Origin of the sequence: Algoriphagus sp. PAP.12 (genome assembly GCF_026652115.1) — a bacterium.
GTDB lineage: Bacteria > Bacteroidota > Bacteroidia > Cytophagales > Cyclobacteriaceae > Algoriphagus.
On sequence record NZ_JAPPSQ010000001.1, the window covers coordinates 1 to 230,686 of the forward strand.

Annotated in this window: 184 protein-coding genes (1 of these 184 cut by a window edge); 99 read left to right on the forward strand and 85 right to left on the reverse strand. The window is 40.4% G+C overall.

The annotated features are described in order from the left end of the window. The coding region (locus O0V13_RS00005) for a TonB-dependent receptor family protein (protein WP_268032934.1) at positions 1-1,608 on the forward strand (1,608 nt) is incomplete at its 5' end. A gap of 69 nt (positions 1,609-1,677) precedes the next feature. Here O0V13_RS00005 and O0V13_RS00010 read toward each other — a convergent pair. Together O0V13_RS00010 and O0V13_RS00015 are read right to left on the reverse strand one after the other, a co-directional pair. Continuing rightward, positions 1,678-3,765 carry a M56 family metallopeptidase gene (locus O0V13_RS00010; RefSeq protein ID WP_268032935.1) on the reverse strand — a complete coding sequence of 696 codons (2,088 nt, stop codon included), beginning with the start codon at positions 3,763-3,765 and terminating at the stop codon, positions 1,678-1,680. Further along, on the reverse strand, positions 3,762-4,136 hold the full coding sequence (locus O0V13_RS00015) for a BlaI/MecI/CopY family transcriptional regulator (protein WP_073571046.1): 375 nt from the start codon (positions 4,134-4,136) through the stop codon (positions 3,762-3,764). The genes O0V13_RS00010 and O0V13_RS00015 overlap by 4 nt, the downstream gene beginning before the upstream one ends. A 102-nt stretch (positions 4,137-4,238) precedes the next feature. On the opposite strand from O0V13_RS00015, the gene O0V13_RS00020 reads away from it, so the two are divergent. The 5 genes from O0V13_RS00020 to O0V13_RS00040 all read left to right on the forward strand — a co-directional run bounded on the left by O0V13_RS00020 (position 4,239) and on the right by O0V13_RS00040 (position 7,615). After that, positions 4,239-4,406, forward strand: coding sequence for a hypothetical protein (locus O0V13_RS00020; RefSeq protein WP_268032936.1), 168 nt, complete (start codon positions 4,239-4,241; stop codon positions 4,404-4,406). 92 nt (positions 4,407-4,498) lie between these two features. Next, a complete protein-coding gene (locus tag O0V13_RS00025; protein ID WP_268032937.1) occupies positions 4,499-5,257 on the forward strand; it encodes an NRDE family protein in 759 nt (252 codons plus the stop codon). A gap of 11 nt (positions 5,258-5,268) precedes the next feature. Next, on the forward strand, positions 5,269-6,243 hold the full coding sequence (locus O0V13_RS00030) for a YpdA family putative bacillithiol disulfide reductase (RefSeq protein WP_268032938.1): 975 nt from the start codon (positions 5,269-5,271) through the stop codon (positions 6,241-6,243). 36 nt (positions 6,244-6,279) lie between these two features. Further along, positions 6,280-7,014, forward strand: a complete 735-nt coding sequence (locus O0V13_RS00035; protein ID WP_268032939.1) for an RluA family pseudouridine synthase — start codon at positions 6,280-6,282, stop codon at positions 7,012-7,014. Positions 7,015-7,114: 100 nt separating this feature from the next. Then, positions 7,115-7,615, forward strand: a complete 501-nt coding sequence (locus O0V13_RS00040) for a SixA phosphatase family protein (RefSeq protein WP_268032940.1) — start codon at positions 7,115-7,117, stop codon at positions 7,613-7,615. Position 7,616: 1 nt separating this feature from the next. Here the strand turns inward: O0V13_RS00040 and O0V13_RS00045 are convergent, their stop codons facing one another. From O0V13_RS00045 to O0V13_RS00060, 4 genes are all read right to left on the reverse strand, one after another. Beyond that, positions 7,617-8,882 carry a hypothetical protein gene (locus O0V13_RS00045; protein ID WP_268032941.1) on the reverse strand — a complete coding sequence of 422 codons (1,266 nt, stop codon included), beginning with the start codon at positions 8,880-8,882 and terminating at the stop codon, positions 7,617-7,619. Continuing rightward, the gene (locus tag O0V13_RS00050) at positions 8,872-10,026 is read right to left on the reverse strand and encodes a hypothetical protein (protein ID WP_268032942.1); all 1,155 of its coding nucleotides are present in this window, start codon (positions 10,024-10,026) and stop codon (positions 8,872-8,874) included. Before O0V13_RS00050 ends, O0V13_RS00045 begins: the two co-directional genes overlap by 11 nt. A 131-nt stretch (positions 10,027-10,157) precedes the next feature. After that, positions 10,158-10,367: a hypothetical protein gene (locus tag O0V13_RS00055; protein WP_268032943.1), complete on the reverse strand. Its 210-nt coding sequence runs from the start codon at positions 10,365-10,367 to the stop codon at positions 10,158-10,160. 133 nt (positions 10,368-10,500) lie between these two features. Continuing rightward, positions 10,501-11,262 carry a DeoR/GlpR family DNA-binding transcription regulator gene (locus O0V13_RS00060; RefSeq protein ID WP_268032944.1) on the reverse strand — a complete coding sequence of 254 codons (762 nt, stop codon included), beginning with the start codon at positions 11,260-11,262 and terminating at the stop codon, positions 10,501-10,503. 113 nt (positions 11,263-11,375) lie between these two features. Between O0V13_RS00060 and O0V13_RS00065 the strand changes: the two genes are divergently transcribed. From O0V13_RS00065 to O0V13_RS00075, 3 genes are read left to right on the forward strand one after another with little or no spacing between them, the layout of a single operon-like run. Beyond that, entirely contained in the window at positions 11,376-12,941 is a 1,566-nt protein-coding gene (locus O0V13_RS00065) for a glycerol-3-phosphate dehydrogenase/oxidase (RefSeq protein WP_268032945.1), read from the forward strand. A gap of 52 nt (positions 12,942-12,993) precedes the next feature. Further along, a complete protein-coding gene (glpK, locus tag O0V13_RS00070; RefSeq protein ID WP_268032946.1) occupies positions 12,994-14,490 on the forward strand; it encodes a glycerol kinase GlpK in 1,497 nt (498 codons plus the stop codon). 48 nt (positions 14,491-14,538) lie between these two features. Further along, positions 14,539-15,273: an MIP/aquaporin family protein gene (locus tag O0V13_RS00075; RefSeq protein WP_268032947.1), complete on the forward strand. Its 735-nt coding sequence runs from the start codon at positions 14,539-14,541 to the stop codon at positions 15,271-15,273. Between the two features lie 47 nt (positions 15,274-15,320). Here the strand turns inward: O0V13_RS00075 and O0V13_RS00080 are convergent, their stop codons facing one another. The 5 genes from O0V13_RS00080 to O0V13_RS00100 form a co-directional block, all read right to left on the reverse strand. Continuing rightward, complete coding sequence (locus O0V13_RS00080; RefSeq protein WP_268032948.1) at positions 15,321-15,818, reverse strand: Dps family protein; 498 nt, start codon at positions 15,816-15,818, stop codon at positions 15,321-15,323. 210 nt (positions 15,819-16,028) lie between these two features. Beyond that, positions 16,029-16,949 carry a mechanosensitive ion channel family protein gene (locus O0V13_RS00085; protein ID WP_268032949.1) on the reverse strand — a complete coding sequence of 307 codons (921 nt, stop codon included), beginning with the start codon at positions 16,947-16,949 and terminating at the stop codon, positions 16,029-16,031. Beyond that, a complete protein-coding gene (locus O0V13_RS00090) occupies positions 16,946-17,851 on the reverse strand; it encodes a YihY/virulence factor BrkB family protein (protein ID WP_268032950.1) in 906 nt (301 codons plus the stop codon). Before O0V13_RS00090 ends, O0V13_RS00085 begins: the two co-directional genes overlap by 4 nt. Positions 17,852-17,923: 72 nt before the next feature. Beyond that, complete coding sequence (locus tag O0V13_RS00095; protein WP_268032951.1) at positions 17,924-18,352, reverse strand: hypothetical protein; 429 nt, start codon at positions 18,350-18,352, stop codon at positions 17,924-17,926. A 53-nt stretch (positions 18,353-18,405) separates the two neighbouring features. Then, the gene (locus O0V13_RS00100) at positions 18,406-18,600 is read right to left on the reverse strand and encodes a CsbD family protein (RefSeq protein ID WP_268032952.1); all 195 of its coding nucleotides are present in this window, start codon (positions 18,598-18,600) and stop codon (positions 18,406-18,408) included. A 257-nt stretch (positions 18,601-18,857) separates the two neighbouring features. Between O0V13_RS00100 and O0V13_RS00105 the strand changes: the two genes are divergently transcribed. Beyond that, the gene (locus tag O0V13_RS00105; protein WP_268032953.1) at positions 18,858-19,025 is read left to right on the forward strand and encodes a DUF1328 domain-containing protein; all 168 of its coding nucleotides are present in this window, start codon (positions 18,858-18,860) and stop codon (positions 19,023-19,025) included. 51 nt (positions 19,026-19,076) lie between these two features. On the opposite strand, the gene O0V13_RS00110 is transcribed toward O0V13_RS00105, so the two are convergent. The 5 genes from O0V13_RS00110 to O0V13_RS00130 are packed head-to-tail and all read right to left on the reverse strand — an operon-like array spanning position 19,077 to position 24,617. Beyond that, on the reverse strand, positions 19,077-20,528 hold the full coding sequence (locus O0V13_RS00110; RefSeq protein WP_268032954.1) for an ATP-binding response regulator: 1,452 nt from the start codon (positions 20,526-20,528) through the stop codon (positions 19,077-19,079). After that, positions 20,528-20,980, reverse strand: coding sequence for a response regulator (locus O0V13_RS00115; protein WP_073571060.1), 453 nt, complete (start codon positions 20,978-20,980; stop codon positions 20,528-20,530). The genes O0V13_RS00110 and O0V13_RS00115 overlap by 1 nt, the downstream gene beginning before the upstream one ends. 19 nt (positions 20,981-20,999) lie before the next feature. Next, on the reverse strand, positions 21,000-22,820 hold the full coding sequence (locus tag O0V13_RS00120) for a sensor histidine kinase (protein WP_268032955.1): 1,821 nt from the start codon (positions 22,818-22,820) through the stop codon (positions 21,000-21,002). Between the two features lie 30 nt (positions 22,821-22,850). Then, a complete protein-coding gene (locus O0V13_RS00125; RefSeq protein ID WP_268032956.1) occupies positions 22,851-24,248 on the reverse strand; it encodes a sigma-54-dependent transcriptional regulator in 1,398 nt (465 codons plus the stop codon). Positions 24,249-24,272: 24 nt separating this feature from the next. Next, the gene (locus tag O0V13_RS00130; protein ID WP_268032957.1) at positions 24,273-24,617 is read right to left on the reverse strand and encodes a response regulator; all 345 of its coding nucleotides are present in this window, start codon (positions 24,615-24,617) and stop codon (positions 24,273-24,275) included. Positions 24,618-24,817: 200 nt separating this feature from the next. On the opposite strand from O0V13_RS00130, the gene O0V13_RS00135 reads away from it, so the two are divergent. Further along, complete coding sequence (locus tag O0V13_RS00135; RefSeq protein WP_268032958.1) at positions 24,818-25,258, forward strand: DUF2059 domain-containing protein; 441 nt, start codon at positions 24,818-24,820, stop codon at positions 25,256-25,258. Positions 25,259-25,289: 31 nt separating this feature from the next. On the opposite strand, the gene O0V13_RS00140 is transcribed toward O0V13_RS00135, so the two are convergent. Both O0V13_RS00140 and O0V13_RS00145 read right to left on the reverse strand, forming a co-directional pair. Beyond that, positions 25,290-25,883 carry a gluconate 2-dehydrogenase subunit 3 family protein gene (locus O0V13_RS00140; RefSeq protein ID WP_268032959.1) on the reverse strand — a complete coding sequence of 198 codons (594 nt, stop codon included), beginning with the start codon at positions 25,881-25,883 and terminating at the stop codon, positions 25,290-25,292. Between the two features lie 3 nt (positions 25,884-25,886). Beyond that, entirely contained in the window at positions 25,887-27,593 is a 1,707-nt protein-coding gene (locus O0V13_RS00145; protein ID WP_268032960.1) for a GMC oxidoreductase, read from the reverse strand. Between the two features lie 181 nt (positions 27,594-27,774). On the opposite strand from O0V13_RS00145, the gene O0V13_RS00150 reads away from it, so the two are divergent. After that, entirely contained in the window at positions 27,775-28,812 is a 1,038-nt protein-coding gene (locus O0V13_RS00150) for a glycosylase (protein WP_268032961.1), read from the forward strand. A 12-nt stretch (positions 28,813-28,824) separates the two neighbouring features. Here O0V13_RS00150 and O0V13_RS00155 read toward each other — a convergent pair whose 3' ends face one another. Further along, positions 28,825-29,268: a DUF2147 domain-containing protein gene (locus tag O0V13_RS00155; RefSeq protein ID WP_268032962.1), complete on the reverse strand. Its 444-nt coding sequence runs from the start codon at positions 29,266-29,268 to the stop codon at positions 28,825-28,827. Positions 29,269-29,393: 125 nt separating this feature from the next. Between O0V13_RS00155 and O0V13_RS00160 the strand changes: the two genes are divergently transcribed. Together O0V13_RS00160 and O0V13_RS00165 are read left to right on the forward strand one after the other, a co-directional pair. Continuing rightward, positions 29,394-30,683 (forward strand): M20/M25/M40 family metallo-hydrolase, encoded by a 1,290-nt coding sequence (locus O0V13_RS00160; RefSeq protein WP_268032963.1) that lies wholly within the window; start codon positions 29,394-29,396, stop codon positions 30,681-30,683. Between the two features lie 62 nt (positions 30,684-30,745). After that, positions 30,746-32,524 carry an alpha-amylase family protein gene (locus O0V13_RS00165; RefSeq protein ID WP_268032965.1) on the forward strand — a complete coding sequence of 593 codons (1,779 nt, stop codon included), beginning with the start codon at positions 30,746-30,748 and terminating at the stop codon, positions 32,522-32,524. Positions 32,525-32,554: 30 nt separating this feature from the next. Here the strand turns inward: O0V13_RS00165 and O0V13_RS00170 are convergent, their stop codons facing one another. Next, positions 32,555-34,798, reverse strand: coding sequence for a regulator (locus tag O0V13_RS00170; protein WP_268032966.1), 2,244 nt, complete (start codon positions 34,796-34,798; stop codon positions 32,555-32,557). Positions 34,799-35,006: 208 nt separating this feature from the next. Here O0V13_RS00170 and O0V13_RS00175 point away from each other — a divergent pair, with 208 nt between their 5' ends. Continuing rightward, positions 35,007-35,807, forward strand: coding sequence for a glycoside hydrolase family 25 protein (locus tag O0V13_RS00175; RefSeq protein WP_268032967.1), 801 nt, complete (start codon positions 35,007-35,009; stop codon positions 35,805-35,807). Position 35,808: 1 nt separating this feature from the next. On the opposite strand, the gene O0V13_RS00180 is transcribed toward O0V13_RS00175, so the two are convergent. Both O0V13_RS00180 and O0V13_RS00185 read right to left on the reverse strand, forming a co-directional pair. After that, positions 35,809-36,981 carry an alpha/beta hydrolase gene (locus O0V13_RS00180; RefSeq protein WP_268032968.1) on the reverse strand — a complete coding sequence of 391 codons (1,173 nt, stop codon included), beginning with the start codon at positions 36,979-36,981 and terminating at the stop codon, positions 35,809-35,811. Positions 36,982-36,993: 12 nt separating this feature from the next. After that, complete coding sequence (locus O0V13_RS00185) at positions 36,994-38,550, reverse strand: sulfatase family protein (RefSeq protein ID WP_268032969.1); 1,557 nt, start codon at positions 38,548-38,550, stop codon at positions 36,994-36,996. Between the two features lie 221 nt (positions 38,551-38,771). On the opposite strand from O0V13_RS00185, the gene O0V13_RS00190 reads away from it, so the two are divergent. Genes O0V13_RS00190 through O0V13_RS00205 form a run of 4 tightly spaced genes read left to right on the forward strand, consistent with a single transcriptional unit; the run spans position 38,772 to position 43,471 of the window. Next, positions 38,772-40,286, forward strand: coding sequence for a Gfo/Idh/MocA family oxidoreductase (locus O0V13_RS00190; RefSeq protein WP_268032970.1), 1,515 nt, complete (start codon positions 38,772-38,774; stop codon positions 40,284-40,286). 55 nt (positions 40,287-40,341) lie between these two features. Further along, positions 40,342-41,289, forward strand: a complete 948-nt coding sequence (locus O0V13_RS00195) for a TIM barrel protein (RefSeq protein WP_268032971.1) — start codon at positions 40,342-40,344, stop codon at positions 41,287-41,289. A 6-nt stretch (positions 41,290-41,295) separates the two neighbouring features. Continuing rightward, entirely contained in the window at positions 41,296-41,658 is a 363-nt protein-coding gene (locus tag O0V13_RS00200; RefSeq protein WP_268032972.1) for a glyoxalase/bleomycin resistance/extradiol dioxygenase family protein, read from the forward strand. Positions 41,659-41,668: 10 nt separating this feature from the next. Next, a complete protein-coding gene (locus O0V13_RS00205; protein WP_268032973.1) occupies positions 41,669-43,471 on the forward strand; it encodes a serine hydrolase in 1,803 nt (600 codons plus the stop codon). Between the two features lie 7 nt (positions 43,472-43,478). Here O0V13_RS00205 and O0V13_RS00210 read toward each other — a convergent pair whose 3' ends face one another. The 3 genes from O0V13_RS00210 to O0V13_RS00220 are packed head-to-tail and all read right to left on the reverse strand — an operon-like array spanning position 43,479 to position 45,794. Next, positions 43,479-43,904: an SRPBCC domain-containing protein gene (locus O0V13_RS00210; RefSeq protein ID WP_268032974.1), complete on the reverse strand. Its 426-nt coding sequence runs from the start codon at positions 43,902-43,904 to the stop codon at positions 43,479-43,481. A 58-nt stretch (positions 43,905-43,962) separates the two neighbouring features. After that, positions 43,963-44,598 carry a Crp/Fnr family transcriptional regulator gene (locus O0V13_RS00215; RefSeq protein WP_268032975.1) on the reverse strand — a complete coding sequence of 212 codons (636 nt, stop codon included), beginning with the start codon at positions 44,596-44,598 and terminating at the stop codon, positions 43,963-43,965. Between the two features lie 38 nt (positions 44,599-44,636). Then, a complete protein-coding gene (locus tag O0V13_RS00220) occupies positions 44,637-45,794 on the reverse strand; it encodes a DUF4221 family protein (protein ID WP_268032976.1) in 1,158 nt (385 codons plus the stop codon). 62 nt (positions 45,795-45,856) lie between these two features. On the opposite strand from O0V13_RS00220, the gene O0V13_RS00225 reads away from it, so the two are divergent. Together O0V13_RS00225 and O0V13_RS00230 are read left to right on the forward strand one after the other, a co-directional pair. Beyond that, positions 45,857-46,255 (forward strand): VOC family protein, encoded by a 399-nt coding sequence (locus tag O0V13_RS00225; protein ID WP_268032977.1) that lies wholly within the window; start codon positions 45,857-45,859, stop codon positions 46,253-46,255. A 42-nt stretch (positions 46,256-46,297) separates the two neighbouring features. Next, entirely contained in the window at positions 46,298-46,522 is a 225-nt protein-coding gene (locus tag O0V13_RS00230; protein ID WP_268032978.1) for a VF530 family protein, read from the forward strand. A gap of 128 nt (positions 46,523-46,650) precedes the next feature. Here the strand turns inward: O0V13_RS00230 and dnaN are convergent, their stop codons facing one another. From dnaN to O0V13_RS00255, 5 genes are all read right to left on the reverse strand, one after another. Then, a complete protein-coding gene (dnaN, locus tag O0V13_RS00235; protein ID WP_268032979.1) occupies positions 46,651-47,775 on the reverse strand; it encodes a DNA polymerase III subunit beta in 1,125 nt (374 codons plus the stop codon). A 124-nt stretch (positions 47,776-47,899) separates the two neighbouring features. Next, positions 47,900-49,585 carry a gliding motility-associated ABC transporter substrate-binding protein GldG gene (gldG, locus tag O0V13_RS00240; protein ID WP_268032980.1) on the reverse strand — a complete coding sequence of 562 codons (1,686 nt, stop codon included), beginning with the start codon at positions 49,583-49,585 and terminating at the stop codon, positions 47,900-47,902. Further along, the gene (gene gldF, locus O0V13_RS00245) at positions 49,582-50,301 is read right to left on the reverse strand and encodes a gliding motility-associated ABC transporter permease subunit GldF (RefSeq protein WP_268032981.1); all 720 of its coding nucleotides are present in this window, start codon (positions 50,299-50,301) and stop codon (positions 49,582-49,584) included. Before gldF ends, gldG begins: the two co-directional genes overlap by 4 nt. Continuing rightward, a complete protein-coding gene (gene gldA / locus O0V13_RS00250; protein ID WP_268032982.1) occupies positions 50,298-51,203 on the reverse strand; it encodes a gliding motility-associated ABC transporter ATP-binding subunit GldA in 906 nt (301 codons plus the stop codon). The genes gldF and gldA overlap by 4 nt, the downstream gene beginning before the upstream one ends. A gap of 162 nt (positions 51,204-51,365) precedes the next feature. Then, complete coding sequence (locus O0V13_RS00255) at positions 51,366-52,058, reverse strand: SDR family oxidoreductase (RefSeq protein WP_268032983.1); 693 nt, start codon at positions 52,056-52,058, stop codon at positions 51,366-51,368. A gap of 162 nt (positions 52,059-52,220) precedes the next feature. On the opposite strand from O0V13_RS00255, the gene O0V13_RS00260 reads away from it, so the two are divergent. The 3 genes from O0V13_RS00260 to O0V13_RS00270 all read left to right on the forward strand — a co-directional run bounded on the left by O0V13_RS00260 (position 52,221) and on the right by O0V13_RS00270 (position 55,472). After that, entirely contained in the window at positions 52,221-53,507 is a 1,287-nt protein-coding gene (locus tag O0V13_RS00260; protein ID WP_268032984.1) for an amidohydrolase, read from the forward strand. An 84-nt stretch (positions 53,508-53,591) separates the two neighbouring features. Next, the gene (locus O0V13_RS00265; RefSeq protein WP_268032985.1) at positions 53,592-54,872 is read left to right on the forward strand and encodes an amidohydrolase; all 1,281 of its coding nucleotides are present in this window, start codon (positions 53,592-53,594) and stop codon (positions 54,870-54,872) included. A gap of 222 nt (positions 54,873-55,094) precedes the next feature. Beyond that, complete coding sequence (locus O0V13_RS00270; protein ID WP_268032986.1) at positions 55,095-55,472, forward strand: hypothetical protein; 378 nt, start codon at positions 55,095-55,097, stop codon at positions 55,470-55,472. Between the two features lie 262 nt (positions 55,473-55,734). Here O0V13_RS00270 and O0V13_RS00275 read toward each other — a convergent pair whose 3' ends face one another. The 3 genes from O0V13_RS00275 to O0V13_RS00285 form a co-directional block, all read right to left on the reverse strand. Beyond that, complete coding sequence (locus O0V13_RS00275; RefSeq protein ID WP_268032987.1) at positions 55,735-56,781, reverse strand: hypothetical protein; 1,047 nt, start codon at positions 56,779-56,781, stop codon at positions 55,735-55,737. Beyond that, positions 56,771-57,130 carry a hypothetical protein gene (locus O0V13_RS00280; protein WP_268032988.1) on the reverse strand — a complete coding sequence of 120 codons (360 nt, stop codon included), beginning with the start codon at positions 57,128-57,130 and terminating at the stop codon, positions 56,771-56,773. Before O0V13_RS00280 ends, O0V13_RS00275 begins: the two co-directional genes overlap by 11 nt. 230 nt (positions 57,131-57,360) lie before the next feature. Next, positions 57,361-58,248, reverse strand: a complete 888-nt coding sequence (locus O0V13_RS00285; RefSeq protein WP_268032989.1) for a Nif3-like dinuclear metal center hexameric protein — start codon at positions 58,246-58,248, stop codon at positions 57,361-57,363. Between the two features lie 155 nt (positions 58,249-58,403). Here O0V13_RS00285 and O0V13_RS00290 point away from each other — a divergent pair, with 155 nt between their 5' ends. From O0V13_RS00290 to O0V13_RS00310, 5 genes are all read left to right on the forward strand, one after another. Beyond that, entirely contained in the window at positions 58,404-58,865 is a 462-nt protein-coding gene (locus O0V13_RS00290) for a GbsR/MarR family transcriptional regulator (RefSeq protein ID WP_268032990.1), read from the forward strand. A gap of 72 nt (positions 58,866-58,937) precedes the next feature. Further along, a complete protein-coding gene (locus O0V13_RS00295) occupies positions 58,938-60,308 on the forward strand; it encodes a TolC family protein (protein ID WP_268032991.1) in 1,371 nt (456 codons plus the stop codon). Positions 60,309-60,325: 17 nt separating this feature from the next. Next, complete coding sequence (locus O0V13_RS00300) at positions 60,326-61,378, forward strand: efflux RND transporter periplasmic adaptor subunit (protein WP_268032992.1); 1,053 nt, start codon at positions 60,326-60,328, stop codon at positions 61,376-61,378. Positions 61,379-61,380: 2 nt separating this feature from the next. Continuing rightward, complete coding sequence (locus O0V13_RS00305) at positions 61,381-64,539, forward strand: efflux RND transporter permease subunit (protein ID WP_268032993.1); 3,159 nt, start codon at positions 61,381-61,383, stop codon at positions 64,537-64,539. A gap of 46 nt (positions 64,540-64,585) precedes the next feature. Further along, positions 64,586-64,816, forward strand: coding sequence for an acyl carrier protein (locus O0V13_RS00310; RefSeq protein ID WP_268032994.1), 231 nt, complete (start codon positions 64,586-64,588; stop codon positions 64,814-64,816). A 41-nt stretch (positions 64,817-64,857) separates the two neighbouring features. Here O0V13_RS00310 and O0V13_RS00315 read toward each other — a convergent pair whose 3' ends face one another. The 8 genes from O0V13_RS00315 to O0V13_RS00350 all read right to left on the reverse strand — a co-directional run bounded on the left by O0V13_RS00315 (position 64,858) and on the right by O0V13_RS00350 (position 74,462). Beyond that, a complete protein-coding gene (locus O0V13_RS00315) occupies positions 64,858-65,499 on the reverse strand; it encodes a hypothetical protein (protein ID WP_268032995.1) in 642 nt (213 codons plus the stop codon). A gap of 73 nt (positions 65,500-65,572) precedes the next feature. Beyond that, positions 65,573-66,334 carry an SDR family NAD(P)-dependent oxidoreductase gene (locus O0V13_RS00320; RefSeq protein ID WP_268032996.1) on the reverse strand — a complete coding sequence of 254 codons (762 nt, stop codon included), beginning with the start codon at positions 66,332-66,334 and terminating at the stop codon, positions 65,573-65,575. 12 nt (positions 66,335-66,346) lie between these two features. Further along, a complete protein-coding gene (locus O0V13_RS00325) occupies positions 66,347-68,065 on the reverse strand; it encodes an IlvD/Edd family dehydratase (protein ID WP_268032997.1) in 1,719 nt (572 codons plus the stop codon). Positions 68,066-68,168: 103 nt separating this feature from the next. Then, positions 68,169-69,173: a glycosyltransferase family 61 protein gene (locus tag O0V13_RS00330; RefSeq protein ID WP_268032998.1), complete on the reverse strand. Its 1,005-nt coding sequence runs from the start codon at positions 69,171-69,173 to the stop codon at positions 68,169-68,171. Between the two features lie 19 nt (positions 69,174-69,192). Next, on the reverse strand, positions 69,193-70,497 hold the full coding sequence (gene murA, locus O0V13_RS00335; protein ID WP_268032999.1) for a UDP-N-acetylglucosamine 1-carboxyvinyltransferase: 1,305 nt from the start codon (positions 70,495-70,497) through the stop codon (positions 69,193-69,195). Continuing rightward, positions 70,497-71,159, reverse strand: a complete 663-nt coding sequence (locus tag O0V13_RS00340; RefSeq protein WP_268033000.1) for a DUF4290 domain-containing protein — start codon at positions 71,157-71,159, stop codon at positions 70,497-70,499. The genes murA and O0V13_RS00340 overlap by 1 nt, the downstream gene beginning before the upstream one ends. A gap of 67 nt (positions 71,160-71,226) precedes the next feature. Beyond that, positions 71,227-73,488: an ATP-dependent helicase gene (locus tag O0V13_RS00345; RefSeq protein ID WP_268033001.1), complete on the reverse strand. Its 2,262-nt coding sequence runs from the start codon at positions 73,486-73,488 to the stop codon at positions 71,227-71,229. Positions 73,489-73,625: 137 nt separating this feature from the next. Then, a complete protein-coding gene (locus tag O0V13_RS00350) occupies positions 73,626-74,462 on the reverse strand; it encodes a lysophospholipid acyltransferase family protein (RefSeq protein ID WP_268033002.1) in 837 nt (278 codons plus the stop codon). 116 nt (positions 74,463-74,578) lie between these two features. Between O0V13_RS00350 and O0V13_RS00355 the strand changes: the two genes are divergently transcribed. The 9 genes from O0V13_RS00355 (at position 74,579) to O0V13_RS00395 (ending at position 82,847) form a co-directional block, all read left to right on the forward strand. Beyond that, positions 74,579-75,172, forward strand: coding sequence for a sigma-70 family RNA polymerase sigma factor (locus tag O0V13_RS00355; protein ID WP_268033003.1), 594 nt, complete (start codon positions 74,579-74,581; stop codon positions 75,170-75,172). Positions 75,173-75,185: 13 nt separating this feature from the next. Then, positions 75,186-75,458: an anti-sigma factor gene (locus O0V13_RS00360; protein WP_268033004.1), complete on the forward strand. Its 273-nt coding sequence runs from the start codon at positions 75,186-75,188 to the stop codon at positions 75,456-75,458. Positions 75,459-75,463: 5 nt separating this feature from the next. Continuing rightward, the gene (gene gmk, locus O0V13_RS00365) at positions 75,464-76,036 is read left to right on the forward strand and encodes a guanylate kinase (protein WP_268033005.1); all 573 of its coding nucleotides are present in this window, start codon (positions 75,464-75,466) and stop codon (positions 76,034-76,036) included. A gap of 4 nt (positions 76,037-76,040) precedes the next feature. Beyond that, positions 76,041-76,607 (forward strand): nicotinate (nicotinamide) nucleotide adenylyltransferase, encoded by a 567-nt coding sequence (gene nadD / locus O0V13_RS00370; protein WP_268033006.1) that lies wholly within the window; start codon positions 76,041-76,043, stop codon positions 76,605-76,607. A gap of 131 nt (positions 76,608-76,738) precedes the next feature. Next, on the forward strand, positions 76,739-78,271 hold the full coding sequence (locus O0V13_RS00375) for an FG-GAP repeat domain-containing protein (RefSeq protein ID WP_268033007.1): 1,533 nt from the start codon (positions 76,739-76,741) through the stop codon (positions 78,269-78,271). A gap of 317 nt (positions 78,272-78,588) precedes the next feature. Next, complete coding sequence (locus tag O0V13_RS00380) at positions 78,589-78,804, forward strand: hypothetical protein (protein WP_268033008.1); 216 nt, start codon at positions 78,589-78,591, stop codon at positions 78,802-78,804. Between the two features lie 141 nt (positions 78,805-78,945). Continuing rightward, on the forward strand, positions 78,946-80,025 hold the full coding sequence (locus tag O0V13_RS00385) for a hypothetical protein (RefSeq protein WP_268033009.1): 1,080 nt from the start codon (positions 78,946-78,948) through the stop codon (positions 80,023-80,025). Positions 80,026-80,137: 112 nt separating this feature from the next. After that, positions 80,138-81,919, forward strand: coding sequence for a glycoside hydrolase family 15 protein (locus O0V13_RS00390; protein ID WP_268033010.1), 1,782 nt, complete (start codon positions 80,138-80,140; stop codon positions 81,917-81,919). Between the two features lie 73 nt (positions 81,920-81,992). Next, positions 81,993-82,847 carry an N-acetylmuramoyl-L-alanine amidase gene (locus O0V13_RS00395; RefSeq protein WP_268033011.1) on the forward strand — a complete coding sequence of 285 codons (855 nt, stop codon included), beginning with the start codon at positions 81,993-81,995 and terminating at the stop codon, positions 82,845-82,847. Positions 82,848-83,276: 429 nt separating this feature from the next. Here the strand turns inward: O0V13_RS00395 and O0V13_RS00400 are convergent, their stop codons facing one another. Next, positions 83,277-85,451: a bifunctional alpha,alpha-trehalose-phosphate synthase (UDP-forming)/trehalose-phosphatase gene (locus O0V13_RS00400; RefSeq protein WP_268033012.1), complete on the reverse strand. Its 2,175-nt coding sequence runs from the start codon at positions 85,449-85,451 to the stop codon at positions 83,277-83,279. Between the two features lie 183 nt (positions 85,452-85,634). Beyond that, entirely contained in the window at positions 85,635-86,888 is a 1,254-nt protein-coding gene (metK, locus tag O0V13_RS00405) for a methionine adenosyltransferase (RefSeq protein WP_268033013.1), read from the reverse strand. A gap of 185 nt (positions 86,889-87,073) precedes the next feature. Here metK and O0V13_RS00410 point away from each other — a divergent pair, with 185 nt between their 5' ends. Continuing rightward, entirely contained in the window at positions 87,074-88,693 is a 1,620-nt protein-coding gene (locus tag O0V13_RS00410; RefSeq protein WP_268033014.1) for a hypothetical protein, read from the forward strand. A 37-nt stretch (positions 88,694-88,730) separates the two neighbouring features. Here the strand turns inward: O0V13_RS00410 and O0V13_RS00415 are convergent, their stop codons facing one another. The 9 genes from O0V13_RS00415 to htpG form a co-directional block, all read right to left on the reverse strand. Beyond that, positions 88,731-89,306: a precorrin-2 dehydrogenase/sirohydrochlorin ferrochelatase family protein gene (locus O0V13_RS00415; RefSeq protein ID WP_268033015.1), complete on the reverse strand. Its 576-nt coding sequence runs from the start codon at positions 89,304-89,306 to the stop codon at positions 88,731-88,733. An 88-nt stretch (positions 89,307-89,394) separates the two neighbouring features. After that, positions 89,395-90,180, reverse strand: coding sequence for a uroporphyrinogen-III C-methyltransferase (gene cobA / locus O0V13_RS00420; protein ID WP_268033016.1), 786 nt, complete (start codon positions 90,178-90,180; stop codon positions 89,395-89,397). After that, entirely contained in the window at positions 90,177-92,276 is a 2,100-nt protein-coding gene (locus O0V13_RS00425; RefSeq protein WP_268033017.1) for a nitrite reductase, read from the reverse strand. Before O0V13_RS00425 ends, cobA begins: the two co-directional genes overlap by 4 nt. 126 nt (positions 92,277-92,402) lie before the next feature. Next, positions 92,403-93,662 carry a sulfate adenylyltransferase subunit 1 gene (locus tag O0V13_RS00430; protein WP_268033018.1) on the reverse strand — a complete coding sequence of 420 codons (1,260 nt, stop codon included), beginning with the start codon at positions 93,660-93,662 and terminating at the stop codon, positions 92,403-92,405. 170 nt (positions 93,663-93,832) lie between these two features. Then, entirely contained in the window at positions 93,833-94,732 is a 900-nt protein-coding gene (cysD, locus tag O0V13_RS00435) for a sulfate adenylyltransferase subunit CysD (protein ID WP_268033019.1), read from the reverse strand. 176 nt (positions 94,733-94,908) lie between these two features. Beyond that, a complete protein-coding gene (locus O0V13_RS00440) occupies positions 94,909-95,613 on the reverse strand; it encodes a phosphoadenylyl-sulfate reductase (RefSeq protein WP_268033020.1) in 705 nt (234 codons plus the stop codon). Then, positions 95,588-95,860, reverse strand: coding sequence for a DUF2061 domain-containing protein (locus tag O0V13_RS00445; RefSeq protein ID WP_073571125.1), 273 nt, complete (start codon positions 95,858-95,860; stop codon positions 95,588-95,590). Before O0V13_RS00445 ends, O0V13_RS00440 begins: the two co-directional genes overlap by 26 nt. A gap of 77 nt (positions 95,861-95,937) precedes the next feature. Then, positions 95,938-96,351 carry an RrF2 family transcriptional regulator gene (locus tag O0V13_RS00450; protein WP_268033022.1) on the reverse strand — a complete coding sequence of 138 codons (414 nt, stop codon included), beginning with the start codon at positions 96,349-96,351 and terminating at the stop codon, positions 95,938-95,940. Positions 96,352-96,495: 144 nt separating this feature from the next. Further along, positions 96,496-98,382, reverse strand: coding sequence for a molecular chaperone HtpG (htpG, locus tag O0V13_RS00455; protein ID WP_268033023.1), 1,887 nt, complete (start codon positions 98,380-98,382; stop codon positions 96,496-96,498). A gap of 278 nt (positions 98,383-98,660) precedes the next feature. Between htpG and O0V13_RS00460 the strand changes: the two genes are divergently transcribed. From O0V13_RS00460 to O0V13_RS00500, 9 genes are all read left to right on the forward strand, one after another. Further along, entirely contained in the window at positions 98,661-99,425 is a 765-nt protein-coding gene (locus O0V13_RS00460) for a hypothetical protein (protein ID WP_268033024.1), read from the forward strand. A 15-nt stretch (positions 99,426-99,440) separates the two neighbouring features. Then, positions 99,441-100,505, forward strand: a complete 1,065-nt coding sequence (locus tag O0V13_RS00465) for a DUF3500 domain-containing protein (RefSeq protein ID WP_268033025.1) — start codon at positions 99,441-99,443, stop codon at positions 100,503-100,505. An 8-nt stretch (positions 100,506-100,513) separates the two neighbouring features. Beyond that, a complete protein-coding gene (locus O0V13_RS00470; protein WP_268033026.1) occupies positions 100,514-100,930 on the forward strand; it encodes a DUF3052 family protein in 417 nt (138 codons plus the stop codon). Continuing rightward, positions 100,927-101,739: a peptidylprolyl isomerase gene (locus O0V13_RS00475; RefSeq protein WP_268033027.1), complete on the forward strand. Its 813-nt coding sequence runs from the start codon at positions 100,927-100,929 to the stop codon at positions 101,737-101,739. The genes O0V13_RS00470 and O0V13_RS00475 overlap by 4 nt, the downstream gene beginning before the upstream one ends. A 5-nt stretch (positions 101,740-101,744) precedes the next feature. Next, a complete protein-coding gene (locus tag O0V13_RS00480) occupies positions 101,745-103,715 on the forward strand; it encodes an adenylate/guanylate cyclase domain-containing protein (protein ID WP_268033028.1) in 1,971 nt (656 codons plus the stop codon). Between the two features lie 96 nt (positions 103,716-103,811). Further along, positions 103,812-105,479 (forward strand): arylsulfatase, encoded by a 1,668-nt coding sequence (locus O0V13_RS00485; protein ID WP_268033029.1) that lies wholly within the window; start codon positions 103,812-103,814, stop codon positions 105,477-105,479. 15 nt (positions 105,480-105,494) lie between these two features. Then, positions 105,495-107,195, forward strand: coding sequence for a gamma-glutamyltransferase (gene ggt / locus O0V13_RS00490; RefSeq protein WP_268033030.1), 1,701 nt, complete (start codon positions 105,495-105,497; stop codon positions 107,193-107,195). A gap of 36 nt (positions 107,196-107,231) precedes the next feature. Further along, entirely contained in the window at positions 107,232-108,536 is a 1,305-nt protein-coding gene (locus O0V13_RS00495) for an APC family permease (RefSeq protein ID WP_268033031.1), read from the forward strand. 22 nt (positions 108,537-108,558) lie between these two features. Then, positions 108,559-109,014, forward strand: coding sequence for a DUF4440 domain-containing protein (locus tag O0V13_RS00500; protein WP_268033032.1), 456 nt, complete (start codon positions 108,559-108,561; stop codon positions 109,012-109,014). A 1-nt stretch (position 109,015) separates the two neighbouring features. Here O0V13_RS00500 and O0V13_RS00505 read toward each other — a convergent pair whose 3' ends face one another. Beyond that, entirely contained in the window at positions 109,016-112,051 is a 3,036-nt protein-coding gene (locus O0V13_RS00505) for a WD40/YVTN/BNR-like repeat-containing protein (RefSeq protein WP_268033033.1), read from the reverse strand. Positions 112,052-112,179: 128 nt separating this feature from the next. Here O0V13_RS00505 and O0V13_RS00510 point away from each other — a divergent pair, with 128 nt between their 5' ends. The 12 genes from O0V13_RS00510 (at position 112,180) to O0V13_RS00565 (ending at position 131,632) form a co-directional block, all read left to right on the forward strand. Then, complete coding sequence (locus O0V13_RS00510) at positions 112,180-112,932, forward strand: DUF6090 family protein (RefSeq protein ID WP_268033034.1); 753 nt, start codon at positions 112,180-112,182, stop codon at positions 112,930-112,932. Beyond that, entirely contained in the window at positions 112,929-113,693 is a 765-nt protein-coding gene (locus tag O0V13_RS00515; RefSeq protein ID WP_268033035.1) for a DUF6090 family protein, read from the forward strand. The genes O0V13_RS00510 and O0V13_RS00515 overlap by 4 nt, the downstream gene beginning before the upstream one ends. Positions 113,694-113,716: 23 nt before the next feature. Further along, entirely contained in the window at positions 113,717-114,472 is a 756-nt protein-coding gene (locus O0V13_RS00520) for a DUF6090 family protein (RefSeq protein ID WP_268033036.1), read from the forward strand. Positions 114,473-114,475: 3 nt separating this feature from the next. Beyond that, a complete protein-coding gene (locus tag O0V13_RS00525; protein ID WP_268033037.1) occupies positions 114,476-115,222 on the forward strand; it encodes a DUF6090 family protein in 747 nt (248 codons plus the stop codon). Continuing rightward, positions 115,219-115,977 (forward strand): DUF6090 family protein, encoded by a 759-nt coding sequence (locus O0V13_RS00530; protein ID WP_268033038.1) that lies wholly within the window; start codon positions 115,219-115,221, stop codon positions 115,975-115,977. Before O0V13_RS00525 ends, O0V13_RS00530 begins: the two co-directional genes overlap by 4 nt. Positions 115,978-115,981: 4 nt before the next feature. Beyond that, positions 115,982-116,737, forward strand: a complete 756-nt coding sequence (locus O0V13_RS00535; protein WP_268033039.1) for a DUF6090 family protein — start codon at positions 115,982-115,984, stop codon at positions 116,735-116,737. 23 nt (positions 116,738-116,760) lie between these two features. Then, positions 116,761-116,952: a hypothetical protein gene (locus O0V13_RS00540; RefSeq protein ID WP_268033040.1), complete on the forward strand. Its 192-nt coding sequence runs from the start codon at positions 116,761-116,763 to the stop codon at positions 116,950-116,952. A gap of 169 nt (positions 116,953-117,121) precedes the next feature. After that, positions 117,122-119,065: a sensor histidine kinase gene (locus tag O0V13_RS00545; RefSeq protein ID WP_268033041.1), complete on the forward strand. Its 1,944-nt coding sequence runs from the start codon at positions 117,122-117,124 to the stop codon at positions 119,063-119,065. A gap of 113 nt (positions 119,066-119,178) precedes the next feature. After that, on the forward strand, positions 119,179-120,504 hold the full coding sequence (locus O0V13_RS00550; RefSeq protein ID WP_268033042.1) for a DUF418 domain-containing protein: 1,326 nt from the start codon (positions 119,179-119,181) through the stop codon (positions 120,502-120,504). Positions 120,505-120,819: 315 nt separating this feature from the next. Then, positions 120,820-124,476, forward strand: a complete 3,657-nt coding sequence (locus O0V13_RS00555) for an ATP-binding protein (RefSeq protein ID WP_268033043.1) — start codon at positions 120,820-120,822, stop codon at positions 124,474-124,476. Positions 124,477-124,483: 7 nt separating this feature from the next. Beyond that, entirely contained in the window at positions 124,484-128,164 is a 3,681-nt protein-coding gene (locus O0V13_RS00560) for a sensor histidine kinase (RefSeq protein WP_268033044.1), read from the forward strand. 6 nt (positions 128,165-128,170) lie between these two features. Beyond that, entirely contained in the window at positions 128,171-131,632 is a 3,462-nt protein-coding gene (locus O0V13_RS00565) for a sensor histidine kinase (protein WP_268033045.1), read from the forward strand. 12 nt (positions 131,633-131,644) lie between these two features. Here the strand turns inward: O0V13_RS00565 and O0V13_RS00570 are convergent, their stop codons facing one another. After that, positions 131,645-132,559, reverse strand: a complete 915-nt coding sequence (locus tag O0V13_RS00570) for a bile acid:sodium symporter family protein (RefSeq protein ID WP_268033046.1) — start codon at positions 132,557-132,559, stop codon at positions 131,645-131,647. Between the two features lie 513 nt (positions 132,560-133,072). Between O0V13_RS00570 and O0V13_RS00575 the strand changes: the two genes are divergently transcribed. The 7 genes from O0V13_RS00575 to O0V13_RS00605 all read left to right on the forward strand — a co-directional run bounded on the left by O0V13_RS00575 (position 133,073) and on the right by O0V13_RS00605 (position 145,019). Next, a complete protein-coding gene (locus O0V13_RS00575) occupies positions 133,073-136,735 on the forward strand; it encodes a two-component regulator propeller domain-containing protein (RefSeq protein ID WP_268033047.1) in 3,663 nt (1,220 codons plus the stop codon). A gap of 84 nt (positions 136,736-136,819) precedes the next feature. Beyond that, on the forward strand, positions 136,820-138,130 hold the full coding sequence (locus tag O0V13_RS00580; protein WP_268033048.1) for a sensor histidine kinase: 1,311 nt from the start codon (positions 136,820-136,822) through the stop codon (positions 138,128-138,130). Next, entirely contained in the window at positions 138,127-138,513 is a 387-nt protein-coding gene (locus O0V13_RS00585; protein WP_268033049.1) for a response regulator, read from the forward strand. The genes O0V13_RS00580 and O0V13_RS00585 overlap by 4 nt, the downstream gene beginning before the upstream one ends. A gap of 10 nt (positions 138,514-138,523) precedes the next feature. Further along, positions 138,524-139,573: an adenylate/guanylate cyclase domain-containing protein gene (locus O0V13_RS00590; protein WP_268033050.1), complete on the forward strand. Its 1,050-nt coding sequence runs from the start codon at positions 138,524-138,526 to the stop codon at positions 139,571-139,573. A gap of 134 nt (positions 139,574-139,707) precedes the next feature. Then, entirely contained in the window at positions 139,708-143,325 is a 3,618-nt protein-coding gene (locus tag O0V13_RS00595; protein WP_268033051.1) for an amidohydrolase family protein, read from the forward strand. A 216-nt stretch (positions 143,326-143,541) separates the two neighbouring features. Next, entirely contained in the window at positions 143,542-144,438 is an 897-nt protein-coding gene (locus tag O0V13_RS00600; RefSeq protein ID WP_268033052.1) for a YitT family protein, read from the forward strand. A 26-nt stretch (positions 144,439-144,464) separates the two neighbouring features. Then, positions 144,465-145,019: an HD domain-containing protein gene (locus O0V13_RS00605; RefSeq protein ID WP_268033053.1), complete on the forward strand. Its 555-nt coding sequence runs from the start codon at positions 144,465-144,467 to the stop codon at positions 145,017-145,019. Here O0V13_RS00605 and O0V13_RS00610 read toward each other — a convergent pair. The 8 genes from O0V13_RS00610 to O0V13_RS00645 form a co-directional block, all read right to left on the reverse strand. After that, positions 145,016-146,386 carry an alkaline phosphatase family protein gene (locus O0V13_RS00610; protein WP_268033054.1) on the reverse strand — a complete coding sequence of 457 codons (1,371 nt, stop codon included), beginning with the start codon at positions 146,384-146,386 and terminating at the stop codon, positions 145,016-145,018. The genes O0V13_RS00605 and O0V13_RS00610 overlap by 4 nt on opposite strands. Position 146,387: 1 nt before the next feature. Next, on the reverse strand, positions 146,388-147,590 hold the full coding sequence (gene eboE, locus O0V13_RS00615; protein ID WP_268033055.1) for a metabolite traffic protein EboE: 1,203 nt from the start codon (positions 147,588-147,590) through the stop codon (positions 146,388-146,390). Between the two features lie 3 nt (positions 147,591-147,593). Then, positions 147,594-148,745 (reverse strand): 3-dehydroquinate synthase, encoded by a 1,152-nt coding sequence (locus tag O0V13_RS00620; RefSeq protein ID WP_268033056.1) that lies wholly within the window; start codon positions 148,743-148,745, stop codon positions 147,594-147,596. Positions 148,746-148,811: 66 nt separating this feature from the next. After that, positions 148,812-149,726, reverse strand: coding sequence for a UbiA-like protein EboC (eboC, locus tag O0V13_RS00625; protein ID WP_268033057.1), 915 nt, complete (start codon positions 149,724-149,726; stop codon positions 148,812-148,814). Between the two features lie 3 nt (positions 149,727-149,729). Then, entirely contained in the window at positions 149,730-150,641 is a 912-nt protein-coding gene (locus O0V13_RS00630) for a TatD family hydrolase (protein ID WP_268033058.1), read from the reverse strand. A 36-nt stretch (positions 150,642-150,677) separates the two neighbouring features. Beyond that, on the reverse strand, positions 150,678-151,565 hold the full coding sequence (locus tag O0V13_RS00635) for an EboA domain-containing protein (RefSeq protein WP_268033059.1): 888 nt from the start codon (positions 151,563-151,565) through the stop codon (positions 150,678-150,680). Between the two features lie 293 nt (positions 151,566-151,858). Further along, positions 151,859-153,013 carry an aldose epimerase family protein gene (locus tag O0V13_RS00640; protein WP_268033060.1) on the reverse strand — a complete coding sequence of 385 codons (1,155 nt, stop codon included), beginning with the start codon at positions 153,011-153,013 and terminating at the stop codon, positions 151,859-151,861. A gap of 25 nt (positions 153,014-153,038) precedes the next feature. After that, a complete protein-coding gene (locus O0V13_RS00645; protein ID WP_268033061.1) occupies positions 153,039-154,589 on the reverse strand; it encodes a glycoside hydrolase family 43 protein in 1,551 nt (516 codons plus the stop codon). 95 nt (positions 154,590-154,684) lie between these two features. On the opposite strand from O0V13_RS00645, the gene O0V13_RS00650 reads away from it, so the two are divergent. Beyond that, entirely contained in the window at positions 154,685-155,644 is a 960-nt protein-coding gene (locus O0V13_RS00650) for a glycoside hydrolase family 43 protein (protein ID WP_268033062.1), read from the forward strand. A gap of 100 nt (positions 155,645-155,744) precedes the next feature. Further along, positions 155,745-157,286, forward strand: coding sequence for a M20/M25/M40 family metallo-hydrolase (locus O0V13_RS00655; RefSeq protein ID WP_268033063.1), 1,542 nt, complete (start codon positions 155,745-155,747; stop codon positions 157,284-157,286). A 56-nt stretch (positions 157,287-157,342) separates the two neighbouring features. Here the strand turns inward: O0V13_RS00655 and O0V13_RS00660 are convergent, their stop codons facing one another. Continuing rightward, a complete protein-coding gene (locus O0V13_RS00660; protein WP_268033064.1) occupies positions 157,343-158,671 on the reverse strand; it encodes a glucuronyl esterase domain-containing protein in 1,329 nt (442 codons plus the stop codon). A 141-nt stretch (positions 158,672-158,812) separates the two neighbouring features. Between O0V13_RS00660 and O0V13_RS00665 the strand changes: the two genes are divergently transcribed. Together O0V13_RS00665 and O0V13_RS00670 are read left to right on the forward strand one after the other, a co-directional pair. Then, entirely contained in the window at positions 158,813-160,885 is a 2,073-nt protein-coding gene (locus O0V13_RS00665; RefSeq protein ID WP_268033065.1) for a S9 family peptidase, read from the forward strand. Continuing rightward, complete coding sequence (locus tag O0V13_RS00670) at positions 160,882-161,964, forward strand: serine hydrolase domain-containing protein (RefSeq protein WP_268033066.1); 1,083 nt, start codon at positions 160,882-160,884, stop codon at positions 161,962-161,964. The genes O0V13_RS00665 and O0V13_RS00670 overlap by 4 nt, the downstream gene beginning before the upstream one ends. On the opposite strand, the gene O0V13_RS00675 is transcribed toward O0V13_RS00670, so the two are convergent. The 3 genes from O0V13_RS00675 to pnuC are packed head-to-tail and all read right to left on the reverse strand — an operon-like array spanning position 161,965 to position 164,628. Then, a complete protein-coding gene (locus O0V13_RS00675; RefSeq protein ID WP_268033067.1) occupies positions 161,965-163,482 on the reverse strand; it encodes an arylsulfatase in 1,518 nt (505 codons plus the stop codon). 2 nt (positions 163,483-163,484) lie between these two features. Further along, positions 163,485-164,024 carry an ATP-binding protein gene (locus O0V13_RS00680; protein ID WP_268033068.1) on the reverse strand — a complete coding sequence of 180 codons (540 nt, stop codon included), beginning with the start codon at positions 164,022-164,024 and terminating at the stop codon, positions 163,485-163,487. Beyond that, complete coding sequence (gene pnuC / locus O0V13_RS00685; protein ID WP_268033069.1) at positions 164,008-164,628, reverse strand: nicotinamide riboside transporter PnuC; 621 nt, start codon at positions 164,626-164,628, stop codon at positions 164,008-164,010. Before pnuC ends, O0V13_RS00680 begins: the two co-directional genes overlap by 17 nt. A gap of 268 nt (positions 164,629-164,896) precedes the next feature. On the opposite strand from pnuC, the gene uvrA (O0V13_RS00690) reads away from it, so the two are divergent. The 10 genes from uvrA (O0V13_RS00690) (at position 164,897) to O0V13_RS00735 (ending at position 182,015) form a co-directional block, all read left to right on the forward strand. Beyond that, positions 164,897-167,710: an excinuclease ABC subunit UvrA gene (uvrA, locus tag O0V13_RS00690; RefSeq protein WP_268033070.1), complete on the forward strand. Its 2,814-nt coding sequence runs from the start codon at positions 164,897-164,899 to the stop codon at positions 167,708-167,710. Between the two features lie 174 nt (positions 167,711-167,884). Further along, entirely contained in the window at positions 167,885-170,416 is a 2,532-nt protein-coding gene (locus tag O0V13_RS00695; RefSeq protein WP_268033071.1) for a M14 family metallopeptidase, read from the forward strand. Between the two features lie 150 nt (positions 170,417-170,566). Further along, positions 170,567-172,225, forward strand: coding sequence for a carboxylesterase/lipase family protein (locus tag O0V13_RS00700; protein WP_268033072.1), 1,659 nt, complete (start codon positions 170,567-170,569; stop codon positions 172,223-172,225). Between the two features lie 166 nt (positions 172,226-172,391). Then, positions 172,392-174,050: an alpha-glucan family phosphorylase gene (gene glgP / locus O0V13_RS00705; RefSeq protein WP_268033073.1), complete on the forward strand. Its 1,659-nt coding sequence runs from the start codon at positions 172,392-172,394 to the stop codon at positions 174,048-174,050. A gap of 90 nt (positions 174,051-174,140) precedes the next feature. After that, on the forward strand, positions 174,141-175,928 hold the full coding sequence (locus O0V13_RS00710) for a M14 family metallopeptidase (RefSeq protein WP_268033074.1): 1,788 nt from the start codon (positions 174,141-174,143) through the stop codon (positions 175,926-175,928). A 9-nt stretch (positions 175,929-175,937) separates the two neighbouring features. Next, the gene (locus tag O0V13_RS00715; protein ID WP_268033075.1) at positions 175,938-176,318 is read left to right on the forward strand and encodes a VOC family protein; all 381 of its coding nucleotides are present in this window, start codon (positions 175,938-175,940) and stop codon (positions 176,316-176,318) included. A 101-nt stretch (positions 176,319-176,419) separates the two neighbouring features. Next, positions 176,420-179,251, forward strand: coding sequence for an excinuclease ABC subunit UvrA (gene uvrA / locus O0V13_RS00720; RefSeq protein WP_268033076.1), 2,832 nt, complete (start codon positions 176,420-176,422; stop codon positions 179,249-179,251). Positions 179,252-179,331: 80 nt separating this feature from the next. After that, the gene (locus O0V13_RS00725) at positions 179,332-180,390 is read left to right on the forward strand and encodes a sensor histidine kinase (protein ID WP_268033077.1); all 1,059 of its coding nucleotides are present in this window, start codon (positions 179,332-179,334) and stop codon (positions 180,388-180,390) included. Between the two features lie 12 nt (positions 180,391-180,402). Continuing rightward, positions 180,403-181,137 (forward strand): LytR/AlgR family response regulator transcription factor, encoded by a 735-nt coding sequence (locus tag O0V13_RS00730; protein WP_268033078.1) that lies wholly within the window; start codon positions 180,403-180,405, stop codon positions 181,135-181,137. A 122-nt stretch (positions 181,138-181,259) separates the two neighbouring features. Further along, on the forward strand, positions 181,260-182,015 hold the full coding sequence (locus O0V13_RS00735; RefSeq protein WP_268033079.1) for a LytR/AlgR family response regulator transcription factor: 756 nt from the start codon (positions 181,260-181,262) through the stop codon (positions 182,013-182,015). 133 nt (positions 182,016-182,148) lie between these two features. Here the strand turns inward: O0V13_RS00735 and O0V13_RS00740 are convergent, their stop codons facing one another. From O0V13_RS00740 to O0V13_RS00775, 8 genes are all read right to left on the reverse strand, one after another. Further along, on the reverse strand, positions 182,149-182,379 hold the full coding sequence (locus O0V13_RS00740) for a hypothetical protein (RefSeq protein ID WP_268033080.1): 231 nt from the start codon (positions 182,377-182,379) through the stop codon (positions 182,149-182,151). A gap of 347 nt (positions 182,380-182,726) precedes the next feature. After that, on the reverse strand, positions 182,727-184,073 hold the full coding sequence (locus O0V13_RS00745; protein ID WP_268033081.1) for a PhoH family protein: 1,347 nt from the start codon (positions 184,071-184,073) through the stop codon (positions 182,727-182,729). Between the two features lie 216 nt (positions 184,074-184,289). Next, a complete protein-coding gene (locus tag O0V13_RS00750; protein ID WP_268033082.1) occupies positions 184,290-187,232 on the reverse strand; it encodes a DEAD/DEAH box helicase in 2,943 nt (980 codons plus the stop codon). 190 nt (positions 187,233-187,422) lie between these two features. After that, complete coding sequence (locus O0V13_RS00755; RefSeq protein ID WP_268033083.1) at positions 187,423-188,046, reverse strand: lipoprotein signal peptidase; 624 nt, start codon at positions 188,044-188,046, stop codon at positions 187,423-187,425. A 17-nt stretch (positions 188,047-188,063) separates the two neighbouring features. Further along, complete coding sequence (gene ileS, locus O0V13_RS00760) at positions 188,064-191,438, reverse strand: isoleucine--tRNA ligase (RefSeq protein ID WP_268033084.1); 3,375 nt, start codon at positions 191,436-191,438, stop codon at positions 188,064-188,066. 234 nt (positions 191,439-191,672) lie between these two features. After that, positions 191,673-192,722 carry a hypothetical protein gene (locus O0V13_RS00765; protein WP_268033085.1) on the reverse strand — a complete coding sequence of 350 codons (1,050 nt, stop codon included), beginning with the start codon at positions 192,720-192,722 and terminating at the stop codon, positions 191,673-191,675. Between the two features lie 153 nt (positions 192,723-192,875). Further along, on the reverse strand, positions 192,876-194,066 hold the full coding sequence (locus tag O0V13_RS00770; protein WP_268033086.1) for an RsmB/NOP family class I SAM-dependent RNA methyltransferase: 1,191 nt from the start codon (positions 194,064-194,066) through the stop codon (positions 192,876-192,878). A gap of 241 nt (positions 194,067-194,307) precedes the next feature. Next, positions 194,308-194,445 carry a hypothetical protein gene (locus O0V13_RS00775; protein ID WP_268033087.1) on the reverse strand — a complete coding sequence of 46 codons (138 nt, stop codon included), beginning with the start codon at positions 194,443-194,445 and terminating at the stop codon, positions 194,308-194,310. Positions 194,446-194,496: 51 nt separating this feature from the next. Here O0V13_RS00775 and prmC point away from each other — a divergent pair, with 51 nt between their 5' ends. Continuing rightward, entirely contained in the window at positions 194,497-195,333 is an 837-nt protein-coding gene (prmC, locus tag O0V13_RS00780; RefSeq protein WP_268033088.1) for a peptide chain release factor N(5)-glutamine methyltransferase, read from the forward strand. A gap of 271 nt (positions 195,334-195,604) precedes the next feature. Here prmC and O0V13_RS00785 read toward each other — a convergent pair whose 3' ends face one another. Together O0V13_RS00785 and dxs are read right to left on the reverse strand one after the other, a co-directional pair. Next, a complete protein-coding gene (locus O0V13_RS00785; RefSeq protein WP_268033089.1) occupies positions 195,605-196,372 on the reverse strand; it encodes an alpha/beta fold hydrolase in 768 nt (255 codons plus the stop codon). A gap of 3 nt (positions 196,373-196,375) precedes the next feature. Beyond that, entirely contained in the window at positions 196,376-198,289 is a 1,914-nt protein-coding gene (gene dxs / locus O0V13_RS00790) for a 1-deoxy-D-xylulose-5-phosphate synthase (protein ID WP_268033090.1), read from the reverse strand. A 179-nt stretch (positions 198,290-198,468) separates the two neighbouring features. Here dxs and O0V13_RS00795 point away from each other — a divergent pair, with 179 nt between their 5' ends. Genes O0V13_RS00795 through O0V13_RS00810 form a run of 4 tightly spaced genes read left to right on the forward strand, consistent with a single transcriptional unit; the run spans position 198,469 to position 203,594 of the window. Beyond that, entirely contained in the window at positions 198,469-199,218 is a 750-nt protein-coding gene (locus tag O0V13_RS00795) for a segregation and condensation protein A (protein ID WP_268033091.1), read from the forward strand. Positions 199,219-199,220: 2 nt separating this feature from the next. After that, positions 199,221-200,285 carry a lysylphosphatidylglycerol synthase transmembrane domain-containing protein gene (locus O0V13_RS00800; protein WP_268033092.1) on the forward strand — a complete coding sequence of 355 codons (1,065 nt, stop codon included), beginning with the start codon at positions 199,221-199,223 and terminating at the stop codon, positions 200,283-200,285. Positions 200,286-200,287: 2 nt separating this feature from the next. Then, on the forward strand, positions 200,288-202,744 hold the full coding sequence (locus O0V13_RS00805; protein WP_268033093.1) for a bifunctional UDP-N-acetylmuramoyl-tripeptide:D-alanyl-D-alanine ligase/alanine racemase: 2,457 nt from the start codon (positions 200,288-200,290) through the stop codon (positions 202,742-202,744). Between the two features lie 40 nt (positions 202,745-202,784). After that, positions 202,785-203,594 carry an ion transporter gene (locus O0V13_RS00810; protein ID WP_268033094.1) on the forward strand — a complete coding sequence of 270 codons (810 nt, stop codon included), beginning with the start codon at positions 202,785-202,787 and terminating at the stop codon, positions 203,592-203,594. A 5-nt stretch (positions 203,595-203,599) separates the two neighbouring features. Here the strand turns inward: O0V13_RS00810 and O0V13_RS00815 are convergent, their stop codons facing one another. From O0V13_RS00815 to O0V13_RS00825, 3 genes are all read right to left on the reverse strand, one after another. Then, complete coding sequence (locus O0V13_RS00815) at positions 203,600-204,289, reverse strand: potassium channel family protein (protein ID WP_268033095.1); 690 nt, start codon at positions 204,287-204,289, stop codon at positions 203,600-203,602. An 11-nt stretch (positions 204,290-204,300) separates the two neighbouring features. Then, on the reverse strand, positions 204,301-206,115 hold the full coding sequence (locus O0V13_RS00820) for a TrkH family potassium uptake protein (protein ID WP_268033096.1): 1,815 nt from the start codon (positions 206,113-206,115) through the stop codon (positions 204,301-204,303). A 73-nt stretch (positions 206,116-206,188) separates the two neighbouring features. After that, a complete protein-coding gene (locus tag O0V13_RS00825) occupies positions 206,189-207,382 on the reverse strand; it encodes a voltage-gated chloride channel family protein (RefSeq protein WP_268033097.1) in 1,194 nt (397 codons plus the stop codon). A gap of 154 nt (positions 207,383-207,536) precedes the next feature. Between O0V13_RS00825 and O0V13_RS00830 the strand changes: the two genes are divergently transcribed. Then, positions 207,537-208,427 (forward strand): TIGR01777 family oxidoreductase, encoded by an 891-nt coding sequence (locus tag O0V13_RS00830; RefSeq protein ID WP_268033098.1) that lies wholly within the window; start codon positions 207,537-207,539, stop codon positions 208,425-208,427. A 1-nt stretch (position 208,428) separates the two neighbouring features. Here O0V13_RS00830 and O0V13_RS00835 read toward each other — a convergent pair whose 3' ends face one another. Genes O0V13_RS00835 through O0V13_RS21700 form a run of 3 tightly spaced genes read right to left on the reverse strand, consistent with a single transcriptional unit; the run spans position 208,429 to position 209,093 of the window. Further along, a complete protein-coding gene (locus tag O0V13_RS00835; RefSeq protein ID WP_268033099.1) occupies positions 208,429-208,602 on the reverse strand; it encodes a PLD nuclease N-terminal domain-containing protein in 174 nt (57 codons plus the stop codon). Positions 208,603-208,604: 2 nt separating this feature from the next. After that, a complete protein-coding gene (locus O0V13_RS21695) occupies positions 208,605-208,829 on the reverse strand; it encodes a PLDc N-terminal domain-containing protein (protein WP_442780904.1) in 225 nt (74 codons plus the stop codon). A gap of 3 nt (positions 208,830-208,832) precedes the next feature. Next, positions 208,833-209,093, reverse strand: coding sequence for a PLD nuclease N-terminal domain-containing protein (locus O0V13_RS21700; RefSeq protein WP_442780905.1), 261 nt, complete (start codon positions 209,091-209,093; stop codon positions 208,833-208,835). A gap of 94 nt (positions 209,094-209,187) precedes the next feature. On the opposite strand from O0V13_RS21700, the gene O0V13_RS00840 reads away from it, so the two are divergent. The 8 genes from O0V13_RS00840 (at position 209,188) to O0V13_RS00875 (ending at position 220,264) form a co-directional block, all read left to right on the forward strand. Continuing rightward, complete coding sequence (locus tag O0V13_RS00840; RefSeq protein ID WP_268033100.1) at positions 209,188-211,743, forward strand: M14 family metallopeptidase; 2,556 nt, start codon at positions 209,188-209,190, stop codon at positions 211,741-211,743. 82 nt (positions 211,744-211,825) lie between these two features. Beyond that, entirely contained in the window at positions 211,826-212,944 is a 1,119-nt protein-coding gene (locus O0V13_RS00845) for an amidohydrolase family protein (RefSeq protein ID WP_268033101.1), read from the forward strand. A gap of 189 nt (positions 212,945-213,133) precedes the next feature. Next, on the forward strand, positions 213,134-215,293 hold the full coding sequence (locus tag O0V13_RS00850; RefSeq protein WP_268033102.1) for a TonB-dependent receptor: 2,160 nt from the start codon (positions 213,134-213,136) through the stop codon (positions 215,291-215,293). Between the two features lie 10 nt (positions 215,294-215,303). Beyond that, entirely contained in the window at positions 215,304-215,954 is a 651-nt protein-coding gene (locus O0V13_RS00855) for a hypothetical protein (protein WP_268033103.1), read from the forward strand. A gap of 66 nt (positions 215,955-216,020) precedes the next feature. Then, a complete protein-coding gene (locus O0V13_RS00860; RefSeq protein ID WP_268033104.1) occupies positions 216,021-217,103 on the forward strand; it encodes a sensor histidine kinase in 1,083 nt (360 codons plus the stop codon). Then, a complete protein-coding gene (locus tag O0V13_RS00865; RefSeq protein ID WP_268033105.1) occupies positions 217,100-217,852 on the forward strand; it encodes a LytR/AlgR family response regulator transcription factor in 753 nt (250 codons plus the stop codon). Before O0V13_RS00860 ends, O0V13_RS00865 begins: the two co-directional genes overlap by 4 nt. A 36-nt stretch (positions 217,853-217,888) precedes the next feature. Beyond that, on the forward strand, positions 217,889-219,106 hold the full coding sequence (locus O0V13_RS00870) for a hypothetical protein (protein ID WP_268033106.1): 1,218 nt from the start codon (positions 217,889-217,891) through the stop codon (positions 219,104-219,106). Positions 219,107-219,154: 48 nt separating this feature from the next. Further along, positions 219,155-220,264, forward strand: a complete 1,110-nt coding sequence (locus O0V13_RS00875) for a DUF4221 family protein (RefSeq protein WP_268033107.1) — start codon at positions 219,155-219,157, stop codon at positions 220,262-220,264. Positions 220,265-220,450: 186 nt separating this feature from the next. On the opposite strand, the gene O0V13_RS00880 is transcribed toward O0V13_RS00875, so the two are convergent. The 3 genes from O0V13_RS00880 to O0V13_RS00890 all read right to left on the reverse strand — a co-directional run bounded on the left by O0V13_RS00880 (position 220,451) and on the right by O0V13_RS00890 (position 223,359). After that, positions 220,451-222,022 (reverse strand): Rne/Rng family ribonuclease, encoded by a 1,572-nt coding sequence (locus O0V13_RS00880; protein WP_268033108.1) that lies wholly within the window; start codon positions 222,020-222,022, stop codon positions 220,451-220,453. 187 nt (positions 222,023-222,209) lie between these two features. After that, positions 222,210-223,031, reverse strand: coding sequence for a tetratricopeptide repeat protein (locus O0V13_RS00885; protein ID WP_268033109.1), 822 nt, complete (start codon positions 223,029-223,031; stop codon positions 222,210-222,212). 19 nt (positions 223,032-223,050) lie between these two features. Further along, positions 223,051-223,359 carry an HU family DNA-binding protein gene (locus O0V13_RS00890; RefSeq protein ID WP_026956267.1) on the reverse strand — a complete coding sequence of 103 codons (309 nt, stop codon included), beginning with the start codon at positions 223,357-223,359 and terminating at the stop codon, positions 223,051-223,053. Positions 223,360-223,504: 145 nt separating this feature from the next. Here O0V13_RS00890 and mutY point away from each other — a divergent pair, with 145 nt between their 5' ends. From mutY to gltB, 4 genes are all read left to right on the forward strand, one after another. Then, positions 223,505-224,575 carry an A/G-specific adenine glycosylase gene (mutY, locus tag O0V13_RS00895; RefSeq protein WP_268033110.1) on the forward strand — a complete coding sequence of 357 codons (1,071 nt, stop codon included), beginning with the start codon at positions 223,505-223,507 and terminating at the stop codon, positions 224,573-224,575. 43 nt (positions 224,576-224,618) lie between these two features. Then, the gene (locus tag O0V13_RS00900; protein WP_268033111.1) at positions 224,619-225,083 is read left to right on the forward strand and encodes a single-stranded DNA-binding protein; all 465 of its coding nucleotides are present in this window, start codon (positions 224,619-224,621) and stop codon (positions 225,081-225,083) included. A gap of 67 nt (positions 225,084-225,150) precedes the next feature. After that, entirely contained in the window at positions 225,151-226,500 is a 1,350-nt protein-coding gene (gene gldE, locus O0V13_RS00905) for a gliding motility-associated protein GldE (RefSeq protein ID WP_268033112.1), read from the forward strand. 377 nt (positions 226,501-226,877) lie between these two features. Next, positions 226,878-230,686, forward strand: the 5' portion of a protein-coding gene (gltB, locus tag O0V13_RS00910; protein ID WP_268033113.1) for a glutamate synthase large subunit. It continues 682 nt past the right edge of the window; only the first 3,809 of its 4,491 coding nucleotides appear in the window; the start codon lies at positions 226,878-226,880; its stop codon lies beyond the right edge, outside the window.

Here is a 230,686-nt window from a genome sequence, read left to right on the forward strand (position 1 = left end):
GGGTTATTATCCAACTTCACGTCCATCAGTGGAACCATTGGAAAATGGAGCTATTACGCCTATTACCAGAAAAGGATTTCTGATGGATATCGAGATGGAGCAGAATCCCATTCGGATGCTCAGCGTGCTGAAATCTCTTATCAATTTTCAGAGAAATTAAAGGCAAAGGCAGAACTTTCGAGGAGCACCTACCTCTATAGGATCCCAGGTCAATTGACTGACGAGCAATTCAAAGACGATCCGACTCAAGCAAACAGAAGCAGAAACTATTACAGTCCTGATATCTGGATTCCAGCCATCACTTTGGAAGGAAGCTTAGGTAAAAACACACAATACAGCATTGTAGGAAGTGGTGTTTTTGGCCAAAGAAGCTCGGTCACTTTTAATGGCCTAGCAGATGATCCTGATGAAATCAATCCTGAAACCAATGAATACTCAAATAGGAATGTTGATATCGACAATTACCATACTCGTACGATAGAAGGTAGAATTCTTCACCAATATGAACTGGGTTCAGTCCAAAACAACCTCTCATTTTCGACCCGCTATTTCAACAACTCATTTGATAGAAGGCAGAGAGGAAAAGGCACTACGGGAACAGATTATGATCTAAGCGTGGAAGGAGATTTCCCTCGCGACATGAATCTGAAAAGTCAAAGCATTGCCTTTGCTTTAGAAAATCAATTTGTCTTTTCCGAACAGTTTTCACTCAGTCCGGGAATAAGGATTCAGCGTGGAAGCTCCAATATGTCCGGCACCATCTCCTATATAGAAGCTTCCCAGGTTCCAGTTAATATCGATTATGATTTTGTCACCTTGGGAATTAATGCGAATTATGAGGTAAGTCCTAAAGACAGAATCTATGGAGGTATTTCCCAGGCCAATCGACCAGTTATTTTTCAGGACATTATTCCCGGCTCACCATTGAATCTAATCAGTTCTGACTTGGAGGACAGCTTTGGATATAATTCAGAAATAGGCTGGGAAAGCAATCGATCGGACGGATTAAGTTTCAATGCAACAATATTCCAAACGTTTATCGGAAACCGACTTGGAAACTTACTAGTGGAGCAAGAAGGGACAACTTACCTTCAAAAAAACAACATAGGAGATACCAGAACCACAGGACTGGAGCTTCTTTGGGATTGGGAGTTTTTCAGAAATGAAAGTTTCTCTTTATCCTTTTATACTTCCTCAAGCTGGATGAATGCCAAATACATTAAAGGCGAGGTTTCCAATGGAGAAAGCAATGTTTCTATCAAAGGAAACAAAGTTGAAGCAGCACCTGAATGGATCAGCAGAAATGGCCTGAATTTCTCCTCCGGACTTTTCCACCTTTCTCTTCAGCATCAATATGTAAGCGAAAGTTTTGCTGATGCTCTGAACACCAGGACCCCTCCCCTATCGGGAGCTGTTGGTATAGTACCGGCCTATCATGTCTTTGACCTTCAAAGTATTTATAAAGTGAAGAATCTGACTTTCCGAGCAAGCCTCTTAAATATTTTCAATAAATCTTATTTCACAAAAAGACCTCAAATGTATCCAGGGCCTGGAATCTGGCCCTCAGACGGGAGAAGTCTTGTCCTATCTCTTGGATTTAAGATTTAAAGCAGGAATTGCCACAACAAAAAAGCTCCGACCACAGGCCGGAGCTTTTTTGAAGGCATCAACACACAATTAATTATCGTTAGTATTTTCATCCTGGTTTTTCTTGAATTCAGCTTCTACTTTCTTTCTGAATTCATCCAGTTTTGCGGCATTTTCTTTTTGCCAAATTTCCATTTTCCTCTGAAACTCTTCGATTTTTGGCTGTTGCGAATCCTGCCAAGCTTTCATTTTAGCTTCAAACTCCTTCATCTTAGGTTCTTGAGCATCTTGCCAAGCTTTCATTTTGGCCTCCCATTCTTTCATTCGAGGTTCATTCTCCTTCTCCCAGGCTTTCATCTTCTCTTCGAATTCTTTCATCTTCGGCTCATTGGATTTTTGCCATGCTTCCATTTTAGCTTCAAACTCCTTCATCCTTGGCTCATTCTGCTTTTCCCACTCCTTCATTTTTGCCTCAAATTCTTTCATTTTCGGCTCAAAGTTCTTCTTCCATTCCTCAGCTTTTTTCTCAATTTCAGCAGCTCTAAGCTCCATATCTTTCTTCCACTTTTCTTTCTCGGCTTTGGTCATCCCTACTGTGTCTTTGTGGAAATCTCTCCACTCCTTTCCATCAAACTCAAAGAAACCTTCCATCCCTTCAAATTCCATAGGAGGCATAGGTGCCATTTCAAAATCCATAGCAGGGACCGGAGCCATTTCAAACTCCATTTCAGGCATAGGAGCCATCTCGAATTCCATTTCTGGAGCCTCCATAAAAAAGTCCATATGAGGCGCTTCTGCCAATTCTAAAGTTGGCATCGTACTGAAATTAAAATCAGGACCATTCTTGAAAAAGAAAGCTGAATTTCCTTTCAAAATCACCGTGTCTTTCCCTGAAATCAAGGTGTCTCCTTTGATTCTATATTCATACTTCCCTTTCTCTCCCCCTTTGATTACATAGGTATCTCCATCTTCAGTGGACCAGATCATAGGCTCTTCACCTTCTACGTGAAATACCTTTTTTTCTTTCTTTATTGTGTCAGTTTGGGTGATAGAAACAATTGCTGCTTTCTTTTTAACAGGTTCCAGATAGCCCAATTCAGGATTTTCCAGAGAAACATCCAAAGCAAAGGCTTCATCTAAAGTTGGGGCATCTTGTTGTGCACTGGCAATCAAGCCTGCGCTGAATATGAGTGTTAGTAGCATGGGTATTGAAATAATAGGGTTTTGTGGATACGTCTGGGCTGGCATGCCCATGATTCTTTTAATTCTATTTAAAGTCGGATTTCGCTTCTTGCCGGCGGCCAAAGCCAACTCCGGTGGATTTTGTTGTGCAAAATTCAGTACTTCTGCCAAGCTACGAGCCAATACTTTAGGCTCTATTCCGGTTGAAACTGCCAAATCATCAGCTGCATTTTCTCTTAATTCTTTCACTGTCTGATTGATCCACCAGAAGCATGGATGGTAGAAGAAAACCACCTCCAAAGAAGATTGAATAAGGTTGATCAAGTAGTCATTTCGCTTTACATGAGCTAGTTCATGGGCAATAATTGCCTCCAATTGGGCTGGACTTAAATGGAATATCAGACCCGCAGGAATCAGAATTATAGGCTTCAAAAAGCCAAATGTCACAGGAGAAAGTCCATGATTGGTAATCTTTAATTGGACAGTTTTATAAATCCCCAATCGAGAACTTATCTCTTCCAGTTTTTCCAACAAATCCACTTGATTACAAGCTACACTGCTGGTCTTCAACCCTTTGATTTCGGATAGTGAATTGAATAAGCGGAATAAGAAAAGAACAGCACCAACAAACCAGAAATTGACTAATAATGGCAGTTGGATCTCGATCCAATTGATCAGGGACTCCACGAAACTTTGGTTTTCAGCAGGCCCTTCTATGAAGAATGGTTTAGTCCAATTTTCAAAGGCCACAGACGAATCCGAGCTATTGGGCATTAGAGAAATTTCATACAATAAAGTTGCTGCGGCAGCTATAAAACTAAATCCCAATGCTCCTAAAGCGAGCTTATATTTGAAATCGGGACTCTTTTTTGAAAAGACTTTTAAGCTAATCCAAAGGATAGCAGCGATGATTACTAGCTGCCAAATGCTATGCACCAAAGTCCATCCCAGAGCCTGGAGCAAGTTTTCGGAAATCCAATCATTCAAAAGGTTCATGACTGTTTATTTTCAAGTTGATCTAAAAAAGCACGGATTTCATCCAATTCTTCCTTGGATGGATTGTCTTGGCCTAAGGCTTGCATCACGAGTGATTTGGAAGAACCTCCAAATGCTGTCGCCATCAGATTTTTGATCAAAGATTTTTGTGTATCATTCTTCTTCGCCACAGGCCTATAGATATGAGTTCGGCTTTGCTCGTCACGAGTCAACATCCCTTTTGAATACATGATCTGCATGATTTTCAAAGTGGTGGTATAGCCTGTCTCCTTGGTTTCAGATAATTTTTCATGAACCTGGCGAACACTAGCCTCACCCATTTCCCATAGGTAGGACAAAATCTCTAATTCTGCTTCTGTTGGTTTACTCATGGCTGTTTATACGACATCTTTCGTACAATGTTATACGAAATGTGTCGTATCACCAAAACATCTACGAAATAAATCGTATTAAAAATTGTTAAAGAACTGATTATGAAGGATAAAACCGATAAAAAAAATGATTTCATTGTAAACCAAGGAATTTGGCAGGATGAAAAAGCGAAAAACTTCACGGTTGAAAAGTTGGAAGGTTTAAAATGTGACGTTACTGTAAAAGTCAGGGGACAATCCATGTTCGATTCTCTGTTCTCAAATCTCTAATCTCTTCTCTTTGCTCTTGATTCTTGATACTTGATACTAATATCTTGCATCTTATATTGAACCTTTTTCTGCTTAAAACCTTTATCCACTTTATGTGTCTAGTAGCATTTTCCTGGAAGCAGGACCCTCGGTTCCCTTTGGTTATTTCTGCTAATCGAGATGAGTTTTTTGACCGCCCCACTTCTGCCCTTCATTTATGGGAAGAGGGTTTTTACGCCGGAAAAGATCTAAAAAGTGGTGGAACCTGGATGGGGTTTAATCCAAATGGCAGATGGTCTCTCCTAACGAATTATAGAGATTACAAAAACATCGGCAATGGCCAGATCAGCAGAGGAAAATTGGTTCAAAATTTTCTGGAAGATTCCATTTCTCCCAAAGAGTATTTATCCGGAGTCCAAAAGGACAAATCACTTTATGAGGGATTTAATCTTTTGGTTTCGGATGGCGATGAACTTTGGTATTACAGTAATTATGGATCAGACATTCAGCAAATCGAACCCGGCATCCATGGATTAAGCAATGGCTTGATCAATGCCGCTTGGCCGAAAATAGATCTGGCAAAAACGCAATTGCAAAAAATGATGGATCAAGATCCCTCCGAAGACCACTTACTCCAGATCCTTAAGTCCACACAAACCTATCCTTTGGATATGCTTCCTGATACGGGAGCTCCCAAAGAACTAGAAAAGGCCCTTTCTGCTCAATTGATCCGCTCGAATGGGAACTATGGAACGGTATCAGCTTCAGCCGTCCTCTTAAATAAGGATCATGAACTCAGCATCAAAGAAAGGCGATTTGAATGGGATTATGCTAATTTTAAAGACACAAACGCTCAGTTTCAAACCTATTAGAAAAAAAGATTATGATGAATAAAATCTATGATGTAATCATCATCGGAGGAGGACCTATCGGATTGGCTTGCGGTGTAGAGGCTCAAAAAAACAACTTGGATTACCTGATATTGGAAAAAGGTGCCTTGACCAATTCTATTTACAATTATCCGGTAAATATGACTTTTTTCTCCACTTCAGATCGATTGGAGATGGCAGACATTCCTTTTATGTCAGTAGGAAATAAACCTACCAGAACAGAAGCTTTGGAGTATTACCGCCGCATCTATTTCCACTTTAAGCTAAAGGTAAATCTCTACGAAGGTGTACAGACCTTAAACAAGGTAGATCGAGGGTTTCAAATCATTACTTCGAAAGGCGAATATTTGACAAAGAAAATTGTTTTAGCAACAGGTTTTTATGATTTGCCAAATCTGATGAATGTCCCTGGAGAAGAATTGCAAAAAGTCATGCATTATTACAAAGAACCTTGGGCATTTATTTCCCAGAAAGTTCTGGTTGTAGGCGGAGCAAATTCTGCAGTGGATGCCGCATTGGAAACTTGGAGAAAAGGGGCGGAAGTGAGCATGGTCCTTTTGGGTGATGAAATTGACGAAAATGTCAAATACTGGGTACGCCCTGACATCATGAATCGAATCAAAGAAGGATCAATTCAAGCTTTCCCGAATTCCAAAGTCAAAGAAATCCGTGAAAAGGAAGTAGTTATCGCAACTCCTGAAGGAGATGTGACAATTGAAAACGACTGGGTATTGGCCATGACAGGATACAAACCGAATTTCGCCCTTTTGGATCAACTCGGAGTAGAATTAAGCCTGGATGAAAAGCGTCAGCCTTGCTACGATCAAGCCAATCAGGAATCAAATATTCCGGGAGTTTATTTAGCCGGAGTAGTCTGTGGCGGATTAAATACAAGAGAATTCTTTATTGAAAACAGCATCGTTCATGCCGATTCAATTATGAGAGATATCAAACAAAAGCTTTCCTAAAGCATACTCATTTTTATTGGCTACCTTTGCAATTCTATGAAAAAGAAGCCATTCAACGTCGTTTACGAGGACAATCACCTATTGATCGTCAATAAGGCAGCAGGAATCCTGGTGCAAGGCGATAAAACAGGGGACAAAACCTTAACTGATTATTGTAAGGAATACATCGCCAACAAATACAATAAGCCAGGAGCAGTATTCCTTCACCCGATCCATAGATTGGATAGACCAGTCAGCGGGTTGGTAGCTTTTGCTCGTACCAGCAAGGGATTGGAGCGTATGATGGAGCTTTTTCGCAAAAGAGACATTCATAAAGTCTATTGGGCAATCGTCAAAAAAAGACCTAAAGACATGCAGGGTAAGCTGACCCATTGGTTGACCAAGGACGAAAACAGGAATGTGGTCACCGCCCATGACCATGAAGTACCGGGGTCTCAGAAGGCTGAATTAAACTATAAAACTTTAGGAAAGTTAAATGATCACTGGCTGATTGAAGTAAGACCGATATCCGGACGACCACATCAGATCCGTGTACAATTGGCATCTATGGGATGTCCGATCCGTGGTGACTTGAAATATGGGTTTGTCAAGGCAAATCCAGATGCCAGCATCAATCTGCATGCTTTCAACTTGGTTTTTGTGCATCCTATCAAAAAGGAAAAATTGTATCTACGAGCGGCTTTGCCGGAAAGCGAATTTTGGGAACAGTTCTATGAATTTGAAGAGTTGAAAGCGAAAGACCAACATTTGGACAATAGCTATTCAGGATAAATAAAGGTTGAATTTCCTATTCAGCAAACTGAAAATTTGAGTTTTCAGAATCGCCATGCCTTTGCGTAAATAATTTGGATTATTCCTATATTGATTTACCATGAGAAATCTATTCCTTGTTTTATTCACCTCCCTCCTTTTGATTTCCTGCGCAGAAAAGGAAAAAACAAAGGTCATCTATATCGTGCGACATGCTGAAAAGCAACTAGTTCAAGATCCGGATCCTGAACTGGCTCAAGTGGGATATGTGAGGTCAAGGAAATTGGCTCAGATACTTCAGGATCAAGACATTCAGCACATTTTCAGCACAGATTACAAAAGAACTCAACTAACCGTACAACCTACGGCTGAGCAGGCTGGACTTGAGATTCAATCCTATGACCCTCGAAATCAATCCGATTTAGTCGAAAAACTGAAGGATCTCGATGGAAATGTTTTGGTTGTTGGCCACAGCAATACTGTAAGTCAGTTGGCCAATGAGTTTATCGAGGAGGGTGAGAAATTCCAAGACTTGCAGGACAATGAATACGACTTCATTTACGAGGTCCACCTAAATCCTGAAGGAAGCATGGTTTTGAGGAAAGTTTATAAGGATTATTGAACTACCAAGTGAGGCCTAATTTTCTAAACTCTTCAATAAGAGATTTTTTATAAATATAGAATTCATCCACCTTCTTTTTATCTGCTTCTGGATTTCGATCAAAAATGACTTCCAATGCATCATTATCTATCCAATTCACCTTCTCTATCATATCAAAATCTGAAAATTTTGACATCTTCCTGTTTTCAAATTTTGCTATGGAAGATTCAAAAAAAACATCCTCAGAATTATAGTCATCATAATTTGCTAAAACTGTCATCAACCGATAATAGTCAGCCAGTTCATAATTTTTACTTAAAAACAATTGGTAATTCAAAGAATTAGGAATGAATGAGGACAACATGAAAAACTGTCGTTTTTGATTACTTTTGACTATTTCAAAGTCAAAATTTATTGAAATCGGAACCAGTAAATCAGAATTTGGGTAGAATCTAATTTTTCCTGGCTTAACATTGATGTTATCACCAAGATTTAATTCTAAGGGCTTATTCCAATTGATCTCATGTAACTCCACGTCCTCTGATATCACAAGCTCTAAGCCTAGGTCGCCAAGTTGAAATTTGACCAAAAAAATTGCACCATCCCTAAAGGAGTTCAAAACTTCCACATCCTTTGGCTTAACTTCTTCCAAATACAAAAAAACCTCATTCAACAAAACTCCTAATAAATCCTTGGTTGTAAACCAGCCCTCCGGGCTGATATCACCGTTTTTTCGAGCATACTCTGATATCAAAAAATAATTTGATTTGTCAAATTTGGCAAACTTCCCTTTTCGGTTTACTAAACCTCCAAAACCAAATAAGCCATATTGCTCAATCAATTGCCCTTCCTCAGAAATCAATTCCAAAGTATGGACTCTTACAAGCCAAGAATTTAAACTTAAATGATCCTTTAATTTTTTTTGAAAATCCCTATAGAGCTGATCCTCATCAAATACCTGAGCTTTAACCTCTTCTAATTGAATTTCAATCGGAGTTAATTCCCAAACTACGTCTATATTAACATTTACAAAATCATTCAAATTCAGAACTGACTTTTCATATCCTACATGCGAAATGTGAACAGATCCCTGATAAACTTTAAGTATTTCTTGTATAGGTACTTCTCCCTCTTCTCCCCCGATTAAAACTTTACTTTTTAAAGAATCATATAAATGAAAAAAAGGAATTGGAATCAAAGTTTTCGCATCAACTACCTTTAAAACTTGGGCACTTGAAAAAGTTGGGAAGAAGCTAATAATCAGAGCTATTAAAAATTTACATTTCATCGATTGAAAATTTATAGAATCCTAGTTTCTCATTTTCTTCGTCAATAATTCCATCTGCATAATAAAACTTTCCGCTAGAACCGATCACTTTAAATCTCAATGGAACCTTCACGTCAGCCACTAAACGTTCTTCCCTGTAAATTTGAAGGCGCGAAAAATTTTCCTTACGTCCTTGAGGCACATAACTCCTAAAAAGAAGATCTTTTTCCTCATCATAAAATAGGTGATCATAGAACCCAAATTGATCGAAATCTAACTCCCACTGAGCTTCTGCCTCCTCCAAAGTTTGGGTTGAGATATAATCCTGTTTCATCATTTTACCTGGATCGCCGAACTTTCTGAGATACTCCAAATCTAAATCATAAACATAAATCTTATGATCAATTGGAAATGAAACCAACAGTTCCCCTCGCCTCCTCACAAGGTTTGTATAATCAAAGTTTGGTAAAAAATGGTGATCTAAATATTCTTCTGATCGTTTGCCTCCAAGCTTTATCAATTCTAAGTTTTCATTAAACAATCCTAAGTTTGAAACTTCCTCATAATAATCAGTAGTCCAATACCCATTTAACTTAGGATGAGTCATCATCACAGGGAGAATAAAGCCTCCTTCTTTTTCCAAAGGGATAAAAGGCATATTGACTAACCTACTGATCCAGGCTATTTCGTATAGCCCAAACATATCCGCAGTCGGGAAATTCAGCATCTCTTCATAGGGTTCATGCCCTCCCCATTTAAATTGAAATCGCTCTTTAATTGTAAAATCTCTATCAAAAATAGAAATGAACTGATCACTTAGGACATAGAATAAACTATCCTTAAAAACCAGTCCATGTAATCCATTTTGATTTTTTGGACCATCTCCTTTCTCCAAAGAAGTTCCTAAATATTCCCCCTTCAATGAAAATGTGAAAAGCTTTGACTGAACTCTGTCTGCAAAATGAACTCCCAAATCTGAAATAAAAAAATAACCAACTTGAGAAGTAAGGGAACCGTCCAAAAGAATTGTATCCAAAGACATCAATTCTATTTTAGCTCCACTTGAATCAAGGGAAATTCTATCATTTTCTTGCTGCTTTTTGCATGCAGTGATGCAAAAAAAACAAATCAAAAAAAATAGCAGAACCACACGAATCTCATTCATTACTAGACGATTAAATTGAATAACACCTGTTGATTATTTATGGAAAAAAGGAAACAAATCAGTAATAATCATAAAACAACAAATTCATTAGTATGAAAAAATAGCCCGTTTAAAACGGGCTAAATACCTCACTAGCAATTGTCTGATCCAGGCGAACAGGATTCTGTCGCCTGAATTCTGCCACAAGCACGTCTGATTGAAATCTGATTACCCCCTTGACAAGAATCGCCATGACACCGACATACCGTATACTCTCCGATTTCAGGAGGATCAACAGATTGACCTTGCGAACCAAAACTTAATGGAAACAAAAGAATTACCAAAAACAATAACTTTTTCATAACAATACAGATTAAATAATGTCAAATTCCAGCCTGACTTTTGGCTGAGAAAAAAATTAAAAACCGGTTAAAAACTTAATTCTATTTAAACCTATTTTTTTTTTTGAAAAATCAAAACTAAACTCAATCTATTTCAAACTACAAACACCTCAATACCAATTTCTTCCAACCTATTCTGGTAAATTTTAGGAATTCCCGAATCCGTGATAATGACATCCACATCTTCCAATTCGCCGATTTTCCCAAAACTTTTCTTTCCGAATTTTTGACTATCAGCCAAGACAATGGTCTTCTGGACCGAAGCAATCATTTGAGCATTGAGATGAGCCTCCATCATATTGGAAGTGGTCAAGCCATGATCCAAACTAATTCCATCCACACTCAGAAAAAGCTTACTGCAGGCAAAATTCTGAAGCATTTGCTCGGCATAATGTCCCACTGCAGATCCGCTGCTTTTTCTCACTACCCCACCCAGCTGAACCAATTCCACATCTTGACAATCCAATAATGCCAGCGTTACATTCATCGCAGCAGTCAAGACCGTCAAAGGTTTGTTTTTGGGAATGGCCTGCGCAAAAGCCACAACAGTAGTTCCCGAACCAATAATAATCGCTTCTTGGTCTTCAAGGTATTCCAAAGCTTTTGCGGCTATTGCGGTCTTTTCTTCTACTTGCTCCAGCTTTTTCACCTGAACAGAGCGATCAGACACATAGGGAGAAACAGTGGTGGCACTACCATGAGAACGATACAGCAAACCTTTATCTTCCAGGATTTTCAGATCCTTTCTGACAGTTACCATTGTCACATCCAAGGACTTGGACAAATCCGAAACTGTCACAAAACCTGACTTCCCTAGTTCATCCAAAATGCAACGATGTCTCTCTGCTTGTGTCATTTGCTAATATTTTGAACTAAATTAAGGAAAAGAAAGGATTTAATGCATATTTTCTTTCATTTACTTTCTTTTAGTTTCTTTTTATATCCTTTTTGTTTTACTTTTAGCTTGAAATGAATAGAGAAGAAAACATAAAGCAAATCTCAGATCAGTCCAAAATCTGGGATATTGCCGTAATTGGCGGAGGTTCATCAGGACTGGGAGTTGCGTTGGACGCAATTTCGAGAGGGCTTACTGTCGTACTTTTAGAAAAGGCAGATTTTGCCAAAGGAACCTCAAGCCGAAGTACCAAATTGGTACATGGTGGAGTGAGATATTTAGCGCAGGGAGATGTGGGCTTGGTTCTCGAAGCCTTGAAAGAGCGCGGAAAATTATTGAAAAACGCTCCTCACCTGACCGAAAACCAGCCTTTCATTATTCCTGTTTACAGCTGGATGGAACGAGTAACTTACAGCGCTGGATTAAAGCTTTACGATTGGATGGCTGGTTCCTTAAGCTTGGGAAGCAGTACATTTATCAATAAAGAGGAAACCTTGAGAAGGCTTCCATCAGTCAAGTCTGCCGGACTTAAGGGTGGAATTGTTTACCATGATGGTCAATTTGACGATGCTCGTTTGGCTTTGGCCATCGCCAAAACAGCTGATGATGCCGGAGCCTGCATTTTGAATTATGCATCGGTAAAGGACTTGATCAAAGACGAGCATGGGAAGCTGATAGGCCTAAAGGTTCGGGATGAGCTGAATGGAGAAAAATATTCTCTTCGTGCCAAAATGATCGTCAATGCCACTGGCGTTTTTGCTGATAAAATCCTCCAAATGGACCAGCCTGGATCGGAGAAAATGATTCAACCTAGCCAAGGGATTCATTTGGTAATGGATCGAAAATTCTTAGGAGGAAATGATGCCTTGATGATTCCAAAGACTAGGGATGGAAGAGTTCTTTTCGCAGTCCCATGGCATGATAAATTGGTAGTAGGTACCACAGATACCTTGAGAGAAAAACCAAAATTGGAACCAACTCCTCTTCAAAAGGAAATTGATTTTATTCTGGAAACTGCTGCCAGTTATATGAAAGAAGCTCCAACCAGAAAAGATGTATTATCCGTTTTTGCAGGCTTGAGGCCTTTGGCTAGACCCAAAGAAGGGGGAACTAAAACCAAGGAAATCTCGAGATCCCATAAAGTGATCATTTCAGATTCCAAGCTGGTAACCTTGACAGGGGGCAAATGGACAACCTTCAGAAAAATGGGGGAAGACACTGTTGATCATTACCCAGAAGTCAGCGGAGAATTGGTGACGCCAAGTCAATCCTTGGACATGAAACTCTATGGCTATACCATGGAAATCCCGGAAGGCCATTGGTCAGTTTATGGCTCAGAGGCAAAAGCAATTCAAGATCTTGCCAAAAAGAATCCTGAATTAGCCGAAAAAATCAATCCGAACTATCCTTACCTAATGGCCGAAGTCGTTTGGGCAATCCAAAATGAAATGGCTGTCCGAGTAGAAGACATTTTAGCAAGAAGAATCAGATTGTTATTTCTGGATGCTCATGCTGCGATAGATTCATGTCAAAAAGTGGCCGAATTAATGGCTAAGGAGTTGAAAAAAGACCAGGAATGGATTACCGCTGAAGTAGAAGACTTTAAAAAATTGGCTGAAAAGTATTTAATTAAAGTCTAGTTTTTATTGAAGGACAACCCTTTACCTATTTTCTATATAAATAAACCCACGAATGCCTCAAAATAAGAAGTATATCATGGCCTTGGACCAGGGGACTACCAGTTCAAGAGCCATTATTTTTGATAAAAAAGGCCAGATAGTTTCCTTAGCTCAAAAAGAATTCAAGCAACATTTCCCCAACCAAGGCTGGGTAGAGCATGATCCTCATGAGATCTGGACTTCCCAATCCTCAGTCATGATTGAATCGTTGGTCAACAAAGACATTCCGGTTGACGAGATTTCTGCGATCGGCATTACCAACCAACGAGAAACAACCATAGTCTGGGAAAGAGCAACTGGAAAACCAATCTACAACGCCATCGTTTGGCAAGATCGAAGGACATCCGCCTATTGTAACGGTCTCAAAGACCAAGGCCATGTAGATTTAGTCGCTTCCAAAACTGGATTAATCATTGATTCTTATTTTTCAGGAACCAAAATCCGTTGGATACTCGAAAATGTACCAGGTGCCAGACAAAAAGCTGAAGCTGGAGAACTGGCTTTTGGCACAGTTGATTCTTGGTTGATCTGGAAATTAACCCGAGGTGCTCACCACATCACTGACATCACCAATGCCAGTAGAACGATGCTTTATAACATTCACTCTCAGGAGTGGGATGATGAATTGCTGGATCTTTTTGAAATACCAAAATCCATGCTTCCTGAGGTAAAATCCTGTTCGGAAGTGTATTGCGAGACAGCTGGAGATGTTTTGAAAAACAAAATTCCAATTGCAGGAATTGCCGGAGATCAACAAGCAGCCCTTTTTGGCCAATTATGTACCGAACCAGGCATGGCCAAAACAACTTATGGAACTGGTTGCTTTTTAGTAATGAATACAGGAAAAGAACCCGTAAAATCCGAAAACCAATTGTTGACGACTGTCGCATGGAAGATCGGAGACGAAATCAATTATGCTCTGGAAGGCTCCGTCTTTATTGGAGGAGCGGCTATTCAATGGTTGAGAGATGGGATCCACCTATTTGGCAATGCCAAAGAATCAGAAAAACTAGCATTGAGTATTCCTGACAATGAAGGAGTTTATTTTGTTCCCGCTTTGGCTGGATTGGGCGCTCCCTATTGGGATCAGAATGCGAGGGGTGCATTTTTCGGTATCACACGGGGAACTACTGAAGCACATTTCACAAGAGCTGCTTTGGAAGCGATTGCCTATCAGGTGCATGACGTGATCAAGGCGATGGAAAAGGATGCTGGAGAAAAGACAAAAGAACTTAGAGTGGATGGCGGAGCTACGGCTAACAATTTCCTGATGCAATTCCAATCGGACATGCTTGATTGTGAAATCAAAAGACCTCAAATTATTGAAACTACCGCTATTGGTGCGGCTTTCTTGGCGGGACTGGCGGTTGGGTTTTGGACTCAAGGGGAAATCAATGAATTATGGAGTTCTGACAAAAGCTTCAAACCTCAAATGGAATCCGAGAAAAAAGAAAAACTTCTCCATTTTTGGGACAAGGCTGTGGAAAGATCCAAAAACTGGGTCGAATAATTTTTATGATTCCCTTTCTCCATTTTATCTTCAAAAATAACCTGACACATGAACCCATACATTGCTGAAATAATAGGTACTGCTCTTTTGATCCTGTTGGGATCAGGAGTGGTTGCCAACGTCGTACTACCTAAAACAAAGGGCAATAATTCTGGCTGGATAGTGATTACCACAGCATGGGCTTTGGCTGTTTTCGTTGGTGTGGTAGTAGCTGGCCCATACAGTGGCGCTCACCTGAATCCTGCTGTTACAATCGGTTTAGCATTAGCCGGAAATTTCGACTGGGCTATGGCTCCTGGTTATATCATTGCACAGATCATCGGAGCTGCCATTGGAGCTTTTCTTTCTTGGTTGGTTCATATCGATCATTTTAAAGCAACGCAGGATCCAGGAGAAATTGCGGCTCCTTTTGCAACAAGTCCCGCCATTAGAAATCTCAAAAACAACTTTATCTCGGAGCTAATAGGCACTTTCGTTCTGATTTTTGTAATACTATATATCACTGGAGCTGAAATGGGGGATGAAAGCAGTACGCCAATTGGATTAGGTTCTATCGGGGCTATTCCAGTTGCTTTTTTGGTCTGGGTAATCGGCATGGGATTAGGAGGAACTACAGGATACGCCATCAACCCAGCCAGAGATTTAGGTCCAAGAATCATTCACCAGATTCTACCTATTAAAGGAAAAGGAAGTTCCGACTGGAGCTATGCCTGGGTTCCTATTTTAGGTCCAATCGCAGGAGCTGCAATTGCAGCGGGATTGTATTTAGCTCTTGGAGTTTAAAAAAAAAGGCCACTTTGAAGTGGCCTTTTCTCATCCCAATTGGAAAATTATTTTTTATACATCGTGAACATCCACATTCTTTTTTCGAGGTCTGCCACAAATGTCGTCAGCATATCTTCTGTAGCGATATCGCCTGCCTCTCCAGCTAGTTCAGCCGCTTTTCTTTGAGAGGAAATCAACATACCCAGTCCATTGATTACTTGGTCTACCGTCTCTTCCTCCCCACTCACATTTGTAATTTCCTTGTGAATACTAGTGGAAATATAGTCTGAATAGGAATGAAGTGGCTGATAACCGATTGTTATGATTCTTTCTGCCAAATCATCAATGTTTTGGTACAATTGAGTATAAAGCTCTTCAAATTTTTCGTGGAGCGTAAAGAAGTCATCCCCTTTCACGTTCCAATGAAAACCTCTAACATTTTGATAGAACACATGGTAATCTGATAAAACATCGTTCATCATCCCATGTAGTTTTTTCATTTGACTTTCATCGAGATTCAAATGGTTTGAAAGTGTTGCTCTTTTTATGCTTGTGGTTGTCATAATAAATAATATTTGGTTACCTCATTTAGTCCAATTTCCTTTCCAAAAAACCCTCTTAAAACATGATTCTAGAGCAGACCTAAACTGTAAAATTTTCTTGGGTCTGATCAGCTAGATTAGAAGAATATTTGTGGGCTATTTCCTCAAAAAAATAAGGGTGTGAAAAAATTTTCACACCCTGTAGAAACTCCAAAACATTCGAATCAATCATCAGGAAGCCTTTTCAGTAACTTGATCCTCATCATGATTTACCAGCATTTGAGAAAGTTTTTCACCTCCTTTGATCCCAAAATCCAAAGTCCTGATAGGAAACGGAATGGTAATATCGTTCGCATCCAAAGCTTTCTTTATCGCTTTGATAGCTTTACTTTTCATGTTCAAATAGCCAGGCTCTCCGGGATATTCTATCCAAAATCGAGTGTTGAAATTGATAGAACTCCCTCCAAATTCATCGTAATCAAAGATGATTTCATCTTTTCGGATTATTCCTTCCAGTCCACCAATGGCTTCCCTTACTACTGACTCCACTTTTTCCAAATCTTCGGCATAGGAGATACCTGATTCCACAATGATTTGACGATGGGAGCGGGACGAATAATTCACAATATTTTCCTGAAGCAATTCTTTGTTTGGAATAAAAACTTCTTGGCCTTGAAAAGTCTCCAAAACCGTAACTCTTAAATTGGTTCGAAGCACTTTCCCCATGACATCATTGATTTGTATCACATCTCCAATTCGATAAGGTTTCCTAAAAGCCAAAATGACCCCAGAAACGAAATTTGCGGCGATATCTTGAAAGGCAAAACCCAATGCCAAACCTACCACTCCAACACCTGCCAATAGTGAGGTGACCGCCTTTTCCAAACCCAAAATCCCCAGAATAATAAATAGACCTAAGCCCATAATGGTCCAGTGAACAAAGGTTGACAGAAGGTTTTTGAGTGCCGTATTGGAGGATGTTTTTGAAAACAACTTGACTGCTAATTTTTTACCCCATTTAGCGACTAGTAAGAAAACGATGAAGACCAAAATGGCCACAATCATGTTGGGGATCATGGAAATGAAACCATCTATCCATCCATCTATTTTCCCTATTACTATATCAATTGGTTTCTCTAATTCAGCTTTCATGTTTTTTTATTCTTTTCAATTTTTATTGTTCGAACCTCGGCTGCAGATTCATAGGTTTCCAATTTCTTCTCCCTATGCTTCGTATAGACATGAGTGATTTTTGCTCCAAATAAGAAAATCAAGGAAGCATAGTAAGTCCAAACAAGAAGAACGACAAGCGACCCACTTGCCCCATAAAGGGAAGTCAAGCTACTTGCGCCCAGGTAAATCCCAATCAACCATTTCCCAATAAGAAATAGTACTGATGTAATTAATCCACCTACCCATACATCTCTCCATTTGAGCTTAGCATCTGGAAGGACTTTGAACATTAGAGAAAAAATCAATACAATTATTCCAAAAGAAACCAGTTCAGATCCAAGTTCCAGCAAGATTGCCGAAAGTTGATCATTCCATTTCTGAAGGTAATTTTTGAATAGAACAAGCAGCGCTTCAATTACCAAGGAAACCAACATCACAAAGCCAATCCCTATGACCATGGCAAATGAAAGAAGGCGGTTGATAATATATTGGAGCCAAGCTCTTTCCGGTTTCGCCTCAATATCCCAGATTTTATTAATAGCCAATTGAAGAGAAATAAAGACCGAGGTAGAACTAAAAATCAATGTGCCAATTCCTACGGCTCTTGCTAGAAACGATGAATCCTTGTCGATGGCCGACTGAGAAAGAATTGATTCAATCTGAGCAGATGTATTATTCCCTATCAAAATAGAAAACTGGTGGATCAGCTCTTCCTGTATCCTGTTTTCTTCGTATAAAATTGCCGCAACGGAGACGACAATTAAAAGTACGGCAGGCAAGGACAGCATCGTATAAAAAGAGATGGATGCTGAATAAGTGAATGCATCCTCTTTAATAAAAGAGGAAAATGATTTCTTTACTATTTGCCAGGCACTTTTCACTTTCCTATTGGTTTGAATAAAAAAACGCAGAATCAGTATTCCCAATTCTGCGTCTTTGAAGCAGGGATTATATTATTTCCCATCTCCATCAAAAGTTTCATCAACTTCAGCTTTGAAGTTTTTCCACTCTGCTTCTAAATCTCTGGTAGTTTTGTTCACACTGGTTTTTACATCAATCCAAGTGTTTTCAGAAGCATTTTCAATATCTGCCAAGACCTTCTCGATATCAGATTTCTCATCCTTCAAGTCAGCTTCCATTTTATCAATTTCGGCTTTCATTTCAGCATTCGCTTTTTCTCTTTTTGCTTCTAGCTCAGCGATCTTCATGTCGATCTCAGCCTCAAGTTCTCGAAGATCAGCTTTCATTTCAGCTTTTTCTTCAGCAACATTGACCTTGACTTCAATCAACTCTTTTTCTTCGCTTTTTTCTTTTTCAGAACAAGAAGTTGCTGCCAATCCAAAGGCCATACATCCGATTGCAAGTGCGATTTTCGTTTTCATGGTAATTTAGATTTTATGGTAATTAAAAATGATTGGTTATAGTCTCTTACTTTTTACAATCCGTTGATCTCTTCTTTGATATCGTCAATAGTCTTACCTAATTTTCTCTGAAGTCTTCCGTAAAGTTCTTCTTCTTGACCTTCTTCATACATCAAATCATCTTCAGTCAATGAGGCATATTTCTGCTTCAATTTTCCTTTGATTTCAGTCCAAGATCCTTCAATTTTCATTTTTGCGTCGGTTTTCATAATTGTGGTATTTAAAATTTTCAATTAAACTCTGACACATTAGGTTCAATCACCTTGCCAAGCCCCAAAACAGCCCAAATAGCCGGAAATCAAGTGTTTCGGAAGGAAAGAGTGGGGAAAATTTTTCAGATCTGTGGAAGCTATTACACAGTTTTTAGTTCAAAAAATGAAAAAACACCTCATACAGCTTAAAATGCGAAATGGCATCTTTTTTTCAGAATTGTAGCCAAACGAATTTTCACAAAAACCTTTATAATATGTTACGTTGGGCTTTAATTTTCTTCGTTGTAGCAATAGTTGCGGCAATATTTGGATTTGGAGGATTGGCAGCAGGAGCAGCATCTATTGCCAAAATTCTCTTCTTTATCTTTATCGTACTCTTTTTATTGACTCTGATTTTCGGAGGAAAAATTCTCGGGAAATAGATAAGATAATCATAAAAAAAGGGCTGGTTCAATTATAGAACCAGCCCTTTTTTACATCTCAGGGAGCGGGAACTCCACCACGAAGGTTGTTCCTTCTCCTACCACACTCCGAACTTGAATTCCGGCATTGTGACTGGACAATATATTCAGCGTTGAAGTAAGACCCAGGCCAGTTCCATCTGATTTATCAGTATAAAATGGATCAAAAATCCGTTTCACATCTTCCTTGCTGATTCCTTTCCCATTGTCTGTCATTTCCAGCACAATAGCCTTTTTGGAATGGTACATTGAGATATTCACCTTCCCTTGCTCATGATCAATCGCCTCAATCCCATTGATCAAAATATTCACCAACGCGATTGAAAGCTTTTCTCTATCGACAAATAATCTTGGAGCATCCTCCTTCATATCCAATTCCAACTTGATCCCTTTCAGATTGGCCCGATCCCTTACCAATGCAATAATCTCATCTATAATTTCATCCAGAGAACATAATTCTAGCTGCAGCTCCTTAGGCTTAGAAGAGCTCAGAAGGTCCCCCATCAATTTTTCAATTCGATTGGAGCTTCTTTGGATAATATCCGAATAGACGGTGACCAATTCATTTTCATCGGCCATTTCCTCTTTGATATTATCCAGTGCCAGATTCAAATTGGTCAATGGATTTCTGATTTCATGAGCTATTGTCCTTGCGAGTTTTCCGGTCATTGACAGCTTCTCAGCAACCATCATGTCTAGCTCCGCTTTCTTCCAAAGAGTCAAATCACGGATAATACCTTGATAGCAACAATTTTCGTCTCCTTGATCTGGAATAAATATGCAATTGAAAAGGCAAATCTTGAGGTCTCCAGTTTTGGTAAGCATAGGGACTTCAAAGTCTTTAATGACCTCATACCTCTGAAGCTGGTCTAAACAATATTCATATTCTTCTTGCTCAGCAAAGAGGTCTCGTAGACTTATTCTCTCCAATTCATGTTCCCCATAACCAAAAAAGGAGAAAAATGCAGCATTGAGCTCAAGCATCTCAAATCTTTCATTTGCTAAAAAAATGCTATCAAATGACCTCTCAAAAAGAGATCTATAACGTTTTTCCTTCTTGTCCAGCTCTTTAATCGTGATACTTTGCTTGATGGAATATCGTATTGATCTTTGAAGAATTTCTGGTGTGAGCTCCCCTTTGACCAGATAGTCAAATGCTCCTGCAACGCTGGCATCGATATCTATCTGAGCATCATTTCTGCCAGTAAGCAATATGGCAGGAGTCAAGACTTCATTTTTCTTAATGAAATCCATTAATTCAAGTCCAGTTTCTTTTCCTAGATAAAAATCGATAAGGAATAAATCATAATCCCCATTGAGGATCTTCTCTTTTCCTTCCTCAGGGTCAGAAACCCATTCAATTTCTGATTTAAAATTTTCAATATCAGACAAGTACTCTTTGATTAGAAAGGCATCATCCTCGTCATCCTCAATGAGCAATAGCTTGACAAATTTTATTGGCATTAGTTTTTATTTTCTGGCAGGGACACTGTACCCAACCAATAGTTGCTGATTTCTTTGGTCACTTCCACCAAATCTTGAAAGTTTACCGGTTTGGATATAAAAGAATTCACACCCAAATCATAGCATTCCAAAACATCTGTATCAGCACGGGAAGTTGTCAATACAACAATGGGTATCTTTTTCAAAACTGGATCTGCTTTGATCAGTTTCAAAGCGGAACGGCCATCCATTTTAGGCATATTGAGATCCAAAAGGATCAAGCCAGGAGTAAAACAGTCTTTGCCCTCAAATTTCCCAGTCTTATTAAGATACTCTAAGAGTTCTTCGCCATTCTCTACAAAACAGATCGAATTCGAAATGTTATTCTCCCGCAGTGCTTCCTGAAGCAGAATTTGATCATCATGATCATCATCAGCCATCAAAAGTGAAATTTTACTATTAATCTTATTCATCGTTTTCCCAGTAGAGGATTTAGCTACTGGAAGGAAATATAACTATAAAATTCGATCCTTCACCCTCTTTACTTTCGGCTAATATTTCCCCTCCGTGATGAACGGCAATTTTCTTACAAATCGCTAAACCAATCCCCGTTCCTTCAAACTCATTTTTGCCATGAAGCCTTTGAAAAACGTTAAAAATCTGATCTTTATACTTTTCGTTAAATCCAATCCCATTATCTGAAATTGTGATAACCACATAGTTGTCATATTTGGGAGAAATGGAGAATTTCTCTGGCAATTCATCAGCTTTGAATTTCTGAGCTGAGACCTTCACCAAAGGATCTACACCCTCTCTGGAAAACTTAATTCCATTACTAACCAGATTTTGAAAAAGTCTTTGGACTTGGCTTTTCACTCCCAATATTTTAGGAAGTTTACTTATATCCAACTTCGCATTTTTTCTGAGGATCTGATCTTCTAAATCATCTTCTATTTCTTCAAAAACTAGATTAAGATCTACGGCACCTGGCAATTCGCTACTTCTTGTAATCCTGGAAAATGCCAAAAGGTCCTCAATCAGATTTTGCATTCTTTTGGCAGCTGCCTGCATTCTATCGATGTAAATCTGACCATTCTCATCAAGCTCTCCCTTATATTTAGTAAGGAGACGGTCCCCGAAAGACCGAATTTTTCGCAAGGGTTCCTGCAAATCATGGGATGCCACATAAGCAAACTGTTCCAAATCCTCATTGGATCTTTTTAGCTCCTGGGTGTAGTTAGCCAGCTTGATTCCAGTTTCTTTTTCTTTGGTGATATCAGAAAAAGTCACAACAAACCCATCTTCAAACTTTGTTGCCAGCACTTTGAACCAAGTCAATTTCCCATCCAGATCATATTCAATCTCAGATTTGAAATCCCAACCTGTTTCAGTTACTCGACAATATTCATTGAATAGGTAACCAGCATGTCCTGGAAAAACTTCCATAAGATTTTGACCCACCAATTTAAATTGATCACGATTGGTCAGATGAGTTGCAGACTCATTGGCCAACAGGATTTTGAAGTCCTTAATTGCCCCTTCTTCATCCCGTATCGCTTCATACGCGAGAATTCCATCTCGCGAGCTATCTAAAACATTTCTCAATAGCTTACTTACCTGCTTACTCCTATCAGTCGCATCTTCTAGTTCTTCCAAAGCTTTCGCTAAATTCTTAGACTTTTTGTCCCTCTCCTCCAATAGCTGAACTGCACGAGTGAAAAGCAATAAAATCCCCCCAAAAGCAATCAAAACGATCACTAAGAAATTTATTGGTGTCAGTTTTCTAAATCCCCCTTCTTCTTCAATTTCTATTTGGGTAGACCCACTAGTGACTAGGCTGATATCTTGAGCTACCTGCCGAATCTGATCCATGTTTAACCTTCCCTCCTGCATCAATTTCAATTCCTCAGGCTGAAGAATTGCGGTTTCCCTTTTTGTAGCTTGAAGAATTTTCTCAATAATCTCCATCTGATTTTGCACCAGATCTCTCAACCGATCAACTTTTGTAACAACTTCAGGTTGATAATTGGATACACTATCCAGTTTATCAATCATCTCAGGAATTTCACTTTTTGCAATGAAGTAAGGTTCCAAGTATACCTCATTATCACTAAGCTGATATCCTCGATGGCCAGTTTCGGCATCTTTAATCAGAGAGAGAATCTGGGTGGTAGTTTGAATAGTAAAATTTGCCTCCCTAATATTATCTACAGTTTGAATGTATTTATTAAGATTCCAATAAGTCCAAATACATAGTAGAATTAATATCCCGATAATTACAGAAAATAAAATCCGAAGATTTTTAAGGTTCATTTTGCGAAATGGCATAATAAAAACGGGGGATTAGTAATCCTGGATATTATACTGCTTTAACTTATTGTATAGGGTTTTTCGATCAATTTCAAGCAATTCGGCGGCTTTCGACTTATTGTATCTGCTCGCTTCCAAAGCATTTAGAATCGCCTCTTTTTCCGCCTCTTCTGAAGCAGCTTTTAAGGTGAGGTTTTCTTCTTTCGGTTCACCAGAAACAGATTGGGCAGGAACTCTTCGGGCATGAATGATTTCATCTGGCAAGGCACTTGACTGAACCAAATCACCAGAAGTAAGCAAAACTGCACGCTTCACCACATTATTCAATTCTCTCAAATTACCATACCACTGATACGTCAAGAAATGATTGATCACCTCGTCCGAAAATCCTTTTACTTCCTTCTTCAAAGCTGTATTTGACAGACCTAAAAAGTGCTCTGCAAAGGTCATAATGTCATTTTTTCGATCTCGAAGAGGCAATAAATTGATTTTAAATTCATTGATCCTGTGGTAAAGATCTTCTCTGAATTCTCCTTCCTTAATTGCTTCCGTTAGGTTTTCATTTGTCGCAGCAATAATCCTCACATCGATGTCGATATCTTTTTGACCACCGATTCTCTTGATTTTTCTCTCTTGAATAACTCGTAGAAGTTTGACCTGATTTTCATAGCTCAAATTCCCAATTTCATCTAGAAATATGGTTCCACCATTTGCCAATTCAAAGCTTCCGGGCTTATCAGAAATAGCCCCGGTAAATGAGCCTTTCATATGACCAAATAATTCTGAACCTGCCAACTCTTTTGGCAAGGCCCCACAATCAATAGCAATGAAGGGCTTTCCTGCACGGTCACTTTTTTGATGAATGGAATTAGAAACAAACTCTTTTCCGGTTCCTGTCTCGCCTATTACCAATACAGACATATCGGTTGGACCGATCAAATCAATGTGCTCCAACACTTTCAGGGATGCCTTGCTCGACCCATGAATGAATTTTGAGGTAGCTGGAGCTTCTTGTTTCTTTTCTGATTTTACAGGAGTTTTTCCTGCTCGGATATCATTCTTTTCCTGGTTCTTTTGAATAGTCTCTTTGACAGTCACTAAAAGCTCATCCGGATAAAGAGGCTTGGTAACATAATCATTTGCTCCATACCTAAAAGTCTCGACAGCAGTCTGAACATCACTGTATCCTGTAATGATGATAACGGCAGCACTTGGACTTAGGACCTTGATTCTCTGCAATGCATCTACTCCAGTCATATCTGGAAGTCTGTAGTCACATAGAATCAAATCATATTCATTGGAGCGAAGAAGTTTCAATCCATCTTCAGCTTTGTAAGCTACATCAACTTCATAATTTGATTTCTTCAAAAAATTGGACAAAACCTTACAAAGGTCCTGGTCATCGTCTATTACTAAAATCTTCTGGCTCATAGGTTCGGTGGAATATTACTCAATTTAAATACTGTCAAGTATCTCGGCTACTTTTTTCTTAGTGAATGGTTTGGGTAGAAAAAAATCTGCTCCTTGTTCTATTACTTTTTTCCTTTCGGAATCAAAGGCACTGATTACAATTACTTTTTGGTTTTTTGGATACCCTTTGATAAAATCCAACATTTCAAACCCACTTCCATCGGTAAGGTTTAGATCCAAGAAAATTATTTCGTATTTATTTTCTTGAAACTTCACTTTCGCCTCTCTGATTGTATTTACGTATTCATTGGGAACTCCCATAGATTTCAGTTGAATTGACAGTAGAGAACACAAATCAACTTCATCATCAATAATCAATGCATTCTTCATAATAGTTTCTCCATCTCGACCCTTTCATTGTTAATACCATGCCATATCAAATCTGATCAACTGGGGCATTTTCTTCCCATTATTGGGGAAAAATTTTCCCAAATATCTGTAGAAAAATATCTACACACATCAAATTAAACTAGCCTTTTAATTCAGTATTTTAGATATTAAACAACTACAACTTTCACAATTTTAAAACCATGAAAAAACTATTCTTTAGCCTGACTTTTATTGTAACTGTGAGCTTTTCATTTGCTCAGGAAATTGAAAAGGCACCTGTTATAAAGCTTTTGGAAGCTATGAACATTGACCAGACCATGTCTCAAACTATCGATGCAATTGCGAAAACTCCAGCCTACGAGGCTATGGATATTCCGAAGGAAGTTTGGGAAGAATTTAAAAAGGAGTTCAATTCCCATAACTTAATGGATCAGCTCGCTTCTATTTACGCCAAATATTACACTGAAGAGGAAATCATTCAATTGACAGAATTCTACGAATCTCCAATCGGTCAAAAAACTATCCAAGTTACACCCCAATTGATGGGAGAAAGCATGACCGTTGGCCAAAAAATGGGAGCCGATGTCATGAGGAAAGTGATCGAAAAACTGGATAAACTAGGGTATTCTAGATCTTCTTAAAAATGAAAAGCCGGAACTTCCGGCTTTTCAATTATAAACTCCAAGTTTTTCCTACATCCGATAGGGGAATACAACCTTGGTAAGGTCCTGGAATAGGATCGTAACTCAAAACGTTTTTACCAATTTCTTCAGAACTGAAATAGGCCCAAATCACAGTAGATTTCAATCCTCTATAAAATCCTACAGGCTCTTGAGGGCCAACTGCAGATCCCCATACTCCTTTCGGGAATTTCGCTGTATTCGCTTCATGGTCTTTAAAACAAGCCGCTTTATCTTCAGCACTTAATTCAGCAAAGACATTCCCATACTTAGATTTACAGTCATTATTGAATTTTTCAATTTCAGCCACCACATTCTTTTGGCCAGCCTCATCATAAGTCCTAGCATAGATTCGGTCGATGAAAATATCAGATTTTACATCCAAGCCTCCGGGAGTGTCAGTTTTCGGTAGTAGAAAATCTACGAAAGAAGAAATGAACTTTGCCTGATCTTCATCCAAAAACTCAGGTGTCCAAGTCAATCTATCTTGCTTTGCGCATGACTGAAGGATACTGAGCAATGTAGGTGCACCAGCTGCAGCACCTAGTGCCATTGCTGATTTTTTGAGTGCTTCTCTTCTATTCATGGCTTAGAGATTTTGTTTTTTAAGTTCTGAAACGGCATGATTTGCGGCTCTGGCTGTCAATGCCATGTAGGTCAAGGACGGATTCACACAAGAAGAAGAGGTCATACAAGCACCATCCGTTACAAATACATTCTCGCATCCATGAACCTGATTGGTTCCATTCAAAACAGAGGTTTTAGGGTCTTTACCCATTCTTGCCGTTCCCATTTCATGGATTCCATAACCCATTTCATGCTTATTATCGAAATCAATGATATCCTTCAATCCTGCTTTTTCCAACATTTCTCGAGCATCAATACGAATCTGCTTATTTAGCTCCAATTCATTTGGTCCCCACTCAGCATCTACACTCAAGGTAGGCTGCCCCCACTTATCCAATACATCTTTATTGAGGTAAACTTTGTTTTCATGGCTTGGCAAACATTCCGCGAAGCCTGTGATAAAGAATTCCCAAGATCCAGGAGTCATCAAGCCATCTTTGAAATCACCTCCAAAAGACTCTTGATTACTTCCGGCTCCCCATCCGTTTCGATAGCCTCCACCTTGGAAACCATAACCACGAACAAACTTATCACTTTGAGGTCCACCCTTTAAATTAACATATCGAGGAATGTAAATTCCATTTGGTCGACGACCTTTATAATATTGGTCTTCAAAACCATCCACCGTTCCCATCGCTCCGATTCTATAGGTATGATCCATCAGATTATGACCTAGTTCACCAGAATCATTTCCAAGACCTTCTGGGAATCTATTCGAAGTAGAATTCATCAAAATCTGAGTAGTACTCAAGGTTGATGCATTCACAAAAATGATTTTTGCATTGTATTCGATATCCTCACCGGTTTCTGAATCTATAATTCTTACTCCTGAAGCTTTTCCTTTTTGTTCATCGTAGATCACAGACTGAACAATTGAATAAGGGCGGATAGTCAAATTACCTGTGGCATTCGCAGCAGGCAAAGTCACTGCATTACTGGAAAAATAAGCTCCATAAGGACATCCACGATCACATCGGTTTCTGGATTGACATTGACCACGGCCATTATGAGGTTGAGTCAAGTGTGCAACTCGACCGATGATCATATTACGCCCCGGAAAATCCTTCTCAATTCTGGATTTGATTTGCTTCTCCACACAGTTTAGCTCCATTGGAGGCAGAAAGTGTGAATCTGGTAATTGCGGAAGTCCTAATGCTTCACCACTAATTCCTGCAAATTTCTCCACATGGCTATACCAAGGCTCAATATCCTTGTAACGAATCGGCCAATCTACTCCATGACCGTCTTTAGCATTCGCTTCAAAATCCAAGTCAGACCAACGGTAGGTTTGCTTTCCCCAAAGAAGAGAACGACCTCCCATTTGATGGGCACGAACCCACATAAAAGGTTTTACTTCTGTATATGGGTTTTCTAGGTCATTGGCATGAAAATGCTCATTGAAAGCACCAATAAAGCCAGATCTACCACCTTGAGGGTGTTTTGCTCTTTGCTCTGGAGTCAAGCTTCCTCTCAATTCATGATCCCAAGGATCCAAATTCATTGTTGGGTAGTCCACAACATGCTCCACGATCCTTCCTCTTTCAAGGACAAGCGTTTTGAGCCCAGCTTCGCAAAGCTCTTTTGCAGCCCAACCTCCACTGATTCCCGACCCGATTACTATCGCGTCATAAGTGAGGTCTTTGTCTGCATCAATATTAAAGTTGGCCATTTGTAATAGGTTTATTAGAGTCTTAATATTACTAATATTTAACTAAATCCGAGGAAGAAAATTAGGAACCTGAATTTTTCCCAAGAGGAAAATTCTAATAATCCCTACCTCCGCCGAAGACCTTTTATTTGAAGCAAAGGTTTTATTTATGATAATGCTGTCACTAATTAATTGAAAACGAATGAGACCATTTTTATTTCTCTTACTTCTCACTTTTTCCTGTGCACAAAAGCCTGAATTGAGCAAATCAGTCTCCGATTCAGTCATGCAGCAAGTTTATGAGGAAATTAAAACTCCCTATAAATATGGGGTTGTCTTCCAACATCCAGACACCAGCAAAATGGTGGACTCCCCTACCATTTTTAGAGAAAATGATTTATGGTATATGACTTATATCGTGTTTGATGGTCAGGGTTATGAAACCTGGATGGCCGAAAGTGCAGACTTACTTCACTGGGAATCGAAAGGAAAAATCCTTCCCTTTACAGAAGGAACTTGGGATGAAAACCAAAAAGCAGGATATCCAGCCTTGATCAATACTTCTTGGGAAGGAGATTATATTTGGGAGCTATTCGATGATAGCTATTGGATGACTTATCTGGGAGGAAGCTCTGAGGGATATGAAGCGGGAACTTTGAAAATCGGATTAGCTAGTAACTCGGATTTTTCAATGCTAGATAGTTGGGATACTTCTAATGAACCATTACTTTCTCCAGAGGACGCAGATGTACGATGGTTTGAAAATAAAACCATTTACAAGAGTCATGTGATCAGGGATAAGGAAAAATTGACGGGCTTCCCATTTGTGATGTATTACAATGCCAAAGGAGACACGGCTGATTATGAAAGTATCGGAATGGCTGTCTCCAATGATCTGAAAAGTTGGAAACGGTTTGGGGAGAACCCTGTAATCACCCAAGGTCAAGGAATTTGTGGAGACGCTCAAATAGTCAAGATCGGTGACCTTTATGTGATGTTTTATTTTGGAGCTTTTTGGAAACCTGGAGCTTTTGAGAGGTTCGCCTGCTCGTATGATCTGGTCAATTGGACTGATTGGAATGGTCCGGATTTGATAGCACCTTCAGAACCGTTTGACCAACAATATGCCCACAAACCCTGGGTGATTAAGTGGGAAGGCACAGTTTACCATTTTTACAATGCTGTTGGGGACCAAGGAAGAGTCATCGCTTTAGCGACTTCCCGAGATTTGAAAAAATAGGAATTACTGATCTCAATCGTACCTACTCCAAAGAACCGTCCTGCCAAACATTGAAACCCCCACATATCCTCGGACCTCCAAAATATCCTCATCCTTTAGTTTCATTACACAAGAGTAAGTTTTCCCACTTTTGGGGTCATAGATAGTACCATCTTCCCAAACCCCATCTTCATAAGTAAAACCTTCCAACAAAGGAAGTCCCAGAATCGGCCGAGAGGACATAGACTCATCTGGATTATTGGAATCAACTACAGGCTTCCCATTTTCTTCAGGATCTTGAAGCCAAACAATTTTACCATAAAACTCATTTCCAGATTTGTAGATTTCAATTCTGCCGTCTTTTTCCGTATTCAGCCAAGTCCCAATTATCGCGTCTTCGCTTTGAGCGATGGACAGGAAAGAAATATTCATAAAAAGTGCTATTAAGCCAAAAGTAATTTTATTCAAGTTTTTCATATTTCTGTTTATTCTCATGAAAAGAACGGAGATCAAAATGCATTGTTTTTAATATCAACTTAAAAAATAACTCTAATAAACCGCAAGTTCTTGCCTTCCCTTCATTTTTGGTCTATTTTCCAAGCATGAAAAAGACCACCCTCCTTCTAGCCTTTTGTGTACTTTCCACAATTACTTTTGCTCAGCAAAAGCTAAATAAAGATGAAAAAAAGCTCCTTGAACTTGTTGACAAAAACTACCAAGAAACAGTAGCTCTTTTGGAAGAAGTCATCAATATCAATTCAGGCTCTTTAAACAAAGAAGGGGTTCGGGCTGTAGGTGATGTTTTCGCAAGGGAATTTGAAAAGATCGGATTTGAAACTGAATGGGTGGATGTTCCCGCCGAAGTGAATCGTGCCGGTCATTTCGTAGCAACCAGAAAAGGAAGCAAGGGCAAAAAAATATTTATCATAGGCCATTTGGATACGGTTTTTGAAAAAGACATGCCTTTTACTCCATTCACTTGGCTCAATGATTCCACGGCAACTGGTCAAGGTGCCAATGACATGAAAGGTGGGGATGTATTGGCTTTTGCAAGCCTAAAAGCTTTGGATGAACTAGGCTTGCTTGATGATAGAACCATCACCGTCTATTTCAATGGGGATGAGGAAAGCTCAGGTGATGAGGAGATTTCAAGAAGGGACTTTGTATCCAGAGCCAAAGAGCATGATGTCGCCCTTGCTTATGAAACTGCCCAAGGCTTTGGAACTGTTACAGTTGCAAGAAGAGGATCAAGTGGATGGACTCTGAAAACTTCTGGAAAGCAGTCTCACTCTAGTGGGGTTTTTAGAGAAAATGTAGGTTATGGGGCCATTTATGAGGCGGCTAGAATCTTGGATGAATTCCGTGAGGAATTGGCAGGTGAGCAATACTTAACTTTCAATCCAGGACAATTTATTGGCGGTTCGGACATTTCATTCGACCCAGTTTCTGGAAAAGGAGAAGCATTGGGTAAAACCAATATTGTTTCCCGAGAAGCAATGGTAACTGGGGATTTGAGATTTTTGGGTGAGGATCAGAAAGAAGCAGCAAGAGAAAAAATGAAGGCGATTGTTGCAAGACACCTCAATCAAACCCATGCTGAAATCATTTTTGAAGACGGACTTCCATCCATGAAGCCATCGGAAGGAAACTATGAAATGGCCAAGTTCCTCAACACAGTAAGTTTGGATATGGGAATGGGAGAGGTAAAACCTGGTGATCCAGGAAGCCGGGGTGCTGGTGACATTTCTTTCGTAGCAGAATTTATGGACTGTCTGGATGGATTAGGAGCATCTGGCTCAGGAGCTCATGCGCCTGGCGAAACTATCAACATGAAACAATACCCAGATTTGATCAAAAGAAGCACGATTCTTCTCTACAGGTTGACCAGATAAATTATTTTGATTCATCAGCTCGAGCTGATCGATTTCAATTCATTTTTAAAGAATTCCGCTTCATGAAATCCAACAAAGCGAATATCTACCATGTATTCACCCGTCTTTTTGGGAATACCAATACCACTAATAATCCTTGGGGAACCAAGGAGGAAAATGGAGTGGGTAAATTCAATGATTTCACGGATAAAGCTTTAGAGGAAATCAAAAAACTGGGGATCACTCATATCTGGTACACGGGAGTTCCCCATCATGGAATTATCGGTGACTTCCCAGAAATCGGGGTTGAATCTGATGATCCGGACATCATCAAAGGACGAGCAGGATCACCTTACGCTGTTCGGGATTACTATCAAGTCAATCCTGATTTGGCAGTGGATGTGACCAAAAGAATGGAGGAATATGAGGCATTGATCGCCCGAACCCATAAATACGGGATGAAGGTGATCATGGACATCGTTCCCAATCATATATCCCGTCATTATGTAGGAAAAAACAATCCGGAAGGAGTTGAGGATTTCGGAGTGAATGATGATAATACTGTTGAATTTGACCGAAACAATAACTTCTATTATATCCCGGGAAAAGCCTTTCAGGTCCCAGACCCCAGAAACAATTACCGACCACTAGGAGGCGAAAAACACGCATTGTCTGATGGAAAATTTGATGAATTCCCGGCAAAATGGACAGGAAATGGTTCGCGACTAGCAAAGCCTGATTTTGACGATTGGTATGAAACAGTAAAGATCAATTATGGGGTCAGACCTGATGGTTCCAAGGATTTTGATGAATTGCCTGATGATTCCAAAAATTGGGATTGGAAAAGACTTTTTGAGTTTTGGCAGGATAAAGATGTACCTGATTCCTGGAAGAAATATAGAGATATTGCACTCTTTTGGTTAGAAAAAAAGGTGGATGGTTTTCGGTTTGACATGGCAGAAATGGTCCCGGTGGAATTCTGGTCCTATCTTAATTCCCATATCAAAAACAGAAATCCAGATGCATTTTTAGTCGCTGAAGTTTACAATCCTGATCTATACAGAGATTTCATTTTCAAAGGAAAAATGGATTACCTCTACGACAAAGTAGAGCTCTATGACACTCTGAAACGTATCATGTATGGCTATGGCTCTACCGATGATCTTCCCTTGATTTTTGAAAGACAAAAAGACATCGCTCATCATATGCTTCATTTCTTGGAAAATCACGATGAGCAGCGGATTGCAAGCCCAGAATTTGCCATGAATCCTTGGAAAGCATTGCCAGCGATGGTGGTTTCTGCAACTGTTTCCACTTCTCCTACGATGATTTATTTTGGACAGGAAGTCGGAGAACCGGCGGCCGAAAAAGCCGGTTTCGGCGATCCGAGCAGAACTTCCATTTTTGACTATATCGGTGTTCCTCAACATCAGAAATGGATGAATGGGGGGAAATTCGATGGTGGTCAATTGACTGACAATGAAAAGGCTCTTCGAAACTATTATTCAGAGATTTTGAATTTTACGCTGGACAATGAAGCACTTTCGGGTGAATATGCCGATTTACATACTTTTAATCGAATACAGAATCAGGCCTATGGCAGCAAACAATATGCTTTTGCCCGATGGAGTGAAAATCAAAAACTGATTATCGTAACCAATTTTGATGAGCATCATTGGGTCAATACCAAATTGCAATTATCTCCCTTTGTGTTTGAAGCTTGGAATCTGGAGATAGGAGAAAGAGAAATCTCTGAAGTGATGTTTGGAAAAAAGAAAACGAGCTTGCGTGTTTTTGAGTCCTTTGCTGAAATTGATTTGGAATTGGGCCCTTGGGAGTCGGCTGTTTTTGAGGTGAAATAAAGATTCCAAAAAAAGAAAAGGGACTCCTTTTTACTCTTCAATTATTTCCAAATACCTAGCCATCCAATAAGGCCAAAGCCAAAAGACAGGTTCTCTGACTTGGTAAGGATTTCCCTGAATGGCTGCCCATGGATTTTTATCCCATCTGACAGTTGCACGGATAGCCGGAGGAGGCAATTCCGAGATTTGAACCTCTTCCAAAATAGGCTCATGAACCAAGTCCACATCCTCTCTTACGGTATGATCTATTTTCCAATCAATCAAATCCAGAGGAGTTTCTCTTAAAAAACTTATTGTCTGCTCGATATTCACTTTTTGGCCTGTTGCCAAACTGTAAGCCAGATTGTTGATCAAATTCTCCCCATATTTTTGTTCTTGTATCCATTCATCAGCAAGCTCCCTGTAGAACTTTTTAATTTCAGGATCTTGCTCATATTTCAATAAAATAGGAAAAATATAGCCTTCCAATGTAAGGTCGAAATAGATCTTCCAAGCTGGATTTTTATGATTCAGGTCAGCTGCATTCATTAAATAGCCTTCTTCATCGATCAGTTTTCGATAGGCTCTTTCATACTTTTCGTCACCGGTAATCGCTCCAGTGAATTTCAGAAAAGCCAACATTTCCAAAGAATTCAAACTCCTCTCTGAAGACCAATCAGGGTTTCTATTGAGTTCCTCTGGAGACCAGACTCCCCAACGGGTATGGGTACCATCGATATCAATAAAGTTGAAATCATTTCGAATCAAGGCGTCCATTAATTTCGACACATGAGTTCGGATCTTCACTTTATCCTCCTCAGTCGCTGCATATTCATAGAAATAGAAATAACTCATAAAATGTCCCACCATCTCATCACTACTAGTATCTCCTTTCCAAAGCCAATTTCCATCTTCCGATTTTCTCCACCTTACCTCCACAGGTTTGTAACGTGGATCATTGACCAAGGACTCCGCTAATTGACGATCCGTATAGGTCCTGTTTGGATCATGAAGCTCAGTCCAATCGGTGGGAACAATAGTCCTAGCAAAAACACCATCAATCCCGGTAACCTCATACAAAAGGCTTAAGAAGCCGAATGCCTTTCTCGCTTTCTCCAAAGCATCAGGGTCTTTGGTTACTGCATAGCGGAAACTCTCCATTACCAAATAACCTCCAGTGTATTCCCCATCATTATCATCATCTGAGTTTTTCCAAGTAGAAAGATCCCCTGGAACTTCCAGTCTCAAAACTCCACAAATCCATGGATCCCGGATATGCTTTTCCATCAACTCGCTGTAGAAATAGCTTTCTTTTTCCTTCAGATTCATTTCGGTTCTTGAAATCTTACTGACTCCATTCTGGGTTGCTATCCAGGCATTTCCATCAGCATCAAAAGCAATTTGATTGACATCATCATTTGTCAACCAGCGCCGGCTAAAAAGCAAAGAGTGTAAACCATCTGGAAAATATCTAACAAGTCCCACCTGAGTCCCAACCCACATGACCCCATCTGGTGAGGTGGAAACAGTATTGGCATAGATGGTAGAAAGCCCTTCATCTGGACTTAAGGTCTTGACAAGTTGATGATTTTCGCGAATGGAAACGCCTCCCAAACCTGCTACCCAAATTTGACCTTCAGGAGACATGGCAATCCCTTGCGCATAACTTGAGATCAATTCATCGGTATTTTGATACAATTGAAGTCCATCCTTACCCTGAAAATAAAGTCCGGCGTCTGTGGCAATCCAAAGATTTCCGGATTCATCAAGGACAGCATCTCTAATAGACATGGCTACTTCCAAGGCTACCTTTTCCCATAATCCACTCTCATCCTTCCAGACGCCATTAGGCCCTAGCGCATATGAATTGGTAGCATTTGAAGTCAAGACAGAGATGGGTGCTTTAGGCCCCTCCTGCCTAGAAATCTCACCATGATCATATTTATAAAGTCCATCCCATGCACCGAGTAATACTTCTCCACTTTCCAAAATCTCTACTGCATATCCTGGCCCTCGGTTTTCACCTGAAATTATCGGCTCCCATATTTCTGACCCAACTTTTTTAAGGAAAAAACCACCCTTTGTGGCTATCCAAACATCTCCTTCTTGGCTAACAGCGATATCCCTGACTTCATTATCAGATTCATCTTCACTGATAAAGAAAGCCTCATGAGTCTCTTGGATAAAGGGTTCATCTTTGACAGTAAACATCTCCGATTTTTCGATTTCTTGAGTCTTTGAACAAGAAAAAATGAATAAAGAAAAAAACAGGAAAATTGAGATTGGTTTATTCATTTAGATTGATTGGATCAAGTAAAAACATTTGGCTAAAACACTCTATTTAAAATACTTGCAAGTCGAAACAAAAGACTAAGTCATGAATAAAGAAATTAATACACTCTTCAAAATGAAAGATTTTATCACTCCAAAAAAGAATTCTCCTACACTGGGATTGAGTCCCAAAATATAAATCGCCAATTTTGAATTCGAATTTTAACCATCTATGCCCCGAAAGAAAAAATCCAATTCTTGGTTAGGAGTCATACTATTGATTTTCATTACTGCTATAGGTTCGGCCATCCTTGTTTTACAGTTTAACAAGGAGCTGAGGTACCGAATAGAATCCTATTTGATTTCAGCTCCAGACTTAACCGAAGAACTCAAAGTTGAGCATGCATTCCGAAATTTTCCCGGAGGAATTCTGGGAATTGATGTTTCAGAATATCAGGGTAAGATCAATTTCCGAGGACTACAATTGCAATTGGAAGAACATCCCATCCAGTTTGTTTTCATTAGGGCCTCAATGGGAGATGATGGTGTTGATGGTAAGTTCAGACAAAACTGGGAAGGCTTTGGAAAACTCCCTGTCAAAAGAGGCGCCTATCATTACTATCGCCCGAATGAAAACAGTGCCCGACAAGCCGAAAACTTTATCAAAACCACCCAACTCAAATCCGGTGACTTGATTCCTGTTTTGGATATTGAAAAGCATAGTACGATTCAATCCAAAGACCGATTAGTAGAAGGATTGAAAAATTGGCTGAAAATCGTCGAAGAACATTACGGAGTAAAGCCAATCATTTACACAGGAGATCGCTTTTTCTGGGAAGTTTTATACAACCAGGGATTTGATCGTTATCCTATTTGGGTTGCGAATTACAATATGATCCGTAAACCACAAACAGACGGTTGGCTGATCTGGCAGTTTTCAGAAAAGGGTAAACTGGCTGGAATCAAAGAAAAGATCGATCTCAATATCTGGCGAGGAGATCAAACCGATTTGGAGCAAATGCTTTTGCCTTAAATCAATCCAACTTTAAATAATTGATTACCGCCTCATCCCCTTGTAAAGCATGAGATGGGATAGGATGGGCTGCATCAAAAACTCGCAGTTGATCTGCCGTCAGGATAGTCACAAAGCTCTCATCATACCCGTTTTTATAAGGGACTCTGCCCGGATTAATGTCAAGGTAGTGACCAAAGAAATTATAGGCTGCCGTGCGTTTATTATAACCATAATCATGTCTTTCACTTGGTAGGTGTACATTATCAGCTTTGCTTTCAGCTCCATAAGTAGCATAGACCCGCTGAATGTAAGGAAACTCAATTCTTGGTGTATTCTTGGTCCAGTCTCCCCCGTCAGAAATCAACAACATCGGTCTGGGAGCTGCCAATGCTGCAATCTCCACATTATTGGTTTGATGATGGTTGCTTTTATGAATAGGCATACCACTTTCGCAAACACACCCTCCAAAGAAATAAGCCGACACCATCACGGTAGGAACTGACACAGTAATCCTTGGGTCCAAAGCCGTGATCAAGAAAGACTGCGTTCCGCCACCTGAACCACCTGTTACCCCAATTTGAGTAGGATCCACATCATCTCTAGAGGTTAGATAATCCAACACTCTCATCGAATTATAGGTTTGAATGGTCAGAGCAATAGGCATCTTATGATTGATTTGCTTGGAATCCGCGTAACCCACCATATCATAGACAAAAACCACTGCTCCCATCCGTGCCAAGACAGCTGCTCTATGTTGGACATCCTCCCAAAAACGTTTGTCCTCACCATGTCCATGAGGACTCAAAATTGCAGGGCTTTTCTGAAAGGGATCTTTTTTCAAAGGCCTATAAATATTCCCAGTGATAAAAAATCCCGGAAAGCTTTCAATGGCAATATTCTCCACGATATACCCATCCATTTCTCTAGTGCTATGAATAATTGGATTGAACTCCGAAGACCTTTCGGGCATTTGCTCCAGCTTCATCCCTTTGATGATTCCTTCCCGAATCATATCTGCTCTTTTTTCCCAATCCTCCTGACTTGTCCAAGTACTAGCCCATTGTTTCATAAAAGCATTTGCTTCATCTTCTTCCCAATGTGCGCCTTGGCAAAGCATTGACTCCTGACCAATAGCTAGATTTGAAATCAAAAAAATCAGAAAGATGAAGGTTGATTTGAGCAAGGTTTTCATACAAATTTTGGTTTATTGAACTATGAGAGAAATTTCGCTGGCTTCGTAGCCTATTCGTTGAGCATTCACATATAAGGAGTCTCCTGCATTCCATTCGAATGGCTGACTGTAGACTTCCCAAGGGTCATTTTTGGATTTTCTATAGCCAAATAGAGTACTTGGAGTTGCTGATTTCAGACTAATCTTTCCATTCTGGAAACTTACCTCAGGTGTGGAAGTAACAGGAGCTGTTTCTTGCCCTCCCCACCAGTCATTGACCATTTCAACTTCATTTAAAGCTCCCTTGTCGCCATATTTGATCATCCAATCTTCAAGGGCCATCCGCATCTCCACAAGTTTTTCCTGGTAATCCTGGTTCCCAACCAAATTGACAAATTCATAAGGGTCGGACTGCGTATCATACAATTCCTCCTCAGGCTTTGTAGTATCAAACCATCGGTCTTGCTCTGGAGTCAATTGGCCTTTTTCATGCAAATCCAATAAATGAAGCATCAATGGATTCTGAAGTCTATATCTGATGTTTTGATAGTTCGGTTTTTCAGGCATAAAGTTCTTGATGTATTTGAAACGTCCATCAGAAACGGCCCTCACTCGGTCGTATTCCGAATCCATTCGATCTCGAGCTCCATAAACATATTTTCTTGGAACTGCTTTTTGAGCACCTAAGAAAGCTTGTCCCTGCATGGTTTCGGGGATCTGGATTCCTGCCAAAGAAAGTAAGGTTGGGCCAAAGTCCACAAAGCTCACAAGCTCATCTGTGGTAGTTCCCGGTTCCAAAAATGGAGCCTTCACATACAAAGGAACTTTCAGACCTCTATCATATACTTCTCTTTTGAAGTAGGGCATGCCATCTCCATGGTCCGAATAGAAGAAAATGATGGTGTTGTCATACAAGCCATCTTCTTTGAGCTGTGCTATCACCTCACCAACTTGCATATCCATTCGCATTACATTGGTGATAAACCTGGCCAAAGTCCTTCTTGTCAAAGAATCATCCGGATAAACTGGCGGAACGGATACATCTTTAGGATCTACTAGCAACTCTTCATTTTCTCTTGACCAAACTTGGGATTCATGAGAAATGGTAAAATTGAAAATAGAGAAAAAGGGCTGATTGGGATCTTTGCGATTTCTCCAATGAGCTTTACCTCCACTTTCATTCCACATCATCACAGGAGTTTTGAATTGATAATCTTCTTTGGAATTATTTGAAACATAATATCCCGCTTGTCGAAGGTAGATGGGGTAAGGATACATTTCCTCAGGTAAAACGACCGAGTAATTCTTATAACCAGGCGGGTATACATCTTTGGCTGCAGCAGACATTCCCGTAGTACGCATATGCATCGCTCCGATAGAAGTTTGATAGGCTCCTGTGATCAAAGCAGCTCTACTTGGGGCGCAAACGCCAGCTGTCGAAAATGCATTGTCATATTGAAGTGACTCCTTTGCTAATTCATTTAAAAAAGGAGTCTTCCCCCCTGTCCCACCATAAGTCTCCAAATGCTCTGGAGACATATCCTCACAAACTATCCAAACGATATTCGGACGATCAGGATATTCAATCATTTCTTGCTTTTCTCTTTGCTTCTTCTGACAAGAAAAAGTGAATAAACTGAAAAACAGAAGATAAAAAATATTCAACAGGTTAAATCGGGACATATTAGCGCAGATAGGGTTAAAATCAGATTTATTCAGAATAAACGAATCAATCCGCATTAAAATAACAAATATTGTTTTACTGAACCATCCTGCTTAACTTCAATTCTACACAAAACCCTTCATATTCTATGGCCCCATCGGATAAACTCAACCGACGAGCATTTTTATCCTCTGCAGCTACTTTTGCTGCCTCCTTTACAATTGTCCCATCAAATGTCATTGCTGGATTAGGCAAAATCCCTCCATCTGATCAGTTGACTGTAGCAAATATTGGTTGCGGCACTCAAGGTTTACGAGAAATGGGAGGTCTTTTGCAAAACCCAAAAGTCAGAGTTGTGGCAGTTTGTGATTCCAATAAATTTTCCACCGATTACATTGATTGGTCTCCTTACGGAATTAGAAATTCAATCCGTCAAACAATAGGCGATGATACTTGGTGGGAAGGAAAACCAGGTATTCCTGGAGGAAGAGATGTGGGGCAAGAATACGTAGAAAAGTATTATGCGAAAAATAGTCCTTCTGGCTCGTACAAGGGCTGTAAGAGTTATGAAGATTTCCGCGAGTTATTGAGCCAGGAATCAGGAATTGATGCAGTAAAAATCATGACTCCAGATCATACCCATGCACCCATTGCTATTGCAGCGATGGATCAAAAAATGCATGTGGTGACTCACAAGCCCATTTCTAACAGGCTAATCGAAGGAAGGAAAGTTATTGACAAAGCAAATTCAAGTGGAGTTGTAACTCATTTGCTTGCTTGGTCGGATCGACCGGAATATAGACAGATCAAAGCCTGGATGGATGCAGGTCTGATAGGAGAATTGAAAGAAATTCATAATTGGTCCTATAGACCTGTTTGGCAGCAATGGACCAAAAGACCAAGTCCTCCCATGTCGGTTCCCGAAGGATTCAATTGGGATCTGTGGCTTGGACCAGTACCAGATATGCCATACCATAAAAACTACACGCACAATGTCTTTAGAGGATGGTATGAATTCGGAGGTGGTTCGGTAGCTGACATGGGACATTATAGCTTATTCCCATTATTCGAAACCTTGGGAATTACAAAAAGCCCAGTTTCCGCTAAAGCTTTTGGAACTACCACTCGTGAAGAAGTGAATCAAGTCTACCAGTGGGTGAAAAATGATGTTGCTTTCCCGGCTAGCTGCACTATCAAGTGGAAATTCCCAGCTCAGGAAAAACTTCCCGAATTTGATCTTTTTTGGTATGATGGAGGAATGAAGCCTTTTGCTCCTGAAGAATTGGAAATGGATGGAAAAGACACTCCTGAAGAAGGGCTTTTGCTCGTAGGTACCAAAGGAAAAATCTTAGGAGGATTCCGTGGAGAGGACCCCGTATTACTTCCAGAATCCAAAATGATGGCAGGCAGAGATTCAGAAAGGATCAATTCCAGTGAAGTGGAAAGAAAAACTGATTCTTGGGTAGAATCCATGATGGAAAACAAGCAGACACCGGGAAGCTTTACAAGAGCAACCTGTATCACGGACACCATCAACTTGGGGGCGATCGCATTACGCGCAGGTAAAAAAGTGGACTTTGATGCGAACCTGATCAAAATCATGAACGATGAGGAAGCAAATCAATATCTTACTAGAGAATATAGATCTGGTTGGAAAATATAAACCAACTGACTGAATACCAAGTTTTTTACAGTGAACTATTTAACAAAAAACCAATATGACAAACCGTAGAACTTTTATCAAAACTGCAGGGCTGGCTTCCGCAGCATTAGGCTTGGGTATGCCCTCTCTTTCTTTTGCAGAAAGAAAAGCTGACCCGATTTTCAAAATTTCATTGGCAGAATGGTCTCTCAATCGATCACTGAGGGCTGGTAAATTAGATCATTTGGATTTTGCTCTTGAAGCAAAAAAGAGAAATATAGATGCGGTAGAATATGTGAATCAATTCTTCATGGATAAGGCTCAGGACAAAGCCTATCTGCAAGAAATGAAAACCCGAACTGATGGAGAAGGAATCACTAATGTTCTGATTATGATCGACAGCGAAGGTCAATTGGGAGCTGCCAAACCGGAAGAAAGACAGCAAACTGTCGAAAACCATAAAAAGTGGGTGGAAGCTGCAAAGTTCTTGGGTTGTCACTCGATCCGCGTCAATGCATACACGGCTGTACCTTTCAGCCAAGATCCAAAAATCCAACAAGAGGCAATTGACGTTTGCAGTTCCACATTGAGAAGAATCTGTGAATTTGCAGATGATTTTGACATCAATGTAATCATAGAAAATCATGGAGGATACTCTTCCAATGGAGGATGGTTGGCTGAATTGATCAAGCAAACCGCACATCGCAGAGCAGGGACCTTACCTGATTTCGGGAATTTCAGAATGCATACAGAAGGAGATAAAATCTTGAGCTATGATTCCTATCGAGGTGTAGACGAAATGATGCCTTTCGCCAAAGGAGTAAGCTTAAAACCGGTTGTTTGGGATGATAATGGAAACCAACATCCACTTGATTATATGCGAATGATGAAATTGGTTCTTGCCCATGACTACCATGGATATGTAGGAATAGAGCATGGCGAAGAAGGAAGAGAATGGGAAAGCATCGAAGAAATAAGAAGAGATTTGGATGATGTACGCAGGACATTAGAGAACGAAGCTTAAACGTCCTTGAAAACAGAGTTCTTTCAAATTGTTCCTGTATTACCCTCTCAAAATATTGAGAGAGATTTAGAATGGTATGAGAGAACTCTGGGTTTCAAAAAGATTTTCGGCGATCATTTGTACGCTGGAATCCGCCTTGAAAATATTGAACTCCATCTACAGTGGCATGCAGATACACCGGAGGATCCCTTGCGGGGAGGATCGGTAGTCAGAATCTTTTTAAAAAACATTCATCCTTATTTCGAATCCCTGGTTGCCAAAGGGATAATGGAAGCAGATAAGCTTCGAATAAACACTCCTTGGGGCACCAACGAATTTGGTCTCTTTGACCTCAACACCAACGCAATTTTCTTTGTCGAAGACATTTAAAACCAACCTTATGAAAAAACTTCTTCTCCAACTGATTATCCTGATTTCACTTGCCGATTTTTCCTTTGCACAAACCACCAAGAAGCAATTTCAAGAACTTGAAACCGAACTAGAAAATGTAAGGACATCCCTAAATGCTCCCGGTTTTGCTGTTGCCATTGTCAATAAGGATCAAATTCTTTATGCAAAAGGATTCGGCTACAAAGACCTCGAAAATGAAGTCCCGGTAACTGAAAATACGCTTTTCGCCATAGGATCAGTTTCCAAATCATTCACCTCAGCTGTGTTGGGAGTTTTGAGGAAAGAAGAAAAAATCGACTTTGACGAAAGACCCGGAAAATACATTTCCGAACTCCGATTTATGGAACCGTGGATGAACGAGCAAATCATCGTCAAGGACTTGATGTCTCATCGTACCGGATTGCCAAGACATGACCTTTCCTGGTTTATGTTTCCCACTAACTCTAAAGAAGAACTGATCAAAAGAATTGAATTCCAGAAGCCATTTACAGGACTCAGACAACAATGGTATTACAACAATTGGATGTTTTTCCTTCAGGGAGAAATCGGAAGAAGGCTGACAGGTCAAAGCTGGGAAGACAATGTAAAAACCATGTTTTTGGATAAACTGGGAATGTCCAGAAGTAATTTCAATATTCCAGATTTAGAAAAAGATCTAGACCATTCTTTCGGGTATTCGACTGATGGAGAAGGATTCAGCACCAAAATGGACTATTATGACATTGCTGCCATGAGCCCTGCTGGGGCTATTAACTCCAGTGTTTCGGAAATGTCCAACTGGTTGATCACTTGGATCAATGGAGGGAAATTCAAGGAAGAACAAGTCATACCAGAAGACTATGCCAAAGAAGCGATTAGCTCTCAAATGGTCGTTTCTTCAGGTCTTCCTTCCAAAGAGCATCCTGACGCCCAATTCGCCAACTATGGGTATGGTTGGTTTTTATCTTCCTACAGAGGACATTACAGAGTGGAACATGGAGGAAATATCGATGGGTTTTCAGCCTCTGCTTCATTTTTCCCAACTGACAGTGTTGGGATTATGGTTTTGACCAACCAAAATGGTTCTCAAATTCCCGGATTGGTGAGAAATATCGTTGCTGATAAAATCCTGGGCTTAGAAGCAGGTGGCTGGCTGGAAGATGCATTGGAACAAAAAGAAAAAAACAAAGAAGCTCAGGCAAAAGCCAAAGCTTCAGCAGATTCCTCAAAAGTATCCGGAACCAAACCATCTCATATTTTGGCTGAATATACTGGCAGCTATGACAATTCTGGCTATGGAAAGATGGAAATTGAATTGGAAAACGACACTCTATTCGTTAAGACAGGGCTTTATCAAATGTTTTTAGAGCATGATAATTATGATTTGTTTGATGCATTTCTGATTTATCAAGGCAAACCGAATCGAGATATGCCGATCAAGTTTCAGTTTGAGTCAAACATGGCTGGGGATATCTCTTTGTTGAAAGCAGGATTTGAACCAGCTCTGGAGGCCATTGAATTCAAGCGAACCCCAAAACCGGTAGATGTCTCAGAGGAGGATTTGAAAAAATACCAAGGAGCTTATCTCCTGATGGGAGTTCAGGAGGTCAAGATTTATATCAAAGAGGGAAAACTATTTGCCTTTGTACCCGGTCAGCCGGAATATGAACAAATCCCGTTGGGAAATCACGAGTTTAATTTCAAGACTTTGGAAGGGTTCAAAATCAAATTCGAAGAAAAAGATGGAGAAATCATTGCGGTAAATTTCATCCAGCCCAATGGGACTTTTAGAGGGGAACGAAAAAAGGAGTAAAGTGTAATTACTCCTCACATTTCCTTTTCAGCTCTCGATTCATGGCCTCAAAGCCTTCGATGGTGTTTTCCAAATTGAAGAGTCCGACCAAAACACCATTGAATAATTCTGATTGTTTGAATGTTGTCGATCCATCCGGATTGTCTACTAACTCAAAGCTGTGAGTCCCATCAAATAGGCCATTGATTAAGAATTTTCCTTTCCATTGAAGAATTCTGTTTTCTTCAAACTGAAGAACTTTGGGCTTGAAAGTCATGGTAGAAGAATCGACAGGCTGAATCTCAGCTCTTAAATTTTCACCTACTTTTAGGTTTCCTTCAAGTTTTTTGATGAAGGAATTCCAGTTAGGATATTCTTGAGTTTGAGTGAGAACTTTCCAAACTTTGCTTATTGGAGCTTGAATTAGGATTTCGGTTTTGATTTCTTTTGTCATGATCTGTAAGAATTTAGACAAAAGTAGGAGGACTACGAATCAATTCTCTTGACAAAAATCAAGCATTTTCATGAAGCCGCTTCCTTACCCGGCTGAAGGTCTCAGGAGTCATTCCCAAAAGGGAAGCAAGGTATTGCAGAGGAACTTGGTTGAATAATTCTTTATTCTGCTCAAAATAAATTTTATAGCGCTCTTCCGCACTCAAAGACAAATGTGAGAAAATCCGATCCTCCAGCATTGCAAAACATTTGGCGATAAAACCACTTTCTATTTCCTTCCATTTTGGAAAGTCTTTGATTAATCGGGCATAATTCTCCTTGTCAATCGTCAACAAGGACACTTCTCCCAAGGCTTGGATATTCCATCTGGAAGGTTGACCAAAGAAAAATCCGGAAATCTCTGTGACAAAATAACCGGGAGTAGAAATCCATTGTGTGATCTCTTTCCCATCTGTCAAAGAGTAAATCCTCAACAGGCCGGAAACCAACAAACTCAGACGATTGCAGGTCTTCCCAGTTATTACAAAATATTCTTTATTTGAAAGCTTCTCCTCATAAAAATAAGACCGTAGGTAATCAAGCTCCTCATCTGATAAGGGACCAAAGGATGTCTGAATGCTTTCTCTAAATTTTTCCACATGACAGTTTAAGAAAAATTCTCGGAATGCTGGTATCGGGAGCAATTCGCGATTCATAATCACACGAAATGGAAAAATGAATAAGTTTCCCTCCCTTATTTTTCAACCAACTCTATCAATTCAAAGGACATCCAGTCTTCCTTGTTCTCCGGGTTTTCAGGATTGTTGATAGAAATATATAAGCCTTTCTCCCCCACAAAACTGTTGGTAGGCATATACTTTCCGGCCTCAAATTTCTTTTCCGTCAACAAATCCAGATTTTCATCAAAAACCATGATTACAAATGGTCCGGGGTTTTCCCTTAATTCCCTTAATTGCTCATCAGAGTCAATTTCAATTGTAGGATAAGCAAATCGGTAGTAAAGCTTTCGATAAGGGTCATTTATCAAATCTGCATATCTCGATTTTGTAAAAGCATATTCTGCAAATTCTCGACCATCAGCATACTCAGAAAGCAAGGGTAGGCTTGGCTCCAAAAACGAACTTGCAGCCTCTTTTTTTGCCATCCTTTCTCCATCCGAAAAATAAAGAGAATGATCTCCAATAAATGAAATGATCAATCTTTCTGGCTCAGCAATAATACTTTTTTCAAGCATTTTTTTACCCTGAATCAGATAATTATTGGGAAACCGATATGGAAGTGGATTAACATCTCCTGATTTCAAATCAATAGAGACCAAGATCGGAAATTCATCCAAATCAAGCTGGGTATATTCAGTAGGCCTCTTAACTCCCCTAGTTTTTGCAATTAGTTTTCCATCTGCAATCATCGGGGGAGAAACATAATAAGTGTTATGGAGGAAAACTGCTGATACAGTTTCTGGTAATTCATACTTGATCCTGTTTTTAATTTCCCCTGAAGAATCTATTAAAACCATCTCTTTACTCCATTCAGGAAAGAGGAAGATGCTATCTAAATTATGTATATGGACAAAACCAACTCTTACCCCATTTGGCCCTTCTTGCTCAAACAACAACTCTTTCTCAAGCTTATGGTCTTTTACATCGTAGATCTGAAGTGAATTCTTATCCCAGTTAACATTAAAAAACAAAGGGCTTTCCCCATCATCATAGTATTCCATTACTACAGAGACATTGGCAGTGGTGCTATCGAGCTCTATTTCGATTTTCTCCCCACTAGGTGCTAGCTCCCAAGTCTTGACCGCTGAATTAGAATCTGTTTTTTCGGACTCACAAGCAAAAAGTCCTATTAAAAAAAGGAAACAAAGTAATGGAAAGTATAGCTTTGACATAGAATTGAAAAGTTTGTTTAAACTAAAAAAATCAACTCACATCGTAAACACTTAGTCAAAAAATGAAACAACAGCTTGGACAAATTGCGATTTTGGTCAAAGACTATGATGAGGCCATTGCCTATTATACACAGGTTTTGGATTTTGAGCTTCTCGAAGACACCCAACTAAGTGAAACAAAAAGATGGGTGCGTGTCTCTCCTCCGGGCTCATCCTGTCATTTATTATTGGCAAAAGCAGCCAATGAAGCCCAAAAAAAGCAGATTGGCTTCCAAGCGGGAGGTCGTGTGTTTTTATTTTTATATACAGATGATTTCTACAGGGATTATGAAAAATACACATCCAGAGGTGTTGAATTTATCCGAGAACCAGCCCAAGAGGAGTATGGGATCGTCAGTGTTTTCAAGGATCTCAATGGCAATTTGTGGGATTTGATAGAACGGATATCTAGTGATCTGTAGAAAGTCTCTGGTAGCAGGAAATTTGGCTAACTTTACCCACCTATGGAACATCAACCCAACAACCCTCTTCACGGATTAAGACTGGACACCATGTTGGAGCATTTGGTCGATTACTATGGCTGGGAAGAACTAGGTGAGCGAATCACGATCCGATGCTTTACTCATGATCCGTCGATCAAATCCAGCTTGAAATTTCTTCGCAAAACCCCTTGGGCGAGAGAAAGAGTCGAAGGATTGTATTTGAAGATGTTGAGGGACAACAAATAGCTTTTAATCAACCCTCCTAGGGTTTTGAAACCTTGGAGGTTTTCCAAAACCTCAACCGATAAAAAAAGCCCAGATCAAATGACCTGGGCTTCGGTTGTTTATAGGTTGTGTGTGTGTGTGTGTGTGTGTTATACGTAGTTGTTTAGCATCACAGGCATCACGAGCATCAAGATATCCTCGTTTTCATCTTGTTCTGCCGGCAAAATCAAACCTGCTCTGTTTGGAGCAGAGAATTTCAAGCTTACTTCTTTGCAAGAAAGGTTGTTCAACATTTCTACCAAAAACTTCGCGTTAAATCCGATTTCGATATCCTCTCCATCGTGCTCGCATGACAATCTTTCATTTGCTTCATTGGAGAAATCCAAATCTTCTGCAGAAATCATCAACTCAGAACCAGTCAATTTCAATCTTACCTGATGCGTAGTCTTGTTGGCATAAATTGCAATACGACGCAAAGAGCTCAACAAATCCTGACGATCGATTGTCATGATGTTCGGATTCTCTACAGGGATTACGTTTTCATAATCAGGGAATCTCTCATCGATCAATCGACAGATCATCTTGATATTATTGAACTTGAAGTAGGCATTTGACTGGTTGAATTCAACACTTACCCCCACATTTTCAGAAGGCAAAGTCGATTTCAACAGGTTCAAAGCTTTTCTTGGGATAATCAAAGAAGCAGGGCTAGAAGAAGCCACATCGACTCTTCTATATCTGATCAATCTATGACCGTCAGTTGCTACGAAAGTAGTGTTGGTATCACTCAGGTTGATATAAACACCGGTCATTGCAGGTCTCAATTCATCGGAGCTAGTAGCGAAGATGGTATTGGAAACAGCGCTGGAAAGAACCTCAGTAGACATATCCACTGTAGTCGCATTGCTTACAGTCGGGATCTTAGGGAAGTCAGTAGCATTCTCACCTGCCAAACGATAACGTCCATTATCAGAAGAAATCTCAACAGCATAGGTATCATGATCGATGCTGAAAGTCACCGGTTGCTCCGGAAGGTTTTTCAATGTCTCGATCAAAATTCTTGCTGGCACTGCAATATTTCCATCTTCTTTAGCCTCCACATGAATTTCAGTAATCATGGAAGTCTGCAAATCTGAGGCTGTAATGGTTAGAACACTCTCTTTTATTTCAAAAAGGAAATTCTCCAAAATTGGAACTACCGGGTTGGTAGTCACCACACCATTGATCGCCGAAAGCTGCTTTAAAAGAGCAGAAGAGGAAACAATAAACTTCATATCGTAGGGCTTATTTGTATTTACTTTTGGAATAGGGGATAAATTTATAAATAAAATCGAATTGAAGAGGCCCAATACGGGAATAAAGGCAAATAATTAGTTTGGTTTTTACCTTTTCTTCAAATTAATTTTTTCTGGAATATTTTCGGGCTCTATTCATGGAAATCAAGCCTCCGCAGATCAGCAACAAAATCACTGGACCTAAGACATTGACTCCTTGCCAGAAAGTTTTCTGTTGTGCTACCTTCACCTTATCCAATGGTCTGATTTTGAAAGTTCGGGTTCTGGAAGCGATCAATCCCTCTGGATTTTGAAGGTACTGGACTAAGTTTCGCAGGAATAGCTTATTGGCGAAAACAACCTGATTGAAGGGGTCATCCCCCAAGGATAACGGTGCCCCGGACTGTGGGTCAGTTTGGCTTTGGAAAACTTCTCCATCGCTAATGGCAACCACTTTTCCTGACCCGGATTCTTTGAAATTTTCCTTGGAAAATCCTTCAGGAAGAAATCGATTTTTGAATAAGGAGGTAAACTCACCTTCCAATAGGTAAACCAATGGCAAATTCTTCTGATTATACAGATTGACATCCGGCTCCTGCTCCATATCTCTAAAAGCTACTCGGGCAGGCGCCTGAACCACCCTGGAATATTCCGATGTAAACACCAAAGGCGTCTTCTTTATCCCAGGAGCCATCACCGTATCCATAGTACTGGCAAAGCGGAAATAGACCACGTCCAATCCTTTGGTAATGGGATGATTTGCCATCCGATTCGCTTGGATATAAAACGGCCAAGGAAGCTGAACCATTTGAGCTAAATTACCGAAATCGCCTCCCATTACCGGGAAATAACCAAAATTCAAATCTTGTATCAAATCCTTGTTGATCCGAACGCCATATTTAAAAAGTAGGTTTTCAAGCCCATTATCGTAAGGCATCGCCAAGGTTCCCTCTCCACCAGCTTGCTCTACGTCTACGGCCACCCCATCACTTAGGACCACCAGATTCCCCCCATGCATCACATATTGATCCAGGAGAAAAACATCTCTTTCAGAATAGCTTTGTCTTGGACCTTGAATGAAAATCGTTTCAAAATTGATCAGATCTTCTACCGTACGGGCTTGTTCCAAAGGCACCTTGAAAATCTCAAAATCACCATCCAGCGCCTCTACGATACCATACCCTTCATCCTCTTTCATCTCCTCATGACCAATCAGCATGGCAATTGCTCCGGCATTTTGAGTGTTCAATTTTCGAATCGCATTACTCAATTCAAACTCCAAATTCTCTATGGATTGATTCAATATCTGATCTTGATTCATGCCTGCTTCACCTTTGAGAATCAATGCTCCAGACTCAAATTCTTCATTGTAAACCAAGACACCCGGAAAAATCAATTTAGTTTGCTGACCGCCTGTTTGATTGACATAAACATTGGTCGGGTTAATCCCATAATTTGCTAATTCTACCACAAATTCCTGTTGCTCATCAGGTGGCAAACTCAGGGGATCGAAAAAAGAATAGGTTATTTTTTCAGGGCTATAAGCATTGAAAGTCCGAATGGTTTCCTCCACAGAGCGTTGCAATCTTCGCATTCCTCCTGGCAAGTCATCGGCCATCAACAAAATCTCCACATGGACCGGCTCGGTCAATTCAGACAGAACTTCTTCGGTTGCGGGATGAAGTGAATAGCGCTTATCCTCAGTCAAATCGATTCTGAAATGGATCAACTTTGCCAAAAGAAAGAAAAGAATTATTCCCCCTAGGAGTATCCCGATAGATTTGGCGATATGGTTGGTGGTCAATTTCATTTTTTTCTCAAAACCAAAACAGACAAACCCAAAAACAACCAAATCATACCTAGCATAAAAAACAAATCCCCGGAATCCACCACTCCTCGGCTCAAATTCATGTAATGGAAACTCAGGCTCAATTCTTCCACATAATAGGCTACATTTCCCACATTAAGTTCAGCTAGGGCTGAAAATCCAAAGTATAGGACAAAGCATAGAAATACTCCCAACACAAAAGCGACTACCTGCTGGGATGTCAAAGCAGAGGAGAAAATACCAACTGCCGAAAACACAGCTCCTATCATCAAAAGTCCAATCCAGCTTCCAAAGAAACTGGCCTGATCCAAATTCCCAGCTGGATCTCCCAATTGAAGAATGGTGAAATAATAGATCAGAGTCGGTAAAACTGCCAAAAATACCAGTACCAAAAGAGCTCCGTATTTGGCAAGAATAATCTCCAATAATGAAAGAGGGGAAGTCTGAAGCAGCTCCCAAGTGTTATTTCTTTTTTCCTCAGCTATAGCACGCATGGAAAGTGCCGGGATCAAAAAAGTAAAAACGTAAGGTGTGTAAGTGAAAAGCGGTTCTAGATCGGCATATCCATAATCCAACACGCTGGTTTCAGGAAAAACCCAAACGATCAACCCCATCGCAACCAAAAACAAGGCTAAAATCAAATAGCCCAGCAGGTTGCCAAAAAAGGCGTTTATTTCTTTTAGAAACAGGCTTTTCATTGGGTAATATCTCTAAAAAGGTCTTCCAGGTTCTTTTTGCTTTGATTGAGATTGATCAGATTCAAACCTCTTTCATTGATCAAAGCCATCACCACTTTTCTAGCGGCTTGAGGATCGCCAATTTGGATTAGGACCTGATGATTTCCTTTCGGACCAAATTGTACAGTACCCAAATTCTCAAACCAACTCAACTCCAATTCCTCCTCAGTCTCCAAACTCAATTGATTTTGGCTTCCTTGATTTTGGAAGTTCTCCAAAGAATCAACTGCCTTGATCATCCCTTTGTTGATGATGACGACATCCTTGCAGATCGCCTCTACTTCCTGCATGATGTGAGTAGAAAGAATCAGCGTCTTCTCCGCAGCCACCTCTTGAATCAATTTCCGAATTTCTACCAATTGATTCGGGTCCAAACCCGTGGTCGGCTCATCCAAAATCACCACTTTGGGGTCATGGATCAAAGCTTTTGCCAAGCCTACCCTTTGCTGATAGCCCTTGGAAAGCTGTCCGATTTTCTTGTGCTGCTCCGGAGTCAATCCTGTTTTCTCCAGCATTTCCCCCAGTCTTTTATTCAATTCCTGCCCTTTCAGTCCATACAATCCCCCTGAGAATGCCAAAAACTCTTTGACATACATGTCCTGATACAATGGATTTTTCTCGGGTAGGTATCCGATTAGAGGAGATACTAATTTAGGGTTGCTCAATGCATCTTTCCCTAAAACCTGAACAGCACCACCATCAGCCTGAATATATCCGGTAATGATTTTCATTGTGGTGGATTTCCCAGCTCCATTTGGACCCAAAAAACCTAAAATTCTCCCAGGGACAGCCGTAAAGGAAACCTCATTGAGGGCCTTTTGGGAACCATAATTTTTACATAACTGAGAGACTACTAATGACATAAGCTACAAAAGAGACCAACCGGGAGTTCACCCGCATGGCAAGGGCAAAAACCCGGTTGAGAAAGGTCTAAGGCAAAAATAGGGAATGCCTCTCGTTACACAAGTTTTGCCCACCAAAATCTAAACGGCAAAACAATAGATTTCTTCTATTCCATACAGAAATTATCCTCTTGGTTTCAAAGGTCGACATTCCACATCTGCCACAAAGTAATTAGGGTGGGTTTCCAAGGTTTGAACAATCGTAGTGGCAACATCAATTGGTCGCATCATATGCTCGTGGGCATCAATACCCGGGATTTCATCAAAGAAATTGGTCTGAACAGAACCTGGATAGATCGTGGAAACTTTGATTCCAAAATCCCTCAATTCCATGTACAAAGAATGGGAAATCCCTCTCACCGCATGCTTGGTCCCCACATAGCCCGCAAAATTCTTCACGCCATTCAATCCTGCTATGGAAGCAACATTTATAATATGTCCTTCAGCAGCCTTTTTCATAGCCGAAATCACTCTCTTAGTTGTGTAAAAAACCCCATGAACATTGGTATCAAACATCGCTTTCCAATCTTCAGAAGAGAAAGTTTCAGTCTCTCCCGCTACACCAAATCCAGCATTATTCACCAAAATCTGGATATCAGAACCTAGTTTTTTGATTGTGTGTTGGTAAGCACTTTCAACTGATTCCTCTTTGGCTACATCACAGGTGAAAAAATGAAAATTAGCGTGGTTCAAATCAGGTTGATTTCTTCCCCAACCAGCCACAGTCACTCCTTTATCCAAAAGGATTTTGACTACTTCCAATCCGATCCCTTTACTGACTCCAGTTACGATTGCTACTTTATCTTTTAAGTCCATTGCTTATTTGGTTTTATATCGATTCCATATTCTTCTTCATAAATCACATTTGAATAAAATGGTTCGAAGAAACCAGTTTTTTTAAAAAACATGTGGATCATAAGCACCTATTTCTTTTAAATTGCCAATTCAAGTAAAAACCAATACCAACCAAATTATTAAATGAAAAAACTAATTCTCCCCTTACTTCTTATTAGTGGAGTAAGCTTTGGACAGACGAAACTTCGTCCAGCGATTGACAAAAAAGCGAATGAAATTGAGTCAAAAGTAATAGAATGGAGAAGAGATCTCCACATGCACCCAGAATTGGGAAATCAGGAATTTAGAACTGCAAAAAAGATTGCTGACCACCTGAGATCACTTGGAATAGAAGTGACAGAGGAAGTGGCCGTGACTGGTGTTGTTGGAGTATTGAAAGGTGGAAAACCGGGACCAACAGTAGCCTTGAGAGCAGATATGGATGCTTTGCCAGTTACTGAGCGAAATGACCTTCCATTCAAATCTGTCAACACAGCAACTTACAATGGTCAAGAAACTGGAGTGATGCACGCTTGTGGCCATGATACTCACGTAGCGATTTTAATGGGAGCTGCCGAAGTTCTGGCTAGTATGAAAGACCAGCTTCAAGGCACAGTTAAATTTTTGTTTCAACCTGCTGAGGAAGGAGTTTACGATGCTGATATTGCAGGCGCTGAATTGATGGTTGCCGAAGGTGTGATGGAAGATGTAGACGCTGTATTTGGCTTGCATATCGCGTCCCAGATGGAAGTGGGTAAAATTGGCTATCGTTCTGGACCAAGCCTAGCTGCTGTAGATAACTTGGAAATCACCTTAACAGGCAAACAAGCACACGGCGCCTCTCCCTGGTCTGGCGTGGATCCTATTGTCACCAGCTCTCAAATCATTATGGGACTTCAGACCATTTTGTCTAGAAACGTAAATATCACGCAAAATCCAGCAGTGGTTACTGTAGGAGCGATACATGGTGGTATTCGCCACAATATCATTCCTGAAAAAGTGGAAATGATCGGTACCATCAGAACTTTTGGAGATGAGCAACAAGCCTTAGTCCACAAAAGAATCACTGAGATTGTCACAAACATCGCAGAAAGCGCTGATGCAGAAGTTGATTTGAAAATTGAAAAACTATACCCTTCAACAGTCAATGATCCAGCTTTAACATCTAAAATGGAGCCTACTTTAACAGCTGCTGCTGGGGCAGAAAATGTTATTTATATGACTCCAGTTACTGGTGCAGAGGACTTCAGCTTTTTCCAGAGAGAAAAACCAGGGCTATTCATAAGCTTGGGTGGAATGAAAAAAGGAGGCGATCCTACCAAAACCCCTTCCCATCATACTCCCGGATTCTACATTGATGAAGGTGGTTTCACCTTAGGCGTTCGAGTAATGAGCTACTTTGTCGTGGATTATATGGGACAAGAAAAATAAAGTCTTTAAATTCCCTAAAGCCCGCAAATTTTATTGCGGGCTTTTCATTTTAAATTACTTCTGCTGACACCCCAATTCTTTCCGATGAAAAAGCTGCTATACCTTCTCACATTCATTTCTATTTCTATTCAGGCTCAGACTAATCTGAGATATACTATCGATCAAAAAGCCAATTCTATTGAGTCAAAAGTTATTGACTGGAGGCGGGATTTCCATCAGCATCCTGAATTGGGAAATCAGGAAGTCCGGACTGCCAAAATTGTAGCTGATCATCTCAGATCCTTGGGAATGGAAGTAACAGAAGGAGTCGCTGTCACAGGTGTGATTGGAATTCTTAAAGGAGGAAGACCAGGCCCTACTGTGGCTTTGAGAGCTGATATGGACGCGCTACCTGTTACTGAAAGAAATGATCTTCCTTTCAAATCTGTCAATACTGCAACTTACAATGGGCAAGAAACCGGAGTAATGCATGCTTGCGGACATGACTCTCATGTTGCCATTTTGATGGGCACCGCTGAGGTTTTGGCTTCTATGAAAGAAAATCTCGAAGGAACAGTGAAGTTCATTTTCCAACCAGCTGAAGAAGGAGTTTCAGAAGCTGAGATTTTTGGTGCAGAACAAATGGTCCAAGAAGGTGTGTTGGATGATGTCGATGCTATTTTTGGATTGCACATCTGGTCTCAAGTCGAGGCTGGCAAAATCGGATATCGATCAGGACCATTTATGGCAGCTGTTGATGGCTTAAATGTAACTATCAAAGGAACTCAAGCCCACGGAGCGTCTCCTTGGTCTGGAGTGGACCCTATAGTTACCAGCTCACAAATTGTAATGGGACTACAGACCATTCTGTCCAGAAATGTAAATATCACACAAAACCCAGCTGTGGTGACCATCGGAGCAATTCACGGAGGAATCCGACACAACATCATACCCGAAAAAGTAGAAATGATCGGTACAATCCGGACATTTGGCACACAGCAACAAGAATTGGTACACAGAAGAATCAAAGAGGTAATTTCAAATATTGCTGAAAGTGCCGGAGCGAAAGCAGAGATTGATCTATCCTATGGTTATCCTTCTACTGTCAATGATCCCCAATTGACGAGTAAGATGATTCCCTCCATGGAATCAGCGGCAGGAAAAGAAAATGTCTTCATCATGGATCCCCAAACTGGAGCGGAAGATTTCAGTTTCTTCCAGAAAGAAATCCCGGGACTTTTTATTTTTCTAGGAGGCATGAAAAAAGGCGGAGATCCATTGACTACACCATCCCATCACACGCCAGATTTCTTCATCGAGGAAAGTGGCTTTACCCTTGGCGTAAAAACCTTAAGCTATTTTGTAGTGGATTATTTTGAAGACTAATTATTGCGTTTTTACTTTCAACAGATCTAAGCCCAGTTTTTGAAAAAATCGCGCTTTCTTTTTTCCATTTCGAAGAAAATAGACCACAGATTGACACTTCTTTCCCCAATTTCTAAAAGCTAAATCCGCCTCCTTTTCATTTTTTAGCCTTGGCACTGGTATTGACCTACTGGGTACTGTAACGGTTTTCTTTAACGAAACTAAACCAACAACACCACTATTATGAAAACGATAATTGCAATAGCCACGGGATGCCTTGCAATTGGATTGAGTATGACATCCTGTTCGGAAAAACAGGTTAAAAATGAAGAGGTATCCGAGCTTTATGAGAAGAAATCAAAATCTGAATTAATCCAACTGGAATCAGAAGTCGAGAGGAAGTTGGAAAGATTGGTCTATTTAAAACAGAAGGCTGAAGGACTTGAAAAATCAAGGTTGGAAATCAAGGTTGATGAATTGAAAGAGCAAAAGGCTCAAATCAAGAGAATGCTTGCTGAGCTTGAAAACCCTTCAGATTTCGACAAAACGAATAAAGATGATTCTTCACAAAAGAATAAATCAGAACAAAAAAACAAAGATGGAGAAAGTTTGACTACTTAATCCAGATTTGAATCAGACAAATAGTAATGGGCTTACAAAAAGGAAAAGAGCTAGTCTTGTTGACTAGCTTCTTTTTTTAACCCGAATTATGCAATAGATTTCGTCATGAATGCAATAATTGCAAGAAAATCAGGCTGTTTGGAAACTGAGGCATAGCACCGCTATGGTGATCCCGAAAGTTGTCGGGATGAAAACAGCAATGAAATAGCTGATTTTGAAGCAATTAATAAATGGAATAGAATTGCTATCACATATTTTGGGTTTAATTCAAAAGCTGTTTTTTTAATAGCTTTTCCAAGTTTAGATTCTCGAAAAAGAGGCCCAAACCTTTCCTAAATGAAGTTTTTCGGATGGGTATTCCCCGATTTTGTACGGCGATTTTTGCCATGATATCCCAATGCTTTAAAATTTCCTTCCAAGCATTCCAAAGTGAATTAGCAGGATCATACATATGAGTCGGCTCACTCATCGCTCCATTCAACTCTATGATTTTGAAATCCTCCCCATTTTTCAAAGACTCAAAATCCTTGTACAGCACATCAAATCGACCATAATAAAACCCTGGGATGCGTTTGGCAATTTCCTCGATTTTCGAAGTCAATTTCTCATCAACCAAATGAGAAATATTGATAAATTCAGCTCCTCGGGTATGACTACCTACCTCCAGTAAAGTGATTTCCTCTCCCTTTGGAATGACTTCTCCCCATCTTTCCTTCCACAGATTTCTCAACCTTTCAATTTGAAAGTTAAATCGGGGATTTGCTTGAATCAACTGCTCTAAAGTATGATTACCATCTCCATGAATTTTCATAAAGTTCTTTTGAACTACTCCCGTAATAAAGCCTTTCTCGGCCTTTGGAAAACGACAATAAAAAATCCCAACTTCATTCGAATAAGGTATTTTCTCCTGAATCAAAAATGGCAAATTGAATTTCTGACCGTAATTAATGAGCTCTCCTTCGGTTGAAATCGTCTCCACTCCCAATCCTTTCAGACCTTGATTGGGCTTGGCGATTATTGGGTAGAGTAATCCTAGACTTTTCACTTTCTCTATCGGGTCTTCCCCTTCCAAAATCAAAGCTGTTTGTGGAATGTACTCATCTGGAAGCAAATCATAAATCACCGATTTAGGCGTCATGGCCATCCCCCCAAAGGGCATTGCCGGATTTGTTTTTTCGAAGAAAAAAAGACTTTGAGCCTTGATCGAATAGAAAACCCAAAATGGTGAAAGTGGGAGGTAAACTGCTCTTGTACTCCAATATTCCAAGTGATTGAGCTTATAGGAAAAATCTTTCCAGTTAAACTTCATTCCGATAAGACAAAGTCGAGGAGGCTACCCCAAAAGAGTTCTTCACCAAAGACCTATCTCCCAACTCATGAAGAGCCACTTTGATCAAAGCCTTGTGATGGATGCAGTGCTCAATATTGTAAAGCAATTCTCTAGAATAGGTTGAGGAGCAACTGAGCTGTTTATTTGAAAAATTGGAATAGACCAGCTCCAAATCCTTTTCTGGTCGGTCCAATTGCTGGGTTAAATTTTGAATTGCCAGAATGGCTACCTGTCTTTCATTTTCAATTCTTGAATCTCGAACTCGCAAATCATAATTGATGAGCCCTTGTTCATATTGATTAATCAAGCAGGATACGAATTCTACCACATGTCGAACGTGGGCTCAAACTGTCCCATCATCCAAAGGGGTGATTTTTTTAGAATAATTTTCACAAGAAATGCCTTGAAGCAAAGACTCCAGTTCTTTTAACTGGTATTGAAGGTCCTGGATCATTGGAAGTTCAGATTACAAACAATGGTTCTTTTATTTTTAAACAGTCAGAAAAGAAAATATTAGGTATTTCGGAAGCCCTAAACTCACGCAACTTCTGTTTCTAATTAAAAGATTTTCAGGGAATTTTCCGAAGGAATATGATAAACTGGCATTTCTGGGATGAATTTCTTCACCCATTCTGCCATAAATTCTGAGCCTCCTTCCTCACTGGCAGAATGCCCAATGACAACCAAAGAGACTTTGTCTCCTTTTTCGTTTGCGTTTCTAACATATTCCTGCGTTTCCCATTCTGGAGATTCTCCCACAATCAAAACATCCGGTCTTTCCAGCATCAAGCCCTCAATTTGACGACGTCCTCCAATCGCACCTGGATAAAGCAAAACCTTGGAAATTGATTGGTTCAAATCCCCGACATATCTCATGGATGGAACATCCAGTTTAATTTTCAGATGAGTTATCAATTCTGCAAGAGTTGTATTTGGAATATTCAAAACCGCATCATTTTCATAATATTCTGTCCAACCAATCTGATCGACTGCTCCCTTCTGAACCCCATCTACTTGAAGACTATGGACGTAATCATGGTTTCTCCAAACGGCTATTCTATGTTCATCCAAAAGCTTTTTTTTGTATTCAAAGACATCATCATCTACCAACCACTCGGTCTCATCCAAATGATTGTAGAAGGTAGGCTCGTGAGTGATGATGAAATTGGCATTTTTGGCAATAGCTTCTCTGATTACAGTGATTGTGGCAAACATGGTAGTTACTATCCCCGTCACCTCAGTATCCTTGTTTCCTGATTTTAGAGTATCGACAGTATTTGGAAAAGGAGCATCTGGAACTTGAGAAATAAACAAGTCCATAATTTCTCCAACAGTCCAATTTTTCTTTTCAAGAAAAGAGGAGCCAAATGAAGGAATGGAAAAAATACTTCCTGCAATAGTAAGTGTTGACGTTTTTAAAAAATCTCTCCTGTTCTTATGATTCATGGTTATTGGGATTATTTGGTGATCAATTTATCAAAATCAAAAGGAGCTCAGAAGGGAGTCAGAAAAAAAACAATAAATTTTCGGTTCTCTTTTTACAGAACTAACAAAACTTTGTTTATCTTTGTCCCGTTATACCAGCAAAAGCTAAAAAAAGCATGGTCTTAAGCGAGAAACAAAAAGAGCTAATAGAAAGAATCGGAGTTTTCCATGAACACAAAGGAATGCAGCCTTTGGTTGGGAGAATTATGGGTTTGCTTTTGGTTCATGATGATGCTGAGGCAACTTTTGAAGAGATTGTAGAACTCCTAGGAGTCAGCAAAAGTGCGGTAAGCAATGCATTGACTTTCCTACAGGCAAAAGATAGAGTCGTCTATACCACGAAGCCTGGAGACAGGAAAAGGTACTTCAAATTGAAAGTGAATGACTGGAGAGCTGAGTTTGAGAGGGATCTTCTCAAAATCGCAGAAATCAAAACTTTTGTAGATGAAGTCTTGGAAGAAAGAAAAGATAAAGGATCAGATTTTTGTTCGCGAATGCAGGATTTCTCCAACTTCTTAGAATTCTTCAAGCAAGAAATTCCCTCTCTTTTCGAAAGATTCAAGAAGAAGTATTCCTAAAAAAATTTGAATCATTGGTTCTCTTTTTACAGAACTAACAACACTTAACATAATCAACTATTATTTACCACAATGTTTAAAAAGGATCTGATTTATTCACTAGCAATCCTCTTTCCGGGATTTTTAGCAGCTCAGACACAAGAAGCTGAATTTACTCTTCCGGATACATTGACTTTCAAGGAAAGCATTCAGATAGGATTGGAAAACAATAGAAACTATCAAAAGGCTCTATTGGACGAAGACAAGGCAAAATACCAGCGAAACGAAATCCGTGGAGCTGGTCTTCCTCAACTATCGGCCTATGGTAACTATAATAATTTCATCGATGTATTTCCTCAGGCAATCCCTGGTGGAGGTTTCTTTGGGGGAGATCCTGAAGACATCAATGTAATTGCATTTGGGGTGCCACAATCCCTGAAGGCAGGTTTTCAGTTGAACCAATTGATTTATAGCAATTCCTACTTGATAGGATTGAAAGCCGCCAAAACTGGAGAGGAATTCTACAGACTTTTGGCTCAACAGTCAGAGGAAAATGTGATCCATGAGATCGCAATGAACTACCTATCTACTATCCAGCTTCATCTTCAGCGTGAAAACTTATTGGCAACAATCGATCAGTTGGAAGGATTGGAAAAAATCCTCAAAGCGCAATACGAAAACGATCTGGCTAGAAAGGTGGATTTGAATAGAGTAACGGTTAATCTGACTTCGGTAAGATCTGAATTGGAAAACCTAGACATCGCTATTTATCAGCGTGAAGGCTATTTGAAATTGGTGATGGGAATTCCAGTTGAAACTCCAATCAACTTGGATAGATCTGTTGCTGATATGAATACAGTTGTGAAGAATTTCCAGATCGCCGGATTCAATGTTGCCGACAGAAAAGACATGCAAATTCTAGGAGTCCAGGAGCAATTGTATGAATATGAGTACAAGAATATCAAGGCAGAAAACCAGCCTCAGCTATTCGGATTCGCAGATTTCAACAAAAATGCATTTTCCCAGCAATTTGATTTCTTAAGTACTAACAAAAGCTGGTATCAAGGATTCCTAATCGGTTTGAAATTGGAGATTCCGATTTTCGATGGTCTACAAACCAGAAACAAGGCAGCTCAATCCAAAGTCAAAGCGCAACAACTTCAATTGGATAGAATCCAAGCAGAAGATGCAGCCAATTTGGAATACCAAAGTGCCCTTAACAAGTATTACAACTCCTTAAGCACCTTGAATTCTTTGGAGGAAAATTTGGCTTTGGCTAAAGATGTCTTGAGAGAAACTGAGTTGCTTTACAAAGAAGCGTTGAGTCCATTGACGGATCTTTTGGACGCAGAATCTACTGAAAGACAAGCCCAAAGCAATTACAACAATCAAATCATTCAAGTGAGAATTGCCCAGCTGGACATTCTTAATTCATCAGGAAAAATCAAAAACCTTACGCTATAAAAGCTAAACCTACCATTATGAAAAAGTTACTTATCGCAGCATTTATGCTTTTAGGTGTCGGAGCCATAGCTTTTACACTTTATAACAACAAACAAGAGCTCAACGAAGAGGCCAATCTGGCCATGAAGACGAGCGAATACATTTCTGTGACAACTGAAAAGGTTACTGAAAAGGCAGTCAACAGAAACTTTGAGGCAAATGGGATTTTTGAGCCGAACCAAGAACTGAAATTGATGTCAGAGACTTCCGGTTCAATTGTGAAGATTCTGAAGAAAAAAGGAAGCTATGTCAAAAGAGGAGATGTAATCGTGCAGGTGGATGACAGATTGATCAGATCGGAATATACTATCGCAAAGCTTCAAAGAGATCAAGCCGAAAAAGACTTGAAGAGATTTGAAAACCTAGCAAGCACTGACGCGATCACCAAAAAGCAACTGGAAGAAATCCAAAACGGATTCAAAATCGCAGATGCTCAATTCTCAGCATTGCAGAAAAGATTGGATGACACTCAGATCAAAGCTCCAATCTCTGGCTTCATCAATGAAGATTACTATGAAATGGGAACATTGGTAAGTCCGGGAATGCCAATCGCCGACATCATCAATACGACGCCATTGAAACTGACAGTAAATGTGACTGAAAACGAAATCTCCAAAGTGAAAGTAGGTGATGTGATTCCAGTCTCAGTCAATGCGATCCGTGGGGAAGAGTTCTCAGGAAAAGTAGATTTCATCTCCAACAAAGCTGATGGATCTTTCAAATATGAAGTGATCCTTTTGATGAATAGCAAAAACCAGAATCAGATCAAGCCAGGAATGTTCGGAACTGCTGAATTCCAATTTGCACAAACAGGTCAAGTGTTGAAAATCGACAGAAAATCTGTGGTTGGAAGTTTGAAAAACCCAGGAGTTTATTTGATCCAAAATGGTCAGGCTGTTTACAGACCTATTACCATCAATCCTTTGGATGACGGATCTGTAGAAGTTTTAGATGGGTTGAAAGCTGGTGATGAAGTGATCGCATCAGGCTTGATCAATGTAAAAGAAGGTACTAAAGTCAAGGTCCAATAAGCATGAATATTACTAAAATATCCATACAAAGGTCGACCATGGTCGTCGTCCTTTTCACCATACTGACATTGCTTGGGATCTTTTCCTACACGCAATTGTCTTACGAGTTGCTCCCAAAGATGGAGACCAATATCGTCACCATCTCCACAGTATATCCAGGAGCAGCTCCATCTGAAGTAGAAACTTCGGTCACGAAGAAAATCGAGGATGCTGTAGCTTCTTTGGAAGGCATTAAAGCGATGAATTCCATTTCTCAGGAGAGTGTTTCTATCATTACTATTGAGTTGGCGGCAGGAACGGATGTTGATATTTCCATGCAGGACGCGCAAAGAAAAATCAATGCCATTCTAGGTGATTTGCCGGATGACGCTGATCCTCCAAGTTTGGGGAAATTTGACCTGGACGACATGCCGATCATGGAAATGGCAGTTTACTCTAATTTGGATCCGGCCGGCTTCTATGACTTGATTAAAAACAAAATCCAGCCATCACTGGCTAAAATCAACGGGGTAGCCCAAGTAAATATGCTGGGTGGTACCGAGCGAGAGATTAAAGTCAACTTGGATAGAAATAAGCTAGAAGCTTATGGGATCTCTCCGATCATGGTAGCCCAAAAAATCAACGCAAGTAATCTGGATTTTCCTACAGGCAGATTGAAAGACAGCGACGGACAGGTTTTGATCAGGTTAGCAGGGAAATTCAATGCAGTTTCTGACCTTGAAAATTTGGTGATCGCCTATCGTCAGGATGAGTCTCCTATCCAATTGAAAGAGGTGGCAGAGGTTCAAGATGATTTCAAAGACGAAGAAATCCTTACAAGATTGAATAATAGCGATGCGATAGGTCTGACCATTCAAAAGCAATCCGATGCCAATGCAGTAGAAGTTTCTGAAATCATCGAGCATGAGTTGCATGTTTTAGAAGAAACTTATGCCAAAGATGGTCTTTCTTTCCAAATCTCTCAAAACTCATCTGAGTTCACTTTGGAAGCTGCCAATGATGTTATCAAAGACTTGGTGATAGCCATTGTCCTGGTTGCATTGATCATGTTGCTTTTCCTTCACAGTATTCGAAATGCGATCATCGTAATGGTAGCCGTACCGGCATCCATCATTGCCACATTTACAGTGATGTTCTTGGCTGGATTTACCCTGAACTTGATGTCCTTGCTAGCTCTATCTCTGGTAGTTGGTATTCTCGTGGATGATGCGATTGTAGTGATCGAAAACATCTACCGACATCTGGAAATGGGAAAAAGCATTGCCCAGGCATCCTACGATGGTATCCGTGAAATCGGTTCAACAGTAGTTTCCATTACTTTGGTAATCATTGTGGTATTCGTGCCCTTGGCATTGACCGGAGGTTTGATCTCCGGCATTATCAAGCAGTTCAGTATCACGGTTGCTGTTGCTACCCTGTTCAGTTTGTTGGTAGCGTTTACTTTGATTCCATTGTTGACTTCCAGATTCTCCAAGCTGGAGCATTTGAGCAAAGACTCCTTCTTTGGAAGAATCGTTTATGGATTTGAAGCAATGCTTGACGGCTTCGTTGACTGGTTGGTTGGCTTGTTGAGATGGGGTTTTGCTCACAAAATCGCCTTGATGGGGATCACATTTATCCTTTTCATCGGTTCTTTCTTCCTAATTGGAGGTGGATGGATTGGTAGTGAATTCGTTTCTCAGGGTGACAGAGGAGAGTTTATCCTTCGATTAGAACTTCCTAAGGATGCCACTTTGGAACAAACCAATTACAAAACTCAGGAGATAGAGGATTATTTGAGAACTCTTCCAGAAGTGACCGAGGTATTTACCAAAGTGGGTGTTGCCAGTGGACAGTTTACAGGGTCTCAATCCTCTCCATATACAGCTGAAATCAACGTGAAATTGGTATCTAAAGAATTTAGATCTATGTCCAGTCCTGACTATGCAAGAAATGTAGAAAACTACCTTGAGGAGCATATCACAGGCGCTGAATATACAGCCGTACCAATCTCTATCATGGGTACTGCCAACGATGCTCCGATTCAGGTAATCGTATCTGGCCCGGATAGAGATTCCGTACAAGTGACTGCCGAGAAAATCATGGGAATCTTGGCCAACATTCGAGGAACGAGAAAAATCGAAAGTTCCTTAGAAGCAGGTAACCCTGAGATCAAAGTCGAAGTAGATCGATACAAAATGAATGAATTGGGACTTTCTATGGATCAAGTTGGAGGTACACTTCAGGTTGCATTTAATGGAAATGACAATTCTAAATATACTGACGGCGATTATGAGTATGACATCCAAGTCAGATTGAATGAGTTCGACAGAAGAAGTATCGCCGATGTTCAAAACATCACCTTCCTGAACAGCAAAGGTCAATTGATCAAATTGGATCAATTCGCACAGGTATCTCAGTCAGAAGGACCAACCAAATTGGAAAGAAGAGACCGTGTAGGATCTGTGAAAGTCACATCTCAGGTGGCAGGTGTTCCTTCCGGTACAGTAGGTGCTGCATTGACTGCCCAAATCGATCAGATGCAACTTCCTCCGCAGGTTCAAATCAACTACGACGGGGATATGAAAAACCAAAGTGAAGGTTTCGGAAGTTTGGGAATTGCCTTGATCGCTTCCATCATCTTGATCTATCTGATCATGGTGGCATTGTATGACTCCTATGTTTATCCTTTGGTAGTGATGTTCTCCCTTCCGATGGCTTTAATCGGGTCCTTACTTGCCTTGGCATTGACGAAAAGCACCTTGAGTATCTTCTCCATCATGGGTCTGATCATGTTGATGGGATTGGTAGCCAAGAATGCGATTCTATTGGTTGACTTTACCAACCAGCTGAAGGCAGCCGGAGTTGAAGTAAAACAGGCTCTTGAAAAAGCAGTAAAGATTCGATTCAGACCAATTTTGATGACTACCCTAGCGATGGTGATCGGTATGCTTCCAATTGCCTTGGCAGGTGGAGCAGGTGCTGAATGGAAAAACGGTTTGGCTTGGGTAATCATTGGTGGACTTCTTTCCTCTATGTTCCTGACCCTAGTTGTGGTACCGGTGATCTATTATTTATTTGATAGGTTTTTGGTGAAAATCGGCAAGTCCGAGAAAAAAGAAATTCCATTGGATGATACTCCAGTTGAGGAATTTGAGTCTGAAGCAGCAGCATACGTTTAAAACAAATCCCTCCTGAATCCAATCGGGAGGGTCATCATATATTCTTATGAAAAACTATTCCAACCTCCGCAAAATCTCCAAAGTCTTCCATCAATATGGAATTGACCTTACTGGAAAGCGAAAATTCGCCTCATTCGAAGGCGATCTCAAAATGGATAAAATCTTTGTAAACGGGTTGATTTTTGACCTAGAGTATGAACTCAGCAAAGAACTGGAAGATGAAAAAGTCGCAGGAATACAAGCTCCTGCACAAGTGATAGAGTTGTTGATAAGTTGATTGGAAAAGAGCCCCGAAAATTTGGGGCTCTTTTTTGATTTTTATTTCACTTCTATATCCGAAATCCAAAGGGTTCGATTCCCTTCTGCATTCCTATGCTCCGTAATGAAAGTCAACGGACCAACCTTTTGTTCATTTTCCCAAGTCGTCGGTCTTCCTTCTGCTCCATTTCCTCTTCTAAAGACCCACTCTCTTAATTTATAGTCCTCATCAACATACAAATCATAGGCATCTCCAGGAGTATATCCATCGCCTGAGCCATAAACGATCGTCAGTTTGGTGGTATTTAAACCTTTGATAGGAGAAGATACATTTTCTGTAGTTTCGAAAGTATATCCTGTATCCCAAGCCAATTGAAATGGCATCATTGCCCAGTATTTGTCATTGATGAATCCTTGGTCTGCCGGAGGCATGGTCTCTGCCGCCAGGCTATAGGAATAAGAGGTATCCTGACCTACATAATCCACTGTATTTTCCTTAATATTCCAAGTCCAGTTTCGGGTAAAAACATTCACGGAATCTCGCTGAACATTCCATGAGTAAGAAATTGAGTTTACCTGATCCAAATTTTCAAAACCATAGGCTTTGGCAACTTTCATTGGAAATGTATCAGGCAAAGTCTCTTTTTGCTGACAGGAAAAAAGTAGTGTAACAGGTAAGGCAATCAATAATAATTTCTTCATAAAGTATTGATTTCGTTAAGTTTATTCAATCTAGCAATAGTTTTTCAAGGATTCAATTTACTTTGAAAATCAATTAAACATAGGGGGAAGGACTCACAGAAGTCCAGCCGCCATCTACAATCAATGTCTGACCGGTTATGTGTCTAGCCGCATCAGAAAGCAGAAAAGCTGCCGCTTCAGCAATATCCACCGTACTGGCCGGACGTCCTAATGGAGTTAAATTAGACCAAGTTCGCGCATAATCTGGGTCCGAGGTAGTCCTTTCGGTCAATGTAGCTCCCGGAGCAACTGTATTGACTCGAATACCAAATGGTCCTAATTCCAAAACCAGATTCTTTGCCAGCATTTCTATGGCAGCCTTACTCATTCCATAAGCAGCCAGGTTTTCATGACTCTGATGACCAGTTACCGAAGAAGTCAAGACTATAGCTCCTCCATTCTGTTGATTTTTCATCACTCGAGCAGCTCCTTGTGTCAACAAGAATGTCCCCAAAAGGTTTACTCGCATCACTTCCTGAAAATCCTCAGCGGAGTAATCCAAGAAACTCCCAAAAAGCGTAATACCTGCATTTGCCACCACTTGATCCAAAGTCCCAAATTCATGGGTTGCTAAGTCAATCATCCCTTGGACGACTTCCTGGCTTGCAGAATCTCCTGAATATCCCAGAACCTTCCCTTTTCCTTCTCTACTCAAATTGGCTACTGCATTTTCAGTCAAGCCTATTTCAACATCATTCAAGATCACATGAGAGCTCTGAGAAAGAAGTTTTCTCGCTATCTCCAACCCAATTCCCTGTCCGGCACCTGTTACAATTGCTACTTTTGGAGTTTTCATTTTCTGATTTTTTTAGTGAGAATCCCTTTTCACTTCGGATCCAGAACTTCCCTGAAGGAAATCAAAATCAACCCCATCATGAGCTTGATTCACCCGATCCAAAAATAAATTGACATAACCTCTGTCGTAAGGCAATTCCAATGGTTTGAATGCCGCTTTTCTCTTTTCAAATTCCTCGTCAGAGATCAATAAATTCAAAGTTCTGTTCGGCACATTCAACTCAATCATATCTCCATCCTGAACCAAGGCCAAAGGACCTCCGATGGCAGACTCCGGAGATACATGCAAGACAACTGTCCCAAAACCCGTCCCACTCATTCTTCCATCTGAAATTCGAACCATATCTTTGATTCCTTTTTCCAAAATCTTCTTGGGCAAGGTCATATTTCCTACTTCAGGCATACCCGGATAACCTTTCGGGCCAACATTTTTGAGAACCAAAACCGAGTTTTCATCCACATCCAAATTGGGATCGTCCACTTTGGCTTTGAAGTCATCAATGGTTTCAAAAACCACCGCTTTTCCAGTATGTGTTAAAAGACTTGGAGTCGCTGCAGAGGGTTTGATTACTGCTCCATTCGGGCAAAGATTGCCTTTCAGTACCGCAATTCCTGAATCAGGTTTGATCGGCTTTTCCATTGTACCGATCAGCTCCCTATCGTAGCACTCAGCTTTGGAAATATTTTCACCAATCGTCTTTCCATTGGCTGTAATCTCATCTCTATGAAGTGCTGATTCGATCTCTCGCATAACGGCAGGGAGTCCCCCAGCATAGAACAAATCCTCTACCCAATAGTCTCCCGATGGCTGAACATTCGCTATCAATGGGATTTTGGCAGAAAAATGATCAAAGTCCGTCAAATCTATTTCCACTCCAATCCTTTTAGCAATCGCAGTCAAATGCAAAATAAAATTGGTGGAACCTCCCAAGGCTGCATTGACCATAATGGAATTTTCGAAAGCCTTTCGGGTCAGAATTTTGCTCATCTTCATGTCCTCCTTCACCATTTCCACAATGCGGATACCGGTCATATGAGCCAAAACCTTTCTTCGGGAATCCGCTGCTGGGATAGTTGCATTGTCAGGCAATGAAAGTCCCAATGATTCCACCATAGCTGCCATCGTAGAAGCGGTTCCCATAGGAGCGCAGCTTCCACGAGAACGAGACATGGCCGCTTCCGCTTCAATCATTTCTTCCTGAGAAATCCTTCCCATTTTGAAATCCTCCGCCAGTCTCCAGATATCCGATGTTCCGATCTTTCTTCCCTTGAATCTACCAACAAGCATAGGCCCGCCAGAAATCACCATCGTTGGTAAATCCACCGAGGCTGCGCCCATTACTAGAGAAGGAGTAGTTTTATCACAACCGCACATCAGAACCACACCATCCATCGGGTTGGCACGAATGCTTTCCTCCACATCCATGGATGCCAGATTTCTAAAAAGCATAGCCGTCGGCTTGATGGAACATTCGCCTAAGGACATCACTGGAAACTCCAGTGGAAACCCTCCTGCTTCCCAAATCCCTTGTTTCAAGGATTCGGCAAGTTCTTTGAAATGTGCATTGCAGGGAGTGAATTCAGACCAGGTATTGCAGATTCCAATCACTGGTTTTTCTCCTTCAAAAAGATGATGGGGAAGTCCCTGATTTTTCATCCAGGACCTATAAATAAAGCCGTCTTTTCCGGTACGACCGTACCATTCCTGACTTCTGAGTTTTTTCTTTGACATGGGTTTATTGGTTGAGAAAATTTCCAGAAGATATAAAAAAATAGACAGAATCAGACCTTATTTTCTATAAGGTCGACCGCTCGCTAGACAAATAAGAATCAGCTTATTCTGAGTCCTTGGCTTCTATGGAATCCAAAACCGATTCCAGTGCTTTCAAGTCGACAGTAAAGTCCGCCAACATAGTGTTTTTCTCAGTCCCCTCGTTCAGAGTATAATAGTATTTCAGTCCAAGCGCATTGGCTAAATTGAAATAGCATTGGTTTATATCATCACCATAATTTCGAAACTCCACCACTGATTGGCCTGGATGCATAAAAAGCATATTGCTTAAGGCAGCTCCATGAAGAGAGACAAACAATTTGGTTTGAGCCATTAACTCAATCTGTTTTTTGACGCTTAGATTTTCGGCATAAACAATTTCAAAGCCTCTTTTCCTCAAGAGTAATTCTACCTCCAGTTCGTTGAGAACTTTTCTTTTTGGAGCCTGATTTCTACTGACATATACCTTTTTTGAAGGAGCTTTTCCATTTAACCTAGCCAGTTTGTCCCTAGTTTTTAAAGTCCAAGGAATATTAAAATGTGGAAAAACAGCCGTGCGAGACGTCAAAACCATTTTTTTGACCCTCAAATTTTCATTGGAAGAATAAAAAACTGGCTTCACTCCGATCAATTTCAAACTTTGTTGTACAAAAGGAAGCATCTGATAAGACTGGTGCAAAATCACCTGATCAGAAACGCCTTTCTCCAAGCCGGTCCAGATTCTTGGCAAGCAGTCGGTCATCCAATGAAAGTAATTGGCACTCCATTCATCTTTGATCCAGATTCCATGGTCCAATGTTCTCCATTTTTTGACTGCACAATTCAGAATTCTTTTCCCCAAAGGCATAGCTCCCAAACCTTTAACATGGGTATGTTCTGCAAAAAACTTCAACTCTTTGGGAGAAAAAACAGTGTCCTGAAGAATAAAAACATCCTCCAGGACCCATTCTGGTAACTTGGTAAACTGAGCCTTTAATGAACCTTGGAAAAGAGCTTTGTCTTCCTGAGGCATATTCTCCGGAAACTTCCTTTCTACCCGAACTTCTTCCACAAATTCTTCTGGACTCATCTTAAAAAATTAAATGTTTTTACAAACGTTCTATATCTGCACCAAGGGCATTTAGTCTTTGATCAATATTTTGATACCCTCTGTCGATCTGCTCGATATTGTCGATGATCGAAGTTCCATTTGCTGAAAGAGCTGCAATCAAAAGTGCCACACCGGCACGAATATCTGGTGAAGTCATTCTGATTCCTTTCAGTGGATATTTTCTATCCAGGCCAATCACTGTCGCTCTATGAGGGTCGCAAAGAATAATCTGCGCTCCCATATCGATCAGTTTATCAACGAAGAATAACCTTGATTCAAACATCTTTTGATGTACCAAAACAGTTCCCTTAGCCTGCGTAGCGGTCACCAAAACGATAGAAAGCAAATCTGGAGTAAATCCTGGCCAGATTTGATCTGCCACAGTTAAAATCGAACCGTCAATAAAGGTTTCGATTTCGTAATGTTTTTGGGCTGGAATGAAAATATCATCCCCACGGAATTCCAATTGGATCCCCATTCTTTTGAATGTCTCTGGAATAATCCCCAAACGGTGGATTTGACAGTCTTTGATGGTGATTTCCGACTGAGTCATCGCAGCCAAGCCGATGAATGACCCAATTTCGATCATATCAGGAAGCATTTTATGCTCAGTTCCGCCAAGCTTTTCAACTCCTTCGATATTCAACAAGTTGGAACCAACTCCGGTGATTTTTGCGCCCATTCGGTTGAGCATATCACAAAGCTGCTGAAGGTAAGGTTCACAAGCCGCATTGTAAATGGTAGTCTTGCCTTCTGCCATGACAGCTGCCATCACGATATTGGCTGTACCTGTGACAGAAGCCTCATCCAAAAGCATGTAGGTGCCTTTTAAATTTTTTCCATCAATATGGAAAATCTCATTTTCGGCATCATAGCGGAATTTTGCTCCGAGTTTTTGGAATCCAAAAAAGTGGGTATCCATTCTTCTACGGCCGATTTTATCACCACCTGGCTTGGAAAGTTTTCCTGTCCCAAATCTTGCCAAAAGTGGCCCCAAAATCATAACTGACCCTCTAAGTGAGGAGGCTTTGACCAAAAAGTCTTCTGTTTCCAAATAGTCCAAATTGACTTCATCAGCCTGAAAACTATAAGACTCAGGACCCAATTTGGTGACTTTGACACCCATATCGCCCAATAGCTCAATAAGCTTATTGACATCACGAATGTTAGGGATTTTATGGATTGTTACCTTTTCAGAGGTAAGTAATACTGCGCAAAGAATCTGAAGGGCTTCATTTTTTGCACCTTGAGGAATGATTTCGCCCTTGAGTTGATTTCCTCCTCTTACTCGAAATGATGCCATTAATTTCTACGTTTTTTATGTCCGCCGTTTCTGCGCCTGTTATTGTTGTTTCCTCTTTTGTTCCTTCCATTTGAAGAATGTTCCGTCGCAGAAGGAACTTTGAAATCTCTTCGTGTATTGGATTCAAACAGGCCGTTTTCTTTTACTTTTTCCAAATCGATGTGAAGCTTGCCTTTGGAGAGAGTTTTGATGTCATCCAAGATAATCGCATCATCGAAATTGTCGCGATTCCAAGTGGAGTGAAAACTTCTCATCAGCTGACCGATGTAGATTATCGCAGCTTCCTGCTCTTCATCATTTTCGATTTCAATCGCTTTTTCGATCAGCTTCTCGATGTTTCTTCCATAGTGTTTGAAACGAACCTCGCCTCTTGGATATCCAACAGGTAGTGGCTTTTTACCCAATAAATCCTTCTCAGGCATAGGAAAAGGGCCATCCACATCCAATTTGAAATCTGACATGATATACAAATCATCCCAAAGTTTCTGATCATTTTCCTGCTTAAGAGCTGGATTCAACTGCTTGATAATATCAATGACCGTCTGAGCACTTGCCGTTCTTTTGGCACGGTCTTCAATGCCACAGACGTATTCGACTAGGCCTTGAATATTCTTTCCGTATTCTTTCAAAATGTTTGTGTTTTTCCTGTTTAATTGCTCCATTATCCCTCCCATTTTTTGCCTGATAAAAGGTAACAAAAAAATCACCAAAAGGCAGGGAGGCAGGTGATTAGTCTATAATTCTGAGCTTCGCAAAGCTAAGTAATAAAGTTTTCTCGCCAAAATGCTCAAATTGAATCGTCGCTTTTTTATTAAGTCCCTCAACTTCAATTTTTTGCACCTTTCCATATCCAAACTTCGGATGCTCTACCAATTGCTCAGCTTGAAGATTGTTGGTATTACTTGGTTTGAAATCCGGACTTGGAGTATGCACCTTCAAAGTCGGTGCCACACGGGTTTCCGGTTTCTTTTTTATTCCGACAAATCCTGATGATCCCGGCAATCCTTCTTTTCTCAAGGCTCCCGGCATTTCACGGGTAGCGGATTTTTTCTTACTTACTTTGATACAATTGGGATTGACTTCCTCCAAAAAGCGGCTCGGCTCACAATTCAACAATCTACCGAATCGATAACGAGTCAATGCATAGGTTAAGTATAACTTTTCCATGGCTCGCGTCGTTGCCACGTAAAATAATCGTCTTTCCTCCTCTAAATCTTCCCTGCTCTGCATCATCATCTGGGAAGGGAACAGGTCTTCTTCCATCCCTACAACGAAAACTTGATTAAACTCTAAGCCTTTAGAAGAGTGGATCGTCATCAAAGTCACTGAATCAGTCGTGTCTTTATCTCGATCATTGTCTGTGAGCAAGGCAATCTCCTGAAGAAAAGCACCCAAGCTTTTATCTTCATTCTCCTCATTGTCTACATATTCTTTGATCGCATTGAGCAATTCCTGGACGTTTTCGTAGCGGTTGAGCCCTTCGATCGTTTTATCTTCATAAAGCTCCCTCAGCAAACCGCTTTGCTTGGCAATGGAGTTTGCAGCTTCAAATGCATCTTTTCTCTCCACCTCGATCTGGAAGGCTTTGATCATAGTGGCAAAATCATCTACTGAGCTCCCCGCCCTGCCAGGCAAAAAGCTGTGCGCATTTTGAACAACTTCCCACAGAGGAACATCATGATCATAGGCTCCGACCAATATCTTCTCAACGGAAGTGTTTCCAATACCTCTTTTCGGATAATTAATGATTCTCTTAAATGCCTCCTCATCGACAGGATTGACAGTAAAGCGCATGTAGGCCATCAAATCCTTGATTTCCTTCCTTTGGTAAAATGAAAGACCTCCCACAATCTTGTAGGTAATGTTCATTTTACGTAGGGCTTCTTCTATCGCTCTGGATTGAGAGTTGGTTCGATAAAGAATGGCAAAATCGCTGTTTTGAAGCTTTTTGAGATTCTTTTCTTCAAAAATTGTATTGGCTACAATCCTACCTTCTTCATTATCTGAGGTTGCTTTCACCAACTCAATCAAATCTCCATCAGGATTGGAAGTCCAAACTGTCTTTTTCAACTGAGCTTGGTTCTTATCGATTATGGAATTGGCGGCATCTACAATGGTTTTGGTAGAGCGGTAATTCTGCTCCAATTTCACCACCATCAGATCCGGGTAATCCTTTTCGAAATTGAGGATATTCTGGATATCTGCTCCTCGGAAAGCATAAATACTTTGGGCATCATCACCTACCACACAGATATTCTGATGGACTGCAGCGAGCTTTTTGGTGATCAAATACTGAGACAGGTTGGTATCCTGAAACTCATCTACCATTACATATTTGAATCGCTGCTGATACTTATTGAGAACATCAATATGATCTCTAAAAAGCACATTGGTATTGAAAAGGAGATCATCAAAATCCATCGCACCTGACTTGAATAAGCGCTCTTGGTATTTCTGATAGATTTCTCCCATTTTTGGCTTCATCGCCGCTTCATCGTCAGCTTTGACAAAAGGGTCATTCAAATAGGCTTGCCAAGAAATCAATCTATTTTTTGCTCCTGAGATCCTGGACAGAACCGTTCCTGCCTTGTAGACCTTGTCATCCAAATGCATTTCCTTGACAATAGTCCGGATCAGGGATTTGGAATCGTCTGTATCGTAAATCGTGAAATTAGAAGGGTATCCGATTTTCTCGGACTCTACACGGAGGATTTTTGCAAAAACAGAGTGGAAAGTACCCATCCAGGTATTTCGAGCGTCCAATCCCACCAAAGTCTCGATACGATGCTTCATTTCAGCTGCAGCCTTATTGGTAAAAGTCAGCGACAAAATCTGAAATGGATCAACCCCTTTGGCATATATCAAGTGCGCGATTCTATAGGTCAACACACGTGTTTTCCCTGATCCGGCACCCGCAATAATCATCACTGGTCCATCTGTATGCTCTACTGCCTCACGTTGAGGTGGATTGAGTTCTTCTAAATATGTCATTATTCAAAGTATCAAGACTTTAGTATCAAGTATCCAGAATACAATACCAAATCATTTTCATTTTTTTCAGTGTCAGCTATTCATTTCTGTCATAAACTGTCAGGAATGAAGAAACTTCAGGTTTTCATTTGAAGGTATCAGACTTTCCAACGCTTATGACTCCATAGGTAGAGGTCCGGTTGAGCTTTGATGTTTGATTCCAATTTTTCACAAAACCGATCTATGATACTATTCGGTGCATCCTGATCATAAGGAGGCTCGGCCATTTTGGTAAATTCAAACCTATAATGTCCTCTTTTGATTTTTGTCATAAAACCAAAGAAAACGGGCAATTGCATCCGCTTGGCAAGAAATTCACCTCCTTCAAAAAAGTAGGCCGGCCTATTCATAAACTCGCGCAAGTATCTTTTTTCCTTTTTCGGAGGCCTTTGATCAGCAGCCAAATGTACTATCCTCGGCTCTGATCTCATGGTGATCATACTTCTGCGAAACTCTTTCTTTTCTGTCATGAGTCCTCCAAAATGAGTTCTTATACTCAGTAACAATTTCTCAAAGAATGGATTATTCAATTTGAGATAAACTGTCTCGGCTGTCACATTGGTATTTAATGCCACCCCCAATATGGCCATTTCCCAATTGAAAACATGACCTGCCATCATCAAGGCGCTTCTTCCATTTTGAATCTCCTGATCTATGGATTCTTGGTTGATAACCTGAAATCTCTGACGAAGTTCCTTTTCCGAAATTGTCAGCATTTTGATGGTTTCGGCAAATGTGTCAGTAAAATTCCTGTAAAAGCGATTTCGGACCTTTTTTCGCTCTCCATCAGAAAGCTCCGGAAAAGCATAGAATAGATTCTCATCGATTACCTTTTTTCGATACCGAATTACATATCTGGCAATTAGGTAAAGGAAATCTGTAAACAGGTATAATACCCACAGTGGAAGTCTAGAAAGCAACCTAAAGAAAAACATAGAAAATCATTGGGATTGAGGCTATCAGAGCCTTTCGTAGCAACAAAATAAAGGAAAAGGAGGGAAAAGTTCCCGATTCCTAGTTATAAATTAAGCAGATCATTACTTTTGAAATTATGTCGGAAGTACAGCGCAGAAAATATTCTCAGGTAGAGAAAAACTCCATTTTTGATGGAGAGTTTATGCCGCACATAGACTCAATGTACAACTTTGCCTACCGACTCACATTTGATGAGGACGATGCCAAAGACCTTGTACAAGACACTTATCTAAAAGCATATAGGTTCATCAATTCATTTGAACAGGGAACCAATGCTAAGGCGTGGCTGTTTCGCATCCTGAAAAACAGCTTTATCAACGAATATCGGAAGAAAAGCAAACAGCCTGCGAAGGTAGATTATCAAGAAGTTGAAACTTATTACAACTCAGATGATGTTGACTTTCAAGGAACCACAGACTTAAGAGCAGAATCTGTCAAGGATATGTTGGGAGATGAAATCTCCAACGCGCTCAATAGTCTGGCTGTAGATTTCCGAACTGTAATCATTTTGTGTGACTTGGAAGGGTTCACCTATGAGGAGATGGCCAAGATTTTGGACATTCCGATAGGAACTGTCAGATCCAGGCTCCACAGGGCGAGAAACTTATTGAAAGAAAAATTGAAAGGTTATGCCCAGCATATGGGCTATGACACCGAAGAGGAGGAATAATTATTCAAAAAGCATGGAAATGAACGAAGAAACATCCGGTTCAAGAAAACTAAGGTGTGATGACACCAGCAAATGCTTTGAGTTATTGGAGAGCATTCTAGATGGAGAAATGGGAGACCCTGGCAAGGAAGTCCTCAAAGAAAAACTGGCTAAATGTCAGCCTTGTTTCGAACATTTCCACCTAGAACAAGCGATCCGAGAGGTACTGAAAAACAAATGCACCAAACAAGAAGTACCCAAAGAACTTGCTCAATCCATTCGCGAAAAACTACACGACGTCAAATAATCCCCATGACTCAAGGTAAAGCTATTATTTTTTCGGCCCCTTCAGGGTCAGGAAAGACTTCATTGGTAAAGCATTTGATTCAGCATGTTCCCAACTTGGGTTTTTCTATCTCAGCATGTACTAGAGACCGGAGAGGTAGACATGAAGTCCATGGCAAAGACTATTATTTTTTAAGCCAAGAACAATTTAAAAAGCATATTGACAATGATGACTTCATCGAATGGGAGGAAGTCTATGCTGGGAATTTTTACGGCACATTGAAGGAAGAAATCCAACGAATCTGGGATTCTGGCAAAGCAGTCATCTTTGATGTCGATGTCAAAGGAGGATTGGCTCTGAAAAAATACTTTGGCGATCAGGCTTTGGCCATTTTTGTAAAAGTCCCTTCGATAGAAGTTTTGAAGACTCGTCTCAACGACCGAGGAACAGAATCAGAGGAATCGCTTTCTAGACGGGTTTTCAAAGCTGAGTTCGAAATGAAATTTGAGCCTCAATTTGATGTAACCATCGTCAACGATGATTTTGCAGTTTCTTCAGCCGAAGCAGAAAAATTAGTCTCTGAATTTCTAGCTTCTTAATAAAGTGAAGGTCGGACTGTTTTTTGGTAGCTTCAACCCGATCCATATTGGTCATTTGATCATCGCCAATACAATCTATGATCGATCCGAACTGGATGAAGTCTGGTTTGTGGTCAGTCCTCAAAACCCATTAAAAAAACGAAAATCCCTCATCCATGAATTTGACCGTCTCAAAATGGTCGAGTTGGCGATTGGAGACAATTTTCATTTTCGTGCCAGCGACGTGGAATTCCACATGCCACGTCCCAGCTATACTATCGATACCCTAACTTACTTAAGCGAACAATACCCAAATCATCAATTCAGTATTTTTTTAGGCTCTGACAATCTGAATCAATTCAAAAAGTGGAAGAATTATGAACAGATTTTGGAGCATTATCAGATCTATGTCTACCCGAGACCGGGAGAGAAATTAACGTTTGATCATCCGGCTTTTCAGGAGGTCGACGCTCCCTTGCTGGATATTTCAGCGACTTTTATCAGAGAATCCATCCAAAACGACCAATCCGTCAAATACCTGCTTCCCGAGAAGGTGGAAGAGTATATCCGCGACAGGAAGTTGTATTTGTGAGAAGTGAAAATGTTTGAATGAATAGTGAAATGTATTTTTCCAGACTCAACTATTATTTACTAATATCTAATACTGAAAAGCATCAAAAATTCAAGACATTTGCCTTTTCAATTTTGAATTCATCAGGTTAAATGTCTTTCCGCCATTTTATTACTTTTCTTGGTTTTTGGGTGATTTTCGGCCCAGTAAAAGCCTTTGCCCAAAAGGATGAGGTGACTCAAGGAAAAATGCTGGCAGAAACTTATTGCGGAGCATGTCATGGATTTCCCTCTCCGGAGCTATTACCCAAAAAAATCTGGAGGACTCATGTTCTACCTCAGATGGCTGCCTATATGGGTTTTCAAGAAGTTCAGGATAGTTTGGCCATTTGGGAAGAACGAAGCCCTGAGGAAATTCAAATTCTTAAAAATTTCAATGTCTATCCCAATGAGGCAATCATAGGCGCTGATGATTTTCAAAAAATCTCGAACTATTACTATCTAGAAGCTCCAGAAATTCTTGCGTCCCAGAAACCAAAGGCCACTCCCATTCCTTTAGAAGGCTTTGAAGCTAAAAACCTATTTATCGAAGGAATCCATAGCCCCATGACCAGTATGGTGGCGATCAATGAGTCAAGGGCAGAGCTGTTGATTTCAGACGCCAATGCCAATCAATTGTATGCTAAAACCATCACTGACGAACTATTTACGTTGCCTGCTATCAATAGCCCGGTAGTCCAGTTTATTCCAAAATCACCTGGAGTTTTTAATTTTCTAACAATCGGTTCTATCACCCCCAGTGATCTCTCACAGGGAGCCTTGTATGAAATGGATCTGAATTCCGGGACTTGGACTCAAATTTTGGATGATCTTTCCAGACCAGTTTATGGCACTTGGAAAGATTTGGAAGGGGACGGAAAGCCCGATTTTCTCCTGTGTAATTACGGGCATCATGTTGGGAATATTTCCATTTACAAGGATGGTAATTTCCAATCCGAACCTTTAACTCTTGGAGGAGCTGGAGCCAGAAAGCTGGAAGTCTTGGATTTGAATCAAGATGGGGAACTGGATATCATTGCCCTTTTCGCACAGGGAAATGAGCGAATTTCTGTTTTTTACAATCAGGGAAATGGGTATTTTTCTCCTGAACAGATTTTGCTGAGGTTCTCTCCCCTAATGGGCTCCAGTTACTTTGAAATGCATGATTTCAACCAAGATGGATTGCTGGACATCCTGTATACCAATGGAGACAATTGGGATTATTCCTCTATCAACAAACCCTATCATGGCTTTCGGATTTTTGAGAATAAAGGAAATGAGCAATTTGAAGAATCTTGGTTTTATCCTCAATATGGGGCCGCCAAGGCCATGGCTTTGGACTTTGATCAAGATGGGGATCTGGATATCGCTAGCATTGCTTTTTATGATGATTTGGAAAACCCTAACCATCAATTTTTATTGTTCGAGAATCAGGGAAATATGACTTTCCAACCGAGATACATTCCTGAGGCTTCTTTGGCCAAATGGCTGACGATGGACTGGGGAGATCTAGACGGCGATGGAGATTTGGACATCGTTTTGGGAGCCTACAATCACAATTTCAGGGAATTCAGCAAACTACTGATCCAAGGGATTAAAGAGGTTCCAAGCGTGCTGATCTTGGAGAAGATGCTGAATAATAATTAAGTTTTTCAGGCAAAAAATGTATTAAAACATATTCGGTATCCCTTTAAAGGAGAGGAATTTTGCATCCTTTCCCCTTTTTTATTTCCCAAAAGAGTCAAAAAAGTGACTCATAACAAAAAACTATCCCGATGACAAAAGGTCCCGGAATCCCTCCACCTAGAAAAAAAAAAAACACCTTTCGTAAAATTTCAGAGGTTTTTAGATATCATGATTTTTAGTTTGAAACCAACTTCTAAACAGAAGCTGTTTTTGGCCAAAGACTTTTTTATTCTAAGCTATTCTTCGTGTCATCACGAAGAGCCTAAATTTTAAAAATTATGAAAAAATTACTGTTTGGAATGGCCTTTATTGGGTCATTAATGTTAACCGGAATTTCTGCAAATGCTCAGGAGGATGAGGAGCCTTGCCCGGATGGTACGACAACAACTTCTTGGGGAGGTGTATGTTGCGCATCTTCTAGAAGTTGCCAACATCCTTATGCAGGTAATATTGCCGCATCATCTTGGACTAGCTGTGTAGCTACTTGTTCTTAATTTAAAACAGCGGGAGAAATAATCTCCCGCACTTTTTTTTAAAATCATATATGAAATCGAGCATGACTCAAAAGTCACACACTGGGTTGATTTTCGACACAGCGAGATTCCATGTGACCGTTGAAATCAAATTATAAACACATGAAAGCAATTTTATTCTTCATTTCCGTCTTGGTATTTTTTTCATGCACTGATTCCAAAAAAACTGAAAATGAAATTTATTTTACTGAAGAAGACCTTCCGGCACCCATTCAACTAAATGGAGTAAAATACGATATCCCAGAAATCCTCAATCCCAGAGGACTGATGCTCAAGGATCAATATGCTGTGGTTTTTGAACGAAAGAACGTGGATAACAAAAAATTTCACGTGATAGATCTGAAATCTGGCAGATACCTTCATTCTAAAGGAAAGGATGGTATGGGGCCAGGAGAAGTCACTGTTATTACCCAAATTGAAGATGTTGGTGAGGAAAATATGGTTTGGGCCTATGATCCAGAAATGCGGATTTTTTCAAAATTTGATTTGTCTAATTCCTCTTTACTAGCGGAAGAGCAAGTCAAATCACCAGAAACAAGCTACTTTCTAACTAGTGCTACCTGGACAGGACCTAAAAGTATTTTGGGAAATACTGTGGATGGCTGGACAAAGTACCTGCATTTAACTTTAGAGGGGGATACGATAGCTCTTTTTGGCAGCTGGAAAGATATGATTCAAGACCGAAAACTACCCAGAGGCATCAAGCCGGATGAACTGGATGCAAATTTTGTGAGCAATATTTTTCAAGGGGTTATGAAAACATCCATTGAAAGAAAAACAGCAATCAAAGCGGGAATTAGTATAGATTATATTGATATTATTGATTTAGATAACCAGTCAATAAAAACTATTTATGGCCCAGCTCAAGAAATTCAAGATTTTAGAATCGGGCATTGGGACGAATTCCAAATGCCTGATTTTGGTAGAAATTCTACTGAAAGATACTTAGACGTATATCCAGGCACAAGGTCATTTTTTGTGTTATTTTTTGGTAAACCCTATCGTGAATTAGGTTATTCAGACAACCTAAATAGGGTCTTTGAGTTCGACTACGAAGGAAATATCCTTAATCACTTTCAATTGGATTATCCTATTTACGGAATTGAGATAGATGAAAAAAACCGAGCCATCTACGCCGTGACAGTAGATCGGGAACCCAATCTCGTCCGATTTGATTACTAAGACTGCATATGAACCTAGGAATAGGAGCGGAATTTTGCATCCTTTCCCCTTTTTTAGTTTCTTGTAGCTGACCCGATAGCCACCAATTTTTCCAACCATAGCTTAATCCCAAATGAGCAAACACACTTATGACTCAGGCCTGATTGGCAACTGTGCTTATATCGCCCATATCGAAAAAGACACCAATATTTCATGGCTTTGTATGCCAAGGTTTGATTCGGACTTCATTTTTGGGGGAATGCTGGATCGGGAAAAAGGCGGTAAGTTTACCATCTTGCCAGAATCAGGCGAATTCACCTCTGTGCAAACTTATGTGGAGAATACCAATATCCTTGAGACCATCGTATCAACCGAAGACTCAAGTTACAAAGTCACCGATTTTGCTCCTCGATTCAAAAATTACGATCGGTATTACAAGCCATTGATGCTCATAAGAAAAATTGAACCCATCCATGGATCGCCAAGAATCAAAATAGAATGTCAGCCCGTTACCGAAAGAGGAAATATCCAGTTGACACCAAGTCTGGGAAGTAACCATATCCGTTACATGGGAATTGATCAGGAGATAAGATTGACCTCCACCGCTCCTTTGAGCTATATCTGTGACGGGAAAGCTTTTGCTTTGCAGCGTCCGGTATATTTGGTTTTTACCTATGGCAGGCCATTGGAAGCACCGATTGAAAGTACTTCTGAGCGCTTTCTGCAATCCACTCGCGACTATTGGCAAGGATGGGTTAAATCGACCAGCATTTTCAATTTTCATCAGCGCCTGGTCCTGCGTTCTGCATTGATTCTAAAAATCCACCAATTTGAAGATACCGGGGCCATTATCGCCGCTTCGACCACTTCTTTGCCGGAATCTCCCGGTTCTACAAGAAACTGGGATTATCGCTATTGCTGGATCCGGGACACCTATTACACCCTGACCTGTTTCAACAGTCTGGGACACTTCGAGGAACTGGAAAAATACTTTGACTTTATTCAAAACCTACCGACCGGTCCAGGAGGAAGATATCAGCCTTTGTATTCTATTACCGGAGATTGGCTTTTGACTGAGGAAGTGACAGATCTCGCCGGCTATTTAGGTAATACACCAGTTCGATTCGGAAATCAAGCTTATACCCACATCCAAAATGATTTGTATGGACAGGTTTTGGTTTCGCTTTTACCTCTATATTCTGATCAGCGTTTTACTGAATCCGAAAGAAGTCATTCAGAACCCTTGATCATGAACCTCCTGGACAAGATTGAGGCAACGATGGATGAGAAAGATGCGGGGCTTTGGGAATTCAGAAATTTGGCCCAAAGACATTGTTACACCTACCTTTTCCATTGGGCGGGGGCTTGCGCGGCTGCCAAAATCGGTATCCGTCTGAAAAACGAGGCCATGTACCAAAAAGCAATTCTATTGAGAGATGAGGCTTCCCGAAAAATTGAGGAGTGCTATCTACCAGATAGAAAAGCCTATGCCCAGGCAATTGAGTCCAAGCACATGGATGCTTCCACCTTGCAATTGATCACCATGGGCTATTTTGGTGATGATCTGGAGCGGGCAAATAACCATTTGAAAGCATTGGAAGAAGATTTATTGGCAAAAGACTTTCTTTTCTACCGATACAAACACATGGATGATTTCGGGGTTCCGGAAACCACATTCCTGATTTGCGCATTCTGGTATATCGAAGCACTTGCCTGTGTCAATAGATTGGAAGAAGCGATCGAAGGATTTGAAACTCTGACCAAGTATTGTAATCATCTTAACCTGTTTTCTGAAGATGTAGATCAATCTACAGGTAGCCAATGGGGAAATTTCCCTCAGGCATACTCTCACGTAGGTTTGATGAACGCGGCATTCCGAATCGGTAAAAAACTAGACAGGCCTAGCTTCCTTTAATTCAATCCACTCCTATAAATCAAGTAGTCACTCCAATGAGATTGATTTAGATTCGTTTTTAGAAAAAATAACGATGCTAAAATCAAAAGTTACTTCATTGGTCCTGTCACTTGTTTTGCTTGGCTTGATGTCCTGTTCAAGGGATTTCTATTTCCAAAATAATAAAGCTCATAAGGCTCAAGTTAAGGAGACTACAGCGATTCTATTGGCAGAACCTGCTACCAAAGCACAAAGCCCCAATGACAGTTTGGTGATCAATGATCAATGGATTGGCACGACCAATTTTAGCATTCGAAAGCCCAATTTTGTGGTAATTCATCATACGGCACAAGAGTCTCTGGATCAAACTATCAAAACCTTTACTGTCAAAAGAACTTCTGTGAGTTCTCATTATGTGATCAGTCGTGATGGCGAGGTAGTTCAGATGCTGAATGATTACCTCCGTTCTTGGCATGCAGGAAGGGGAAGATGGGGAAATGACACAGATCTCAACTCTTCCTCTATTGGAATTGAATTGGATAATAACGGTTCGGAATATTTCAGCGAAATGCAAATTGAAAGCTTGTTGAAGCTTTTGAAAATACTAAAAGGAAAGTACAATATCCCTACTGCCAACTTCATTGGACACGCGGATTTGGCACCAGGTAGAAAGGTCGACCCAAGTCCTTATTTTCCGTGGAAAATATTGGCCGATGAAGGCTACGGATTTTGGTTTGACGAGGCAATCATGCAACCTGGATTTGTTGGTGAATTGCCAGAAAACTTCAATCCTATAGATGCCTTGAGAATCATCGGATACGATGTCACCGACCCCAAAGCAGCCATTCAATCTTTCAAAATTCACTTCACTAAAAGGGATATTGAAAAGCCTGAATTGACTGAATTGGATCAATTGATTTTGTACGATTTGTATCTGAAGTACAGGTAGGAAGGAATATCTCCCTCAAAGACGCAAAGGTGATTTTTTCTCCCGGAGACGCAACGGCGCAGATTGACACAAATCACACTAGTCGAACTCTCTCGCAGAGAGGCAAAAAGTTTGTCGCTTATTTCGCCGAAGGCATTTCTTCAATCTAACTGGCGAAGCCTATCTTCATGAATAATGTATTTCAGCAAAGCTATATTTCCTCTGTATTTCGCGTAGCGTATTTCAAACTGTTTCCCACTGATCTACATAGAGAAATTCACAGATTTCCACAGATTCTAATCCAATAAACCTCCCACTAAGAGGCATAGACCTTATCCCTCATCTCGCCCTAGGCATATCTTCAATTTATCTACTGAAGGCATAACTTTTCAAACCATTTATTTCAACCAAGCTGTATTTCTAGGTATTTTCCGTAGCCTATTTCTATTCTTACTGAATCAATTTACCAAGCAAGTTTCTAACCTGTCTAAATGATTTGATATTGTAATTAGCTTGTGTATAAGCATAGCCCACGCGGATAGAATAAGCGTTTTTAGGCATGGCTTTGAACGTATCTTCATCTGTCCAGTCATCTCCGATTGCCAAGATAAAATCATATTCATTCCCTTTCATCAAAGCGGTAGCAGCTCGACCTTTGTTGATGTCTGGTCTTTTGATCTCCAAAACCATATTTCCTTCCAAAACCTGAAGATTGTGACCTCTTGCCATATATTTCAAGTGGCTAAACAATTCCCGCATACGAAGGTCTCCAAGTCCACTTTCCACTTTTCTATAGTGCCAAACCAAGGAGTGGTGCTTTTCTTCAATAAAGGCTCCCGGAGTCCTTAAAACATAATATTCCATAACCTGGCGTATATCATCTTTCCAGCTGTCATCCACCTCGGCATAAAGCTCCCAATCACCTTGGTTATCCTTTTTCTTCACCCAAACACCATGCTCAGCAATCATATCAATTTTTTGACCTTTAAACCAGGTACCGAGGGTATCCTTATCCCGACCGGAAATAATTACCACTTCGGCTTTTTCACTCAGTCCCTTGACAATAGCCTTCAACTCAGCATCCGGTTTGGCATCTTGAGGATTGGCAGTAAACCCGGTCAAGGTTCCATCATAATCCAAAAATAGAATTGGTTTTTTGGCGGCCTTGAAACTCTTTTGTATTTCCGAAACCACCTTACTATCAACATCTTTGGAGGTTAATTCAGCTTGTTTCTCCTTGACGTGCTCAATTCGGTCCATAAAGACCTTCACCCATTGGAAAATATCATACTTTTTCAAGCTTTCCTGCATGGAGGAGATTCTAGCTTTTTGCTCTGCAGGCTTCATTTGAAGTGCTTCATAAATCGCATCAACCACTCCTTGCTGATCGTTTGGATTCACCAATACAGCATCCTGAAGTTCTTTGGAAGCACCAGCCATTTCAGAAAGAATCAGCACGCCAGTTTGATCCGTTTTACTGGCCACGAATTCCTTACAAACCAGATTCATTCCGTCACGAAGAGGTGTCACCAAGGCAATGTCTGACATGCTATAAAAAGCACTCAACTCCTCAAAGGGAAAGCTTCTATAGAAATAATGAACAGGAACCCAGTTTAATGTTGAGTAGTCTGAATTCATCCGACCTACTAATAAATCAATCTCCTCTTTCAACTCTTTATAAGACTGGACTTTGTCTCTGCTTGGCACCACGATCATAATCATGGACACCTTGCCATGAAGCTCTTTATGATCTTTGAGAAGCTGATTGAAGGCCTGAAGTCGCTGCGGAATCCCTTTCGAATAATCCAGACGGTCAATAGTGATAATCAGTTTTTGATCACTTACTTGTTGTCTAAATTCTTTGACAATATTTTGAGTTTTTCTGCTCTTCGCCTGCTTGGCAAACTTGTCGTAATCAATCCCCATTGGGAAGGAATCCACATTAATAATACGATTTTCAGCCTGCAAGTAGCCACTTTCATTAGAGAGCCCAGTGATTCGGTTGACAGCACTCAAAAAGTGTCTCATATCATCATAGGTATGAAAACCTATCAAATCTGCTCCACAAACTCCTTCTAGCAATTGCTTTCTCCATGGTATCATTCGCAAGATCTCATAAGATGGAAAAGGAATATGTTGAAAAAAGGCAATCGTTGCATTAGGCAGCACTTCTCTCAACATCTGAGGAAGTAATAGCAATTGGTAATCATGGACCCAGATGGTGTCATCGGGATCAGCTCTTTTCAGGATGGCATCACAAAATTTTTGATTTACACGCACATAAGCCTCCCAATGCTCGGGATTATAAATCATGAATTGCGTAAAGTAATGAAATGCCGGCCATAGACATTCATTACTAAAGCCCTCATAAAATTGCTCTACATCTTCTTTGGACAAGAAAACGGGAGCCATTTTTAATTCATGAAGCTCTAAAATAATTTCTGCTCTTTGCTCAGGATCATCAACTGTATTTCCTGGCCATCCAATCCAAATATTTTCTCCTGTTTTATAAATAGACCCTAAGCCTGTTGCTAAGCCTCCTGCAGAAGGCTTGAATTCGAAACGCCCGTTTCGATGACGCAAAGAAATAGGTAGTCGGTTGGATACGATAATGGTTTTTGCCATGGTGGTTATGATATAAAAAGGTAATTAGGGAAGGTTCCCTCAAAACGGCGATAAGCTTAAATATAGGCAAAACTAGGGGGAATCGGGAGGAAAAAAGCCTTAAATAATTAATTGATCACAGTCCCTTAACGCAAAAAGCCCCGGTTTTCCCCGAGGCTTTTCTACCATTTATACTAAATCAAATTACAGTCCGAAAGCTGCTTTGATTTTATCAACATAGTCGAGTTTTTCCCATGTAAACAACTCAACCTCAAGAGTAATCTCATCTCTATATGGAGATACAAAAGTTTTGGTAACCACCTCATTTGTTCTACCCATATGTCCATAAGCAGCTGCCTCTTCATAGATAGGATTTCTTAACTTCAATCTTTGCTCAATCGCATAAGGTCTCATATCGAAAAGCTCTTCGATTTTCTTCGCGATTTCCCCATCTGTCATCCCAACTTTAGAAGTACCATAGGTATTTACATAAATCCCCATTGGAGCTGCAACACCAATTGCATAAGACACCTGAACCAAAACCTCATCAGCTACTCCAGCAGCAACCAAGTTTTTGGCAATGTGGCGAGTTGCATAGGCTGCAGATCTATCTACTTTAGATGGATCTTTACCAGAGAATGCTCCACCACCGTGAGCTCCTTTTCCACCGTAGGTATCAACGATGATTTTTCTACCTGTCAAACCAGTGTCTCCGTGAGGACCACCGATCACAAATTTCCCGGTAGGGTTGATATGATATTTAATGTCTGAAGTGAATAGCTTTTGCAATTCAGGCTTCAACTTCGCCTTCACTCTTGGAATCAAAATCGAAATAATATCAGATTTGATTTTAGCAAGCATTGCTTCCTCCTCATCGAAATCATCATGCTGAGTAGAAACTACAATCGCTTCAATCCTCTGAGGAACATTATCATCAGAATACTCGATGGTAACCTGAGCCTTGGAATCAGGACGAAGGTAAGTGATCTCTTTGCACTCTCTTCTCAATTCAGCAAGCTCTTTCAATAGCATGTGAGATAGATCCAAAGCTAGAGGCATGTAGTTTTCAGTTTCGTTGGTCGCGTAACCAAACATCATTCCCTGATCACCGGCACCTTGCTCCTCGGGAGTAGTTCTATCAACACCTTGATTGATATCTGCAGACTGCTCATGAATAGCAGACAAAACACCACAAGAATGTCCTTCGAACATGTAATCTGACTTGGTATAACCAATTCTGTTGATCACATCACGAGCGATTTTTTGTACGTCCAAGTAAATCTCTGATTTCACTTCACCCGCCAATACTACTTGTCCAGTGGTTACCAATGTTTCACAGGCTACTTTAGAATTGGGATCAAATGCCAAAAAGTTATCAATCAATGCATCTGAAATTTGGTCAGCAATTTTGTCAGGATGACCCTCAGAAACTGACTCTGAGGTAAATAGATATGCCATAAACTTACGTTCTAATACGATTCTCTAAGAAAGCCCAAAAATAGCGGTTAAGGTTCAAATAAAAAACTTAACTAGTAACGTTACTGGCACACAATTGTTATTTTCGGAAGAACGGCTTTCTCATGAATTTCCTTATCAGAGTTATATTCAAAAAGCAAAGATTTAGTATTCTCAAATCCCAACCTATGAAATCAAGAATTTTCCTTTCTCTGATCATCCTTTTCTCATTTATCTTTTCATCACAGGCTACAGTTGAAAAAAATGAATATCCTGATTTGGTTAAATTATTTCATGAATGGCGATCATTTGAAAACCCACCACTTTTGGACGGGGCTCCTGATTATAGAAGAGAAACCTTTGAAAAGCGGCAGCCTAAATTCACGCAACTTCAGACTCAGCTTTTAGCTATAGATACCACCGGCTGGTCAATCAGTCAACAAGTAGATTGGCGTTTGGTTTGGGCTGAAATGAATGGCTATGATTTTAATTACCGAATTCTGAAACCGTGGGAAAGAGATCCTGCATTTTATAAAACACTCTGGACAGAAAGGAGCGATGTACCAGCGCATGAAGGCCCCACCCATCACGGTGTCATTGACCTGTGGAAATATGAATTTCCTCTAGATAAGACAGATAGGGAAAAGCTTCTTGAAGGATTAAAATCTATTCCGGCATTTAATGATCAAGCAAAAATCAATCTCATTGGTAATGCCAAAGAGCTCTGGGCTGCAGGAATTCCAAGCATTCAAGTTCAAGCGGACGAATTACTAAAAATCCTTGAATTGCCAGGTGTATCAAATGATTCGGAATTAGTTTTAGCTATAAAAGAGGCAAGCTCTTCCACAGAAGAATTGGTCAAATGGCTCAATGAAATAGCGCCAACTAAAACTGGCCCATCCGGAATCGGTAAAGAAAATTATACCTGGTACCTTCAGAATGTTCATTTGATTCCTTTGACTTGGGAAGATGAAGTAATGATTTTGAAAAGAGAGTTGGCAAGAGCTTGGTCTTCTCTCAAATTGGAAGAACATAAAAATCAAGGTTTGCCTGAGTTGAAAGACGCTAGCTCTCCAGAAGAATTTGACTTGATGGCAGAGAAATCAATTCGGAGTCTTTTGGATTTCTTGGATCAAAAGCAAATTGTAACCGTCAAGGATTACTTCGAACCAGCGATGCGGGAACATATGGGTTCTTTTATCCCAAAAGAAAAAAGAAACTTCTTTTCCATCGGCATGCACTATGATCCACGCCCTTTGTATTCCCATTTCTACCATTGGTTTGAGCTGGCCAGAATGGATCTGGAACCTCATGAAAGTGAGATCAGGAGAGAACCTCTTCTTTATAATATTTGGGATTCAAGAAATGAGGGAACCGCTACAGCAGTTGAGGAAATATTCATGCATGCAGGTCTGTATGAAGATTCCCCTCGCTCACGAGAAATTGTCTATATCATGATCGCTCAAAGAGCTGCCAGAGGATTGGGTTCCCTTTATGCCCAGGCCAATGAGATGACGATGGTCGAAGCTGGAGGCATTCATTCCAACTTTACACCAAGAGGCTGGATGAAAACGGAAAAAGAACTACTACTTTTTGAACAGCATCTATACATGAGACAGCCCGGGTATGGAAGCAGTTATATCACAGGAAAGTACTTATTGGAAGCCGCCCTAGCCGATTTTGCCAAAATGAAAGAGGAAAATGGAGAGGAATTTCAATTGAAGGACTTTTTTGATCAATTGAATAGTGTCGGAAGTATCCCTGTCTCTTTGAGCCATTGGCAAATGACAGGCATTGATCAGCAATGATTTTACCAAAAACATAAAAAATGGATTTGAATATCCCTTATTTTTTCCCAACCAGCCCTTCAGTCAACTCATTCATGGCTTTGACTTTATATTCGAAATCACCTTTTAGTGTATCTCTGTAAGCATGGAGGTTTTCCAACAAATCATCAATCTCCTCGGGCAACACCTCTTCTAATAGCTGTCTCAATCTTTTGGCCGTAGTAGGAGATTTTCCATTAGTGGAGATCGCTATTTTCAGGTTTCCCTTCGTCACAATTCCTCCTAAATAGAAATCACAAAGCTCTGGTGTATCCGCCACATTGACTAAAATAAACCTCTCTTTTGCATCATTTCGGATTTGCAGATTCACCTTTTTAACATCAGTGGCTGCAATGACAATATGCTTTCCTCCTAGATACTTTTCGTGGTATGCATCCTCGATCAAAGTCACTGAATCTTTCCCCGTAGCCAATTCCATAAAATCAGCATTGAACTCTTTGGCAACAACTGTCACCTGAGCCTCGGGGCTTGATTTGAGTAAAAAGCTCAATTTCTCTGTCCCAACATTGCCTCCACCAATTAGCAACACATTGAGTTCATGAACTTTTAGGAAAATTGGATATAAATGATTCATAGGATATTGCGAAGAGATTAAATCCAAACTATCAAAAAAACCTGAATCTATCATCCAGGTTTTCAGCTTTCTACTTCAATACTTTTATTTACGGCCTGTTTGCTTGAGCATCAACCAAAATTGCTTCACGATACACTTCTGCAAGTTTCAAGCTTTCTCTGACAACCTCTCCAACGATAATGATAGCAGGTGACTGAACCTGATTTTCTTGAGCTTTTGGCAAAATATCTCCAATCACACCAGCGGTGATCTTTTCATCTCTGGTCGTCCCATTTTGGATGATCGCAATTGGTAAATTGTCTTTTCCCGCATTTTTGTAGACCTCTACAATTTCAGGAAGCTTTTGAGTCCCCATCAAAATCACAACAGTTGCCGAAGACTGAGCAGACAAACGAACGTCATTTGACAATTTTCTAGCTGAGGTGGTGCCTGTGATCACCCAAAAGCTTTCAGAAACACCCCTTTTGGTAACTGGAATTCCCGCCATTGCCGGAACAGCAATAGAAGAAGTAATTCCTGGTACTACATGGGTAGAAACTCCGAAGCTCTCGATATAATCAATTTCCTCAGAACCTCTTCCAAAAACAAAGGGGTCTCCACCTTTTAGGCGCACTACATGTCCATGCTTTTTGGCCATGCTTACGCAAAGCTGATTCGTGTCTTCCTGTGGAAGGGAATGCTTCCCAACTCTTTTACCGACAAATACCTTCAAGGCAGTTTCCGGAGCATGCTTTAGCAATACCGGATCGATCAAAGCATCATATAAAACCACATCCGCGGTATTCAATGCCAAAATCGCCTTCAGCGTGATCAATTCAGGGTCTCCTGGACCTGCACCAACCAAAGTCACTTTAGGATGAATTATTTCCCTCATGCCTCTACCTCCTCTTCTCTGTAGTTTTTCAAAACTTGATATACCTCCAATGCTTGAACGGCATAAGCTTTTGCAAATTCTTCAGAAGGTTCATGATTTTTGATTTCGTAAACCTTATCTGCGAAAGATTGACCCAAATTCACCTTCCCGGTTTCAACAAACTTCTCATCAAACAGAGAGATGATATTGGCATAGCTATTTGTACTCACATCTTCACCTAAAAGCAATGCTTTCGCGGCATTGATCAAACCTGCATAATGATGATAAATACTATCTGACCAGCGCCCACTGTCTAGTGCTTCCTGACCTAGATCCAATTTTTCTTTTGCTTCCAGAAGCAAAGTAGCCACTAAATCGATCACAACTCCAGCACATTCACCAACACCCACTGCCACTTCGTAATTCTCCTCTCTTCCCCAGTCGATTCTATCAGCTTCTGTTACTTTTGCAGGATCCGCCAATTCTTTGATCAATTCATAGAAATAGATCTGTCCTTTTTCATCGTAATAACTCAAGAAGTCCAAATCACCAGAATTTGCTTCAAAATCATTCAATAGAATCCGCAATGCATCTGGACCTCTGCGGCTAGGAATCTTAGTCACTTTATCAGCAAATCTTCCATTGCCATCACCTTGATTTCCGCCTCCCAAAAGAACCTGAAGTGCTGGAATCACTGTTTTCCCTACTCTCATGGACATCCCCTGGAAACCGATATGAGCCATATTGTGTTGACCACAGGCATTCATACAGCCAGAGATTTTAATGACCAAATCTTTGTTTTTCAAATACTGCGGATATTCATCCAAAATCACTTTTTCCAATTCCACAGCAATACCTGTTGAACTGGCAATTCCCAAATTACAGGTATCCGTTCCAGGGCAGGCTGTGATATCTCCCAGCGAATCATAACCTCTTTCAGCCAAGCCGATTTTTTTCAATTCCTGATAGAAATAAGGAACCAAATCCTCTCTCACATCGCGAATCAAGAAATTCTGTCTCAAAGTGAATCTCACTTCATCATTGGCATATTTCTGCACTAAATCTGCTAATGCTCTCGCCTGAGAAATATAGAAATCTCCCAAAGGAACACGAACTCCTACAGCTACATATCCTGCCTGCTTTTGAGGCAATACATTGGTTTGCTTCCAAAGCTCAAAATCCAATCCCAACTCAGCATCCAATTCGGGTTTTTCAGGATTTGGAAGCTTTTGATCAGCTTCAGAATTTTCAAAATCCAAAGGATAAGAATGGAAAGGAAGTGCTTTTCTTTCTTGCTCTACCAATTCCAAAAAGGCCTCAAGTCCCAAATCTTTTACCAAGAATTTCATTCTGGCCTTATTCCTTCTGGCTCTTTCACCATGACGGTCAAAAATCCTTAGAACCACTTCAATCAATGGAATCAACTGATCAGTTTCCAAGAATTCAGCAATCACATCTCCATGTCTAGGCTGAGAACCTAATCCACCCCCCAACAACACTTTGAAACCACGAACTTCTTTCCCATCAATCGTTTTTACTTTCGGAATAAAGCCCAAATCATGCATGTATGCGAGTCCGGTATCTTCGTCAGATGAAGAGAAGGACATCTTGAACTTTCTACCCATTTCTTGACAGATAGGGTTTCTCAAAAAGTATTTGAAAGTAGCATCCGCGTAAGGTGTCACATCAAAAGGCTCATTTGGATCAATGCCCGCAGTTTCGGAAGCAGTCACATTTCTCACAGTGTTACCGCAAGCCTCACGTAGAGTCACATCATCCTTCTCCAATTCAGCCCACAACTCTGGAGTTCTGTCCAAGCTTACATAGTGAATCTGGATATCCTGTCTGGTGGTGATATGAAGTCTTCCAGTTGAATACTCTTCCGAAACTTTACAGATTCTTCTCAACTGATCTCCAGTCACCCGGCCATAAGGTAGTTTGATTCGGATCATCTGAACTCCAGGCTGTCTTTGACCATATACTCCTCGGGCTAGACGAAGACTTCTGAATTTTTCCTCATCAATTTTTCCCTCTTTGAATAGGGCGATTTTACGCTCCAATTCGAGAATATCCCGTTCTACTATCGGGTTTTCTATTTCAGTTCGAAAGCTTTGCATGGCGTAATAGTTTGATTTCCCTATCGGGAAAATAGGTTTTAGGTTGTTAGAAAAGTCCCGCAAAAGCGGGACAGGTTGTTAGGGTTAAATAGGTACTTTGGGTCCGCATTTCATCAGAAATGCACATTAATCGATAAAACCGACACTTATGGTATCAAAGCTCCCTTCATCGATCAGGATAAAGGAACCATTAGATTTATTGCTTTTATAAGAATCTACATGGATGGGCTTGCTCAATCTAAATTGAACCCTTCCGATATCATTTAGTTTCAATTGTTCCGTCTGTTCAGTTCCGGAAAAATCAGCATGGATTTTTTCTTCTATTCGGTCCACTTTCGCCAAAACACGGTTGACACCATGCTGTAGGATGTACTTTTGACCAACTTTCAGAGCTTTGGAATTAACTTGGCAAAGAGTCGCGGTCAAAGATTTATCACTTTTAGGTTCCTCTCCGACTTTGACAATCATATCCCCTCTGCTACAATCCACCTCATCTTCCAGCGTGATTGTAATTGACGAGCCCGGAGCGGCTTCTTCAAGCTCTTGATCAAAAAAATGGATGCCTTTGATCGTTGACTCATTTCCTGATGGAAGCAATGCTACTTTATCTCCCACTTTCAGGGAATTGCCATATAGCTTTCCTGAAAACCCTCTAAAGTCATGATAAGCCTCGGTCTTAGGGCGAACTACATATTGGACGGGGAATCTGGCAACAGAGCTTTCCTGCAAGTCATTGGGTTCTAAAACCTCCAAATGATCCAACAAGGTATTGCCCACATACCAAGGCATATGTTCAGATTCGCGGGTTACGTTTTCACCTTTCAAAGCAGATACAGGAATGAAAGTAATCTGATCTTCACCGAAGTCGCTTTTTACTACTAATTCATCAAAATCAGCCTTGATTTTCGAAAAGACTTCTTCTGAATAGTCGACCAAGTCCATTTTGTTGACAGCCACCACCACATGACTCATACGAAGCAGGTTGGAGATAAAAAAATGACGGTAAGTCTGCTCAATCACACCTTTTCTAGCATCGATCAAAATAATTGCTACTTGAGAAGTGGAAGCTCCTGTAACCATGTTTCGGGTATATTCCACATGACCCGGAGTGTCAGCTACAATGAAATTGGTTTTGGAGGTATTGAAGTAGATATGAGCCACATCAATGGTGATCCCTTGCTCCCTCTCTGCAACCAATCCATCGGTAGCCAAAGAGAAATCAAGGTAATCATACCCCCTTTGCTTCGAGTTTTTCTCGATAGCCTCGATTTTATCTGTTGTCAAAGAATGGGTATCATAAAGCAATCGCCCGATCAGCGTACTTTTTCCATCATCCACTGATCCAGCAGTAGCGATTTTGATGAGTTTTCTTCCTTGTATATCCATTTTGTATCATTTTGAAATACAGTTGAAACACTTGGAAATAAGCCTCACTGCGTTCGGCGAAATACTAAAAACATCTGTTGAGTATTTCGTCCCGCTGGCGGGACCTATTTCAATGTTATTTCAATTGTTTTTGTATAGGAATTCTTTTGATATTCCTTTTGTCTCGATTTTTAAAAATACCCTACCTTTTTCCTTGTCTCCATCGCTGCTTCTGATCGCTTGTCATCGATTCTAGCTCCTCGCTCAGAAATGGTAGACTCTCTGATTTCAGCAACCACATCATCCAAAGAAAGAGCCTCAGATAATACAGCCGCCGTACAAGTCATATCTCCTACGGTCCGGAATCGAACCCACTTTTCAACCACCTCTTCATGCTCCTCACGGAAGACATGCTCATTGGCTGTCCAAATCAATCCATCTCTAAAAAAGACATCTCTTTTATGTGCGAAATAGATACTTGGTATCTCAATATTTTCAGTTCTGATATACTCCCATACATCCAGTTCAGTCCAGTTGGAAATTGGGAAAACTCGTACGTTTTGACCCAAATGGATCTTCCCGTTAAGCATATCAAAAAGCTCTGGTCTCTGGTTTTTCTCATCCCATTGCCCAAAATCATCTCTTACAGAAAAAACACGCTCTTTAGCTCTAGCCTTCTCTTCGTCTCTTCTAGCACCACCAATACATGCGTCAAACTTGAACTCTTCAATCGCATCCAATAGCGTGGTAGTCTGGAGAGAATTTCTGCTTGCATAACGACCTCTTTCTTCACGAACTTTTCCCTGATCGATTGCATCCTGAACGTTTCTAACGATCAATTCCAATCCCAACTCTTCCACCAATTTATCTCTGAATTCAATGGTTTCAGGGAAATTGTGACCAGTATCCACATGCAATAATGGGAATGGGATTTTGGCAGGGAAAAAGGCTTTTTGAGCCAATCTCACCAAAGTAATGGAGTCCTTTCCACCTGAAAAAAGCAAAACTGGACGCTCAAACTGCGCAGCCACTTCCCGAAGGATGTGGATCGATTCTGCTTCTTTGGGGTTTGGTATAAATAGGTTTGACATTAGTATATACAATTTTTGATTTACGATTTCCGCTTTCTTCGATATTCGAAATTCAGCGTTCATCATTCACTATTCCTTATTTTTTGGTAGACTAAACACCCTAATGGTAATTTTCATTTTCGAATTACGAATGCTGACTACCGAAGTCTTCTGCCTTGTATCTAATATTTTGGATCTTATTTTGCGTGCAAGCCGCACTCTTTTTTGGAATCTTCCCACCACCATCTGCCGGCTCTTGCATCCTCTCCTGGAAGAATCGCTCTCGTACAAGGCGCACAACCGATACTAATAAAACCTTTGTCATGAAGCGGGTTATAAGGAATTCCCTTTTCCTCGATGTAGGCGATCATTTGATCGTAGCTCCAATCCAAAAGAGGGTTATACTTGAAGATCTGATTGCCTTCATCCCACTCGATTCGCTTCATGCCACTTCTATTGGCACTTTGCTCCGCTCTAAGACCCGTTACCCAAACCTCATTGCCAGCCAAAGCACGCTTTAAAGGCTCCACTTTTCTGACGTAGCAACATGATTTTCTATTTTCTACAGAATTGTAAAATCCATTGATCCCCTGTTCAGCAACTAGGCCTTCAACAGACTCTCTCTCTGGATAATAAACTTGAATTCGGGTATTATACTTGCTTTCGGTACGTGCCAAAAGCTCTAAAGTCTCAGGAAATAATCTCCCTGTGTCCAAAGAGAATATTTTAACGGGTATTTGATTTTGGGCGATCAATTGGGTAATCACCTGATCTTCTTGTCCCAATGAAGTTGAAAAGACAACTTTCCCTGGAAACAAATCAGCAATCAAAGCTAACCCTTCCTGAGCACTCAACTGGTCTAATTGTGATTCTAGCTCAAGCATATTTTTCTTCTGTTTCATTTGCTTCTGCTTTTGGAGAAATTTCCCAAACTCTCTCGTGTAGGTAATACAAAATGATTTTAGAGAACACCTCTACAGAACCGATTGAAAGTGCCATTACAAATTCCCCAGTTACGAAATAGGAAATAATGATGGTATCAATTGTCCCGACAATTCTCCAAGAAATGGACTTGAGGAGGCTTTTGGCATTGCTGTCTTTTCCAGACTTGCTTGCAAAGAGTTTCTTAAGTGGCTGGTCTAAAATCATACAGGTTTCAACGAGAGTAAAGCACAAAAGTATATAAACCCTATTTATTTTATAGGGTTTATTGGTAAAAAATTTTGTTAAGTTTTCAAAATATCTTCTAACGTCTTGTTTTCCAGTATTTTAAGAGTCTCGTCTCTTACCTGAATCATCACCTTATTGATCCCACAAGTCACCTCGTCTTTACACTCATCGCAAGGTTCGTAGTAGTTTAAGCTCACGCAAGGGAGTAATGCAATAGGGCCATCCAATAGTCGAATAACTTTCGAAAGCGGAATATCTTTGGGTTCTTTAATCAGGTAGTAACCACCACCTTTTCCTTTTTTACTTCCCAAGATTCCCGCCTTTTTCAGTTCCAGCAGAATGTTTTCTAAAAATTTATGGGAAATCCCATGTTCTTCGGCGATATCCTGTATCAAAACAGTCTTTTCTTCACGGTGCTTGCCCAGGTATGTCAGGGCATGTAGGGCATATTTGGTCTTTTTGGAAAGCATTACCAAAAATAATCTTTTTTGGCATATACCCTAGTACGGTAGTGGGGAATTAGAATAAATCTAATTAAAGTCAAAAAACCTCCGATCCCAAAAAGGAACCGGAGGTTTTCAAATATTTATTCCCTTGAAGGGTTGGTTAATAGATTAAAGCATCTCAACGCTTCTTTTTACAAATGCAGTTAGGTCTTTACCAGTCAAAAGGCCTTGAGAAAGCTTCGCCAAGTCAAAGGCTTGCTTCGCCAATTGGATCTGAGCTTCTTCTCCATCCGCTTTCAAAATCTTATCAACAACTGGGTGGTTACCATTGATAGCTACTTTATAGTTATCAGGCATCTGTCCGTAGAAACTCATCGGACCTCCACCAGTCTGTGCCATGTCTTTCATTCGACGCATCCACTCTTCCATCGTGATGGTCACTGGAAGTTCTTCAGGACTTAGACCTTCTACTTCTACAGTATAGGTTTGGTTTCCGATTGCCTTATCAAACAATTCCTTCACTTGCTTGCTCTGATCTTCAGTCAGCAAGTTGGCATAGGAATCTTCCTTCTGGATCAATTTCTCAACCACATCTGCATCCACACGCTTCATCTGGACTTTTTCCATCTTGGTCTCTATGTTCTGGATAAAGTGGCTATCAATCGGAGAATCCATCACCAACACATCATAATCCTTTTTATTGGCAGATGCGATAAAGCTATCCTGCTTTTCTACATCCGTTGCATACAAGAAAATAGTGGTGTCATTCTTATCCGTCTGAATCGCCTTTACTTTCTCCTTGTATTCATCCATGGTGAAGAATTCCCCTTTGGTGTTTTCCAAAAGTGTGAAGTCTTTTCCTTTTTCGTAGAACTTGTCTTCGGAAATCATTCCGTATTTCACGAACAAGCCGATATCGCTCCACTTCTCTTCATATGCTTTTCTGTCCTTTTTGAACAATTCAGCTAATTTATCAGCAACTTTCTTGGTAATGTAGTTATTGATCTTTTTCACATTGCCATCAGCCTGCAAGAAGCTTCGGGACACGTTCAAAGGAATATCCGGAGAGTCAATCACCCCGTGAAGCAACATCAAGAATTCAGGAACGATATCCTTCACCTCATCCGTGATGAATACCTGACGGCTGAATAGTTTGATTTTATTGCGTTGCAATTCGAAGTCATTCTTGACTTTCGGGAAGTACAATACTCCTGTCAGGTTGAATGGATAATCCACATTCAAATGAATCCAGAAAAGCGGATCCTCAGACATCGGATATAGCTCCTTGTAGAAAGCCAAGTAGTCCTCATCCTTTAAATCACTTGGTGACTTGGTCCAGATTGGAGAAGTCGTGTTGATGATATTATCAACTTCTACAGACTTGTATTTCTTCTCGCCTTTGTCATCCACTCCATCTTCAACGGATTCGGTTTTGGTTCCAAACTTGATCGGAACTGGCAAGAATTTGCAGTATTTGTCCAAGATTCCCTGAAGCTTCCACTTGTCCAAGAATTCTTCAGAATCCTCATTGACATGCAATATGATATCAGTTCCTCTTTCTTTTCTTTTGCCTTTTTTGATCTCGAACTCAGTACTTCCATCACAAGTCCAAATCGCAGGCTCAGCACCTTCCTGGTAAGAAAGTGTGTGAATTTCCACTGTTTTGGCAACCATAAAAGCAGAATAGAAACCCAAACCAAACTTACCGATGATCTCATTGGCATCTTTGGCATCTTTGAATTTCTCCACAAACTCAGTTGCACCGGAGAAAGCAATCTGATTGATATACTTTTTGATCTCCTCAGCTGTCATCCCCAGACCTTTGTCAGAAATGGTGATGGTCTTCTTTTTCTCATCAAAGGAAACCTCAACTGTGATGTCTCCTAGCTCCCCTTTGTACTGACCGAGCGTCGCGAGTCTTTTGATTTTCTGCGTCGCATCCACTGCGTTGGATACTAGCTCACGAAGAAAAATCTCATGGTCAGAGTACAAGAATTTTTTAATGATCGGGAAAATGTTCTCGGTATGGATCGAGATGGTACCTTTTTCCTGCATGGGTATAAATCAGTTTAGTTAATACAATAATTGACAAAGGGGAATTATCAATGCCTGTTCCAAACCGAAAAAAATGACAAGTTGGCAGACCACTTGTATGACCAGCCTTTTAAAGACAAGACAGAACTATTTATAATATTTTGCATTTTATTTAGAATCGTTGAATTTTTCAGCTAAATTATTCAGCATAAGCAACTCGCTTTCAATCACTTTACCTTGATAACCAAACAGATCGAGATTATGAGAGATTGTATTTTTTAAATCATCTTTTTCTGAAAATGAATCAAAAAGAAAACGTATTCAAGCTATTCCCAAACATGGGCTTTTGGCTCATGCTTTTCATTCCATTGATCTTTGCTGGCTTTTATGTGACCTATTTCAGTCGCCTATCCCTTGAGTTGCCCAGCATCATGCATATCCACTTTGGGTTGATGAGCTGTTGGGTGGTGATGCTGATAATTCAGCCACTTTTGATTCGATATCGAAAGCTTGCCCTGCATCAATCGATCGGAAAGGCGAGCTATATCGTAGTTCCTCTCGTCATTATAAGCTCCTGGCTGATGATGCGACATTCTTATGGAGTTCAGTTTACTGCCCTAATTGGAGATATTGAAGCTGGTCTAACCGAATTGACACTTGACCAGGGAAAGTCCCAAATCGCAGCATTCATTTCCATTGCTTTCGTCTACCTGATATGGCTAGCTTGCTTTTATTCATTGGCGGTTGGCTATCGAAAAAACAAGTCTTTTCATGCAAGATTTATGATCGCCGCATCCTTGACCTTGATAGGCCCAACTGTGGATCGCATTCTTTTTTTCCTTTTTGGAATCTCAACAATTGTAGCCGATTTGCCAGTTGAGGTAGTAGGGTTTCTTTTTATCGACCTTCTCCTTTTGATCTTGATGATCAAAGACATCAAAAACAACAAATCAGCGATTCCATTTGGAGTCTCACTTGCCATTTACCTCTTTCTTCAAGTTTTTCACCTCTATTTTACTAAAAATGAAGCCTGGGGAAATTTCGTTTATCTCCTCTTAAATTAAACCCAATTCCCATATATGAAAAAGCACCTTATCCTGATTCTTTGCATTATAAATTTTGGATTATTGAAAGCCCAAGAGGTGCCAGAAATTCAAAAAAGAACTGTCACATTTTTAGAGACTTTAGATGAAAATCAGACAAATCAGGTTTTAATCTCTTTAAATGATAGCACCAGAACAAAATGGACCAATTTACCAATTGGCCTGGCGCCTAGATCCGGTCTTCAATACGCAGATTTCTCTGAAAAAAGCAAAATCGCTTTTCACAAGATATTGAGTGAGCTTTTAAGTTCTCAAGGCTACCTCAAGACATTTGCTATCATGCAGGTTGACGATATTCTTCATGAGCTATTTGAAATCAAATATAATCGTGGCGAAATGGATGACAACACCATCAAGATGATCCGAGGACTTAACTGGGATTATGGTAATTATTTCCTTGCAATTGCAGGTGATCCCAAAACTGACGAGCAGTGGGGCTTAAAATTCGAAGGCCATCACCTTTCTCTCAATTTGACAGTATCGGGTCAAGAATTCTCCATGACTCCACTTTTCTTGGGTTCAGATCCAGCAGTAGTTGAAGAAACTCAATACGCAGAATTAAGACCTTTGAGCAAAGAGGAGGATTATGGATTTTGGTTTGTCAATTCTCTAGATGATGCTCAAAAAGCAAAGGCCACGTTGGATGAAAAAGTACGCGGAGATATCATCACCAGTCCTGATCGACCTCAATGGCTGGAGACTTTCCAGGGAATCAAAGGCTCTGAGCTTTCAGAAAATCAAAGACAAATCCTACATTATTTGATTGAAGAATATGTAGCAAACCTGGATCATAAAAAAGCTGAGGAGTACTTGGCAAAACTCCACGCAACCGGAATGGATGAGGTCTACTTTGCATGGATTGGCAGCTACGAACCCATGAAAGCCCATTACTACATTATTCACAGTCCAGATTTCTTGATCGAATATGATAATGTCGGTTTCTTGGATAATGCGAATCATATCCATTCTATCTTCAGAGAAAAAGGAAATGATTTTGGAGAGGATGTGTTGAAAAACCATAGAATGGCTCACCATCATTAAATGAAAAAATGCCAGATTCAGGATATTCCAAAACACCCCTTTTTAAGAAATTGGGAATCAAATCAGGGGATAAAATTCTCTGTTTGTATTCTCCAAAAGACTACAGGGCATTTTTCGAGTATCTACCTGATAATTTGGAGCTTATTTCAGAGGGTCATTTAATAGAAGGGCTAGATTTCATTCATCTTTTTGTCAAAAGCCAACAAGAACTGAAAGATGGCTGGAGCAAAGCTGTCAAATTCTTGAAAAAAGATGGAATTCTTTGGGTAAGTTGGCCTAAGCAAAGCTCTTCTATCTCTACAGAAGTTGGCAAATACGACATTATGCAATATGGCCTAGATCAAGGTCTGGTGGATGTAAAAGTTGCAGCAATCGACGAGGATTGGAGCGGATTGAAATTTATGTATCGAAAAAAAGACCGATGAAACAGCTTATAACATGCTTACTTTTCACCATTTTTTCTATTCAAGGAATGGCTCAAGAAAGACCTCAAATCGAAATCCAAACCAACTATGGAACAATGGTATTGGAACTATACAATGAAACGCCCCAGCATAGAGACAATTTCCTCAAACTAATTGAAGACAAGGTTTATGACAGCTTGATTTTTCACAGAGTGATTGAGGACTTTATGATTCAGGCTGGAGATACGGAAAGCAAGAATGCTAAACCAGGAGAATCAGTGGGTGAGCATGATTTACCTTACCAGATCCCAGCAGAAATCAGTCCCACTATTTTCCACAAAAAAGGCTCCCTCGGTGCAGCAAGGACCAATAATCCAGAAAGAGCATCAAGCAGCACTCAGTTTTACATTGTTCAGGGCAAGATTCAAAATGACAGTCTATTGACGCACAACCAAAACAGGATCAATACCTATTTGCAAAGACATTTCGCTATCAATGATGCTACGATCAAACCGCTTTATGACTCTCTAGAAAATGCCAGAGAAGCCAAAGACAGTATTCTGGTCAAAACTCTTTCTGATAAGTTAGAAAGCCAGGTAAAGTCCTTTGAGAGTTTTGAAAAATACGAGATCCCAGCCGCCCATAGAGAAGTCTATGAAACCATCGGTGGAACTCCACATTTGGATCAAAGTTATACTGTTTTCGGCCAGGTGATTTCAGGTTTGGAAGTCGTCGATGCTATTGCGGCTGTAGAAACCAATGAAAAGGACAGACCTGAAACCGATGTGATTATTCTAAAAATGAGAATCGTGCCTCCACCTATACCATAACTTTTATGAAAGCATTTGCTATCTTTTTTTACCTTTCCTCTGTTCCTTTCAAAAAGGGAGAGAGTGGATTTTTTGCCTTTCTTTTGCTTCAGCTTTTTGTGTTCCAAGCTCAAGGCCAAGACAAAGTTTTTATTGACAGTATTTCAGATCAAGCTCATTTCAAATACTCTGATTACGATTATCCGGAAGCCATCCGTCTTGCTCAAGAGGCGCTTTCATTAAGCCAATCCGAAGATTATCCAGAGGGAATTTTGAGGTCTCAGCTTTACCTTTTGATGGCTAGTCAAGAATCTAGCAAAGAGACTTATGACCCAAAACCTGTAGAAAGTCTCATTCCTGAATTGGAAGAAAAAGGTCTTTGGCTAGAGCAAGCTCGCGCACTTTCATTTCTTGCAAATACCTATGCTTTTTTTGGAGATGTTGAAAAATCAATTCAAAATCATTTAAAGGCACTTTCGATTTATGAGGAACATGAGATGATCACCGGTATGGCCAGTGTATATAATTCATTGGGGCTCATCTATTATGATCAGCATGATTTCGACGAGGCATTTTATTACATCAGAAAATCTCTAGCCATGGAAGAAGGCGTGGGAGATCTTAAAAGGGTGCATACCTCCTTGAATAATCTCGCTATCATTTTTGAATATACCGGACCGATTGACTCTGCTATTTTTTATCATAAGCAGGCATTAGGCATCGCTTACCAAACCAAAAACCCTTATTCGATTGGACTTTCACTGAGTAATCTTGGAAACAATTATGCCAACGATGGGCAATTGGATTTAGCAGAAAGCACACTATTAGAAGCTTTGAAAATAAGGGATTCCTTAGGCTATTCTCGCGGCTTAGCTTATACCCACAACCGACTTGCTAATCTTTATTTAGAGAAAAACGAATATCAGAAATCTCAATTTCACGCTCAAAAGTCACTCGAAAATGCTGAGCAAGCATCCGAGCTGAAAGTCATTCGGATGGCCTATGAGCGGATGATGGAGCTTGCCGAAAAAACAGGAAATACCGCGCAAGAATTGAAATATCTAAAACTTGCTACAGCACTGAAGGACAGTTTGCTCAATGATTCCAACACCAAGGAAATCACGCAAATGATGGCCAATTATGATTTTGAGAAAAGGCAAATGCTCGATAGCATCCAAAACGCTCAAGTCATGCGGGAGCAAAGTCTTCTCTATGAGGAAAGACTAAAAGTGGAACGTAACCGCCAAATTATTTTCCTCATTTCTGGTATTCTTCTGTTAGTTCTTGCCGTCAGCTGGTGGCGTAGATACATTTTTATCAGAAAATCTAACTTTGCGATAGCTGCTGAAAAAGAACGTTCAGATGATTTACTGCTGAATATTTTACCTAAAAATGTCGCTCAGGAATTAAAGGAAAAAGGATATTCTGATGCCAGGGACTTTGAAAAAGTTACAGTCATCTTCACGGATTTTGCCGACTTCACCAAAAAGGCCCAACACTTATCAGCCAAAGAACTGGTAAATGAATTAAATACTTGCTTCAAGGAATTCGATAAAATCGTTGAATCCAAAGGTCTGGAGAAGATCAAAACCATTGGAGACGCTTATATGGTTGCAGCGGGACTTGATTCTAAGTCAGATGCACATTCAGCTATCGAAGCCGCCCTTGAAATGAAGGAATTCATCCTAGAAAGAAATCAAAACCCTTCCATCCCTGCCAAAGCAAAATTTGATATGCGAGTAGGTATCAATTCAGGTTCGGTAGTAGCTGGGATTGTAGGTATCAAAAAATTCCAATATGATATCTGGGGAGACACAGTCAATACAGCTCAAAGAATGGAGTCGAATTGCGAGCTCAATCGAATCAATATATCTGAGAACACCTACGAACTCGTAAAAAATGACCCCCGATTTGAATTTGAATACCGGGGAGAAATTGAAGTCAAGGGAAAAGGATTGATGAAGATGTGGTTTATTATGCATTCAAAAACATCCTAATTTCTTATCTTTTCAAGGAAATCCATTCAGCTTGGGCTTTTGAAATCGGCAAGTAGTTTTTGAAAAACATTTTCATTCATCCTCAACAAAGTATCATTGAATAGAACTGGCTATTTTAGATTTTTCACCGTCTTGACGCTTTTCTGGAGCCTTTTTTCCTGTCAGGAGAATTCGAAACAGCCAGAAGCCGAACTTCGCCCAAACATCCTTTTAATAGTAGCGGATGATTTAGGCTATGCTGATTTAGGAAGCTATGGAGGAGACATTGAAACTCCCTATCTCGACCAGTTAGCAAAAGAAGGAATTCGATTTAGCCGGTTTCATACGGCTCCTTATTGTGCTGTCAGTCGGGCTATGATGCTTTCCGGGAATTTCAACCATGTGGCTGGCATGGGTTCTCAAGATTTGGTTACTGATGTTGCTGGTTATGAAGGAATGTTGAGTGAAAGAATTGTCCCCGTTCCTGAACTGCTACAGAGCATAGGATATCATACCTATATCACTGGAAAATGGCACTTGGGCCTGACACCTGAAGCTAATCCCGCTCTAAAAGGGTTTGAGAAATCCTTCGTCACTTTGGAAGGAGGTGCCAATCATTTTAGCAATCGCCTGTTATTTCCAGATAGCCCAGAATTGACTTATGGACATAAATCTCTCTATTCGGAAAACGGTGAAAAAACGGATTGGCCTGAAGGCAAGTATTCTACAGATTTCTACACTGACAAGCTCATCTCTTATATAGATTCCAATCAGGAAGATGGAAAACCATTTTTTGCTTTTGCAGCTTACACCTCTCCCCATTGGCCTCTCCAAGTGCCTGAAAAATATTGGAAAAAATATGAAGGCCGATTCGATGCAGGCTATGAAAAGCTTCGGGAAAGACGTCTCGAAAGCTTGAAAAAAGCTGGCATGATTCCTCCAAATGCAAAATTGCCAGAACCCCACCCTTCGATCAAACCTTGGGAAAGTCTATCTGCAGAAGAAAAAGCAAAAGAAACCCGAAAAATGGAAATCTATGCTGGCATGGTGGATAACCTAGATGAAAACATCGGCAGACTGATTTCTCATCTGAAAAACAAGGGGGTCTACGAAAACACCTTAATCGTTTTTCTTGCTGATAATGGCGCCGCGGCAGAAGACTTTTATTATCATGAGGCTTTTGGGCCCTATATTCAAGAACATTACTCGGATGCACTTGAAGAAATGGGGACAGAAACAAGCTTTATTTCTTATGGACCACAATGGGCTGAGGCAGGCACCGCACCTTTTCGATATTTCAAATCCTATACAACAGAAGGAGGAATGAATGCCCCAATGATCATTTCGGGACCTGGAGTAAAATACAAGGGATCAATCTCCAATGCCTTTGTCACGATCATGGATTTGGCGCCGACTCTTTATCAAGATGCCAAAGTCGAATACCCAAAAACTTGGAACGGAAAAAACATTACGCCATTGGCTGGAAGCTCTTTGTACCCAATCCTTTCAGGTAATGAAGATCGAATTCATGATTCGACTTATGTTTTTGGATTGGAACATCGGGAAAGAGGCATGCTTCGAAAAGGAAATTGGAAAATCGTCAATCTTGAAAAGCCTTTTAAAAAGGAAAACTTCCAGTTATTCAATATTTCAAATGATTTAGGAGAACAGGAAGACTTAAAAGACTCATTACCTATTAAATTCCAAGAAATGATCCAGGAATGGGATCGATTTTCAGAAAAAGTCGGTATAGTCATTCCAACCCCTAAACCATCAAACCACTAAGAATTTCAACTTATTATGATATTCAAAAAGCAAGTTTTAGTAAGCATACTTTTAGGTGTCGCTGCCTTACTTTCTCCTTTTTCTCAAACATTTTCTCAAACCTATGGCAAAAATGGAATGATCGTTTCGGATCATTATTTGGCATCTGAAGCAGGAATAGAGATTCTAAAAAAAGGTGGAAATGCCATTGACGCAGCAGTAGCAACTGCCTTTGCATTGGCTGTCACCCATCCTGAAGCAGGAAATATCGGAGGAGGAGGGTTTATTGTTTTCATGAAATCCGATGGAGATGTGACCACATTTGATTTTCGGGAAAAAGCGCCTTTGGCAGCAAACCCGACCATGTTTTTGGATGAGGAGGGGAAAATCAAAGACAATTCCAATCACCGTGGATTGCTTTCAGTTGGAGTACCGGGCACTGTCGCCGGTCTTTATCAAGCACATCAAAAATACGGCAAGCTTACTTGGAAAGAGGTGGTAGATCCAGCAGTAAAATTGGCCAAGAAAGGCTTCCCAATGTCTTGGGGTTTGTATCGAGTTGCTTTGAGAATGTCGGACAGGGATGATTCGTGGGATATAATGAAAAACTATTTCCGAGGTGCAGATGGAGAAATTGTCGCTCCCGGTGAAATTTGGAAACAACCGGCTCTAGCTAAGACTTTGGAGGAAGTCAAAAAGCATGGCAGGGATGGATTTTATAAAGGAAAAGTCGCTGAGGAAATTGAAGCCTACATGAAAGCCAACGGAGGAATCATCACCCAAGAGGATTTAGCCAAATATGAGGCGGTAGAGAGAAAGCCGGTTACGACCAAATTCAAAGACTTTGAGATTTTCTCTATGCCTCCTCCGAGCTCTGGAGGAGTGGCACTGATCGAAATGATGAATCTATTGGAAGCGGCGGATATTTCATCCATAGAATTCAATTCTACTCCCTATGTCCATTTAGTTGCTGAGGCAATGAGAAGAGCCTTTGCTGACCGAGCTGAGTTTTTGGGAGACCCTGATTTTAACCCGGAAATGCCTGTTGACAAGCTGATTTCTAAAGATTTTGCGAAAGCAAGATTCCAAAATCTGGATATGAACCATGCTTCTCCAAGTGATCCCTCGAAATACGGACAACTTTATGGTGGTGATCATACAACCCATTTTTCAGTCACAGACAAAGACGGAAATGCTGTTTCTTTGACTTATACTTTGGAGAATTCCTACGGTGTAAAAATGGGTTCCTCCAAGCTTGGATTCATTTTCAACAATGAAATGGGGGATTTCAACCCAGTCCCAGGAGTCACTACGGAAACCGGTCAAATTGGCTCGGACCCGAATTTGGTCGCTCCTGAAAAGAGAATGCTTTCCAGCATGACGCCTACGATTGTCGCCAAAGATGGCAAGCCCTATTTGGTGATTGGAAGTCCGGGAGGAAGAACGATCATCAATACCGTCTTCCAGACTGTTCTCAATGTTTTGGTTTATGATATGCGAATAGACCGAGCAATTGAAGCGATGAAAATCCATCATCAGTGGCTTCCCAATCAGATTGTTTATGAACAAAATCTCCTTTCCCCAGACACAAAAGCTGCTCTGGAAAAAATGGGACATAAACTAAGACCAACCACAAATCTGGGAGTGTTGATGGGAATTACCTTTGATCCAGAGTTAGGCACTTGGGTTGGGGCTTCGGACTCTTCTAGTGAGGACGGCGCAGCAAAAGGTTATTAATTAAAGATTTTATCATTTAATCATAATTGAAAATCCGTGGGAAATGACAATCAATTAAAAAGGGAAATCGGCGTATGGGGCCTTTCCGCCAATATCGTCAACATCATTGTTGGAGCGGGAATATTTGTGCTCCCGGCGATCGTTGCGGAAATCATGGGAGCATCCTCCATTCTGGTTTATCTTTTCTGTGGCTTTTTGATCGCTTTGGTCATGCTTTGTTTTGCCGAGGCAGGCAGCCAAATTTCTAAGTCAGGAGGTGGTTATGCTTATGTAGAAACTGCTTTCGGGCCTTTTCCCGGCTTTTTGGCGGCAGTTTTCATGATCACTGGAAGTGCATTTTCGGATGCTGCAGTCTCCAATGCACTAGTTGAATTAATAGGTATTGCCTTTCCTGAATTTTACTCACCTGCCACCCGTTTGTTCTTGTTGTTTTTGATTTTTGGTGGTTTGGCATTTCTCAATGTGATTGGGGTAAAGCAAGGAATCGGATTGGTCAAAGTGAATACGGTTGCAAAACTTACACCTCTTGTATTATTGATCATTTTTAGCTGGAAGGATGTTACTTTCTCAAATCTATTCTGGAAGGAAATGCCCTCCTTTTCACAATTCGGTCAAGCTTGTTTGATTCTGTTTTTTGCCTTCCAAGGTGGTGATGCAGGATTGACTGTGGGTGCAGAAATCAAAAATCCTCAAAGGACAGTGCCCAAGGCGATTTTCATGGGAATTCTATTTGTTCTTTTACTTTATGTCATGATCCAAACTGCCGCTCAGGGAGTTTTGGGAGATCAATTGCCTGAAAACAAAGAGGCTCCTTTAGCAGCAGTTGCAAACATTGTCTTCGGACCTATTGGATATACAGTTTTATTAATTGGAGCAGGCATTTCCATGTTTGGAATGCTCAGCGGAGAAATATTAAATCTTCCTCGGGTACTCTTCGGATTGGCTAGTGACAGGGTTATTCCAATTGACATTTTGGCTTCGGTTCATAAGAAGTTCAAAACGCCTTACCTAGCTATTTTACTTTATGCTGGTATAGGTTTTACCCTAGCTGCTTTGGGAGGATTTCGCCAATTGGCAGTAATCGCCTCCGCGAGTATGCTTTTGGTATATTTCGGTGTTGCTCTTTCTGTTATCAAACTTCGCCAAAAGGGAAATTCAGAACCAGGAAATTTCAAAATCCCATTTGGCTACACTGTTCCTATTCTTTCAGCAGGAATCATCCTATTTTTCCTATCGAATTTGACAGTCTATGAAAAATCTGGAATTGCAATATTTTTCTTGACCCTTACCATTATATACTTCATTATCAAAACCATACAACGAAAAAGATTGAATAAATAAGTTCCTCCTAACCTTTAAATAAATGGAAGCTTTTAAGAAAATTTTCACCCTGATATTTCTGGTAACATCTAGTTTAGGAATTGCCTTGGCACAAGAGGATGATGTACAATTGATCAAAAAACAGAGAAAAGCCTCTAATCGGGCACTACGAGAATTTGATGAGGAGCTTAATAACACATTCCATACGGATGACATTTTAATCACGACAGGAGCTGGAACCCTTATTTCTGGAAAGGCACAATTGAGTGCATATATCCAAAAAAATGCATCAGGGCCTAAAATGTATTGGGTCAGGACTCCTGACGAAATCATCGTGAACCCCGAAACTAAACTAGCATGGGAAAAAGGGACTTGGAAAGGATTTATTGAAGGCTCCGAGGAGGCTGTTGTAGGAGGAAATTATGCGGCTCAATGGACCAAAAAATCTCGGAAATGGCTGATACAGTCCCAGTTGTTTGTCACTCTTCCTCCAATGTAATTCACTCCATTTCTTCCCATCGCTCTTTCATTTTATCCAAACTCTTCTCCAAAGACTTCACTGCTCGAATTGTTTGATTGGTAGGTTCTACATCTGCGGCCTGGATCAATGTGAGCATAAATAGAAATTTATTCTGAAGGCCAACCAATGTTTCCTCATCAGCATCCATTTCATAGATGCTTCCATACATGGTGTCCTGCATTCCCGCACTTCCATTTCCTCGAAGTTTCATTTGCGCCGCAGGGGGACTAGCCAATCCATCTATCACCTCCACAATTTCCTGAAGCTCCAAATAGCCATAATAACAATCCAAACTTAGGTCTGTTTGCATCTTCAATGCCTCTTGAGAAATGGAAACCCTAGGATCCATGACAATTTCTATTGGTTTTTCGGACACATCACCATCTACCGTTAATCGAACTTGGTATGTCCCCGGGGCGACAAATGGACCTACTGGACCACTTGGTGTATTTTTATAAACAGCTGCTATGGAGTAGCCCTGTCTTGCACCTTTAGGAGGTTCATATCGCAAGTCCCAAACATAGCGATGGTGTCCAGGTGACAGACCCAATTTTTGATCTGGCCTAATCCAATATGTCGGATGAGGAAGAGAGGTGGAGTCAATCTTAGGATGCTCATCGGCACTTGAAAAAGTTCGAATGATTTGACCTTGATTATCCAAAATTTCCAACTTTACATTTTGTGCATTTTCTCCCAAATGGTAATCCAAAATTGCCCCATCAGGTGGATTTTGCCCTGTTGGTTCCTCTGGTGGAAGTGGCGTATCTGAGAACATATTTCCTCTTACTCGAATTGCTTTGGAGGGAGAATATAAAAATGACTTCTCTTTAGTTGAATTGGCTAATTCCCTCAAAGGAGCAATATTATCCAAGATCCAAGCCGATCTTCCATGAGTTCCTATTACCAGATCATTTTCATGAATGACCAAATCTCTTATGGAAGTAGCTGGCATATTCTGTCTAAGTGATTGCCAAGTCCCCCCATTGTCTATAGAAAAGTAGACTTCCCGTTCGGTACCTGCGTAAAGCAGACCTTCTTTTTTAGGATCTTCCCGAACGACATTCACAGGACCGTTTGGATTCAATCCATCTGTGATCAAATCCCATGATTTCCCTCCGTCAGTGGTTCGAAAGACATAGGGAGTCATATCATCTTTCCGAATTGCATTGATCGCAATAAAAGCTGTATTTTCATCAAAATGACTGGCATCGATTTGAGATACCTTATCCCAAGAAGTCAAATTAAGGGGCGTCACATCTTTCCAATCTACTCCCCCATTTTTGGTGACATGAACTCTCCCATCATCAGTCCCAGCCCATATTATTTTTTCATTTAAAGGAGATGGCCCAATGGAGTAAATCACCCCTCGTCTAGCCATATTTTCCATTTCTTCTGTTTTGTAATGGCCAATACTTGAAGGTAAATCTGGCTTTTCATAGGTCAAGTCTGGACTGATAACTTCCCAACTTTTCCCTTCATTCATTGTTTTCCACAGGACATTTGTTCCAAAAAGCAGCATATCATCATTTGCTGGATGAAAAAGCAAAGGCATAGTCCTCACATATCTATAATCCCCTGAGCGCAAAGCTTCAGGTGCCACATTAGTCGCTTGACCAGTCCTTTTATCAAATCGCATCAAACGACCTCCATAAATGATATTTGAATCTTTCGGATCAGGAGCTACATAGGCATATTCATCCGCTCCCACTCCCATAAATTCCCTAAAGCTAATTTGACCACCATCGCCTCGGCTGGCGATTCCGATGGCTCCACTTTCTTGTTGACCTCCATACACCCAATAGGGAAAAGCATTGTCTGTCGCAACGTGATACAATTGGGAAGTCGGTTGATTATACCAAGAGCTCCAAGTGCGACCGGCGTTCACAGTGACTACTGCACCTTGGTCCGCTACAAAAAGCATGATATCCGGATTGATAGGATTGATCCAAATCCTATGGTAATCATCACCTCCTGGCGCACCTTTCAAAGATGACCATGTTTTGCCACCATCAGAAGAGGTATAAGAAGCCACATTCCCTACATAAAGTCGATTGGAATCTTTCGGATGAATTTTGATTTCTGCAAAATCTCCGCCTCTTCCCCAGAGTCTTCTATCCTGATGGATCAACTCCCAGCTTTCTCCTCCATCAATGCTTTTATAAATCCCTCCATTCTGACGAGCGTCTACAGTTGCAAACATGATTTTGGAGTTGCTATTGGAAATTCCAAAACCGATTCTCCCTAAACCTTGGGATGAATCTGGAAGTCCATTGGTGATTTTCCTCCAATTTTCTCCACCATCGGTACTTTTATAAAGCCCACTGTTTGGGCCTGAAAAAGCTGCATTTTCCCAAGGACCTTCTTGATGTTCCCACATATCGGCAAAAAGTATCTCTGGATTGTTTGGGTCAAATTCTACTTGGATTGCCCCTGTATTTTCATTGATATAAAGAACCTTTTCCCAGGAATCTCCTCCATCAATTGTTTTAAAAACTCCTCTTTCCTCATTGGCACCATATGGATGACCTAATCCCGCCACGAAAACAATATCTGGATTAGTAGGGTGCACGATCAATCTACCGACTTGTTGGATATCACCCAGTCCTTTATGTGCCCAGATTTTCCCGCCATCCACACTTTTGAAAATTCCATCTCCAACCCCCAAGTCTGGTCTATGAAGTCCTTCTGCACTCCCCACATAAATGATATCTGGATCACTCAATGCCACAGCAATATCTCCAACAGATCCCGTCGGGGCATCATCAAAAATCGGGAACCAAGTCCGCCCAAAATCATCTGTTTTCCAAACGCCTCCATTATTAACTCCTATAAAAAAAACGTTGGGTTGATCCGGTATTCCTACTCCTCCCACAGTTCTACTGGCCCTAAAAGGCCCTATCATCCTATAGTCCAATTCCTGATAGGAATATTTAGGAACTTGCCGCCCATAAATATTAGAAAACGAGAAGGTTAAAAGAATTACAAAAAATTGATGGATATTAGGATAAATAGTCATTTTTAATGAAATGGTTTACCTATTTTAATTAATATGCTTTTGAAAACCAATCTAAAAGGATCATTCCGTACCATTTAACTTGCCCAGTGCCCAACTATAATTAAGCCAACCTAATTATGTCATTTTAAATGATATCCCTATTTAGAAAAATCCGCAAAAAGCTCCTTACAGAAAATAGGGTCACACGATATCTTGCATATGCTATTGGGGAAATCATCCTTGTTGTTATTGGGATTTTAATTGCACTTCAAATCAACCTTTGGAATGAAGGTCAAAAACAAGCTAAATCTAGGAGACAGTTTACAGAATCATTGATTTTGGAGCTTCAGAAAGACAGTGTTTTTCTAAAAGAGTCGATAAATAACCTGAGCAACCGAATTGAAATGCTCCAGGAAATAAAGGACAGAATCAATTCCCCCTTTGCTAGTTTGGATACCCTCGATTTCATTATGAAATACGAATATAATCCTAGTTTTGTCAACCCAATCGGCTTAAATAAAAACACTTTCTCAACCCTAGCTTCCTCCGGACAGATTTCTCTTTTTAACAATCAGGATGCTGGTCAAATCCAAACCTACTACCAATCAGCCTTAGACATTGAAAGTTTCCAAATAGGTCAGCTCGACTTTTACCGGGATACCTTTTCGGAATTTCTGGAGAAAGTTCCATCCGCAGACAACATGACCCAATATCCATTATTGGATCCGGGAAATCTAAAAGAACAAATTTGGAAAGGGGTGAATATGGAGGAAGCCCGACTTCAGTTTGGAGGAATCACCACCCTCCAAAATCATATTTTCCTGACATTCAGAAACATGGACCGGGAACTCTTTGACTCTAATCAGAAGCTTATTCAACATCTTAGAGAAAACTCACAATGATTTCAATATTTCGATCAATCCGCCAAAAACTCCTGCAGCAGAATAAGATTACGAGGTATATAGCCTATGCTTTAGGAGAGATATTCTTAGTGGTGATAGGGATATTAATTGCCCTTCAGGTCAATAATTGGAATGAAAACAGAAAGCTTGCAGACCGAAAGAAAGTTCAGTTGGAAAACCTCCAGCAGGATTTCGAAGAAAACCTGAATTCGTTGAACTTCCTCATTTCCTTTTTGGAAGACCGAGAAGATTATGCCAGGCAAGTAATTGGACTTTTAGATTCCTTACCCCATTCATTGGACAGTATATCTACCGTTTTTGCATTGGAGCGATCTGGATTTACCCATTATTTCAATCCCAACCAACCCACATATGAGGAGATGAAGTCCTCTGGTACGCTTAGCCTGATTTCCAATAAAGAGCTAAAAAATGTCATGTTAACTTATCAGGCTTTTTTAGAATATAACCATCTCATGGAAGAAGGAAACAGAGAGCCAATCGATACTTATGCCGACCAAATCATTCGGTATATGGATCCTGAATTTGGAGATATTGATATCACAGACAATGATTCCAAGGCTTATGCTGGAGTTAAATTTGACCTGAAGGCTATGTCAAATGATCCTGAAATTCGATACCTTCTAAAGGTTATCATCCATAAAAGTATCGTAGAAGCAGGATATAAAAACCGAATGTTAAGAAGCCGCCTTCAGTATATCATCGAACTGATCGAAGAGGAGAAAAAATCAGAACAGTATTAATAAAAAACCAGCGTGTCAATAATATGATTTCAATCCTCAGAAAAATCCGACAAAAGCTTCTCTCCGAGAATAGGGTGTCCCGATACCTTGCCTATGCTGTAGGGGAAATTCTACTAGTTATGATCGGTATCCTTTTAGCACTTCAAGTGAATAATTGGAATGATTCGAGAAAAAATCAAGAAGAAAAAATCACTCTATTGAAAGCCATAAAGCAGGAGTTTCAAGGTAACCTTGAAAGAATTAAAAACCACAGAGAGGAATTGGTCCTTAGGAATAAATATGGCCTTGCTGTTCTCAATATTTCTGCCGGTCAGCAATCCAATATACCAATGGATTCTGTACGGTATTATGCTTCCTTGATGATTTTCCCTCAGACACCTTTACTTACCAAATCCACGATAGAGGAAGCCGTTTCATCTGGGAAATTGGGAATGCTCGATAGCGAACTAGCAATACAGCTATCCATGTACCTGGATTATTTGGAAGGATTCAGGGAAATGAACAATGGATTGAGTCAAAACGAGACTGCCCATGATTTTATAAAGATGGGAGCCTTTGACAGAATTTTTAACGACTACTTCCCTGAAAAAAAAGCAGCAATACATCCAGAATTCAAATTAGACGATGCCGCATTTTTCAGTTTTATCCAATCTGCTGAAACATACAGCAAATTGACAAACCTTTACATGGAAAACACCTCCAAAGAACTTTGGATTCAAGCAATAGAAGAAACACTAGAAAAGTCTCTAGAGGAAATCGAAAAAAGTCTAAATCCTTAAGCCATGCTAGCTTTCTTCCGCAAAATCCGTCAAAAACTCTTTCAGCAACAGCCTGAGGGAAAGGCTGGAAATAGAGTTACCCGATACTTGGTTTATGCCATAGGGGAAATCATTTTGGTGGTAATTGGGATCTTAATTGCCCTTCAAGTCAATAATTGGAATGAGAGCAGAAAGCAAAAGGAGGAACTGAAACTGTTTTATAAAGGATTGCTGGCAGATTTAGTGAAAGACACTATTGAAATCAACCGGTCTATCGAAAATTATAAATTCCTGTTGGATTACAATCAAAACTTGGAAAATAGTCTTCATAATCCACTATCCAATTTGGATACATTCCAATCAGTAGCTACCCGATTTAATCCCTACATAGGAAATTCTTTTTTTTCAAATCAAACGACTCTCAATTCATTTGAATCTTCTGGTAAACTAGAATTAATTGATGATACGATTCGATATAAGCTTTTGGAGTATAAATCACTCACTGAAAAGATTTTTAATTTAGATCAGACCAATTCATCTATATACCTGGACAGAGTAGCGCTTTATTCCCAAAATTATCAATTCGGGGAAATCAAAAGTCCCTATTTACAAAAGTTGAATGTGATCAAAGATGAAAGGCAGTTTGTGCTATTATTAACCGTATTGGTGGAGTATAAAAGTATTTACCTCTCCATAAGCTTGAATGGATTAAAATTTTTAAAAGAACAAGAAGATGCTCTTCTTCAACTAATCAATCAGAAAAATAAATGATCTCATTTTTTAGAAAAATCCGGCATAAGCTCCTCGCAGGAAATCGGGTGACTCGGTATTTAGCCTATGCTATAGGTGAAATACTACTTGTGGTAATTGGAATCTTGATTGCGCTGCAGGTCAATAACTGGAATGAAAACAGAAAACAACAAGAGGCTGAACAAAGACTTCTAAAAGCCTTACTTGAAGAGTTTGAATCCAACTTAGATATTCTCGATAAAGCAATCGCTTTAAATGATTCCAACATTTCATCCAGCTTAACTTTGGCAAACTTTACGGGCCCTTCATTAGAGAATTTTGATGAAAAGAAACTTTCTGAATCAATGGTTGGGGTTTTCAAATTTGATCCTCTGTATATTCCAAACCGAGGAACGATTGATGAAATCATCAATTCTGGGCGGCTTTCCATCCTTTCTGACCCAGCGCTACGCAAAGCTATTTCTTCCTGGAAAGCTGATTTAGAGTTTATAAAAAATCAAGAATCCTATGTGGTTGCAAGAAGAGATCTTGCACATGAGTTTTTCCTAAAATATGGCAATTTCAGAAGGCATTTAAACCTGATTGAAGAAAGTTTGGTGGAAGTCACGCCCAGTAGATTTCCAAATAATGACTTCAAATTCCTCGAAAACCAAGAATTTGAAAGTCAGCTATTCTTATTTATTGTTGCCTCTAAAGGCCTGAGTGTCGGTTTCTATCTTCCCCAGAAAGAAAAGATTCAATCAATTATTGAATTGATCAAGCAAGGACTAAAATAAATTTATGATCTCTTTTTTTCGAAAAATCCTCCAAAAATTCCTCTCAAACCAACCTGCCGGCAATTCAGGAAATCGAGTTACCCGATACCTGGCATATGCCATAGGAGAAATCGTTTTGGTGGTCTTTGGGATTTTGATTGCGCTGCAAGTCAATAACTGGAATGAGGATCGAAAAGCCAATAATGCAAGAATTGAATATACACACGCCCTTCTTGTTGAACTTGAAAAAGACAGTGGTCAACTAGCGGATGAACTGGAGGCAATCGATAGAAGGCTAGAAACTGTAACGAGTTATTTTGACAGGCTTTCTCAATCCAATTCAAATTTGGACACCTTGTTCAAAATCATGCGAAATGAAGCAGACCCATCTTTTGTCCGCCCAAGTAACCTCCATACAAATACCTATCTCACCTTGACCTCCACCGGAGAAATCGGCTTTTTTGATTCTCCACTGGGTGAAATGATCCAGAATTATTACCAGAAGGCTGATCAAACCTACAATAGCGCGATTGAACAAACCCGCTTTTATCAAAACATTTTTTCAGAATATCATTTCAACATTCCCAAGCCTCATGAATACAATGATAGCCCGGTCTTAGACCAACTTGAGAACATCATGGATAAACCTAAAGCGCTTTTGGTTTTCAACGGAATGCTTTCGATCAAACGGTTTAACCTCCGGTTTTTTAAAGATTATCACGAGGAAATGATTTTATTAAATTCCGAGCTTAGTAAAAGACTTCAAGAAAGCCTAAATTAAAACTACCTCAAATCACAAATTTTATGGGACTATTTTGGGATCTAATCCAACAAAGCCAAATCCACGATCAAAAATCGAAAGCTGAAACTTTGGAGATCCGAGTTAGAAATCTGGAAAGAGAGCTTTACCAGACTAGAGAAATCCTCACAAAGACTCTTAAAATCCTCGAAGAACAAACTGGAAAAGATTTAAACGGAGATGGGAAAATTGGCTGAAATGAAAGGGCTTTCTCCCCCATCTCCATCATAGTTAGGAAATGAGACAAAATAAAAAATTAGTCATAACAGGAAAGTAATCAAAAATTGATTTTGTACTTTATAAGACCACTATTCTAACTGCCAACTTCTTTGAAAATTATTTTCACCAAGGAATCCCCTTAAATGCATGAAGATTTTTCTGGCACTCCTATTAATGATTTTGGTCCAATTCGTAGCTTTTAGTCAAAGACCTGATCGTTTTGAAAAAAAAATGGAAATTCTCCAGTTAGAATTTGAAAATGCAGCTTCGGATTCCCTAAAGAAACAGGCCGCAGTAGAACTTATTAAGGCGAAGATTGAAAAAAGCATAATCACAGCAAACCTTGGTGAATATGCGACCTCTTATATTGAATTTAGGCAAGCCTTTGAGTTTTGGGAATCCCCTGAAATGAAATCACTTTTCACAGATTCGGATAAAGATCAGAAAGAGTATTTTAGTAATCTTTCAAATTTGACCTATAACTATGGCCATTTGATGGGTGTAACAGGAAATACTGAAGAGCAGTTGACTCAGTATCGACGAGCATTTCACTTGGCAAGGAGAATCCGAGATTTCCAAAATATGGTCATGGCCATTTCTGGTATGGCGCAAATTCACCTAGAGGATGATGAGCTGGATTCTGCCAAAAGTAAAATGGAAAGGTTTTCTGATATCCCATCTGAGTATTACACGGAAACCAATTATTCAGATATTCTCTATTTGGACGGCATGATCAAATTTAGAACTGAGAATCTAAATGGAGCAAAACATGCCTTTCAAGAGGGTTTACAGGATGCTACCCATAAATCATATATCGTAGGACTTACATCTAATAGCCTTGGGCTTTCCAAGGTTTATACTTCCACAGGAAATCAGGATTCAAGCCTCTATTTTGGTCAACAGGCAATTCGGTACCTCAGGAGAATACGTGAAATTCAAATGTTTAGAATGGACCTTTCGACGGCTTATGAAAACTTGTACGAACATTTTTCACATTTTAATCAACCCGACAGCGCCTATAAATACCTAGAGTTGGCATTTTATGAAAAGAAGAAATTCACAGATCAAAACACCAAAAATCTAGCTGCTTTTCAGGATGTCTTGCTCGAAAGGGAAAAAAAACTAAGCGAAATAGAAACTGAAAAACTTGAACTTCAAAGTCAGTACAAAACCAATTTTTTACTGATGATTATTGCAGTATTCCTTGTATTAGCTATCATTTTGATTTACAATTATAGGAGGCAAGACAAAGCCAATAAATTATTGGCAAAACAAAAAGAGGAGATCCACTCCGCATTGGAACAACTTAAATCCACTCAAGCCCAACTCATCCATTCCGAGAAAATGGCTTCGCTCGGTGAGCTGACCGCGGGCATTGCGCATGAAATCCAAAACCCTCTCAACTTTGTTAACAACTTTTCCGAAGTCAGCGGTGAACTTATCGAGGAGGCGAAAGAGGAAATCGAAAAAGGAGATCTAGAGGAAACCAAGTTTATCCTTCAGGATCTAAAAGACAATCTTACCAAAATCAACCACCACGGAAAGCGAGCTGGATCCATCGTTAAGGGAATGCTGGAACACAGCCGAAAGTCGGACGGCCACAAAGAATTAACTGATATCAATAAATTGGCTGATGAAAGCCTGCGTTTGAGTTTTCATGGACTTCGTGCGAAAGACAAAAAATTTCAAGCAAACTTCAAGGTGCAGTTAGACCCAAATTTGCCCCTAGTTAAAGTAGCACCTCAGGATTTTGGCAGAGTCCTACTCAACCTAATCAACAATGCTTTTTATGCTGTCAATGAAAAGGCTAAAAGTGCCTCAGAGACGTACATGCCAGAGGTCACTGTATCCACCCGAGAAACCCAATCAGGAATTGAAATATCAGTTGCGGACAACGGCTCAGGAATCCCCGATTCTATCAAGGAGAAGATTTTTCAACCATTTTTTACGACAAAGCCAACAGGTGAAGGGACTGGTCTGGGACTGAGTTTGAGCTATGATATCATCACCAAAGGACATGGAGGAGAATTGAAAGTAGAAAGTAAAGAAGGAAAGGGAACTGAATTTTTAATAATCCTAAAAAAATATTGACTTTAAATTACTGATTTTCTTTACATTATACTTACCCATAAAGAATCTACCAAACCTCTTTTTTATGGGTCACTTTGAAGAATATTTTTTCACTATTACCCAACCTATTTGCTATGGAAAGCTTGGCAATTGATAGTTCCTACCGTCCTACCAAAACCCTAGAAAGAATCCAATCACTTGATATTATGAGAGGATTGGTCTTATTGGGGATACTCATTATAAATATCAATGGTTTTGGACTATATGAGTCGTATAGTGATCCCACGGTTGCAGGTGGGTATACAGGTTTAAATAGAATCACTTGGTATGTAGCCAGCTTGTTTTTTGAAGGAACCATGAGAGCATTATTTTCCCTCCTGTTCGGAGTTGGGATGTACATTTTTTTAGAGCGACTGGAAAGCAAAGGAGCCGGAATTGGCGCTGCAGATATCTATTTCAGAAGACTAATCTGGCTTTTGATCATGGGGATATTCCATGGATACCTCTTTCTATGGCCAGGAGAGATATTATTTGATTATGCTATCATGGGTTTTTTGGTATTCCCCTTTCGAAATCTGCTACCAAAAAAACTGTTTTTAATAGCAGGGTTTTTAATTGCCATTGGTCTGATATGGAGCTATTTTGATTATCGGGGTGCTGCCCATGTTTGGGAGAATCACTTAAAAATAGAACAATTAAAACCTGATAATCAACTAATTCCCGATGAATTGAAAGGTTCGAAAGAGACCTATCAAAGGTATCTCGACAAACATAATCCCGAAAAAATCCAAGAATACAACGAAGCGCATAATAAAGGTTATTTTCAGGTTTTGGGATTGCTGGCGCCTGAAAACATGGAAGGGGAAATGTACTTTTTCTACAGATATAATGTATGGGATATCCTGAGTATGATGTTGATCGGGATTGGGATTTTTAAAATGGGGATTCTATCTGCTGAAAAGAATAGCAAGATTTATGTCCTTCTGGTAGTAATTGGATATGCTGTTGGACTTACGATCAACTACCTGGAATTGAACAATATTCTGAAAAACAACTTCTCCTATATCTCATTTGCCGAATCAAATATCACCTATGATTTGGGGAGGTTATTTGTTACCATGGGGCACGTTGGGGCAATCATGCTCTTTTGTCAATCTCCTTGGTTTCAAAGTTTAAAAAGAAGTATCGCAGCAGTAGGTCAAATGGCTCTCACCAATTATTTTATGCATTCAGCCATTTGTATTGTTTTGTTTACTGGAACTGGATTTGGATTGTTTGGAAAACTCCAACGCTACGAATTGCTATATATCGTTTTAGGAATTTGGATATTACAATTGATAGTGAGTCCTATTTGGCTCAAATTCTTTTACTATGGACCCTTAGAATGGGCCTGGAGATGCCTGAGTTATCAAAAAATGTTTCCTCTCAAAAAACCACATTTCCCACTAGCTACCGCTTAATTTTTTGTCCTATTCTAGTCCTAATTCAAATACATTTAATTGTATTTTTTTATATATCAAATGCAAAATAAATTATACATTATTCTAAAAATCAACGATTTAATTAGATACTGTTGAGATAGATTTTGTATTTTGTATTCACCAAACAGATTACAACCAACAAAAATCCGAAAACAAGCCTTCACTTAATTCTGATAGACTTTTTTCAAAAAGTACCACAAGTTTAAATTATTCTGATTTTTCACTAGATCCTGGTGGAGAGGCTTTTCCTGTTTTTTGAATCAGCTAATTCATCATATCTGCATCTATTTTAGAATGAGTCCAAACCCAAGGGAACGAGTACAAGAAGCACTTGATATTTATTACCGATATTGGGAAAGCTATCTTACAGGAAATCAGGAAGAGTTTACGGATGTCATTGATGACACTTATGAACTGATAGGCACTTCCGAAAGCGAAATCTGTCATAATAAAGCGGAAGGAATCGATTTTTTTAAATCTCAAAAAGATGAGATCGTTGGAGTAACTGAAATGAGAAACAGAAAGGTTATCACTAAGGACCTTGAGAATATGGTGCTCATTTTGGAAGACTGTGACCTTTATATTTTTTCCGAAACGGGATGGTCACTTTACTCAGCTCTCCGCTTATCTACACTAATGCGACTCACGGACTTAGGCTGGAAAGTCTCTCAGCAGCATGGCTCTTTTCCAGATTATCGGGTAAAAGAAGGGGAGACATTGGCAATAGAAAAAATCACCAAAGAAAACCTAGAGCTAAAAGATGCTGTCAAACGAAGGACTTTAGAACTGGAATCCAAAAATCGGGAATTGGAGATTCAAAACTCTCTAGAGCGAATAAGGGGACTAGTAGCTGCCATGAAAGAGTCACAGGACCTTTTGGAAATTATGGTGAAGATGAGGAGTGAGTTTGTAGGTCTAGGGCATGAGGCGCATTATTTCTGGCATATGCGATGGTTATCTGAGAAATACGAAAAGGCCATGACTTCAGGTGACGGGGGCCAAATCGGAATGGTGATGACTTTGCCTAGACAAATCCATGGCGATATCCAAGAGGTCGCTGAATGGGAAAAAGGAAGCGATCCAATCTTTGTATTGGCGATGGATACCGAAACGGCGGTGGATTATGTGCACAAAATGGTCACTTGGGGCGATTTCGAAAAAATTGATCCACAGGCTCCCACCTTGGATGACATTCGCCATATAGGAGGACTAACCTTTGTAATGGCACGAACCTCCCATGGAGAAATTGGCTATAGCCTTCCAGGGGTTGTTCCAAATCCACCTCAAGAGGATATGAATACTCTGGTGCGCTTTGCTAAGGTTTTTGATCTAGCCTATAAACGGTTTGAAGACTTAAAAAAAGCCGAAGAGCAAGCTAGAGAGGGTCAAATTGAAGTCGCCTTAGAGCGTGTTAGGACTTCTGCTATGGCAATGAGACATAGCGATGATTTGGAAAACTGTACCAAGGTGGTTTTTGATGAACTTGAGAAACTTGAGCTCAATATGGAGAGAAGTGGTATAGGCATTTTCAACAAAGAGAACCGAGACTGTCAGCTCTATACTACTGTAGTTAATCCCAAGGGAAAAAAGGAATTAAGTCTAGGAATAACTTCATTGACAATCCATCCTATGCTCATTCAAACTTTTGAAGCATGGGAAAATCAAAAAGCTTTGTCTTATACTTTAGAAGGAAAAGATCTTAAGGATTACTATGATATTGTTTCACACAGTGAGTTTATTCTCTCAGAAGAAGTTCTAAAAAAATCATCCGGCTTATCAAAAGAGTATTATCATTATTCCCCATTTAGTGCTGGAGGCTTATACTTTTTCTCTGACGTAGAACCTAAAACAGAAGACAAAAGAATCATCAAACGATTTGCAGAAGTCTTTGACATGACATATACCCGTTTCCTCGATTTACAAAAGGCTGAAGCACAAGCTAGAGAATCTCAAATTGAAGCTGCTTTAGAAAGGGTCCGAAGCCGCACCATGGCTATGCATCGAAGTGATGAATTGGCAGACGCATCGGCATTACTGGAGGAAGAAGTTAAAAAATTAGGAATCCAGACCTGGGGATGTGCTTTTCACATTTATGATGAAACACCCACTGAAGAAGTCGCATGGGATTTGGAGTGGTTTACCTCTGCTGGTGGCATGTTACCATTCTATAAAACTCCAAGAGAGTATATGTTTCTTCGATATTATGAAAACAGTAAGAAAGGAAAACCGCTTTACATCGAAGAATTTGGCCCAGATGTCATTGAAAGGCATTACGAGTATCTTAAATCTTTACCTATTCTGGGAGAGGCGTTAAAAGAGCTTTCTGCAAAAGGGGTTCCTCTTCCTCCAAGACAATATGATCATGTTGCATACTTCAAGCATGGACATTTATTGTTTATTACTTATGAGCCCATCCCTGATGCTCATGACATTTTTATTCGCTTCGCAAAAGTCTTTGATCAAACCTATACCCGATTCCTCGACCTTCAAAAAGCTGAAGCGCAAGCACGAGAAGCCCAAATAGAGTTGTCTCTCGAACGTATCAGAGCCCAAGTGACTGCCATGAGAGAATCTTCCGATCTGTTTGACATCGTGGTAAACATGAGAAAAGAGTTCATCTCCTTAGGTCATGAAGCTGATTATTTCTGGCATATGAAATGGTTAAAGGAATCTTATGAAATGTCTATGACCTCAGAAGATGGAAATCGTATCGGGATGGTTATTTCATTACCCAAGCATGTGCATGAAAGCTACCCTGAACTAGCTAAATGGGAAACCGGAATTAAACCAAGCTATGTGATGGCGCTCAATGGTGAGGAAGCTTGGAGGTACCTTGAAAATATGAACACTCATGGCCACTATGAGCAAGCTGATCCCAATGCCCCTACCAAAGATGAAATTCTTCAACTTGGGGGACTCACATTTATCCTTGCCCGAACCAGTCATGGCGAGATTGGATTTAGTTTGGCCGGTGAGATACCAAATCCACCACAAGAATCTATCGACACTTTAGTTCGATTTGCTGGGGTATTTGACTTGGCATATAAACGTTTCGAGGATTTGAAAAAAGCAGAAGCAAATGCTCTAAAAGCAGCGAAAGACCTAATTGTAATCAAAGAAGCCAAGAAAAAAGCAGAAAAGGCCTTAATAGAACTCAAGGCAGCTCAGGAGCAACTCATTCAGCAGGAAAAGCTCGCCAGCTTAGGACAATTGACTGCTGGTATCGCTCACGAGATCAAAAACCCCCTGAACTTTGTCAACAATTTTTCGGAACTCAGCACAGAGCTTATCGATGAAGTGTTTGATGAGTTGGAAAACCTCGAATCCTCAGACACCAAAGAGGAAATCAAAGCCATATTGGAAGATGTCAAAAGCAATTTGGTGAAAGTTCATGAGCATGGATCCCGAGCAGACAGCATCGTCAAATCCATGCTTCAACATAGCCGATCCTCCGGCACCAAGTTAGAATCCAAAGAGATCAATCCAATTATCAAGGAATTTGTAAACCTGGCTTTTCACGGTATGAGAGCGGGAAAAAATCCGATAAATGTTACAATTGATTTACAATTGGACGAGCATGTAGGAGAGCTCAAAATTATCTCTGAAGATTTTTCAAGAGTGATTTTGAATCTATGCAACAATGCCTTTGACGCTATGCGGGACAAACTGAATTCTCTCGGCTCGACAAATTATGAGGCAAGGCTTACTGTGATCACTAAAGCCTCCAAAAACAGGATTCAAATAAAAATTCAAGACAACGGTCCCGGTATCCCTAATGAGATTCGAGACAAGGTATTACAGCCATTTTTCACCACCAAAAAAGGAACGGAAGGAACCGGGCTTGGGCTTTCAATTTCCCATGACATTGTAAAAGCACATGGAGGAGAGATTAAAATAGATTCTGAGGAAGACAAAGGGACTACTTTCTTCATCCAATTACCATTGAATTAGATAATTTATGAAAAGATCAAGCATAATTTTTCTCTCTAAAAGAACAACCACATCAGGTAAAGAAAGTAAACTTTTTCTCTTTTTCTCCATTCTACCTGGACTCCTATTTATCTGGATTTTCTTCGGTTGTAATTCATTCGATAAAAAACAACCATTCCCTGAAGACGAAACGGAATTTGCCCAACCTCTCACCAAACCTTTTCAATTCACGGAATCAATCCCTTTAGAGTGGCAAACAGAGGAAAGTAAACTTGATATCGAAACGAAAAATTTCTCTCTAGAAAATATACCCTCTACCCCATTTGATTTGGGGGAACCTATTTCTCTAAGCAATTTATATGAGGAAGTCCCATTTGACTGGAACAGCCTTCCTGATACAGTTCTAAATCTAGACAACCTACCAACAGATACTTTGGACAATAGAATTATTCCACTTCTTCCTCCCAAAGTCATCAATGCAGGTTGGCCAAGCTATGCTCCCGGAATTTCAAAAGGTGTTTTGAATGCAGAAACTATTGGTCTTCCTGGCCCAACAAGGATCTATTTGCAGGATCCTTCAGGAGCTTTATGGATGGGAACTAGCAAGGGCCTTTGCAGATATGATGGGGCATTTTTAGAGATTTATGGTCTAGAGCAAGGGCTTCCAAACATTGATATTATTTCACTTACCCGAGATAATCAAGGACGGATATGGGTAGGTACTAAAACTGGCCAAACATTCATCCTCGATGAAAAAAATGAAACCATTGAACACTTGGAAAAACTTTTCCCTAGCTGGGCAGGACAAAACTTCTCCATTTATCAAGACGATCAAGGGCTTATGTGGATTTCTGAACTTGGAATGGGAGTTTTCATTTATGATCCAGAAACCAAAATCATCAAACACCTTCGAGCCGAATCAGGACTAGTCAATGACAGAACAGTGGTGATCGCCCAAGATAATGAGGGATTTTATTGGATTACAACCCTTGATGGGATTAGCATCTTGGATCTGAAAAAAAACAAGATAATGACATTCAAAGAGGAGCAGGGACTTCATTCCAATTTTTCTCCAGCATTCCAACGGACCAAGTCAGGGGAAATCTGGCTGGGACAAAATGGAGGAATATCTATACTAGACCCTGAAAAAAACACCCTCCGGTTTTTGAGTATTGACAAATTGCCATTAAATGAAGAAGCTGGAGAAATTATTAGTACTCTATTTGAGGATTCTTTAGGAAAAATATGGATGGGCACCGGCTCCAACTTGGTTCTTTCTTTTGACCCTGAATTGAATGAAGTAGAAAGATTTTTCATTGTTAAGGATCTACAGTCGCCAGTATTTAATTTTTTCGAGGATAGAGAAGGTCAGATTTGGGTAGCTGATGATTTTGCAAAAACTTCTGTCATCAATACAAAAACAGGAAAAGTAGGGAGTTTTAGTTCATCGAATGGCTTGGGCAATGGAGGAGTTTGGTCAACAATAGAAACCCGAGATGGAAAAATCTGGACTGGGACCAACAATGGAATCAATATCTATGACCCTGAAACAAAAACCATAAAATATCTTTCCAGACAGAACGGGCTGCTTGTCAATAGTGCTGCCTACCTCTTTGAAGACCACGATGGTAAAATTTGGATCGGAAGTAATGGACGAATAACCCAAATATTCGACCCCAAAAGCAATACATTTCAAATCCCCAGAATCAGAGAAAACAGACAAGAAATAGGAACTACTATACTTTACCAAGACCCTGATAAATCTTTTTGGCTTGGAACCAATAATGGCGAACTGTATTTGCTTGATCTCGAAAAAAAAGTGATCAAGAAATTGATGAATGTACCGGCATCATGGGATAAAAACTATGTCAACTCCATGCAATCAGATCACAAGGGGCAGCTTTGGATCACCAGTTCTGCGGGGGCGATTATCATCAGCGCAGACCGAAAATCCATGAAGTTTCTTACCGAGGATCAAGGGTTAGCAATCAATAATGCAACAGCGCTTTTAGAAGATTCCAACAAAAACATGTGGGTAGCAACCGCAAATGGAATTGATATCTTGAACCCATCTCAAGACTCTATCACTACACTGACCATAAATGAAGGTCTGAGTGATAATGGAGTCTTCACCCTTAACGAGCACAGAGGGAAAATGTATGTGGGGACAACTAATGGTTTGACTATTTTGACCCCTAAAAATGACTGGAAATCATTTGAGACCATTTCTCTTGGTCAAGAGCAAGGTTTGGGCGGACTCGATTTTTCTGAAAACAGCGGTTTATTTGCATCAGACGAAAAGTTCTGGGCGGGAGTCGAAGGTACAATGCTTCTGGTTTTTGATTCCCTTCAGTTAGAGGAGACTACCGCGAATCCATACATAGCGGGAATAAATCTTTATGACAAACCTCTCTTTTTCAGAGAGCGTTCATCACTTGCAGATGACAATTATCTGATTCAAAATGACATAACCTGGGACACACTTGAAACTACCTATTATATCCCAAGTAACCTTGAGCTTCCATATGATCAAAATTACTTAAGCTTCAACTATTCGGGGATGCAATTGAGCAATCCTGATAAAGTGAGATACAGATACATTCTCGAGGGAATAGATAAGCAATGGAGCACTATTACCAATAAAACCATAAGCGAAAACTATCGAGACCTTCCAGCCGGAGACTATACTTTCAAAGTTGCCAGCAGAGGAATCAATGGAAACTGGAGTGAGCCTGCAGCAATAAGTTTTGTAATTACCCCACCTTGGTGGAAAACCTGGTGGATGTACACCCTCTATTTCCTTGCTTTCGTAGGGGCTATTTTAGGATATACGAGACTTCGCTCCCAAGCACTGATTCGTCAAAATTTGAAATTGGAGGAAAAAGTAAAAATCCGGACAAATGAACTCCGAGAGTCTTTAAACAATCTCAAAGAAACTCAACTCCAGCTTATTCAATCTGAAAAAATGGCTTCCCTCGGAGAGCTCACTGCCGGCATTGCCCATGAGATTCAAAACCCTCTGAATTTTGTCAATAATTTCTCTGAGGTCAGCAATGAACTGATAGATGAAATGAATGAAGAACTCGAAAAAGGAGATCTGGAAGAAGTAAAAACCATCGCCGCTGACCTGAAAGAAAACCTTTCCAAAATCAATCATCATGGCAAAAGAGCAGATTCCATTGTAAAGGGTATGCTCCAGCACAGCCGCTCCAATTCAGGAGAAAAGGTGTATACGGACATCAATTCTTTAGCGGATGAATATCTGAGGCTTTCCTACCATGGATTACGAGCCAAGGATAAAAGCTTTAATTCTGATTACAAACTAGAACTAGACTCAGATCTTCCAAAAATCAATGTGAATCCGCAAGACATTGGAAGGGTAGTTTTGAATCTCGTCAATAATGCATTTTATGCAGTTAGTGAAAAAGCAAAAAAAGCTGAAATTGACTTTAAACCAGAGGTAATAGTTTCCACAAAAAAGACTGAATCAGGTGTCCAGATCTCAGTTCAAGATAATGGAACCGGAATACCTGATGCCATTAAAAAGAAAATCTTCTTGCCTTTCTTCACCACCAAACCAACAGGTTCAGGAACAGGCCTGGGATTGAGTCTTTCCTATGATATTGTCCAAGCCAACGGAGGCAATCTGTCTGTTGAATCAGAAGAAGGAAAGGGTACTATTTTTCATATTCTTTTCCCTAATACATAGCCTTGTATGAAAAAGTACCTTTTATTTTTTATCGGAATGGGATTGATTTGGACTTCCTGTGAGTCCAAAAGAGAACAATTTATTTTGGATTCTCAGGATTATCCTTCTCTCCAATTCAAAGCCTTACCTGACTCACTTTTACCTCCTGAGGTTTTTACACCTACGGCTGAAAACCGACCCAAGCCCATCAAAATCCTGCCCAAAACTCTACCCCTAAAATATCCACAAGATCTGGGTCAGCTGAACATTACTCAATATGGCATGGCCGATGGCTTACCTTCAGATGTCATTCAGGATTTGGAGATAGACGCTGCGGGAAACCTCTGGATCGGATCGCTTGGTTTTTTGAGCAAATTCGACGGTACGCAGGTTGTGTCGATTCCCAGTCCTTCGGGTTTTGGAAGCGGGATGATTTCCAACCTAAAAATAGATGCCCAAGGTATTCTATGGATTCTCAATTTTGATGGACTATACAAATTTGACGGTCAGGCATTTGAAAATGTACCACTTTCAGCAAATGACCAAGAGTTGGGGCTTCTAGAGTTGATCGAAGCTATTGATGGAGCTATGTGGGTGTCTTCGGCAAAAGGCCTGTTCAAGGTCGAAGATGATTCCGTTTACCATTTTACCACAGAGGAAGGTCTCCTCGAAAATTACATTTACTCCGTCCTTCTATCACCCGATGGGCGGATATTGGCTAGCACAAAACAGGGGGTTTATGTTTTTGACGGAAAGCAATTTGTCCCATATTTACCATTTCCACAAAAAACCTTCCACCTACTGCTGACAGACAGCGAAAACAACATCTGGTATTGGTTTTGGAGTGGGAGCCAGGCCATTCTGGGACGATTTGATGGGGAAAATCATGTAGAATTCGGCCCCGACGAGGGATTTAACACTCAAAGCTTTATCGGGAATACCTATGAAGACCGCTCAGGTGGAATATGGATTTTCCCAGGTAATGCTCTTTTTTACTACCGAGAAGGAAAGTTCACAAACTATTCCGACCTCCCTTTGGTCAAAAAAATGGGAGGAAAAACAACCATAGAAGACGATGCTGGCAATCTTTGGATTGGTGGTATAGATGGTTTTTATAAAATCGATTTTAGACTCCAAATCCAAGTAGAAGCGCCGATTGATGAAGGCAAACCCATCGACATCTCAGACATCACGATAGACGAAAATGGAGTAAAATGGATGATCGGTGAAAGAGGAAATCAACTGTTGAAATATGAATCATCCAAAGTACTAGCCTACGATTTAAAACCCTATTTGGGTATGGGATTTATCAGATTTCTCTATTCCGATAAGAATGGCTCGATATGGGCAGGCACAGGAGGACAAGCAGCCAACGAAAGGCGGCTTATGCAGTTTGATGGAGAAAACATCTTTTTCTATGGAGCCAATGAGGGACTAAAATCTGACTTCATTCAGGCATTGGATAAAGATGAGAATGGAAACTTAATAATCAGTGGCCAATCGGGAATTCATCTGTTTGACGGAAAAGAATTTACTTTCTGGGGTTCCGAACAAGGATACCCCGAGGAAGTCACTGCCTATTTCGTAGATAGTAAACAACGAAAATGGATAGGCTCATATAATCAAGGTCTATTCGCTTTCCAAAACGACAGCATTTTGTCCATTGACAGCTTGCCGGACCGCCCCGTCCCCTATATCAATAGGATCAATGAGGATCCCTTTGGGAATATCTGGATAGGATCAGATGCCGGACTCTCCAAATTCGATGGGAATCAGCTAACACATTTCGGTTATTTAGAAGGTCTGGGAAATGTCACCACCTCGATACTGGTGGACAGTCTCCAGGAGAGGCTTTGGTTCGGGACCTCTCTTGGGCTTTTTAACCTCCCTTTCGATGAAATTGATAAACCGGAACCCAAATTTGTGGAATATTCCAAGAGAACGGGCTTCGATAAGATTCCAGCCATGTTGATGATCGGCCAGGATTTGATTTTGGATTCATCCGGAATCTGGATGTCAGGACTGATAGAAGGTGCCGTTCGATTTGACCATCGAAAAGTCCAATCCATGAATTCACCTGGATTAGCGCTTCAAAATATCCGAATCAATAACTCCCAGATACTATGGTCACTCCTCTCAAACCAAGACTCCACAACAAAAGACAGTGCTAGGTTGATCACGGAGTCCGTATTGAAATTTGGGAAAATCCAAAAAGCCGAAAACATCAAAGAAATTAAAAAACTGTTTGGTTCTATCTCCTATGACAGCCTTCAAAAGGACAACTTTATACCAGTCAATTTGAGCCTTCCCCACAAAAACAATAATATCACATTTGAGTTTTCTGCCATCTCACCTTCCTTTGGCAAATTTACCCAATACCGATACCTGCTCGAAGGCTATGAAGAAAACTGGAGCCCTTTCAGCAAAAGTAATGAAGCCTCCTTTGGCAATATGTCGGAAGGCGATTATGTGTTCAGATTGGAAGCCCTGACCAACTTTGGTACGATCAGTAAATTAAGCTATCCTTTTACAGTATTTCCCCCCTGGTATCGTACTTGGTGGGCTTATTTGATTTATTTCATCATATTTCTGGGCCTGACCCGCTGGATTTATAAGATTCAAAAAAGAAGATTGATTGCGAGAGAAAGGGAGGTGGCAAGAGAAAAAGAACTGGAACAGGCCAAAGAAATAGAAAAGGCCTACTCAGAGCTCAAATCCACCCAAGCCCAACTCATTCAATCCGAGAAAATGGCTTCACTTGGTGAACTCACAGCGGGCATCGCCCATGAAATTCAAAATCCACTCAATTTTGTCAACAACTTCTCGGAATTAAACAGAGAACTGATTGCCGAACTAAAAGCCGAAATCGAAAAAGGAGACTTGGAAGAAATCAGTTTCATTGCCAAGGATATCGAAACTAACGAGGAAAAAATCAACCATCACGGCAAGCGAGCCGGATCTATCGTCAAAGGTATGCTGGAACACAGCCGAAAGTCGGACGGCCACAAAGAATTAACCGATATCAATAAACTAGTCGATGAAAGCTTAAGATTGAGTTTTCATGGATTACGAGCCAAGGATAAAGAGTTTCATTCAGACTTTAAATTAGATCTAGACCCTGATTTACCGGAAATAAAAGTTATCCCACAAGACATCGGAAGAGTCCTACTGAATCTGATCAACAATGCTTTTTATACTGTTAATGAGAAAGCCAGATGTGGTACCTCAGATTACCATCCTGAAGTCATTGTTTCCACCAAAAAGACTGATTCAGGAATTGAAATTTCTGTAGCTGACAATGGCTCAGGCATCCCCAACTCCATCAAAGACAAGATCTTCCAGCCTTTCTTCACCACCAAACCAACTGGTTCTGGAACTGGATTGGGATTAAGCTTGAGCTATGATATTATTAAAGCTCATGGTGGGGAAATCCAATTAAAATCAGATCTCAATCAAGGGGCCGAATTCATTATTTCTCTTCCGGTTTAAATCCAATCTGAGCTAGCTCCGTTTTCGCCAGTACGAAGCCAAAAGTGAACCCGAGACATTCATCAAAGGACCAAAAACAGCAGGTGCTAAACCAACAGTTGAAATTTTACCCATTTGAACAGCAATTCCAGAAGCAAGCCCCGAATTTTGCATCCCGACTTCTAAGGCAATGGTTTTGCAAGATTTCGAATCCAAGCCTGATGCTTTTGCCGCAAAAAAACCTAAAAGGTAGCCGAGACCATTATGTAAAATACAGGCTAAAATCAACAGAACTCCTATTTCCAGCAAACTTTCTCTTCCATTTGCTGTAATGACTCCCACGATCAAAATAATACCCCCCATAGAAATCAAAGGCATTATTTGATCCAACCATTGGATACTTCCTCTTAAAAATTTGTTGAATATTAACCCTATTGCAATAGGAATAATCACAATCTGAATGATACTCCACATCATTTCCAAAAAATTCACTGGAACATAATCCCCTCCCAACCAACTCATCAAAAGCGGTGTAATTACAGGAGCTAAAGCGGTAGTCACTGCAGTCATCGTAATAGATAACGCTAAGTTGGCTTTTGCCAAATAGGACATCACATTGGAGGCCAGTCCACTTGGAGAACTCCCGACTAAAATAAAACCAGCTGCTATTTCTGGAGGAAAATTGAAGCTCTTCGCTAATGCAAAACCCAAAAACGGCATGATCGTAAATTGGCAAAGTATTCCAATAAAAATACCCTTTGGCATCTGGATAACACCTTTAAAGTCCTTGAGACTCATCTCTGTCCCTACTCCAAACATGATCACCTGCAATAGCGGCACAATGAATTTGGAAGTATTTATCCCTCCCCAACTCATGAGAATCTCAGGGAATAGGAAGGCAATTGAGACTATTAAAAGGACTAAAAAAGGGAAAAGTAAGCTTTTCAATTTCTATCTGATTTGAAGGTTATTTGATGAGGCCTTGCTTTATTGATCAAAGTACTAAAAATAGGCTTTCATTAAATTTTAATTTCTATAGATGAATATTGATTTTAAACATTTAAACACTGGTCAAAGAGCTTGATAATTGATTGATTATTTCACTGCGACCAAATCCAAAAAAGAGTTCAAATGAACTGAATATCAGATATTTTTCATCAAAAATTACATAAACATTATTAGTCTTAAAATCTTTAATTTTAAATAGTTTTTGTATTTTTCCAATATTGAAAATGTCATTCATCACCAAAATGATGCATCATTTCCAGATTTTTATTACGCCCATTTGAGTTTTATGTCCGAGTTGATTGTTTTCAGAAAGGCTTTTCAATTGAAGAAATGCCAACACTTTCAAGTTTATACCCAATTCTATTTCGACTTGGATAGAATTATTTTCAAAAGGAATAAAAATTTGGAAGATTCAAAGTCTTTCCCAAAATCCAGACCATCAATTGATTTCAAATGAGATCACTAGTTACTTTTTTATTTGTATTCCTTTTTGGACTGACTTCCTGTAATCAGGAGAAGAAAACCTCAACCCAAAATCCAATTGGGAATTGGTCTGCTCCCGAGAAAACAGTCATTGCCGATCTTCCTTCTGAAAAACAGCCTCCAATTATTTCTTTGGGAGAACCAGATATCATCAGAATTGGGAGAAGAAGCAATGGAAACATCTTACCCCCTATTAAGAAAAATTTACTCACTCTTCAGGAGGATGATGGAAGTACTGCCCTGAATCCTTTAGGACAACCCTACCTATTGGGTGATGGAGGTATTTCCCAGTTCAAAAAAATCACATCTGATGAAGGTCTTCCAATGGATGGGATTTACTGTGCTATGGTCGATAGTAGAGGACACATTTGGTTTGGTACGAATGGCGGAGGAATAAGTAGGTTTGATGGAATAAACTTTACCAATTACACCAGTACACAAGGCATGGCCAGCATGTCTATTAGAAGTATTTTTGAAGATTCAAAAGGAAACATTTGGATAGGAACAGCTGATCAAGTAGTATCCAAATTCGATGGTAAAACTTTCACAAATTATTACGGTGACCAGATTTCAAATCAAGTAGTTTACAGTATTTATGAGGATTCCAAAGGTATTTTATGGTTTGGTACAGATGGGGAAGGTCTTGTAAGATTTGATGGAGAAGAATTTAAAAAAATAACAACTCAAGATGGCCTTCCCAGCAATTCGGTAGGGAGTATTTATGAAGATAGAGAAGGATACCTTTGGATTGGAACAAATGGTGGAGGATTGGCAAAATATGATGGAAATCTATTTGAAACATTTGATACTTCGGATGGCCTTGTAAGCAATCGAATCAGGTCAATCTTTCAAGATTCAAATGGAAACTTATGGTTTGGAACATTAGGTGGCGGAGTAAATAAATATGACGGATCAGTATTTGAACCATTCGGAATAGATGATGGTCTAGCCGGTCTTATAGTTAGGTCCATCAATCAAGATAAGGAAGGAAATATCTGGTTTGCTACTGAAAATGGAGTAAGCAAGTGGACAGGAACAGAATTTAAATCCTACACCACGGAACAAGGTTTAGTAGGAAATAATGTGATCGACTTAACCATTGATAATTCTGGGAAAATTTGGTTTAGCACTGACGGAAGTGGAGTAAGTAGATTAGATGGCACCAGTTTTACAAACTTTACGGCCGATCAAGGACTGGCTGGAAATATTGTTCTAAGTATTCTTGAAGATAGTGAAGGCGCATTGTGGTTTGGGACAGTAGATGGTGGGCTTAGCAAATTTGACGGGAAATCTTTCCTAGCATTTACACCAGAACAAGGATTAGCTGGAGAAACTGCTTACTGTATTATGGAAGATTCTTCAGGAAAAATATGGGTAGGAACAGATGGTGATGGGTTAAGTGTTTTTGATGGAAATAGTTTCTCCAATTATACTACGGAGCAAGGACTACCAGATAATGGGGTCTATTCCTTAATAGAAGATCAAAATGGTTCCATCTGGATGGGAACTACCGTTGGGCTACTCAAACTAGATGGCGATAAAATAACCCACTTTACTGTGCAAAATGGCTTAGGTTCAGATTTTGCACTTTCTATTATTGAAGATTCTGATGGTATCATTTGGATTGGAAGATTGTCAAGTGGAGGATTTTCAGGTGGCTTAACCAGATTTGATGGTAAAGAATTTCAACATTTTTCAATCGACCAAGGCCTAATTGACAGTGAAGTTTTAAGAGTAAAAGAAGATTCTCGAGGAAATCTTTGGATTGGAACTCCAAGTGGACTGAGCTTTCTGAGTAAAGAAAATCGTCAAAATATTTCCTCATGGAAACCAGGTGAAGGAAAGTCTCTGTTTCAATCTTATAATAGCCAAGATGGCTTAGCAGATGACTTTATCTTACAGATAGAAGACTTAGGTGAAAATCATATGGCCGTCGGATCTAATAAAGGGATTTCAACTTTTTATTTTTATCCTGATTCTTCTAAAGTATTTCAAGAGTTAGAAACTTACAATTCAGAAACTGGATATCCTGTAAAAGATCTTACAGATGGCCAAGACGGAATGTTTCTTGATTCCAATGGAATTTTATGGGCCGGAACCGGTAGTGTTAAAACTGGTTTAGCGAGATTTGATATTTCCAAAATCTCCAAGAATGTAACCCTTCCTGTTCCCATGGTCAAGCAAATAAGAATCAATGAAGAGGTGATTCCTTGGTACACTTTAGCTCCTGAGTCCATTGCAGACGTTTTTACTGCGGCAACGGATCAATTAATAACATTAAACCGAAGATTGGATGAAACCGAAGAGCTTGACTTAAAAGAAAAATTTGAGGGTATTTCATTCAAAGAAATCCAACCTTTCTTTCCAATTCCATTGGGATTGACTTTGCCTTACAAGCATAACCATCTAAACATTGAATATGGCACTAACGAACTGGCTCGGCCTTTCTTGATAGAATACCAATATATACTTGAAGGGTATGATACAGACTGGAGCCCCATTCTTAAAAGAACCTCAGCAACTTTTGGTAACATCCATGAAGGTGAATATACTTTTAAAGTCCGGGCAAGATACACCGGCCCAGCGACTCAGGAAGCCTCAGAATGGACGGACCCAATTGAATTCTCCTTTACTGTTTTACCGCCTTGGTATAGAAGCTGGTGGGCTTATTTAATATATGCTGTACTGATCCTTTCTCTTCTTTATCCAATCAATCTATACATCAAAAACCGTCTCCTCAAAGCCGAAAGAGAGAAAGCAAAAGAACGGGAACTGGAGCATGCCAAGCAGATTGAAAAAGCCTATACCGATTTGGAATCAGCTCATGAAAATTTAAAATCCACCCAGTCCCAATTGATCCAGGCAGAAAAAATGGCCTCTTTGGGTGAGTTGACGGCTGGTATTGCCCATGAGATTCAAAATCCACTAAATTTTGTCAAAAATTTCTCAGAAGTCAGCCACGAATTGGTGGATGAGATGAATGAAGAGATCCAGGCTGGCGATTTTGAGGAAGCTAAATTATTGGCAAAAGACATCCAAGATAATCTAGACAGGATCAGTACACATAGTATGAGAGCAGACGCTATTGTGAAGGCAATGCTTCAACATAGTAAAGCAACAGTAGGTACCAAAGAGCCAGTTGATATCAATGCAATCTGTGATGAGTCGATTCGACTGAGTTACCACGGAGTCAGGGCCAAGGAAAAAGATTTCAGCGTAGAATATAAGACTGACCTTGAATCTAACCTCCCAAAGGTGGAAGTAATTAGGCAAGAATTGGTGAGAGCACTCATCAATATGTGTAATAATGCATTCTTTGCTGTCAACGAACGAGTGCATCAGATTGGGAATACTGATTTCAAACCCCTAGTTTCAATCTCCACTAAAAAGACCTTAGGCGGTATAGAAATTGAACTTGCGGATAATGGAATAGGAATCAAAAAAGAAGTAATTGAAAAGATTTTTCAGCCTTTCTTTACTACAAAACCAACTGGACAGGGAACTGGTCTTGGACTCTCTTTAAGTTATGATATCATCAAGTCCTATTCAGGTGATATTCGGGTGAAAAGCTCTACTGAAGAAAATCCTGGAACAATTTTCACTATCTTTTTACCGATAAACTCAAGTTCTTAATTTTTGAAACTGAAAAAATGACAATAGAGTAATATGGTAATAGCTATAATTTCTTTAATCCTACTCTACTATTTGAAACGCCCAATGGGTTTGATTACAATCTCTCCTGAGTGGAACAGAATTTTCAATGGGGGAATGGTAGCGGCAGGTGTTCTATTGGCTATCATTAGTCTTCATATAACTTTCATTAGTGATTTAGCCCGAATTGTCTCTTTTGTCCTAATTGGTCTCATTGTCTATGTAACGCTAAAAACCGAAGATCTCCAACATAGAAAAGGGATGATCTATGCATGGCTTCCTATCATTGGTATTGAGGTGATTCAAGCCTTGGTTGAAATCATAAGTGAAAGTTTTTATAAAAACTATGAGACTTATTTTGAGGCTGCTGGTTTCTTTGCCTTCATCTGGGCAATAGCCATGTGGATCAATAACTCCAAGCAAAGAAAGGCTTTAGAGTTGGAAAAGCTAAAATCTATGCAGCGAGAGAAAGAGTTTCAGATTACGGAAGCTCTTAAAACTCAATTGGAAAGACAAGTAGCACAGAGAACCAAAGAGCTGACCAATCAAAAAAACGAGTTACAACATGCCTTGCAAGACCTTCAAGCAGCACAAAATCAATTGATTCATGCTGAAAAGATGGCCTCTCTTGGAGAATTGACTGCCGGAATCGCACACGAAATCCAAAATCCACTCAATTTTGTCAACAACTTTTCTGATGTAAGTACTGAACTTCTGACAGAGTTGAAAGAGGAACTTGAAGCAGGAAACAAAGAAGATGCAATGGAAATTTTGGAAGATGTGATCCAAAATTTGGGCAAAATCAACCATCATGGAAAGCGTGCAGATTCAATTGTCAAAGGGATGCTTATTCACTCTAGAAGTAGTACAGGACAAAAAGAACTGACAGACATTAATGCCCTCGCAGATGAATATCTTCGATTGTCTTATCATGGACTAAGAGCCAAGGACAAAAGTTTTACGGCAGATTTCAAATTAGAAGAAGATCCTAGTTTGGAAAAAATGAATGTAGTACCCGGCGATTTGGGAAGAGTACTTTTAAACTTGATCAATAATGGATTTTATGCTGCTGGCGAAAAGAAGAAAGAACTTGCCAAGCAAGGAAATGCTGAGTTTCTGCCAAAAGTTACTGTATCTACAAATAAGACCAATTCAGGGGTAGAAATCCGGGTTAAAGACAATGGAAACGGGATTCCAGAGGACATCAAGGCTAAGATATTTCAACCATTTTTCACTACTAAACCAACCGGGAAAGGAACTGGTTTAGGCTTATCCATGAGCTATGACATTGTCACCAAAGGGCATAATGGAGAAATAGATGTAATAAGTGAGCCGGGAGTATTCACTGAGTTTGTAATTAAAATTCCTAATCAATGAAGAGCAAAATTTTAATAGTCGATGATGAGCAAGATGTTGAATTGCTATTTCGCCAAAAATTCAGAAAGGAAATCAAATCTGGTATGCTCGAACTCTGTTTTGCATTTTCTGGTGATCAGGCTTTGAAGATTTTGGGAAGTGAAGATCCTCCTCAAGTAGTCTATGTATTTTCGGACATCAATATGCCTGGGATGAGTGGCCTTGAATTATTGGAGAAAATCAAAGGTCGCTTCCCTCAAATCAATGTGAGCATGATTTCAGCATATGGAGATAGTCAGAATTATGAAAAGGCGATGAATTCAGGCGCCAAAGAATTTTTTACGAAACCCATTGATTTTGAATCCTTAAAGAAAGAAATCGGCGGGATGATTCAGGATAATTAAATAAAAAAGGATGGTCAAAATATTGGTTGTAGATGATGAAGCTGATTTAGAAATTCTGATCAAACAGAAATTTCGAAAGCGAATTCGCGAGGGTGAATTTGAATTTTATTTTGCCCTAAATGGAAGACAAGCCTTAGAAGTACTGGAAGAACACTCAGACTTAGACTTGATTTTAAGCGATATCAATATGCCTGAAATGGATGGGTTGACTTTGCTTTCGAAGGTTAAGGAGAAAAATTCCCTGCTAAAAACCGTTATCATTTCTGCCTACGGAGACATGGAAAATATCCGGACAGCGATGAATCTAGGGGCCTTTGACTTCATTACCAAACCTGTTGACTTTAGAGATTTAGAAATCACTCTTGATAAGACTATTCAATACAGAAATCAGATCAAATCCACCCTCAAAGCCCTTCGGGAAAACAATATCCTGAAAATGTATGTGGACGAAACGGTTCTCAATTTCATGGGAAATAAGGAATTGGAGTCTAGCTTGATGGAAAATGAGACGATCGTCGCTTCCGTTGCCTTTATTGATTTGGTGGCTTTCACCAAGATCTCTGAAAATGAAGAGCCGAATGTAGTCGTAGGCCTTCTCAATGAATATTTTGACCTGATGGTCAAAGAGATAATTGAGCAAAAAGGGAGTGTGGATAAGTTTATTGGAGATGCTGTTATGGCAGTATTCCAAGGTGACAATCATTTTGAAAGAGCGATTAGAACTGCACTTTCAATTCGTGACAAAATGGAAGAAATACCAGTTTTTTCAGCAGAGACTAATTTTAGACCTGAAGTCTCCATTGGTATAAATGCAGGGGAAATGGTTTCTGGAAATATCGGTTCCCGATCTCTGAAAAGACTAGACTATACAGTGATTGGCGATACAGTCAATGTTTCGGCAAGATTACAATCCGCTGCAAAGCCAGCCCAAATATTGGTCCTTGAAAGTTGCGCCCAAGAGGTGAAGGATCTTTTTGAGTTCCAAAATATGGGTGAAATCAAATTGAAAAATAAAGCCTTACCAGCTAAAGTTTTTGAAGTAGTAAAAGCTATTTCCTAAGTAGCTATAAGAAGAATTTCAATTTCGAACACTTTCGGATTCGTTCGATTGCGAACTATTTACATTCCTGATTTCCAATTACTTTCCCATTTGGGAAAAATGAAATAGATTCATTCCGGAAAAACCCAAATCATATGAGAAAAATTACCCAACCTGCTCTTTTGGTTGCTTTGGGAACCACTCTTTCGGTGGCTGCCATCATTCCAAAAGCAAATCAAAATCCGACTCCAATGAATCGGAAAATGGTAGTCTCAGATAGCACCAAAAAAGACTCTCTGGACTATCCAAAATTCAAAGACCTTCCACTAAAACCTGAACGAGAAGTAAAATTCACTACGGAAGAAGGAACCTGGATGAGTGTAGATGTCAGCCCCGATGGAAAAACGATTGCCTTTGACTTGATGGGAGATATCTACACCATGCCAATTGAAGGAGGAAAAGCCACTCCTATTACCACCGGCATGGCCTATGAAACCCATCCCAGATTTTCACCAGATGGAGAAAAGATCCTTTTCACATCAGACCGTGCCGGAAGTGACAACCTCTGGTATATTGACATGGTCAAAAAAGACACTGTTCAGGTCACCAAAGATAAGAATGGCGATGTCCCAGGTGCTGACTGGACTCCAGATGGTGACTACATAGTGGCCAGTAAAGGAAGAAGGATTCACAAACTATTTATGTATCATAAAGATGGAGGAGGAGGAATTCAACTAAATGAAGACCCTTCCTCCATGAAGACAATTGATCCCGTCGTGAGCCCTGATGGCAAAAAGATCTACTTCTCTTATAGAACCGGGGCTTGGAATTATAATGCACTACTACCCCAATATCAAGTAGGAACTTATGACTTCGAAGAAGGAAATATCACTAGTATAACAAGTAGATATGGCTCTGCCTTCACTCCTACACTTTCGAACGATGGAAAATGGCTTGTCTATGGTTCAAGATGGCATGAAAAAACTGGTTTGGTCCTTCGAAACCTAGAAACAGGAGATGAAAACTGGCTTGCCTATCCTGTCCAAAGGGATGAACAAGAATCCATCGCTCCTCAAGGTGTTCTACCAGCCATGTCTTTTACTCCCGATAGTAAATTTGTAATTGCTTCCTATGGAGGAAAAATCTGGAAACTACCTGTAGATGGATCAAGTGCTACAGAGATCCCTTTTGAAGCAGATGTGAAACTGGCAATGGGTCCAAGATTATATTTCAACTATGCCATCAAAGACACCACGGCAAAGCTAGCTACTCAAATTAGAGATGGAGTGCCTTCGCCAGATGGAAAGAAACTAGCATTCACTGCTTTGAACAGACTCTATGTGATGGATTTTCCTGATGGCGAGCCAAAAAGAGTCACTAATTTTGAAATTACTGAGGCAATGCCTTCTTGGTCTCCCGATGGTTCTCAATTGGTATTCACTACTTGGGATGAAGCTGATGGAGGTAGTCTTTACAAAGCTAGCTTTGGAAGAAACGGAGCTGTAACGAAGCTCACCACAGAAAATGCATTGTACATGGGACCAGTTTGGGGCCCGAATAACAAAATAGTTGTCTTTAAAGGAGATAGAAGATTGATGATGGAATCCGAAGGTCCTGGTTTTTCAGGAGCTGAAGCAATTCTTGCTTGGATGCCAGCATCTGGTGGCGAATTCAGAAAAATCATGGACGCCAAAGGAGTCGGAAATGCTCACTTCACTAAAGACACTTCCAGAATCTACCTGAACGGATCAGGAGGGACCCTTCTAAGTGTCAAGTGGGATGGGACTGACAAAAAGGAATATGCTAAAATTTCTGGAATTACTCCATTTGGAACCGCTGCAGATCCGCATGATGATCATGAGCACAATGAAGAATTTAGCAGCGTGGAATATGTGATGGGGCTTCCGAGATCTACTGCAGATGCTGTGAATTATTGTATGCTTCCCGAAGGCACTTCTGCAAGAGAACCTCAAATGAGACCTTCCAGTGCAAGTACCATTTTAATGGCTCCTGAAGGAAACTTAGCCTTGGCTCAAGTGAATAATAACATCTATGTAGTCACTATCCCTACTGCCGGAAAAACACCTAGCATCAATGTTGGAAATCCTGAATCATCCAATTTCCCCTCTCGTCAATTGACAGAGATCGGTGGAGAGTGGCCTGCTTGGGAAGCTGATGGCAAAAAAATCCATTGGTCACTTGGAAATGGACATTGGGTGTACGATGTAGACCGTGCAGTCTTTATTGAAGACTCTGTAAAAGCTGCTAAAAAGGCAAAAATGCTTGCTGATGCGGATAGCGTCGCCACTCTAAAAGCAAAGGGTGAAGACGCCGTAAAACTTGCCGACTCGTTGGCAAAAGCTGAAAAGAAAAGAATTGATTCGCTATTCAAAGCTGATAAAGAATTAGCGAAAGCGGACAGCATCGGAAAAGCCAAAAAGAAAGAACAAGAAACTTACAAGCCTTTCGAGCATCAAGTGAAAGTTTACTTTGCAAAGGACATTCCTCAAAGTACTGTTCTCTTGAAAAATGCCAGAATCATCACAATGAATGGTTCAGAAGTCATTGAAAACGGTGACGTTTTGATAGAAAACAACCGAATCAAAGCAGTTGGAAAAACAGGAACTCTCAATGCTGGAAATGCCGAAGTGATAGACGTCAGCGGTAAGACGATTACACCAGGATTTGTTGATACGCATGCGCACATGTGGCCGACTTGGGGTCTTCACAAAAACACTGTCTGGATTTATGCTGCAAACTTAGCCTATGGGGTTACTACAACTCGTGACCCACAAACAGCGACTACTGATGTTCTCACATACGCAGATATGGTAGAAGCTGGAATGGTTCCTGGCCCACGCGTTTACTCTACAGGCCCAGGTGTTGGATACTGGATGTACAATCTGAAGTCTTTGGATCATACCAAAAATGTATTGAAACAATACAGTAAGTATTACAATACCCAATACATTAAAATGTATCTAGTAGGAAATCGTCAACATAGACAATGGGTGATCATGGCTGCCAAAGAGCAGGAATTGATGCCTACAACTGAAGGTGGCTTGGACTACAAATTGAACATGACTCAGTTGTTTGACGGATATCCTGGCCATGAGCATGCTATTCCGATTCATCCTCTTTACTCTGATGTGATTAAAACAATTGCAGAAAGTAAAATGGCTGTCACACCTACCCTACTTGTGTCATATGGTGGACCATGGGCAGAAAACTTCTATTACACCACCGAAAGCCCACTTCACGATCCAAAATTGAATCGATTCACTCCTTATGATGAATTGAATGCTAAAGCGAGAAGACGAGCTGGTGGACTAGGAGGCTGGTTTGCACCAGAGGATCATGTTTTCCCTAAGCATGCCGAAGGAATCAATGCCTTGGTCAAAGAAGGAGGACTTGCAGGAGTAGGTTCTCATGGTCAATTACAAGGTCTAGGATATCATTGGGAGCTTTGGTCTGTGGCTAGTGGAGGAATGAGCACCATGGACGCCCTTCGCACAGCCACCATCCTAGGAGCTGAAGCATTAGGTTTGGATAAAGAGCTTGGGAGTATTGAAGCTGGTAAACTCGCAGATTTGGTAATTATGGACTCCAATCCATTGGATAATATCCGCAATACAAATACTGTAAATAAAGTTGTCAAAAATGGTAGAATCTATGACGGCAACACTTTGGATGAAATCTATCCTAACCCTAAAAAATTGGATATAAGTTCTTGGACAAAACCTGCTCCGGAAGTAACTACCAGCCTTAAATAAAAAAGGTATTAAACTCTAATAAACAGTCGGTTATACAGCCGACTGTTTCTTTTTTACATGAAAAATTCATCTTTTAACAGCGCCATAGTAAATAAATACAGTTAGTTCTTGGCAGACTACTAATTATTTATTTTCTTATTCTAGAATTCAAGCCTTTAGATGAAAAAAGCTCAACCCCTAAACAGCGGAATTCATTTTTTACCATAGTAAAAATTAATGAAAGACAATTCGGTACAATCTGTTGATTGGAAATCCATATTCTCTCCACATTCACTTGTTTATACAATTTGTGGTATATCATTGGCAGCAATTGCCCTTAAGGCATTCATGCTTCCCAATAAATTCTTGGATGGGGGAGTTACAGGGATAGCTATTTTGGTGAATTTGGGCTTTGGAATTGATATCAACATATTATTGATTGTTATCAATCTACCTTTCTTATTTATGGCCTGGAGGATGATCGGTAAGACGTTCGCTGTCCAGTCTGGTATCTCTATTTCTCTATTGGTAATTGCACTCCATTTTCTGGAAGTGCCGACCGTAACAGATGACAAAGTCTTAATTGCGGTCTTCGGGGGATTTCTGATGGGTTCTGGGATAGGACTCATCATCCGAGGAGGAGGATTAATTGATGGCTTTGAGGTAATTACAGAATATTTTCACAAAAATTCTGCACTTACAGCAAGTGAGATTACAGTTTTCTTGAATTCACTGATTATGCTGTCTGCAGCCTATGTTTTTGGCATAGAACCTGCAATGTATTCTATATTGACCTATTTTACCGCAATCAAAACAACCGATTACATTGTCGAAGGTTTTGAGGAATATACTGCTCTAACAATTATTTCTAAAGAACATGATTTAGTAAAAGAATTGATAGTCAAAGATTTCGGCAAGGCAATCTCAGTCTATAAAGGAGAGCGAGGCTATCTACCAGATACATTTCATATAAAACATCCTTGCGATATCATCATGACCGTAGTTACTCGTTTGGAAGTCCATAGAATTAAATTAGCGATTCAAGAAATTGATCCCAAAGCGTTTTTCTATGTACAGACGATTAAGGAAGTCAAAGGAGGTGTAGTAAAACAAGTAGGAAAGAAGCATGTATGATGGATTTTGAACAAGTAAAAAATAAGGTGTATAGGAACATCTTGGAGAAATTACCCTCCTATTTGACCTATCATAATCTTGCTCACACTGAATATGTGATGCAAAAAGCTCAATTTCTAGCCAGAATTGAAGATGTATCGGAGAAAGACCGTGAATTATTACGATTGGCATCTTTATTCCACGATACCGGGTTTATTGAAAATCCGAAAAACCACGAAGAAATCGGATGTGGCATTGCCAAAGAGTATTTGGGAAAAGACCTGAGCTCTGAAGAAATGGACAAAGTTTGTGGAATGATCATGGCCACCAAGATTCCTCAAAGTCCTACCAATAAACTTGAACGAATCATCGCTGATGCCGATTTGGAATATTTAGGCACAGAGGATTTTGAAAGACAAGGTGGAGCACTTTTTGAAGAATTGAAGCACTTCAACCCTAGCTTTTCAGAGCAAGCATGGAATGAGTTACAGCTTACTTTTTTAGAAAAGCACCAATACCATACTGATTATTGCAAGAAAAACAGAGAACCCAAAAAACTGGCAAACATTGAGTCTGTGAAAGAAAAGCTAAACTTGGTTTAACCTTTTACAGCTTTGTAAATCACATCAAAAACATCCGTAGGCTGGATTTTTCCTTCTTTGACCAATTTTTCATTTCCGATCAAAACCGGCTTATCCGCATCATCTTCAGGAATCCTTCCATGAGCTCCTTTTACCAAGCTAGCTTCCAAAGGAATCACATCCATCAAATACCTAAAGCCTAGCTTTTTCTTCAGCACTTTCGATCCCACTTTTAGAATTGGAACTTTAATCTTTGGATCCAAAAACAACTCTACTGGGTCATAACCCGGCTTTTTATGAATATCCACGCATCTGGCATAATCTGGAGCCTTGGAATCATCCAACCAGAAATAATAAGTAAACCAGGAATCTTTATCTGCCACTACCACTAAGTCACCAGATCTCTCATGATCCAATCCATATTTCTTCTTCCCTTTTTCATCTAGAACCATCTCAATCCCAGGAGTATTCTCCAAAAGGCTTTTCACCTGATCATAGATGGAAGGATCTTGAATATGAACATGGGCTACCTGATGATCCGAAACTGCAAATGCCTTGGAAGTCCCAGCGTCTAAAGTCTCTAGCCCCAATTCATTTTTCACCTCAATCCATCCTGCAGATCTGAGTATTCGATTGATGTGAATTGGTCTAGATACAGAAGTAATTCCATATTCAGAAAGCACCAATACCTGAGCACCTGAGTTTTCAAAGTAGGTAATCAAATCTTTGACGATATCATCGATCTCATTCAAATCCTTACTGATTTTATCGAAATCTATCCCATACTTCTGAAGTCCGTAATCCAAATGAGGGAGATAGATCAGGTTCAATGTAGGATTATACCATTCGTCGACTTTTTTGGCCGCATCTGCGATCCATTTGGTCGAGCTTGTGTTTGTATTGGGTCCCCAAAAAGAGAACAAGGGAAACTGACCCAATTCTTTTTGAAGTTTATCCCGAAGCTCCATCGGTTGGCTATGACAATCTGGAAGTTTTCTCCCATCAGAGGGATACAATGGTCGTGGCGTCACCGCATAATCCACAGAGGAATACATATTGTACCACCAGAACATATTGGCGCAAGTGAACTCAGGGTTTTCAGCTTTGAGTTTGTCCCAGATTTTTGGGGACTGAACCAGACGGTTTGACTGACGCCAGAATTTGATTTCGCATTCATCTTGAAAGTACCATCCATTTCCAACGATTCCGTTTTTGGAAGGCATTTCTCCAGTCAAATAAGCCGATTGGGCACTACAGGTAACAGCAGGAAGCACCGGCTCAACAACAGCCTTTTTATGCTTATCCATCCAAGATTTTAAAAATGGCGTATGCTCTCCGATTACTCTGGAGGACAAAGCTACGATATCAATTACGACAGTCTTTTGCATCTTAATTCAATTGTGAAATCACCCAAGCCAATTCTCTACTGATCGATTCAGCCAAAGGAAGTCGGGATTCAGGAGGCAATACTTCCCAAGTGTAGGTTTCTACCTCCAAGTGATTGCTTAATTCGGGTTTCGATTGAAGCACTTTCAAGACTTCTTCAATCAGGAAGTTTGTAGATTCAAACTCTCCATATTTTTTCATGAAAACTGGAACATGGAAATGAATTCTCCACTCTTCTTCTTTCGCATCCTCCAATTTTTCCAAAGCTGGCAGAAGATCTGGATACGAAATCAAGCTTCCATCGGAATTTCTACCCACTACTTGATGGAGGTAGGTAGACTCAGCAAATTCAGACAGTTGATCCTTTAGAATACCTCTTTCTTGATCCAACATCAATTTCAAGGCCGCTGAGATCTGAACCTTTCCGATTTTTAATCCTGCTTTCGCAAACTTTTCAAATGTCTCTTCTGGTTTTTCATAGACAATAGCGAAATGGCACACATCATAGCAAACCTGAATATGGCGCCTGATCAAAGCTTCTGATTCTATAGGGCTAATTCCCAATGTTTTTGCCAGCTCTGGCGCTCCTTTTGGCAAAAGCCAATCCGTGAACAACCAGACCATTTCATCTGAATTTTCCAAAATCCCATCCGGCTCCGGCTCAATATCCAAATGCAATAACTTACCGGTTTCAGCTTCAATCTTTGCAAGTTCAGTCACCACTTCCATCAAATGGGAAGTCGCGACTTCCATGCCTTGATCAAAAGCTTCTTGAGTCTTGAACCAATGTCTATAAGAAACAGGAGAAGTAGAAATTCCTCCATCCTGACCATTAGGAAGTAATTGAGCTAAAATCTTGAAGGATCGTATGGTATAATCTTTTCGCTCAGGAGTGGTCCAATCAGGAAAATGAACTTGGTCTTTGACTACCGTTCTGTGAAAGTCCCCGTAAGGAAATCCATTCAGTGTAAAAACGTAGGCATTTTCCTTTTGAAGCCAAGTATGAAAACGAGCCAATTCTTCTGGCTTTTCCAAAATCAAACTCGCCTCATGAGAAAGTCTCAAACCGATACCAAATGGTTCTTTGAAATCCAGGTTTTTTCGAACCTCCGGGATATAATGTTTTAAATTATCAAAAGTAGCCTCCCAGCTTTCACCAGGGTGGATATTGCTACAATAGCTTAAATGAAAGTTTGAAAACTTCATGAATTAGTGTTTTGTAGGAGCCAAAGCATTCCATTCCTGGAGCATGCCAATGGCTTGAAGAATCAGATCATGATCCATTTCATGTACTTCTACTCCTTTACCCAATTTTTCCAAAAGCATAATGGTCAACTGACCTCCTAGATGCTCCTGAAATTCTTTTAATCCTTTGAGCAGGTTTTCACCAGACAATTCTGGTTGATATAGTTCAAAACCAAGATTTTGAATCAGGGTGATTATTCTATCCAATTCTCCTTTGGAGATCATTCCTTTTAAAAAGGAATAAGTAGAGTCCAAGGCAATCCCCAAAGCCACAGCTTCTCCGTGACGAACACGGTAGTTGCTCAAATGCTCCAATTTGTGCGCTGCCCAATGACCAAAATCCAAGGGTCTGGAAGAACCAAATTCAAAAGGATCTTTACCAGCAATGTGATCTAAATGCATCTGAGCAGAACGGATAATTTGCTGTTGCATAGGCTCCATCTGACGATCTGCCATAGCTAAAGCATTATCTTCTAGCCACTCGAAAAAGGACAAATCCTTAATCAAAGCCACTTTGATAGCTTCGGAAATTCCACTTCTCCAGTCTCTATCATCCAATGTTTTCAAAAACTCAAAATCATTGATTACAGCCACTGGAGGGGTAAAAGTCCCTAGGTAGTTTTTCTTTCCGAAAGAATTGACTGAAGTTTTTACTCCAACTCCCGAATCATTTTGAGAAAGAACGGTGGTTGGAACTCTGACCAAACGAATACCTCTGTGAGAGATAGCCGCAGCAAATCCTGCCATATCCAATACTGCTCCTCCACCAATCGCCACGATATATGAATGTCGGTCTATCCCATGGATGTGAGTTGCCTCCACAATTTTTTCATAAACAGAAGGATCGTTTTTACAAGCCTCTCCACCTGGAACCACTAAAGGCTCTGTACATAAATAAAAAATAGACTCATATGCCTTTGCATATTCCTGAATATTTTCGATCAAATCAGGATGCGAGTCCGCCACTCCACTATCAATTACAAAGAAGGTTTTCACCTGTTTTCCTTGCTCCAAAATTGCAGCAAAACTCCGATTTTCTGGATCGAAGATATTCTCTGAGAAACAAACCGGATACTCAAATGGTACCGAAAATCGCTGCTTAATAATGGTATTCATGCAATTGATAAGGAATAATAGGGTAAGAAAGTTCTCAAAAGGGGTGAAAACCAATCCCAAATTAAATCAAGTCACGGCAAACTTCTTAGCCAGCCATAAAGAAATAGGAAGCAACAATAAAACAATTGCGCCGATTTCCCATCCTGCAAAGGCAGCTGTGAGTGAAGAATTGACAATAATCAAGGAAATAACAGCTGCTTTTACTGATTTTCCGATCATTTTTGGGTCTTGAGTTTTGATGGCTTTTCCTAAAGGAGGGAAAATCATATAACTTAACAAGACTAAGAAAGGGAACACTTCTTTATAATCTGGCCCCTGAAACTTTGCCAATCCATAGATCGCCAAAACCACAAAGATGTACATGAAAAAGCCTCCATAGAGCGCCTTTTTGTTTTTCCCATGTACTTCTCCCCGACTGACCATAGTAATGGCCGCAACATAGATCAAAGGTAAAACGCCAATAGGCCAAAGCTTTTCCAAGACCTCTGGAGCGACAGATATTCCCAAAAGCAAATTTCCAGTGCGGCAGAGCCCCATATTGACTGGACCCAAAATGGATTGATGCTTGCCCCAATAATCATATAATAAGGCGCAGAGAGATACTGCTATTGCCAAAACTCCGGCAATCCAATTGACCAGGAAAGCCATCGCCACTCCAAACACCAACAAAGAAGTAGCGAAAATGATTGCAGTATTTTTGTTTGCTCTTCCACTTGGGATCGGTCTCTCCGGTCTCTCTTCAGCGTCCAATTCTGCATCTGCAATATCATTGAAGGCCACGCCTCCAGCGTATAATCCAATCGTACTCAAAGAAAGCCAAAGCAGATTCTGCCAGAAATCAGTGCTTCCTTTTTCCCAATTGGAAATCATATAAGTCCATCCTCCAGCAATTGCAAAACCCGCCCAGATGTCTGCAATCGCTGTGACTACATTAGCTGGGCGGGTTAGCTGTAGGTATGGAAAAATTCCTCCTTTTGCCATGTATTAGTTTTCTACTCTGTCGGCAGGCCCTTCTACTCTTGGAACCTGACCTCCACGAAGCACTGAATTTCCACTCATTTTTTTGGTTTGGTCAATAGGTGGAGCCTGAAGCCAATCATTTTCATCCATTTGACCGGATAGAGAGAATGCTGTAAGTGCATTCCTGTAAGTCACCATCTGAACATGCTCCTCAGGAACCCCCATTTTTCTCATCAAGTCAGCTGTTTTTGGCACTGCCAAAGGATCCGAAATCCCCCAATCCGCTGCAGAATTGACGATAATTCTTTCTGGGCCGTATTGCTTCACGATTTCCACCATACGCTCAGAACCCATCTTGGTATGTGGGTAAATGGTAAATCCTGCCCAATATCCACGATCCAAAACCTCTTTTACAGTTTCTTCATTGTTATGATCCACGATGATCCACCCTGGATCCATTCCATGCTCCTCAGCAACATCCATGGATCTGTAAGTTCCTTTTTTCTTGTCTCTGTGAGGAGTATGAATCAATACCGGAAGATCCACTTCTTTGGCCAATTCAAGCTGCTCTCTGTAGAACCTATCTTCGGCCTCAGTCTGATCATCATAACCGATCTCACCGATGGCAACCACACCTTCTTTTCCAACATAAAGCGGCAACAATTCCATCACTTGCTCAGCCAAAGCAATATTATTTGCTTCTTTGGAGTTCAAGCCCATGGTGCAATAATGCACGATACCAAACTGACTTGCTCTGAATCTTTCCCAGCCTACCAAGGTACTGAAATAGTCCTTGAAGCTACCAACCTCTGTTCGTGGCTGACCTAACCAGAAAGCAGGCTCAATTGTCGCCACGATTCCGGCTTTTTGCATTGCCTCGTAATCATCCGTTGTACGGGACACAAGGTGAATATGTGGATCAATGTACATTGACATGATTTCTATGATTTATTTGGAGTAATTGTTTATCTCTTAAACTCGGGTGTCCTGATATTCCTTGCCTACCTTCTCCCAAGTGATCTCTCCAGATTCGATTTGGGATGCTAATGTAGGAAATTCGCTCAAAAGTGTCTTTCCAGCGCCTGATGGACAATTGAATAAAGCCAAGGCTCCACCTGCCAATTCCAAATCATCTTTGGAACTCATTACCTTTTGAAGGTCTTCCAAATATTTTTCATTCAAGAAAGGTGAAACTAAACGCCATAATTCTGGCATTACGTTTCTTCCTGCTGCCCATCTTTCATGAGCAAAATCTCTGGCAATTTCCGCTAAAGCCGGATTACTTCTCGAATCCTGACTCTGAATTCTATAAAGAGGGCGCTGCATGAAAACAGCTTTAAGCACCATTTGATTCCAGTTTGCTTCAGGAAAATACTTGGCAGGATAAGGATTGTTCAAGGCGATTGCATCGAATATCAGCGCAACATTGGTTCTGCATCCATCTATCGCCCGATCTACCAAATCTTCCTGAAAAGGCATCAACGGAAGAGCTGCAAATAGAGCCTGATGTTCGTGCATATCAGCAGTTTCAAACAACTGATTGACCGCTGAAAACCACGCCTCTTTATCCTGGGGATAAGACAAAAGCAAATAGGTTCTTGCAGTTTGCAGCACATTCCAAAATTCCGGCTCATAGCCAGCTACCAGTTCATCAGCCTTATTTTTATCCGCTTCGTCAAGTTGCAATTTCTCTTTGGAGAAAAAACGAGATGCCTGACTGAAAGCTAGAAAGAAAGCATTGGGTGAACCTGAGGATTGAATTTTCTCTGCTTTCTGAGAGAGCCAATTCAATGACTTTTCTTCTGCATTTTTCGATAAAATCCCTGAAAGGAATTTGAGTATATCTTGGGTGGAAGCCATCTAATTACAGTACTTATTCTTCAATTCTCAAATAAACTCAATCCTTCAACAAAATGCATCTTGTTTTAGAGGAATGGAGCCTAGAAATAGGCTCTTTATGAGAAAAATCATAATCAATTACCTATCCAAATCACAAAAACAGCACTCATATAAGAACCTAAGAATTTAAAACATTCACATAAATGCTAGACTAGCTGAAACTTTGAAAACAATCAGACCAAAAAAAAGACCGCACCTTCATCACATTCTGGACAAAGGCGCGATCACCTACAAAGTTTATAGCCTATTACGGACTATTTTACATCAAATTTGTAAATACAAGTTTGCTCATATTTTTCTCCGGGATTTAAAATCGTAGAAGGAAAATTTGGCTGATTAGGAGAATCTGGATAGTGCTGGGTCTCTAAACAAAAAGCCCCTCGAAAATCATAAGATTTGCCTTCTTTTCCGTGAATGGTTCCGTCCAGAAAGTTTCCGCTGTAGAACTGGATCGCTGGCTCAGTGGTCCAAACCTCCATTTTAATCCCGGTTTGCGGAGATGAAACTACCGCTGCTTGAGTAAGATCTTTAGAACTTTTATCCAACACCCAGTTGTGATCATATCCTCCACCAAAGCCCAATTGCTCATTTTCATTTTCGATTCTTGCGCCGATAGCTGTGGAAGAGGTAAAATCAAATGGAGTACCTGAAACTTCTAAAATTTCTCCAGTCGGGATCAAAACACCATTCACAGGAGTATACTTGGAAGCATTCAGCTGCAGTTCATGATTTAAGATAGTCCCCTCACCTGCTCCATTCAGATTGAAGAAGGAATGATGAGTCAAATTAACAGGAGTAGCTTGGTCTGTTTCTGCCTCATAGGTAACCTTAAATTCATTTTCATCCGTCAAGGTATAGACCATTTTCACCAACAACTCACCTGGAAATCCTTCCTCGCCATCTGGGGATTTATAGCTAAACTCAATGCTATTGTCTGCAACTTTTTGAGCATCCCAAACCACCCAGTCAAACCCTCCAGGACCACCATGAAGGGTTTGCCCGTTGTTATTTATTGGTAATTTATATACCACATCATTCAGGGTAAATTCACCATTCGCGATGCGGTTTCCATACCTTCCTATGGAAGCTCCGATATATTTTTCACTGCTATTCAGGTATTCATCCAGTGTATTAAATCCCAATACGATATCCACAGGATTCCCATTTTTATCTGGCACCCAAAGTTCAGTTACCCTTGCCCCAAAATTGGTCACTTTCATTTTGAGACCATTGGTATTCTTGATTTCAAATAGTTGCACTTCTTTTCCTTTAAATGTATTTCCAAATGATTTTTCTTCGACTACTTCTTCCTCTTGTTCTGCATTTTCGGAAGGTTTGTTTCCACAGGCTGCTAGCCATCCTGAGATTACTAACAAGCTGAGAAAATTGATCAATTTTATTGTCTTCATATTATTTAAGTTTCACTGTTAATTCTTAAAAAGATTGGATTCGAACTGATTTGAATTGACTAAAGGAATTTTCAGGTCCTTTGGAAACCAAACCTAGTCGGAACCCCATTCCCCAAGGCACAAGATGCTTCACGTCCTTTTCCCCTCCCAGTTCAATTGTTGACCCTTCAACCTTCACGGAAACAGACATTCTATAGCCATCTTCCATGTTCAAAATTAATTGCACAGGATGTTCTCTCGGAATAGTCTGAGTGGCAAAAACTTCTCTTTTCTTATCTATTACTTGCCAAAAAGTGACTAGATCTGCCTGGACTGAAATCCCCATTCCGGCAACCGGCGCTCCAAAACCATTGTTTGCTCCACCGATTAAAGCCAACCCAGCTGAAGCATCATCATTGGGAATGATTGTTGCCTCATATCGGTAATTCAGAGACTTTGTCCCCTGAACCAACAAGGTGCCCAAGTTTTCATTTTCCTCAGAAGCAAACAATTTCAGTCCTTCTTTACCCGTCTCAAACTGGATATCCTGAGTTACCCTCCATTGCCAAACCGGATCTAATTTTTCCTCGAAATCATCTCTGAATTCAAGTGATTCTTTGCTTCTCTCATATCCTGCTTTATTTTCTAAAACCGGCCATCCATCAGCAGTCCAGTTGATCTTTTCCAAAACTCCCTGTCTCCCGACGTAAACACTCCCTTCTGTATTGTAGGCATGATAAAGCATCCAAAAATCTCCGCCTTTTTCAACTACTGTACCGTGTCCCGCACACTTCCATTCCTCATTATCTTGTAGTATGGGGTTCATATTGTACTTTTCCCAAGGCCCCAAGAGAGTCCTGCTTCTAGCAACTCCTGTTACATAGTCGCAGGTGATTTCACAACATCCACGGGCTGAATAAGTCGCATAGAAATATCCGTTTTTTCGAAAAATAGCCACTCCTTCCACAAGCCAACCTTCCCATGGCTGATCATTTCGGAAAAGTTCATGTTTTTCTCCGATCAATTCAGTTCTTTCTTCATTGATCTCCTGTGCCCAGATAGGTGTATCCTGACCTTTGCTATTCCCATCTTCTTTCCACAGAACGTAGAGCTTTCCATTTTCATCTCTTGTTTCAAAAGCATCAATCGAACCGTACTCTTGTGCCACCAATGGTCCATGATCCCGAAACATTCCCTCAGGAGAATCGGCACTGGCAACGGCCACACTCAGACGGTTGCTTTCTTTGTCCCGTGCGGTGTAGTAGGCATATATTCTCCCCTGGTTTTCATCATAGGAAAGTTCGGGTGCCCAAAAGTTATTTTTCGCCCAATCTGGCGCCCCATCTGGAAATACATAGTTCACCAATTCCCAATTCACCAAATCATTGGACTTAAAGATGGGAAACAGAGGAGCCCATTCATTGGAAGTGGCAGATGCATAATAGGAATCTCCGATTTTGACTACCGTTGGATCGGGACGATCACCCGCCAAAACTGGGTTGTCAAAAGATCCTGACTGGGAAAAAATCTTTTCGGAATTAATCAAAAACAAAACAAGAACAATAAAAATATTCCTGCTGCGGAATAGGTTTTTCATGGGTTTGGAGCAAATTAAGGACTCAATATAAAGCAAATAGAAAACCTATTTGAAAAAACTACATGAATAGCTGTGTAATTTTATTAAACTTAAAAATGCATTCTTTTCACCTCCTCATCTCTTTTCTTTTTTGGACGATAGGATCGACATCTTTGACTGAAAAAGAGCCAATTTACTTAGCTGACCCCTCTATTTTTTATCATGACGGGACTTATTACCTCTATGGAACCAGTGGCAATGACAAAAACCTAGGTTTTGAAGTCTATCTTTCCGAAGATCTTGAGTCTTGGAAAAAATCAACCAAAAATGAGGGATACGCTCTCAAAAAAGGAGAATCCTTTGGAGAAACAGGTTTTTGGGCACCACAAGTATTTGAATTCGAAGGCCTTTTCTATATGGCATACACTGCAAATGAAAACATTGCGATAGCTACTTCAGATAGTCCTTTGGGGCCGTTTAAACAAAAAGAATTAAAAGCTCTCCCGGCTCCCGTCAAGCAAATTGACCCCTATATTTTCATCGACACCGATGGCAAAAAATATCTGTATCATGTACGCCTGACAGAAGGAAATCGACTCTTTGTAGCAGAACTGAAAGATGATTTTTCAGGAATCAAAGAGGAAAGCCTAACCTATTGCTTACACGCGGAGGAGCTTTGGGAAAACACCCAAAATGTTGATTGGACTGTTTCAGAAGGTCCTGCAATTATCAAACATCAAAACCTTTACTATTTCATCTACTCCGCCAATGATTTCCGAAACCCAGACTATGCAGTTGGCTATGCAACCAGCAAAAACCCAATGGGGCCTTGGACCAAAAGCCCAAACAATCCGATTTTTGATAGGTCAGATTCAGGAATCAATGGTACAGGACATGGAGACTATTTTGTGGATAAAGATGGAAAGCTCAGATATATACTGCACACTCACAATTCTGAGTTGGATGTTTCTCCTAGGAAGGCAGCCTTGATCGAACTCCATTTTTCCAAAAACGGATCTGACTCCGATATTTTGGAAGTCAAAAAAGGGAGTTTTTCGCTTCTTGAAATTGATTAAATCACCCCCTTTCTTTAATCCTTCTCAACTCTAGCCTTTCCACCAGCGGTTCCCATAATTCTTTCTCATTAGACTAATTTTAAAGTCTAAACAAAAAACTATGAAGAAACGCTACCTATTTGGAATGGGTCTTTTGTTGCTTTTCGGAATGAAAGCACAGGCTCAAGACCAGGTGATTGAAAAGATCATCGCAGAAGAGAAAGAAAACTCTCAACTGAAAGAATTAGCCCATGAATTAATGGATGGGATCGGGCCGAGATTGGTCGGAACCCCTCAAATGCAAGAAGCTCATGATTGGGCTGTTGAAAAATATGCTACTTGGGGAATACCTGCGGAAAACCAACAATGGGGCGAATGGAGAGGATGGGATCGTGGAATCACTCACATCGACATGATGGAACCTTGGGTGAGATCTCTTTCCGGGATGCAACTAGCTTGGTCTCCGGCATCTCCAAAAGGCGGTGCAACTGGTGAAGTTGTCGCTCTTCCTGAAGTAGCTGATGAAGCAGCTTTCAAAGCTTGGCTTCCAAGTGTCAAAGGTAAATATGTGATGATATCTGTTCCTCAGTTTACCGGTCGTCCAGACTACAACTGGGAAGAGTGGGCTACTGATGAGTCTTTCGAGAAAATGAAAGAAGATAGAGCTGCTTTTGAGCAAGCTTGGAATAAAAGAATCGAGAATACTGGTTTGGGAAGAAGAGAACTTCCTCAAGCTTTAGAAGATGCAGGTGCTTTGGGAATCATCACCAGCTACTGGTCAAGAGGCTTTGGAGCAAATAAAATCTTCTCCGCATACACTAAGTCCGTTCCGACTGTAGACCTTTCTTTAGAAGATTATGGATTGCTTTACCGATTAGCTGAAAGCGGCAAGAAGCCTGTTATTAACTTGAATGCTCAATCCAAAGAAACTGGTGTTCAGCCAACTTTCAACACTATCGCAGAAATCAAAGGAACAGAAAAGCCTGACGAATACGTAATGCTTTCTGCTCACTTTGACTCGTGGGATGGCGGAACTGGCGCAACAGACAACGGTACTGGTACCATCATGATGATGGAAGTGATGAGAGTTTTGAAGAAAGTCTATCCTAACCCAAAAAGAACCATTTTGGTGGGGCATTGGGGTTCTGAGGAGCAAGGATTGAATGGCTCAAGAGCTTTCGTAGAAGATCATCCAGAAATCGTTGAAAAAATCCAAGCGCTATTCAATCAGGATAATGGAACTGGTAGAGTTGCCAATGTATCAGGTCAGGGATTCGTGGATAGTTATGAGTACCTAGGCAGATGGATGTCTGAAGTACCAAGAGAGATTACAAGAGACATCAACACTTCCTTCCCTGGCAACCCTGGTGGCGGCGGGTCTGACTACGCTTCGTTTGTAGCTGCTGGAGTTCCTGCCTTCTCTTTAAGTTCTTTGAGCTGGTCTTACTTCAACTACACTTGGCATACCAACTTGGACACCTATGACAAGATTGTTTTTGATGATGTTCAAAACAATGTAATCATGGCTGCAATCATGGTTTACATGGCTTGCGAAGAGCCAGACATGGTTTCCAGAGAAAGAAGAATTCCAATTGGAAGAGATGGCAAGCCAACTGAATGGCCTGCGATGAGATCTCCAACGAGAAAAGGAGGAATGGATTAATTCCTTTCCAAGTTTTTATATAAATGCCCAGCAGAATTCTGCTGGGCATTTTTTTATTACCAATACCTTTGAGCCCAATGAATAAAATAGGGCCAATTTGGTCCGACAGTATGTCCACCCTCATGTTGACGAAAAGCAATATCCCCTTGATCCAAATAAGTGCCTAAGGGAGGGAATTCGGAAGTCGGCAATGCTTTTTTACCTAACAACTCATAAACTGGGCCTGCTAAAACCGCTGCATCAAACATCCCTTTTCCATCAATCCAATTTCCCTCCACCTCCGGTGAGCCCACTGAAATAAAAACTGGACGAGGTGCACAGAGAGCAATTAATTCATGTGCATCTACAGGCAAATCATTGGGTGTCAATGATCCGGCGTACTTGATAAAATTGGGAGCGAACCAATGATATTCACCAGAAGCTGCCAAATTCTCCACTTGCTCACCAAACACCCTTCTTAGCAATTTAGCTCCTCCTGCGCCCGAAGAACCAATCAATCCTATAGAGAATCTTGGCTCATAAGCCAAGGCAACCAATGCGGCTTTCCCATACCTAGACAAGCCTTCGATAGCAACTTTTCTGGAATCTACTTTTGGGTCTGTCTCCAAAAAATCCAAAGCCTTGCTAGCTCCCCAAGCCCAAGCTTTCAAAGTCCCCCAATCGTCCAATTCTCTTGCTTCCCCTCGATTGACCAAACCGATGATTCCTGCTCGTAATCCGGCACCATTGTCAGCCTGATAACTTGTGGGAATAATCACACCAAAACCCCAGCCTTCACGAACCAACTGTTCTTGCCAACTTGGACCTTCTGGCTTAGGTCGTTGAATATTCGGGGGCCAATTCCACCCAAATTCCATAACTAGAGGAACTTTGGATGGGGCATTTTTGAGAACTCCATATTCAAAATCAATCGCCACCTCTATTTCTGGGAAAGCCGAATTATCCACGACACCTTTCATTTTCCGGTACAAAACCTCCACATCTCCTATCACAGAATCTTTTTCCAACAAAATCTCCCAAGTCACATCAGGCAACTTTACAGGAGTCTTACCATACATTTCTCGATCAAACAATTCAAAAATTTCCAATTTTCGGCTTTCCCAATCTTTGGGACTATTTACCCTTTTCCCATTTTCAAAAAGCAAAGGATCAGGCACCGATTCATATTGTTTGGCTTTGCTCTCATCAGCATTTGCAGCATTCGGAGCTTCTGGATTTCCTGAAGGACCAGGCCGAAGGGCTTCAATTCCCAATCTATTCATCATTAACTGATGGTCTTCCTGTGAAAGTTTACGAATGGAATCTCTTGCAGCTTGAGAAATTTGTGAAAAACCTACCGCAACAATTATTACTGTAAAAAATGAGCTTAGAAATAACTTTTTCATGGTTGTTTTGGGTTTGAGGATTATATAAACTATCCATTTTTCAGCTAATTCCTGATTTTTTTTGATTTATGGTCCAATGGTGATTTACAAGCTTTGAATGCGGCTTTGGGTTGACTAAATTGTCTTCAAGCTTAATTCTGTATGAAAAAACACTTACTTCTCACCCTCCAACTTCTATTCATTTTTGCTTCTGGCTTTGGTCAAGAAATTTCCACTTATCTCTCAGCTCCTTTTCCAACCAATCTGACTGCCGATCCTCAAGGGAAATCAATTGCCTGGGTCTTCAATTCAGAAGGTGAGAGAAATATTTTCTTTGCAAAAGCACCAGAGTATCAAACTCAGAAAATCACCAATTACAAAGGGGATGTAGGAATAGATGTAGGTTCATTGGTCTTTTCTCCTGAAGGAAAAACACTGGCCTATGTTAGTGGAAATTCGAAAAACCCTGCAGGAGAAGCAGCAAATCCTGCCCAATTGCAGGTCAGTACTGAATTTCAGATTCACCTAATCGATCTTGAATCTGGAAAAGACCAATTGCTTGGCCCTGGAAGTGGGCCTGTTTTTTCGCCAGATGGAAAAATGCTCATTTTCAAAGCTGGAAAAGACCTAAAATCCATTTCCCTTGAAAACTTACAAGAAAGTCCAAAAACCATATTTTCTGCGAGAGGAAATATCCAGCAATACAGTTTTTCTCCCAATGGGAAATTGATATCCTTCGTTTCCAACCGAAGAGACCATTCCTATATCGGACTTTGGGATCTTGAAAACAAAACACTCAGCTATCCAGAAACTAGCTTGGATCATGACAGCTATCCAGCTTGGAGCCCGGATGGGAGCAAATTGGCCTATGTGAGAGTCCCGAATGTTTTAAACAAACTTCCTTTTACATCGCATAAAGAAGCTAACCCTTGGAGTATTCGTGTTTTGGATCTAGCGACTTTAAAAGCAAAAGAGGTATGGAAAGCTCCAGCAGGAAAAGGTTCAGTTTTAGTAAGAGATTTGCCAGCCGAAAATGAAAGATTGTGGTGGACTCCAAAAGGTGAATTGGTATTCCCATGGGAAGGAAATGATTGGGTTCAGCTCTATGCAGTCAATCCTGAAAATGGTGAGACAAAACACCTAACTCGAGGCTTTGGGATCGTAGAAAAAGTAAATACCTCATTCACAAAAAATGAACTCCTTCTCACCACCAACATCGGAGACATCGAACGAAGGAAAATCATCAGTTTGGACTTGACAAGTTACAATTTGGAAGACCTTACTGAGCCGGGAAAAATCAACTGGACTCCTAATCGAATAGAAAATGGTCTAGCTTATCTTTCTGCTTCAGCCACTACTCCAGCCTGGCCGATGATCCGTCAATACGGAGGGCAAAAAGCTTTGGCAGAAGAACTTTATCCAAGTGATTTTCCGAAAAACCTGGTCACTCCTCTGGGCATCGATTTGATTGCTGAAGATGGATTCAAAACACGGGCGCAGCTTTTTTTACCTCCCAATCATGATGCTTCAAAAAAATATCCTGCAGTCATTTTTATCCATGGAGGAAGCCGGAGACAGATGCTTTTGGGCTTCAATTATTCTCAATACTATAGCAATGCCTATGCACTTCAACAATACTTTGCTGCCAATGGCTTTATCGCATTGACTTTGAACTATCGAAGCGGGATTGGTTATGGGTTGGATTTTCGTGAGGAAGACAATTATGGAGCTGGGGGAGCGAGTGAAGTTCAGGATTTGATGGCGGCGGCCGATTATTTAGCCGGAAGACCTGATGTAGAAAGCTCTCAAATTATCCCTTGGGGAGGAAGTTATGGAGGATTTATGACCGCTCATGGATTGGCTCAAGCGCCAGAGAAATTCTTAGCAGGAGTAGATATCCATGGAGTCCATAACTGGAACAATGACATTCCCGTTTTTGCCTCTTGGTATGCCCCGGAAAAATTCCCTGAAATGGCTGAATTGGCTTTCAAATCTTCTCCAATGGCCTATGTTGAAAACTGGAAGGATCCCGTTTTGTTGATTCATGGGGATGATGATCGAAACGTCCTTTTCTCTGAATCGGTAGAATTGGCTGAAGTTTTGAGAAAGCAGGGAGTAGAAGTTGAGCAATTGGTGTTTCCAGACGAGGTACATTCGTTTATCCTTCATAAAAATTGGGTAGCGGCTTATGAAGCAGCTATTGATTTTATCCAAAGACAAATTCAAAAGCAATGAAAAAACTCTCTCAATTAGTATTCGCTTTCACTTTTCTTCCACTTTTTGTTTTTGGGCAGGAAAAAGTCCTGAAAGAGGCCTTTGAAAGAGCAGAAGAAGAAGGTTTTTCAGGAATCGTTTTGGTGGCTGACAAGGGCGAAATTCTATTTGAAGAAGCCATTGGAAAGCGGAGCTTTGAAGACAATATCCCATTGGAAGTGGATGATATTTTTGAAATGGCATCTGTTTCCAAGCAGTTTACGGCCATGATGATCATGATCTGTAAGGAAAAAGGTCTTTTGAATTTTGATGACTCGGTTTCTCAATATTTGGATATTCCTTACAAGGGAATCACCATCAGAAACCTTTTGACGCACACTTCGGGGCTCCCGGATTATCAGGCAATAATGGACGAGCATTGGGATAAAACGAAGGCAGCTGGAAATCCCGACATTTTGGAATATCTCAATAAATATGCTCCTCCCAAGAATTTCGAACCCGGAGATGATTATGAATACAGCAATACGGGTTATGTCTTATTGGCAAGTATCGTAGAAAAAGCGACTGGAAGAGATTTTGTGGAGCTTTCCAAAGATTGGATTTTCGATCCTTTGGGAATGAAAAATACAGCGATCCGCAGTTTGGAAGAAAAGGCCAAAGTCCCAAATTTCGCAGCAGGACATCTCAAAGATGAAAAGGGGAATTATGTCAATGCCAATAAATTCAGATCTTCCGATTACACCCTTTGGTTGGGAAATAGAAAAGGCCCAGGAAGAGTAAGCTCCAATGCCCAGGATCTTTTGATCTGGGACCAGGCTTTGTATACTGACCAATTAGTGTCTCAGAAAACATTGGAGGAGGCGTTTTCTCCTTTCAAATTAAATGATGGAGCAAGAAGCACCTATGGATTTGGCTGGGACCTAGATCCAAACAGCCCATATGGAAAAATGGTCATGCACACAGGAGACAACCCTGGGTACAAGACCATTATTATTCGATTTATCGAAGAAAACAAAACCATCATCATCCTAAACAACAATTATCATCCAGATATGATGCGATTGGTTGAAGCAGCAACTTTGGCTTTGGGGAAATGGTAATCAGTCTCCCAAAGCACCAATCTGCCAACGCTCAATTTCTGATTTTGTATGCTCCCTTTTCATGATTTCTTCAATTTGGGAGACAATTTCAGGGTTAGTTGCAGCGACATCATTTTCTTCTTGAGGATCCACTGAAAGATCGTATAGTTCTGTCTTGATTTCGCCTTTGTTTAGATGCTGACGAACAGCTTTCCATTTGCCCATTCTCACTGCCTGCTGACCATCGTATTCAGGGAATTCCCAATACAAGAAATCATGCTCTTCCTGTTCTTTGCCCATAATTGCTGAAAGGAAGCTTTTTCCATCCGTCTTTGGAGGCTCCACCCCGATCAATTCGCAGATCGTAGGAAGAATATCGTAAAAAGCTGAAATGTGATCCGAACTTGTTCCAGCCTCAATTTTACCTGGCCAGTTGACCAACATTGGAACTCGGATTCCCCCCTCGTAAACAAAGCCTTTAGTATGACCATAGCCATTGGTAAAAGGCTGAGAGCTGTTGAAATAATCAAAATCAACTCCACCAGTATAGGATGGACCGTTATCGCTGGTAACTATGATCATGGTATTATCAGAAAGCCCTAACTCTTCCAACTTGGCACGGACTTCTCCAATTTGCTGGTCCAACAAATCTATCATTGCCGCATAGGTAGCTCTTGGGTATCGGGTTGGGAAATATCCTCTTTTACCATCGTAATATTCTTCCTCACCTATTTTTTTACGGTATTTCTCCACATACTCCGAAGGAACTTGCAATGGTAAATGCGGCAATGGAGAGGCATAATACAAGAAGAAAGGTGTATCCTTATTTTCCTCAATAAAAGCCAATGCTTTTTCCTGCATCAAAGCCGGAGCATATTCTTGTTGCTCATATTTAGCATATGAAACTGGATCATTTGGATCTGCTAAAGAATCTATTTTAGTCCCTGGCACAATCAGCTCGTTATTCAATGGGATTTTGGTCTCGTTTTCCCACATATGAGGGGGATAAAGATTATGAGCTTGACGCTGACAATTATAGCCGTAGAAATAGTCAAAGCCCATTTTCGTAGGAATACTCTCAGTCAAAGGAGCTCCCAAACCCCATTTACCTACGATTCCTGTTTTGTATCCATTTCTCTGTAAAATCTTGGCCAAAGTCTCGGTATCTGATGGCAGCGGTCTTTGCCCCTCTAAATTCGGATCAGCAGCAGCTTTGGCATAATCCCAAACTTCACCTCTTTCTCTCCACTCATCATTTCCTCTCACATAGGCATGCCCGGAATGCAGTCCAGTCAGCAACATGCATCTTGCCGGAGCACAAACAGGAGCCGCAGAATAGTGATTGGTAAAAACCTTTCCACTTGCCGCCAAGGCGTCCATCGCTGGTGTTTCGATGATCTTTTGACCATTAAAACCTACTTCTCCATAACCCAAATCATCGGCCAGAATCAACACTATATTGGGTTTTTGAGGTTCTTTCTCTGCGGGAGAACAGGAAAAATAGAAGGCGATGAGAGATAGATAAAGGAGTTTTTTCATATTTAGGTCTTTTGACCAAAAATAGTCTTTTGAATGTGATTGACAGAATCTTTTAATCTTTTTTCCCTCGAACCAGAAATTTTATACCAAGGAAAGCCACTTTCAATCGCCAGTTTTTCATACCAATCCAAAAAGAATTGACGCATCTCCAGCTCAGGATATTCCCGCTGAGGATCAGGCGCCCAAGGCAAATCCACATCGGTCAGTAAGATCAAATCATATGTCCTTTTTTGGATTTCCTCAAGGACCCAAGGATCTACTTTTTCAAACCGATATTGGGACCAAACTTGAATCACACGAAGGTCGGTATCACAAAAAAGCAACCGCTCGGACTCCAAAGTCTGCTGATCTTCCAAAGCCATTTGCCCTTTCCCTATTTCTACCAAATCCTCATACACATAAGGTCGAGCTATCTCCTCCAAATATTCACGGGCATATTCCTCTACCCAGGGCTCTTTGAAGTGATTGCTCAAATCCTCAGCAAGTGTACTCTTCCCCGTGGATTCAGGACCTAAAATGAGAACTTTATGAATTGGAGGCATGAGCATTGGCTGATTTGATCCAGGCGAGCAATCCTAAAATTGCCAAAATTGTAAAGACCACGAATTGGAATGAGGTAAGTATCAATCCTTTGTAAAAATAAAGCGGAATGGAAACAAAATCTGTCAATAACCAGAAATACCAGTTTTCCACTTTCTTTTTGGCCATCAGCCACATGCCGACAAATGCCGAGGAAGTCGTAAAAGAATCCCAATAGGGAACATCAGAATCTGTGAAATTGGACAGGACTGTCGATAAAACAACATAGGAGCCAGCAAATAACAAAAGAGAGGTAATCCAACCTTTCGAGCTCAGCCAGGTGGTTGGCAAAAGCGCCTCATTTTCCTTCGGGTGAGTCCAAGCATACCAACCGTAAATAGACATGCTAAAGTAATAGGCATTGATGCCCATATCCGCATACAACTTGAATTGGAAGCAAATCCAAACATATATCAAAGTCGAAACAATCCCAGTCGGATAAACCCAAATATGCTCTTTCATGGAATAAAACACAGAGGCAATCCCCAAAAAGGCAGCGATAGCCTCCAGCCAAGTCATGGCGGCAATCCCTTCTCTGAGTCCATCCAATAGGAAGTTGATATCCATGATGCGAAGAAAGGGATAATTGTTGAAAATTTCGAAAGTTAAAAGTTGGAAGGATATATCAGGTGAATTCACTTTTAGATCCTTGAAGCCAACTTATGAATTCTGTTTCTCTTCCAAAGCTTGCCATTGATTTTTATACCCTACCTTTTGACATAGGGCATCGGACTTTGTACTTGGTACATGGTGCTTAAGACTACCGAACGACAATTCACGACAAGTCGCAAACTTTCCGTGGACTTCTAGGGTTAGATTCTTAACTTTGCCAGCTATGACTTTGAGCACTTTATCTGCAAAAACAGACCTCGACTCTCTCGATCCCAAAAATTTTATCATCATCAAAAATGCAAGGGTAAACAATCTGAAAAATCTCAGCGTTGCCATCCCAAGAAATCAATTTGTGGTGGTAACTGGACTTTCAGGCTCTGGAAAATCTTCCTTGGCTTTTGATACGCTTTTTGCCGAAGGCCAAAGAATGTATGTGGAAAGCTTGAGTTCCTATGCCCGCCAGTTTTTGGGCAGAATGGAAAAACCAGAGGTTGAATACATCAAAGGCGTAGCTCCTGCCATCGCGATTCAGCAACAAGTCAACACCAAGAACCCACGATCTACTGTGGGTACCACCACCGAGATTTACGATTATTTGAAGCTGCTTTTTGCCCGAGTGGGAAGAACCATCTCTCCTGTTTCAGGCAAAGAGGTCAAGCATCATACTGTTTCAGATATTGTCGATTACATTCTTTCTTTTGAAGAGGGCTCCAAAGTCATGATTTCATGCCCACTTCAAGTAGAAAGAGGGAGAAAAATCAATCAGGAACTGGAGCTGCTTTTGCAAAAAGGCTATACGCGGATTTTGATTGATGGAGAAGCTTTCTTTGTAGAAGAGCTACTGGAAGAAAAGAAAATACCAAAAGGGAAATACGAAGTATTAATCGATCGAGCTTCTGTCAGAAAAGATGATGAAGATAACCAATTCCGCATAGCTGATTCGGTTCAAACCGCTCTTTTCGAAGGACATGGAGATTGTACCATCACCATCCCGGGACAGGAAACAAAAGGATTTTCCGACCGATTCGAGTTGGACGGAATGACTTTCGAACTTCCTTCGGTCAACTTTTTCTCATTCAACAATCCATATGGAGCTTGCAAAAGATGTGAAGGGTTTGGGAATGTTTTAGGAATCGATCCGGACCTGGTCATTCCAAATAAAGAATTGTCGATTTACGAAGGAGCAATCGCACCTTGGCGCGGAGAATCTTCTAGATCATGGCTTGAGCCTTTGTTGAAAAAGGGAATTGAATTCGACTTTCCAATTCATAGAGCTTACGAAGATTTGACAGAAAAAGAACAAGAGCTTCTTTGGACAGGAAATAAGTATTTCAAAGGCTTAAACGCCTTTTTCAAGGATTTGGAAACCAAAACTCATAAAATCCAGTATCGTGTAATGCTTTCCAGATTCCGGGGAAGAACCACTTGTCCAGAATGTCGGGGTACGCGCTTGAGAAAAGACGCTTCATATGTCAAAATCAAAGAAAAGTCCATTACGGATATTGTCTTGATGCCGATCGATGAGGCATTGGTTTTTTTCTCCAAACTTAATCTCGAAGAGCATGAGGCCAAAGTAGCCAACAGGCTTTTGAAAGAAATCACTAGCCGATTGGAATTTATGGATCAGGTTGGACTGGGATATTTGACCTTAAACCGATTGACCTCGACCCTTTCTGGAGGAGAATATCAGCGAATCAAATTGGCAACGAACTTGGGTTCTGCCTTGGTTGGGTCCATGTACATTTTGGATGAACCGAGTATCGGTTTGCATCCGAGGGACACAGATCGATTGGTCGGAGTTTTGAAAACTTTGAAGGACCTCGGAAATACCGTAATCGTAGTCGAGCATGAAGAAAAAGTCATGCGATCTGCTGATCAGATTATTGACATTGGTCCGGATGCGGGAGTCCATGGCGGTGAACTGCTATTTCAAGGAAGCATCGATGATTTGATTGCTTCAGGACAAACACATACGGCAAAATATCTGAGAGGTGAAGAGCATATTTTCCAGAAAAATGGGAATAGGAAGTGGAAGGACAGTATCACAGTTAAAGGCGCCAAGGAAAACAACCTGAAGAACCTGACTGTCCAATTCCCATTAAATACCTTGACTGTTGTCACAGGGGTTTCCGGCTCAGGAAAATCAACTTTGATCAAAAAGATTCTCTACCCGGCATTGGGAAAAATGCTCGGAACGGTCATTGACGAAAGTGGGAAATATGACAAGATCGAAGGAGATTACAAGCAGATCACTCAAGTAGAGTTTGTAGATCAAAACCCGATCGGAAAATCTTCTCGCTCCAATCCGGTAACCTATGTAAAGGCTTATGATGCAATCCGAACCTTATTCTCTGACCAGCCACTTTCCAAGCAGAGAGGATACAAACCTGCATTTTTCTCTTTCAACGTAGACGGCGGAAGATGCGAAGCCTGTGCAGGAGAAGGAACGACGACTGTTGAGATGCAGTTTATGGCGGATATCCACCTAACCTGCGAATCCTGCAAAGGCAAGCGATTCAAAAATGAGATTCTGGATGTCAAATACAAGGATAAGGACATTTCGGATGTTCTTGCGATGAGTATTGATGAGGCCATGGAGTTTTTTCAGGGAAAAAATCAGATCATCAATCGTCTGGCCCCTCTTCAAGAAGTTGGTTTGGGATATATCGGCATGGGTCAAAGCTCCAACACTTTGTCTGGCGGAGAAGCTCAACGGGTAAAACTCGCCTCTTTTTTAGGAAAAGGAGGAACCAAGTCCACCGATCATGTTCTCTTTATTTTCGATGAACCGACGACCGGACTTCACTTTCATGATATCAGCAAGCTCCTTCATAGTATCAATGCTTTGATAGATCAGGGACATTCTGTAATCATCATCGAGCACAATACCGAAGTGATCAAGTCCGCTGACTGGGTGATTGACTTGGGACCGGAAGGTGGAAATAAAGGAGGCCAATTAACTTTTGCCGGGACTCCAGAAGATTTGGCAAAAGAGGAAAATAACTTTACAGGAATGTATTTGAGGGAGAGTTTTTAATAAAACCAAAGGGCTATTCTCTTCAAATACCATGAAAATCGAAAATCTTAGCTTCGATTTTCATGGTATTTTTGTTTAAAGTCATTTTTCTATCAAGCAATTGATGCTTTTCCACCTTCGGTTTTCTCACTTTCCTTTTTCCAGTTAAATTCGGCATCGAACGAATCAAACACTATGAGAAAAACTTTACTCCTTTCCCTCTTACTCTGTTTGGGAATTAGCTTTGCGCAAGCGCAAATCCAGACCCCTGAACAGTTTCTAGGCTATAAGCCCGGTGACAGATTCACCCCGCATCACCGGATGGTGGACTATTTTGAACATGTCGCCGCCAACAACCCGAATGTAAAATTGATCCAATACGGAGAAACCAATGAAAAGCGTCCCCTGATCATTGCAATTCTTTCAAGTGCCGAAAACATGGCAAATCTGGAGCAAATCCGTACTGACAACCTAAAAAGAGCTGGCTTGATGGATGGAACTCCAAGCACTTCCATTCCAATCAACTGGATGTCTTTCAATGTGCATGGAAATGAATCAGTAGGAATGGAAGCTGCCATTTCTTCATTCCACACCTTGGCAGATCCGACTAATTCAACTTCTCAGGAATGGTTGAAGAATCAGGTGGTGATCATTGATCCAGCTATCAACCCTGATGGTAGAGACCGATACGCTATGTGGTACAACCAAAAAATGAATACTACGCTTCAGCCGGATCTTCAGTCTATGGAGCATAGCGAACCTTGGCCAGGTGGAAGAGCAAACCACTACCTTTTTGACTTGAATAGAGACTGGGCTTGGCAGGTACAGGTGGAATCTCAAGCGAGATTGAAAATGTACCAGCAGTGGATGCCTCAGCTACACTTGGATTTCCACGAGCAGGGCATCAACAATCCATTCTACATGGCACCGGCGGCTGAGCCTTTACATGAGCAATTGACTGCTTGGCAGCATGAGTTCCAAGATATTTTCGGGAAAAACACTGCGAAATACTTCGATGAAATGGGCCGTTTTTATTTCACCAAAGAGCGATTTGACTTGCTATATCCTTCTTATGGTGACACTTACCCAATGTACAATGGTGCAATCGGGATGACTATCGAGCAAGGTGGTGGCGGACAAGCCGGAATCGGTGGATTCAATGCTGTTGGAGACACTGTCACTTTGAGCTATAGAATCGAAGGGCATTATACCGCCGCGATGTCAGCTACTGAAATGACCAGCGCCCATGCAGATAAATTATTGGCAGAGTTTGCCAAATACTATGATGAAAACTCCTCCAATCCGAAAGGACAATACAAGAGCTTTGTCATCAAAGGAGAAAGCAACCCGGCTCAGGTAGCCAAATTGTTGGAGCTTTTGGATAAAAATGGAATCTTGTATGGAAAGGCAGGAAGCAAATCCGGCTTGAAAGGATTCGCTTACCAAACAGGAAAATCCGGTTCATTCTCCACTTCAGATGAAGATGTGGTTATTTCGGCTTACCAACCAAAATCTGTTTTGGCACAAGTTTTCTTCGAGCCAAATCCTCAATTGAATGACAGTATCACTTACGATATTACCAGCTGGTCACTTCCTTATGCCTATGGTGTAGAAGCTTATGCCTTGGAAAGCAGACTAGATCCTGCAGGAGCCTACGAAAGCCCTGAATTCACTCCAAATTCAGTTGGAAAAACTCCGGTTGCTTACATAGCTGATTGGCAGGGAACTAGAGCCGCTGCATTCTTAGCCAGCCTATTCAACGAAGGAATCAGAGTAAAATACCCTGAATTCCCATTCAAAACTGAAGGAAAAAGCTTCCCCGCCGGGACACTTTTGATCACCAAAGGAGACAATAAATACATCGCTGATTTTGATAAAAAAGTCACAGATGCTGCCAATAAATTCGGAATCGAATTGGCTACCACAATGACTGGATACATGGAGGAAGGCAAAGACTTTGGCTCTCCAAACATCCGTGAAATCAAAGCTCCAAAAGTGGCTCTAATCGGTGGACAGGGAACTTCCTCTCTTGGCTTTGGAGAAGTATGGCATTTCTTCGAGCAAGAATTGAACTACCCGCTTTCCAACTTGGAAATGGACAATATTGGGCGATATGATCTAAGCAAATACGATGTGATCATCATCCCAGCTACCTGGGGCGGTGGTTTGAGTAAGCCTGCTTTGGACAAAGTGATGGATTGGGTCAAAGCTGGAGGCAAATTGATAGCAATAGACGGAGCTTTGAATCTTTTCGCAAACAAAGAAGGCTTTGCTTTGAAGACTTTCGATTCTGATGAGGAGAAAAAAGCAGCTGAGAAAGAATCTGAAGAAATCGCAAAAGCTGAAAGATTAGAACCTTATCAAGAAGGTGAAAGATTAGCTATTTCGGGCGGTACAGAAGGATCCATCTATCAGGTAGATATGGATGTGACTCATCCATTGGGATACGGAACAGGTGGTAAATACTACACCTTGAAAAACAGCTCCAGTCATTATGCATATATGGATAATGGTGGTAATGCCGGTAAAATCCTTTCCAATGATTCCTATAGAACTGGCTATATCGGCTACAAAATCAAGTCAAAAATGGGAGGAACTTTGGCTATCGGATCTGAAAGACAAGGCAGAGGAAATATCATTTACTTTGTGGACAATCCAATTTTCCGAGGTTTCTGGGAATCTGGAAAATTGGTTCTGAGCAATGCCATATTTATGGTTGGTCAGTAAACTGATCGAAAACTCAAAAGGAAGCCGATTGCAGTAATGTGATCGGCTTTTTTATTTCAAAACTTACCGAAAATCATTTTACTCTGTTGATTATCAATTTCTTTTTCTATTTTTTCTAATTGAAACAATAACCCTAAAATCAAACCATTCATGAAAACCAACAGACGAGATTTTTTCAAAAAAGTGGGGGCTGGAACTTTGGTTGCTGCAGTACCATTTGCATCCTCAGCCAAGCCTTTTTCCTCATCAAATCCAAAACCATCAGATGATCAATTTCTTCAAATCGGAGATGAAATCGCAATAGCGGAAACCAGTTTTGGAAAAGTTCGAGGCTATATCCTCAACGGTGTTTACACCTATTTAGGCATTCCCTATGGTGCAAATACCACTGGCAAAAACAGATTTATGGCTCCAAAAAAGCCAGAGTCCTGGACAGGTGTGAAGCCAACGATTTGGTGGGGAAATACAGCTCCACAGATCATGGATAACCGCTATGCAAATCCTGATTATTCCTTTGCTGATCACTGGAATTATGATGACGTTAGTGAGGATTGCTTAAAACTCAATGTCTGGACAAATGGAATTTCAGACGGCAAAAAACGTCCAGTTTTAGTTTGGCTTCACGGAGGTGGTTTTACAAATGGAAATGCAATAGAGCAAGACGGATATCATGGAGAAAATCTGGCTAAAAAAGGAGATATCGTTTTTGTCTCTATTAATCATCGACTCGGCCCAATTGGTTTTACAGACCTTTCAGGAGTTGGCGGTGACAAATACAAAGATTCAGGAAATGTAGGCATGCTGGATATCATTGCATCACTACATTGGGTAAGAGACAATATTGCCAATTTTGGCGGAGATCCAGACAATGTTACCATCATGGGTCAGTCCGGTGGTGGAGCCAAGGTAACCGGAACTATGGCAATGCCGGCATCCCAAGATTTAGTCCACAAAGGGGTAGCCTTGAGCGGCAGCATGCTTTCAGCAAATGATAAGGAATACGCCCAAACTTTGGGAAAATATGTCATGGAAGCAGCTGGTTTGACACCTGCTACCCTTGACAAACTACAGGATTTAAGCTGGCGAGAATATTTGGACACTGCTTATATAGCTCAAGAAAGAATGAGAAAAGAATTTCCATCTCCTGGATTTAGAGGTGGATTTGGTCCGGTAGCAGATGGAATTCATATTCCTGTTGGAGAGTTTTTCTCCGAAACTTCAGCACATGCCTCTGATATGCCACTAATGGTCTGTACCACCTTCCATGAATGGAATCCTACCAGAACAAATGCCGAATTGGAAAAAATTGATTTTCCAGGAGTATTGGAGCAATTAAAAGCTCGATTTGGTGATCAATCGGAAACTATTTTGGCCGCATATCGTCAGGATTTTCCAGAAGCCTCTCCAGCCGATCTTTGGGCTATGATCCTTTCCAATCGCCAATCAGCCATCAATACTGCTAATGCAAAATCCAAACAAAATGCACCAGTGCATTTAGCTTGGTTTGGCTGGGAACCGAATTTGTACGATGGAAGAATGAAGGCTTTTCACTGTATAGATATTTGCTTTTGGTTTGACAATACCGATCGAATGTATACTCATACCGGAGGAGGTGCCAGACCAAGAGCTCTTTCCGAAAAAATGTCCAGTTCTTTGCTGGCTTTTATGAAAACAGGAGATCCCAATACCGATAAATTACCCTCTTGGCCAAGCTACACTTCCAAAAATATGGAAACCATGATTTTGAACGATTCTTGCGAGCTCAAAAACAAACCAGACGGAAATGGACTGATGGCGCTCAGTTCCTAATATATTATTGATTTAATAACAGGTTCAGTATTTCTATTGGACCTGTTTTTTTCTATTTTTAGAAGATATACTATAGGAATCCAAGGAGTTTGACCCTCGACTTTTAACAATAAAACCCATCCCTCTCCAGGTTCCGAATCCCTATTTTACTTTCAATTAGCAACCTATGACAGATTTCAAAAACTTTCAGGTGCCTTATCAGGTTGCCCCTGAATACACTACCAAAACGGCTTATTTCTCCATGGAATTTGCCATCCATCAACCGCTAAAAATTTATTCTGGAGGACTGGGTTTCCTTTCAGGATCTCACCTTCGAAGTGCATACGAATTAAAACAAAATCTGATTGGGATCGGGATTTTGTGGAAATATGGATATTACGATCAAGGCCGAAATCAAGATCAAACGCTGAAACCGGAATGGTATGAAAAACTCTATAGTTTTCTAGAAGATACCGGAATCAAATATCAAATTACTGTACATGACGTTCCTGTTTGGATAAAGGCATATTATCTAGCTCCAACAACTTTCAATGCAGCTCCTCTTTTTCTGCTCAGCACGGATACACCTGAAAATGATTATTTGAGTCAAACGATTACACATAAGCTTTACGATTCTGATACTGCAGCGAAAATCGCTCAATGTATGATTTTGGGAATTGGTGGCGCGAGATTGTTGGATGAATTGAACTTTAATCCGGATGTCTATCATCTCAATGAAGCGCACGGAGTGAGTTCTGTTTTTCACCTATTGAAAAAATTCGGTTCCAAAGAGGAAGTGAAGAAGTGCTTAGTATTTACCACCCACACACCAGAGGAAGCAGGAAATGAAAAGCATGATTACTATTTGCTTAACAAAATGAGCTTTTTCAATGGGTTTACAGTCGATCAAGTCAAAGAACTGACTGGCATGAAAGGTGATATTTTCAATCATAGTCTTGCAGCGCTACGATTTTCCAGAAAAGCTAATGGGGTATCCAGACTTCATGGCCAGGTCAGTCGGGAAATGTGGAAAGATTATCCTGATATTCCTGAAATCACACATATCACCAATTCCCAGAACTATAAATACTGGGCCGACAAGCAGCTTTATAACTTTGAGAATACTGGAGATCAGACAGCTTTTGATGATAGAAAACGATATCTAAAAAAAAGAGCCTTTGAAATAGTAGCTGATCAAACAGGACAACTACTCGATCCTGATGTGTTGACTATTGTTTGGGCAAGACGCTTTGCCAGCTACAAAAGGGCTGAGTTGATCACGAGGGATTTGAGGAGATTTGATGCCCTAATGAAAAACACCAAATATCCAATCCAGATAATTTGGGCAGGGAAGCCATATCCTCTGGATTATGGTGCAGTTTCAGTTTTCAATCAGCTGGTGCATTTGAGTAAAAATTATCCGAATATGGCCGTTTGTGTTGGGTATGAATTGACCTTGAGTAAACGTCTCAAGCAAGCTTCGGATATTTGGCTAAACAATCCACGTGTACCTCGGGAAGCCTCCGGAACTTCTGGTATGACAGCCTCCATGAACGGAAGCGTCAATTTCTCTACCTATGACGGTTGGATTTGTGAATTTGCCGAACATGGAGAAAACTGCTTTATCGTACCTTCTCCAAATTATGCCTCCATGAATATCCAAGAGCAAGATGAATATGACTTGAATAAGCTCTATGAGATTCTGGAAAATGAAATTTTGCCAACCTACTACGATGACAAAGAAAAGTGGAGAAAAATCGTCCAAAAAGGGATGACTGATGTGGTCGGGTACTTTGAAAGTAACCGGATGGCGAAGGAATATTATGAATTGATGTATAAAGGATAAACCGTTCCTAGACAATTAAAGTCAATCACCAAAGCTCAAGTCGGATATTCCGGATTGAGCTTTTACATTCATGCACAAATCTGAATTCGAATGAAAAAATCTTTACTACTGGCATTTCTTTTCTCTTGCTTTTCTACAATGGCTCAAGAAGTAATGCCTCCACTTTTACCTTGGTCTGGATCCTCTGAAACATTGATTGTCGGATCAGACAATCCTTGGGTGACTCCGGGAGAACTAAGTGGATTGACAGAATCTCCAACCTATGATGTAACCACTGAATGGGTGAAAAAATTAGCAGATTCCAGCCCTTATTTGACTTTGAAGTCCATTGGAAAAAGTGAACAAGGTAGAGATATCTGGATGCTAATCGCCTCCAAAAGCAAAAATTTCGATTCAGAATTTTTAGCAAAGGAAGACAAGGCTCTTCTCTTTTTCCATGGAGGGATCCATGCAGGAGAAATCGACGGTAAAGATGCCGGAATGATGCTTTTTCGAGATATCGCACATGGAAACAAAAGCGGATTGTTGGATGAAGCAAACATCCTTTTTATCCCCATCCTAAATGTGGATGGCCATGAAAGAAGAAGTGCCTATGGTCGGGTCAATCAGAGAGGTCCTGCGGAAATGGGATGGAGAACAAATGCTCGAAACCTGAACCTCAACAGAGATTATACAAAAATTGAAACCGCTGGAATCGATGCTGTTATTGACGTCATCAACGCATATGATCCGGATTTATATGTTGATGTCCACGTGACCGATGGGGCGGATTATCAATATGACGTCACCTATGGCTACGTGAAGACGGGTGGCTATTCCCCTTCAATTAGCAAATTCCTTTTTGAGGACTTTCAGCCTGAAGTAGACCAGGCCTTGAGCAAAGCTGGGCACATTCCCGGACCGTTATTATTTGCAGCCAATGGAGATGATTTTACAGAAGGAAATGTCGCTTTTTCATTTAGCCCACGCTTCTCCCATACTTATGGCGATGTCAGACATATGCCTTCTATTTTGATAGAAAACCATTCGTTGAAGCCTTTCCGTCAGCGGGTATTGGGAACATATGTATTCCTGGAACAAGCTATCAAAAGTATTTCCAAGCAATATCAAACAATCCGAAAGGCAGTTGCTAACGATCAAAACCAACAGGAAAAAAGCTTGCCAGTAAAATTTGCCTTCCGCGACACACCTGCCGACACGATGGATTTCAAGGCCATTGCTTCTCACAAAGAAAAATCTGAAATCACAGGTGCCGACTATGTGGTTTGGGATGCAAAAGCTATTTCTCAAAAAGTGCCTAGTCTTTTGATGGATGTGCCTGTTCAGAGTGTTGAGATTCCAAAAGCTTATTGGATTTCTTCTGAATGGAGTGATTTGATCGAAAAACTCCAGAAACATGGGGTCGAGATGGAAATTATCTCTTCTCCACAAGAAAAAGAATTGGAGTATTCCAAAGTGACGGACTACAAAATGGGCAATCAGCCTTACGAAGGAATGATGCGGGTTCAGAACTTTGAAACTGAAAAAATCTCCCGTTCTCAGACTTTTCTTCCTGGATCTGTCAGGATTTCTACCGATCAGGATTTGAAAGAATTGTTAGTTGTTTTACTGGAAGAAGAATCAGTTGACAGCTTTTTTCAATGGGGCTTTTTCAATACCATTTTCTCCCGAACTGAGTATATGGAAACCTACATCATGGAACCGATGATGAAGCAAATGATGGAGAAAAACCCCGAACTCAAGCAAAAATTAGAAGAGGCCAAAGCTGCTGATCCTGAACTGGCAAATAGTCCAAGAAGAATTTACAGCTGGTTTTATGAACAAACTCCATACATTGATCAAAACTGGAAAGTCATTCCGGTAGGTAGAGAATGGTAAGTTTTTGATATGAAAATAGAGCATTTAGCAATTTGGGTTGGAGAATTGGAAGCCATGAAATCATGGTATTGTGGAAACTTGGGTTTGACTTCAGGAGAATTATATCATAATCCCAAAAAAGGATTTAGCTCTTATTTTCTGTCATTTGAATCAGGAGCAAGGATTGAATTAATGCAGAGACAGGATATAAAGTCCGGCTCTGAAGGCCCTCAAATCGGTTATGCCCACGTAGCAATTTCCTTGGGTTCCAAAGAAAAGGTGGATGAAATGACAGCTCTATTTCAGAAAAAAGGAATCCCAGTGGTGGATGGCCCAAGAACCACTGGAGATGGCTATTATGAATCCGTCGTCCAAGACCCCGAAGGGAACTTGATAGAATTAACAATTTGACCTTGGAGAAACCTTGGGATGCATCTTTTGGTTATTTGAATAAATCTGGCAGATCAAGCGATAAATCAGTACCTTCGCCCTTTAAATCTTTCCCATAAATTATGAGTCAAGCCCCTGCTGCACAGGAAGAATTTATTGAGATTTTTGGTGCTCGAGAGCACAATTTAAAAAACCTGGACATCAAGATTCCACGGAATCAACTGGTGGTAGTCACAGGTCTCAGTGGCAGTGGAAAAAGCTCTTTGGCTTTTGACACCATCTATTCTGAGGGACAAAGACGATATCTGGAGAGTTTTTCTGCCTATGCCCGTTCATTTTTGGGCGGAATGGAGAGACCCGATGTAGATAAAATCAATGGACTATCTCCTGTAATTGCTATTGAACAAAAGACCACCTCGAAAAACCCTCGATCCACAGTCGGCACAGTTACAGAAATCTATGATTTCATGCGATTGCTTTATGCCAGAGCTGGGGAAGCCTATTCTTATGAGACGGGCAAGAAAATGATCCGCCAGACTGAGGATCAGATTATTGAACAGCTTTTCTCAAAATTTTCAGGAAAGAAATTATACATCCTGGCCCCTGTCGTCAAAGGAAGAAAAGGACATTATCGAGAGCTTTTTGAGCAAATCCGAAAAATGGGATTCTCGAAAGTTCGAGTGGATGGTGTCGTGATGGAGATGGTTCCAAAGATGCAAGTCGACAGATACAAAATCCACGATATTGAGATTGTCATCGATAGAATCGTGGCTGATGAAGCTGATCGATTCCGCATCACTCAATCGCTCAAATCAGCTTTGCAGCATGGAAAAGGGGTGATGATGATCCGTGAGGAATCCGGTGAAATCCATCATTTCTCCAAATACCTGATGGATCCTGAGACCGGCCTATCTTATGATGAACCAGCTCCCAACACCTTCTCATTCAACAGCCCTTATGGTGCTTGCCCAACTTGTAATGGACTGGGGATTACAGAAGAAGTCACCAAGGAAAGTATCATTCCAGATCCAAAATTGAGCATTACTAGAGGAGGAATCGCACCTCTGGGAGAATATAGAGACATCTGGATTTTCAAGAAAATCGAAGCCATACTAAAGCATTACAAATGCAGCATGAGTACGCCTATCGAAAAGCTTCCAGAGAATGTGGTTGACGTACTTCTTTATGGAGACAAAGTCGAAGTGGCTGTAGACTCCGTTAAATATCCGGGAACAAAATGGCATACCACTTTCGAGGGGATTGTGAATTTCCTTCAGAAATATCAGGAGGGAAGTTCTGAAAAAATTCAAGATTGGGTATCGGAATTTACCGTAACTCAAACTTGTCCAGACTGCCATGGCTACCGATTGAAAAAAGAAGCTCTACACTTCAAAATCGCCGAAAATCACATTGGTGAGTTGGCGATGATGGATATTCAAACCTTGGGTAATTGGTTTGATGGCATTGAGGAAAAGTTGACTGAAAAGCAACAGATCATCGCTCAAGAAGTTTTGAAAGAAATCCGCAAGCGAATTGGTTTCTTGTTGGATATCGGGCTGAATTATCTGACCCTAAATAGACCTATCCGAACTCTTTCAGGTGGAGAAGCACAACGTATCAGATTGGCGACTCAAATCGGAACCCAATTGGTAGGCGTTCTTTACATCCTGGATGAGCCAAGTATTGGTTTGCATCAAAGAGACAATGTCAAATTGATTCAGGCACTTCAAAGCCTTCGCGACTTGGGCAACTCTGTATTGGTTGTCGAGCATGACAAAGACATGATGCTGGCGTCGGACTATATTCTAGATATGGGCCCAGGCGCTGGTAGACATGGCGGACATGTAGTGGCGTCAGGAACTCCTAAGGAAATCCTCAAACAAGGAGGAGTAACTGCCAATTATCTCAAAGGTAAAACTGGCCTCCCAATTCCTGAGGAACGCAAAAAAGGAAAAGGAGAAAGTTTGATTTTGAAAGGTGCGTCAGGGAACAACCTGAAAAATGTAGACTTGGAGATTCCTCTAGGCACATTGACTTTGATCACAGGAGTATCTGGAAGCGGAAAGAGTACATTGATCCACGAAACTTTGTATCCGATCCTTCGCCAGCATTTCTACAATTCGAAAAAAGACCCAATGCCATATCAGAGTTTCTCAGGCTTGGAGCATTTGGACAAGGTAATCGAGGTAGACCAATCCCCTATCGGCAGAACTCCTAGATCCAATCCAGCAACCTATACAGGTGTATTCTCTGATATCCGAACATTATTTACTGAATTACCAGAGGCAAAAATCCGTGGCTATAAACCGGGCAGATTCTCTTTCAACGTGAAAGGAGGAAGATGTGAGGATTGCGAAGGCGCAGGAATGAAATTGATCGAAATGGACTTCCTACCGGATGTTCACATTCCATGCGAAACCTGTAAAGGAAAACGCTATAACAGAGAAACACTGGAAGTCAGATTTAAAGGAAAATCTATTTCTGACGTCTTAGATATGACAGTGGAGCAAGCAGTCGAGTTTTTCCATAACCAGCCAAAGATTCTTCGTAAGATCAAAACCTTAAACGATGTAGGTTTAGGTTATATCACATTGGGACAACATGCCACAACTCTTTCAGGTGGTGAGGCTCAGCGTGTGAAGTTAGCAACAGAACTTTCCAAAAAGGATACCGGGAAGACATTCTATATTTTGGATGAACCGACGACTGGACTTCATTTTCAAGACATAGCTATGTTGATGACAGTACTCCAAAAGTTGGTAGACAAAGGCAATACTGTTTTGATCATCGAACACAATCTTGACGTGATCAAAGTAGCGGATTATGTAGTAGATCTGGGACCAGAAGGTGGAAACAAAGGAGGGAATATTCTTGTCAGTGGGACTCCGGAAGATGTTGCAAATCATCCAAAAAGTTACACAGGAAAATTTTTGAAACTGGAATTAAATAGCTGATTTAGGGGCAAATCAGAGCTATATTCCTTTTATCACAATCCAAATTTTCCTTTCTCAAGCTTCAGTATCTTTGAGGTTCTATGAATCGCATCAGCTTATATTGGCTATTACAAATCCTCGGCTGGGGAGGAATCGCCTTTGTACAAATTTTCTTTGTTTCCCTTTCAGATTTGGGAATCTCCTCTGTACAAACATGGGCATTCATAGCCATTTCTATATTCTATTTACTTTCCACGCATTTTCTGCGATTTATAGTAAAAAAGTACGATTGGTTTAAGCTAGGAATATCCCAATTATTATTTCAGTCCGTATTGTCAATGTTGGCTTTAAGCTTTGTCAATGTTGTTGTTCAATTTCTGATAAATGGATCATTTGGCATTCTGGATTCTCAAAGAGATTTCGGAATTATGGTGATTCTGGCGAACCTGTTTTTTGCCTTCCTCTTTTATGCCATGTGGTTTTTGTTGTATTTTCTTTTCCACTTCTTGGACAACTACAACACCACATTAAAATACGAAGCTAAGATCAACCAAATCCGTCTTAATCACCTAAAAAGCCAACTGAATCCTCATTTTATCTTCAATGCGCTCAATTCTGTTAGGGCTTTGGTTGATGAAGATCCTGATAAAGCAAAAGGAGCAATCACCCGAATCTCCAATATCCTTCGCTTTTCCTTGATGATGGATAAAAAACAAACCATCGAATTTGAGGACGAATTGAATACAGTTAAGGACTACCTGACTTTGGAATCCATTCGTTTTGAAGAGCGTCTGCAAGTCGAGTACAATATTGAAGACGAGGCATTTAATTATAAAATCCCCCCAATGATGCTTCAGACCATTGTAGAAAACGCCATTAAGCATGGCATCTCAAATTTGGTCAAGGGAGGTCTAATTGAGATAAAATGCAGAGAAGGTCTCGAGGATGATTTGTATATTCAGGTGAAAAATAGCGGACACCTTGCCACCCCCCCTAGTTTGAAGGCGAAAGCTGATGGCGGGCATGGTCTCAGCAACACTGTACAGCGATTACGTTTGATTTATGGAGAAAAAGCGAGCTTCCGAATTTTCAATTCTGGAAATCAATACGTTATCACTGAAATCAAAATCCCGAAACAAAGAGTTACATTCGAATCATAAAACGAATATATAATGCGAGCCATAGTAATTGACGACGAAAGATTGGCCAGAAAGGAGCTGATCACCCTACTTAATCAGCTGGAAACCGTCGAAGTAGTCGGAGAAGCTGTCAATGTAGAAGATGCAAAAGAGAAAATTGATCAATTGAGTCCAGATGTGATTTTTCTGGATATTCAAATGCCGGAAAAAACTGGTTTTGATCTTTTAGAGGAGTTGGACAATGTCCCTCATGTCATCTTCACCACAGCTTATGATGAGTATGCTCTGAAAGCTTTCCAAGTAAATGCTTTGGATTACCTTTTGAAACCAATCGAACCAAAAAGATTGGAAGAAGCTATTCAGAAACTTTCCGGAAAATTTGATGCTCAAAGCAAACGTGAGGAAGAACCTACTTCTTCCAGCAATAAGAAATTAACTCTGGATGACCAGGTCTTTGTCAAAGATGGGGACAGATGTTGGTTTGTAAGACTTTCCAATGTGAGATTGTTCGAATCAGATGGAAACTACATCAAAGTTTATTTCGACAATTTTAAGCCAATGATCCATAAATCATTGAATGCGTTGGATGAAAGACTGGATGAAAAGTCCTTTTTCCGTGCTAGCAGAAAGCATATCATCAACTTAGGATGGGTCGAAGCGATCGAGCCTTGGTTCAACGGAGGTCTTGTAGTTACCTTAAGAGGAGGAGACAGAATTGAGGTAAGCCGCAGACAAGCAGCGAGATTCAAGGAAATGATGAGTCTATAACTTTCATAGACAAAAAAAAGCATTTGATTTCCCGAATAAAATTCTGTAATTAGTGGTTATTAGCTTTTAGCAATAGTTTTTAGTCATATTATAACCAATAAAACGCATTATCTGCAAAACTCATGAAAGAAGAGCGGATTCTAATTGTCGAGGACGACCCAAGCATTGCGGAGAATATTCAGGAGATCTTAGAACTCCTCGGGTATATCAACATTGATATCGCCAATTCGGCCAATCAGTGTATCAAGGTCATCAAAAAATACCGTCCTGATTTGATATTCATGGATATCAAGCTCAAGGGCGACAAGGATGGTATTGAACTAGGGGAAATTGTCAAGCAGATGGTGGATGCTCCATTGGTGTTTGTAACTTCTTACTCTGATCCTACTATCATCGAAAGAGCTAAAAGAATCGCACCTGCAGGCTTTATCGTGAAGCCATTCAATACCAACGATATTCATGCGATTGTAGAGATTGTTCTTTATAACAAGAGAACCAAACCTGCTCCTGAGGCTGCAGCAGTCAAAACTTCTACAGAAAGTCCATTCTTGGTAACTGATGCAGTCTTTATCAAAGCTGACAATGCATTTGAAAAGGTTCCATACGACGAAATCTACTATGTAGAGGCCAATGGTAATATGGTGACGATTTTCACCAAAAACAGAGATTACAATATTCGAAAGTCCATGAAGGAGATCGAAGAAATCCTTCCTTCTCATTTATTCCTTCGGGTTCAAAAGTCATACATCCTTTCTTTAGGTCAAATCGAAAGCTTCAATACCAAAGAAATCACCTTGAAGCAAGGCTCGGTAGTACAGGTAGGAAGACAATATTACAATAGCTTTTTGGCGAAATTGAATACAATTACAGAAAGTTAAAAACCACTTAAACCGGATTGAGGGCTGTTTTAGAAATAAGGCAGCCTTTTTTTTAGCACAAAAAAAAGGTGGGTAAGACCCACCTTTTTTATTAACCAAACAATCAACCAAATTAACCCTTACGAGTTTGTCTTTAGGAATTCCCGGAAGTCTGGGAATCCTCAATTTTGTAAATGTCTACCTGAACGGCTTCAGGACTTGTTGCTTTTTCATTTCCGACTTGTGGAGTTGGTTTAGTAATTTCAAATCGGGCAGTATGCTGTGCCGAATGGCTCTCTGATTTTGCTTTGATAACGATGGTCATCGCCATTGCCAATCCGAGTGCAGCACAGATATTTTTTTGTGTGAAGATTGAAGTAATCATGGCAATTATATTTGGTTTAATTTCGTATGATATCCCTATTGCCAAAACTGTCCCAAACTAAAAAAAGGGCCTAAAATAGCTCTATTCAGCATTTTAACATTTGGAAGGTGTACGTTACCGAACACTAATTTGCCAACCGCGGACAAAAAACCGAACAATATTTGGTAAAGCTAAGGTTACATAAAGTCTGAAAAAATTTCATTCCGATCTCTTATGCTCTAAGTAATTTCATTTAGCTATTCCAATGAAAAAGATTAATCCTCGATTCCGCTCTGACTCACAGTAGGAAAAGCCAAAAAAAGAGGGACTTATCGTCCCTCTCAGCTAAATGTTTTTTAACCTAATTTCTACAAAAGCTCATTCGCCAAATTGGCCAATTCAGAGCGTTCTCCTTTTTCTAATTTGATATGTGCGTATAGCGGATGATCTTTTACCCGATCAATCAAATAAGACAAGCCATTGGACTGAGAATCCAGATAAGGAGTATCAATCTGATGCACGTCACCAGTGAATACAATCTTTGTATTTTCACCTGCTCTTGAAATGATGGTCTTGATCTCATGTGGAGTCAAGTTTTGCGCCTCATCCACGATAAAGAAAATATTGGACAGAGATCTCCCCCTGATATAAGCTAATGGTTGAATCACCAATTTCTCTTGGTTGACCAATTCGGTGATCTTCTGATATTCCTTGTCCGTTTCCTTATATTGATTTTGGATGAATTTCAAGTTATCCCAAAGTGGCTCCATATAAGGATTCAATTTGGACTTGATATCGCCAGGAAGGTAACCAATGTCCTTATTGGAAAGAGGAACAATTGGTCGTGCCAAGAAAATCTGCTTATAATCTCTTCTTTGCTCCAAAGCCCCAGCCAAAGCCAATAGCGTCTTTCCTGTACCAGCAACACCCTGAATAGATACCAAACGTATATTCGGATTAGTAATAGCATGGAGCGCAAAGGTTTGCTCGGCATTTTTCGGTTTGATATTATAAGCAAGCTTTTTATCTACCCTCTCCAAAACATTGTCCTCTGGATTGTAATAAGTCAGGACAGAATTTTTGTCGCTCTTCAGAATATAATAGGCATTTGCCTTCCGCTTTCGAGTGCCCAGAACCGATTTGGCCTCGACATAACCCTGCTCATACAATTTGTTGATTGTATCGGGATCTACATCATCCAAGAAGTACTTGCCTGTGTTCTCAAGCTCGTTGATATTCTTGATTTTTCCGGTTTCGTAATCCTCTGCAAGGATCTCGAGAGATTTGGCTTTCAGTCTCAGGTTGATATCCTTGGAGACCAGGATCACCTTTCGGTTCTTCTCATTTTCCTTGAGATAAAGTGCTGCATTTAGGATTTTGTGATCGTTTTTCTCCTCTCCAAAAATCACGTTGGCGTTAATTTTATTCTCAGGATTCATCAAGACCCTAAAATTCCCTTTGGTTTTCCCATTCAAAGGAGTCCATTCATGAATCATGTTGTCTTTGGAAAGCTTATCTAGTAATCGGATAAACTCACGGGCCTCAAAATTCTTGGTATCATTGCCTTTTTTAAACTGATCCAGCTCTTCCAAAACCGTGATTGGAATGACTACATCGTGTTCAGCAAAATTCATAATGGAGTTGTGTGCGTAAAGGATCACGGATGTGTCCAGCACAAAGATTTTCCGATCTTTTTCGGCTTTCGCTCTAGGCATGTGCAGGAAATGTATTAGTGGTAATAGGTATGATATAAGTTAAAAAATTATATCCTAGAAAATCACTTAAGCATAAAAAATTATGGTTAAGAAACTTAAAGCCAATCCTATCGTCCTGACTTTCAAATTTTTAAATTTCGATTTTGAAAAATATCAAGATTGAAAAATTGGAAATAGCCTTTTCCCAATCTTTCAATCTCTTAAATCTCAATTATTCTAATCTAGCAAGGCTCGTATATCCTCTTGATCCAAGCTCTTCATAAAACTTTCTTCGGTGGAAATCAACTCACCGGCAAGTGCAAGCTTTCTATCTTGCAGGGCCATGATTTTCTCCTCCACGGAGCCTCTACTGATGAATTTATAGATGATGACCTTATTCTCCTGTCCAATTCGGTGAGCTCTATCAATTGCTTGTGCCTCGACAGCTGGGTTCCACCAAGGATCAAGCAAGAATACATATTCAGCTTTGGTCAAATTCAAACCTACACCACCGGCTTTCAAGGAAATCAGGAACACCTTAACATCTTCTTGCTCTTGGAATTTCTCTACTTGACCTTGTCTATCCTTGGTCGCTCCGTCCAAATAAGCATATGGTATATCTTGCTCATCCAAGTATTCTTTCACAATCGCCAAATGCCTCACAAACTGGCTAAACACCAAAACCTTGTGTCCCTCAGAAATGGTAGACTGAAGCATATATGTGATATCCTCCAACTTACCGGACTCTCCTTGATAGTCCTCTCTAACCAATTTAGGGTGATTGGCGATCTGTCTCAACTGAGTTAAGCCACGAAGCAATGTGAACTGCTGAGAACTTCGACCAGCAAAAGGATTCTCCCCAATGATCTTTTCTCGGTAATAGCTCTTTACTTCTTCGTAGACTTTCTCCTGCTCCGCTGTCATCGCAGAGTATTTAACATTGGTGATTTTCTCAGGAAGATCTGTAGCCACCTGAGATTTCAATCGACGTAGTATGAAAGGCTTGATCAAAGAATGAAGCTTTGCTGCTTTGTCTTTGTCATTTTGCTTTTCTATAGGCTGTAAAAACTGATTCTTGAAAGAATTCTGATTTCCCAAAAGGCCCGGATTCACAAAATTCATTTGAGACCAAAGATCCATTGTTCCATTTTCAACTGGAGTACCTGTCAGAATCAGCTTTTGCTTACTCTTTAATTTATTGACAGCATTCGCAATGTTGGATCCTGGGTTTTTGATGGCCTGGGACTCATCTAAAATGATGTAATTGAAATAGAAATCCTTCATGATATTCACATCCAGTCGTGTAATACCGTAGGAAGTCAATACCAAATCATAATCTCTAAATTTAAAAGGATCTTTGATTCGTTGCGTACCCGTATAAACTAAGATTTTCAGCTCAGGCGTAAATTTTCTAGCTTCCAATTCCCAGTTGTAAATCAAAGACGTAGGCATGATCAACAAAGAGCAAAATCCTGGGTTTTCCTGCTTCTCATGAGCCAATAAGGCCAAGGTCTGAACTGTTTTACCCAAACCCATATCGTCTGCCAAACAACCTCCAAAGCGGAATTCATTCAGGAAGCGAAGCCAATTATAACCAGCCTTTTGATATGGTCTCAAAGTCCCATCAAAGTAGCAAGGCAGATCATAATCATCGATAGACTCGAAATCACGAAGCTTCTCGAGCTTTCTACTCAATGTCAACTGTACCAAATTCCCCTCTTCCAACTGCTTTGCCAATGCCAAGTGATGCTTTCGCATAATGATGGAATCCTGAGCTTCACCTTCTTCCATAAAAGAGAAAAGCTCAGAATAATTAACAAACCAAGAGGCCGGAATTACGGCAATCTCTCCATTTGGTAATTCGAATTCCGTTTTCCCTTTCATGATCATCCTTCTGATCTTGGCGAAAGGAACCAAATAGATTCCAAACTTGATTTGAGCTTTTACATCAAACCAGTCAATATTTTCATTGACCTCAATATCAATATTAGCCCGACCAATGTGGTAGGTCTTTCCTGAAGCATTTTTACTTTGAATAATCTTGATCCCCTTTTCTTCCAAGGTCTCTTCATTTTCCCCGATCCATTCGAAGGCTTGCGTCTTGGGTAAGGCAATTTTCCCTTCCCTCACCTCCAAACCTAAATCATGGAGCAATTTGCCAAAGGCCTTTTCTTTTTGAAGACTACGAATCGTTTTTTTGAATACAAATTCACCCCCTCTTTCCACTAAAGCCACAGAATTTCCCGCAGAATTATCATTTCCTTTTTCTACAGGAAAATCAGCCTCTCCGTATTTGAACCTCAGTTCGAAGACCATCTTATCCTCCTCCAATTGCTCCCCTTCCTTCCCAAAAAGATCATTGCCTTGATTACCAGGCAATTCTTGAATTTTGAGTAAAACTTCTGGCTTCCCTCGATCTACGGTGATTTCAAAACCTCTTGCATCCACATCATACTGTGTCAGCAAAGGAGCCATAAACTTTCGGAAATACGTTGGCTCGAGCTTTTTATCGATGACAATAAATTTCTTATTCAGAAAAGGCTGCAGTTTTTTCCCATCCAAATCTCCTTCGAATTGGAAAAGCTGATCATTGACTATCAACCAAGCCGGTTCTTTACAAATCAAATAGCCGCCTTTGTATTGCCACTCAAGTTTTATTCCTTTGAACTTGATGGTCGGCCAATAGTGCGTATTTTCTGGGTTTTTATGAAAATGGAAAAGGACGGTAGCTTTTTCAGCATTGACTGTTATCTCTTTCCAAGTCGGATTCCCATCACTTCCCATCTCAAACAATCTTTTCCCCACCAAAAGAGGCAAAATTTTGGATCGCTGGATTTCCAATCTAGCTTCCAAAAGAGTTTGGGTAGTTTTGTCCTCAGTTTTGGGATCAAAGATTTTTTGCAAAAAGTCCTTTGGCCTGATATTCTTTTTCTTTGGAATAAAAGATTTGATCACCTCTTCTGGCTGCATACCATCCATGAGTTTGATCAATTTATAATCTCTTTCATCCAAACCTTCATCAAACTCTTGGGCGTTCGCTGAAGAAATATTTTGGAAAGCATAAGAAAGTCTTCCTTTATCATCTATTTGTACCACAAAGGATTCAAATAGTAATCCAAGATACTCGTGATTAAAAATAGAATAAACAATCTGAAAGGGCTTGTCAGCGTCTACTATCATAAATATTAAGGCTCAACTTGTTATTACATCTCAGCAAAAGACATAATACCAAGGGAAAGAATTTGGGGCTTTTTTCAAGTATATAGCCCGTAAATTAAGAAAAATAGCGACCCAAAGACGAGTTTTGCTTTGTTTTTTGGGAAAATGAAGCAAAAAACCCTGCAATGTTGGACTATTGCAGGGTTTTCTATTATTTCTCTAACTCGACTGGCTCTTGATCTTTGGGTTCGGGATGCTTATCGGGAAAAAAGCGTCCCTGAAATATCAATATAATCGCAACACCCACGAAAATCGCCGCATCTGCCACGTTAAATATAGGCCATAAAGCCGTGTATTGTCCGCCCCAAAGTGGCATCCATTCAGGCAAATAACCTTCCCAAATGTCGAAATAGAACATATCTACCACTTGACCATGGAACCAAGGTGTGGACGCATCATAAGGGGCATTGTTTAACCAAACCCCATAGAATATAGAATCTATAAGGTTACCAATAGCGCCGCCTAATATCATCGCTATACATACTATATAAATAGGATGATTTTTCTTTTGTATTATATAATATAAATAATAACCGATACCTACCATGGCTACCAACCGGAAAGTAGTCAGAATCATTTTACCGTATTCTGTCCCCAGTTCCATTCCGAAAGCCATCCCGGGATTGGTGGTATAGTGAAGCTTGAACCAATCGCCAAAAATCTTAATCTGTCCAGGTGTTCCAAAATCCATCTGGAAGTGAACCAACATTTTGACTGCTTGGTCTATGGCAATCACCAAAAGAGCAATCCCGAAATATTTTAAGTATCTATTCATTTCTATTTTTTCAGCAATCAGGCCTTTTCAACCAAAACTGCAATCTCAAAATCATCCATATCCAAGACTGTTCCTTTTTCAGCTTCCGCTGAAAGCTTCAAACTCAAAGCTTGAGTTTCGGACTGAATATATTCTCCGAAAGACTGAACGGCCTTGGTCACTAATTCATTTCCTTCGGCCACTTGGATTTTGATTTTATCTTGAACTTCCAGCCCCATGTCTTTTCTAAGATTCTGGATTCTGTTAACCAAATCACGCGCTACTCCCTCCTGCTTCAATTCATCTGTCAAGGTTACATCCAAAGCTACAGTTACTCCGGCATCAGAAGCTACAGACCAGCCAGGGATATCCTGAGAAGAAATCAAGACTTCATCCAACAAGATTTCTATCGTTTCACCTTCCACAGCTACAGGGAACTTACCTTCTCTTTCGATTTGGGCAATTTCATCTTGTCCCCATGATTTGATAGCCGCCACGACAAATCTCATCTTAGGCCCTAGTTTTTTACCCAAAACAGGCAGATTAGGTTTTACATCTTTAACCAAAATTCCGGATGCATCATCGATATACTCGATTGCTTTGATATTTACCTCGGTCTTGATCAGGTCCTCAACGTGCTCAATCTGAGCCTGAACCTTCTTACTCAACACAGGAATCAAGATTCTTTGAAGCGGCTGACGAACTTTTAATTTTTCTTTCTTTCTCAAGGAGTGAACCAGTGAAGAGATTGTTTGCGCCAAATCCATGCTGGCTTCCAGATCACTATTGATCAATGCTTGATCTGCTGCTACCCAATCCGTCAAGTGAACGGATTCTTTCCCTTCAGCACCCGTCTCAGTCAAGTTGTTGTATAACCAATCGGAATAGAAAGGAGCAAATGATGACATCAATTGAGTAAGGGTCAGCAAGCACTCATACAATGTTTCGTATGCAGCCTGTTTATCCGCATTCATATCCCCTCTCCAGAATCTCTTTCTGGCCAATCTCACATACCAGTTGGATAATTGATCCACGGTAAAGTTCATGATGGCACGAGTAGCTCTTGTCGCATCATAATTGTCCATGGCTTCTTCCACCTCAGCGATCAAAGACTGAAGTTTAGAGATAATCCATTGATCCAACTCTGCTCTTTGTGCAACGGGTACCGCCTTACTTTTGTCATAAACAAAAGCGTCCAGATTTGCATAAAGCGCAAAGAAATTATAGGTATTCTGAAGGGTACCAAAGAAGCGTCTCTGCACTTCTGTCACACCATCCAGATTGAATTTCAAGTTATCCCATGGATTGGCATTGCTAAGCATATACCATCTTAAGGCATCTGGACCATATTCTTTCAAAGTCTTGAAAGGATCCACAGCATTGCCCAATCGCTTGGACATTTTGTTGCCGTTTTTGTCCAAAACAAGGCCATTGGCGATCACATTTTTGAAAGCAACACTATCAAATAGCATCCCTGCAATGGCATGAAGTGTAAAGAACCATCCACGAGTCTGGTCCACACCTTCAGCAATGTAATCAGCTGGATAATTAGCCTTAAATACCTCTTCGTTCTCGAACGGATAATGCCATTGCGCATAAGGCATGGCACCTGAATCGAACCAAACATCAATCAAATCTGGCTCACGGAACATTTTCTCTCCTTTTTCGGAGATCAATACTACGTCATCCACATAAGGTCTATGCAAATCCAACTCTTTCCCTTCATATGGAGATTTTTCCATGTAACCAGCAGCGATGGATTTTTCGATCTCAGCATTCAATTCAGCAATCGAACCGATACATTTCTCTTCAGTCCCATCACTTGTTCTCCAGATAGGAAGTGGGGTTCCCCAGAATCTTGAACGGCTCAGGTTCCAGTCCACCAAGTTTTCCAACCAGTTTCCGAAACGACCTGTACCGGTTGCCTCAGGTTTCCAGTTGATGGTTTTGTTCAATTCCACCAATCTATCTTTGTAAGCGGTGGTTTTGATAAACCAGCTTTCCAAAGGATAATAAAGAACAGGCTTATCAGTTCTCCAGCAGTGGGGATAACTGTGCTCGTATTTCTCTACTTTGAAGGCTTTATTTTCATTTTTCAAGATGATGGAGATGATTACATCCGTGTTTTTGTAATCCGGGGCATTCTCATCATCCTCAGTATAATTTTTTACATAGAAATCAGAAGCACCATATTCTTTATGAGCTGTGATTCCATGCTCCTTCATTTTTGCAGCCAAATACTCCCCCACTACAGGCAAGAATTTTCCTTGCTTATCGACAACAGGGATGTCATTTCCCAAATCATCTTTGACAAATACACCTGGCACATTATTTTGAACCAATGTTCTAAAGTCATCCGCACCAAAAGCTTTCGCCAAGTGCACGATACCAGTACCGTCTTCTGTCGTCACATAATCTCCAGAAACCACTGTAAACGCCGGATTCGGAAGTGCCAAAGCATCAATTGGGAACAATTGCTCGTATCCCCAGCCCAGCATATCCTTGCCCTTGAATTCAGCAACGATCTCATAAGGGATCAATTTATCACCTGCCTTGTAATCCTCCACCTTCAGGTCGTTTGCCTTTGGATTCAGATAGGCTGCCATTCTGGCTTTCGCCAAAATCACAAATTCAGCTTCGTGAGTATATGGGTTGAAAGTTTTCACTTTCACATAATCCAAGTTTTCACCTATCGCCAAAGCTGAGTTGGAAGGCAAAGTCCAAGGAGTAGTCGTCCAGGCCAAGATGAAGGTATTTTCCTCCCCTTTCAGTTTAAACTGAGCAGTAATAGAAGTATCCTTCACATCCTTGTAGGTACCTGGTTGGTTCAACTCATGAGAGGACAAACCAGTCCCTGCAGCCGGAGAATAAGGCTGAATCGTATAGCCTTTGTATAGAAGATCCTTGTCGTACAACTTCTTCAACAAGTACCATAGAGTCTCAATGTATTTGCTATCGAAGGTGATGTATGGATCATCCAGATCCACCCAATAACCGATTTTTTCGGTCAGGTCATCCCATTCATTTTTGAAGCGCATGACAGTTTCACGACACTTCTTATTGTATTCTTCAACAGTGATTTTGGTACCGATATCCTCTTTGGTGATTCCCAGTTCTTTTTCTACCTGAAGTTCAACAGGAAGACCGTGGGTATCCCAACCTCCTTTACGCTTCACTTGGAAACCTTTGAGAGTCTTATAACGGCAGAAAATATCCTTCAGAGTACGAGCCATCACGTGGTGAATACCCGGAGTACCATTTGCCGAAGGGGGACCTTCAAAAAAGGTAAAGGTCTCCGCACCATCGCGGTTTGCAATTGACTTTTCGAAAATCTGATTTTCTTTCCAATACTGAAGGATGGATTCCCCTATATGAGGATAATCCACCTGTTTAAATTCCTGATACGTTTTCACAATATCCTTTCTTGTGGAGATTAGGTGAAGAATGCAGGCAGCAAAAATGCCATCCCGCTCAAAACAAGCCACAAAGATAGAAGAAATGCGCTTCGGGGGAAAGAAAAAACAAATCCCTTCTGACTTATCCCTTTAGCATTGAGCCATAATGATTCATATCCAGGAATTTTCAGTAAAAAAATAGGCCATCCGATCAATGGACAGCCTATTTGAGAAACCCGCTAAACCTAATCTTTATTTTGTCATTTCTGCCAAATTTGCCATACCTGCATCAATCAAATCTTTCATTGATCCAGAAGCCGCATTGACATAAGCATCATGATCACACTCTGCAAAGTGAGAAGCCACTTTTTTCTGATCTCCAGAAGTCATGACCAACTGAGTATATCCTGTTTTTGAGAACATTTCAGATTGGGCCTGAGTCACTTCTTTGATTTTTTTGTCCGCAAATACTCCTTCAAAAGAAACAGCCTTTTTTGGCTCAACTTTGGCATGGAACAATGGATTGCTTCCGATATCCAATCCGGAAACAAATCTTACCTGAGAAAGCAAATTAGCTCCCCCTCCACCAATGGATCTGTTGTTCTCACTAGGATCTACAATTGGATCAATTCTATAATCAATCTTAGCTTTCACTGAGGTCGTCTTGGTCCATTGAGAAGCATCCGCATCCAAATTGACGAAAGGAAACACAAAATTGACATCGGCAACGTAGACATTCTCCAAGGCCTTTGACATTTTGGGAGTAGGGTCTGTCAAGTTAAATCCGAACTTCTCTTTTCCACTATTGGAGACCTTTTTCACCAAGTAATCAAAGCCCTCTGGAGTGACCATTACAAATCCCTGAGCCTGTGCATCGGATGAGGCTCCTCCATTTACCAATGTCCAATCAGAGAAATACTCAAACTTTTGAACATCTCCTGCTGTAATAATCTCAAAACCCTGACTAGTCAGTTGACTTACAAAATCTGCATAGGCATCATTGATCATTTTTTGAAAATCATCCACATCAACTCCGGAAATCTGAACACCCAGGCTCGTTGATGTCCCAGAAGTGAAAGTGGTTCTATCTGCTCTTTCTTTTTTGGAGCCAGAAACAGAAGCAGAAGCCTCTTCATACACTTCAAAAAGTGCCTTGAAACTCTTAATAAATACCTTTTTAGGGGCTTTGGAATGCTGATTTTTCTTGTTGTAGCTGGTGACCTTTATATCTTTTTCTGTGAGAACCGTTCCCGGCATGAACTCTATGAATAAGAACAGGAAAACAAATAATAGACTTTTCATAATTTTTGAATGGTTAGGTTCCCAAAATTGAGAGGAATACCATTCCTAAAAAATGAGGCATTTGTCGTATTTTGATCCTAGGTCATTTGGTCCTATTCATATAAAAAAAAATAAAGCCGGAGTTTATTCCCCGGCTTCGTACTTATCTTTTAATCAAGGCTTTCTTTGGAGCCTGGCAATGTAAAATCCATCAAACCCACTCTCTTGAGCCAATACTTTCTGATCTTCAATCAATTCGAAATCCTGACCAGCTTCTGATGCCAGGAATTTCTCAACTTGATTTTGATTCTCTGAAGGAAGAATACTACAAGTTGCATAAACCATTTGCCCTCCTTTTTTTACCATGGAAGAGTAGGACTGAATGATCTCCTGTTGCGTCTTTTGAACATCTGCTATGGATTCAGGGCTCAATTTCCATTTGGTATCAGGATTTCTTCTCAAAACTCCCAATCCGGAACAAGGCACATCCAAAAGCAATCTATCGGCGGATTCTTTCAATCTTTTGATGGTTTTTGAACCTTCAATAACCTTTCTCTCGATGATAGAAACTCCATCTCTTCGAGCTCTCAATTTGGTCTGCTGAAGTTTCCACTCCTCCACATCCATGGAAAGAATCTTTCCTTTGTTGTCCATCAATGCCGCCAAGTGTAGGGATTTTCCACCTGCTCCGGCACAGGCATCAATTACTCTCATTCCCGGCTCCACTGCCAAAGCTGCTGCAACCAATTGGGAAGAAGCATCCTGAACTTCAAAAAGCCCTTCTTTGAATGCTGGATTTCTAAAGACGTTTTGCCTTTCTTCCAAGATCAAAGCATCCGGATAGCCTTTGACGATGTAGGTTTTGATCCCATCTTCAGCCAATTGATTCTTCAACCTTTCTCTGGTTGTTTTCAAAGTATTCACGCGAAGGACTACTTCCGCTTCCTCATTTAAGCTATGGATTTCTTGCTCCCACTTGTCACCAAGCTCCTTTTGTCCCATCTCATGAAGCCAAGTCGGAATAGACTCCAACAAAGATGGATCTTCCAATTTTTCGTATTTCGCTTTGATCCTTTCCGGGTTGATTCCAGAAAACTCCTCCCATGGTGGCAAGGAATGTCCCTGCATCAACCAATAGGTTCCAAACAAATCCCAATAACTTTCTGAAGGACTCAAATAATTGATCAATCTCCACCAACGAACCATTTCATAGGTGGTTTCAGCGATAAAAGATCGGTCCCTTGCTCCCCACTTCGGGTTGGACTTCAGGGTGCGCTCGATCACTTTGTCAGCATATTGTCCTTCTTTGAAAATTGCTTCCAAAGCGGAATGGACTCCTCGAATTGTATTGTTATGTAGCTTCATCAGAAAGAAATTCTGCACAAAGGTAGTTTTTCTTTCTGAGTCTTTTGATTTCGAAGGCTAAAAGGGTTGAAATAGGAAAGAAATTCTGATACCCTCCCGCGCTACAGCTGAGCCATAGTAGTATCGGTATCCATAATAATTAGAAAGACCTATGTATTGATAATTGGGAAAGGATATGTAACCGAAAGACAAATAGGGTTCTTCATTATAAAGAATACTTTGTTTTTTGAATTCTATAAAATTAGCTCTGACTCCCAAATCTTGTCATGAGCTTTTCCCAATAATCTCCATCAAGCTCGAAATAGAGCTTCCCCTTTTCTTGAGAAAAAAGCAGGATAGGAAGTGTCAAAAAGAATAAAAGTAAAAGTGTTTTTTTCATAGTGGTTTCTTTGGTTTTACTTTTACGATCCAATTCAGCCATTCGCTACACATGATCAATTACAATTCCTTGGTAAAAAACTGGGCTTCAGAACTGGAAATCTATGATTTTCAAGAAGCCCAAAATTTGGTTTCGTGGCTATTTGAACACCATTTGGGACTCAAACCAATGGAAAGAATCAATCTTGTCGATGATCAAAATTTGCCAAAGCAATTGTTTGTTGATTTTGAAAAACTGAAAACAGGAGAACCCATCCAATATATCTTGGGAAAAGCCCCTTTTTATGGCCGAGAATTTTTCGTCAATCAGGACACTTTGATTCCAAGAAATGAGACGGAAGAATTGGTTCATTTGATTATCAAAGAAAATCCACAACCCAACCTAAAAATCCTAGATATCGGGACAGGTACAGGCTGTATTCCCATTTCATTATTTCTAGAGATGAACTCCGCCAAAGTATCTGGAATAGATGTTTCTGGGAAAGCTTTGGAGATTGCCAAAAAGAACGGGGAAGCTCATAATGCTCAAGTGAATTGGTTGGTTTGTGATATTTTAAAAAACCCAATTCCAGAAAATGATTTGGATATTTTGGTTAGCAATCCACCTTACATCCCTGAGCAAGGCAAAGCATTGATGCATAAAAATGTGCTGGATTACGAGCCAAACTTAGCGCTTTTCGTTCCTGATTCGGACCCTTTGTTATTTTACAGAGAAATAGCCCAAAAAGGACTTTTAGCACTAAAAAAAGGAGGTAAAATCTATTTTGAAATCCACGAGGAATATGGAAAAGGTGTCGTGGAACTAGTACAAAAACTGGGGTATATGCAAGTCCAATGTATCCAGGATTTGAATGGAAAGGACAGGATTGTGAAAGGAAAACTTGAGTAGACTTTAAAAATTTACTTTAACTAAAAAATCCACATTTTTTAAGGCATTTCTTGTTATTTTTTCCTGATAAAAAGAACGGAAAAATCAAGATACAGCAAAGCCTCCTCCCACAACCAACGCGCTCCCCACTGCTGCGTCTACCCACCGCCAAATTTTAAATTATGGATAAACCTAAAGTCAGTTTCCTTAAATATGGCTAAGGGATTTTCTCAGGTAATTTTTTTCCAGGTGAAAAAAATAATTAAATCAGAGAACGAGAAATGAATTTTGATTATAAATATTTCATACAGAAATCACGAACCATCCAGATGGTTTCGGCTTTCCGCTCAAACATCCCCATGTGGCCTGTATCTCCCAATTCAAAGTAATCTGTAAAAGCATGCTTTTGGGCCCTGCTGGCTTCGATTTTCACGGAACTATCTTTGGTCCCAGCAATCATCAATTTTGGCCCAGAAAAAGCCTCCAAAACCTCCAATCGATCTTTTCGATCTCTCATGGCTTCTGTAAAAGCAATCAGTCCTTCCAAAGTAGCTTCCTTGGCTTGTTCCACTGCGGTTTCGATAGCTGTTGCTAATTCCTTTCTTCTATTTTCTGGAAAAAGTTGGGGAACGAAAGCAGTGGCGAATTTTTCAGATCCATTCTTTTTCAAAAATGAAATAGCCCTGTTTCTCATTTGCTTTTTTTCCTCGTCATCGGCAAATGCTGTACTATGAAACAATCCAACGGCTTTCAATTGACTTTGCATCAACTCTAAAAGAGCCAAAGTCACATATCCACCTAAAGAATGGCCTATTACAATCGGATTAACAATGTCATTCTCCTCCAACCATTCATCTAAGAGAACTGCTACATCTTCTAAAGAGAAGTGATTCTGGAAAATTGGGCTACCTCCAAAACCAGGAAGATCAGGGCAAATTACACGAAAATCCAATGATAACTCCTCCACAAAATCACTCCACATGGCCCCGATTTCACAGAAACCATGAATCAAAACAATGGGCTGACCTTCGCCCTTTTCAAAAAAATTAATGGAAGACATATGTTAGCTCACTTTCTCAACCTCTGAGAGGCTTCTTACGGCATTGGCTATTCCTTCAGGATCAAATCCACAGACTTTCTGCAATTCGATTTGCTCTCCATGCTCGATGATTTCATCAGGAATCCCCAAACGCTTCACTTGAGCCTGATATCCATGATCCATCATCCATTCCAAAACAGCAGAGCCGAAGCCACCCATCAGGCAACCATCCTCGACAGTGATGACTTTTTTGAATTTGCCAAAAACCTCATGGAGTAATTCTTCATCCAATGGTTTTACAAATCTCATGTCATAATGAGCCGGATTCAGTCCTTCAGCTTCTAGATTCTTGCAAGATTCAACAGCATAGTTCCCTATATGACCAATTGTTAAGATAGCTACTTCTTCGCCTTCTTTGACAATTCTTCCTTGACCTAATGGAATCTGCTCAAATGGAGTTCTCCACTCAGGCATCACACCTTTTCCTCTTGGATATCTAATCGAATAAGGCCCTTCATGAGAAAGAGAAGAATACATCATATTTCTCAATTCCTGCTCATTCATTGGAGCCGCTACTACCAAATTTGGCACACATCTGAAATACGCAATGTCATAAGCGCCATGGTGAGTCGGACCATCTGCTCCTGCAAAACCAGCTCTATCCAAACAAAGGACAACAGGTAGATTCTGCAAACACACATCATGGACTACCTGATCGTAGGCCCGCTGCATAAATGTGGAATAAATATTACAAAATGGCTTCAAACCTTGGGTGGCAAGACCCGCAGAGAAAGTAACAGCATGCTGCTCAGCAATCCCCACATCAAAAGCACGGTCTGGCATAGCCTCCATCATGATATTCAAAGAAGAGCCGGACGGCATTGCGGGGGTAATCCCCATGATTCTTTCATCCTGCTCGGCTAATTCCACCAAAGTATGTCCGAAAACATCCTGGTATTTTGGAGCTTGAGGCTTAGAAGGAGTCTTTTTGAATATTTCCCCAGAAACCTTATCAAATGTACCTGGAGCATGCCAAGTTGTTTGATTTCCTTTTTCAGCTGGTTCATATCCTTTTCCTTTTACTGTAACACAGTGAAGGATTTTTGGACCGGGAATATCTTTTAAATCATTGAGGACCTCCACTAAGTGATGAACATCATGCCCATCCACTGGACCGAAGTATCGAAGGTTCAAGGACTCAAATAAATTGCTTTGATGTAGAATCGCAGATTTGATGGCACCTTCTACTTTGGAAATAACTTCCTGAGCAGAGCTTCCAAACTTGCTGAACTTTCCAAGAAGCTTCCAAACTTCATCTTTTACCTTGTTATAGGTATGAGAAGTGGTGATATCAGTAAGATAATCTTTCAAGGCACCGACATTAGGATCGATAGCCATGCAGTTATCATTGAGAATAATCAGGATATTGGAATCAGAGACTCCGGCATGGTTCATCGCTTCGAAAGCCATCCCTCCCGTCATGGATCCATCTCCAATCACAGCAACATTTTGGATTCCAGAACCCTTGTATTTGGATGCAACTGCCATCCCCAATGCTGCAGAAATAGAAGTACTGGAGTGACCAACTCCAAATGCATCATACTTACTTTCTTTTCGCTTGGGAAAGCCAGAAATTCCACCAAAAAAACGGTTGGTATGAAATTGATCCCTTCTTCCTGTCAAGATTTTGTGGCCATAAGCCTGGTGACCAACATCCCAAACCAACTGGTCCTCAGGAGTATTCAACACATAGTGCAAAGCCACTGTCAACTCCACTACACCTAAACTTGCACCAAAATGTCCTCCATAGACAGAGACATTGTCCACGATGAAGTTTCTCAATTCATCGCATATCTGGACTAACTTTTCCTTCGGGAATTTTTTCAAATCCTCAGGACTGTCTATTTGAGCAAGTAATTCTCCTGGTTTGATCAGCATTTATTCAAAGTGTTTTATGGTCTGGAATGATAAACTTTAATTGTGTTGGAATGTTTTTTACTTAGTACAACAACTAATCCATGCACCTTCATTCTCTGACCAGAAATCCAATTAATTTACGTTAATTGAATATCTTTGGCTACAAGGTGGCAAAATTAACCCATTAATTTAAATATCCCTTGAGTTTCGAAATCAAATTACCGCTCTTCGAAGGACCTTTCGACCTGATGCTCTTTTTCATAGAGCGGGATGAACTGGATATTTACGACATTCCTATCTCCAAGATTACCAATGACTTTCTGGATTATATCCATCATTTGGAGAAAATGGAAATAGAAGTGGCAAGTGAATTTATTCTCTTCGCCGCTACTTTGATGAAGATCAAATCCAGAATGCTCCTACCCCGACCAGAATACAATGAGGCAGGTGAGGAAATAGACCCCAGAGAGGAATTGATTCGAAATTTATTGGAGTATAAAAAGTACAAATCTGTAGTTGAGGACCTCGCATCTTTGGAATCCGATCGCCTTTCCAAAGAAAAAAGAGGGAATATTGCTGCAGAATTGAAGGCTTTAAGAAAAGTGGATGATGTAGATGCTGAAATGCAGGATCTGGATCTCTACAAGCTTTTGAAAGTCTTTCAAAAAATCATGGCCAAAATGGCCTCAAGAATCGAAGAGACCAAACATACAGTCATCCAATATCCATATACCATCGAGCAACAAAAAGATTTTGTGTTGGAGAAAATTAGTTTTAAAAAACAAGTACCGTTTTCAGAATTTATCACTTACAAACCCGATAAAATATTTGTTATATACACCTTTTTGGCAATCCTCGAACTGCTACAACTTTCCCGAGTGACTATCGTAATCGGAGAAGGATTCAATAATTTTTGGGTAGAAAAGACTGAGCCTCTCGCTACAGCCTAAATATGAAGATAGACAACAAAAAAATCTTCGAAACCTTAAATCCTAACAAGGTTTGGGTACCGGTTCTGATTGGATTAGGGATCGTCTTTGCGATGTTTTATTTCGATCCATCTGTCAATGAGGAATCCTTAAAGGGAGTTTTTGACGCGTCCATCCCTTGGCTAATTCTAGCAATCATAGTCATTCTTTTTCGCGACTTGGGCTATGTGTATCGGATTCGGGAAATCACCCAACATGATCTCACCTGGGTCAGGGCCATTTACGTCATCATTCTTTGGGAGTTTGCCTCTGCGGTCACACCATCCGTGGTTGGAGGGACAGCTGTGGCGATTTTCATTCTAAATAAAGAAGGAATCAAGCTGGGCAAAGCTATTGCTTACGTCATGGTGACGGCAATCCTGGACAATCTTTTCTTTGTCATTGGAGCACCCATCATTCTCTTTTTTGCCAAAGGGCATATTTTCCCGAGCAGCAAAGTTCTGGAAACCCAGCTCCAGGATAGTATGGAGGCAATTTTCTGGCTTAGCTATACGCTTTATGCAGTTTACAGCTTAGTCATGGCTGCAGCATTATTTTACAGACCTCGCGTATTTAAGTGGGTTTTGATCAAGATTTTCTCAATCAAATGGCTCCGAAAATGGAAACATGATGCGGTAGAATATGGCAATCAAATCATAGATGCATCCAAGGAGCTTTCCGGTAAAAACTGGCGGTATTGGATACCGATCATTTTAGCGACCATCTTCATTTGGAGCTCCAGATATCTGATGCTGAATGCCCTGATTTCTGCATTTGTCCCTCTAGACCTTAATGAAAACGTGATTGTTTTCGCGCGGCAGGTGATTATGTGGATTGTGATGATGATTTCCCCAACTCCCGGTAGTTCCGGTACTGCTGAGTTTTTCTTCGGTCAGTTCTTCACTGAATTTTTGGGGAATTACACCTTTATCACAAGTATTCTCTGGAGATTATTCTCTTACTATCCTTATTTGATTTTGGGTGCGATTTTCCTCCCGAGATGGATTCGACAGGTATTTTTCAAAAAGAAAAAAGCTAAAAAGGACTAATCATGGTTCAAGCTCTTACAGCTTTGCAAATCGCCCATATTGTGGACGGTACCTTGCGTGGAGATCATCCTGGATTGATTTCCCGTGTCAGTATCGACTCTAGGCAGATCCTTCAGCCTGAAGCAACCCTATTTGTTGCCTTGAAAGGCGCAAAAGCGGATGGGGCTACATTTATCCCTCAACTTGTCAACGAAGGAATTGCCTGTTTTTTGGTCCATAAAGGATTCCAACTTGAAGATCAGAAAATAGCGCTTATAGAAGTTCCTGATACCAAGATAGCTCTTCAAAAATTGGCTGCATTTCAACGAAAACAATTTGAAAAACCTGTCATTGGCATTACTGGTTCCAATGGTAAAACCATTGTCAAAGAATGGCTTGGACAGCTTCTGAGTCAACAATTTTCTGTTGCAAAAAGCCCTAAAAGCTATAATTCTCAAGTAGGCGTTCCGCTTTCAGTTTTTGAAATTCAATCCTATCATCAGGTAGCGATTCTGGAAGTCGGTGTTTCCAAAAAAGGAGAAATGGGGAATTTGGAGAGAATTGCCAAACCGAATCTGGGAATATTTACCAATATCGGATCAGCTCATGACTCAGGATTCGCAAATAGACTGGAAAAGGTTAAAGAAAAAGCTGAGCTATTTACAGATTCCGACCTGGTCATCTATTGCAAAGACCAGACTGAAGTAGCTCAGGTTTTAGAGAGTCAATTCTCCGAAGAGAAACTCATCTCCTGGTCTGATAAAGCCGGGGCAGATTTTACCAGATCAATCAAAATGCAGGCTGGTGTCTCCAAGATTTTTTTGATGAAATCAGACTTAAGCACCTATACTTTCCAAACGGGACTTTCTGATACCGCATCTCTCGAAAATCTTACAAACACCATCATTGGATGTCTAAGCTTAGGTCTAGATCCTCAGAAAATCCAGGAAGGAATTTCCAACCTTCGTCAGGTAAATATGCGCTTGACTTTGAAGCCGGGAATCAATGAATCCCTACTGATAGATGATACATACAACAATGATTTGGCAGGCCTTAGAGTGGCATTGGATTTTATGCGACAGCAAAGGCCCAAGAACAGGAAAATCCTGATTCTATCTGATTTCAAACAACAGGGACAGCCGGAAAAAATTTACCCGGAAGTATCAAGGTTGATCAACTCCCATGAGATCGACTTGGTGATAGCAGTTGGCACAGAAATCAATGCACTCAGAAATCTCCTCGAATCAGATTTCAATTATTTTGAATCCACCGCTGACCTGATCCAAAACCTCAATATCGAAGAATTCACCAATGATTTGATCTTGATCACAGGTGCGAGAGAATATGGTTTTGAAAATGTCGTCAATCATCTTCAGCAGAGAATCCACGGGACGACTCTGGAAATCAATCTGAATGCCTTGACCCATAATTTCAATTTTTATAAAAAGAAATTGAAGCCGACCACCAAAGTAATGGTGATGGTGAAGGCCTTTGCCTATGGTGGCGGAGCAACCGAGATCGCAAACCACATCCAACAAATGGGCGCGGATTATTTGGCGGTTGCTTATACGGATGAAGGAGTCGCGCTTAGAAAGCAAGGAATTCGACTACCTATCATGGTGCTGAATCCAATGGCTGAGTCTTTCCAACTCTGTAAGACTTTTGATCTCGAACCTGTCGTTTTTAGTTTAGATTTTTTCAAGAAACTAGCCCAATGGACTTCAGCAGAAAACCACAGCATAAAAATCCATTTGGATCTGGATACCGGAATGCATCGCTTGGGTTTTGAAAAGAATCATCTTTTGGAACTGATTCCATTAATCGGCAAAAACCCTCAATTAGAAATTGCCTCCATTTACACCCACTTAGTAGGTGCTGATGAAGAGATCCATTATTCATTTTCCATCCAGCAATTGGCACTTTTTAGCGAAATGTCTCAGATTTTGCTTCAGAGCCTTTCTTATAAACCGATCCTTCACGCATTGAATTCTGCCGGGATTGTGGCTTTCCCAGAGCATCAATTTGACATGGTAAGATTGGGAATAGGGCTTTATGGCTTAGAAGTCACTGGGAAATATTCCTCTGAACTCCAATCCATCAGTACTCTAAAAACTACTATCTCCCAAATCAAACATTTAGAAGAAGGAGAAACAGTAGGTTATTCAAGAAAAGGGGTAATGAAACAATCCGGGAAAATCGCCACACTGGCAATCGGTTATGCAGATGGCTATGACCGGAGGTTTAGCAATGGAAAAGGATTTGTTTTAATCAATGGCCAAAAAGCATCCGTGATCGGAAATGTATGTATGGACATGGTGATGGTGGATATTAGCAACTTAGATGCGAATGAAGGAGATGAGGCTATAATTTACGGCCCCGAGATTTCTCTCAAAGAATTAGCCGATCAAATAGGCACTATCCCCTACGAACTCCTAACAAATATCAGCACCAGAGTGAAGAGAGTTTACTACTTGGACTAATCAATCCATTTTCAAATCCCATTTTTTTCTAAATTCAGGAATGAGTTTGACTAAAAGAAGACTGGCCCATATAGTTTTTGAATCCAATGACCGGGCTTCCAAGTTATTTGATGTGATTTTACTGATCCTGATTTTCGGATCTGTTATCGTAGCGATTTTGGACTCTGTGGCAGATTTGAGGGCCGAATACGGAAGGGTCTTTTTTATTCTGGAACTTCTTTTCACCTTCTTGTTCACAATCGAATATATCCTCAGAGTTTGGTTGACTTCTAAGACCATGAAGTATGTTTTCAGCTTTTATGGAATCGTAGATCTATTGGCAATTCTACCAGTTTACTTGAGTTTTTTCATTGCCAATGTTCAGCTTTTGACTGTAGTAAGGGCCTTGAGGCTTCTACGAGTGGTTCGGATTCTCAAACTAGGCAGGTACCTGGCTGAAGCAGATTTTATCCAAAAATCTCTAAAAGCCAGTCTTGCGAAAATTCAAATCTTCCTCTTCACTGTGGTCACGATCGTACTAATCATGGGAACACTCATGTACATCATCGAAGGACCTGAAACAGGATTTACCAGTATTCCTAGATCCATGTACTGGGCGATTGTGACATTGACTACTGTTGGTTTTGGAGATATCACCCCTGAAACACCGCTGGGCCAATTCGTCGCTTCATTGATTATGCTTTTGGGATATGCCATTATCGCCGTACCCACTGGGATAGTAAGTGCTGAAATGGCCAAGCAAAAAAATCCAGAACATCACGCCTCCACCAGAACTTGCACTCATTGTGGAAAAGACGGATTGGACCGAGATGATCACTTTTGTAAAAATTGTGGATATCCACTTGACTAAAGCGCTTATTCGTCCAGGTTTAAGAATTCCTGAATGTTTTTGATCTTTCCAAAAAGCAACAAAAGGTCTCCTTCTTCGAGCGTATATTCTGGAGTGATAACCCCAATCACTCGCTTTTCCTTTGTTTTTATCCCCAGTAGATTGGTCTTGTCTTCCATTTTGATCACCGTCAGAATATTGAGATAAAATTCCTTTCGGATATCAGCTTCAGACACTTTCATCCCCTCATACCTCTTTGGAAGTTTTACCTCTACGATATTGTATTCATCAGAAATCTGCAATGAATCCAAAACACCCTTCATCTGAAGTCTTTTCGAAAGCCTGTCAGCGGTCTCCTCTTCTGGATGAATAATTTCGTCAACGCCGATACTTCTAATCACCGTCTCGTGAAGTGAATTGATGGCTCTGGCGATAATCCGTTTTGCTTGAAGCTGCTTGAAAATTGCCGTAGAAAGTATAGACGCTCCCACATCCTCACCAATAGCAATGATCACCACATCGGTATCACGAGCTGGAAGATTTTTGACAGCCTGAGGATCAGTAGCATTTAATGTCACCACATGGGTAACTTTATCTTTGATGATTTCAGTTCTGTTTTCATTATTATCCACACCGATCACCTCGTGACCCATTTCGGTCAACCTCATTGCCAAATAGGCACCAAAGTTCCCCATTCCTATGATGATGTATTTCATTTCAATTTCATTTAGGTGATAAAGACATTCTCGTCTGGATATTTATAGCGCTGTTCACCAACTTTCCTTACCAAAGCAATCAACAAGGTGAGTGTTCCAACTCTACCCATAAACATACAGATCATTACAACTATTTTACTGCCTGTGGCTAACTGAGAGGTAATCCCAACACTTAATCCCACAGTTGAAAAAGCACTAAATACCTCAAAGGAAACATCAATCAGATGCAATTCTGGATTGAAAAGCATCACCATAAAAATCCCCATTCCAATGACTAAGAAAGAGAGTGAAATCACAGCAAATGCTTTCCTTAACGTTTCATTGGATATTTGTCTATGAAATACCTCAACCCTCTTTTTCCCGGAAGCAATACTGAAGGTATTCAAAATGGCTACTGCAAATGTACTGGTCTTGAGACCTCCACCTGTAGACCCTGGAGAGGCTCCAATCCACATTAAAATCAGATAAATCAATATAGTAGGCACAGTCAAAGCACTCATATCGACTGTATTGAAACCCGCAGTTCTTGGTGTCACTGATCCAAAGAATGAAGTGACAAATTTCCCATAGCCACTCAAGCCTTCCAAAGTGCTGTTCCTTTCAAAAATCGCAAAAGTGACAAAACCCACAATCAACAAAATAAAGGTGGTATACAGCGAAAGCCTTGTACTGATATTAGTAACCCGAGGAACATGGCGATAGGCCTCTATCCCCAACATACTTTTTACTCCTCCAACAATTACGTGTTTGAAATAATCATAGTAATTAATCACGACAGGGAAGCCTATTCCACCGAAAATAATAGCCAATGCAAGTACCAAATGCATATTGTATGCTTCTCTGAATCCAGACTCATACAAGCCATTGCTTAAAGTTGAAAAACCCGCATTACAAAAAGCTGAAATGGCATGAAATGCAGAGAAGAACAAGTGATCACCTTTTGTGGCAAACAAACTATCATCTGTGAAATGGTAAATCAAAAAAGCAGCAACTATTTCTGTTAAAATTGTGAAAAATACAATTTTCAACAAAGTTGAATAAACCTCACTAACATTGTTTTCATTGATGTAATCCCGAATCAAAAGTTGGCTTTCCAATGAGAAACTCCCTTTGAAAAAGAATCCAAAGAAAGAAGTAAATGTCATGATACCCAATCCTCCAATTTGGAAAAGAAGCATAATTGTCACTTGACCGAAAAAGGTAAAATCTTTTGCAGTATCCAATACTATCAAGCCCGTAACGCAAACGGCAGATGTTGATGTGAAAAGAGCGTCTATAAAAGTGATTCCATTAGTAGTAGCATGTGGCAAACTAAGCAATATGGCTCCGATCAAAATCAAAATCAAAAAGCTCATAATAAACACCAAAGTTGGGCTAGCTTTGAGCTTATTGATCGTCAGACTTAACTTACTGACCTCTATAAAAAAGAGGATAACTACCAGAATGTTTACCAGAAAATACTGTTGGGAATAACTCAAAATTCCCTCTGAAAACTCCATTCCAAAAATATTCCATCTTAAAAAAGAAAACCCAATAAGGAATAAGGAGAGTAAAATTTCTAACATAACCCTTCCAACCAATATAGAAGGTTCATTCAATAGAATTTTGCAAATATATCCTACACCTATCAGGATAAGGCAAAATGTAAATACAAAAGAAGATACTGCAAACACCAATGGATCAGGATCATATCCTAGATGAAAAAGCAATATCCCGAAGGCAATAAAACTACTATACCGAACCACTACCTCCACAATTGACTTGAGCTTTCTCAAGAAATACAGATTCTTATCTGGATTGGAAAAAAATTTAAGGTTCAGTTTCATATGAGAAATCCTTCCTTGTAAAATTAATTAATCATGAAAGGTTCAACTTTTAAACTAACGATTCAACAAAAAGTCACTCTTTTTTTGGAAATATATTCACCTTTCTTTCCAAGTTTTGGGAGGAATAAATACTAGATCTGCCGCTAAACACATATGCAATTAGGCAGGCAATAGCCAAAAACACTCCTGACTCATACCCAAATAACTCCATCCCCATCACAATACATGCCATCGGTGTATTGGTAGCTCCCGAAAAGACGCCAACAAATCCCATCCCCGCCAGCAAAGCCAGAGGAAGCGGAATCCAGGTGGCCAAAGAATTTCCCAAGGTGGCTCCGGTGAAAAAAAGTGGAGTGACTTCACCTCCTTTGAAACCAGCCCCTAAGGTGAAAGTAGTCAAACCCGTTTTTGCCAACCAATCATACCAAGGCAATGGAGTCTGAAAAGCTTCTACTATCCTTGGAACTCCTAATCCCAAATAAACCGTACTGTCCGTTATCCATACAAAAAGTGCAATAAAGAGTCCACCTATGAGCGGTCTGAAAGGAGGATAAGAAATCCTCTCTTTAAAAGTTTTGGAAAAGAAATGGGAACTTTCAGCAAATAGCTTCCCTGCCAAACCGAAGATGATTCCAGCTGGAATTATCCAAAGAAAATTAATGAAAGTATGGGGTGCCACTTGGGGAATTTCATACGCAGTGTGTCCTACACCCCACCCCAATTCACAAATCCAGTCTGCTACCCATGCAGCCCAAAACGCAGGAAAAATAGATTTCCACCTCAATTTCCCGGTATGCATCCATTCCAATGCAAAAATTGCCCCTGCTAGCGGTGTTCCGAAAACAGATGCAAAACCTCCCGAAACGCCAGAAATCAACAAAATCCTCCTATTTTCAGAAGAAATGGGAATCCATTTATTCACCTGATCTGCCAATGATCCGCCCATTTGCACGGCTGTCCCCTCACGTCCAGCTGATCCTCCAAAAAAATGAGTAAAAATCGTCCCGAAAAGGACCAAAGGTGTCATTCTGAGTGGTATGGGCTGTTTTTCATCATACAATTCATCCAAAAGTAGGTTATTTCCTTTGATTGAATTTTGCCCCAGTTTATCATAGGTCCACCCGATCACAAATCCCCCTAATGGAAGAAAGGCTATGATCCAAAGGTGTGATTCACGAAAACTTGTTGCCCAGTCTAAGGTTATTAAAAAAACTGCAGATGCGGAGCCAGACAACAGCCCTACTAGGAGGCCAAGTATCAGCCACAAACCAATGTATTTTGTCCCTTTGATAAAATCCAAAACTACCTTTTAAATGAAGAATGCCAAATTAGGAATAGAAATTGGATTTTAAGTTCTAGTTAAAATAGGAAAATCCAAAGCTCAGGCTTTTATTGGCCTTTGGAGGTATCAACACACCATCATGAAAAATATTCTGATCACAGGAGGCTCTGGCTTAATCGGCCAAAAAATCACCAGCTTACTGGAGCATAAAGGCTACCAGGTTGCATGGCTCAGTAGGTCTTCCCAAGATCAAATGTCCTTTATTTGGGACATCAAAAAGCAAGAGATAGACCCTGAAGCTTTAGAATGGGCAGATGCCATTATTCATTTGGCAGGAGCAGGCGTTGCGGAAAAAAGATGGACTCCAGAAAGAAAACAAGCCATCCTACAGTCTAGAACCCAAAGTACCGCCTTGCTTCTCAGAGGAATTGAGAAAGCTGCTAACAAACCCTCAACGTTCATCTCTGCCTCAGCGGTCGGCTATTATGGGATGGATACCCAAACCAAACTAATCGACGAAAACTCTCCTTCTGGCAATGATTTTTTATCTCAAGTGGTGGTCGCTTGGGAAAATGAAGTCAAGCAAATCGAAGCCTTACACATCAGAACTGTAATGCTAAGGATCGGTATCGTCCTTTCAAGCAAGGGTGGGGCTTTGGAGGAAATGTTGAAACCACCAGTAGCTGCTCCGCTTGGATCGGGAGATCAGTGGATGAGCTGGATTCATATTGATGATCTAGCTCGGATGTTTGTCTTTGCTTTGGAAAAAACTACACTACAAGGAATCTATAATGCAGTAGGCCCTAATCCAGCCACAAATCAGCAATTGACCAAAGAGGCAGCTTATGCCAAAGGAAAAAGGTATTTAGGAATTGGGGTACCAGGGTTTATTCTAAAAATAGTATTAGGTGAAATGGCAGGAATGGTGCTTGGTGGAAATAGGGTTTCGTGTCAGAAAATCCAGAAAGCGGGATTCCATTTTGAATTTTTTGAACTGTCACCTGCTTTGAAGGACCTTTTTAGCAGATAAATTAAAGTCTTTTTCCTCTGCCGATTACAAACCAAAGTATTGTACCCAAAAATGGCACCAATGCCACGATCAAAATCCAAATGATCTTGTCTGAATCATTTGCAAAATTGCTTGTAACCACATCATAAATCGTGTAGGCATAAATTGCCAAACCAATTAATCCAAGAAAAGACATATTTAAAAGGTTGCTGTTTTTGAATTTTTTCCAATGACCAAATATATAATCGGGCCTATCAATTGAGCGAAAAGGATAATTAAAATCCAGATCAATTTCATATTCGGATCTTTAAAATTTGATCTTAGAATATCTACCAAACAATATACCCAGAAGATTAAATAAAGGAGTCCAAACAATAGAATTGACCCTCCTCCTATATTTTGAATAAATGTAAGTTGGCTCATGCCTTAGTTTCTGTTTGATGAAAAATTAGGTTCAAATTTTCTCCTTTTCTTGCTTGTTCTGCTTTTGGCCAAATATAGAAAAGTCCCAAATGGAGGAAGTAATAGGATAAATAGAATCCAAGTTAACTTCTCATGGGGAAATCTGAATTCACTTTGAATGACATCTATCAAGGCATAGGCCCAAAATCCAAATAAGGAAAGGCCAACAATAAAGGACAAACCCTGCCAAATCCAGAGATTAGTTTCTAGTACAAAAAAATCCATAAGCTTCTTATATTATATTTACCACTGTTCCTAAAATAGCTTTTTAAGAGATAAATAAGTAAGAATTTAGCTAAAATTTAACTAAAACTTTGATATGAGAAAAGGTGCGCTTTTGATGCTACTTTTGATGATAGCTAGCCTTGGCTATGCTCAGGTAGATCTAAAATATTACCTTCCTGAGGGCTATACCTACAATCCTGACATTCCTACACCCAAGGAAGTCCTAGGTTATGAGGTAGGTGAATGGCACGTTAGCCATGATCAATTGGTCATGTATATGAAGGCTGTGGCTGAAGCTTCTGACCGGGTGATTTTTGAAGAAACTGGCAGAACCTATGAGAAAAGACCTCAGACTCTTTTGACTATTTCTTCTCCTTCGAATCTTACCAAACTGGATCAAATCAAAGCTGATCGAGCAAAACTTAGAGACCCAAATGCATCTGTGGACATAGCTTCTATGCCAGTTGTGATGTTTATGGGATATTCAGTCCATGGTAATGAACCAAGTGGAGCCAATGCATCACTTTTGGCAGCCTATCATTTTGCTGCAGCTAATGAGATCGAAGCAGATCTGGAAAATGTCGTATTACTTTTAGATCCCGCAATTAACCCTGATGGCTTAAATCGATTCGCTTCATGGGTAAATTCTTTCAAAGCATATAATCTAAATGGTGATCCAAACGGACGTGAATACAATGAAGCTTGGCCAAGAGGGAGAACCAATCATTATTGGTTTGATTTGAACAGAGATTGGCTTCCTGTACAGCACCCAGAATCTAGAAATAGAGTTAAAGTCTTCCAATCCTGGTTACCAAACATCCATTTGGATTTCCATGAAATGGGAACCAACAGCACTTTCTTTTTCCAGCCTGGCGTACCGGCTAGAATGCACCCTTTGACTCCCGAGAAGAACTTTGAGTTGACCAAAAAGATCGGAACCTATCACGCAAAGGCGTTAGACAAAATCGGTTCTCTTTATTTCAACCAAGAGAATTACGATGATTTCTACTATGGAAAAGGATCAACTTATCCCGATGTACAAGGCTCTATTGGAATTTTGTTTGAGCAAGCTAGCTCACGTGGACACCTGCAGGAATCTGTAAATGGCATGCTGAGCTTTCCATTCACCATCAGAAATCAATTCACGGCTAATCTTTCCTCCTTCCAGGCTGCCAAAGAAATGCGTCAGGAATTGAACCAATGGATGAAGGATTTTTACAAAGACATCAAAACTGAAACCGATGCCGATGCGAATAAAGCTTACATTTTTGGGAATAAGGCAGATGATGCGAAAAGCTATCATTTGGCAGATTTGATTTTGCAACATGACATTAAGGTTTTCAGCCTCAATGAAGATATTACTATCAATGGTCAGGAGTTCAAAAAGGAAAATTCATACATCGTCCCTGCTGATCAACCTCAATACCGTCTGATTAAGGCGATGTTTGAGACCAGAACCAGCTTTGCAGATTCTCTCTTCTATGATATCTCTGCTTGGACTTACCCTATGGCTTTCAACTTGGACTACATGGCATTGAATAGCCGCATTTTGAATTTGGCAAGTGTACGGGAAATCGATAAGTCTCAGTTTTCTTTGAAACCGGGACAAGTATTCGGAAACGCAGGAGCTTATCAATATGCCATGGAGTGGACCGACTACTACGCTCCGAAAGCTGCTTATAAATTAATGAAAGAAGATTTCTTGATTCGAGTAGCCAATGCAGAATTCACCACTCCGGAAGGGAAGGTCTTTGGTAGAGGTACTCTTTTGATTGGTAAAGGGGAATCAGGGATGAATGACCAGGAATTCTTCCAAAAGCTTCAAGAAATCGCATCAGCTTCCACCGTTGATATTTATGCGATGAACACAGGATATACAGGAGGTGCCAACCTAGGTTCGACATTTATGTCTCCTTTGGAAGCTCCAAAAATCGCCCTTTTGGTAGATGGTGGAGTCGATAGCTATGAAGCAGGTGAAATATGGCATTTGCTTGATCAGCGATATGAGATACCGGTGACATTGCTTCCGTTGGATCGTATCAGCAGCTCAGTAATCGATCGATACAATGTTATTCTGATGCCGGATGGTTATTACAATAGTTTAGGAAAGTCAGAAGCTCAGGCATTGAGATCATGGATTAGCCAAGGGAATACATTGCTGGCAAAAGGCGGGGCGATCCGCTGGTTAGCTCAGGCTGAAGTAGAAGATTTCAAATTCCGAACCGTTGAAAATGCTGAAACTGGCCTGCAAAAGTCCTATGCAGACTATGATAATGCCTCCGGAGCAAAAGTAACCGGCGGAGCTATTTTCAACGCGAAGTTGGATATTACTCACCCAATCGGATATGGCTATTCTTCTTCAGAAATCCATACTTTCAGAAATGACAATCTGTTCTTAGAGCCATCTGAAAATCCATATGGTAACCCATTAGTTTATACAGAAAATCCTCTAGCCTCTGGATACCTTCACCCAAGCAATCTTCCAGGTATTCAAAACGGTTCTGTCATTCAGGTCCGGGGAGTCGGAAGAGGAAAAATTATCGCTTTTGCTGATAACATGAACTTCAGAGCATTCTGGTTCGGAACCAACAAACTGTACATGAATGCAATATTCTTTGGGCAAGTCATCTCAGGAGGTACTGCTCGATAAGTTTTGAATCCCGGGGTTAAGCCTCGGGATTTTTTTATTTAAACGGTGAATCCCAAGCATTTAAAACCCAGTTTAAAGAATTATGAAAAAACCTATACACTTATCACTCAGCCTATTTTTCTCACTGATCATTTTTGGAACACAGGCCCAAGAAATGGGATTTGAGGAATACAATCCACCATCCACTCTCAAAGTCCCAGAAAACCCAGTACAAAGAGCAAAGTATCCTTTTGTGGATATCCATAGCCATCAGGGAGGAATAGATCAGGCCAAAATCGAAAAGCTCGTTTCCGAAATGGACGAACTGAATATGGGAGTTTTGGTCAATCTCAGTGGACGGGGCTTTGGACGTGGAGACAGTAATTCCCAACAGGAATACATCAAATCAATGATCAATGAGTTTGACACGCATGCACCGGGTCGATTTTTGGTCTTTACCAACATCAATTTTGCGGGAATTGGGGATGAAAACTGGAGCAGAATCGCAGTCAAAGAATTAGAAGAAGACGTGGCCGCCGGAGCTGTAGGCTTGAAAATATACAAAAGCCTCGGGCTCAATGTCAAAGACATCAATGGAAATAGAGTTCCCGTAGATCATCCGGATTTGGATCCTGTTTGGGCAAAAGCAGGAGAGTTGGGAATCCCAGTGATCATTCACTCTGCCGATCCAGCTCAGTTTTGGCAACCTATGGACTCACTGAATGAAAGATGGCTTGAACTCAAAACCCACCCTAACCGACAAAGATCAGCCACAGACCCTGCACCATTTGAGCAGATCATCGCAGAACAGCACCATGTATTTGAAAAGCATCCAGAAACCACTTTCATCAATGCACATATGGGCTGGATGGCCAATGATTTGGATGCCGCTGGAGCTCATTTGGAGAAATTCCCAAACGTCAACTTCGGTATTGGTGCAGTGATCGCTGAATTTGGTAGACAACCACGAAGAGCGAAGGAGTTTTTTATCAAATATCAGGATAGACTTTTGTTTGGAAAGGATGCTTACAATCCCGAAGAATTCCACACTTATTTCCGGGTTTTAGAAACAGAGGATGAGTATTTCCCTTATTACAAAAAATACCATGCCTTCTGGAGAATGTACGGACTGGGGCTTCCGGATGAGGTTCTCAAAAAGGTCTATTACAAAAATGCGCTCCGAATCGTACCAAAGATGGACGCCTCAATTTTCCCAGAATAAACGAAGACTCAATCAAAGAAATAAATGGAAAGTCAAATTGGCTTTCCATTTTTATTTGAAAGTTGATGAAGTATCAATTTCCTTCATCCTCCCCATTTTACAGTTCAGTCACAAATCTCTACACTTCAGTCAGCTTTAATTTATAGGCCCAGAGGAAGGCTGCATATTCGAATCAAACATTGAGACGATATGACACGCCAACTTTATTTAACTGCCCTATTTTTCTTGATCCATTGGGGAGCTTTTTCCCAAACCATTATTTCTGGAAAAGTCCTTGATGAGAAAAACCTTCCTCTTCCCGGTGTAAATATTTACATCAATGGAAGCTACGATGGAGCCACTTCTGATGCAGATGGAACCTTTGAATTTGAAACAGAGGAAGAAGGTTCACAGACACTCATCTATCAATTGATGGGGTTCAAAAACCAAGAATTCACCATTGTCTGTAATTCAAATCCGATTGCTTTCCAAGATGTATCCTTGCGAGAAATGATCACTGAAATGAATGCAGTGACAATCTCAGCCGGGGCGATGCAAGCCTCGGACGCATCGAAAGCCGTTGTTTTGAAACCGCTGGATATCGTGACCACTCCAAGTGCCATGGGAGATATCATCGGAGCATTTCAAACCTTGCCTGGAACAAGCACAGTTGGCAATGACGGGAGATTGTTCGTAAGAGGTGGAGATGCCAGCGAAGTAGGAATCTACATTGACGGGTTGAGAGTAGGAAATGCCTATGGGTCTACAGCCGGAAATTTCCCGACTCGTACCCGATTCAATCCCAATCTTTTCAAGGGAACCTTCTTTTCCACAGGTGGATATTCTGCGGAATATGGGCAGGCTTTGTCATCAGCATTAGCTCTAAACTCCAAAGATATTTCACCCAGAAGTCAAGGTGATTTAAGTCTTTTGTCTTTAGGAGGAGGATATTCTCATACGCTTTCTTCTGCTAAGCAAAGCATCACCGTTACGGGCAATTTCTTTGACTTAGGCCCCTATCAAAAATTGATTAAGCAAAACATCGACTGGGAAAGAGGACCGCACAGCTGGGATTTGGAAATGGCTTCCCAGAAAAAACTATCAGACGGAAGCCTACTAAAAGTGATGGCCAGAACCGAATCAGGAGGTATGAAACTCTGGCAAAAACAAGCAGGTCAGGAAGGAAGAGGTATTTACATAGACCTCAACAACCGTTACACATTTGCTCAGTCCAATTGGAAAAAAGCCTACGAAAACGGTTGGACACTTTTCACTGGACTTTCTTACTCCAACAACACAGATGATATTTTCTATGATTCTGTCAACCTTCAAAAGAACAGCAAACTGATCCATGCCAAATTCACAGGAATTAAGGACTTCTCCGATCGGATTTCTGCCAACTCAGGAATCGAGTATATCCAAAGCGGCTACAGTGAAGGAATTGTGGAAGCTAATCTGGAGAGAGATTATGTAGACAATCAATTTTATGGATTTACTGAATGGGACTTTTATCTGAGCAAAAAACTGGTTTTTAGATCCGGATTGAGAGCAGGTCTTAGCTCTTTGAATAAGGAAAGCTGGATAGATCCAAGAGCATCATTTGCTTACCAGCTTACTGAAAAAGGACAAATCTCTTTGGCAGGAGGAACCTTCTCTCAGGTTCCCGTGGAAAACTTCAGAGTTCTCAATCCAGATTTGAAAAATGTCCAATCCAAGCACTTGATATTAAACTACCTATACAGTGAAAGTGGAAGAACTGTTCGTGCAGAGGCATTTTACAAATCTTATGAAAACTTAGTCACTTTTGATGGATTACCTCTTGCACCGGAAAATCCAATCAATGAAGGAAAGGGCTATGCCAAAGGAATGGATTTCTTCTACCGTGACAGCCGATTGATCAAAAATGTAGATTTCTGGATCACCTACAGCTTTGTAGATAGCAAAAGGCAGTTTGACCAATACAGCACAAAAGTACAGCCGGCATTTGCTCCGAAGCATAACTTCTCCTTTGTCGCAAAACATCCTATGCAGAAACTAAAGTCCCAACTTGGGTTGAGCTATTCCATGAACGACGGATATGCCTATACCGACCCCAATCAAGAAGGAGAAATGAACTCTAAGACCCTCTCATTCCAAAATCTGAGCCTAAGCTGGAGCTACTTACCCAAGCCGAACCTGATCATACACTTCGCAGTCAGCAATGTATTGGGAAGAGAAAATGTATTTGGCTACCAGTATGCGCAGACACCCAATGCATCCGGTGTTTATGAGTCTCTCCCCTCTGGACAGGCAGCACCAAGATTCCTGCTATTGGGAGTTTTTCTAACCCTTTCCAAAGACAAAACAGCTAATAATCTAAACAACTTATAATCAAAATATCATGAAAAAGTACTTTCTAATTTTCGCTCTATCTTTTATTTGGATCAACATTTTAAAAGCATCTGATCCTGCGTTTGAAAAAGCCATGGCAAAGCAAATCCAGGCTATGGAAACCATCCAAACTTTAGAAGAATCCCAAAAAGTTTCGAATACATTTTTGAGAATTTCAGAAGCCCAACCTGAGGAATGGCTTCCCCTATATTACGCAGGATTGCTTCAGATCGAGTCTGCCTTCAGATTTGATGTTGACAAAGATCAGGCCTTTGAGCAAGCATTGGAATACATTGAAAAGGCCAAGAAAATAGCTCCTGAAAACTCTGAATTAACTGCGCTGGAAGGTTATGCTATAATGGGCAAAATCAGTGTAGATCCATCCAATCGTGGACAAAGTATGACACCTCAGGCAATGCAATTATTTGGTAAAGCTATCTCTCTGGATAAGGAAAACCCACGTGCAGTGCTTCTGATGGCACAGATGGAATGGGGAATGGCTCAGTTCTTTGGATCAGGTTCTGAAAAGGCCTGTGGAATGGCAAAAATGGGAGGTGACCTGCTTCGAAAAGAAAAAGAGAAAATCACCGATTCCTACATCATGCCAACTTGGGGTTCAAGAATCGCTTCCGAATTTGAAAAGGCTTGCCAACAAAACTAACACCTAATTCAAAATGGCAGAATCGAAATACAAATCGGTTCTGCCATTTTTCCTATATTCAAATCCATGTCCAATATTTTAAAATCAGGGCTTTCCTTCAAATCAAATAGAGAGTGGAGCTATTTTAATATCCTTCGATTTATTGCAGTCCAAGCTGGAATTGCTACTACGATTCTAATTTTTGTCTGTCCCACTTGTTGGCTTTCTTGGGAAGGCCTGAAGAATATTCTACCGGAATTTCTGGTGTCTTTTATTTTTTCTTCTGTTTTGAGTTTTGGAGGAAATCTAGTGGTATTCTATTTAGATCAAAGGATTTCATGGATTGAGGCTCCTATCAAAAGGATCGTATTGACTATTGTCTTCTACATGTCCTATGCATTTGTAACCTCCTATATCATCATTGTAATTTATGCGACTATAGACGGTCAAATCCCCTCGGATAATATTCCTTGGATAGAACTTCTCCCTTATACAAAAATGCCTATGTGGGCGGCTCTTATTTTCATGGGCCTATTTACCACTTGGTCATGGCTAAAGGAATGGAGAAAATCTGCATTGGAAGCTGAAAAACTAAAATCAGAAAAACTAGCCGCTCAATATCAAGGATTGAAAAACCAGTTGAACCCACATTTTTTATTTAACTCCTTGAATGCTCTTTCAAACTTGGTTTATGAAGATGCAGACAAATCTGCAGCCTTCATCCAAAAACTTTCCAAGATATACAGGTACGTTTTGGAGGTTCAAAATGAGGAATTGGTCACCTTGAAAAGAGAAGTAGAGTTTGCCAAAAACTATCTGGATTTGCAGAAAATCCGATTTGAGGAAAGTCTTCAATTTTCGATAGAAATCCGAGAAGAAAACAATAAGTGGTTACCACCTCTCTCACTTCAGCTTTTGCTAGAAAATGCAATCAAACACAATGTGGCCAGCAAAGCCAATCCGCTAGTTATCAACATCATTCAAAAAGGAGAGGAGATGTGGATAAGTAATAATTTTCAACCAAAAAACAGTACAGAAGAATCCTCAACAGGCATAGGATTAAAGAATATAGAGCAGCGCTATCATGTATTGAGTAATCAAAAACCGGAAATAAAATCCGATGAAAATGAGTTTTTGGTTATCCTTCCACTTTTGAAAATTGAGTCATGAGAATTCTGATTATTGAAGATGAAAGTCCTGCAGCCAATCGGCTCATCAAGCTTTTAAAGCCTCATTTCCCCGAAGCGGAGATCTACGGAAACCTTGACACCATTACTTCAACAGTAAATTGGCTAGAGACTTATCCACATCCTGATCTGATTTTTTGCGACATCCAATTGGCGGATGGAAATAGCTTTGAGATCTTTAAAAATGTGCATTTATCCACACCTGTCATTTTCACCACGGCTTATGATCAATATGCCATTCAGGCTTTTCAAGTAAATGCCGTGGATTACATTTTGAAGCCAATAGATCCAGATGATTTGGAAAGAGCAATTGCCAAATTCAAATCCCAGCAACTCAAATCCGGAATTGATCTGGGAATGATCAAAGATCTGCTCGAACCGAAACAGCAAACCTTTAAATCCAGGTTTTTGGTCAAGTACGGTGAAAAAATACAAAGCATTCCTGTAGAGCAAATTTCCTTTTTCTTCAGTGAAGAGCGAGTCACTTTCCTACAAACTCATGAAGGGAAAAAATATGTGATTGATCAGACATTGGAACAAACAGAACAGCAGCTGGATCCCAAAATTTTCTTTAGGATCAACCGAAAATACCTTTGTAGCCTGGACTCTGTGAATGAAATTTTCACCTATTCAAACAGCCGGTTGAAAATTACTTTACAGCATTGTGATGATAAGGATATCCTGATCAGTCGGGAAAAAGTTCAGGAATTTAAATCCTGGCTAGACCAATAATTCTAATTTTTCGACTGATTCTGTTTATTTTTTGGAATGAATAAAGACCAGGATACTCAAAGAAAGTCTGAAGAATTAAGCTGGCTGGAGAATTTGCAGCGAAACAGCTGGGAGCCAGAGGTCATCATTTCGGGTATTATACTGGCTTTCCTATTCATCTTTCCCACTAAAATATATGAGTTCTGTGCGTATTTAATTCAGGATATCGGACTGGATTTCATCTTTGGCATGATCATCCTTTTCTACCTGACCGGCATTATCAGCATCTTCAAGATATTTTTTGTTGTGCATTTGGCATTGCGGTTCCTCTGGACAGGTTTACTGGGATTGAGTTATGCTTTTCCAAAAGGAGTAATTCAGGATAAACTTTTTAAAAATGCCCAAGGATTTGAATACCAAAGCCCTGACCAAATGGTTTTAAAACTTGAAAAAATCTGTTCAAGTACATTTGCTTACCCGGTATCCATGGTTATCGTTTTTTTGACTATGACCATTTATTTAGGATTTTTATTGTTCATCTACATTTGGTTAAACCTTTCATTTTTTCAGGTCTATACATTTTTCTTATTGTCAAGTTTATTCATCGCATTCCTGATGATGAGTAAAAGAAAAACTCAATTCAAAACATGGTATAGCAGGACCATTGTAAGTTCTATCAATGCTATTTACCAAAGCAACACAGGGAAATGGTTCTCAATTTTATATATGATATGTATCGTGATTCTTGCCACACCTATCATATATTCAGATACGGAGGACTTTTCTATGTATTTCAATGAAAGCAATGTTTTGGCAAAGGAAAGAGAGTGGCCTGCAAAGCATTTATATTTTGAAGACCATCATGATCCTCAAAAGCGATTCCCTAGAGCCTTTTTACCAAAAGAAGAGGTGGGTGATAACCGAATCCGAATAGGGCTCGCCAGGTATGAGGGCGATCGGGAAATAATGGAAGTCCTTCAGTCTGACTATTCAATTGCTTTGGATACACTCCAATGGATTGACATGGATGAAACTGCAGACCTTCACCGGATTTATATCAATGATTCTTTGGTCCTTATCAATGATTGGGGAAAGTACCGGCTATCTCCTTCCGGTCAAAAAGTCTATCAATCAACATTTAGTTTGGACGGCTTAAAATCTGGAAGGCATCAGCTAAGAGTAGAAAAATTAATCGTATCCTTTCATCCATTTACTGGTGATGCCGAAGTTAGGTTGTTAGAAAACTGGGCGAATTTTGAGTTTATAAAGAAGTGATTTTTGATCAACTATTTTTTTTAGATTTCTGTAACAAACTTTCCAGCTATGCGCCATCAGATCCTTTTATTTTTCGCTTTAGTTTTCATTTCATTTTCATGCACGAAAAAATCTGAAAACTCCACTCCTATTATTGATTTTGAAGAATTGATAGCGGATACACTTGTTTTGGAGAAAGACATGAACCTTGCAAGAATTTCTCCTTCCTTGACTTATGCTCAAACTGATAGCGGTGAGTTTCTTTTAGATTTCATAAAACTGCACCTCGTAGGTTTTCATTATCCTGAGGGAAATAAAGCATTTGAACGATTCTATTTTCCAGAAGGCCCGGATGGGTTGGGAAGTACTTCCTTTAAAAATGAGATCACTCCAAAAGGAATTTATGTGATTGATGCTGATTCAAAAATTCACCTGGCAGGTTTTGATTCTAAAGTAATCCAAAGCTGGAAATTACCGGAAACCCCAGAAGGAAGGTTGTATTCGAATTATACAGTCATGGCAGGAAACCGAATTTCAAAAATTGGCAATGAATTGCTAATTGCAGATGTTCCTTACGTGCTGAATGAAAATATAATTGATTTTCAGGATTGGGTCCTCAAATACAATTTGGAAGATTCAACATGGGACTACATTTCATTTCCCTATCCGGCTTTTATGAGAGAGTTTTATGATGACCCTAATCTGGGTACATATACCCATTTCTTTAATCCAGAAAATCAGGAGTCAATCGTTTCCTTTCCGGTTTTAGATAGTCTGATGATAATCAAGGATCAAAGCATCTCCTGGAAAGACGCTTCCCCCAAAGAACCGTTAATATTCAAAAAAGGAAAAACAGTACCATCTGGGGAATTTATCGCTTTTGAACCAGATCATGATTCGGGTCGCTATACATGGATTGATTATGATCCCTATCAAAAAATCTATTTAAGACATGCACTTTCAGGACTCAAACCTGAAGGTAGTGACCCTGAACATCCATATTATGAAAAACTAATTTTATTGAATAAAAGGCTAGAAAAAATTGCGGAGTTGGAAAATCTCCCAAATTCACACAGAGGATTTGCAACCCCTGATGGCTATTATTTTTATTTGGGATTTGGAGCGGTCGAAGAAGAGGTTCTATATGTCAAGCTAGATTTTTCAAAAATTAGTCGGTGACTTAGGTTCAAATTGAAGCAGAAGAATACGATTCGTGGGGACACGAATCTGGGCATTGATACTCTTGAAATGATTTCTGAAGATTGGAGTTAGAGATGAAGATATTATTGCAATGATTCGTAAAGGCAAGAGTCATTGCAACAAAAAACAGGAATTTTAAACCCCCAGAAACAAAAAAAGCGAGACTTACTCAGTCTCGCTTTTTACTTGTAGTTCTATTTCCTCACCAGATTCATCTAGGAATCTGTATTCCGTCACCGGTAGGGAAGAATCTTTGATCAGTTTTATCCACTTGTAATATTTGAAAAACCATTTCACTCGGCGACTTATGATGCCTGTAGTGAAATATGCGTGCAGGTAGGGATGCAGCCCGATCTGGATTTTGTCTACATTCTGAATAGTAGCAATGTGTTCCAGATCTTTTTCCAGTTTGTCGGCTACCAGGATCGAAGCCTGGATTTTTCCGGTTCCGTTACATGCCGGGCAGGTTTCCTTCGTCACGATATTGACCTCCGGCCGGACTCTTTGTCTGGTGATTTGCATGAGTCCAAATTTACTCAGAGGCAAAACAGTGTGTTTCGATCTGTCAGATTTCAGCTCCTCTTTCATCGCTTCATAGATAGCCTTTTTATTTTCGGCTCTTTTCATGTCGATAAAATCGACTACGATGATTCCTCCCATGTCTCGGAGGCGAAGCTGTCTGCCTATTTCTTTGGCAGCAACCAGGTTGGTTTTTAATGCTGTTGATTCCTGGTCACTTTCCTGATTGGACTTGTTGCCGCTGTTCACGTCGATGACGTGCAGGGCCTCTGTATGCTCGATGATCACATATCCTCCCTGAGGAAGGCTGACCGTCTGTCCAAACAGGCTTTTGATCTGCTTTTCAATTCCAAAACCCTCAAAGAGTTTGGCTTTTCCATTGTAAAGCTTGACAATTTTTTCTTTTTCAGGGGCTATTGACCTGATGTAGGATCTGATCTGATCGTAAGTTGATTCTTCTTCTACGGTGATTGCATCGAAGGATTCATTGAGAAGGTCTCTCACTAATGAGGAAGCCATACTCATCTCTCCTATGACCTTGTCACGACTTTTAGCCTTCAGCAATTTTTTCATGCCTTCTTCCCATTTGCTGAGAAGATTTCTCAGGTCTTTGTCCAGTTCGGTAACGGACTGACCTTCTGCCACGGTACGTATGATCACACCGAAATTGGCTGGCTTGATAGAATTGATGAGTCTCAATAGTCTTTTGCGCTCGTCACTGCTGCGGATTTTTTTGGAAACGTTGACCGAATCTGAAAAAGGCACCAGTACCAAGTACCGACCAGGAAGAGAGAGCTCACAGGATAGTCGGGGCCCTTTGGTTGAAATTGGCTCCTTGACGACCTGAACCAAGATTTGATTATTCTTCGAGAGAATATTGGATATCTTTCCAATCTTGTCAATCTCAGGTTCGTTTTCGAAGCCTTTCAGGTTATAGTTGCCATAATTGTTGTTGCGCACCATTTTGGTGAACTTCATCAAGCTGTTGAAATTTGGACCTAGGTCCTGGTAGTGCAGAAAGGCATCCTTTTCGTAGCCCACGTCAATGAAGGCTGCATTCAGCCCATTGACGATTTTCCGCACTGTACCTAGGTAAATATCCCCAACTTTGAACTGATTGTCCATCCCTTCGGAATGCAACTCAATCAAGCTTTTATCTTGAAGTAGGGCTATACGACTCCCGTTTTGAGCAGAATCTATTAACAATTCCGTACTCAAAATCTCGTCTTATACTATGTAAATGAACGTGTTGTTTTTGTTAAAAAACGGGTATAAGAAGAAGTATATTACTTCTTCTTATGTCTGTTTTTTCTAAGTCTTTTCTTACGCTTGTGCGTAGAGATCTTATGTCTTTTTCTTTTCTTACCGCAAGGCATAGTCTTATTATTTAAAGTGTTACAAATATTTATAGCCTGTCAAGATAGGTCTGGATACTCTCCAAAATCATAGGATCCTGAGTGATCTCCTTCACTTTCTCAAACTGAGCTTTCGCTTTATTCTTTTGATCGGCTTCGAAATAACTCACCGCCAAGTAAAATTGTCCTTGAAGGTTGTCCGGGTGATAACGAACTAATTCTTCAAATCGTTCAGTAGCTCTTTTGTACTGTCCCGACTGCATTGACAAGATTCCCATGTTGAAGAGTGCATCTTCATTTTGAGGATCTGCTTCCAAAATCTCCCTCAGCATGGTAATCCCTTGCATTGGGTTGGAAGAAGACACATAGGTCATGGCAATTTTAGATTTCAAATCCGTTCTGGTGGGATCGTTATCCAGCACCATGTTTAGATAATCACGGGTTTTTTCCGCAGTGTAATTTACTTTTTCTTGGTCTAATGCAAATGTAAATGCCTCATAAAAAGCATTTCCTGTTTCTTCAGCTAAGGCCAAATCGCCAGTTTTATCTGCTGCCAAACTTAAATAATAAGCCGCACTATCGTATTTACCCTTTTCCTGATACAGCTCAGCCAACTGTTGCATGCTCTCTGAGTAAGATTCGGAATCAGAATTGGATTTTGATTTCAAATCAGCCAGAGCAGCTTCTTTTTCAGGACTTAGCTCTGTCTCATGCATTGCTGCAGCTTCGGAACCAGAGGAATTTGAAGATTCAGATGTCGTTTCAGAAACGGCGTTCTGGGCTTCATTGTCTACCACTACTTTTGGCAGGGCGTACAAACCTGCGACTGCCAAAACTCCAATAATGATGAGAAAGAGCTGTGATTTTTTCATATCAAATAACCCCCTTGGATTAGTCCTGAGGAGCTAGTTCTTTGATTTTTTTGCTGTTTTTGATTTTCTCAACAAACACTTTGGAAGGCTTGAAAGCCGGGATGTAGTGCTCATCGATTACGATAGCGGTGTTTTTTGAAATGTTACGTGCAATCTTCTTTGCTCTCTTCTTGTTGATGAAGCTACCAAAACCTCTCACGTAAATGTTTTCTCCTTCCGACATAGAGTCTTTTACTACTTTGAAGAAAGCCTCAATTGTCTGTGTCACATCATCCTTCTGGATTCCGGTCTTATCCGAAATCTTGGTGATTACTTCTGCTTTTGTCACTGTGATTTTAATTTAGAAATTATGAAATAAGCTTAACAACCTATTAACCAAGTGTTTTTGGGACTGCAAATGTACGAGAAGCAACGCAATTAAAAAACAAATACAGAAAAATTCACCAGATTTACACAAAAGATTTTATCACCCAATGCCACACAAACCATCTGATTATCAATTATTTTCCTTCAAAATCCTGCAATGGTACGAGCAAAATCCTCGTGAACTTCCATGGAGAGGAACCTCAAATCCATACAAAATTTGGCTCTCAGAAATCATTCTTCAGCAGACCAGAATTGCTCAGGGGTTACCCTATTATGAAAAATTTGTGAAGGCTTACCCCACCGTCAAAGATTTAGCAATCGCTCCCGAAGATGAGGTACTCCGACTTTGGCAGGGTTTGGGCTATTATTCCCGTGCCCGAAACCTTCATGCTTGTGCCAAGCACATTTGGTTTGAAAGAAGGGGGCAGTTCCCAAATACCTATAAAGATCTCCTTTCTTTAAAAGGTGTAGGCAGCTATACCGCATCAGCCATTGGAAGCTTTGCATTTGGAATCCCAAAAGCAGTAGTAGATGGAAATGTGTTCCGTGTCCTAGCCAGATATTTTGGGATCGAGACTGATATTGCCAGCGCAAAAGGCAAAAAAGATTTTGAAGCTTTGGCTGATCAGCTTATCCCCCATGACAATCCTGGTGACTACAATCAAGCTATTATGGATTTTGGATCGCGACAATGCGTTCCAGCGAATCCGAATTGTGAGGATTGCCCTTTAAAGTCCAATTGCTTTGCTTTTAATAATGAATTGGTGAAAGCCCTTCCTGTCAAAATCAATAAAATCAAAATCAAAGAAAGACATCTACACTACTTTATAATAAGGTGTGGAGAAAAATGGGTCTGGAAAAAAAGAACGTCAGGGGATATTTGGGAAGGTTTATTTGATTTCCCACATCTAGAAAACACCCAAAAGGAATCCGATCAAACACTAGAAATTCCCTTCGAAAGCGAGAAAAAGACCCAGTTCCCGAAAAATTATCGACACATTCTGTCGCATCAGAAATTGAATGCAATTTTCTCTGAAATTGAAATTGCCGAAGAAAACATGGAAAACCTTCAGGATTGGGCTGAAAACAGGGGCTATATTTTGGTAGAGGAGGAAAAAATCGAATATCTGGCCAAGCCAAAGTTGATCGTAAATTTTTTGAACGATCAGGGCTTTTGACTAACTTCATCAATCCAAGCTAGAATATAAAATCAACGAATAAATGGCAGGAGTAAATAAGGTAATCCTATTAGGAAATCTGGGAGCAGACCCAGAAGTGAAGTATTTGGAAGGAGATAATGTCGTGGCAAACCTTCGACTGGCGACAACCGAGTCTTACAAAGACAGAAATGGGAATCGTGTAGATCAAACCGAATGGCATGATTTGGAACTTTGGGGAGGTCAGGCAAAAATAGCTGAGCAATACCTGAAAAAAGGAATGCAAATCTATGTAGAGGGTAAAATCAAGTCAGACACATGGCAGGATGACCAAGGTCAAAACAGAAAAAGGACGAAGATCCGTGTTTTGAGCTTTACAATGCTAGGAAGTAGACAAGAAAATGGAGGTCAAGAAGGAGGAAACACTTATCAGCAACCACGTCAAGCAAGTACTCCTACGGCAGTCAGCAATGCCCCGGCTCCTGATTTGAGTCCAAGTAGTGCAGATGATGATGATTTACCATTCTGATTTGACTCCCCTGAAGTTGATTTTCAGGGGATTTGTTTATTTTTGCATCAAACATCTCGTTTAGTACATGGACGACCCCTACCCGAGTTGGTCTTTACTTGCTCAAATTACTCAGCCCTCCGTGGGCTACTTGATTATTAACGGTCTATTTTTTCTACTTTTATTACTAAGCTCAGCCTTGGTATCTGGGTCAGAAGTAGCCTTTTTCTCCTTGTCCAATGAAGATTTGGATGAAATCGCTGAAGGAGAAACCCAAAGTGGAAGCTTGGTCATCAAACTTCTGCATAGCCCAAAACAACTTCTCAGCACCATCTTAATACTAAACAACCTGATCAATATTGCGATTGTCACTTTGACCACCTTTGTTTCTTGGAGTATTTTCGGGATGAATGCTACCGGAATCGTGGTTATTCTGGTTCAAACAATAGGAGTCACCTTTGCAATCGTCTTTTTGGGTGAAATCGTACCAAAAGTCTATGCCAATAAAGCTAAAGTAGGATTCAGCTTGATCATGGCTCCTACCATCAACTTTTTCTCCACTATTCTGAAGCCCATTTCACTTCTTTTGATGTTTATCAGCAATCTGATAGAAAGAAGAATCGAGAAAAAAGGAGTTTCACTTTCTGTGGACGAGCTCAATCAAGCTTTAGAATTGACTACCGAGGACGCAGCGGATGAGGAAAAGGACATTCTAAAAGGAATCGTAAACTTTGGAACCCTTACAGTAAAACAGGTGATGAAAAGCCGAATGGAAATAACCGCCATCGATACTGAGATGGACTTCCATGAGTTGATGGACAAAATCAATAAAAGTGGATATTCCAGAATTCCTGTTTTCGAAGAAACAATAGACAATATTGAAGGAGTACTATATATCAAAGACTTACTCCCCTTCATTGATAGGGACGAGAATTTCAATTGGAAAGAATTGATCCGAAAGAGCTTTTTCGTGCCAGAAAACAAAAAAGTGGACACCTTATTAAAGGACTTCCAGCAAAAGCGTGTTCACATGGCTATAGTCGTTGACGAATATGGTGGCACCTCGGGCTTGGTAACTTTAGAAGATTTAATTGAAGAAATCATCGGGGAGATCAATGATGAATTTGATGATACAGATGATATTTTCTTCCAGGAGATCGACTCGAACACATTTATTTTTGAAGGGAAAGTATCCTTAAATGATTTTTGCAAGAAATTGGAACTTGACTCTCAGGTTTTTGATGATGTCAAAGGAGAAAGCGAATCTCTAGGTGGCCTTCTCCTAGAAATCAATAGTAAACTCCCTAAAAATGGGACCAAAATTCAATTTGATGAGTTTGAGTTTACAATACTTGCTGTGGATGCCAGAAAAATCAAAAAAGTGAAGGTCCATATTCAATCAGGACAAAAGGATGACTCTCAGTTGTTTACAGATTAATTTGGTGTAAATTACCTTTTTCAGAATTTAATTCTGTCCTCGCAATCGATTGAGTTTTTCAAAGCAGTCAAAAGGAAAATTTAGTCGAAAAAATTTGAATATTTTTTTTAAATTTTTTCTTGAAACCTCTTTTTAAAAAAATTACATCATTTTTTACAAAATTGACCTAAAATCAAACCTAGTATTGTCAATACATTAACTATACAGTCCCTAAAAGGCATTTTTCTAAACCAGAATTATTTTAATAAATAGTTAAAAATATGCTTTTTCACCAAAAATTAATCACCAAATCATAGCGTTTATTGCCTTTATTTTAATGAAAGGAATTTTTTGCGTAATTTTTGGAAATTTTGAACCTATTTAAATCATTTAAATTTATGCAAGAAGGGTTGTACCGCTCGGAGTTTGAGCATGACTCCTGTGGCATAGGCGCGGTGGTGGACTTGACAGCTTCACCCTCTCATGAGACCATCAGTGACGCCTTATATATGCTGAGCAATATGGAGCACAGAGGGGGACGTGGGTCAGATCCTAAATCAGGAGATGGCGCAGGTGTATTGATTCAGGTTCCACATGAGTTTTTGAAGGCAATTACTGCAAGGACAGAGATTTCTCTTCCTGAAAAAGGATACTATGGGGTAGGCATGACCTTCTTCCCAAGAAATAAACAGCTATTCAGAAAGTCCAAAGAACTTTTAAATCAAATCATAGAAGATCTTGATTTTGAATTGATCGGGTATAGACCTGTACCGGTGGATGAGACTGTTCCGGGATCAAGTGCTTTGGAAGTGATGCCAAATATCGAGCAGTTATTTGTCAAGCATAAGAAAGGTCTGACTGGAATTGAGCTTGAAAGAAAGCTATATGTATTAAGAAACTTTGCTACATCGGAGATCAACACTAAAATCCCCGGAGTAAACCATTCTTTCTATTTTGCTTCTTTCAGTAGCCAAACACTTATATATAAAGGACAGCTTCGAACCGATCAGGTATTGCCTTTTTATAAGGATCTCCAGAATAGCAAAATAGAATCTGCCTTTGCCATCGTGCACTCCAGATTCTCAACCAATACTTTCCCTAACTGGAGACTAGCTCAGCCATTCCGTTTCCTTTCTCACAATGGTGAAATCAACACCATCAAAGGAAACTTGAATAAAATGAAATCCAAGGAAACACTGATGAAATCTAAGTATTTCACAGATGCTGAATTGGAGATGTTGATGCCTATCACCAATAAGCAGAATTCTGACTCTGCGAACTTGGATGCCATGGTGGAGCTTTTATCTTTGAGTGGACGTTCATTGCCTCATGCTATGATGATGCTTGTGCCAGAAGCTTGGCAGGACAATGAGGTCATGGACCGAGACAGAAAGGCATTCTATAAATTCCACGCTTCTTTAGTAGAGCCTTGGGATGGACCAGCTGCTCTTCTTTTCACAGATGGTAAGTCTGTAGGAGCTACTTTGGATAGAAATGGTCTGAGACCTTTGAGATATTTCATCACCAAAGATGAGCGATTGATTCTTTCCTCTGAAGCTGGTGCGCTTCCGATCAGAGAAGCAACTATCGTAGAAAAAGGAAGAATCAGTCCAGGTAGAATGCTTTGGGCAGATCTTGAAAAAGGAAGAGTACTTTTCGACGAGGAAGTAAAAGGAGAGATCTGCAAAAAGCAGCCTTATGAGCAGTGGGTAAATGACCAGAGAATCAAGCTTCGTTTGGAGCCTAATCCTGAGACTTTAACTCACCCATACTCCACTGAGAATATTAAGAAGTGCCAGACAGTATTTGGGTATACTTCTGAAGAAATCAAGGTAGTATTGGCACCAATGGGTGGTACAGGTGCAGAAGCGATTGGTTCTATGGGAGCTGATACCCCTCTGGCAGTACTTTCCAAGCAAAGCCAGCACATTGCCAATTACTTCAAGCAGCTATTTGCTCAGGTAAGTAACCCTCCAATCGATCCAATTCGTGAACGAATGGTTATGTCCCTATTTACCCGAATAGGAGAAGGTCACAATATCCTCGAGGAAAGCCCTCAACATACCAGACAAATCCATATTTCTCAACCCGTTCTTTTGAATGAGTCTTTGGAGAAAATCCAAAATATGGAAGGTCAGGGATACAGAAGTAAAAAGCTTTCTTCTCTTTTTGTCGCTGACCATAAACCAGGCCGATTACTTGAGGCTTTGGACAAACTATGTCAAGAGGCAGAAGATGCGATTGCTGAGAAGAAGAACATTTTGATCATTTCAGATAGAAACAGTAATGAAGAATTGGCACCGATCCCATCTCTATTGGCGATTGGAGCTGTTCATCATCACTTGGTGAAAAAGAAAATCCGTACCAAAGCGGGACTGGTTCTTGAAAGTGGTGATATCCGTGAAACGCATCATTTTGCTACAGCTATTGGATATGGTGCCTCAGCTATCAACCCATACATGGCATTAGAATCCTTATTGGATTTGTGGCAAAAAGGTGATTTCCCAGACGTTCCGGATCAAAAAACTCTTTTCTACAATTACCAAAAGGCAATCGGAAAAGGTTTGTTGAAGGTTCTTTCCAAAATGGGAATCTCTACACTCCAGTCTTACCAAAGTGCCCAAATTTTCGAAGCAATTGGTTTAGGACCTGAGGTGATAGACAGATGTTTTAAAGGTACAATCTCTAGGATCTCCGGAGTTTCCTTTGATGAATTGGCGGAGGAAGTTCTGATCAGACACAGAGCCGCCTACAATACAAATAGCCCAGTCCTAGAAACAGGCGGAGTTTACCAATGGAAGAGAAGAGGTGAAAAACACCTTTTTAATCCAGAAACAATCCATCTTTTACAAAAATCCACCAGTCTTAATGACTATGGAATGTATAAAAAGTTTGCAAGCAAAATTAATGAGCAGACCAAAGATGCTTTGACACTAAGAGGCCTCTTTGAATTTAAAAAGAGAATCTCTGTTCCTATTGAAGAAGTAGAACCTGCTGAAAGTATCATCAAACGATTTGCAACCGGTGCGATGTCATTTGGTTCGATCTCTTTTGAAGCCCATACAACTTTGGCTATCGCCATGAACCGAATCGGAGCAAAAAGTAACTCAGGAGAGGGTGGTGAAGATGAAATCCGATTCCAGAAGAAAGAAAATGGAGATTGGGAAAGATCTGCAATCAAGCAAGTGGCTTCAGGCCGATTTGGTGTGACCAGTAATTACCTTTCCAATGCAGAGGAGCTTCAGATTAAAATGGCTCAAGGTGCAAAACCAGGAGAAGGTGGACAGCTTCCAGGTCATAAAGTAGACAATTGGATCGGACGAGTAAGACATTCCACTCCAGGAGTAGGATTGATTTCTCCTCCTCCACACCACGATATTTATTCAATTGAGGATTTGGCCCAGTTGATTTACGATTTGAAAAATGCCAATAGAAAGGCAAGAATCAACGTGAAATTGGTTTCCCAAGCAGGAGTTGGTACAGTTGCAGCGGGTGTGGCGAAAGCAATGGCAGATGTAATTTTGATTTCAGGTGCTGATGGTGGTACAGGTGCTTCACCTTTATCCTCTATCCGACATGCCGGACTTCCTTGGGAGCTTGGATTATCTGAAGCACATCAAACCTTGGTTAAAAACAACTTAAGAAGCCGAGTTGTCCTTCAAACAGATGGACAGTTGAGAACAGGCCGTGATTTGGCTATCGCAACGTTGCTAGGTGCTGAAGAGTGGGGAATTTCCACTGCTGCTCTAGTAGTAGAAGGATGTATCATGATGCGTAAGTGTCACTTGAATACATGTCCTGTAGGAATTGCCACACAAAATCCTGATTTGAGAAAACTATTCACCGGTGATCCTGATCACGTAGTGAACTATTTTAACTTCTTGGTTCAAGACCTACGTGAAATCATGGCTTCCCTTGGATTTAAGACAATCGATGAGATGGTCGGTCAAAGTCATGTTCTTCAATCTACTGGACATTTGAATCACTGGAAGTGGGACAAAGTCGATCTTTCACCTGTATTCCATAGAGTTGAAGTTCCTGATCATGTGGGTATCCACAAGCAAATTGATCAAGATTGGGATTTGAAAAATGTATTGGACAGAAAGTTGATCAAAGCGGCAATGCCTGCATTGGAGCAAGCGATTTCTGTTGACGGCAATTTCCAAATCAAAAATACAGACCGCTCAGTCGGAGCCATGCTTTCCAA

Excerpts from the sequence above, each read along its gene's own strand:
- O0V13_RS00585 (WP_268033049.1), top strand. The coding sequence starts at position 138,127 with ATGAAGAGCAAAATTTTAATAGTCGATGATGAGCAAGATGTTGAATTG.
- O0V13_RS00155 (WP_268032962.1), bottom strand. The coding sequence starts at position 29,268 with ATGAAAAACTTGAATAAAATTACTTTTGGCTTAATAGCACTTTTTATG.
- O0V13_RS00085 (WP_268032949.1), bottom strand. The coding sequence starts at position 16,949 with ATGAAAGCTGAATTAGAGAAACCAATTGATATAGTAATAGGGAAAATA.
- O0V13_RS00040 (WP_268032940.1), top strand. The coding sequence starts at position 7,115 with ATGAGAAATCTATTCCTTGTTTTATTCACCTCCCTCCTTTTGATTTCC.
- O0V13_RS00595 (WP_268033051.1), top strand. The coding sequence starts at position 139,708 with ATGAGAAAAATTACCCAACCTGCTCTTTTGGTTGCTTTGGGAACCACT.
- O0V13_RS00870 (WP_268033106.1), top strand. The coding sequence starts at position 217,889 with ATGAATAAAGACCAGGATACTCAAAGAAAGTCTGAAGAATTAAGCTGG.
- O0V13_RS00375 (WP_268033007.1), top strand. The coding sequence starts at position 76,739 with ATGTCTTTCCGCCATTTTATTACTTTTCTTGGTTTTTGGGTGATTTTC.
- O0V13_RS00345 (WP_268033001.1), bottom strand. The coding sequence starts at position 73,488 with ATGACATATTTAGAAGAACTCAATCCACCTCAACGTGAGGCAGTAGAG.
- O0V13_RS00440 (WP_268033020.1), bottom strand. The coding sequence starts at position 95,613 with ATGAAACAGAAGAAAAATATGCTTGAGCTAGAATCACAATTAGACCAG.
- O0V13_RS00730 (WP_268033078.1), top strand. The coding sequence starts at position 180,403 with ATGCGAGCCATAGTAATTGACGACGAAAGATTGGCCAGAAAGGAGCTG.
- O0V13_RS00390 (WP_268033010.1), top strand. The coding sequence starts at position 80,138 with ATGAGCAAACACACTTATGACTCAGGCCTGATTGGCAACTGTGCTTAT.
- O0V13_RS00355 (WP_268033003.1), top strand. The coding sequence starts at position 74,579 with ATGTCGGAAGTACAGCGCAGAAAATATTCTCAGGTAGAGAAAAACTCC.
- O0V13_RS00400 (WP_268033012.1), bottom strand. The coding sequence starts at position 85,451 with ATGGCAAAAACCATTATCGTATCCAACCGACTACCTATTTCTTTGCGT.
- O0V13_RS00020 (WP_268032936.1), top strand. The coding sequence starts at position 4,239 with ATGAAGGATAAAACCGATAAAAAAAATGATTTCATTGTAAACCAAGGA.
- O0V13_RS00360 (WP_268033004.1), top strand. The coding sequence starts at position 75,186 with ATGGAAATGAACGAAGAAACATCCGGTTCAAGAAAACTAAGGTGTGAT.
- gldF (WP_268032981.1), bottom strand. The coding sequence starts at position 50,301 with ATGAAAAGCCTGTTTCTAAAAGAAATAAACGCCTTTTTTGGCAACCTG.
- O0V13_RS00755 (WP_268033083.1), bottom strand. The coding sequence starts at position 188,046 with ATGAATAGATACTTAAAATATTTCGGGATTGCTCTTTTGGTGATTGCC.
- O0V13_RS00470 (WP_268033026.1), top strand. The coding sequence starts at position 100,514 with ATGCCAGATTCAGGATATTCCAAAACACCCCTTTTTAAGAAATTGGGA.
- O0V13_RS00560 (WP_268033044.1), top strand. The coding sequence starts at position 124,484 with ATGAAAAGATCAAGCATAATTTTTCTCTCTAAAAGAACAACCACATCA.
- O0V13_RS00835 (WP_268033099.1), bottom strand. The coding sequence starts at position 208,602 with ATGTCTTTTCTTGGATTAATTGGTTTGGCAATTTATGCCTACACGATT.
- O0V13_RS00180 (WP_268032968.1), bottom strand. The coding sequence starts at position 36,981 with ATGAAAACCTTGCTCAAATCAACCTTCATCTTTCTGATTTTTTTGATT.
- murA (WP_268032999.1), bottom strand. The coding sequence starts at position 70,497 with ATGGCATCATTTCGAGTAAGAGGAGGAAATCAACTCAAGGGCGAAATC.
- ggt (WP_268033030.1), top strand. The coding sequence starts at position 105,495 with ATGATATTCAAAAAGCAAGTTTTAGTAAGCATACTTTTAGGTGTCGCT.
- gldG (WP_268032980.1), bottom strand. The coding sequence starts at position 49,585 with ATGAAATTGACCACCAACCATATCGCCAAATCTATCGGGATACTCCTA.
- O0V13_RS00655 (WP_268033063.1), top strand. The coding sequence starts at position 155,745 with ATGAAGAAACGCTACCTATTTGGAATGGGTCTTTTGTTGCTTTTCGGA.
- eboC (WP_268033057.1), bottom strand. The coding sequence starts at position 149,726 with ATGGCAAAAGGAGGAATTTTTCCATACCTACAGCTAACCCGCCCAGCT.
- O0V13_RS00775 (WP_268033087.1), bottom strand. The coding sequence starts at position 194,445 with ATGAAAAAAACACTTTTACTTTTATTCTTTTTGACACTTCCTATCCTG.
- eboE (WP_268033055.1), bottom strand. The coding sequence starts at position 147,590 with ATGAAGTTTTCAAACTTTCATTTAAGCTATTGTAGCAATATCCACCCT.
- O0V13_RS00045 (WP_268032941.1), bottom strand. The coding sequence starts at position 8,882 with ATGAAATGTAAATTTTTAATAGCTCTGATTATTAGCTTCTTCCCAACT.
- O0V13_RS00125 (WP_268032956.1), bottom strand. The coding sequence starts at position 24,248 with ATGAGCCAGAAGATTTTAGTAATAGACGATGACCAGGACCTTTGTAAG.
- O0V13_RS00680 (WP_268033068.1), bottom strand. The coding sequence starts at position 164,024 with ATGCCTCCAATTCATAAAGTTCTCATTTTAGGTCCTGAATCCACGGGG.
- gldE (WP_268033112.1), top strand. The coding sequence starts at position 225,151 with ATGGACGACCCCTACCCGAGTTGGTCTTTACTTGCTCAAATTACTCAG.
- O0V13_RS00415 (WP_268033015.1), bottom strand. The coding sequence starts at position 89,306 with ATGAATCATTTATATCCAATTTTCCTAAAAGTTCATGAACTCAATGTG.
- metK (WP_268033013.1), bottom strand. The coding sequence starts at position 86,888 with ATGGCATATCTATTTACCTCAGAGTCAGTTTCTGAGGGTCATCCTGAC.
- O0V13_RS00530 (WP_268033038.1), top strand. The coding sequence starts at position 115,219 with ATGATCTCATTTTTTAGAAAAATCCGGCATAAGCTCCTCGCAGGAAAT.
- O0V13_RS00855 (WP_268033103.1), top strand. The coding sequence starts at position 215,304 with ATGAAAAAGTACTTTCTAATTTTCGCTCTATCTTTTATTTGGATCAAC.
- O0V13_RS00745 (WP_268033081.1), bottom strand. The coding sequence starts at position 184,073 with ATGCCTAGAGCGAAAGCCGAAAAAGATCGGAAAATCTTTGTGCTGGAC.
- O0V13_RS00740 (WP_268033080.1), bottom strand. The coding sequence starts at position 182,379 with ATGATTACTTCAATCTTCACACAAAAAAATATCTGTGCTGCACTCGGA.
- O0V13_RS00025 (WP_268032937.1), top strand. The coding sequence starts at position 4,499 with ATGTGTCTAGTAGCATTTTCCTGGAAGCAGGACCCTCGGTTCCCTTTG.
- O0V13_RS00105 (WP_268032953.1), top strand. The coding sequence starts at position 18,858 with ATGTTACGTTGGGCTTTAATTTTCTTCGTTGTAGCAATAGTTGCGGCA.
- O0V13_RS00260 (WP_268032984.1), top strand. The coding sequence starts at position 52,221 with ATGAAAAAACTAATTCTCCCCTTACTTCTTATTAGTGGAGTAAGCTTT.
- O0V13_RS00385 (WP_268033009.1), top strand. The coding sequence starts at position 78,946 with ATGAAAGCAATTTTATTCTTCATTTCCGTCTTGGTATTTTTTTCATGC.
- O0V13_RS00845 (WP_268033101.1), top strand. The coding sequence starts at position 211,826 with ATGAAAAAACCTATACACTTATCACTCAGCCTATTTTTCTCACTGATC.
- O0V13_RS00255 (WP_268032983.1), bottom strand. The coding sequence starts at position 52,058 with ATGGACTTAAAAGATAAAGTAGCAATCGTAACTGGAGTCAGTAAAGGG.
- O0V13_RS00675 (WP_268033067.1), bottom strand. The coding sequence starts at position 163,482 with ATGAAAAAACTCCTTTATCTATCTCTCATCGCCTTCTATTTTTCCTGT.
- O0V13_RS00575 (WP_268033047.1), top strand. The coding sequence starts at position 133,073 with ATGAGATCACTAGTTACTTTTTTATTTGTATTCCTTTTTGGACTGACT.
- O0V13_RS00580 (WP_268033048.1), top strand. The coding sequence starts at position 136,820 with ATGGGTTTGATTACAATCTCTCCTGAGTGGAACAGAATTTTCAATGGG.
- O0V13_RS00510 (WP_268033034.1), top strand. The coding sequence starts at position 112,180 with ATGATATCCCTATTTAGAAAAATCCGCAAAAAGCTCCTTACAGAAAAT.
- O0V13_RS00475 (WP_268033027.1), top strand. The coding sequence starts at position 100,927 with ATGAAACAGCTTATAACATGCTTACTTTTCACCATTTTTTCTATTCAA.
- O0V13_RS00225 (WP_268032977.1), top strand. The coding sequence starts at position 45,857 with ATGAAACAACAGCTTGGACAAATTGCGATTTTGGTCAAAGACTATGAT.
- O0V13_RS00865 (WP_268033105.1), top strand. The coding sequence starts at position 217,100 with ATGAGAATTCTGATTATTGAAGATGAAAGTCCTGCAGCCAATCGGCTC.
- O0V13_RS00750 (WP_268033082.1), bottom strand. The coding sequence starts at position 187,232 with ATGATAGTAGACGCTGACAAGCCCTTTCAGATTGTTTATTCTATTTTT.
- O0V13_RS00820 (WP_268033096.1), bottom strand. The coding sequence starts at position 206,115 with ATGAAACTGAACCTTAAATTTTTTTCCAATCCAGATAAGAATCTGTAT.
- O0V13_RS00425 (WP_268033017.1), bottom strand. The coding sequence starts at position 92,276 with ATGCAAAGCTTTCGAACTGAAATAGAAAACCCGATAGTAGAACGGGAT.
- O0V13_RS00430 (WP_268033018.1), bottom strand. The coding sequence starts at position 93,662 with ATGGATATACAAGGAAGAAAACTCATCAAAATCGCTACTGCTGGATCA.
- O0V13_RS00555 (WP_268033043.1), top strand. The coding sequence starts at position 120,820 with ATGAGTCCAAACCCAAGGGAACGAGTACAAGAAGCACTTGATATTTAT.
- O0V13_RS00110 (WP_268032954.1), bottom strand. The coding sequence starts at position 20,528 with ATGCCAATAAAATTTGTCAAGCTATTGCTCATTGAGGATGACGAGGAT.
- O0V13_RS00220 (WP_268032976.1), bottom strand. The coding sequence starts at position 45,794 with ATGTCAAAGCTATACTTTCCATTACTTTGTTTCCTTTTTTTAATAGGA.
- O0V13_RS00525 (WP_268033037.1), top strand. The coding sequence starts at position 114,476 with ATGCTAGCTTTCTTCCGCAAAATCCGTCAAAAACTCTTTCAGCAACAG.
- htpG (WP_268033023.1), bottom strand. The coding sequence starts at position 98,382 with ATGCAGGAAAAAGGTACCATCTCGATCCATACCGAGAACATTTTCCCG.
- O0V13_RS00460 (WP_268033024.1), top strand. The coding sequence starts at position 98,661 with ATGAATCAAAAAGAAAACGTATTCAAGCTATTCCCAAACATGGGCTTT.
- O0V13_RS00060 (WP_268032944.1), bottom strand. The coding sequence starts at position 11,262 with ATGACACAAGCAGAGAGACATCGTTGCATTTTGGATGAACTAGGGAAG.
- O0V13_RS00600 (WP_268033052.1), top strand. The coding sequence starts at position 143,542 with ATGAAAGACAATTCGGTACAATCTGTTGATTGGAAATCCATATTCTCT.
- O0V13_RS00135 (WP_268032958.1), top strand. The coding sequence starts at position 24,818 with ATGAAAAAACTATTCTTTAGCCTGACTTTTATTGTAACTGTGAGCTTT.
- O0V13_RS00900 (WP_268033111.1), top strand. The coding sequence starts at position 224,619 with ATGGCAGGAGTAAATAAGGTAATCCTATTAGGAAATCTGGGAGCAGAC.
- O0V13_RS00630 (WP_268033058.1), bottom strand. The coding sequence starts at position 150,641 with ATGTCAATGTACATTGATCCACATATTCACCTTGTGTCCCGTACAACG.
- O0V13_RS00185 (WP_268032969.1), bottom strand. The coding sequence starts at position 38,550 with ATGATTGAATATCCTGATCGTCCGAATATCGTTTGGATAGTTTGTGAG.
- O0V13_RS00840 (WP_268033100.1), top strand. The coding sequence starts at position 209,188 with ATGAGAAAAGGTGCGCTTTTGATGCTACTTTTGATGATAGCTAGCCTT.
- O0V13_RS00030 (WP_268032938.1), top strand. The coding sequence starts at position 5,269 with ATGATGAATAAAATCTATGATGTAATCATCATCGGAGGAGGACCTATC.
- O0V13_RS00500 (WP_268033032.1), top strand. The coding sequence starts at position 108,559 with ATGGAAGCTTTTAAGAAAATTTTCACCCTGATATTTCTGGTAACATCT.
- O0V13_RS00010 (WP_268032935.1), bottom strand. The coding sequence starts at position 3,765 with ATGAACCTTTTGAATGATTGGATTTCCGAAAACTTGCTCCAGGCTCTG.
- O0V13_RS00785 (WP_268033089.1), bottom strand. The coding sequence starts at position 196,372 with ATGTCTTCCATTAATTTTTTTGAAAAGGGCGAAGGTCAGCCCATTGTT.
- O0V13_RS00265 (WP_268032985.1), top strand. The coding sequence starts at position 53,592 with ATGAAAAAGCTGCTATACCTTCTCACATTCATTTCTATTTCTATTCAG.
- O0V13_RS00205 (WP_268032973.1), top strand. The coding sequence starts at position 41,669 with ATGAAAAAACTTCTTCTCCAACTGATTATCCTGATTTCACTTGCCGAT.
- O0V13_RS00665 (WP_268033065.1), top strand. The coding sequence starts at position 158,813 with ATGAAAAAACACTTACTTCTCACCCTCCAACTTCTATTCATTTTTGCT.
- O0V13_RS00515 (WP_268033035.1), top strand. The coding sequence starts at position 112,929 with ATGATTTCAATATTTCGATCAATCCGCCAAAAACTCCTGCAGCAGAAT.
- O0V13_RS00100 (WP_268032952.1), bottom strand. The coding sequence starts at position 18,600 with ATGAAAACCGACGCAAAAATGAAAATTGAAGGATCTTGGACTGAAATC.
- O0V13_RS00565 (WP_268033045.1), top strand. The coding sequence starts at position 128,171 with ATGAAAAAGTACCTTTTATTTTTTATCGGAATGGGATTGATTTGGACT.
- O0V13_RS00350 (WP_268033002.1), bottom strand. The coding sequence starts at position 74,462 with ATGTTTTTCTTTAGGTTGCTTTCTAGACTTCCACTGTGGGTATTATAC.
- O0V13_RS00080 (WP_268032948.1), bottom strand. The coding sequence starts at position 15,818 with ATGACAACCACAAGCATAAAAAGAGCAACACTTTCAAACCATTTGAAT.
- O0V13_RS00725 (WP_268033077.1), top strand. The coding sequence starts at position 179,332 with ATGAATCGCATCAGCTTATATTGGCTATTACAAATCCTCGGCTGGGGA.
- O0V13_RS00885 (WP_268033109.1), bottom strand. The coding sequence starts at position 223,031 with ATGAAAAAATCACAGCTCTTTCTCATCATTATTGGAGTTTTGGCAGTC.
- O0V13_RS00320 (WP_268032996.1), bottom strand. The coding sequence starts at position 66,334 with ATGAAAACTCCAAAAGTAGCAATTGTAACAGGTGCCGGACAGGGAATT.
- O0V13_RS00410 (WP_268033014.1), top strand. The coding sequence starts at position 87,074 with ATGAAATCAAGAATTTTCCTTTCTCTGATCATCCTTTTCTCATTTATC.
- O0V13_RS00540 (WP_268033040.1), top strand. The coding sequence starts at position 116,761 with ATGGGACTATTTTGGGATCTAATCCAACAAAGCCAAATCCACGATCAA.
- O0V13_RS00550 (WP_268033042.1), top strand. The coding sequence starts at position 119,179 with ATGGAAAGCTTGGCAATTGATAGTTCCTACCGTCCTACCAAAACCCTA.
- O0V13_RS00075 (WP_268032947.1), top strand. The coding sequence starts at position 14,539 with ATGAACCCATACATTGCTGAAATAATAGGTACTGCTCTTTTGATCCTG.
- O0V13_RS00170 (WP_268032966.1), bottom strand. The coding sequence starts at position 34,798 with ATGAATAAACCAATCTCAATTTTCCTGTTTTTTTCTTTATTCATTTTT.
- O0V13_RS00325 (WP_268032997.1), bottom strand. The coding sequence starts at position 68,065 with ATGTCAAAGAAAAAACTCAGAAGTCAGGAATGGTACGGTCGTACCGGA.
- O0V13_RS00270 (WP_268032986.1), top strand. The coding sequence starts at position 55,095 with ATGAAAACGATAATTGCAATAGCCACGGGATGCCTTGCAATTGGATTG.
- O0V13_RS00710 (WP_268033074.1), top strand. The coding sequence starts at position 174,141 with ATGAAAAAATCTTTACTACTGGCATTTCTTTTCTCTTGCTTTTCTACA.
- O0V13_RS00670 (WP_268033066.1), top strand. The coding sequence starts at position 160,882 with ATGAAAAAACTCTCTCAATTAGTATTCGCTTTCACTTTTCTTCCACTT.
- O0V13_RS00650 (WP_268033062.1), top strand. The coding sequence starts at position 154,685 with ATGCATTCTTTTCACCTCCTCATCTCTTTTCTTTTTTGGACGATAGGA.
- O0V13_RS00215 (WP_268032975.1), bottom strand. The coding sequence starts at position 44,598 with ATGAATCGCGAATTGCTCCCGATACCAGCATTCCGAGAATTTTTCTTA.
- O0V13_RS00610 (WP_268033054.1), bottom strand. The coding sequence starts at position 146,386 with ATGCAAAAGACTGTCGTAATTGATATCGTAGCTTTGTCCTCCAGAGTA.
- O0V13_RS00340 (WP_268033000.1), bottom strand. The coding sequence starts at position 71,159 with ATGGAGCAATTAAACAGGAAAAACACAAACATTTTGAAAGAATACGGA.
- O0V13_RS00770 (WP_268033086.1), bottom strand. The coding sequence starts at position 194,066 with ATGAAGCTACATAACAATACAATTCGAGGAGTCCATTCCGCTTTGGAA.
- gmk (WP_268033005.1), top strand. The coding sequence starts at position 75,464 with ATGACTCAAGGTAAAGCTATTATTTTTTCGGCCCCTTCAGGGTCAGGA.
- O0V13_RS00590 (WP_268033050.1), top strand. The coding sequence starts at position 138,524 with ATGGTCAAAATATTGGTTGTAGATGATGAAGCTGATTTAGAAATTCTG.
- glpK (WP_268032946.1), top strand. The coding sequence starts at position 12,994 with ATGCCTCAAAATAAGAAGTATATCATGGCCTTGGACCAGGGGACTACC.
- uvrA (WP_268033070.1), top strand. The coding sequence starts at position 164,897 with ATGACTTTGAGCACTTTATCTGCAAAAACAGACCTCGACTCTCTCGAT.
- gldA (WP_268032982.1), bottom strand. The coding sequence starts at position 51,203 with ATGTCATTAGTAGTCTCTCAGTTATGTAAAAATTATGGTTCCCAAAAG.
- O0V13_RS00660 (WP_268033064.1), bottom strand. The coding sequence starts at position 158,671 with ATGAAAAAGTTATTTCTAAGCTCATTTTTTACAGTAATAATTGTTGCG.
- O0V13_RS00150 (WP_268032961.1), top strand. The coding sequence starts at position 27,775 with ATGAGACCATTTTTATTTCTCTTACTTCTCACTTTTTCCTGTGCACAA.
- O0V13_RS00290 (WP_268032990.1), top strand. The coding sequence starts at position 58,404 with ATGGTCTTAAGCGAGAAACAAAAAGAGCTAATAGAAAGAATCGGAGTT.
- O0V13_RS00830 (WP_268033098.1), top strand. The coding sequence starts at position 207,537 with ATGAAAAATATTCTGATCACAGGAGGCTCTGGCTTAATCGGCCAAAAA.
- O0V13_RS00505 (WP_268033033.1), bottom strand. The coding sequence starts at position 112,051 with ATGACTATTTATCCTAATATCCATCAATTTTTTGTAATTCTTTTAACC.
- O0V13_RS00160 (WP_268032963.1), top strand. The coding sequence starts at position 29,394 with ATGAAAAAGACCACCCTCCTTCTAGCCTTTTGTGTACTTTCCACAATT.
- O0V13_RS00120 (WP_268032955.1), bottom strand. The coding sequence starts at position 22,820 with ATGAACCTTAAAAATCTTCGGATTTTATTTTCTGTAATTATCGGGATA.
- O0V13_RS00165 (WP_268032965.1), top strand. The coding sequence starts at position 30,746 with ATGAAATCCAACAAAGCGAATATCTACCATGTATTCACCCGTCTTTTT.
- O0V13_RS00805 (WP_268033093.1), top strand. The coding sequence starts at position 200,288 with ATGGTTCAAGCTCTTACAGCTTTGCAAATCGCCCATATTGTGGACGGT.
- O0V13_RS00130 (WP_268032957.1), bottom strand. The coding sequence starts at position 24,617 with ATGAAGAATGCATTGATTATTGATGATGAAGTTGATTTGTGTTCTCTA.
- O0V13_RS00190 (WP_268032970.1), top strand. The coding sequence starts at position 38,772 with ATGGCCCCATCGGATAAACTCAACCGACGAGCATTTTTATCCTCTGCA.
- O0V13_RS00210 (WP_268032974.1), bottom strand. The coding sequence starts at position 43,904 with ATGACAAAAGAAATCAAAACCGAAATCCTAATTCAAGCTCCAATAAGC.
- cysD (WP_268033019.1), bottom strand. The coding sequence starts at position 94,732 with ATGTCAAACCTATTTATACCAAACCCCAAAGAAGCAGAATCGATCCAC.
- O0V13_RS00315 (WP_268032995.1), bottom strand. The coding sequence starts at position 65,499 with ATGAAGAAATTATTATTGATTGCCTTACCTGTTACACTACTTTTTTCC.
- mutY (WP_268033110.1), top strand. The coding sequence starts at position 223,505 with ATGCCACACAAACCATCTGATTATCAATTATTTTCCTTCAAAATCCTG.
- O0V13_RS00195 (WP_268032971.1), top strand. The coding sequence starts at position 40,342 with ATGACAAACCGTAGAACTTTTATCAAAACTGCAGGGCTGGCTTCCGCA.
- O0V13_RS00815 (WP_268033095.1), bottom strand. The coding sequence starts at position 204,289 with ATGAAATACATCATCATAGGAATGGGGAACTTTGGTGCCTATTTGGCA.
- O0V13_RS00480 (WP_268033028.1), top strand. The coding sequence starts at position 101,745 with ATGAAAGCATTTGCTATCTTTTTTTACCTTTCCTCTGTTCCTTTCAAA.
- O0V13_RS00715 (WP_268033075.1), top strand. The coding sequence starts at position 175,938 with ATGAAAATAGAGCATTTAGCAATTTGGGTTGGAGAATTGGAAGCCATG.
- O0V13_RS00535 (WP_268033039.1), top strand. The coding sequence starts at position 115,982 with ATGATCTCTTTTTTTCGAAAAATCCTCCAAAAATTCCTCTCAAACCAA.
- O0V13_RS00445 (WP_073571125.1), bottom strand. The coding sequence starts at position 95,860 with ATGATTTTAGACCAGCCACTTAAGAAACTCTTTGCAAGCAAGTCTGGA.
- O0V13_RS00285 (WP_268032989.1), bottom strand. The coding sequence starts at position 58,248 with ATGAATCATAAGAACAGGAGAGATTTTTTAAAAACGTCAACACTTACT.
- O0V13_RS00140 (WP_268032959.1), bottom strand. The coding sequence starts at position 25,883 with ATGAATAGAAGAGAAGCACTCAAAAAATCAGCAATGGCACTAGGTGCT.
- O0V13_RS00645 (WP_268033061.1), bottom strand. The coding sequence starts at position 154,589 with ATGAAAAACCTATTCCGCAGCAGGAATATTTTTATTGTTCTTGTTTTG.
- pnuC (WP_268033069.1), bottom strand. The coding sequence starts at position 164,628 with ATGGATATCAACTTCCTATTGGATGGACTCAGAGAAGGGATTGCCGCC.
- O0V13_RS00635 (WP_268033059.1), bottom strand. The coding sequence starts at position 151,565 with ATGGCTTCCACCCAAGATATACTCAAATTCCTTTCAGGGATTTTATCG.
- O0V13_RS00765 (WP_268033085.1), bottom strand. The coding sequence starts at position 192,722 with ATGAAAAGTCTATTATTTGTTTTCCTGTTCTTATTCATAGAGTTCATG.
- O0V13_RS00295 (WP_268032991.1), top strand. The coding sequence starts at position 58,938 with ATGTTTAAAAAGGATCTGATTTATTCACTAGCAATCCTCTTTCCGGGA.
- O0V13_RS00620 (WP_268033056.1), bottom strand. The coding sequence starts at position 148,745 with ATGAATACCATTATTAAGCAGCGATTTTCGGTACCATTTGAGTATCCG.
- O0V13_RS00275 (WP_268032987.1), bottom strand. The coding sequence starts at position 56,781 with ATGAAGTTTAACTGGAAAGATTTTTCCTATAAGCTCAATCACTTGGAA.
- O0V13_RS00015 (WP_073571046.1), bottom strand. The coding sequence starts at position 4,136 with ATGAGTAAACCAACAGAAGCAGAATTAGAGATTTTGTCCTACCTATGG.
- O0V13_RS00700 (WP_268033072.1), top strand. The coding sequence starts at position 170,567 with ATGAAAACCAACAGACGAGATTTTTTCAAAAAAGTGGGGGCTGGAACT.
- O0V13_RS00875 (WP_268033107.1), top strand. The coding sequence starts at position 219,155 with ATGCGCCATCAGATCCTTTTATTTTTCGCTTTAGTTTTCATTTCATTT.
- O0V13_RS00055 (WP_268032943.1), bottom strand. The coding sequence starts at position 10,367 with ATGAAAAAGTTATTGTTTTTGGTAATTCTTTTGTTTCCATTAAGTTTT.
- O0V13_RS00035 (WP_268032939.1), top strand. The coding sequence starts at position 6,280 with ATGAAAAAGAAGCCATTCAACGTCGTTTACGAGGACAATCACCTATTG.
- O0V13_RS00395 (WP_268033011.1), top strand. The coding sequence starts at position 81,993 with ATGCTAAAATCAAAAGTTACTTCATTGGTCCTGTCACTTGTTTTGCTT.
- O0V13_RS00545 (WP_268033041.1), top strand. The coding sequence starts at position 117,122 with ATGAAGATTTTTCTGGCACTCCTATTAATGATTTTGGTCCAATTCGTA.
- O0V13_RS00800 (WP_268033092.1), top strand. The coding sequence starts at position 199,221 with ATGAAGATAGACAACAAAAAAATCTTCGAAACCTTAAATCCTAACAAG.
- uvrA (WP_268033076.1), top strand. The coding sequence starts at position 176,420 with ATGAGTCAAGCCCCTGCTGCACAGGAAGAATTTATTGAGATTTTTGGT.
- O0V13_RS00330 (WP_268032998.1), bottom strand. The coding sequence starts at position 69,173 with ATGAGTCCAGAAGAATTTGTGGAAGAAGTTCGGGTAGAAAGGAAGTTT.
- O0V13_RS00300 (WP_268032992.1), top strand. The coding sequence starts at position 60,326 with ATGAAAAAGTTACTTATCGCAGCATTTATGCTTTTAGGTGTCGGAGCC.
- O0V13_RS00810 (WP_268033094.1), top strand. The coding sequence starts at position 202,785 with ATGAGTTTGACTAAAAGAAGACTGGCCCATATAGTTTTTGAATCCAAT.
- O0V13_RS00520 (WP_268033036.1), top strand. The coding sequence starts at position 113,717 with ATGATTTCAATCCTCAGAAAAATCCGACAAAAGCTTCTCTCCGAGAAT.
- O0V13_RS00145 (WP_268032960.1), bottom strand. The coding sequence starts at position 27,593 with ATGGCCAACTTTAATATTGATGCAGACAAAGACCTCACTTATGACGCG.
- O0V13_RS00310 (WP_268032994.1), top strand. The coding sequence starts at position 64,586 with ATGAAAAACTATTCCAACCTCCGCAAAATCTCCAAAGTCTTCCATCAA.
- O0V13_RS21700 (WP_442780905.1), bottom strand. The coding sequence starts at position 209,093 with ATGGATTTTTTTGTACTAGAAACTAATCTCTGGATTTGGCAGGGTTTG.
- O0V13_RS00095 (WP_268032951.1), bottom strand. The coding sequence starts at position 18,352 with ATGAAAACGAAAATCGCACTTGCAATCGGATGTATGGCCTTTGGATTG.
- dxs (WP_268033090.1), bottom strand. The coding sequence starts at position 198,289 with ATGCTGATCAAACCAGGAGAATTACTTGCTCAAATAGACAGTCCTGAG.
- O0V13_RS00465 (WP_268033025.1), top strand. The coding sequence starts at position 99,441 with ATGAAAAAGCACCTTATCCTGATTCTTTGCATTATAAATTTTGGATTA.
- glgP (WP_268033073.1), top strand. The coding sequence starts at position 172,392 with ATGACAGATTTCAAAAACTTTCAGGTGCCTTATCAGGTTGCCCCTGAA.
- O0V13_RS00380 (WP_268033008.1), top strand. The coding sequence starts at position 78,589 with ATGAAAAAATTACTGTTTGGAATGGCCTTTATTGGGTCATTAATGTTA.
- O0V13_RS00305 (WP_268032993.1), top strand. The coding sequence starts at position 61,381 with ATGAATATTACTAAAATATCCATACAAAGGTCGACCATGGTCGTCGTC.
- O0V13_RS00175 (WP_268032967.1), top strand. The coding sequence starts at position 35,007 with ATGCCCCGAAAGAAAAAATCCAATTCTTGGTTAGGAGTCATACTATTG.
- O0V13_RS00735 (WP_268033079.1), top strand. The coding sequence starts at position 181,260 with ATGAAAGAAGAGCGGATTCTAATTGTCGAGGACGACCCAAGCATTGCG.
- dnaN (WP_268032979.1), bottom strand. The coding sequence starts at position 47,775 with ATGAAGTTTATTGTTTCCTCTTCTGCTCTTTTAAAGCAGCTTTCGGCG.
- O0V13_RS00050 (WP_268032942.1), bottom strand. The coding sequence starts at position 10,026 with ATGAATGAGATTCGTGTGGTTCTGCTATTTTTTTTGATTTGTTTTTTT.
- O0V13_RS00450 (WP_268033022.1), bottom strand. The coding sequence starts at position 96,351 with ATGCTTTCCAAAAAGACCAAATATGCCCTACATGCCCTGACATACCTG.
- O0V13_RS00695 (WP_268033071.1), top strand. The coding sequence starts at position 167,885 with ATGAGAAAAACTTTACTCCTTTCCCTCTTACTCTGTTTGGGAATTAGC.
- O0V13_RS00860 (WP_268033104.1), top strand. The coding sequence starts at position 216,021 with ATGTCCAATATTTTAAAATCAGGGCTTTCCTTCAAATCAAATAGAGAG.
- O0V13_RS00115 (WP_073571060.1), bottom strand. The coding sequence starts at position 20,980 with ATGAATAAGATTAATAGTAAAATTTCACTTTTGATGGCTGATGATGAT.
- prmC (WP_268033088.1), top strand. The coding sequence starts at position 194,497 with ATGATCAATTACAATTCCTTGGTAAAAAACTGGGCTTCAGAACTGGAA.
- O0V13_RS00640 (WP_268033060.1), bottom strand. The coding sequence starts at position 153,013 with ATGAAGACAATAAAATTGATCAATTTTCTCAGCTTGTTAGTAATCTCA.
- cobA (WP_268033016.1), bottom strand. The coding sequence starts at position 90,180 with ATGAGGGAAATAATTCATCCTAAAGTGACTTTGGTTGGTGCAGGTCCA.
- O0V13_RS00230 (WP_268032978.1), top strand. The coding sequence starts at position 46,298 with ATGGAACATCAACCCAACAACCCTCTTCACGGATTAAGACTGGACACC.
- O0V13_RS00850 (WP_268033102.1), top strand. The coding sequence starts at position 213,134 with ATGACACGCCAACTTTATTTAACTGCCCTATTTTTCTTGATCCATTGG.
- O0V13_RS00065 (WP_268032945.1), top strand. The coding sequence starts at position 11,376 with ATGAATAGAGAAGAAAACATAAAGCAAATCTCAGATCAGTCCAAAATC.
- O0V13_RS21695 (WP_442780904.1), bottom strand. The coding sequence starts at position 208,829 with ATGAGCCAACTTACATTTATTCAAAATATAGGAGGAGGGTCAATTCTA.